The organism is Bacteroides clarus (assembly GCF_015555825.1).
In the GTDB taxonomy this organism is placed as follows: Bacteria; Bacteroidota; Bacteroidia; order Bacteroidales; family Bacteroidaceae; genus Bacteroides; species Bacteroides clarus.
The window spans coordinates 57,672-288,357 of the sequence record NZ_JADNLF010000002.1 but is presented as its reverse complement, the minus strand read 5'-3'; the positions used below and the strand labels follow the sequence as shown (position 1 = coordinate 288,357).

Sequence of the window (230,686 nt, the reverse complement as noted above, 5' to 3'; positions counted from 1 at the left end):
TCAAAACCACAATGAGCAGTTTCAAATTCTACAATAGTTTGGGCACAACGCGGGTCTCTGTTTTTAAAAGGATTACGAGGATCGAACAAAGGTGATTCATCAATGGGAAGCCCGTCAGTACAAAGAAAAGCCGCCAACAAATCCCATGACGGATTATCAGAACCATATCCGCCTGCGTTACGGGGTAACTCATTTTTTACAATCCACGGGGTCAATACTACTTCATTGGCAATAGAGCGAGGGATTACAAAAATCTTTTCCGGATTACTTTTAGTACTTTGCAGAAATAATTTACTAAAATCGGCTTCCAAGGAGTATATACCTAAATCCATACAGTCCTTAGCGGCTTTAGCTGCAATTTCCCAATCACTCATATACAGAGCAAAACGAGCTTTCATAGCATAAGCAGCTCCTTTAGTGAAATGTTCAGCCTCCGAACCATAAGAAACCGGAAGATACTCAATCGCTTTATCAAAATCCTCATATACTAATGGAATCAATTCTGCTTTTGGCTTACGCCCCATCCGCTCCGCTTCAGTAATAGTCATATACTTATCCAAATAAGGAACATCCCCCCAATAAAATATCAAATCGGCATATTTACAAGCTCTGGCAAAATAGGCCTCACCCTCGTACTGGTTGATAACCTCTTCAGACAAACCGGCATTTCTCGCTCGTTCAACGCCTTCAAGTAATGAATTGGCACGCGCTATCAGTTTATACGACTGTTGCCACAGGTGATAAACTTCATAAGTTTGCCCATTCAATGTACCGTCTAATAAAGTTTTACGGTTCGTATTACGATAAGTGAAGTTATCAGAATACTGCTCCATGCTCTCAGGAGAATCCATCTTCCAGTAACCAAGTATATAGAATTCATTAACAGCCATTTTTAACTCTGTTTCCGTGGTATACCATGATTCACTGTTTCCCTGTGACTTAGGCACCATATCCATGTCAACACAGGAGGTAAAGGCCAGGCTCAAGCCTGCCATAAATGTTATCAGTTGATTTTTCATAATATATTCATTTAAAAGTTTACTGAGAGTCCAAACAATAAAGAAGTCGTGATAGGATATGAGGATACTCCCATTTCAGGGTCCCAACCTTCCGGATAATTGCTTATGCAGAATAAATCGGAAGCGCTGACATACAGACGTACTTTCTTAATTCCCGCTTTTTGTGTCCAAACACTTGGCAAAGTATATCCTAAAGTAACATTCTTCAAACGGAAATAAGCGCCATTAAACAACCAAAAACTGGAAGTTGCGTAGTTGCTGTCCCTATTGACTTGGCTCAAACGAGGATATTTGGCTTTGGCATTTTCTTCGGCAGTATTAAACGGACTCCAATAATTACCATCAACAATAGAAGGAATATTGCCATAGTTATCACGCAATGGCTGCACCATTTCTTTCGTAAGATAAGCATTTTGCTTTCCAATACCCTGAAATGCAACAGACAAGTCAATTCCTTTATAACCTGCATGAATATTTCCACCATATTGGAAACGAGGTAAGGAGTTACCTAATGGTACACGATCATAGTCTGCAGAAATTTTTCCATCCGGAACTCCGTCAGGGCCGGATATATCTTTATATTTCAAATCACCTACTGTTATCTGGTTATTTAAGGTAGCAGAATTATCAACTTCTTCTTGTGTCTGATAAATACCCTCGCAAACATAACCATACCATTCATTAAACAGGACACCGGCACGTTTCACTTTACCATCACTGATAATATCGCTATTTCTAAGATAATCTATTTTCGACTTGAAATCTGACAGGTTTGCAGAAATACTATAACTAAAATCATTAATACGGTCATTCCAACTTATTTCAAGGTCAAAGCCTGTGGTGGACATCTTACCGGCATTATTCTTCGGATTAGCATATCCCATTGAATAAGGGATTTCAATAGACAAAAGCATATCTTTCGTCTTTTTCCAATAATAATCCGCAGTTACACGTAAGCGATTATTCAGAAACCCCAAATCAACACCTATATCTGTCGAAGTGGTAGTCTCCCATGTAATATCTTCTACTGCCAGATTACGCTGGGCAGCTGTTTTTTCAGAGACAACAGCCCCATCTTTATAAAACAAAGCATTATTAAATGTCATCAATGCCATATATGGAAAATAGTTATCCCCAATGCGCTCATTACCAAGCATACCCCACGAGGTCCTTAGTTTCAAAAATGACAACCAATCAATATTGGCATTCTTCATAAACTTCTCCTCACTAACTACCCAACCGGCAGAGAATGAAGGAAATGTCCCCCATCTATATTGACTTGCAAAACGGGAAGAACCATCATAACGTATATTTGCCTGAAAAAGATAACGGTCGGCATAGCTGTAAATAGCACGCCCAAAAACAGAATTGGAAGTATATTCACTGCCTGTTCCACTATTAGCCATATAATCCTCGGGACCGATATTCAAATAAGGATATTGTGTAAGTTCATACTGGTCACGACCAGCCGTCAATTCCTCTTTTTTCATCACATAATTTTCATATCCAGCCATTAATGTAATATCATGTTTACCGAAGGATTTCATATAATTGGCTATCACCTGAGTAGTAACATGCCAATTGTCTTTACGTTCTTCTGTCAATTCGTTCGTACTATACGTCACTCCACCACCTTCTAGATTACCACCGATTGCATCCGGATTATCCATCAAAGTATAAGAAACTTGGTTTCTAAATTTCTTATTCTTTTGATAATTGATAAATGGAGCAACAATTGCCTGCAAACTAAGTCCATCGAAAGGCTTGAAATTAAGAGCAGCCTTTCCACCTATTTGTGTACTATGTGCAACTGTACGGCCACCATATAATAACAGACCATAAGGATTTGCGCCAGACTTACCCGATGCAAGACGTCCGTCATCCCAAGTTGCCGGATATACGGCCGGCATCTTACGCATATCGCCAAAAGGATCATAAATTGAATTTCTATTTTTGGCATGCCGTATAGTAACATCCAACGTGGCACTTAATTTATCATTGATAGTAAAGTCATTGTTAACACGAAACATGTAACGTTGAAAACCTCGACCATCATATAATCCATCGACTTCATCATAAGAAAGAGAAGCTTGGGTTCTCACAGATTTATTACCCCCGGAAAGAGAAACTGTATGCGTTTGTCTTGGTGCCGAATTATTCAGCATCAAATCACGCCAGTTTACTATAGGATAATTATTGGGATCTGTTTTATTATACTTTACCCAGTTTTTTACTTGATCTGAAGTATAAAGTTGGAAAAGTCCGCCACCAGGATTATCATTATAAAGCAGTTCGTTATTCATCTCCAGATAACGAGTAACTCCCACCATACTTGGTTGTTTAGTCGGAATTTCCCAACCAAACTCCCCCGTATATGTCAAATTTAAATCCGATTGAGAGCCTCTTTTTGTAGTAATCAAAATAACACCAGCAGCAGCTTTGGCACCATAAATAGAAGCTGCCGCCGCATCTTTTAATACAGAGATATTCTCTACATCATTTGAATTTACGTAGTCAATATTATCACATTGAACTCCGTCAACAATAATCAACGGTTCGGAATTATCCATTGTCGTAATACCCCGTACATGAATACTACTAGCAGAAGCACCCGGAGCATTGTTATCACGACGGACCATCATACCAGAGACAGAGCCTTGTAATGCAGTAGAAAGAGTTGTCGTTTTTTTAGCAACCAAATCATCACCTTTCACTGCAGCAACAGCTCCTGTCAAATCTTTCTTCTTTACTGTTCCATAACCAATAACTACCACCTCTTCCAGTGTTTTAGAATCTTCTTTCAATACAATCTTAAAAAAAGTCCGATTATCTATAGACGTCTCCTGTGATGTATAGCCAATATAAGAAATAAGTAATGTCGCTCCTTTAAATGCATCTAGCGAAAAATTACCATCTATATCGGTTATAGTGCCCATAGTGCTACCTTTAACCATGACTGAAGCACCAATTAAAGCTTCTCCATTTTCATCGGCTACATTACCCGTAACCTTTACATTCTTCTTATTAATTTCCTGCTGAGTTTTATCAACCTGCGGCATGGAAATTATTACTTGACGTCCGGAGATTTTATATTCTAATTTTGTTTGTGTTGAAAGTTCTTTCAGAATCGTATCTATTTTCCTATTGACAACTGATATTGAAACTTTATTATTAAGTACCTTTTGTACATTTTCCGAATAGACAAAAACATAGTCACTATGTGTTTCTATATAATTCAAGATGTCCTTCACCGTTGAATTGGTAGCTTGTACTGTAAACAAATTTTCTTCTGCATTCCATTTTACTACAGTTTCGCCAAAAACCGAGCAAGGAATCATCAAGAAGATGCTCATTACACCAAGAAAGTTTATTCTCTTCTTTAAGTGTAAAAAAGTAGTTTTCTTAAACATATACTATTTATTTGGTTAACAATTTTGGATTTTATTAATTTGAGGTATATCAGATGAGTATACTTATAGTCATCTGGAATTTATTATAGTCGTTGTTAGTTCTTCATAGGCAATATATTTTACTTAAATTATTATTTATGATTGATACATTTTCAACGGATAGTTACCGGCAATAATTTTACCCAACCAGACTCCAACAAACCTTCACTAACAGCCATCTGTAAACCAATATTATTCTTTTTAGTTACATCTACAAGCCCAACAGCCCATGAATAATTCCCTGTCGGTGCACCTTCCAACTTTAAATTGAACTTATAAGACGTCGGAGTACCTTTCAGCCATCTAGATAAATCAGTTTGTTTATCAACGTATATTCGCATTACACTATTTTTACTATCTAATAAAGCAAATGCAACTTTATATTTCTGATTCCACTGCGGAATATTCGTTGGACAATACCCCCAACCTAAATTATTCCAGCGATGTTCTATCACGATTTCCTGTCCAGTATTAACTTTTACCGGTAAAGAAATCCTATCAGGATATAAACGATATCCACCTTCAGCAATAAAGCGCTTTACTAAAGAGAAACTTTTAGTAAACCAAGAGTTCGTTTCATCACCTATACGGAAATCCATCATGTTAACATGTGCCTCAGCAGATGCGTTAAACTCTCCTTGACGTACATCCTCTGGATGACCTTGTCTATATTCACCACTCGGATCTATCCAATAACGGTGTGTACCACCAGTTATCCAACCGCCCTCCATAATAATAGGACGTTTATAATTCCAACGTGCCGCATATTCTTTTTCCCAATCTTGGTAATAGCCATTCATACCAAATGCATCATGACGTAAACTATATCCTTTGTCAATAGCACTTTGCAACAAATAATCTGTATCAGGAGCAACTTCTCCCCAACCAGTAACATTGTTGGCAGCCACCAAACGATGATAGTTAATCAGCAAAGGTATCCGGTCAAAACAACGAGCATACAAACTCGTCACCCAATCAAAGACTTTTGCCTTATTACTATAATTTTCATAAACCATAGAGTGTGCCTCACCCCATTTACCTAATCCGTATCCATCAATAAAATCCACAATATCAGGATTATTAAACTGTTTAGCGAAGGCTTCTATAAAAGTTGTATATTTTTCCTGGAAAACAGGATCATCTGGATAAGGTGATTTCCGAACCGTCTCTTTACCGCTATTAGGGTCCGAATACCATTTTGCTCCGGCCTCAAATACATAAAGAGGAGTATTCTGTCCTTGATCACGTCCATCCACTACAATACGGAAAGCTAAACGCATATTTCTATTTAGTACACTTTGTATCAGTTTGGTTAATCGGGCGTTCGGATCATCCCAAATATAAACTCCTTCCGAAGGATTTAAAGAACTCCAACTGGTACGTATATAACAAGTATTCGCGTAATCAGATACCTTTACAGGTTTAGACATCCCGGGAACAACCATATGGTCATATCCTTCTTTCGTCCAAAAATTCTCATCCCAATTACGTCCTAAATAAAGAGTCCAACCAGTCAAAGGATTACGAATAACATTCTCTTTATCTGGATTTATTGTGACAACAATATTTCCTTGAAGTGTATTTTCCTCATTTCTTATATTATTATTTACAGAATTAGCTGCAATAATCGGACTGGACAATGAAAACATTGAAACTGCCCAAATCAAAGGAGAAGAAAAAAAAGTATAAAAAACAATATTTATTTTGCAAAAGGAATCAAGTTTCTTTCTTAATTTAAGAAAAATAGCTTTCTTTACCATAAAAATTTCTTTTTAGGTTAACAATTTTGGATCTAATTAATTTATTAAGGAATTATCATCGGATAAATACGCCAATATTTATCCGATTTTTTATCATAGTATTAGTCATTTATCATAGGCAATTTGTTTTAATTATTTATCTAAATATATTATAGCATCTTTATTTTCTATTGTAACAGGAAGAAGTTGTTGAATACATTCTAACACATCAGCCAGATTTTCTTTTAGCTCCAATTTTCCATATATTTTTTTATCTGCAACTACAGAAGAACAACAAATGGAAACACCATAATAAATACTCAACTTTTGAGTAATACTTTCCAAGTCCTTACCATTTAAAAAAAGTATTCCATTCATCCAACTAATATATTCATTTACATCTACTTTCTTCTGTCCGTTAACAGCGCCATTAGTTATATTCAATAAATCATTAGGTGAAAGTTTCGCTTTGTTTTCATTAGTATCAGTCACCTCTACCGAGCCTTCTACTAAAACAATAGTAGTTTCACCCATTTCTTTATAATTAGAAATATTAAATTTGGTTCCTAATACACGCAAGGAAAAATCATTGGATTCAACTATGAACGGATGTTTTTTATCATGAGCAACATCTAAAAACACTTCTCCTTGAGCATATATTTTACGAACGTTACCTGTAAAAGAGGCAGGATAAATCACTTTCGACAGAGAATTTACAGTAAGAATTGTTCCATCAGAAAGTTTTACTTTTGCTCGTTTACCTGCCGGAACCAATAACTGATTATAATTTATCTCATCTTTATTTTCTTCGACTGAGATCTCTTGAGAGTCAATAGCAACATTACCATCTTTTGAATATAGTACATAAGCATTATTATTTAGCTTTACTTGCTCGTTAGAAGTAATAAGAGTAACGTCTTCCAATCTTTTATTATCCAACTGCTCTGCAATCGTATTAAATTCAATTCTAATTCCTTTTTCACTTTTTTGATTTAAGAAATAAATTGTTGATATACATACTAAAACAGATGCAGCAATAGAAGCTGAAACAACCAAGAAATGACTTCTCTTACGCTTTATTGTATTGTATCTAATCTTTTGCCTTGTTTTCTCTATTATGGAAGCAGAATCCACCTCATCCTGTTTACATTCCTTCCAAAAGAAAAGAAGCTTTTCTCCTTTCGGTATTGAAACAAATTCTTCCTCAATATCTTGATGAGAATTCAGTTTATCAAATAGTTCTGGCAAATTATTATCGCGCGTTCCTATGTTCATATTTCTTTTCGAAAATTGTTCTATTAATATAGACGCAATTTTCAAAAAGATATCTAGGTCAGAAATGAACTTTTTTCAAATTATTTCTTGCGAAAGTCTTTTTTTAGCTTTTTGGCAATACTATCTATAGCATAAGCTACATGATAGTTAATTGTTTTTACGGAAATATGAAGCATATCAGCAATTTCCAAATAAGGTAATCCTTCTATTTTAGCCAAAAAGAAAACATGTTTACATTTAGCCGGTAACTGTTCTATGGCATTATTAATCTCTTGAATTTCTTCCTTACTTATAATTTCCTCATCTGGTGATTGTACCGGCTCAAAAGTAAAATCCTCAATTTCATCGAAAGATAAATCATGCCTACCGTTTTCTTTTCTCAAAAAAGAGATTGCCTTTCGATAAGTTATTGTTTGCAACCAGGCACTCATACTATTAATCTCTGCTAATTGCCGTCTATTCTTCCACACCTCGAAAAAGACATCACTAACAATTTCTTCTGCTGCTTCCTTATTTCCCAATAACCCTAAAGAATAATGATATAAACGTGAAGAATAGTATTGCATAAAACGTTCAAATGCAAATTCATCTCCATTTATAATTCGGTATATATCGTCATTCTCCAATCTCATGTAAGTATCATATAGATTGCCCAATCAACAAGGCAGATGCAAATTTAATTGTATATAATTAAATGAAAAAATAAAAAGAAGTTAATTGTACGCAAAAAAAGTCCTCCATACTTAAAAGCATGGAGGACTTCTCACATTATTGTAAGTCAAACTTTACTCTTTGGCGACCTTCGCGGTGCTCTTCTTTGATGCGGCTTTTTTTGCAGTAGATTTGGCAACAGGTTTCGCAGCAGTCTTAGGAGCAGCTTTCGCTTCTTTCTTCTTCTCAGCTGCCTTTTCCTTCTCCAGCTTATTCTGCGCTTTTTCCAACTCTTTATGGAGTTCCTCTATTTCATCCCCCTGATTTTTGATTGTAGTCAGCAAGGCATTCAATTCCTCATTATCAATATCTACCGGGTATAAGGAATCGACACGCTTGATGAAATCTCCTAAAATATTCATGTAATTGGTGAAAGCATCATAAGGTGATTCGTAAATACCACGATTCAGACCCACTCCGCTATTCTTAGTCGTCATAAAGCGGAAGTTATTACTTGCCTGCAAATAATCCCAGTCTTGCTTGATGCGGCGGTCGTCACAGATGTGTACGCGTTCGGCCACACTATACAGTTTATTGAAAGCTTCGCGCTGCATTACATTACCCAGCCAACAACTTGTGTCTCTTTCTTCATCAACCCATGACATAGGATATGGAACATCCAGTTGCGATACGGATTTCAGTTTGGTAACAATCTCCGTAGGAGTTGAGAAAGTAATGCCTTTTTCTTTAGCACATGCAGGCAACGCCTTCAGGAATTCCAGAATATTGGAAGACAGAGGTTGTGACATTCCCAACGAGCAAAGCTCCATAAATATATTGATAACTTGTTCTTCTTGCGGGAACGCGTCAATCCAATTGATATACTTATCCGCAAACAAAGGATATTCACTCCATTCCGAATTAGAGAAGCGCAGGCTGATATCATCAGATAATTTAAAATCGCGTAGCAACAATTTTAAATTCGGATTCATATTGCAATGATATACATAGTGCGGGCTCTTCCAACCAAGTACATGCTTAGCACCCTCAGTCAGCATACCTTTAAAGCCCATGCTGGCCACCACAGCGCCAATCTCGTCATTATAAATCAGGCTGGAATTACGGAACACTTTCGGAGCTTTGCCAAACATCTGTTTCATCTTAGCGCTCTGACGCATAACCTCTTCCTTGAAGCAATCCTCATTGGCCAAAGAAGAAAGTCCGTGAGAATACGGTTCGGCTAAAAACTCACAGCATCCTGTATCATTGAGCTGATGCAGCAAATCGATTACAGCAGGCGCATGGATTTCCAGTTGCTCCAATGCCACGCCGGAGATAGATAAAGCCACTTTAAACGCGCCGCCCGAATTCTTCGCCATTTCGATAAGCGTATTCAGTGCAGGAATATACGAGCGTTCGGCAACTTCATTTATACTTGTTTCATTAGCATAATCATCATAGTAATAATGATTTGTACCGATATCAAAGAAACGATAACGTTTCAGATGTATAATTTGATGTATCTCAAAATAAAGACAGATAGTTCTCATTAGTATTTATTGTTTTATTATTTACCATAGTTTCTTAACACATCCTCATAAAGAGCGCGAATTCGCAAGCCCACCTTTTCCCAAGTAATTCCGTCCACTTCTTTCTTTCCTTCTTCCTGAAGATAATGGAATAGAGACGGATTGATACAGATGGAATAGATAGCATCGGCCATAGCGTGAATATCCCAATAATCGGTTTTAATCACCTTATCAAGGATTTCACCGCATCCGGACTGCTTGGAGATAATAGATGGAGTTCCACACTGCATGGCTTCCAGCGGAGCGATACCGAAAGGCTCGGAAACAGAAGGCATAACGAACACATCACTGTTTTTATAAACCTCGTATACCTGTTTGCCTTTCATAAAACCGGGGAAATGGAAACGGTCGGCAATACCGCGTTCGGCAGCCAGGTTAATCATGGCATTCAACATATCACCCGAACCGGCCATTACAAAACGGATATTACGGGTACGTTGCAATACCAGCGCAGCAGCTTCCACAAAGTATTCCGGTCCTTTCTGCATGGTGATACGTCCGAGGAAAGTCACCACCTTCTCTTTAGAATGATCCGGACGCGGAATATCCTGAAGCTCCTGCGACAGCGGATACACAGCATTGTGCATGGCAAATACCTTTCTTGGATCTTGATGATACTCATTGATAACTGTGCGACGGGTAAGCTCCGATACGCACATAATGCAATCGGCGTAATCCATTCCGTTCTTTTCCATAGAATAGACAGTAGGATTAACCTTTCCTCGCGAACGGTCAAAATCAGTGGCATGAACATGAATGCAGAGCGGCTTGCCGCTTACCATTTTCGCATGTACACCGGCCGGATAGGTCAACCAGTCGTGTGCATGGATAATGTCAAACTCCTGTTGACGCGCCACCACTCCGGCTATAATCGAAAAGTTATTGATTTCTTCATGCAAATTTCCCGGATAACCGCCGGCAAAGTCCATACAGCCAAGGTCGTTGACGTGCATATAAGAGAAATCCGAATAGATATGGTCGCGCAGAGCGTAGTATTGTTCCGGACTCATTGTCGACAAACGCGACTTCAGATAATCATAATCGACGTCACGCCATACGATAGGCACTTGGTTCATGCCGATTATATTCAAGAATTGCTCTTCTTCACCTGTGGGCTTGGGCATACAGAAAGTCGTTTCCACATCCCCCTGCAAGCTCAATCCTTTAGTTATTCCGTATGATGCAACTGCAAGACCGCCATATATTTTGGGAGGAAATTCCCAACCAAACATTAAAACTTTCATCTTCGTTCCTCCTCTTATAAATTATACTTAGACAATAATTTCAAGATGCGCAGAATTTCCGCTACATTCATGGCAAACGATATTGCGCCTCTTCCCTTAAACGGTGGGTTTCCATCGAACAATTCAGGCAGAGAACCTATGCAATGGCTCGTCATCTCATCTTCAAAACCAATCAGATAACGTTCTACGAACGAAATGCCACTCATCTTATAGATACGTAAATACGCTTCCATGTAAAAGCCCATAAGCCACGGCCAGGCTGTACCCTGATGATAAGCGTAATCTCTCTGGGTCTGAGGACCGACATAATTCGGATTATACCCTCCGCTCTTAGGACTCAACGTACGCAGACCTTTCGGAGTCAGCAATTCTTTTGTCACAATATCAAGAACTTGCTTCTTCTGCGCGCGGTCTAACGGTGAGTAATCAAAAGCTACGGCAAATATCATGTTGGGACGAACACTCCAATCCATCATATAGCCGTCTACATAATCGAACAGATAACCGTACTCATTGCGGAAAACCTCCACAAAAGATTTACCCGTTATCTCCGCCTGAGTATCCAACTCATCCGCAAGAATGTCATTTCCTCCCTCACGTACAATATCCGAAACAAAACGCAGAGCATTGTACCACAACGCGTTCACCTCAACGATATATCCGGTACGAGGAATTACGGGATGTCCGTTAGCCGTAGAGTTCATCCATGTAACGGCCTTTTCCTTGCCATTTGCATAAAGCAAGCCGTTTTCATGCAAAAAAAGATTGTCATGCTTACGGTCACGGATATATCTCATGATGTCTTCCAACAGCTTACCGTACTTCAAGCGGCATTGTTCGCGCGATGTATCCTTAGCATATTGCTGCAAAGTCCACACTGTCCATAAAAGCACGTCGGGATGTTCCATTTCATAGATTTTATAACCTACCGGTTTATCCTCTATGAAATTGCGGATAGCTTTTTCCGCCGTATTCATAACATCTTCGAATTCATCTTGTTCGTCCACTGCCAAAGTCAGTCCCGGTAAGGAAATAAACAAGTCGCGTGCACGACATTTGAACCAGGGATAACCTGCAAGTACATAATGTTCTTCTCCTTGCTTATTGTGGAATTGGTGAGCGGAATTCTTTAAACAGTGATAGAAACTGTCGCGCGGAGTGCGGTCTGCGGCTTCGGCCTCAAAGGCCTGTTTCAGTTTACGCGGTGAAATCTCTGAAATACCGGCAGAGAAAACAATGCTTTCACCTTTCTTTATATCTACTTCAAAATAACCGGGTACATACAAGTCTTCATTAAAATCATATCCGCGTTCCTGTTCTTTCGGATATTCAATGCCGCGATACCAATCCGGTTGATAATGAAATTCATTCTTTTTGTTCAGCTGCATATAAAGTTCCGGATAACCGGGATACATACAGGTTTTAATGCCATTTTCCACCAACTGGTAGTCACGGCTTGCCTGCGCATTCTCGTGCGTGTATTCGCGTACGCTGCGGAATGCCAGGAAAGGACGGAACCGGAGCGTTGTTGCCGAATGGGCATCGACCAAGGTGTAACGAATCAGAATCCGGTTCTCGTGATGTACAAAAACATTCTCTTTACGGAGGATAACACCTCCCACACGGTAGGTAGTCGCCGGGATATGCTCGCAATCAAATTCACGGATATACTTATGTCCATTCGGACTAAAGTTATTTCCCTGATACTTATGCAACCCCAGGTTAAACTCCGCACCGTGCTGAATTACCGTTTCATCCAAAGAAGACAGCAGCACATGGTTTTCATCATCCAGGTTGGGGACAGGAATCACCAACAAGCCGTGATATTTGCGTGTGTTACAATCTACAATCGTTGTACAATGATAGGCCCCCGATTTGTTAGTCCGAAGTATCTCCCTTGGCAAAGATTCTTGCAGATTAACCATCAAGGTCTTGTCAAATCGTAAATAACTCATAGTTGTGCATTATTTAAAGGTTAATTATTCAGGTATATGCGCTACAAAGCTTGTAGCGATGCCCAAAAATACGAATTAAAGCCTATACGCAAAATAAAAAGTCAGTTTTTTTTCGTTTTTCAAGTAAATAATTCGTAGCATTGTACGAAAATAACAAATCCCTGTACAATATATGAAGCGTGACGTGCAACGAATAGTTCTGGCTGCGATTATACCGCTATTTCTACTATTCATCCTGTATATACTGAAATTCTTGGAAACAGGCATGGATTGGGACTTTACAAAGCTGGGAGTTTATCCAATGGAAAAGCGAGGAGTATTCGGTATATTTGCACATCCGTTAGTACACAGTAGTTTTAAACATCTTTTTGCCAATACGATTCCTTTTTTCTTCTTGTCCTGGTGTTTGTTTTATTTCTATCGGGATATTGCGCCCTATATCTTTTTTACAATCTGGATAGGTTGCGGAGTATTCACCTTTCTTATAGGCAAACCGGGATGGCACATCGGCGCGAGCGGTATTATTTACGGCTTGGCATTCTTCCTGTTTTTTAGCGGATTATTACGAAAACACGTACCACTCATAGCAATTTCTCTATTAATAACTTTTCTGTATGGCGGATTGGTATGGAACATGTTTCCACAGTTCGCCAAAGAAACGACCTCTTGGGAAGGACATCTCAGCGGTGCCATAACAGGAACGCTCTGTTCCATCGCTTTTATGAAATACGGTCCTCAACGCCCGGAACCTTTCGCAGACGAGGAAGACATTGATGAGGAAGAGGAAGAAGCCTCCTCTGAAGAAGAAACAAAACAATCTTATTGATGGAAGCTCTCCAAAAGTAACGAGATGTTTGCCATGAACAGACGTACCGATATAGCTAACAGAATGATACCAAAGAATTTACGGATAATATAAATACCGCCTTTACCTAAGAATCGCTCAACCCGTCCTGTCATACTGACAACAAAATATACCCATATCATATTCAGCACTAACGCTATAATGATATTGACGCTGGCATATTCGGCACGCAAAGAAAGTAAAGTAGTAAAAGCCCCTGCTCCGGCCAATAGCGGAAAAACCAACGGAACCAGCGTTGCTTCTTTAATCGGCCCTTGGTTTTTAAAGATTTCAATATCGAGAATCATTTCCAATGACATCAGAAATATGACGAATGCACCGGCAACGGCAAATGATTCAATATCCACATGGAACAATTTCAGCATCATATCACCCGCATAGAAGAAGCCAATCAACAAGCCAAACGATATTAATGTGGCTTTCAATGCGTTTACATCTTTCCCTTTCTCCTTCAAGTTAATGATAATAGGAATAGAACCAATGATATCTATCACGGCAAACAGCACGATAAAAGCGCTGGTCATCTGTTGCCAATTAAATGCTGAAAACATACGTCCCTCCTTTTTTCTGCAAAGATAATCTATTTTTATGCATTTCGCAAAATTTCTTAAAAGCGAATGAATAGCACGTTTAAGAAATAATAAAAAAAACAAAAAGAGAGGGCAAGTGTTTACGGCAGACTTCGATTATATCTACTTTTGCTCGTAAACCAGAAGATGAGAATGATATGGAAACAATGTTTGATACGCTATTACAATTACCCCTCTTTCAAGGACTTGCCCAGGAAGACTTTACCCGTATTTTGGAAAAAGTCAAATTGCACTTCACAAAACATAAGCCGGGCGAACTTCTTTTAAAAGAAGGGACTTCCTGTCATGAACTGGTCTTCGTCCTAAAAGGAGAAGTCGCATCTTCCACCTCATCCGTCGATTCTTCTTACAGCTTTACAGAATACTTTCCGGCTCCCTACCTGATTGAGGCTTACTCGATGTTCGGTATGAAAACGCATTATGCTTCTACATATCGGGCAAAAACGGAAGCGCACACCGTCAGCATCAGCAAGGCGTTCGTCATGAAAGAACTCTTTAATTATGAGATATTCCGTTTGAACTATATGAATATAGTCAGTAACCGTACTCAAATGCTGCATAACCGTTTATGGGCTGTGTCCGGTGATAACCTCGAAGCCCGCATCGCCCACTTCATCCTCAGCCATGTAGAACGTTTATCGGGCGAGAAAGCACTGAAAATAAAAATGGAAAACTTGGCGCAAATCGTCAACGATACCCGGACAGGAGTATCAAAAGCTCTCAATAGTATGCAAGCCAAGGGATTGGCGGAATTACATCGCGGAGAAATCGTAATACCCGATGCGGAGAAGCTGTCTGAAAACTTATATCTGCTATCTCTTTAACGCAGATGACGCGAATGACGCAGCCTAAGAAGAAAAGTCTGTGTCATCCGCGTCATCGCGCGTCTGAAAATAATCAGTCTATAATTTTATTCCCATTCAATGGTAGAATTGGGCTTCGGAGACATATCATAACAAACACGGTTGACATTCTTCACCTCCTTGAGAATACGGTCGGTAATCTTCATCAGGACAGACCAATCCACCGGTTCGATAGTGGCAGTCATGGCATCCACCGTATTGACGGCACGGATAATGACAGGCCAGTCAAAAGAACGGGCATTATCACGTACACCTACTGACTTGAAATCGGGTACAACAGTGAAATATTGCCATACCTTCTTATCCAGACCTGCCAACCGGAATTCTTCCTGCAAGATAGCGTCCGACTCACGGACTGCCTCCAAACGGTCACGTGTGATAGCTCCCAGGCAGCGTACACCCAAACCCGGTCCGGGGAAAGGCTGGCGATACACCATTTCATACGGTAAACCGAGTTCAAGACCGCAAGCGCGTACTTCGTCCTTGAACAACTGACGCAGCGGCTCTACCAATTCAAACTGCAAATCTTCAGGCAAACCGCCTACATTATGATGAGACTTCACCATCTTGGCAGTCTTGGTACCGCTCTCTACAATATCAGGATAAATAGTGCCTTGTCCCAAGAAGTCGATGCCGTCCAACTTACGGGCCTCTTCCTCAAAGACACGGATAAACTCGCCACCGATAATCTTACGCTTCTGCTCGGGGTCGGCTACGCCTGCCAGCTTATCCAAGAAACGATCTGTAGCATCCACATAAACAAGGTTAGCGTTCAGCTTATTCTTGAAAATTTCGATAACGGCTTCCGACTCACCCTTACGCATCAGTCCATGATTCACATGTACGCACACCAGATTGTCACCGATAGCTTTTAGCAACAGCGCAGCCACCACAGAACTATCCACACCGCCGGACAGCGCCAACAGTACCTTACGGTCACCTACCTGGCGACGTATCAGTTCTATCTGGTCATTGACGAAATTTGTCATATTCCAGTTGGCTTCAGCCTTACAAGTATCGAATACAAAAGACTTGACCGCGTTTTTAATGGCTTCCACATCATCTGTAAACCGGGGAAGTTTCACTTCGCACAAAGCCTTATCATGACCGGCAGCCATTACAGGGAATCCCGCTTCATAAATCTCGGGCAGTACGTCGATGGATACCCCGTCAATCACATTATTGGGACCACCGTTGATGATAACGCCTTTTACATTCGGCAAGGCCTTCAGTTCGGCGGCGGTAATGTCGTGCGGGTAGATTTCGCTATATACTCCCAACGCACGAATCGCTCTGGCAAGCACCGTGTTTTCGTGACTTCCCAAATCCAGAATCACAATCATATCCTGCTTCATTCTTCTATATTATTTTTTAAGTTAATAATTTCAGTCGGTCTTATTCCCACTCTATTGTGCTGGGTGGTTTTGAAGATATATCATAGGTTACGCGGTTCACGCCTTTCACCTTATTTATAATATCATTGGATACCTTGCCCAGGAATTCGTAGGGCAGATGCGCCCAGTCCGCCGTCATGGCATCGGTGGAAGTAACGGCACGCAAAGCCACCGCACGTTCATAGGTACGCTCGTCGCCCATCACACCCACACTCTGCACCGGCAGAAGAATGACGCCCGCCTGCCAAACCTGATTGTAGAGTGATGTCTCGTTTCCTGCGGTATCCTGAACCTTCCAGTCACGCAGGCCCTGAATGAAAATATCGTCGGCTTCCTGCAGGGTACGTACCTTCTCCGGCGTTATATCTCCCAGAATACGGACTGCCAATCCCGGGCCGGGGAAAGGATGACGGGTAATCAAATGTTCGGGCATTCCCAATTCACGTCCCACGCGGCGAACCTCATCTTTGAACAGCCATTGTAACGGCTCGCACAGGCGGAGATTCATCTCCTCGGGCAGACCGCCCACATTGTGATGGCTTTTGATAGTCTTACCCGTAATGTTCAAGCTCTCGATGCGGTCGGGATAAATGGTACCTTGCGCCAACCAGCGGGCATCGGTTATCTTGTGCGCTTCGGCATCAAATACTTCGATAAAATCACGACCGATGATTTTACGCTTCTGTTCGGGCTCGGTCACTCCCTCCAAATCCTTGAAAAACTTCGCGCTAGCATCTACACCAATTACGTTCAGTCCCAGACACTCGTAGTCGCGCATCACATTCCTGAATTCGTTCTTGCGGAGCAGACCATGATCTACAAAAATACAGGTCAGATTCTTGCCGATGGCACGATGCAACAATACGGCGGCCACCGAAGAATCTACACCGCCACTCAGTCCCAGGATAACGCGGTCATTGCCAAGCTGCTCCTTCAGTTCGGCGACAGTGGTATCTACAAACGATGCGGCACTCCAACTCTGGCTGCAACCGCAAACGTCCACCACAAAGTTGCGCAACATCTGCGTACCATCCTCACTATGATACACTTCCGGATGGAACTGTACTCCCCAGATTTTCTCGCCGGTCACTTGATAGGCGGCAATCGCCACCTTATCCGTAGAAGCTATAACCTTGAAGTTATCGGGAATGGCAGTAATCGTATCTCCATGACTCATCCATACCTGGGTATTTTTCCTTATCCCTTTGAAAAGGATGTTCTCCGAATCAAAGAAGCCAAGATGAGCACGTCCATACTCGCGGGTTCCTGCCGGCTCCACCCGTCCGCCGTTACTATAAGAGATAAACTGCGCACCGTAGCAGATACCCAAAATGGGGTATTTCCCGCGAATATCGCTCAAATCCACCTTGAATGCGCTCTTGTCATAAACAGAAAAGGGGCTACCCGAAAGGATAACTCCTTTTACACTCGCATCTCCCTGAGGAAATTTGTTGTAAGGCACAATCTCGCAATAGACATTTAGTTCGCGTAACCGGCGGCCGATGAGCTGCGTAGTTTGCGAACCGAAATCAAGAATGATAATCTTTTCTTGCATAGAAACAGAGGTGTTAATAATTTGGAGCACAAAGATACGATTATTTCTAAAACTGAAAGAAATATTGCGGGAGAATTCTTCGTATCGCCTTTCCCGCCTTCCCGGAAAGTATATCCACACTTCAGTATGGAAAGAATACACTTTACCTGCGAATGGAGTCTGTATTTACCTAAAATATAAAGAATTTATTGGATTTATAAAGTAAAGAATTTATATTTGCCCTCGAAATAACTAACCAAAGTAAATCTACTATCATGAAGAAAAGCATCCTATCTCTAACCTTTGCTGTTTGCTGTCTATTACCGGTAACAGCCCAAACGCTCTCCAAGGCAGATTCATTACAGAACGAAATCGCTTTATTGGAAAATGCATTGACAAATATACAAGCCGACTTACAAGAGAAAACTTTACAGTACAATTGGGAACTGACGGAAAAGTATATAGAGTATTGCAAGAAGCTCTCCAGAATCACAAACTTCAATCAGGAACCCCGGTTAGTACAACTTGCCACCACCATCAAACCGCAAGAACTGGAACCGTTGAGATTGGCTTACGAAGAAGCAAAAAAAGAATTTGACGCATTACTGGAATCCTATCCCGAATACATAACCCTTGATTCCTTATATAAAAGAGCTATCACCACAGAGCAGAAGAAAGACCGTAAAGTTGCTTTGGATGGTTTCTACCAGCGTATATACAAGGAGGATAAAGCTTACCGCCCCTTACTTGAAAAAAGACGCAAAGCCATCAAGGAACATTACATTGCCTGCGCTTACTATTTATTGAATGAATGTAAAAAGAATCGGGAAATCGTTCCGGAAATCTACAATTATAAGACAGAACGCATTCTTAAAGAAACCAATCCCGACCTTCAACAACTATCCATTGAAATCAGTACGCTTAGCGGCCTTCAACGGGAAACCACCCGCAAATATCAAAGACTGAAATACAACTTGAAGGAAGACTAAATAACAATCTTTTTATCCAATGAAGAAGATGTGTCAAAATGACGATTAATCATCATTTTGGCACATCCCATGAACTGTCCTTACAAATAAAGGACCAATGATTATTTTTCTTTCAAGATATCGCGGATTTCAGTCAGCAACACTTCTTCCTTGCTCGGTGCGGGCGGTGCAGGAGGAGCGGCAGGCGCTTCCGCTTTCTTCTTTTCCGTCAACTTGGTTATCAGCTTAATAAACATAAAGATGGAGAAAGCGATAATGAGGAAGTCGAAAGTAGCCTGCAGAAAGTTACCGTAATTCAGCGTTACGGCTGCAATCTCCTTACCGTCTACCACTTCGGCAGGCTTCATCACCCACTTTAAGTCGGTAAAATTTACGCCACCGATCAGCAAACCCAAAGGCGGCATAATCACATCGGCCACGACAGAAGACACGATTTTGCCAAACGCACCGCCGATGATGACACCGACAGCCATATCCACCACATTACCTTTCATGGCAAAAGCCTTAAATTCCTGTAAAAATGAACTTTTTCCCATCTTTTCAATTATTTAATTATGATTTTAAGTACGAATATAAAAACATTTTCTTACTTTTGCACCGCAATTCCAAAAGAATTGTAGGAAAAGTTTGAAAGTTTATTTTTTAAACATTATAAAACCCTTAAAAGTTTAAACAAAATGATTAAAGTAGGTATTAATGGATTCGGACGTATCGGACGTTTCGTATTCCGCGCTGCAATGAAAAGAAACGATATCCAAATCGTTGGTATTAACGACCTTTGCCCGGTAGATTACTTGGCTTACATGTTGAAGTACGATACAATGCACGGTCAATTCGACGGTACTATCGAAGCTGATGTTGAAAACAGCAAGCTGATCGTTAACGGTCAGGCTATCCGCATCACTGCTGAAAGAAACCCGGCTGACTTGAAATGGAACGAAGTAGGCGCTGAATACGTAGTTGAATCTACAGGTTTGTTCTTGAGCAAAGACAAAGCTCAGGCTCACATCGAAGCAGGTGCAAAATACGTTGTAATGTCTGCTCCTTCTAAGGATGACACTCCGATGTTCGTTTGCGGTGTTAACGAGAAGACTTACGTTAAGGGTACTCAATTCGTATCTAACGCTTCTTGTACTACTAACTGCTTGGCTCCTATCGCTAAAGTATTGAACGACAAATGGGGTATCACTGACGGTTTGATGACTACCGTTCACTCTACAACTGCTACTCAGAAAACAGTTGACGGTCCTTCTATGAAAGACTGGAGAGGTGGTCGTGCCGCTGCAGGTAACATCATCCCTTCTTCTACAGGTGCTGCTAAGGCTGTAGGTAAAGTTATCCCGGCTTTGAACGGTAAACTGACCGGTATGTCTATGCGTGTTCCGACTTTGGACGTTTCTGTAGTTGACTTGACAGTTAACTTGGCTAAACCGGCTACTTACGCTGAAATCTGCGCTGCCATGAAGGAAGCTGCTGAAGGCGAATTGAAGGGTGTTCTGGGTTACACTGAAGATGCAGTGGTTTCTTCTGACTTCTTGGGTGACACTCGTACTTCTATCTTCGACGCTAAGGCTGGTATCGCTTTGACTGACACTTTCGTTAAAGTTGTATCTTGGTACGACAACGAAATCGGTTATTCTAACAAGGTTCTTGACCTGATCGCTCACATGGCATCTGTTAACTGCTAATATACAGTTAGAAAATAATAAAAAATAGGCGGCTTCTTTTATGAAGTCGCCTATTTTTTTTGCACATTTGCAGTTAGAATATTCTTTACCTGATAAATTGGATAAATTACAGGTAAGTATAGTCGAACTAACATTTAATTTGCATTATTAATCATGAACAAGATACAAGCCTCAAACCCTTTCTTTGAAATTTATTCTACTCCGCACGGGACTGTTCCTTTCAACCTGATAAAGACCGAACATTATGCGCCTGCCATCCATGAAGGCATCCGCCGGCAAAATGGAGAGATAGACGCCATCATCAATAATCCCGACGCACCGACTTTTGAGAATACAATAGTACCCTATGAAAAGTCCGGTGAATTACTGCATCGTGTCAATACCGTATTCGGCAATCTGCTCAGTGCTGAAACCGACGACGCATTACAGGAGCTCGCACGGGAAATCATGCCGCTGATGAGCGAGCATGAGAACAACATCAGCCTCAACGAAAAGCTGTTTGCCCGCATCAAAACCGTATATGAGCTGGCTGACAAGGCAAAACTTACCCCGGAACAATCCAAATTATTGGAAGATATTTATACCGGCTTCGTACGTAACGGGGCAAACTTGCAAGGAGACGCCAAAGAACAGTACCGCAACTTATGCAAGGAACTGAGCCTGCTGACACTTCAATTCAGTGAAAACACCCTGAAAGAAACGAACGATTACCGATTGGTGCTCATCGAGAAGTCCCAACTCTCCGGCTTACCTGAAAGCGCCATTGACGCCGCCGCAGAAACCGCACAGGAAAAAGGTGTAGAGGGTTGGGTATTTACCTTGCACGCCCCAAGCTACAGCCCCTTTATGACGTATGCCGACAATCGCGACCTACGCCGTGAGCTATACATGGCATATAATACGAAGTGTACGCACGACAATGCCTGCAACAATCTGGAAATCGTAAAGAAGATTGCCAACATCCACATGGAGATAGCCCGGTTGCTGGGTTATGATAACTTTGCCGAATACAACCTGAAAGAGCGAATGGCTCAAAACAGCGATACCGTATACAAACTGTTAAATCAATTGTTGGAAGCCTATACGCCCACCGCACAAAAAGAATATGACGAAGTACAGGCATTGGCACGCAGTGAAGAAGAAGCCGACTTTATCCTGATGCCATGGGACTGGAGTTATTACTCTCAAAAACTGAAAGACCGGAAGTTCAGCATCAACGACGAAATGCTCCGCCCCTACTTTGAGCTGAGCAAAGTAAAAGAAGGTGTATTCGGACTGGCAAGCAAGCTATACGGCATCACCTTCAAGAAAAACGCAGATATTCCCGTCTATCACAAAGATGTGGAAGCCTACGAAGTATTCGACAAGGACGGCACATATCTTGCCGTGCTCTATACCGACTTCCATCCCAGAACCGGAAAACGTTCGGGGGCGTGGATGACGAGCTACAAAGGGCAGTGGATAGACGAAGCAAGCGGCGAGAACAGCCGCCCGCACGTATCTATCGTAATGAACTTCACCAAGCCCACGCAGAACACTCCCGCCCTGCTGACTTTCAATGAAGTGGAAACTTTCCTGCACGAGTTCGGGCACAGCCTGCACGAAATATTCGCCGACTCCACTTACGAAAGCCTGAGCGGCACAAACGTCTATTGGGATTTTGTGGAACTGCCTTCTCAGTTCATGGAGAACTTCGCCACCCAAAAAGAGTTCCTGCACACCTTTGCCCGCCACTACCAAACCGGAGAACTCATATCCGACGAATTGGTACAGCGCATCGTAGACTCATCGAATTTCAACGTAGCCTATGCCTGCCTGCGCCAAGTAAGTTTCGGATTGCTGGATATGGCATGGTACACGCGTAACACGCCATTCGAAGGAGACGTCAAAGCCTATGAGAAACAGGCTTGGAAAAAAGCTCAAATCCTTCCCGTTGTAGAGGAAACCTGTATGAGCACCCAGTTCTCACATATCTTTGCCGGCGGATATTCTGCCGGATATTACAGCTATAAATGGGCGGAAGTATTGGATGCAGACGCGTTCTCACTCTTTAAACAGCGTGGTATCTTCAATCCGGATGTAGCCGGCTCTTTCCGCAAAAACATCCTATCGAAGGGCGGAACGGAACATCCGATGACACTCTATAAACGTTTTCGCGGACAAGAGCCGACCATAGACGCACTATTAATCAGAAACGGAATAAAGAAATGAAAGAGAAAATAAATATAAAGACGATAGGCTGCAGCCTGATGCTGCTGGCTATACTTCTCGGTTTCAGCGCCTGCAACAATGAGGACGACGTAATGGAAATCTTCAACAACAAAACCTGGAAGCTGAGCCGCATAGCCACCGAAAAAGGGAAAGAACAATTCTATCAAGGTTTGTGGAATAACGAAGCCGAAGAGAAAGCCAGTCGTGAACTGCTCAAAACAGATGGAAACTTCACTTTGAACTTCAACTGCGCCGAAGTAAACGGAGAAGTAACCGGTACCGTCAGCGCCCATGCCGTCAAATCAAGCATCGATGACGCTACCCTGAAAATAGACGGCAAGGAACATACCATAAACATCGGCGGAAAAGTTATCGGTACGGAAAGCGATAAACTGGCAAAGGTATTCATCAACGGCGTGCTGAACGTATTCAAGTACGAGGGGGATATACACAATCTGACCCTCTACTTTAAAGACGGAAATACAACGAAAGTCATGGGATTCACAGCCCGCTAAATACAACTGAAGATATGGACGAGACTACGAGAAGCAAACAAGAAGCGTTGGACAAGCGTTATATACGCATGGCAAGCATCTGGGCGGAAAACTCTTACTGCCAACGCCGCCAGGTAGGCGCACTCATCGTAAAAGATAAAATGATTATCTCGGACGGATACAACGGCACGCCATCCGGTTTTGAGAATGTATGCGAAGACGAAAACAATGTCACCAAACCGTATGTACTCCACGCCGAAGCCAATGCCATTACCAAGATAGCGCGCTCCAACAACAGCAGTAACGGAGCCACCATGTACGTCACGGCTTCCCCTTGCATAGAATGTGCCAAGCTCATCATCCAGGCAGGTATCAAGCGTGTCGTATACTCCGAAAAATATCGGCTGGAAGACGGTATCGAACTGCTGAAACGAGCAGGCATCGAGGTAATATTTGTTTCAGCGGAGCATTGAAAGCTGAAAGTCGACAGCCTACAACCTCATGCGCAGCCAAAACAGTAAATAGTAAATTGTAAAATAGTACATATCATTATGGGTACAAAGAACTCTTCCCGTTTCACACCGCTTATTATTGCAATCAGTGTAGTAGCGGGTATCCTTATCGGAACGTTTTATGCCAAACACTTCGCAGGAAACCGTTTGGGTATTATCAACGGCTCGTCCAACAAGCTGAACGCCTTGCTGCGAGTGGTGGACGACCAGTATGTAGACAGTGTCGACATGACCGACTTGGTAGAAAAAGCCATGCCGCAGATATTGGCGGAGCTTGACCCCCACTCCACTTATATTCCCGCACAGAAGCTGGAAGAAGTCAACTCCGAGTTGGAAGGCAGTTTCAGCGGTATCGGTATCCAGTTTACGATACAGGAAGATACCATACACGTGAACAGCGTTATTCAGGGCGGCCCATCCGAAAAGGTAGGACTAATGGCAGGCGACCGCATCGTCATGGTCAACGACAGCTTGTTCGTCGGCAAAGGGCTGACTAATGAAAAAGCCATGCGCAACCTGAAAGGCCCTAAAGGCACACAAGTGAAATTAGGAGTAAAGCGTGCCACCGAAAAAGAGTTGCTGGACTTTACCATTACGCGCGGAGACATTCCTCAAAACACGATTGACGCCGCCTATATGCTCAACGATGATTTCGGCTACATACAAGTCAGCAAGTTCGGACGTACCTCACACGTGGAGTTGCTGAATGCCATAGCCCAACTGAGTCACCAGAAGTGCAAGGGTTTCATCATCGACCTGCGCGGCAATACCGGCGGTTACATGGAAGCCGCCACACGTATGGTAAACGAATTCCTTCCGGAAGGAAAGCTCATCGTATATACACAGGGACGTAAATATCCCCGTATGGAAGAGTATGCCAACGGTACGGGCAGTTGCCAAAAGACACCGCTCGTAGTATTGGTGGACGAAGGCTCGGCCTCTGCCAGCGAAATCTTTGCAGGCGCCATTCAGGATAACGACCGGGGAACCATCGTAGGCCGTCGCTCGTTCGGTAAGGGTTTGGTGCAACAACCTATCGACTTCAGTGACGGTTCGGCCATCCGCCTGACTATCGCCCGCTACTACACCCCGTCCGGACGTTGCATCCAACGCCCCTACGAAAGCGGAAAAGACTCCAAATACGAAATGGACTGGCTGACCCGCTACGAACATGGAGAGTTCTTCTCTAAAGACAGTATCAAGCTCGACGAAAACCTGCGCTACTCCACCGGGCTGGGACGCCCCGTTTATGGCGGCGGCGGCATCATGCCCGACGTATTCGTACCGCAAGACACGACCGGAGTATCCTCCTATCTGATAGAGGTCGGCAACAAAGGGCTGATTATACAGTTCAGCTTCCAATATACCGACCGCAACCGTGCCAAGTTGAGTACGTTCGAGAATGAACAGGATTTACTGAAATACCTACGTCACCAAGGTATCGTAGAGCAATTCATACGTTTTGCCGATTCCAAAGGAGTAAAAAGGCGCAATCTGCTGATACACCGTTCCTATAAACTGCTGGAACGAAACCTCTACGGCAATATCATCTACAATACATTGGGTAAAGAGGCCTATATCCGGTATGTCAACGAGAGTGACGCTACCGTAAAGAAAGCGTTGGAAATTCTGGAACGTGACGAGGCTTTCCCGAAAGCTCCGCTACAAGCCGGCCAAGAAGAGGAGAATGCTGATGGAAAAGAAAAAAGAACTGCGCAAGCGTATGGCTTTGTTGAAGACCCTTCACAAATCTACCATTACGCATCAGTCGCAGTCTGCTGAGATACTTGCCGCCCTCGAAACGCACCCGGCTTTCAGGGCGGCAAACATAATATTGCTGTACCACTCCTTACCGGATGAAGTAGATACGCACAACTTCATCCGAAAATGGAGTACAAAGAAACAGATACTTCTGCCCGTCGTCGTAGGTGACGATTTGGAACTTCGCGTCTATACAGGCCCCGCAGACCTTACCCCGGGAGCATACGGCATTGAGGAGCCTACCGGAGCATTGTTCACCGACTACGCCGCAATAGACTTTATCGCTGTTCCGGGCGTAGCGTTCGACCGCAACGGAAATCGTTTGGGACGCGGGAAGGGATATTACGACCGACTGCTTCCCCGCATACCCTCTGCATACAAAGCCGGCATCTGTTTCCCGTTTCAACTCGTAGAAGAAGTTCCTGCGGAGCCTTTCGACATCCGTATGGATGAAGTCATAACACAACAATGAAAACTAACTATCACACTCATACCACACGCTGCATGCATGCCGTCGGAAGCGATGAAGAGTACGTTCTCAGCGCTATCAAAGGCGGTTTTCAAATACTCGGTTTCTCAGACCACACTCCCTGGAAATACCGTACCGACTACGTAGCCGATATGCGTATGCTTCCCGAAGAACTGCCGGGCTATATCGAAAGCCTGCAACATCTGCGAGAGAAGTATCAAGAGCAAATCCGGATAAAGATAGGGTTGGAATGCGAATACTTCCCCGACTATATTCCCTGGCTGAAAGAACAGATTAAACAATATCGGCTGGATTATATCATTTTCGGCAACCACCATTTCCATACGGACGAGAAGTTCCCTTACTTCGGACACCACACAGACAGCCGGGATATGCTCGACCTGTACGAGGAGAGCGCCGTCGAAGGCATGGAAAGCGGCCTGTACAGTTGCCTTGCCCACCCCGACCTGTTCATGCGCTCTTATCCCCGGTTCGACCACCACTGCACCGCAATCAGCCGCCATATCTGCCGGGCTGCGGCGCGTCTCAATATTCCGCTGGAATATAATATAGGCTATGTGGCCTACAACGAAGCGCATGGATTGACCACTTATCCCTGTCCGGATTTCTGGCGCATTGCCGCCAACGAGGGATGTACAGCCATTATCGGAATGGATGCGCACAATAATAAAGATTTTGAAACTCCCGTTTATTACGGACGTGCCGTACAGGAACTGAAAGATTTGAAGATTAAAACAACAGACACGCTAAGAATGATACGCTAAAAGAAAGCTGCGTAAAGCGTACACATATCACCGGAATATGATATTGGTAATCACCTGCGCTCCTACGTGCCGGTTCAGATTCCTTACCAATAAGTCCCGTCCCATCATCAGTTCCTGACGGAGAGCGGCGGAAGTAAGATGCACGTACAACACCTGGTTCTTAATATAAAGTTCGCGCGTGTAAGATGCGATGGTCGGTCCCAGCACCTCGGCCCATGAACTGATAAGCCGCCGCTCATTCAGCGGCGATTCCAAGCTTTCCTGCCGCAGGAAGCTCCGTATCAGTTTACCTATCTGTTCGGCATCATTCCGTTTCATGCTTCACTCTCCTCATCGGTCAATGTTTGGTTTCCAGCCATTTCGGAAACGGCTCCTTTCTCTACGCGAAACATCTTATAATCGCTGCCTACCTTATGCAAAATGCGGTCTAAGTGTTCGCGGTTGGTATCCGTAATGAAAATCTGCCCGAAATTATCGCCTGCCACCAGTTTGATGATCTGCTCCACGCGCGAAGCATCCAGTTTATCAAAAATATCATCGAGCAACAACAACGGAACCGTAGTACCCGTCCGTTTCAAAAAGTCGAACTGCGCCAGCTTCAAAGCCACCAGATACGTTTTGTTCTGCCCTTGCGAGCCTTCCCGCTTGATAGGGAAATCACCCAGCAACATATTCAATTCGTCTTTATGTACGCCACGCAGGGAAAATCCCATAATCTGATCGCGCATACGGCTCTCTTTCAGCACTTCCAGCAGGGAAGCGTCACGGGCATGCGAATCATAAGTCAACCCGACTTTCTCCTTGTCCTGCGAAATGAACGAATAAAAAGACTGGAAAATCGGAATGAATTCCCTGATAAACTCTTCCCGCTTACGGAACACCACTTCACCGGCTTGCGCCATCATCTCTTCCCACACCAGAAAAAGTTCTTCTTCTACCGGCGTTTCGCTTTTAAGCAATGTATTTCGCTGCGCCAATGCCTTGTTGTAACGAATCAGCGCATCCAGATATTCTTTGTCGTACTGTGAAATCACGACATCCATAAAGCGGCGACGCTCATCACTGCCTCCGTTTATCAATGCCGAATCGGCGGGAGACACCATTACCAGCGGCAAGAAACCGATATGGTCGGACAAACGCGTGTACTCCTTCTTGTTCCGCTTGAACTGCTTTTTCTGCCGTCGTTTCATGCCGCAGTAAATTTCTTCCGGCGTACCGTCGGCAGCCTCATAAAATCCCTGAATCACAAAGAAGTCCGCATCATGCCTTATATTCTGCGAGTCAATGGGGTTGCCCGCGCTCTTGCAGAAAGAAAGGAAATAAACGGCATCCAGCAAGTTAGTCTTTCCCATTCCGTTCTGTCCGAAAAAGGTATTCAGCTTCGGAGAGAACGCGAGTTCCACTTGCTCCAGATTCTTATAATTGAGTATGGATATACGCTTCAGTATCATATGACGGCTTATCTTTGCTTTTCCACGCAAAGATAATGCAAAATTCCGATTAAGTAAGTCAAGAGGATACTTGTTTCCTCTTACAAGCGTGAAGAATTCATTTAAACCGAGAGCAGAATAAAACGAAGTCATTCATCTTATTCTGCCGAAGTGCGGCTTCTCTTCATTTTTAAATAAAGAGAATACAAAGCAAAATAATTCCGCGGTTTTGAGATGTAAAATAAAAAAAGATGCCGCTAAATTTCGTTGATAGCTATAAAAAACTTACTTTTGCGGGTCGAATCAGCTATTAATGAATAATAACAAAAAGAATATATAAAAAATGGCAGAACAAAAGAAGACGAACGAAGCCTTAAACGTGGAAGACGCACTTACACAATCAGAGGCATTTCTCATCAAGAACAAAAAGGCAATCATCGGTGCTATTTTGGCTATAATCATCATTATAGCAGGTATAGTAATGTACAAGAACCTCTATGCGGAACCTCGTGAGGAAAAAGCGCAGGCAGCTCTTTTCAAAGGACAGGAATACTTTGAAGCCGACGCTTTCGCAGAAGCCTTGAACGGTGACAGCATCGGTTACGTAGGTTTCATCAAGATAGCCGACCAATACAGCGGTACAGACGCAGCCAACCTTGCAAAAGCCTACGCAGGTCTTTGCTATGCACATCTCGGCAAATTCGACGAAGCCGTAAAAGCATTGGACAGCTTTGACGGAGACGACCAGATGGTAGCTCCCGCCATGAAAGGCGCCATGGGTAACTGCTACGCTCAGCTCGGTCAACTCGACAAGGCATCTTCCATGTTGCTGAAAGCCGCCGACGAAGCCGATAACAATACGCTCAGCCCCATCTACTTGAAGCAAGCCGGAGAAATCCTGGTTAAGCAGGGTAAGTACGACGATGCTATCAAGGCATATACTTCCATTAAGGATAAATACTTCCGTTCATATCAGGCTATGGACATTGATAAATACATCGAACAAGCCAAGCTCTTGAAGAAGTAATTTATACCTTATTATATATAAGATATTTCGAGCACGGATTACACGGATATACACGGAAGTCAAAACCGTGAGCGCCGTGTAATCCGTGCTCCTCTTTTATACTTTCCTATTATTTAATTCTTAATCTTTAATTCATCATGGCTACAGCTTATCACAACCTTTCGGATTATGATTTCAATTCAGTACCCAGTGCAGAGAATATGAAATTCGGCATCGTAGTATCCGAATGGAACTACAATATCACCGGCGCTCTTTTAAAAGGAGCGGTCGATACCTTAAAAAAACACGGAGCGAAAGACGAAAATATCATGATAAAAACCGTACCCGGTAGTTTCGAGTTGACTTTCGGCGCCAATCAAATTATAGAATACAGCGAAGTCGATGCTGTAATTGCAATTGGTTGCGTAGTTCGTGGAGATACACCGCATTTTGATTACGTTTGCATGGGCGCAACGCAAGGAATCACCCAATTAAACGCAAGTGGCGATGTTCCAGTAATTTACGGATTAATTACCACCAATACAATGGAGCAAGCAGAGGACCGTGCAGGCGGCAAGCTGGGTAACAAAGGCGATGAATGTGCAATTACTGCAATAAAAATGATAGATTTTGCTTGGAGTTTACAAAAATAGTCGTATCTTTGCACCGCAATTGAGAAACAAAGCTGCTTAAAGAGAGATTTAAGGAGTTCTCGGTAGCAAAAGGGCAAATACCAGAGTGGCCAAATGGGGCAGACTGTAAATCTGCTGGCTTACGCCTTCGGTGGTTCGAATCCATCTTTGCCCACTAAAATTGCGGAAGTAGCTCAGTTGATAGAGCATTAGCCTTCCAAGCTGAGGGTCGCGGGTTTGAGCCCCGTCTTCCGCTCTTCTGAAAATCAGATAGTTATCGCAAGATTTCTATCTGATTTTTGTTTTGTAGCAATAGCGGTTGAACCCACAGTTGACCCTACGAGTTCAACCAAGAGTTCAACCAAAATCTAATGAACGCAACGATTAATGTAGTATGCTACAAGTGGAAAATTTTAGCCAATGGTGAATATCCATTAATGCTCCGTATTTGTAAAGACGGAAAGAAGAAATACCAAAGTTTAGGCATATCTGTCCTACCCCGTTATTGGGACTTCACACGAAATAAGCCGAAACCGAACTGTCCCAATAAAGAGTATATTCAGAAAATCATTCTTGATAAACAAACAGAGTTACAGCAACGAATGTTAGAGTTCAACTCTGAACAAAAAGAATATACTACCACTACTTTACTCAATGACGAAAACAAAAAGTTTGAACTGAAAACAGTCAGCCAATTCTACCAAGAATTGATTGAACAATGCAAGAGCAATGATAAATGTGGCAACAGGCTTATCTATAAAAGTTCTTACAACTCTTTGAAAGTATTCACAAAAAATCAATTAGATATACCGTTCAGCGCAATAGATGTATCGTGGCTTAACAAATATGAGAAATGGTTGCGTTCCAAAGGCAATAAAGAAACAACCATGAGCCTAATGTTCCGTACTCTCCGTAGTGCATACAATAAAGCCATAAAAGCTAAATGCGCCCGCAAATCTGATTATCCCTTTGACGAATATAAAATCAACAAGTTCGATACAAAAACACAGAAACGGGCAATAGCCAAAACAGAAGTATTGAAATTCACTAAAGAAGTGGATAACATTGGCAAACGGCAATACGTCCAGCTCAGTAAAGACATATTTATTTTCAGTTATCTATGTGGCGGTATTAATTTTACAGACATCGCAAATCTGACAAAAGCTAATATTACAAACGGCAGACTGCACTATATACGTCAGAAAACGGGTAAACTGATAAAATTAGGCATATCAGAGGAAGCCATGCAGATTATAAAAAAATATGAAAGCGAAAGCAAAGGCTATCTATTCCCCATTTTAAATACCAATATCCACAAAACACCACTTCAAAAGCAAAACAGAATACATAAAATGTTAGGCAAAATCAACAAGAACCTAAAACTAATTGCAACACAATTAAACGTTGATGCCAACATGACGACCTATGTTGCACGCCATTCATTTGCAAGTGTCCTAAAGAAATCGGGTGTAAGTATTGCATTAATAAGCGAAGCATTGGGACATTCAGACTTATCTACAACACAGGTCTATCTTGACAGCTTCGATAATGAACAGATAGATACTGCCATGCAAAACCTTCTCTAAAAGTAAAATGCCGCTTTGTCTCTTTATGATAAGGTGGCATTTTCCTATCTTTACAGGCAAAATCAATGACATGGAATATCAGACAATACCTATTGAAAGTATAAAGCGCATTGAAGCATGGCTAAAGGATGAAACAGGTTTTGACCGTTCAATGCTCCATAACGAACTGGACTACATTTCAGATGTGTATCTCCTGCCAAAGAAATTAGCAGAAGTGCAGGATTTGTACCTGTCAATAAGAAAAGAAGAACAGAATATACCATATCCAAACAAGGGAACAGACGAAGAAAGGTACGAGTTCAGCATGACCGTTGGAAAGAACCTTATACTTGAAAGCGGCAACTATCAGACTGAATACATTGAGAAGTTGTGGAATACCTATAATACAAATGAAGATGAGACCTACATACAGCAAGACCGAGACATATTCTACGGCATTCTTCTTATTGTCTGCATTTACCATAAATACAAACAGACATACGGCTATTTCGATTTTGAAGATTACATAGCAGACCCTGTGCAGGTGCAATATACCTATTCCGTCCGTCCCGATATGCTGCGCCTTTACAAGATGTTCCATGAAAAGAAAAAGACAAAGCACAATACCGTTACTATCGAATACAACAAACAGAAGATAGAACTCACCAATGATGACAACTGGTTTCTTCAGATGATAACTCCTTATCTTGACAAGTATTTGGGAGTTTCCTCTTTGGAAGAAGCGGATACAGAACTTGACAAGGACTATCCCAGCATTGGCAAAAGAGGCAGGAAACGGGAGAATGCGATACTTGACACAGTAACTCTAAGCGTTTATAACCTGTTACGCCATTCCTCTTTTGCCATTAAAGGCAAGGGACTGACAGACAATGAGGGCAACTTCATACTCGAATTGCTGAAATATCTCGGACTACTTGATGAAGACAGTCCCAAGAATGACATACTGAACCTGCGAGCCACTATCAGAAACCTGCAAAAATACGAAGTCCGTCCCAACTGGTGGAATATACCGATATGCAAGAGCTCTCCCAACAATCCCGTTGAACATCTGAAATCCTATTGGTAAAACACATAAAATAAAAAAAGAAATAGCTGTGTATTTAGTTACATGGCTATTTCTTTATATGCCTATCTTACTAAAGATAAGAGAGTTATAAACACAGTTTCCACATAAAAAATAAAACATAAAAAAAGGGATTTCTTTATGTTTTTTTCTTCATTTCATACGCCAGTCCTACCATATACCTTTGCACTGTAATCAAAAACAAATAAGGCGCCAAGTTGATGATTACATAAACGATTTGTAAAACTTAAAAATTTAGAATTATGAACTCTATCAACAATGCAACAATGACAGTAAACAATCAAGAAACAGTATTCAACAACTCAATCGTAACAAATATGGAAGAACTGACTAAAAAACTCAAAAAGGAAGAAAAGGTATTGCAGCATCTTGCTAAGCGCAAGGCTGACGCATCGGTTATCACTGTACAAGAGCAAATTGTCAGCCGATTAAAAACGCAGCACGAAGAAGCCGTTGCAAAAGAAGTACAGGCTAAAGAGCATATCGGTGACAGCCTTATGACATTTTCCGTCGTGGATGATGAAACGGGAGCACGTAGCGAGATACAGAAAAAGATTGCTTTCGTAAAGCATAACCGTTCTGTCGATAACAAGAAAGTGGACGGCTTCATATCAATTATTGCCAATGGTAAATATGAGAAAGCCTATCCCATTATCGTTATCGAAGCTGAAAAGGCTTTTGCAAAAGGCTATGAGATGAAAAATCTGAAAGGCGAGGAACTGACACAGGAAGAAACAAAAGAGTATTTCTGTATTTTGGACGGACAACACAGAAGCAAGGCTTTCGCCACACTCAATATTACAAGCGGAAGCACTTATACAATACCTAATGTACACGTAAAAGAAGTGGAGAATATCGGTGCATATTTGGTGGATATAAACGGTATCGGTACAAGCTGGAACCAAAAGGACAGGGTTACGGTAGCCGCACTGACAACCAATGATGAACTGTTCACTAACGTGGCAGAGCTGTTGGACGAGGGTTTCAACCAGTCAACCGCAATGCTGATATTTACAGGCAAGAAATTATCAAACGGTCAGATAAACCGTGCCTTGAAAGGTGAAGAAGTCACGCTCCCCAAAGATGCCCAAATAAATATCGAAAGAGGGCACAGGTTTGTCACTCTCTGTAAAGCCGCCAGTATCGAAGTACAGTTTATCACCAAAAGATATTTCATAGACGGTTTCAACTCCTATGCGACCGCAACAAACGAAGAGACCGCATTTGAAGCGTTGGCTAAATTGAAAGACTTGAAACTGACGGAAGCAAGGCTGAAAGAGATTAAAGGCAATGACGATTTTATCTGTCTGTTGAAAAAAGCATTGCAAGCGGCATAATACTAACAGAGCCTGTGTGACAGACAGGCTCTACCAATTTACTTTATCCAATAATCTATAATAATTAAAACAATTGTTTTTATGAAGATAGTGCTACCGATAAAATGCCAGCAAGCGGCAACCGTTAATTACTCCATACTTACGCAATTCAAGCCAGCCAACATTTACAGGTTTTTCTGTCTGTCGCTTTGCAGGGATGAAAAGTATCATGTAAGAATTACTTTGGATGATTTAAAGGCAATGACAGGAGAAAAAAGCCTTAGTAAATTCAACAGTGATTTCAGAGAATATTTGGAGATAAAGATGTACAGCCTTGATAAAGGCTATGCCTATAAAACCAAAAGGAACATCTATCATGTTCCCGCAATGGAAAAGGAGTGCATCACAATATCCAAAGACTTTCTCATATATGAACTGGATACGGCAGTCAAAGGCTTTTTCATTCAGTTAATGCTATTATCTCAATTCAGTGGAATAGCTTTAAACAGGCAGAATATCGTTCCAGCTCTGAATATGAATAGAAAGACTTATGACAAATACCTGAATGACTTGCAGATTGCAGAATTGGTTACTAATGGCAGAGTATTGACATTACATACTGACGGTATCCTGTTGGAGAATGATTTCAGTATGCAGAAAAAGCAGTCGCCATACAGGTTGCTAAAGTATGAACTACTGAAAATAGATATGAAGTCCATAAAACCATAGTAACGGGGAAAACATTCTCTTTATCATATATATAATAAAGCACGCATTTTACCCTTTACCAGCCTGTTACTTACTAAAGAGTGAAATATCTTCCGATTTTCCCTGTAAGGCATGGGACATATCCTGTTTTTTAAACGGAATATGTATCTTAACTTTATAAAGATAAGGAAGCGGGTAAAATGTGCAGGTTATTATCATATATAATATGATGCACTTTTTACCCTCTGCCTGCCTGTTCTTTTATAAAGGTGGCAACCTACCTTGATTTTCCCATGTACGGTACAGAAAAGATGCCGTTTTGATACGGAATAAGCATCTTAACTTTATAAAGACAGGAGAATGGGAAAAGATGCTGTTTATTATTATATATAATATTATACTCTTTTTCCCCTGTCACCATTGATTTATCAATAAAGATGCACCATAAAGCTGTTTTTTACTTGTAAAAGTACAAGAAACAGCCTTTTAAAACAAAGAACTGCTATTTATATATTACAGGCTATATTCCGTATTGCAATTCAATTTTAATGATTACTTTTGTATAAAGTAAAAATAGAAATGGAAAAGGTCAGTAAAGAACAATACGAATTTGCATTGATACGAATTGAAGAACTTCTTCCATTGGTCAATGACAATACACCTGCGAACGACAAGAATGCAGTAGAACTCTCTGTAATATCCAATATAGTGATTGCATACGAAAAGGAACATTATCCCATAGAACAGCATCTATGATAATTATTATCTGCTGCTTCGTTTCGGCTTTAACTTAGGATATTTACAGTAATATGGCAACTGCAATTGCGCTATTTTCTCGTACAATTCCAAAAGTTTGTTTCTGTCTATCTTTATAGTGCGGGTATTGTAGATGATATGCTCCACCGTATTGTCCGTAATGGTTATATTGGCATCGGGTGCGGAAATATTTGTTTCTTTCATTGTTGATTATGATTTAGTGATTAAAAAATAAGATTATCTGATTTTTATTTGGATACAGGTTTTAGGCAAATGATAAAAAGCCGCATGAGAGTACACGTCTAATCATACTCAAATGCGGCTTTTTTCGTGTAAAGTCCATGATGCCCATTAGTACGTTGTATATAGCACCATTGATTTTTACACTGTTGACTGATTTTTTATCAACGGTGAAACGGACAGGTCAAACTACAAATAAAACTATCAATAATAAATAGGAAGATTATACCATGAATAGAAATATATCGTCCGTTTCATGGGGATATACAAAGATAGGCATCTTTAATAAGGTAAAAAAACGAATGGCGGTTATCCTTTAAAATCCGCATATACATAGAAACGGGATTTGCACAATATATCCGTTTCTTCCACAGTCTTGGAAATACAGGGAAACACGCACACTAAAGTACAGGTACTTATATAAATCACCCCCTACCCTCTTTTCTTGAAGCTGGAATATATATCAACTTGATTATCCACAGGTTTACCGATTGAAAGGTACGCATACGCATGAATAGTACCCTCTTAACACCCCCTTAGAGTACTTGAAGATAAACGAAATGTTTATCGCTTCATTCCATCAATTTATAAACCATTTAAAATTAATTCATTATGAACGATTTAGTAATTGGCGGTATGCCACAGGAAAGAAGAACGTTAAACTTGGGTGAGTATGCGGAAGAAGCCGTTTTAATAACGGAAGAACAGCCAGCAAAACAGAAAAGACCGTTATTCATTGAAGCCAATACGGTTGACGCTACTATGGAACATTTAAAGAACGATTGCATCATCCCCGTATTTGCAAAGGACAATGAAGCCACCTTGTCACACCCTGCATTTATAGAGACTGTACAGGATGCCGCAAGCACATTCTTTCAAGGTGAAAAGATTGGACTACCCGATATTAGGGTGTCCCATGTTATCAAGGGAAGAATACCCGAAGCCATACACAAGCCAGCCAACCAGTTGTTGGAAAGTGACAAGACCATTTATTACGAAAGATGCGCCTTTGCGATAGAAATACCAACCGTTTATGAGACGGTAAACGGTAACAAACTTACTTTGACCGTTGGCGGTGTTCGTGCCTATAATCATACCAACCTGTACAGCAAAAAAGGTATGGAACGCTTTAAGGTGTTTGTAGGCTTTACCTGCATGGTATGCACCAACCTGTGTGTTTCCACTGACGGCTATTTAAGCAATTTGGAAGTAACCAATACTAAAGACCTGTATAGGGGTGTATTGGAAATGCTTCATGGCTACAATCCCGCAAAGCACATACATCTGATGCGGAGTTTAGGCGATACCTGCATGAATGAACACCAGTTTGCCACATTATTGGGTAAGATGCGTTTGTATCAATGTTTGCCACAAGGCTATCAAAAGCGGTTGCCACGTATGCTACTTACCGATACACAGGTCAATGCGGTTGCCAAAGCATATATCAGTGATGCGAACTTTGGCGGCTTGGGTGGTGAACTATCCATGTGGAAATTCTATAATCTGTTGACAGGAAGCAACAAGAGCAGTTATATAGACAGCTTTTTAGACAGGGCTTATAACGCTACGGAACTTGCAACGGGGATAAATGCCGCCTTGCATGGTGACGAACGTTACAGGTGGTTTATTGATTGAGTGAACGGGAGAATATTCTTTTAAAGGGGTATTCTCCTTTTGTCTGACTGTTTAAAAATTGAAAATCATGTTTTATAAAAGATTGTTTGTTTGGCTGTTTGGGCTGATTGTCTCACTTTTTACAGGCTGTTTACCGCTTATCCTCTTAATTCTCTTTCTTCCGAAAATAATGCGGACGGAGAAACCTGCAAGAAGAAAAAGGGAAGATTACAGCAGACCTCAAAAAGCAAGGCATCCCGATGCCTTTGAAAAGAGCCACCGCAGGGAATGGATAGATAGCGATTTCTCTAAAATGTAATCAAAAGGGAGTTGTGTTCAAATAAATCTGAAAAGGTGGTTTGAACACGACCCTTTCCGTTATCAATTAATTCAAAGAATAATATGGAAACAAAAAAGAAAAAGGCGGTAATATACGCACGTGTTTCGTCTGTGAGTGATAGACAGGACACAACAAGGCAGATAGAAGATTTAAAGAGATATGCCGTATTGCAGGATATAGAAATAGTACGGATATTCCAAGAACATATCAGCGGAGCAAAGAAGATTGAGGAAAGGCAGGTACTTGCGGAATGTTTGGAATATTGCACGAAAGAGAGTGTTAACTACCTGTTGTTATCCGAACTTTCAAGGCTGGGGAGAAGTACGCTACAAGTGCTCCGCTCTTTGGAGATACTGCATGAAGCAAAGGTATCCGTTTACATACAAAATTTGGGGTTATACACATTGCAACCGAATGGAGAGGTAAATCCGATTGCTTCGATTATGGTTACTGTACTTGCTGAAATGGCTAACATAGAACGGACAAATATACAATACCGTTTGAACAGCGGCAGGGCAAACTACATTGCCAAAGGCGGCAGGTTGGGAAGAAAGCGGGGGAGCGTCAAGACAGAGGAGAAGAAAAGGGAAGAATACAGAGAAACGATAGCTTTACTAAAGAAAGGCTATTCGGTGAGGAACATTGCCAAATTGCAGGGTATCGGTGTTTCGACTGTTCAAAGGGTGAGAAACCAATTTGTAAAATAAACGATTGCCAATACAAACGCTTTTCGTATATTTGTGCCGTTCCAGCAATGGAATGACATATTTATTAACGAAAGGCGTTTTGCATTATCCTTGTTCCCTAAATTTCGCCAAAATTTGAACACTACGAGGATATGCACAACGCCCGCATCAATGTTATATACCTATCTTACTGATAGTCTGTATATTGTTTGGTGTGGGCAACTGTTGTGTATTTGTAGTGTGAGTGTTTGGCGACACTTGGGAACAGATATGCGAATAGTTCTCACACCTTTTTTTATTGTATAACGGTCAGTAGGGAACACTGACTACAATACATATCTACAAGAAACAGACAGTACTATCCTTTAATGTAGCCAATTATTAAAACGGTGTGCAGCTATCGCTGTGTTCCCCGCACTGTACATAACTATTTATTAACCGCTTTCTATGGGAGCGTGAAAGAAAAATTACCAAATACCAAAAGGCATAACATTATGACCTTGAATGAATTTAAACTAACCATTACAGAACTGAAGCATGAGTGGAATAATGAAGCACACTCATATATAGATGAAAACTACTTCATTTATATCAAAGAGAATTTGAGGAGTTCCTATGTAGAGAGAACTTTAGGCACAAAGCCATTGATAGGCATACGATACATTATTCCCGTAGGAGCATATCGTTATATGTTCAAGGCAAGTGAAAACACTTCTCTTAATACTATTGGCTTCTTCAACAATGAGTATGAACCTTGTGAAATCATATTAGGCAACTGGGAATTTTACAAACTAACGTTCTCGCATCGCTACTATGACGGAACAAACCACTACTTTCCTGAACTGCATATCAGGAAGACTGGGAAACCTACAAATAAGCAAGTATTTAGTACAGGGCACTCGATTGAAGAGTTTGACGAAATACTTGCCGAAGTTTGGGATTTTATAGAAGAAAATATGAAATAACTACCTAAAAACAAAACAATGAAAACTTTAAGATTAATTGGAATAGCAGTAATTGCCATAATTATGAATATGAGTTTTATCTCTTGTAGTGATGATGAAGAAATTCAATTCTCAATACCAATTGTTGCCAATACCAACATTCCTCAAGAAGTTTTGAATATGCCTGACGAAAACGGTAATATTATAACTGTACCGTATGCGAAAGTCACATTTTCTGCCATTACTATTAAGCTATATATTGAGGATGGTAAGACTTCGGATTATCCTATAAACTTTGAGGTTAATAGTTCGGTGGAGTGGAATGTAACGGAAGCAAATTCAGGTGGTATAAATCCAGTATATTTAATAATAAAACAGACAGTTGGGCAAATAGGTTATACGAATAATACCTTTTACTTATCACTTGAGAGCCTAAAAGAACTGGCAAAAAAATATAGTTCAGTAACAAACTGGATAGATTTTAAAGATAATAATGGGAGAATATTAGGGAGACTTAAATTTGAAATATTTGATTTAAAATATTTGAATTGATTTATTTGCGGTGAACTAACTTAAAAAATATTATTCATTAAAATAATTTCGTAAAATGAGAACTTTAAGATTAATCGGAATGGCAGTAATTGCCGTAATTATGAGTGTTAACTTTACAGCTTGTAGTGATGATGAGGAAGAAGACAACAGACCTCTTTCTGAAAAGATTATAGGACACTGGGTACTGACTTATGAGGAGGGATATATCAAAGACCCCGACTATCCCGAAGATGATGAAGCATGGAGCCATGCTCCTAAAGATGAATATGAGTATTTCGGTAATTTCACATTCAGAGAGGATGGGACATATAGTGAATATGAATTAGACGGAACAAGTAATCCGCAAAGTATTGAAAAGTGGACTATCAAGGATAATATCATAACTCTTATTGAAGATGAACACGAACAATATGAATTAAAAGTGCTTGAAATTACTTCTGACAAATTAGTTCTTGAATTTTATTACAAGCATGAGAATGACGGTGAAACGTATGCTAAAATGACATACAAGAGGGGATAACTCTTTCAGCACAATAAAGGACAGCATTTGAAGCAATTCATTTGCTGTCTTTTTTATAATGATTATACTGTAAGAAGATTGACAGAAAAAGATTAATTCATTATCTTTGTGGTGCAGTATTGTACTGTAAAAGAGATTATTAATATATTATTAACATTTTTGGTATCGAGGTCGAAGTTCAACTGATAGTTCAACCGTAAAAGAACTAAAGCAAATCAGCAAGAAAGATAACTATCGTAAAAGGAAGTAGTTCAGTTGGTTGCTGACGAAAGCGCAGCTTTTGGCAGCCGCAGAAGAGCATTAGCCTTCCAAGCTGAGGGTCGCGGGTTTGAGCCCCGTCTTCCGCTCTTAATGAAAACCTCGATAGCTAAGAAATTAGCAATCGGGGTTTTCTGTTTTCAGCAGCTTATGAGAAGCTTTATATAAAGATTCCGTTTACACCTTCCCCCTTCACCGTTTCGCATCGCTTTATTCATCGGCTTTACCGGGTGAAGGGACACCATGCGCTCCGGCCTCCCGGATACCACACCTCAGTACCCGGAAGCGCAGGCCTCAGCTCTGTCAAGCCCGGGCGTTTGAGAGCCAAAGACGCCTCATCAGAGGAGCCAAGATGCGGGCTTGCAGACGTCAAAGCACGGTATATGGAAATTACAACTCGCCCTGCGGGATGAATAAATCCTTCCCGCAAGACGGATTATTTCGTCTCATAAGATGAATGAATTCGTCCCGTGAGATAAATAAAAACATTCCGCGAGACAAATCGCTCCACTACTCATTTCCATACAGTGTCCAAGGAGCTCCCCTTCACCCGCTAAAGCCGATGAATAAAACGATGTGAAAGAGTGAAGGAAATACATGACAGAACTCTCTGTAAGAGATATTACAACATTCGCCCGTACATAAGCCACATTCTATTTCGATGTACATCAAAACAAGACGGGATATACATCAAACGGAATTATCACCATAGGCAAAATTTATTTCGTCCGAGCGGATATAAATACCCGCCGGCTTGCATTTTGAGATTGATAAAATATCTATCTTTGCCGCAAATTTAACTGCAAACTACAAATGAACGTGAACATTCCTTCCCGGCAGAACATATTTCGTGAAATGCGGGATTATTTAATGATTGCCTTAGGCATGATTATGTATGGTATCGGGTGGACGGTATTCCTGCTCCCCAACGACATAACCACAGGCGGAGTACCGGGTATCGCATCACTGGTATATTTCGCAACGGGACTACCGGTACAGTATGTTTATTTCGGCATCAACTTTCTGCTATTACTGCTTGCCATCCGCATTTTAGGCTGGAAATTCAGCATCAAGACAATCTTTGCCGTCTTTACCCTGACATTCTTTCTTCCCGTCATCCAGCAACTGACGGACGGCGTTCGGTTATTGCACGACCAGCCTTTCATGGCCTGCGTCATCGGCGCATCCTTCTGCGGAGGCGGTATCGGCATTGCTTTCTCCTCAAACGGAAGCACGGGCGGAACGGATATTATCGCCGCTATCATCAATAAATACAGGGATATCACACTGGGACGGGTAATGCTGATTTGCGACCTTATCATCATCTCTTCCAGCTACTTTGTACTGAAAGACTGGGAGAAAGTGGTATACGGTTATGTCACCCTGTACATCTGCAGTTTCGTACTGGACCAAGTGGTGAACAGTGCGCGCCAGTCCGTACAATTCTTTATCATCAGCGAAAAGTACGAAGAAATAGCCAAGCATATCAACGTGTATCCGCACAGAGGGGCGACAGTAATCAATGCGTCCGGATTCTACACCGGCAAAGAGATAAAGATGCTGTTTGTCCTTGCCAAGAAGCGGGAGTCGACCATTATCTTCCGGTTGATAAAAGATATAGATCCGAACGCCTTTGTATCGCAAAGCCAGGTAATCGGAGTATACGGAGAGGGATTCGACAAGATTAAGGTAAAGTAGCTTTCACGGGGATTATCGAATGAATTTTCCTTCTTTCCACGTATAACTTACAGGGCGGCGGAGAAACGGTTTCAGTTTTTCCGCCGCTTCTCTTTCCATGTAGTCGGGAGTAGTGAAAGTAAAGGTCAGTGTAGCGTCCTTACCCGAAAGGTCGGCTTTCATCAAGAGCATATCGGCTTGGAGACGCGCATCCTGATACCGATACACATCTATCGTATCGGAAGCGGGCATGATGAAATCGTCCATACCCGGTAGTGAAGCCAGATAAGGTGCGGACGGCAACTCTTTCCAATCGGTAGTGTAGAATTTGATATGACTGTCGCAAGCCGGAGCGCATACGGTGGAAACGGTACAGATAAGACGGATACTGTCGTTCACGGACAGGAGCTTCATCTGCCAGGTGCTTTGGGGCGTTACCTGCACACGGATATAATCGGGAGTAAGCTCCGTCATTTCCGACTTGCCGCCAAAACGGTTGGTTACCTCGGCTTTCATCTTGCTCTCCAGGAAGTCGATAAAGTCGGCACGGTTCACAGCCGTAAGTAACGGGCTCAAAGAATCGGGCATATTGGTGAAACAAGTCTTTGCCAGTTGCGCCGACAAAGAGCCAATCCCCATACATACTGCAAATAAAAAGACTACCAACTTCTTCACCATATCATTGTATTATTTATCGATACTAAAATTCCTGTTTTAAATAAATCCCATTACAGATAAGAGCACAGTTCCCGCAGAAAACGCGCATCCGTCTCATCAAAGCCATTCAGGCTTTCGCTATCCACATCCAGCACGCCCCACACTTCTCCCTCCGCACGCAGCAGCGGAACCACGATTTCCGAACGTGACAAGGAGCTGCATGCGATATGTCCCGGAAAAGCGTCCACATCCGGTACGACCAGCGTTTCAGCTTTCTCCCATGCTTTCCCGCAAACACCACGGCCTTTCTTTATCCGCGTACAAGCCACCGGGCCTTGGAAAGGGGCAAGCACCAACTCGTCGCCTTTCACCAGATAAAATCCCACCCAGAAGAAACGGAAAGTCTCTTTCAGTGCGGCCGCAACGTTAGCCAGATTGGCGACAAGGTCATCCTCTCCCTCAATCAGGCACTTGATTTGCGGAAGCAACATACGATATTTATCTTCCTTACTGCCGTTACTGACACATAAATCTTCCGCCATAAATTACTTAACGTTCTATTTACTCCCCAAATATAGGAAGAACATTCCAATCAACACCAAAATGAGGTCTGCCGCCTTGCTTTTTAAATTCTTTTCACGGAAGAAAAGAGCTCCGAACAGGAAGGAGACGACCACACTGCCGCGCCGCACCATAGATACGATAGAAATCATGGAATCTTCATAGCTCAAGGCGTAGAAGTACACGAAGTCCGCCGCGCAGAGAAAGACGGATATACCGATGATAGTCCAATCCCAGCGGAACGGCGTACTCTCCTTTCTCTTGGGATACCACAGTAACAGAATGATGGGGCACATGATAAATACCTGATAGATATTGTACCATGACTGTACCACCATAGGCGGCAGCTGTTTCATCAGATACTTATCGTACAGTCCGCTGACAGCGCCCGTCACGGCTGCCAGCACAATAAAGAGAATCCATTTGTTGTGCTTGAAGTCGATGCCTTCTTTCTTACCGGAACGGCTCAGCATAAAGAACGACAGCACCGCCAGCATCACACCTATCCATTGATAAAGATTGAGCCGCTCGCCGAATACAAGCATGGCTCCCACAAGCACCATCACCGGACGCGTAGCATTAATCGGCCCCACAATGGTAAGTGGCAGGTGTTTCATTCCGAAATATCCGAATATCCACGAGGAGAGGACGATGAACGACTTGATGATGATAAATTTATGTACATCCCATCCCACCACAGGAACATCGAACATCGTACCGCCCGATACCGCCGGAGCGAAAACCGAGATCAGGATAAACGGAAGGAATATCAGACTGGAAAATACCGTATTCAGAAACAAGACCGGAAGTACGGCATTGTCTTTGAGCGCCTGTTTCTTGAAGGCATCATAAAATCCCAGCAAGGCTGCCGAGAGGAAGGCTAATAATAACCACATTGGTTTGAGTTATGAGTTATAAGTTATAAGTTATGAGTTGGCTGCGCTATAAGAAGGGGGAGAGTAAAAAGTAATCACTTATCACTAACCACTTATCACTAATCACTAACCGCTAACGAACGTGTCTTCGGGATAGGCAACATCTACCAGGAACAGGGCGTTGCCGGGTACGGAAGTTCCTGCACGGCAACGGTCTTTCTGTTCGATAACACGACGGAAACCCTCGATAGTGAGTTTGCCTCTACCGACTTCGAGTAAGGTACCGACTACGGCACGCACCATATTCCGCAGAAAACGGTCGGCCTGAATAGTGAATACCCAGGTCACTTCATCTACTTGCGTCCAGGCGGCATGCATTATCTTGCAATTATTGGTTTTGACATCGGTATGTAATTTGCTGAAACTGGTGAAGTCCGTATACTCAAACAAGGTCTGTGCGGCTTCGTTCATTCGTTCAAAATCCGGAGTTTGGAACAGACGGCAGCGATACCGGCGGTCGAAAGGCATTTTGGCGATAGTGACATAGTACTTATATGTACGCGCCGTAGCATCAAAACGCGCATGGGCATCGGGGCGCACGGCACGCAGACGGTAGACGGAAATATCCGGGGGGAGCAGACGGTTCAGTTTGTCCGCTATAAACGTTACATCCAACGGAACTTCACTGTCAAAATGCGCCACCATTAAGGAAGCATGCACACCGGCATCGGTACGCCCTGCGCCCACCACTTCCACTTCACGCCGCAACAAGGTGGAGAGCGCTTTCATTAAACACTCCTGCACGCTTGCGCCGTTGGGCTGAATCTGCCAGCCGTGATAGGCTGTGCCGTCGTAAGCTAAATAGATAAAATATCGTTGCACGTTTCTTTTTACTTCCTGAATTTGGCTGCAAAGGTACAAAAAGACAGGAAAAAAGCAGCAAACTCTTCCGATTGTTCTGACAGATTACATTATCTTTGCAGAAGTTTCGCCACAAATTACACAGATTTACACAGATTCAGAATTAATTATGTATAGCAAAAGCCGTTTTATCTCTCTGTTTTTATTGGTAAGCATAGCGATGACCTGCTGTCTGGCAGGATGCAAGAAAAAAGATATGTCCCTCAAACTGAACGAGCCGCGCAACATACGGGGTGTTATCAGTTACAAACGTTCTTTCGGTGATTTGAATGAAAGACATCTGAAAGTAGCTCAGGCTATCGGTATTCGTCCGTTGGCATCGCGCGAGGAAGCGGAAAGGATGAAAGAAAAGCTGCAACATATCACGACGAATGATTTGTACGCAGTCGATTCATTGACGCATTCCATTCCGTACCTTATTCCGGGAGCGGCTGCCCTACTCGATACAATCGGTTATAACTTTCTTGACTCTCTGACTGCCAAAGGGCTGAACCCGAACAAGATTACGGTTACTTCCGTGCTGCGTACGAAAGACGATGTGAAACGTTTGCGCCGCCGCAATGTCAATGCATCCGAAAATTCCGCTCATTTCTACGGTACTACGTTTGACGTCAGTTGGAAACGCTTTCAAAAGGTAGAGGATGAGGACGGACGCCCGTTACAGGATGTCAGCTCGGATACGCTGAAACTGGTGCTGTCCGAAGTATTACGCGACTTGAAGAAAGCAGAGAAATGTTACATTAAATATGAACTGAAGCAAGGCTGTTTCCATATTACTACAAGAATGTAAAAATGCAAATCTGTTAGTATTTAGTATATTAAGACTTTGATATAAACTAATTCGCAACATTTACTTATACTTACTTTAGAATATCGGGGCATTAAAATATCAACATTAACAGGCAGTTTACAAAAAGAAAAAACAACATACAAACAAAAGCCTGACTTCCTCCCCCTAAGGCTGAAAGCCTTTTATCTTATAGCCCGGGGTAACACCCCGGGTACAGATGGTCTATTATATTTGCGCCCTGTAAGGGCAAAAGATTCGTATGTGTATCTTTTGCCCTTACAGGGCGCGATATCAATTACTCGGACATTCCCGGGGTGTTACCCCGGGCTAATAAGATAAAAGCCTTTCAGGCTTAGAAAAATCATCATAGATCGGCACTATCCACTATTGTGTGCGAATAGGAAACTCCGGAATTCAAACTTTATAGGGACTGTCTATAAATGAAACCATTATTTCTCCTCCAGCATCCGCCATGCCGGCGGCAAGCAAGTAACAATATCCCCTGCCGTCATCCCCATTACCCCGTGCTTCTTGCAAGCAATATCTCCAGCCAGACCATGAACATAAGCAGCCATACGTGCCGCAGTTTCCGCATCGTATCCCTGTGCCAACAAGGCCAGTACAACACCCGTAAGCACATCACCGCTACCGCCTGTTGCCATACCGGGATTTCCGGTAGGATTAAACCAGCACTTTCCCGACGGTGCGATAACAACGGAATAAGCTCCTTTTAATAGAATGTGTACTCCGGCACTCCTTGCCAGTTCGCGGGCTTTCGTCAGGCGTTCGTACGAGTTCTGGCATTTCCCGACCAATCGTTCCAGTTCTTTGGGGTGCGGAGTAAGAATACTGCCTTTGGGCAAACGGCCGATGTAACTGCGATGTTCTCCCAACAAGTTCAACGCATCGGCATCCACCACCATGGGCGTCTGACAAGATTCTATCTGTTCCAGCAAGGCGGCTTCGGTATCTCCCGCCTTTCCCAATCCGGGACCGATGCCCACCGCCTGATAATCGTCCGTATCGGTGGCGCATGAGAAGCGCACATCATTTATGTCTATTTCCGTCATGGCTTCCGGAACGGAAGTCTGCACGATAAAGTTATTACAGAAAGGAATATGAACCGTCAGCAACCCCACCCCGGAGCGCAGACAAGCACGTGCCGCAAGTACCGACGCTCCTGCCATTCCTTGTGAACCGGCTATCAACAAGGCACGTCCGAAATTCCCTTTATGAGCGAACTTACCACGCGGTTTCAGCATTGACGCCACATCCTCATGTTCCGTCAATGCAAAATCCGTTTCCTTTTCCTCTATGGCTTCCTCGCTCAAACCGATATCCAACAACTGCCATTCACCCACAAACGGCGCGTTCTCGGCAAAGAGAAATGCCAGTTTCGGCAGTTGCAGGCTTAACGTCAGGTCTGCACGGATGATATTGGCCTGGATATTATAGGTATTATCCTCTCCCATCAAGCCGGAAGGTACATCAATGGCAACTACCGTAGCCGGAGACGTATTGATGTACTTCACTACCGCAGCGAAGCCCCCGCTCAAAGGCTTGTTCAGTCCGCTGCCGAACAATCCGTCTACCACCACGTGCTCTGCCGTCAGTACCGGCGGCACGAATTGCGTGGTTATCTCATGGAAATCTATTCCGGCAACTCCCGCCAGGCGTTCTTTATTCGTTTCGCAATCGGGCGACAACGTGCCTTTGGTATTGAAAAGATACACCTCTACCCGGCAGCCCCGTTCCGCCAGCAGACGTGAAACAGCCAGCGCGTCTCCGCCATTGTTGCCGGGTCCGGCAAATACCGTAAAAGGAGTTTCCGCACTCCAGCGTTCGGACATCGCCCGCGCCAATGCCCGCGAAGCGCGCTCCATAAGGTCTATGGACGAAACGGGCTCATTCTCTATTGTATAGGCGTCCAACTCTTTTAATTGGATGGTAGGAAATATTTTTATCATCGCAGCTTATTCATTTAAGTTACGAGCAAAGGTACAAAAAATAATAACTACTTTTGCAGCCTGAAACATACAAAGAAACAAAGACAATAAACACATAACCAATGAGTACATCCAAACACCCTAAAGGACTTTATCTTATCTTCGCCACCAGCACCGCAGAACGTTTCAGCTACTATGGCATGCGGGCCATCTTCATTCTGTTCTTAACGCAAGCGCTGCTGTTCGACAAGGAGCACGCCGCTTCCATTTACGGCAGCTACACCGGGCTGGTTTACCTCACCCCGCTCATCGGCGGGTACATTGCCGACAAATACTGGGGTATCCGTCGTTCTGTTTTCTGGGGAGCCATGATGATGGCCGTAGGACAGTTCCTGATGTTCTTCAGCGCTTCCATGCTGGATACCGGTCAACTGTCGCACTGGTTGATGTATGGCGGCCTTACTTTCCTTATACTGGGCAACGGATGCTTCAAGCCGACAGTATCTTCCCTCGTGGGACAACTGTACGAACCGGGAGACAGACGGTTGGACTCCGCTTACACCATATTCTATATGGGCGTTAACGTCGGCTCCTTCCTTGCGCCGCTGGTTTGCGGCTATTTCGGCGAAACCGGTAATCCGCACGACTTCAGATGGGGCTTCCTGATTGCCGCGATTGTCACCGTGTTTACAGTCATACTTTTCGAGACACAAAAGAACAAATACCTTATCGGGCCCGACGGCAAACAGCTCGGCATCATTCCCGACGCTAAAAAGGAACAGCCGCAAGTGACGAAAACAGCCGCTCAATCCGCCATAGACAGCCACAAGAAGAAACGTAATTATCTCCTTCTGGGAGTATTGGCGATAGCGCTTGCCGCCTTCTTCTACCGGTGTTTCGGCAACGATTGGATCAGCATCGGTATTTTCACCGCTTGCATCGTCTTTCCCGTCAGCATCCTGCTGGAAGGCTCGCTTACGAAGATTGAACGCGACCGTATTTTCGTAATCTATATCATCGCTTTCTTCGTCATCTTCTTCTGGGCGGCCTACGAACAGGCAGGCGCCTCACTGACGCTCTTCGCTTCCGAGCAGACCGACCGCGTTATCCTCGGCTGGGAAATGCCGGCTTCCTGGATACAATCATTCAATCCTTTCTTTGTCGTGATACTGGCAGCCCTCATGCCGGGAGTATGGGGATTCCTCAACAAACGGGGAATGGAACCCGCCTCTCCTACCAAGCAGGCTATCGGCTTATTACTCCTGTCTTTGGGCTATCTCGTCATCTGTTTCGCCGTAAAGGACGTGCGGCCCGGGGTCAAGGTAAGCCTCATCTGGCTGACGGGACTTTACTTTATCCATACAATGGGTGAAATTGCGCTTTCCCCCATCGGCCTGTCCATGGTGAACAAACTCACTCCTATCCGCTTTGCCTCGCTGATGATGGGCATATGGTATCTCTCTACCGCCACGGCCAACAAGTTTGCGGGTACGCTGAGCGGCCTTTATCCCGAAGCCGGAAAAGTGAAAACATTGCTGGGCTACCGCATCGAAACGATGTATGACTTCTTCATGGTATTCGTTGTGATGTCCGCCACCGCATCGCTTATCCTCTTCCTGCTTTCAAAGAAATTACAGAAGATGATGCACGGAGTGGAATAAAATCACTATTTTTGCGCCAACTTTCTAAAAACTCCTATTTATGGATACCATACAAATAAAAGACAAGATGTTCACCGTTTCCATCAAGGAACAGGACATATTGAAAGAAGTAACCCGTGTAGCGAACGAAATCAACCGCGACCTGGCCGGTAAGAATCCGCTTTTTCTGAGTGTGCTGAACGGCTCGTTCATGTTTACCTCCGACCTGATGAAGCGCATCACCATCCCTTGCGAAATTTCTTTCGTGAAACTCGCCTCTTACCAAGGGGTATCTTCTACGGGAGTTATCAAAGAAGTTATCGGCATTAACGAGGATATTTCCGGCCGTACAATCGTTATCGTCGAAGACATCGTAGACACAGGCCTCACCATGCAACGCTTGCTGGACACCCTCGGCACACGCGGTCCTAAGGACATCCATATCGCCTCGCTGCTGGTGAAACCCGATAAGTTGAAAGTAGACCTGAACATCGAATACGTAGCCATGAACATCCCCAACGACTTTATCGTGGGCTATGGTCTGGACTATGACGGATTCGGACGCAACTATCCCGACATTTATACGGTAGTGGACTGAACCGGAGAAAAGGTATTGGAAGAAGGTATTAAATTGTAAATCATAAAATAATAGCTAAACAAATGTTGAACATTGTAATTTTCGGTGCTCCCGGTTCAGGAAAGGGAACACAAAGCGAGAGAATTGTAGAGAAGTACGGCATCAACCACATTTCTACGGGAGACGTGCTCCGTGCAGAAATCAAAAACGGTACCGAACTGGGCAAAACAGCTAAAGGCTACATCGACCAGGGACAACTGTTGCCGGACGAACTGATTATCGACATCCTGGCAAGCACGCTGGACAGCTTCAAAGAGAGCAAGGGTGTTATCTTCGACGGTTTTCCCCGTACCATCGCACAGGCGGAAGCATTGAAGAAAATGCTGGCCGAACGCGGACAGAGCGTAAACATCATGCTGGACCTCGACGTGCCCGAAGATGAACTGATGAAGCGCCTCATCAAACGCGGACAGGAATCAGGCCGTGCCGATGACAACGAAGAGACCATCAAGAAACGTCTTACCGTATATCATTCGCAAACAGCTCCGCTGATTGACTGGTACAAGAACGAAAAGCTGTATGCGCACATCAAAGGTATCGGCGAACTGGAAACTATTACGGCAGATGTTTGCAAAGCGATTGACGCTGCGAAATAATATTTGATATCAAAAGCAGATACATTCAACGCAAATTACGCGAACCGCTACGGATGATTATTTAGATGATTATTTATCCGTGCGGTTCGCGTAATTTATATTGTTTCCTGCATCAGCGGTCAGCCGTTCCACCATTTTACATAGATTCGCTTCGTTCTGTTCGTCCGAGACAGTGGGGTCTTTCACAAAATACCTGCAAGGCAAGTCCGGACAATCACCGCAATTCTTTTTCCTCCTGGTACGGCAGCAGTCATAAATGCGGCAGACATCATCACCCGTATACCGTAACCAGAATACTTTTCCTTTTATTTTCCTGCATCCTCCGCACTCCAACGGGAAAGAAGCACACTCCACACAAACTGCACCGCAGGGAGAAGGCTCGACAAAGTCATCTTTCCAGAACCACCATTTACACTTCATCGGGTCGGGATGCTCGGTATTTACAAAGTATTCCACTGCACGATAAAGGTACAACTGGCAGCGGTCAAGAGTGCAACCGCGCAACCGGCACTCCCCGGCATAAAGTTCTTCGGCGCTCTTGCCACGCAACGAGGCGATAGTGGGATACCCCATCAGTATCAAGTCCTGTTCGGTGCAGGCGCCTACATTGGGAATCGTTCTCAGTTCACTCATTAAGATTATTATATCAGGATGTAAATCAATCGATGAACAAAAATAACGTTATCAGTCCATCCAACCAAACAAATCACAACCCAAATTTGAGCATATCGCCTGAAATCACTAATTTTGCGCCTGTTATCCCGATGGTAACAATAAAGAAACCTAAAAAGAAAACAAGAATATGGCTGAATCGAATTTTGTTGACTACGTAAAAATCTATTGCCGTTCCGGTAAAGGCGGCCGAGGCTCCACGCACATGCGGCGTGAAAAATACATTCCTAATGGAGGCCCCGACGGTGGTGACGGAGGACGAGGCGGCCACGTAATTCTTCGCGGCAACCGCAACTACTGGACATTGCTGCATCTGCGCTACGACCGCCACATCATGGCCGGGCACGGAGAATCGGGTTCCAAGAACCGCAGTTTCGGCAAGGACGGAGAGGACAAGGTAATCGAAGTGCCCTGTGGAACGGTAGTGTACAATGCCGAAACCGGTGAATACATTTGCGATGTAACCGAGCATGGCCAGGAAGTCGTTCTGCTGAAAGGCGGACGCGGCGGATTGGGCAACTGGCACTTCAAGACCGCTACCCGTCAGGCTCCCCGTTTCGCACAGCCGGGCGAACCGATGCAGGAAATGACGGTTATCATGGAGTTGAAGCTGCTGGCGGATGTAGGTTTGGTAGGTTTTCCCAATGCAGGAAAGTCGACACTGCTCTCGGCCGTATCTTCGGCAAAGCCGAAAATCGCCAATTATCCCTTTACCACACTGGAACCCAACTTGGGGATTGTGTCTTATCGCGACGGCAAGTCATTCGTGATGGCGGATATCCCCGGCATTATCGAAGGCGCAAGTGCAGGCAAAGGTTTGGGACTTCGCTTCCTGCGCCACATCGAACGCAACTCGCTGCTGCTGTTCATGATTCCGGCCGACAGTGACGACATCCGTAAGGAATATGAAATCCTGTTGAACGAATTGCGTACCTTCAACCCCGAAATGCTGGACAAGCAACGTGTGCTTGCCATTACAAAATGTGATATGCTGGATCAGGAACTGATGGATGAAATAGAGCCTACGCTGCCCGAAAGCATCCCGCACGTATTCATTTCAGCCATATCCGGCCTGGGTATCTCAGTCCTGAAAGATATTCTGTGGGAAGAGCTGAATAAGGAAAGCAACAAGATAGAAGGTAAGATTGAAAGCATAGCCCATCGTGCCAAAGACATGAGCCATCTGAAAGAAGAACTGAAAGATGAAGGTGAGGACGAAGACCTCGGCTACGAATATATCGACGACGAGGATATTGAAGACCTCGAAGATTTTGAATACGAAGAAGAGGACTGGGAGGATGACAAAAAATGATTTCTCTTACAGAAGATAAAAGAATGTTGGGATATGAGGCGCTTGCCCCGTATCCCGACATTTCTTGTTTTGTAACCACCCGGCATGGCGGATGCAGCGTCGGCAACTATGCTTCTTTCAACTGCACCCCTTACACCGGAGACGATACGGAGTGCGTACGCAAAAATCAGGAAGCGTTGCGTGCCGCATTGCCTGCATACCCGCAAGAACTCATTATTCCTTTTCAAACTCATAGTACCGACTCACTCGTCATCGACGAAACCTATCAGCATGCGACATGCAGTGAACGGCACTCCATGCTGCAAGGTATCGATGCGCTTATTACCGACATGCCCGGTTACTGTATCTGTATCTCTACCGCCGATTGCATTCCCATATTATTATATGATAAGCAGCATCGCGTTGTCGCCGCAGTTCATGCCGGCTGGCGGGGTACGGTAAATCGCATTCTTGCGAAAACGCTCCACCGGATGCAGTCTGCTTACGGCACGGAAGGAAAAGACATCATAGCCTGTATAGGTCCGGGCATCTCCCTCGCATCTTTCGAGGTGGGCGATGAAGTATACGAGGCTTTCCGTACTGAGAGTTTTCCAATGGAATACATATCCGTATGGAAGCCCGAAACGCACAAACACCATATTGATTTATGGGCAGCCAACCGTCTTCAACTCTCCGATTTCGGAGTACCGCCCCGGCAGATAGAGAACGCGGGTATCTGTACTTACGAACAGCATGAGGATTTCTTCTCGGCACGACGGCTGGGCATCAAGTCGGGACGCATACTGTCGGGAATAATGATAAATCAATGATTAATGATTAATGATTAGCCATGTATAACATTACCGTATCAGAAGAAATTAAGAAAGCCTGCCCTGTCTTTAAAGGCGCAGCCGTATACGCAGAGGTTACCAATAGCGCTTTCAGCCAAGGGCTTTGGGACGAGATAAACGCCTTTACAAAAGAGCTGACTACTACCACACAGCCCGACGACATTAAACAGCAACCCGCCATTGCCGCCACCCGTGAAGTCTACAAACGTTGCGGAAAAGACCCGAGCCGCTACCGCCCCTCGGCCGAAGCATTACGCCGCCGTCTTATGCGGGGATTGGAGTTGTATCGGATTGACACGCTGGTAGACCTCATCAACCTTGTCTCCCTTCGTACCGGATACTCCATAGGCGGTTTTGACGCAGACAAGATACAAGGAAATAACCTTGAACTCGGCGTCGGGCGTGCGGAAGAACCTTTCGAGGGCATCGGACGCGGAACGCTGAATATCGAAGGACTTCCCGTATACCGTGACCTGACAGGCGGCATAGGCACTCCCACCAGCGACAACGAACGTACCAAAATGGGACTGGAAACCCGTCATATACTCGCCATTGTAAACGGTTACAGCGGATGCGACGGACTGGCGGAAGCTGCCGGAATGATACAGGAGCTCCTGCGGAAATATGCCGCTTCCGACGGTGGAACGGTGCACTACTTTGACTAAGTGGCAACTTCGGAAACGATGTCACTATCAAGCCCGGTACAAAAAAATAACATACAGAACTCTCCAAGTATTCAAACGTTTCACTACATTTGCAAAACGTTTCACTTGAAAAAAAGAATTGAACTTTAAAACATATCAATGATAGAAAAACTGATTGTTCTTGAGGATATCGATCCGGTAATCTTTTACGGCGTAAACAACGCCAATATGCAATTGATAAAAGCTTTGTATCCCAAACTCCGTATCGTTGCCCGCGGCAATGTCATCAAAGTCTTGGGAGACGAAGAGGAGATGTGCGCGTTTGAAGAAAACATCACCAAGCTTGAAAAGTATTGCGCCGAATATAATTCTCTGAAAGAGGAAGTTATCATTGATATTATCAAAGGAAACGCCCCGCAAGCGGAAAAGTCCGGCAACGTCATCGTGTTCAGCGTAACGGGAAAGCCCATCATACCGCGCAGCGAAAACCAGTTGAAGCTGGTCGAGGCTTTCGCCAAGAACGACATGGTGTTTGCCATCGGCCCGGCCGGTTCGGGCAAAACCTATACGGCTATCGCCCTTGCCGTACGTGCGCTGAAAAACAAGGAAATCAAGAAAATAATCCTCAGCCGCCCCGCCGTAGAGGCCGGCGAGAAGCTCGGATTCCTGCCCGGCGACATGAAGGATAAGATAGACCCCTACCTGCAACCGCTTTACGACGCATTGCAGGATATGATACCTGCCGCCAAACTGAAAGAATACATGGAGCTGAACATCATCCAGATCGCTCCCCTCGCTTTCATGCGCGGACGTACGCTGAACGACGCCGTAGTGATTCTGGACGAAGCGCAGAACACTACCACCCAACAGATAAAGATGTTCCTTACCCGCATGGGCATGAATACCAAAATGATTGTCACGGGAGACATGACGCAGATAGACCTTCCCCAATCGCAAACTTCCGGATTGGTGCAAGCGCTCCGCATCCTGAAAGGCGTGAAAGGTATCAGTTTCATCGAACTGAACAAGAAAGATATTGTACGCCACAAACTGGTTACTCAGATTGTGGAAGCCTACGAGAAGTTTGACAAAGAAGCGAAAGCGGAACGGGAGAAACGGAAAGCAGAAAAAGCAGAACAATAGCTCCCTGCATAAACAGAAAATATTCAACTTATAAATATCACAAAAATGAAAGCATTAACAGCAACAGATTTCAACTTTCCCGGACAGAAGAGCGTCTATCACGGAAAAGTGCGTGATGTGTACAACATCAACGGTGAAAAGTTAGTTATGGTCGCCACCGACCGTATTTCAGCCTTCGACGTAGTATTGCCGAAAGGTATTCCTTTCAAGGGACAAATGCTGAACCAGATTGCAGCCAAGTTCCTCGATGCCACTACCGACATCTGTCCCAACTGGAAGATGGCTACTCCCGACCCTATGGTGACAGTGGGTGTAATGTGCGAAGGTTTCCCGGTTGAAATGATTGTACGCGGCTATCTCTGCGGCAGCGCATGGCGTGCCTACAAGAGCGGTGTCCGCGAAATCTGCGGTGTGAAGCTGCCCGAAGGCATGAAAGAGAACCAGAAGTTCCCCGAACCTATCATCACCCCGACTACAAAAGCTGAAATAGGCGAGCATGACGCCGACATCTCCAAAGAAGAAATTCTTGCCAAAGGTCTTGCCACTCCCGAAGAATACGCGGTGTTGGAGAAGTACACAATGGCACTCTTCAAACGCGGAACGGAAATCGCCGCAGAGCGCGGTTTGATTCTTGTCGATACCAAATACGAATTCGGTAAGCACAACGGCACCATCTATCTGATGGACGAAATCCATACTCCTGACTCCAGCCGCTATTTCTACTCCGAAGGTTACGAAGAACGCTTTGCCAAAGGCGAGCCGCAAAAGCAGCTTTCAAAGGAATTCGTACGCGAATGGTTGATGGATAACGGCTTCCAGGGCAAAGAAGGACAACAGGTTCCGGAGATGACAGACGAAATCGTAACTTCCATCAGCGAACGCTACATCGAGTTGTACGAACACATCACCGGTGAAAAGTTCGTCAAAGAAGATACAAGCAATATCGCCGAACGTATCGAAAAGAATGTAACGGAATACTTAAAGAAATGAAGAATGAGGAGTGAAGAATGAAGAATTGCTATGCAGCATTATAGTACTATAATGCGCAGCCATGTTCTTCATTCTTCATCCTTACTTATTCATCCATAAATTCTTAATTCTTCATTAAAAACATGGCTTACCCGCAAGAACACATCAAGCCTTACGGTAATGATGGCAAGAAGAGCGAACAGGTCGAGGAAATGTTCGACAACATCGCGCCCGCTTACGACAAGCTGAATCATACCCTGTCGATGGGCATAGACCGCAGTTGGCGTAAGAAAGCGATTAATGCGCTCCGCCCTTTCAACCCCCGGCGTATCATGGATGTAGCGACCGGAACCGGTGATTTCGCCATACTTGCCTGCCGCGAACTGCAGCCCGATACGCTGATAGGAACCGACATATCCGAAGGCATGATGAATGTGGGACGCGAAAAAGTAAAACAGGCGCAACTCTCGGACAAGATTTCCTTCGCCCGGGAGGATTGCACCTCTCTCTCATTTGCCGATGAAAGTTTTGATGCCGTGACCGTAGCGTTCGGTATCCGCAACTTCGACGGACTGGATAAAGGACTGTCCGAAATGTGCCGTGTACTCGTGCCCGGCGGACATCTCGTGATACTGGAACTTTCCACTCCGGACCGCTTCCCGATGAAGCAACTCTTTACCGTCTACTCCAAAGTCGTCATACCTCTACTCGGCAAATGCATCTCGAAAGACAACAGCGCTTATACCTATCTGCCCCAAAGCATCCGTGCCTTTCCGCAAGGTGAAATTATGCAAGGGGTAATCCGTAAGGCAGGATTCAGCGAGGTACGCTTCAAACGATTGACTTTCGGAATATGTACCTTATACATTGCTAAGAAATAGTCACTTAATTCCCCCTTTAACACACTTGGATATGCAGAAATACGGTCTAATCGGCTACCCGCTGAAACATTCGTTCTCCATCGGCTACTTCAATGAGAAATTCAAAGCCGAGAACATTGACGCAGAGTATGTAAACTTTGAGATTCCCCGCATCGAGGACTTCATGGAAGTGATTGAGGAAAATCCCAATCTCTGCGGACTGAATGTAACCATCCCTTACAAAGAACAAGTTATCCCCTACCTCGACGAGCTGGATAAGGATACTGCTAAAATAGGTGCGGTCAACGTTATCAAGATTGTCCGTCTCCCCAAAGGCAAAGTCAAACTGATAGGCTGTAACTCGGACATTATCGGATTTACGCAATCCATCGAGCCATTGTTGCAACCCTATCACAAGAAAGCGTTGATTCTGGGTACAGGCGGTGCATCCAAAGCAGTATATCGCGGTCTGGAAAGCTTAGGGATAGAAAGTACTTTCGTATCACGTACCAAAAAGGACGACAAATTCCTTACCTATGAGGAACTGACTCCGGAAATAATGGCTGAATATACGGTCATCGTCAACTGTACCCCCGTCGGCATGTTCCCCAAAGTGGATTTTTGCCCGAACATACCGTACGAACAACTTACACCCAACCATTTGCTCTACGATTTGTTATATAATCCAAATGAAACACTCTTCATGAAGAAAGGCAAAGCCCAAGGGGCCGTCACCAAAAACGGACTCGAGATGTTGCTGCTGCAAGCCTTTGCCGCATGGGAGATTTGGAATAGGTAACATGAAAAAAAAGATTAAATACAGTCTGATAGGATTATTGGCGGTAATAGTCGCCGCCATCGCCGGTGGAAGTTATTATATGCTCGGTTACTCGCTGACGCCCAAAGAGAACAAAGGTAAGGATATACCCGGCTCGTACGAATATATGCGTCGTACATATCCCTTCATCACGCCATGGCTGGATAGTCTGCAAACCGCAGGTGCCCTGCGTGACACCTTTATCATCAATCCGGAAGGACGGCAACTGCACGCTATTTTTGCCGCGGCCGCCCAACCTACCGATAAAACGGCAGTCATTGTGCACGGTTATACCGACAACGCCATCCGCATGCTGATGATAGGGTACCTTTATAATAAAGATTTGAACTACAACATATTCCTTCCTGACTTACAGGACAACGGCCTGAGTGAAGGCCCCGCCATACAAATGGGGTGGAAAGACAGGCTGGATGTACTGAATTGGATGAATATAGCCGACAGTATCTTCGGAAACAATACTCAAATGGTAGTGCACGGCATCTCTATGGGAGCTGCCACTACCATGATGGTATCCGGAGAACCGCAACGGCCTTTTGTAAGATGCTTTGTGGAAGATTGCGGCTACACCAGTGTATGGGACGAATTCTCCTTCCAATTGAAGGACATGTTCGGGTTGCCCGAATTTCCGCTGATGTACACTACCGGATGGCTGTGCAACGCCAAATACGGCTGGAACTTCCGGGAAGCCTCTTCACTGGAGCAAGTCAGGAAATGCAGCCTTCCCATGTTATTCATACATGGAGATGCGGATACATACGTGCCCACTTGGATGGTCTATCCCTTGTACGAGGCCAAGAGCGAACCGAAAGAGTTGTGGATTGTACCTGGGGCGACACACGCCATGTCTTACAGGGATTATCCGCAGGAATATACGGAGCGCGTAAAGAAATTTGTAGGGAAATACATCCATTGATGTGATTTTTCCTATCTTCGCCCCTACAAATACAATAGTATGAAACGATTTATCTCCATAGCACTTTTCTTGTGCGTGCTCGTTTCCTTGCAGGCACAAGAAATTTACACTACCCAAAACATTCCTAAAGTACATCTTCAGGACAAGACACGTTACGTTTGCAACCCTGCCGGCATACTCTCCGCTTCGGCATGCGATGAAATAGACCGTATGCTTTATGCATTGGAGCAGCAAACCGGTATTGAAACCGTGGTAGCCGTCGTACCTTCCATCGGCAACGAGGACTGTTTTGACTTCTCGCACCGATTGCTCAACGAATGGGGTGTGGGCAAGCAAGGCAAAAATAACGGACTGGTTATCCTGTTGGTAACCGACCAACGCTGCATCCAGTTTTATACCGGATACGGTTTGGAAGGAGACCTGCCCGATGCCATCTGCAAACGTATTCAAACACGAGACATGATTCCTTACCTGAAAGACGGCAACTGGGATGCGGGTATGGTGGCAGGCGTACGTGCCGTATGCACCCGCCTTGACGGCAGTATGGTAAACGATTCGGATGAGGATGGAGGTGACTCCCCGATAGGATTGATTCTGGCTGTTGTCGGTTTCTTTGCCATCGCCATCGCGGCGGGAATATTGAAGACACGTGCCGCAAGCAAATGCCCGCAATGCGGTCAGCATAAGCTGCAACGGAGTAATAGCGTACTCGTTTCACGCCATAACGGAGTACGGACGGAAGATGTCACTTATACATGCCGTAACTGCGGACATAAGGTAGTACGCCGTCAGCAATCCTACGATGAGAATTACCGGGGCGGCGGTGGCGGTGGTCCTGTCATTTTCGGCGGTGGCTTCGGAAGAGGCAGTTTCGGGGGTGGCGGCGGTTTTAGCGGCGGCAGTTTCGGCGGAGGTATGGGCGGTGGCGGCGGAGCCGGTTCACGGTTCTGACCGGTACGGCTGAATGTCCTTTTGTAATAAAAGAATTGAGATTATATCATTAATAATAAAAAAAGAAGTATGAAGAAATCAACCATTATCATCATTGTTGTTATAGCCCTTCTCGCCATTTGGGGTGTTACCGGTTATAACGGACTTGTCACTATGGACGAAAATGTCAGCGGACAATGGTCGAACGTCGAAACACAATATCAACGTCGTGCCGACCTGATTCCGAATCTTGTAAATACAGTCAAAGGATATGCCTCTCACGAGAAAGAAACACTGGAAAGTGTAGTAGAGGCCCGCAGCAAAGCTACCCAAATGACCGTAGACGCCAATGACCTGACACCGGAAAAGCTGGCTGAATATCAAAAAGCTCAGGGTGCGGTCACTTCCGCTCTCGGCAAGCTGCTTGCCATTACCGAAAATTATCCCGACCTGAAAGCCAACCAAAACTTTCTGGAACTGCAAGCCCAGCTGGAAGGCACGGAAAACCGCATCAACGTAGCACGTACCAACTTCAACAATGCGGCGAAAAACTTTAATACAGCCATTCGCCGTTTCCCGAAAAACATCCTTGCCGGTCTTTTCGGCTTTGAGAAACGCGCTTATTTTGAAGCGGCCGAAGGTAGTGACCAAGCTCCTATAGTAGAGTTTTAACACTTTATATTTTTTATACAAAGCTAAGGCTATAAGCGAAATAATCACTACTTTTGCGCTCAATTGAACAAACTTATTATCTCATGAGTAATCAACGATATATGATGAGAGGCGTCAGCGCGTCTAAAGAAGATGTGCACAACGCCATCAAAAACATCGACAAAGGTATCTTCCCGCAGGCTTTCTGCAAAATCATCCCTGATATTCTGGGCGGTGATCCCGAGTACTGTAATATCATGCACGCCGACGGCGCAGGAACCAAATCCAGTCTGGCATACATGTACTGGAAAGAAACAGGCGATCTCTCCGTTTGGAAAGGCATCGCGCAGGATGCGCTGATAATGAATATCGACGACCTGCTTTGCGTAGGTGCAGTAGACAATATCCTGGTATCAAGTACTATCGGACGCAATAAGCTGCTTATCCCGGGGGAAGTGATTTCCGCCATCATCAACGGAACGGACGAACTGCTTGCCGAACTCCGCGAAATGGGTGTGGGCGTATATGCTACCGGCGGTGAGACTGCCGACGTCGGCGATCTGGTACGCACCATTATCGTAGACTCTACGGTAACTTGCCGCATGAAACGTTCGGATGTCATCGACAATGCCAATATCCGTCCGGGAGATGTGATTGTAGGTCTGTCCTCTTGCGGACAAGCCACTTATGAGAAAGAGTATAACGGCGGTATGGGCAGCAACGGGCTCACTAGTGCCCGCCACGATGTATTCTCCAAATACCTGGCAGAGAAATATCCGGAAAGCTACGACAAAGCCGTACCCGATGAACTGGTTTACAGCGGAAAGCTGAAGCTGACAGACAACGTGGAAGGCAGTCCGTTGGATGCCGGCAAACTGGTACTCTCTCCCACCCGTACGTACGCACCGGTAGTTAAGAAATTACTCGACGCGCTCCGTCCCGAAATTCACGGTATGGTACACTGCTCCGGCGGCGCTCAAACCAAAGTTCTGCACTTTGTAGGCGACAATTGCCGCGTTATCAAAGACAACCTTTTCCCTGTTCCGCCGCTGTTCAGGACTATCAAGGAACAAAGCGATACGGACTGGAGCGAAATGTACAAGGTATTCAATATGGGACACCGTCTTGAGGTATATCTTTCTCCCGAATATGCGGAAGAAGTGATCGCCATCAGCAAAAGCTTCAATATTGATGCACAGATTGTAGGACGTATCGAAGAGAGCGATAAGAAAGAGTTGATTATCAAGAGTGAATTCGGAGAGTTCAAATACTAATCCCGGCTTATCATCTCATCACAACATTACCACTTGAATTAAATGGCAGATAACAATACCATACTTGAGAAACTGGAAGGCCTCGTTGCCCGCTTCGAAGAAGTATCCACACTGATAACCGACCCGGCAGTGATTGCCGACCAGAAGCGCTATGTCAAGCTTACCAAAGAATACAAAGAACTGGGTGACTTGATGAATGCCCGCAAGGAATACATGCAGGTGCTGAGCGGCATTGAGGAAGCGAAAGAAATCATCGCCAACGAAACCGATGCCGAGATGCGTGAAATGGCCCGTGAAGAACTTGATACCTGCCAAGCACGCCAACCGGAGTTGGAAGAAGAGATAAAACTGCTGCTTGTGCCTGCCGACCCGCAGGATAGCCGTAACGCAATACTTGAAATCCGTGGCGGCGCAGGTGGAGACGAAGCCGCCATCTTTGCCGGCGACCTCTTCCGTATGTACACCAAGTATTGCGAAACAAAAGGCTGGAAACTGGATATATCCAGCGCCAACGAAGGCGCAGCCGGCGGTTTCAAGGAAATCATCTGCTCCGTAACGGGTGATAATGTATATGGCACGCTGAAATATGAATCGGGCGTACATCGCGTACAGCGTGTGCCTGCCACCGAGACGCAAGGACGTGTGCACACATCCGCCGCATCCGTGGCCGTACTGCCCGAAGCCGAAGAATTCGATGTAGTCATCAACGAGGGAGAAATCAAATGGGATACCTTCCGAAGCGGTGGTGCGGGCGGTCAGAACGTGAATAAGGTGGAATCCGGCGTACGCTTACGCTACAACTGGAAAAATCCGAATACCGGCGTCGTAGAGGAAATCCTCATCGAATGTACCGAAACGCGTGACCAACCGAAGAACAAAGAACGAGCCCTATCCCGCCTGCGTACCTTTATATACGACAAGGAACACCAGAAATACATCGACGATATCGCATCCAAACGCAAAACCATGGTTTCCACCGGTGACCGTTCGGCAAAGATACGTACTTACAACTATCCGCAAGGACGTATTACCGACCACCGTATCAACTATACCATCTATAACCTCGCCGCTTTTATGGACGGTGATATTCAGGACTGCATCGATCATCTGATTGTTGCCGAAAATGCGGAGAGACTGAAAGAAAGCGAATTGTAGTTATGAAAGGGCTATCAGTAGAGAAAGCGTTTCACACGGCTACCGAGGCGTTTCAGAATTGTTTGAAACGCTTTCCGGTTACGGTAACCTTTATCTTTGTATTCACGGCCTACCTCATCTATCTGACGTACACAGACTGGAAAGGCGAAGACCGGTTACAGTTCATCATCGGCTACTATCTGTCGGTAGGTATCCTGCTTTCGCTCACGCTCCATCTGTGGAGCGAGGAAGTAAAAAGCCGCCTGTTGAAAACAGGCATAAACCTCGCCGCACACGCTTTACTTATAGCCGATGCTTTCCTGCTCTATCATTATCTCACCACAGAAAGCTCCTGGATTGAAATCGGCATCGCCCATGCGGCGGCCATTCTTGCCGTAGGACTCTCCACTTTCTTCCTTTCGTTCCTGCGTGAGAAGAATGACATCGCCAGCTGGAACTTTGCGCTGAACACTGTTTCGGCATATATCGTTACACAGGTGATAGGTCTTATCTTGTGTGCAGGCATCAGCTTGCTGCTGTTCTCTTTGCACCAGCTGTTCGATATTCATATCAGCGGAAAGTGCTACGCTTATATCTACTACCTGTGTAATGTATCGCTCGGTTTAATGCTATTCCTCGGATTGTTGCCGCAGGGAAACGACAAGCATAACCGGGAGCCGCATTCATCGGAATTCCTGAACGGTATTCTGCACTATCTGTTCCTTCCTCTTACGGCCGGTTATCTGATAGTGCTATATATCTATGCCACCCGTATCCTTATCAGTTGGGAGCTGCCCATAGGTTGGGTGTCATGGCTTATCGTAGCACTGATGACGGTATGTATCGCCGTCCAATTCGGGCTATACCCCACACGTTTTAAAGAAGGCAAGCGATTTGACAACTGGATTGCACGCTGGATGCCTGTACTGATACTGCCATTGTTGCTGTTGATGACAATAGGTATTATACGCCGGTTCAACGATTACGGCATCACCATCAACCGGCTCTATCTCGCTACGCTTAACGGCTGGTTCTATATTGTCTGCATCGGATTGTTCGTCATAAAAGCGCGGCGTATCAACTGGATACCCATTTCGTTTGCCGGTATCTTTTTGCTGACATCGGCATTGCCCGTCAATTATGCCGGCATTACAAAGAATACGATTCTTAAAGAGATAAAGGCCGAGATGCAACGCAGTTGCCGGGCGGATACTCCCCTCTCATTAGAGCAATATAAGGAGTGGATTTACTCGTTACCGGAAAAGCAGGCGATACAGATAAACGGTAAATTCAGATATCTGAGCAACTGGTTCGGTACGGAGAGCGTTACCCACCTGATAGACAAGGATGTGACATATAACCTCTATTCTGTGACAGCGGATATTGATACAGATACGATAGCCACTGACACAGATAGCGACAGAGTTACTTATAGCGGCGAAATCGACAGCCAAACAATCATCAATATTCCCGCAGGCTATACCCGATTTATCGCCATTCCCGACGCCGATCTGTCCGGCCACCGTTTCACCATTCCCCGCCAATACCTCGGGAACGGGACATTACCCATTTCACTCGATACCCGGACGGGCAATCTGAACGATAGCGTATACATCGAACTCAGTACATTAGAAATGCTGGAAAAAAGCAGCAAGCACGGACATATACCGCCTACCTCTTTCCGGTGTAACTCTCCCAAAAACCTGTTCATGCTGACTGCATTCGATATTCATTATGAAAAAAGCAGTGACGAAGATGTAAGAATGAGCATCAAGGGATATTTATTTAAAAAGTAAAACCATTAAACCAACAATTTGCGATATGAACAAACAACAACTCTTTGAGAATATAAAACGCAAGAAATCATTTCTCTGCGTAGGTTTGGACACGGATGTTAAGAAAATCCCGGAACACCTGTTGAAAGAGGAAGACCCTATCTTCGCCTTCAACAAAGCAATTATCGATGCAACAGCCGACCTGTGTATTGCCTACAAACCGAATCTCGCCTTCTATGAGAGCATGGGAGTAAAAGGCTGGATTGCCTTTGAAAAGACCGTAAACTACATCAAGCAGAACTACCCGGACCAGTTCATCATAGCCGATGCCAAGCGCGGCGACATCGGCAATACCTCTGCCATGTACGCACGTACATTCTTTGAAGAACTGGACATAGACTCGGTAACCGTAGCTCCCTACATGGGTGAAGACAGTGTTACCCCGTTCCTCACCTACGAGAATAAATGGGTTATCCTGCTTGCATTGACCAGTAACAAAGGTTCACACGACTTCCAGATGACGGAAGACAAGAACGGAGAACGCCTCTTCGAGAAAGTTTTGCGCAAGTCACAGGAATGGGCAAGCGATGAGCAAATGATGTATGTAGTGGGCGCCACCCAAGGACGCGCTTTTGAGGATATTCGCAAGATTGTTCCCAATCACTTCCTCTTAGTGCCCGGCGTAGGCGCACAAGGCGGTTCATTGGAAGAGGTCTGCAAATACGGTATGAACAACACTTGCGGATTGATTGTAAATTCCAGCCGCGGTATCATCTACGTAGATAAGACTGAGAATTTTGCAGCTGCTTCACGCAAAGCCGCACAGGAAGTACAGGCACAAATGGCAGAGCAGTTGAAAGCGATACTCTGATAGAAGAACAATCTGCATTATAGCAACATCAGACAGAGCCGGACAGACAATTTTCATGCTGCCGGCTCTGCCTGTTTTATATATCCTCAGAAACAACACTTGCATAACCATTACCGACACTAAAATAATTTAATAACTTAGATACATCTTTTTCTCCAAAAAGCAAACCATTTGTCACCACAATATAATATTTTAATATAAATATTGCAATAATAAATATTTTTTCATAGCTTTGTGAAATAATAATATATTATAAATCCATTTATGAAAAGAAGAGTAAAAATAGGTGTAAAGGATATTATGACCTACATGCTTGTGCTTTTTTGCTTAGGAAATGCTCTTCCAGCCAAATCACAAAGCAATTACAGAGTAAAACTTACAGGTACCGTTTATGAGTACGATCACAACAACAAGCGTTTGCCCTTAGGATTTGCCACTGTGTCCATTCCTGAAATTGCATTAGGAACAACCTCTAATGAGAATGGCAGGTACATACTGGAAAACGTTCCTATTGGTAAGCTACGTATGCAAATTCAATATTTAGGCAAAGTATCTATCGACACTTTAATCAACCTAAATAAGGACTTGGTTCTTAATTTTACAATGAAGAATGAAGATTTTAAGCTAAAAGAAGTAACAGTAACTGCCACCAACAGTCGTTCGGGCAAATCCACATCCTCCCACATTTCCCGCTCTGCGATGGATCATATGCAAGCTACCAGCTTATATGATGTAATGTCATTGATGCCTGGTGGAGTTTCACAGAATCAGGATATGAGTTCAGCACAACAAATTAATATTCGCCAAGTTTCCAGTTCCAGTGGTCCGGAGTCTCCCATGAATGCTATGGGTACCGCAATTATCCGTGATGGAGCCCCTATCTCCAATAATGCCAATTTATCAGCAATGAATCCCACCGTATTAAGTGGAACAGAGACTCCTGCATCATTGGCCGGTGGTGCTTCACCCGCCGGTGGAACCGACGTTCGCAGCATTTCTACAGAAAACATTGAATCTATACAAATTGTCCGCGGTATTCCTTCTGTTGAATATGGTGATCTAACTTCAGGAGCAGTAATTATAAATACAAAGGCTGGTCGTGAGCCATTACGTATCAAAGCAAAGGCAAATCCTAACATCTATCAGGTATCTATGGGAACCGGTTTTGAATTAGGGAAAAAGAAAGGCGCTTTAAACGTAAGTGCAGATTATGCTTATAACACAAATAACCCAATATCCAGTTACCAGCACTATCAACGCGCTACTACAAAGTTGCTTTATTCAAATATATTATTTAACAATAAGTTACGTACCAATTCCAGTTTTGATTTTATTTATGGCAAAGACCAACGTAAACGCAATCCCGATGATGAACAAACTAAAACCGCTTCAGAAGGTCGTGATGTAGGCTTTACATTGAATACCAATGGTACATGGAATATAAATAAAGGTTGGTTAAAAACACTGCGTTATGTGTTGTCAGGTACGTATATGGATAAAGACAGTTATTATGAAACCGTATACAGTTCCGCCACATCCCCTTATTCCATGACCACTACAAACGGTACAATACTTAGCAATCTTGCAGGCCAGCACATCTATGATGCGAATGGTAATCAAATTACTAATTTTGGACCGGAAGATGTAAATCATTATGCAGTTTATTTACCAAGTAGCTATTTTGGACACTATGAAATCGATAGTCGTGAGGTTAATTTATTTGCCAAAGTAACAAGTTCTCTATTCAAAGCAAGCGGTCATATAAACAACCGCATCTTAATCGGTGCGGACTTTCGGAGTGACGGCAACGTCGGTAAAGGAAAAACTTATGATCCAAGCACTCCTCCTTATCGTAGTCTATATGGTCATAATTCTTCTTTCCGCCCACGTAACTATAAGGATATTCCTTTCATCAACCAATTCGGTGCATATATAGAAGATAATTTTAAATGGTCCATAAGTGGTACACATGATTTAAACATCCAAGCAGGTGTACGTTACGATCATACATCAGTTGTAGGCGGTATCTTCTCGCCACGCGTCAATGCATCCATCGATTTAATTCCGAATATATTAAGCCTCCAAGGAGGTTATGGTATTGCAGCTAAGATGCCTTCTCTTCTTTACCTACATCCAGAAAATGCATATTTTGAGTATATCAACATAAATGAACTTGCCAATGCAAATATTCCGGAAGACCAGCGTTTGTTTATGACTACTACGGAGGTACGGCAGGTGGACAACTCTGATTTAAAGATTGCCAAAAATCACAAGGCAGAAATTGGACTTAATTTACGAATGGGTAAAACAAACCTGAATGTAATAGCCTATAAAGAACGCCTGAAGGATGGTTATGTAATGAGCCAAACATTCAATACATTTAATACATTTACCTATAATGAATACCAACGTACAGCAAATGGAATAGAACTAAGTAGTAGTTTGCCCGTATTGTCTACTTATACAAAACCTACCAATAATTTAAATATAGAAACAAAAGGCTTAGAATTTGATTTGAATATCGGACGTATTGACGCTATTCGTACAGCCTTCCAAATAAATGGTTCATGGATGCGTACTAAGAGTTGGCGTCAAGGCTATAGTTTCTATGATAATAGTGAAGATGCTGCTTCAGCTCGTAAACCGGTAGCCATCTATTCTCAAGAGGGTAATATAAACTATCAACAACAATTTGTGACGACCTTACGCGCTACTCACAATATTCCACGTATCGGTTTTGTTGTTACAATGACAGCACAGGCCATTTGGCTACAATCCAATTGGAATACATTTGGTAACGATTCAATACCTATAGGCTACTTAGCGCTGGAAGATGCATCTGTAAACATGTTCCCCCAAGGACAATATACCACTACCCAGCAAGTAAAAGATGCAGGATATGAATATATGTTGAAAAATGTAAGTCATAACAATGCCATTAAAGAATCATATAGCCCCTATTTCTGCTTCAACTTAAATGTAACTAAAGAAATCAGTGACATGTTACGTGTTTCTTTCTTCGCTAACAATATGTTCAGAAGTTATCCGCGCAGAGATTCCAAACGTAATCCAGGTTCATATACTCTATTGAATAACCGATTTTTCTTTGGACTGGAATTATCACTTACTCTATAATATTTAGGAAGTTATGAAAAAGCATTTAATATATTTATTCACATTGGCTAGTATCCTTTTGACAGGATGCGATTCGTTCAAGGATATATCCGGTGTAACAGAAGTAGGTCCCATCACGGTCAATGTAGACTTGGATATTACCATTGAAAATATAGTTACGTTAAAAGATTTAACTATAAAGTTCGATAACTACGATGAAGATTTACATTACGTTAAAGAAGTAACTGATAACAGTGTAAAAGTTGACGGGATAATTCCTGGGATTTATTCCATCACAGTATCCGGTACAGCTATTGATACCGAAAACAGTGAATACTATATCAACGGCAACTCTGTAAATGAGGCATTATTTAAAAATGGCAGTGAATTGAATATTAAAGTACAAGGTCTCAAAGTGAGTCCATTAATATTCAAGGAAATTTATTATTGCGGTAGCCGTCCGGCAGCAGGTGGAGTCTACTTTCGTGACCAGTTCTATGAAATATACAACAACTCGGCTGAAGTCTTATATTTGGATGGCATTTATTTCGCCAATCTAACTCCGGGTACAGCCACTACAAAATTGCCGGTTTGGCCAGAAACAGATGGCAATAATTATGCGTATGGAGAGCGTGTATGGAAATTCCCGGGAAATGGAACTGAATATCCGTTAGAACCAGGTGAATCTTGCATTATTTCTCAATTTGCCGCTAATCATCAGTTGGACATCTACAATCCTCAAAGTCCTATAGACGGTAGCAGTTCCGAGTTTGAATTTAACATGAACAATCCAAACTTTCCAGATCAAGCGGCTTATGATATGCAACATGTTTTCTACCAAGGAAAAGCAGAAATGGGAAGTATACCACAGTACTTAACATCTGTATTTGGAGGCGCTTATGTGATTTTCCGTGTTCCTGAAGAGGAAACTTGGGACCCTGTCAATGATGAGAATATGAAAACAACAGATCTAAGTATACCGAACAGTAAAACTTACTATGCTAAAATACCTATTAAATATATATTGGATGCTGTTGAAGCAGCAAATAATGAATCGATGATGAATGCAAAACGCGTTCCCGGTGTACTTGATGCTGGAATTACTTGGGTAGGAGCCACTTATTGCGGTTTAGGTATTGCCCGAAAGTTATCCATAGACGAAGAAGGTAATCCTGTTATTCGTGAAGAAACAGGCACATACATATATCAGGATACAAACAACAGCACAGATGATTTTGAGCGCGGTGTTGTTCCTGTAATGCGTCGTAATGAAGCAAAAATGCCTTCATGGAATCACACATTACATAATTAACCAAAAAGACAGAGCGATGAAAAGACAATATATGAACTATATGAAAAGCAATTTACTCGCAGTAATAGCTTGCTTTATAAGTATAGCAGGAGCAGCGCAAGGCTTCTCACCTGCCGCTATGGAACAATTGAAAGTACAACGACTATGGGCTCATTCACAGAACGCTGCCGGTATGGTATTTGATGATGTACAAAATTATTCGAATGTCATATTGGGATATGATTTACAGGACGGAAACTATTGTCGCCCACAGGAAGGACAAAAGGAGACTGTCGTAGGTGTATCTAGTGAGGGTTTTATCAATCTGAAAAATGCATATGTATGGGGAGTATTCAATTTTGCACAAAAAAATCTGACAGATGCCGGGTATAACGCTTCCATTGCCGATCCATTCAGAGGGATGCCTTACTATATAGCAGACCAACACCTAAGTAAATGGAGAAATCAATATTACGACCTGAAATTCCGTGCAGCTACTCCTTTACTTGGTAATCACTGGACATTGGGTATCGAAGGAAATTATGTAGCCATATTAGCCGCCAAGCAGCGTGACCCACGTGTGGATACCCGTTTCTATACACTGGAACTAACACCAGGCATTACTTACAGATTAAATGATTCACAGAAGTTTGGTGCAAGCTTCAAATACAGTTCTATTAAGGAAGACTCAAGGATGAGCAACGTCAACGTCTATGTAGATCAGGATTACTACATATTATATGGTCTGGGAACAGCCATAAAAGGAATTGGTAGCGGTGTAACCAGTAATTATATTGGAGACCGTTTCGGTGGAGCTATCCAGTATAACTTCAGTACGCCATCTTTCAATTTACTGTTTGAAGGTAGTTACGATATAAAAGCTGAAACCGTTCAGCAAAGCTATACGACTCCTAAAAAAACAGCCAGCGTAAAAGATAAAACTGCTCGTATTTCCTTGACAATGGTTCAAGAGGGAAAGGATTATACCAATTATGTGAAAACCACATATACAAACCGCAATATAGACGGTATTCAGTATATCTCTCAACGTGATAATTCTGAATCACAAAGCGGTTGGCTAGATTTATATAACAACATCCGTGCTACATACAAAACACAAACTTCTTCCCTTAATTACGCATTAAGCAGAAACCGAGGGAATGAATATAGTTGGAAAGTAGAATTAGATGTGAATTACATTAAGCAAGATGATGAATATTTAATGCCCAATTCTGTACAAAACGCAGAAAACTTATCTCTGGGATTAGGCGGCAAAAAGAATCTTGTATTAGGCAACAGCATGAATCGTAGACTTTTAATAGATATTCATGCTGCTTATAACCACAATTTAGGAGGCAGATATGTCTATGGCGGTAGCCATGCAGACTATCTGACCGTAACAGAATTACAGCAAGGGTTAACTAATTATTACACTTGTGATTTCTACCGTATTGGCGGGTCGGTCACGTATTCGCAACAAGTCAAGGACAGCAAACGTATGAACTTATTTGCAAAAGTAGCATTCGACCGTGTAAATACCTCTGACTATGATTATGATGGACGTACTTATTTGTCAGTAAGCTTAGGATGCAATTTCTAATAATACATAACCAAATCTATATCAATAAATATGCGCAAATTAATAACTGGAAGTTTGATGTTCTGCAGTATTCTATCTCTGCAGGCACAGACCTTTGTCAAACCGACTGTGAAAGTAAAAGATACTTCTTTTGCCGTAATTACAGATAAAGGTACGTATCAGGCTTGTGAGGCTGAACTTAAAGCCTATCAAGAAATTTTAGGAAAGGAAGGACTACCCACGTTCATTATATACAACGAATGGAAGAAACCGGAAGATGTAAAGAAAGTTATTACCAAACTTTACAAAAGAGACAAACTGGAAGGGGTCATATTTGTTGGTAATATTCCTATTCCTATGCTCCGCAAAGCTCAGCATATGACTTCCGCTTTCAAAATGGATGAAAAAAACAATGATTGGAGAGATTCCTCAGTACCCAGTGACCGTTTTTACGATGACTTCGATCTACAATTCGATTTTTTGAAACAGGATAGTGTAGAAAATAATTTCTTCTATTACAATTTGGCAATAAAATCTCCACAGCAAATCCAATGTGACATATATTCTGCACGTGTCAAAGCCGTTGACAGCGATGAGAACCCGTATACACAAATTAGTCGTTATTTTAAAAAAGTTGTAGCAGAACACCAAACAAACAATAAATTGGACCAATTCTTCTCATATACAGGTGATGGGTCCTACTCTAATTCATTGACGGCATGGACACCGGAGGCCTTTACTATCCGCGAACAGATGCCGGGTATATTCGATAAAAATGGACGTGCTCGTTTCATCCGTTACAATTTCAGCGATTATCCCAAAGACGATGTCATTAATATGCTGAAGCGTACAGATCTAGACTTGTCTATTTTTCATGAACATGGCATGCCCGAACGCCAATATCTTTCTGGTAGCCCCGCTACTAATAGATGGAATACTCATGTAGATGCAATGAAATACTATTATCGTAGCTTGGCACGCAGAAAGCAAGACAACAAAAAGTCTTTCAATGAGATGCTGGATATGATGAAAAACACATATGGTCTGGACAGTATCTGGATTTCTGGTTATGATGACCCCAAAGTCACAACTGAGGATTCCTTACTTGACCTACGTACAGGTATTATCCTATCAGAAATTACAGAGTTTAAACCTAATAGTCGCATAGTTATTTTTGATGCATGCTATAATGGTGATTTCCGGGAAAAAGATTACGTTGCCGGACGTTATATTATGTCGGAAGGAAAATGCGTAACCACTTTTGCCAACTCAGTCAATGTACTGCAAGATAAAATGGCAAACGAGATGCTTGGTTTGTTAGCTATGGGAGCACGAGTCGGTCAATGGGCCAAATTGACGAATATTCTCGAATCACACATTACCGGTGATCCTACCCTATGTTTCCAATCCATCAATGAAGTAGATGCTAATGCTTTGTTCAAAGAGCCATATAACGAGCAGCGCATGCTGAAATTACTACAATCTCCCTATGCTGATATACAGAATTTTGCCTTACACAACCTTTATCGTAATGATTATCCGGGGATTTCTGATTTATTAAGAAAGACTTTTGACACTTCCCCATTCATGATGGTACGTTTCACCAGTTTGGCATTACTTGAGAAAATTGGGGACAAAAACTTCCGAGAAGTCTTGTACTCAGCCATCACAGACTCTTATGAATTTATCCGCCGTACTTCTATCCGTATGATGCAACATGTTGGATTAAACGAATATGTTTACCCACAAATCAAAGCTTATGTAGAAGATAACTTATCCGAACGTGTAGCATTTAATGTGAGTTTGGGACTTCAGGTCTTTGATCAAGCAACCGTACAGGCTGCAATTGATAAAATAATGTCTGAAACCTACCTGTTACAAGACAAAGAGGAAATGCGTAAGATTTTAGAGAATACTAATAACAGCCGCAGCATGCAAAAAGAGTTATTAAATAAAGATACCTCCGAACGTTGGCGTATCCTTTATTGTAATTCTCTAAAAAATTATATGGCACATACTTGTGTAGACGGTCTTTTAGCCTTACTTACTGATTCTGATGAAAGTGAAAAGCTAAAAATCAGTCTATTGGAAGCTCTCGCTTGGTTTACTCATTCTTACCGTAAACATGATATCCTGCAGGTATGTAATCAACTAAGAAAAGATAAAAACTTATCTGACAACCTCCGTGAAGAAGCTAACCGTACATATTACAGACTTAAAAATTAATTGACCATGATTAAAAGATTTATATATCTGGCATTTCTATTGCCATTAGTAGGGAATGCACAAACTACAGTCATAAAGCCATTGGTCAAACAACCTACCGCCTTTGCCATTATAACAGACAACCAAACTTATGCAAATACCAAAGAAGCCATGCATCAGTACAAAACTGCGGTTGAAGGTGATGGCCTGGCAACCTATCTGATTAGCGGAGACTGGCAAAATCCTGATCAAGTCAAACAGATGATTATAAAAACATATCAAGAATGTCCTTCATTGGAAGGCTTGGTTTTAGTTGGAGATATACCTGTCGCATTGGTACGCAATGCGCAGCATATGACCACTGCATTCAAAATGAATGAGAAAGCCTTTCCGTGGGATCAGTCCTCTGTACCTACCGACCGCTTTTATGATGACCTGAACTTAAAATTTGAATTCATCAAACAAGATTCAGTAAATCCGCAGCATTTCTATTATAAATTAACAGAAGATAGTCCCCAAAAGCTAAATCCTACTTTTTATTCAGCTCGTATTAAGTATCCGGAGAAAAAGGGTGGAGACAAATATGCAGCTATTGCTTCCTATTTGAAGAAAGCTGCTACTGCCAAAGCAGATAAGCATAATCAATTAGATCAAGTATTCTCATTCAATGGCGGTTCTTACAATTCCGATTGTCTGATTGTATGGATGGATGACGAAAAAGCATATATGGAGAATTTTCCATTAGCTTTTGGCCGGCAAATGGGATTTAAACATTGGAATTTCCGCATGAAACATCCTATGAAATATAAGTTATTCAGTGAATTGCAACGAAAGAATCTTGACTTGTTTATGTTTCATGAACACGGAATGCCAACAGGACAGTTGATTAATGATGAATTAGCTTGCACTGATTTCAACGACCGTTATAAAATGTTGAAGAGTACACTTTACAATGCAGTCATAGGTCATGCTGGAAAACATAACAAAGACACCCTACGTATTCAAATGCAAAAAAAACGACAAGTAAATGAAGTGTTCTTCAAAGATTTGGATAATCCTAAGTTCTGGGAAGCAGACTCTCTTCACTACGCTGATGAACGTATCGTAACAGAAGACTTAATGAAAAACAATCTCTCCACTAATCCGAGATTGATAATGTTCGATGCATGTTACAACGGTTCTTTTCACGAAAACGACTATATAGCAGGACAATACATTTTTAATAATGGTCAAACGTTAGTAGCGCAAGGAAATACCCGTAATGTATTACAAGACCGCTGGACTATTGAAATGATTGGTTTATTGTCGCATGGCGTACGAGCTGGGCAATACAACAAGTTGATCGCATCGCTTGAAGGTCATTTGTTCGGTGATCCTACTTTCCGCTTCGCTCCTATCGAAGCCAATACTTTAAGTATTGATATAACAATACGTCAAAACGACGTAACCTATTGGAAAAACTTGTTAAACAGTCCATACGCTGATGTACAGAGCTTGGCCATGCGCATGCTGGCTGATGCCGATACCCAAAAGAAATTGTCTCCGTTGTTCCTGGAAAAATATCAAGAAAGTGGTTTTAATACAGTGCGTATGGAAGCGATCAAGTTGTTGAGCCGATATCAAGATGCCAACTTCATTGAAGTACTACGCGAGGGGTTAAACGATGCTTATGAAATGGTAGCTCGCCAAAGTGCTATTTATGCTGGATTTGTAGGTGATGATTCTTTATTACCCGCTATTGTAGAAGCATTGGTTGAACATAATGAACGTTTACGCGTACAAATGAGCGCCAACAAAGCTTTAAGTCTCTATCCAAAAGAGAAAGTAGAAAAAGCTATCGAAGACTTTTACACAAAAGCAGACCGTTTGAATAAAAATGAGGAGAAAAAACGACTACTAAGAAGCTTGGAAAGAGTTTTTGTACAAGAAGCAAAAGCTCATCAGACATTGATGGACGCAACCGCACCAGAAGCAAAACGTATCAGTGCAATCCGTAATGTACGTAACTATACGTTCCATTTCCACGTAGATGATTATTTGGATGTTATTCGTGATACCGGCAATCCACTGGAAGTACGTGTAGTAATGACTGAAGCATTGGGGTGGTTCACCAATTCCATACAACGCCCACACATTCTCGGAGAAATTAAGAAGATACAAGAAACAGCTAATCTTCCAGAAGACTTAAAAGTAGAAATCGAACAGACTATCAAAAGATTAAGTTTATAAATATGAAGAAATACATCCTTTTGGCAATTGCCACTTTGTGCTTGCATATTCTGCAAGCACAAACAGTTATACTCCCCAGTATAAAAACAAAGACTACGTTCGCAATTGTGGTCGATCAGAAAAGTTATGATGAAGTGAAAAGTGAAATCGACGCCTATCGTTCCAGTATAGAAAACGAAGGCTTAGGTACTTACTTGCTAATTGATAATTGGAAAAGACCTGAATCTATCCGTGAACAGCTCATCAAATTACATAAAAATGAAAAAGCACCTCTGGAAGGTTGTGTATTTATAGGCGATATTCCTATTCCAATGATTCGTGATGCACATCATCTATCTTCAGCTTTTAAAATGTCTCCAAAAGCCAATTGGCAAAAATCAAGTATCCCTTCCGACCGTTATTATGATGATTTCGGATTAACGTTTGATTATATTAAACAAGACAGTTTGAAACCTGACTATCATTATATGACATTACGGGCCGATTCTAAACAATATATCTCACCGGATATCTACTCAGCCCGTATCCGCCCACTACACTTAAAGGATCAAAATCCTTATCAGATGCTACGCGACTATTTGAAAAAAACAGTGGCCGAGAAAGAAAAACAAAATACACTTGACCAACTAACCATGGCTCGTGGTCATGGTTATAATTCCGAGGATCCGTTGGCATGGAGTGGTGAGCAAATGGCTTTACGTGAGCAATTACCGCAAATATTCAAGCCTGGCAATACGGTTAAATTCTATGATTTTGACATGCGATATCCGATGAAACCATTATACTTGAACGAAATTCAGCGTGAAGGATTAGACATCATGTTATTCCACCACCACGGTGGACCTACCATGCAATACATCAATGGATATGAAAATGGTTCCAGCATCAATTTGAGTATTGAGAATGCCAAAATCTTTTTGCGAAGTAAAGTGCCTTCATACGCTAAAAAGCATGGACGCGAAGCTGCAATCAAAGAATATGCTAAACAATATGGTGTACCAGAAAGTTGGTGTGCAGAAGCTTTCGATGAGGAAAAAATAAAATCGGATTCTATTGTAAACCGTAATATGGATATCTATACTGAAGACATCCGTCTTATGGCTCCTAATGCACGTTTTGTATTATTCGACGCATGCTTTAACGGCTCTTTCCATCTAGATGATAATATTGTAGGCTCTTACATATTTAATAGAGGTAAAACCATTGTTACTATGGGATGTACGGTTAATACCATTCAAGATAAATGGCCGGATGAATTTCTTGGTTTATTAGCTACCGGCATGCGCATCGGACAATTCACCCGTTTTACCTGCTTCTTGGAAAATCACTTAATCGGTGACCCAACTTTCCACTTTATCAATAACTCCGAATTGGATATAGATATTAACCAAGCTTTAGTCTTGCAAGAAGGTAATGTGGCATTTTGGAAAAAGCAGTTAAATTCCCCGATGGCTGATATGCAGGCAATGGCACTCCGCCAATTGTCAATGGCAAATTATAGTGGTCTCGTTGACCTACTAAAGAAAAGTTACTATGAATCGAACTATTTTGTAGTACGCTTGGAAGCTTTACGCTTATTAACTTTAAACTATCCCACAGAGGTTGCCGATGTATTGCAAACAGCCATGAATGACAGTTATGAACTGATTCGTCGTTATGCGGTAGAATATGTTGAAAAGAATAGTAATCCGAAATTGTTGCCAGCATGGATAGAAAGTTATCTGTTACGCGGACACGAAAACCGCCATCGTTTCAGAATTTTTAGTGGTATTGACACATTCGACCATGATACAGCTTTGAATGAACTGCAAAAACAAGCTGCTAAGTGGTCTTTCTATGATTCTTCATATATGAACGAATTATCGGAATATCTTCCTCGCCAGAAGAAAGGACTTGAAAGGGATTTCGCCCTTATTGGCAATCCCGAAAGTACTACGAAACAGATACAAAGTGAAATAAGCAGATTCCGAAATAAACCTATCACTAAAGCTATCGAGCCATTACTAAATATTGTCAAGAATGAAAATTTGGAAGAAGAACTTCGTGTATCAGCTGCCGAAACATTAGGTTGGTATAATTTACACTATGATAAAGCAACTATAATCAAAAAGCTCAATGCATTTCAAACTTCCAATCCAAAGCTTATGAATGAAGTGACTAAGACAATTCACCGTTTGGAAGGTAAAAACAGATAATTTATCGAAACTTACTATATCTGTGTATACATATTCCCACAGATTATACTCATACATTTTAAATTCCCCCTATTCATAAAATAGGGGGAATTATTTGTAAAAAGGCATACACGACCTTTTGGACTTTCATTCCTCATCTGACTTTTTTTACGACGATTATGTACAAGTAAAACAAGTGATAAACTTCCTGATATAACATCACATTTTGTCATCTCCCAAAAACAAACTACCTTTGTTGCCAAATACTTAGCCATGTCCTACGAACGTAAAATCATCAACGACCCGGTGTTCGGGTTCATCAATATACCAAAGGGGCTGCTGTACGACATTGTACGGCATCCCCTTTTACAACGTCTTACCCGTATCAAGCAACTGGGATTATCCTCTGTCGTATATCCCGGCGCGCAACACACCCGGTTCCAGCATTCACTCGGAGCCTTCTACCTGATGAGCGAGGCCATTCAGCAACTCACAGCCAAAGGCAATTTCATCTTCGACAGTGAAGCTGAAGCCGTACAAGCAGCCATCCTGATGCACGACATCGGGCATGGTCCGTTCTCGCACGTATTGGAGAATACCATTGTTCAAGGCGTATCGCACGAAGACATTTCCCTGATGCTCATGGAACGTATCAACAAAGAGATGAACGGGCAGCTCACACTCGCCATCCAGATATTCAAGGACGAATATCCCAAACGTTTCCTTCATCAGCTGGTCAGCGGGCAACTGGATATGGATCGCCTCGACTACCTTCGTCGCGACAGTTTCTATACAGGGGTCACGGAGGGAAATATAGGCTCGGCACGTATCATCAAGATGCTCGATGTAAAGGACGACCACCTGGTGGTAGAATCCAAAGGCATCTATTCCATTGAGAACTTTCTCACCGCGCGCCGTCTGATGTACTGGCAGGTATATCTGCATAAAACGTCGGTTGCTTACGAGAAGATGCTCATCAGTACCCTGTTACGCGCCAAGGAGCTAGCCGGCAAGGGTGTGGATTTGTTTGCCCCGCCCGCGCTGAAGTTCTTCCTGTATAATGACATCAGCCGGGAAACATTCTATAACAACCCGGACTGTCTGGAAAACTATATCCAACTGGACGACAACGACCTTTGGACTGCCTTGAAGGTATGGAGCGCCCATTCGGACAAAGTGCTTTCCACACTAAGCCTGGGCATGATTAACCGCAACATATTCAAAGTGGAAATCTCCACCGAACCGTTCAGCGAAGAGCGTAAAAAAGAAATCACCCGGCAAATCAGCAAGCAACTGGACATCCCCCTTTCCGAAGCCGGTTATTTCATCTCCACCCCCGGCATCGAGAAAAATATGTACGACCCGGCCGACGACAGCATTGACATCCTGTATAACGACGGCTCTACTAAAAACATAGCCGAAGCATCGGATATGCTCAATATATCCTTGCTATCCAAGAAAGTAAAAAAATACTACTTATGCTACCAACGTTTGCATAGATAAGTATAAAATATTCATCACAGGACAAGGATATATAAAAAAAAAGTCCGTTATTTGTGTTTTGAAACCATCTAACAACAATAAGACATGGAGTTCTCTGCTAAACAAATTGCAACATTTATCCAAGGAGAAATCGTTGGAGACGAGAATGTAACCGTACACACCTTCGCCAAAATCGAAGAAGGAATACCCGGAGCAATCTCTTTCTTATCCAACCCTAAATACATACCTTATCTGTACGAAACCCAATCGAGTATTGTCTTGGTAAACAAGGATTTCGTTCCCGAACAGGAAGTAAAAGCTACAATGATTAAGGTAGACAATGCTTACGAAAGTCTCGCTAAATTATTAAACCTTTACGAACAAAGCAAACCAAAGCGTACCGGTATCGATTCGCGGGCATACGTTGCCGAAACCGCAAAAATAGGCAAAGATGTTTACATCGCACCTTTTGCCTGTATCGGAGAGTACGCAGAAGTGGGAGACAATACGGTGATTCATCCGCACGCCACCATCGGAAGCGGCGCCAAGGTAGGCAGTGACTGTATCATTTACGCAAATGTAACCATCTACCACGATTGCCGCGTAGGCAACCACTGTATATTGCACGCCGGTTGCGTAATCGGTGCGGACGGATTCGGTTTCGCCCCTACTCCCGAGGGTTATGAGAAGATTCCTCAAATCGGTATCACCATATTGGAAGACAACGTGGAAATCGGCGCCAATACTTGCGTAGACCGCGCAACAATGGGAGCCACCATCGTGCACAGCGGTGTAAAGCTGGATAACCTGATACAGGTGGCCCATAACGACGAAATCGGTTCGCATACGGTGATGGCAGCCCAAGTGGGTATCGCCGGTTCCACCAAGATAGGCGAATGGTGTATGTTCGGCGGCCAGGTCGGTATAGCCGGACATATTCATATCGGCAACAAAGTGAACCTTGGCGCGCAATCGGGTGTTCCCGGCAATATAAAGGAAGGCAGCCAATTGATAGGCACTCCGCCTATGGAGGTGAAACCTTACTTCAAGGCGCAGACCGTATTCCGCAAGTTGCCGGATATGTACTTTGAAGTGAACGCGCTTCGCAAAGAACTCAATGAATTAAAAAAACAATTAAATAAGTAACCAATGTTGAAACAAAAGACTCTGAAAGACAGCTTTTCGCTCAGTGGAAAAGGTCTTCACACAGGACTTGATCTGACCGTTACTTTCAACCCTGCTCCCGACAATCACGGATATAAGATTCAGCGTACTGACCTGGAAGGTCAGCCCATCATTGACGCTGTCGCCGATAATGTGACCGAAACGACACGCGGTACCGTACTCTCCAAAAACGGAGCGAAAGTAAGTACCGTAGAGCATGGTATGGCTGCGCTTTATGCATTGGGCATAGACAACTGCCTTATTCAGGTGAACGGTCCGGAATTTCCCATTCTGGATGGAAGCGCCCAATATTATGTCAACGAAATAGAACGCGTAGGCACGGTAGAACAGAGTGCCGTAAAGGATTTCTATATCATCAAGTCCAAGATTGAATTCCGCGATGAGGCGACCGGCTCATCCATCATCGTATTACCCGATGAGAACTTCAGCCTGAACGTGCTGGTATCCTACGACTCTACTATCATCCCCAACCAATTTGCCACATTGGAAGACATGACAAAGTTCAAGGATGAAGTAGCCGCCAGCCGTACTTTCGTATTCGTACGCGAGATAGAACCGTTGTTGCAGGCCGGACTTATCAAAGGCGGCGACTTGGACAACGCCATCGTTATCTACGAGCGCGAAATGCCGCAGGATGCTTACGACAAGCTCGCCGACGTAATGGGCGTGCCGCACATGGATGCCAAACAGTTGGGTTACATCAACCACAAACCTCTGGTATGGCCCAACGAATGCGCCCGCCACAAACTGTTGGACGTAATCGGCGACCTGGCCCTGATCGGCAAGCCCATCAAGGGGCGTATCATCGCCACGCGTCCGGGACATACCATCAACAATAAGTTTGCCCGCCAGATGCGTAAGGAAATCCGCCTGCACGAGATACAGGCTCCTACATACGACTGCAACCGCGAACCGATTATGGATGTAAACCGCATCCGTGAACTGTTGCCGCACCGCTATCCGTTCCAACTGGTGGACAAAGTAATCGAGATAGGCGCCAACTACATCGTAGGCGTCAAGAACGTAACGGCCAACGAACCTTTCTTCCAGGGACACTTCCCGCAAGAGCCCGTAATGCCCGGCGTATTGCAAGTGGAAGCAATGGCGCAGACAGGCGGTTTACTTGTTCTGAACTCCGTAGACGAACCGGAACGCTATTCCACCTACTTCATGAAGATAGACGGCGTTAAGTTCCGCCAGAAAGTAGTGCCGGGAGACACCTTGATTTTCCGCGTTGAACTGCTGGCCCCCATCCGTCGGGGTATCTCTACTATGAAAGGCTATGTATTCGTAGGCGAAAAGGTAGTGTGCGAGGCTGAATTTATGGCTCAAATAGTAAAAAACAAGTAAATTAATTATGATAAGTCCCTTAGCGTATATTCATCCCGAGGCGAAAATCGGGGAAAACGTAGAGATTGCTCCTTTTGTTTTCATTGACAAGAATGTGGTAATCGGCGATAATAACAAGATTATGGCGAATGCCAACATTCTGTACGGGTCGCGTATCGGCAATGGGAATACCATTTTTCCCGGAGCTGTCATCGGTGCCATTCCTCAAGACCTGAAGTTCAGAGGAGAAGAGACTACCGCCGAGATAGGCGATAACAATACCATCCGCGAGAATGTAACAATCAACCGGGGTACAGCCGCCAAAGGAAAGACAATCGTAGGCAGCAACAACCTGCTGATGGAGAGCGTACATGTGGCGCACGATGCCATCATAGGCAACGGCTGCATCATCGGCAACTCCACCAAAATGGCCGGTGAGATTGTAATAGACGACAACTCCATTATCAGCGCCAATGTACTGATGCACCAGTTCTGCCGCGTAGGCGGATTCGGGATGATACAGGGCGGATGCCGTTTCAGCAAAGACATACCGCCTTACATCATAGCCGGCCGCGAGCCTATCTGCTATGCAGGGCTCAATATCGTGGGGCTGCGCCGCCGCGGTTTCTCCAACGAAACTATCGAAGCCATTCATGACGCCTACCGCATCATCTATCAAAGCGGGCTGAACAATACGGAAGCTTTGAAGAAGATTGAGAATGAAATGGAAATGACACCCGACATCAGCTATATTGTAAACTTTATACGTGAATCGACTCGCGGCATTATCCCTGCAAGTAAATAAAAAGTTAGCACTATGATATATAGATTTACTCTCATCTCCGATGAAGTAGATGACTTCATCAGAGAAATACAAATCGACCCGGAAGCTACGTTCTATGACTTCCACGAAGCTATCCTGAAATCAGCGGGTTATACCAACGACCAGATGACCTCTTTCTTCATCTGCGACGACGATTGGGAAAAGGAAAAGGAAGTAACCCTCGAAGAGATGGATGACAATCCGGAAATAGACAGTTGGGTGATGAAAGAAACCCAAGTCAGCGAGTTGGTAGAAGACGAAAAGCAGAAACTTCTGTATGTATTCGACTACATGACGGAACGTTGTTTCTTCATCGAGCTCTCCGAAATCATCACCGGCAAGAATATGACCGGAGCGAAATGCACCAAGAAAGCCGGGGAAGCTCCCAAACAAACCATTGACTTTGAAGAAATGGCGGCTGCCGGCGGTTCGCTCGACCTGGACGAAAGCTTCTACGGCGACCAGGACTTCGACATGGAAGACTTCGACAAAGAAGGCTTCGGCGGCCTGGACGAAGGTTCCGCCGATATTCCTTACGAAGAAGACAAATTCTGATAAACCGGTTCGGGCGAATAACAATTTGCTCCAATGATACTGAAATATCCTACGAGGATACATTCGTATCAAAGGATACAATTGTTCTTCGCCCGAATTATTTTATTGCGACCTCATGAAAACATTGATAGTACTTATAGGCCCTACGGGAGTAGGCAAGACAGAACTCAGCCTCCGACTGGCGGAGCATTTCCGGACATGCATCGTTTCCGCCGATTCACGGCAACTTTACGCCGACCTGAAAATCGGTACGGCCGCCCCTACCCCGGAACAATTGCAACGGGTACGGCATTACTTCGTCGGCACCCTGCAACTGACCGACTATTACAGCGCCGCCCAATATGAAGCCGAAGTACTGCAACTTCTTGAGCAACTCTATACCCGGCACGAAGTCGTACTCCTGACCGGCGGTTCCATGATGTACGTGGATGCCGTATGCAAAGGCATTGACGACATCCCTACCGTAGATGCCGAAACCCGGCAATTGATGTTACACAAATACGAAACAGAAGGCTTGGAAAACCTTTGCGCCGAACTGAAACTGCTGGATCCGGAGTATTACAAAATAGTGGATTTAAAGAACCATAAACGAGTAATCCACGCCCTGGAAATCTGTTATATGACAGGAAAGACCTATACCTCTTTCCGTACGCGGCAAAAAAAGGAACGCCCCTTCCGTATCATTAAAATAGGGCTCACCCGTGACCGTGAAGAATTGTACAACCGTATCAACCGGCGCGTAGAGCAGATGATAACGGACGGACTTGTAGAGGAAGCCCGCAGCGTCTACCCTCACCGCGCGCTCAACTCACTGAACACCGTAGGCTATAAGGAAATCTTCAACTACCTCGACGGAGAATGGACACTGCCTTTCGCCATTGAGAAAATTCAGCAGAATTCACGCATCTACTCCCGTAAGCAGATGACATGGTTCAAGCGGGACGAAGAAATACGCTGGTTTCATCCGGAACAAGAAACGGAGATACTTGCATATCTCCGTTCCCAACTGTCATAAGTCCGCCCGCCAATCGGCGCAGACCGTAAAATCTTTCCCGCACCTTTACCATCCGGCTATCGTCAAGGCAAAGCCGTGATTGTCTTTTTCAGCCTTATATCCTGGCTGGATGCGCCTATCATAACCTCAAACTCGCCCGGCTCCACCGTCCAGTTCATATTGCGGTCCAGTATCTGCAAGTCTTCCGGTTTCAAAGAGAAAGTTACCTGCCTGGTTTCACCCGGTTTCAAGGATATCCTCTCAAAGCCGCGCAGTTGCGAATCGTAAGTAATGACGCTGCTCACCTTATCGCGCACATACAACTGCACCACCTCGTCGCCCGTACGCTTTCCCATATTCGTAACGTTGACTTTAACCGTATATTCCCCTTGCGTACGCTGCCGCAACGGAGATACTTCCAAATCGGAATAGGCAAACGTCGTATAGCTCAGGCCGAAGCCGAACGGGTACAGCTCGCCGATGACGCGTGTCGCGCCCGAACCGTTGGGACCGGATTTCGGCTGGCTGCCATGCGAACCGGGTTTGAAAGGGAAGTTCAGCTCTATCTGTCCCACACTCTTCGGGAAAGTCACCGTCAGCTTGCCGCCCGGATTATGCTCGCCAAACAAAGTCTCCGCAATCACCGTTCCTCCCTGACAACCGGGGAACCACGACTCCAAGATGGCGGGAATATAAGCATTCGCCCAATTGACGGTGAGCGGCTGGCCGTTTATCAACACCAGTATCACCGGCTTTCCCGTCGCATGCAATGCCTCAAGCAATTGCTGCTGGCGTCCCGGCAAGTCGAGCGAAGTACGCGAACGGCTTTCCCCCGTACGATACTCGTCCTCACCCAACACGGCAATGACTACGTCGCTTTCACCGGCTTTCGCCACCGCCTCGGCAATACCTCGCTTTTCCCGCTCATTCATGGGTACGGGCAATATCTCCGTGGCCGGCCAGCCAGCGTCCACAATATCACAACCTTTGGCATAATCCACTTCGGCAACGTCTTTCAGATAAGCGCGCAGACCGGCCAGCACGGTAACCGTTTCCAGTCCGTTAGGGCCGTAACGGCTGGTCATGAAATTATCCTCATCAGCCAACGGACCTGTCACCAGCACTTTCTTTATCCGCTGTTTATCCAGCGGAAGAATATTATTCTCATTTTTCAGAAGCACGAGAGCCTGTTGCTGCATCTCCTTCACAAAATCCATATTCCGGTCTGCCCCGCCTACGTTATCGGCGGCTTTCGTATCGGTCACATAAGGCCGGTCGAACAGTCCCAAACGGAATTTCACCCGCAGCACTTCCGACACACGCTTGTCTATCGTAGCCATTGAAATCTTCTTTTCTTCCAGCAACCGGCGGATGGGCAGAATAAAATCGGAAGGCGGAGTAAAGTGGGTGCGCACATTCAAACCAGCTTCCAGCACCTGACGCACCGCCTCATCATAAGTATCCGCCACATGATGCTTGGACTCTACAAACTCCACGGCCTGGCTGTCACTCACCACATATCCGTCGAAACCGTATTCCTCGCGCAGCAACTCCGTCAGAAAATAATAGCTGGCGGACACGGGCACACCGTCCCAATCGTTATAGCTGCTCATCACTCCCATAGGATGCGAGTTCTGAATAACTTTCTTAAAAGGATACAGGAAAAGTTCGTGCAACTCACGCGGAGCAACGTGCGGGTCGGTACGGCAATGCCCGTCACGACCGCCTTTGGGGACGCTGTAAACCGCATAATGCTTCAAGGTGGCGGCTACCCCCTGCGACTGAATACCGTTCACCATTTCCGTTCCCAGAGCCGCTATCAGAAAAGGTTCTTCTCCATAACACTCCAATGTACGTCCCCAACGCGGATCGCGTACTACATCCAGTATGGGAGCGTACACATTGGTGTATCCCAACGCTTTCGCCTCCTGCCCGGCGATGACGCCGGCACGACGTACAAGCTCTTTGTTCCAGGTACTTCCGATTGCGATAGGGGCCGGCAACGGAGTGGCTTTGGTGTGGTTCAGTCCGTGAATACCCTCATTCGTGAAGTCAACGGGAATCCCCAAACGGGTTTCCTCCACAAACCAGCGTTGCACGGTATTGACAGCCTCGGCATGGTTGCTGAAAGGATACAATAAATCGGGAACCAGCGCGGACTTCTTTCCCACGCCATTCAGCATCTCATCGATATTCGCGATGCCGTCTTTCCATATTTCATTTTTCCAGCCGGCAACGGGCAGGGAGTCCTTTAGTACGCGCCCGTAGCCGTAAAGGGTTGCCAGCTGGCAGGTTTTCTCCTCCACAGACATTTGGGAGAGCAGGTCGGCCACCCGCTTTTCAACAGGTTGGGAAGGGTCTTCGTAAATATCCTTCACCCCGTTCTTGTTGAAATCGATCCAACCTTTCCGATACATTTTCTTGTTTTGCGCCTGCACATTGCCGACGAGTCCCAGACACAGGACGGAAATACCGATAATCAGTTTGTGTTTCATGTATAAAATCAATATAAATAATTAAAGTTCGAATAATTCCGCATACCGGGTTTCAACAAAGGCATCCAGCTCATTGTAGAGCGACCGCATCGCTTTCATATCCGCCCTGCCTCTCTTGCGCCATTCTTTCAACACCGTCCCGGCACGCCGGAACACCTCATCCTCCACCGGAGCCAGCAACTGCATATATCCGTTCTTATCGGCATTGTAAAGCCTTTCCCAATTCATATAGCGGTCGCTTCCCATACCTTGCCCGTAAGAGAAAACATCTCCCGCCAGTATCACCGACCAATTGCCCAAAGGAGATACTTTCTCCGCTTCGTCGCGGAGCAGAAGCCTCGGCAAAGCCTTATCCGCCCCTTTCACCCAGACGGGCATTGCCACTCCGGTGGGCGGATACCCCAGGACAGTCCACATCGTAGTGAGCTCGGGACGTTCACCCTTTTTCACTCCCTGCACCACAACCGAGCTGGCCGTACTGCCGCGCGCAATGAAATCCTGGTCTACAAACCACCCCGTTGTCTTAGGACGGTTGAAATCCCCGCTTTTCAGGTCGATTCCCAAAAGCGGATTGGCGAAAGAGCGGGAAAGTTCCCTGAATATCCATTGCGGCGTAATCTGTCCCGTAGCCGAAGCCGGCATCAGCAGCTTATCCTCCTGCATGAAGCGGACATAGCCCGCCCCCTCGTTCACCTTGCCTGAGAAAGAGAAGTTGGTACGTGCAATATACCCGCAAGGCGCATCCTTAGGGTCGTTGGCATCGTACATCACATACTTATGATAATCCACCTCGAACATGGCGGCACCCCCTTCGGCATCAATTACACCGAAGTTAGCTTCTATCAGGCTGGGCTTGGACAGCGTATCGAGAAATTGACGGAAATCCTTCACCGTAGCGCACACTTCCAACGCACGCCGCATTACCCGTCCGTTGGCCTCTCCACGCTCCTCGCCGGGTTTCACCTCGACCAAGTTATAAGACTGCGTATTCATAACGGAGAACCCCGCGGCGTTCGTACCTATCCACACATCCGTCGGATTATCTTCCACACTGTTGACAACGGCTACAAACGGATAGCGCCCGCCGGAGAAATATCTCACGCTGTTTTGCGGAAAGTCCGTATCGCGGTTCTTCCACAGCAAGGGGCGTCCGTCGGGAGTAACCTTGCCGGAGATTACGGCAGATGTACAGGCGGAAAGCGGTCCGGCGCTTCCCAAAGATATAACGACAGCAATCAGAGCGAATAAAGTCCGTTTCATAGCAAAGAAGTTTTACCGTTAGTTTCGACAAAGATAAAAAATCAATCCGGATTAGTACGCCATACCGTTCAAAATACCTACAAATAGCGATTGCAGTTCTCGAAGAAAAGCCGTTACTTTGCGCCCGAAACATAGAGTAGAAAGGAATAACTTACAATGAATGAACAACATAAATACCGGGCAACGGACAAGATGAGCGACCTCATCTGCGATAACTACTCCTTATTAATGGTGATGAGCCGCTTCGGTTTGTCGCTTGGATTCGGAGACAAGAGCGTAAAGGACGTCTGTGAAGCCCAGAATGTAGACTACCGCACTTTTCTCGCCGTAGCCAATTTCATCAGCGAGGAGCAATACTCTTACAGCGCGGATGATGATTCATTCTCTATTCCGGCGCTTATGGATTATCTGAAACGCGCGCACGCCTATTTTCTCGACTTCAACCTGCCTGCCATGCGCCGCAAACTGATAGAGGCCATAGACTGCTCCAGAGATAATGACGTGGCCTACCTCATCCTCAAATTCTTTGACGAATACGCCAAAGAAGTGCGCCGCCACATGGAATACGAAAACGAGGCCGTCTTTACGTACGTAGAGCAATTGCTGCAAGGCAGGCTGTCCGACGAATACAACATCGCCACTTTTGCCAGCAAGCACAACCAGATAGACACCAAACTGAAAGAACTGAAAAATATCATCATCAAGTACTATCCGGAAAAAGAAAACAATAATCTTCTGAACGCCGTCCTGTTCGATATCTTCAACTGTGAACAAGACCTCGCGTCGCATTGCCAGGTAGAAGACTATATGTTTGTTCCCGCCGTAGCACAAATAGAAAAAAGACTGAAAGATGAACAATAATATTTCTTTGAAAATAGTTGTTGCGGAAACTTCGGTCATTGTACGAAGTGGTCTTGCGGCAGTACTCAAACGCATTCCCAACCTGAACGCGCACCCCATCGAGGTGTCGTCACCGGAGGCATTGCAGAACTATATCCATCTGCACACTCCCGACATTGTAATCGTAAATCCGACTTTCGGCGGCTGGTTCGACCTGCCTTCCTTCAAGACAGACCATACCAGAAACAGCATCAAATACATCGCATTGGTATGTTCCGTCATCGACAACAACGCTCTGAAAGAGTATGACGAAAGCATCGCCATCTGTGACGATATCGAAGTAATCACCGCAAAAATCAACCGCCTTCTCCATACCGAAGAGGAAGATGAAAAAGACAGCGAACAGGAAACGCTCAGCCAACGCGAAAAGGAAATCATCACTTGCGTCGTAAAAGGAATGACCAACAAGGCGATTGCCGACAAACTGTATCTGTCCATCCATACCGTCATTACCCACCGCCGCAACATTGCGCGCAAACTGCAAATACACTCTCCCGCAGGCCTCACCATCTACGCCATTGTGAACAAGCTGGTGGAACTGAGCGATATTAAAGACACCTTATAAATTCCCTGTCAACCTTTCTTCCGTAAAACCTGCCGCGAGAGAAGAGTCCCGAGTCCCTTTCCAATCCCGTCTTCCCCCAGGAGAAAAGCATGCCGGCCTGCCGCTCGAGCTTCATCTCCAGCCTAAAGATACATATCTTCAGCGTAGAGATACGCATCTTTACCCTGAAGATGTACATCTTTAAGCTGAAGATAAAGCTTACTCCGTACCTTAGCACCCTTTCCCGGGCAACTCCGGCCGTTTTGGCAAGCACCCCTGACGGCCTTCTCCCTACCTTCACTCCGGCAGGTATCTCCGCTTCGTCCGCCATAAAGCAAATCCCCGCTTCACGATATCACATCGGAAAGCGGGGATCCTTTTATCTTCATAAAAGTGGTTACGTAATTATGACTAACTAATTCATTCTTTAAATCTGATGTTGCAAAGATACGGCATCGCGCCCAATGCCGCAATCACCCGATATAGGTATAATAAAGAACGCCAGTCATTATAAATAGGTAACACCATCGTTTCAATCACGCGTTTGCATAGCTGTGCATGCCGCCCAGGATGTAATTCACTCCGAAATAGGTCATCAACACCGTAAGAAAGGCCGCAATCATATAGATGTGGAAGAACAACGGCCTGCGGAAAGCGGGCAGGCTCTTCGCATGAAACGCCATTCCGTACACAAGGAACGTAATCAGCGCCCAAACCTCTTTGGGGTCCCATGCCCAATACCGCCCCCACGACACGTTGGCCCAGACAGCCCCCATAAAGATACCCGCGCCCAGGAAGAAATTCGCCGGATAAAGCAGGAGACGGCTAAGGAGCATCAGCATCTTCCCGTGCCTGCGAATACACAAAGCAAGTATTCCGTTCAGCATCATAAAGGCGAACAGCGCATAGGACATCATTATCAGTGAAACGTGCATGCTGAGCCAGGGAGACACAAGTACAGGCATCAAAGGGGTAATCTGCGGATTCATCTGCCCTAAATGGGCGACAAGCAACGCAAATCCCGAAAGCAGAAAGCCGAAAGGAACCGTAAACGGAAACCTGCGGCGAAACAAGCACGCCAGCAGCAGCGTGCACAAGGCCATAAACTGCATCGTCTCATATCCGTTGCTCAACGGAATACGCCCGCCCACATACCAGCGCAGACCATATCCGAAGAGCTGGAAAAGGAATGCCGCATAAAGTGCCGCCACAAACAAACGGTTTATCCGGCGTGACAAAGCGCTCCGCTCCGAAGCATGGCGCAAGCCGCAATATACCAGATGGAAGAATGCCAGCAAACCAATCGTCAGATTGAACATGAACAGGCATTTGCTGAAAGGAATACGGTTGTAGATAAGCTCTGCGCGTACCTTCGGCGATGGCAGCGGCTTTACGCCGCCGTCTTTCGGCAGAGGGCGAATCAAGGTACCCTTTTGAAGCATCAGAATCAATCCCACCTTTTCGTCCGTTTCCACGATTGCCTTTTCCAGAGGAGACATTTTCCGGCCGGTTTCCCGCCCGCCCTGCCAGAAGTCCTGCAAGCGGTACCGCTGTCCGTCAAACAAGTCGGCCACAGAAGCGTAAGACGTTTCCAGGTTCAACAGGCGGCATAATTCCCGGTTCTTAATGTAAATCATCGGTTCGTACTGCCACACTTCCGGACGCAGCAACCAGCCGCCGATAACCTGTTCGGGAGTTAACCCCGCATAAGACGGCCGTCCCGTCAGTTTCATCACGAAATCACGGGCAAGCGTATTGAAGGGAACCACCCTGTCATGGTAAATAACCTGTTCGGAAGCCAGGCTGTCCGCCTGCCTGATGCTCAAGGCCGGAAGCATCCGTCCCTGCACCTGCATGCTTCCCGCCAACAGCAGAAGGCAGAACACGCCCCCCTTTTTAAGCAACGGATGGTTCATCAGCCTGCGGAATTCCCCCCTGCGACCGAAAAGCATCCCAATCATAGAGATGCCCAACAGGATGTATCCCGCATAGGTAATTCCTATGCCCCAAGGGTCATGGTTCACCGTCAGCCAACTGCCCTGCCTGTCTTCGTCGAAAGACGACTGATAGAAACGGAAACCCTGTTCGGACAAGATACGGTTCATGGAAACGGTGCGGCTGCAAGAGGAGCTGTCCGCCCCCTGCCCCGGCCATAATACGCGGATATGGCTGATATAGTCCGCGGGAGCTTCCGTACCGGGATAGTATTCCACCCGAAAGCTGTCCAAAAGCAATGTAAAGGGCAAATCTATCTCCCGCCCGCTCTCCTGCTCCACAAAGCTGCTTACCTTGTTCCCTGCAATAAGATGTACATATCCTTTCCGGCCGCCGGCAAACGTAATCATGGCTCCCGCCAAAATCACGAGGAAGGAGCCATGCAACAACAACGCAGGGAGAAATTTCCGCAACCGCTTTCCGGCTGATGCCATCATAACCGCAACGGCCAGAATCCCCCAGACACAACAAAACCAAAAAGAATGATATATATGCTTTTCTATAAAATCCGTCCCGTAAGCCTGCTCCAGAAATGTAGCTATGGCAAGCAAGCATACGAGACAGATATATACACTTACAAACAATCGTTTCAAATTACAAAACATCGGTCGCTCTTTTAGAAAGGGGCATACTCTGTATTCTCAAGCCTCTTCACGCCCATGCACTCCATTTCTATCAGCCAGCCCGGACGGCACACCGGCGCGTGGACAAACACTTTGGGGGTAGCGGGGAAACGCTTGTCGTACATCTCTTTCACTACGGCATAGTCCGCCATATCGCGCAGGTATACAATCATCTGCCCCAGGTCGGCGAATGTGCAGCCGGCTTCCTTCAGGAGAGCCTCCACATTTTCCCACATACGTTCGGTTTGCCTGCGGATGTTTCCCGGATGCACCACCTCGCCTTTGTTATTGATGCTTGCCGTACCGGAGATAAAGACCTGCCGGCGGTCGCCGTAATCCACATACGTGCCGCGCTCAAAACTGACGCCATACTCATAAGTGGGGTTCAGATGCGTAGGCGCATACAGGAAATGAACCTGTCCGGGCTTTATCCCGTCGACCGCATACGCGTCCATCTGCACCGACACTTTCGGATCGGCATGGCGGCCGCCGATACCGGTACTCGATATGTAATGCGTCTTCTCCGTCAGGTTTTGCGTAACAAACACTTCGTTGCGGGCCTTCACCACGCCGGCATAGTTCACGTCTACGTTCTGCACGAAGAACCAGGTACGGATACAGTTGTCCGCCAATTTGCATCCCTGTTCCATTAGCTGCATCACGTAGTCATTCAGCAACAGGCGGGTTTGATATTCGGAGTTGGCCGCACGATTGAAGGCATTGCCGCTCCAAAGATGGCGGTAAGCGCCATGCTTCACCTCAAACAGCCCGTTGTGAAGCACTCTTGTCTGTACTCCGGACTGCAGGTATGCCCACAAGGCTATTTTAGTACCGTTCAACGGCGGCTGCTCCACGATGGAAAGCGCGCAGTCCGAACTCTCGGTGGTAAGCGCCAGCAGCATATCCGACTGGTTGGCGGCATCGCTCAGGAAATAACGCTTGAAAACGGCAACGGCGCCATGAAGCTCCCCTTCGAGCAAGGTGAAGTAGGCATTCACGACCGCGTTCAGCTGCTGCTCGTATGTATCTTCCGGACAGCACGCATGAATCATCACATGATATTCCGAAACACCGTTTTCCACATTATATTTAAAGATTTCAGTTGAGGTCTTTTCTGTTTGCTTTTGTTGTTTATTGTTCATGACAATATCTTTTTTCGTTGTTGTTGATAGAAGTTATTCTTTGGCGCCGGAGTCTATCCAGTCTTTAAGCATATCCAGCGTTATAGACGATTCTATTTCCTGCGAATGATCGTGTCCCCACTCCTTGCTGACAGGGGAAGAAAGTATCTGATACAACATGCTTTCACCGGAATTGCCCGGATTGACACGCATCCATTCGGGCATTATGACGGACGGACGGTTCACCAGGTCGTTATAACTGACACCTTCTTTCAAATCCAAATCGGCGGCCGCGGTCGTACTGGTTCCATGACAACCCACACACGACTTACCAATAAAAATACCCTGCTGAATGGCATTGAACATGCCGGCATCGATTGTTCCGGCATCCACCCGGGTGGTATCGGCATCTACTGTCGAGAAGTCCTGTGTGTAAAAGGAATAGACACGTTCACGGATACGGTTCGTCACGCAAAGCTCGATGGAAGTGACGTCTTCGCCTATACCCGCCATTACCATGTCCACATCCCCGTTGTTCGGGATGGACTTTGCTATCAGCGAATACTCCTTGTCGTCATTGAAACCCGCAAGAACCACCGTATAGCCGTCCGGCCATGTATCCACTCCGCTCATATTCACGTGCAGCTTCACCACACGCCCTTCTTCCGGCACGATGAGCCTGTCCTGATAGAGCCTGCCATCGTCGCAAGAGGCGAAAACGAACATGAACAGCGATAAGAAAAGAATATAGTTCTTCATAGATAAATCCTTTCTTCAATCTGTTAGAATGTGTATTGCAGCAAAACGGTAGCGGAATGCGTAGCCAGACCCAGGTTATCATTATCGCGGTCGAGCTGCGTGTCATGTCCCCAACGGGCTATATACTGATACATAGCCTGTAGCTTCAGGTTGCAACCCTTGAAGAAGTAATTCATGCCCACGGCCGGCATATTCAGGAAGCCGTCGTCACCGGTACCGTTACGGTTGAAGAAGTCGTAGCGCGCGGCCACCTGAACACGGGGAGCCACAAAATAACCGCCCTGCACATAACCGCCCAAATAATGATACGTCTCGTCAATCTTCTGCCGCTTGGTGAATCCCACATTCATATAGTATGCCTCGGCAGCCAGATAGAGCTTGTTCTTCAACATGGCAAACTCCAAACCGACGCGCGTATCGTTCGTACTCTCATTCTCGCTCTCCACATTGATAGAACCGGACAGGCCGAAAAGCATCTTGTCTTCATTCAGGCGGTTCGGGTTGCCTTGCGTGGAAGGCATCACTCCCTTAGGCATATAAGTCAGACGGCCCGCATAAAGCAAAGAAGGTATGTGCCAGTCGTCACTGATAGTTTTTGAAGCCGTATTCACGGAGATTCCCGTACCGTTGAACAAGCCGACCTCATAGCCGAACTTCTCGCCTACCAATCCGTGCAGCTCCACGCCCAGGTCAAAGCCGGTAGCCATGTTCGGAGTAACGGCGTTCAGCGAATAAGGCATGATGACGGAAGAGGTCAGCGAGACAGGCAACTGCGGCAGCAATGTCTCGCCCAACGTAGTCAGGTAGGCATGCGAGAAAGGCGTCTTGAACTTACCTACACGCAATGCCAGCTGCTTCTTGAACTGCACGTCGAACCAAGCCTGCTGCAACAAAGCGCCGCCGCTGGCCGCCGCATTGATGGAAAGGTTGAAAGATACCTTCCCGAAAGCCTTACCCGTAAAACCCAACACCGCATAAGGCACTGAGAAACCGGAATTGGCGAAGTTATCCTGATTGTAGGCCTTGTCCAGGCCTTCATCATCATACCAGTTCAGATTGTCGCTCGTCTGTACCAGCAAATAGGGTTTGAAAACAAAGTCGCCTTTCTTGCTGGAAATAGTAAAGCCTTCCCTTCCGGCCAACGACACCACGCCATTCTCCGTATCTTCTTCGTGCTGTGCCATTGCCATCAACGGCATAGCGGCAAGCGAAGCCAATAATATTAATTTCTTCATACGATTATATCGTTTCTTATTTAAATACTGTGTAACTTGTTATTATAGTGAATTGATAAATGCAATCAGCGCGTCACGGTCTTCCTTATTCATATTCTTAAACAGATTCTTGGAAGCCTCCGCCTCGCCGCCGTGCCACATAATGGCCTCAACCAGATTGCGGGCGCGGCCGTCGTGCAGGAAATAGGTATGTCCGTTGACAATCTCCTGCAAGCCGATGCCCCACAACGGGGTGGTACGCCATTCGTTGCCGCGCGCCAGACCGCTGACATAGTTGTCGTTCAATCCCACACCCATAATTTCCGAACCCATATCGTGGAGCAGGAAATCCGAATACGGATGAATGGTCTGGCCGCCCAGCCACGGGAGCTGCGTCCCTATCAACAAAGAACTGCCGCGCGGCTTGGTATGCAAGGTGGTGACATGGCAAAGGTGGCATTTGGCTTCATAGAACTTCTGCTCTCCTTTGATAACCTGTTCGTCATCCACATTGCGGCGGGCCGGCACACCCAGACATTGCATATAGAGGTCTACGTCCTCCATATCCTCCGCCGATACATCCAATTGGTCGTAAGACAGCCCCATCATGCTGCCCTGCTCCATTTGTAATTGCCCTTCACAGATTTCCTCCGGATAACGGCTGTTGGTCACTCCCAAATCGCTGGAGAAGCCCAGTTCCACGGTCAGGTCTGCATGCTGGGCCTTGTTGCCCGACAGTCCCAAACTTTTCACGCCTTTCTCCATAATGTAATTACAGCGTCCGCTAATGCCGTATTCGGGGTAATTGCTTTTGGCGGCAAGCGCCTCAATCTCTTTCGGGTCGAGCGCCATCATCTGTCCCATTCCCACATGCCGCAGGGGGATACGAACCGTACAGAACAAATCTTCCGGTTTTATTTCTTCCGCATACCAGTCCGTTATCGTATAAGTGGGCTTGGCAAGCTGATAAGGAGTACCGTCGGGAAACTTAAAATCCTCATAAGTATATTCCACTTTCAGCTTTCCTTCCGCCTTTACGCCATAAATGGACTGGTCGTGAAGCACACGCCCGTAATTGGGAAAGAAAGCGCCGTTCTTGCGGGTGATGTATATCAGCATGGAAGAGAAACCGCTACTGCCCGATCCTCCCTCGCTCCACAACGTAGGACGTGTACGGCCTGCGTTATGATGGCAACTACCGCAGGAATATCCGGCATAGACAGGGCCCAAACCGCCGCCCGTTCCGTTAGTGCTGGTACGGACATCGTCGTAAAGTCCGTCTCCGTTATTGAAACGTGAGTTATAGGCTCCCGTCACCCAGTTGGCCGGAGTGTCATAAGCCTTGGAAGAACGCATAAATACAGTGGCGGTACCGGCGGACAATTCATAACCGCCCGGCACTTCTATATCCAATATATCATAAGTATCGCCCTCACAAGCACAGCACAGCAACGAACCAAGCAACAACGGAAACAAACGCTTTTCTAAATATCTCATAAGCAACAGAGTTTATTTTACACAAAATATCAGAACACAACAAATAAGTAAAGGAGACGGCAAGGCACTCCTTTACTTATTTGCCCACACGGTCATATCCGGGACTTATTCAGCCGGTGCCGTACGAGGATCGCCATCCTTGAAAAGAAGGAATTCCAATGTATGGAAGCCACGGACATTCTGAGCGGACGCAATGCTCTCTACCGGGTCACCGTTCTCATCGGTAATGAACTCGCCGTTCCATTGCAATTTGGTGAAGTCTCCCGAATTCAGGATGTTGACAATCGCATCCGCATCCAATGGCCAGCTATCCATATTGGGGTCCAAACCTTTATCGGCTACGGGGCCGAACAGGAACGCCTCGCTTGTTTCCCACGGCTTGCGGGCTACAATCCATTGGGCTGCGGCAGCCTTAAAGTTCGCATCGGTCGGGTTCTTCTGCAACGCGCTTACTTTCTCCAACAATACGGCCACTTCGTCTTTCAAATCCAGGTAAGTAGGAAGTACCACGTCATTTACATAAGTTTTTACGACTTCATTCAGAACGGCATCATTATATACGTCTTCCTTTTGCGCGATTTCAGGGTGTAACCTCTTATCCAAAAGGTCTGCCAAATCCGCGCAAGCCTGTTGGGCTGCCAATGCTTCCGCACTGTTGATATGGCTACGGAAAGGAGCGGGAATAGCCAGAATGGCATCATGGGCTTTCTTGATGGCCTCACGGGTATCGTTCGCCAGCTTTTCATCGTTGGCTTTAATTACATTATAAAGGGAATTCGCGGCAATTGCAGAGTTCGCCAAATCCATCACATCGTTATTCACCCTTACATCTCGCGTACCGCAAATCGCGCTGTAAATGGAAATGATATTGTTGGAATAGTCCTCACGGGAATGCCAGCTGAACCAAGATTCCACCGCATACAAAGCGTCTTGTGTCTTTCCGTCCACATACAAATCGTAAGGGTCGCCGATTTTCGCATCGCCTACCTCATTGGCAATATCCCAGCAACCTTCGATAATCTGCTGGACACAGTTATTGGCAGTACCAAAGTAAGCCGAATTATTATGATTGATAAAAATCGAAGCATAGGATTCTCCTCCGTTATAGCTGGTTTTCCAGTCATTGTAAAGCGTTGTGGCGTCTTCTTTCAACAGATTAGCCACGTTAATCATGTAGCTGTACCAGTTGGAAGCGTTATCTTTGGTAATGTCGATTTCTTCCACAGCGCCATTACCATTTCCATTAGAAGGATCATCGTCATCACTACATGCGGACATCATTCCGCCCAAAGACAGCATGCAAGCTGCAACATACAAAAAATACTTTTTCATTTTCATCGTTATTATTTGAGATTAATATATTATTTCTTTATAAACCAACCGACATAGGCGATACCGATGGAAAATTCGTTTTCGCTATTGTATTTGCCTTTGCCGAATACCTTGCCTGTACCTATCTGGCGGGTCATGTAATCGGCCTTTACCACCAGATTGGGCAATGCGTACCAGTTCAGGCCGGCAGTCCACATGCTCACCTGATTTCTCTTGTCCATGGGAAGCTGGCCTTTTTCTCCCGCTTCCTGAGGATTGTAGTATTCATAACGGGCAAACGGATAGATGACAGGTACTTTCTTATTGCCGTTGCAAATAGAACGGAGATTGACACCGACCTCACCGGCATAGCTCACGGCTTTCTTGGCCACTTGTACCACACGGGTATAAGGAGAGGAATTGGACAAACCTTTATTCTTATTGCTGATAGCGGTAGCTCCCGTCAGGTTGCCAAACACAAAGTTCGTACGGGCCGTCACATACTTGTTCTTATACTGACCGTCGACGGTATAAATGCGCAACGGCGCTTTTACTCCCGCATACGTGGCTACTTTATCGGAATTGGACGCCGTATTGACGCAGTAATAGAAAGAGCCGCCTATACGCAGACCCGGTACTCCCCTATAATCCAGACGGGCGACATAAGCGGGAGAGGTAAAGTTGTCGACCTCGAAGAAGCCCTGCTTTCCACCTGCAACCCAGTTATTACGGTCGAAACCGTTCGCATTCAGACCCGTTACAATCAACGCCTGATAATCGAATGTAGCATATCCCTTACCGAAAGTACCGAAAAACTCGATACCCGTTTCGTGCCAGGTGGAAGGAAGAATGGTGGTTTCGCCTTCCGGACGGTAGGTTCCGAAAAAGTTAATGGGCTCGTGATGCGCATTGGTAAGTCCGACGGGCACAATCATATGTCCGGCACGGACATTAAAAGCAGGATGTATCAGGCGTGTAATATGGAATTGCTCCAAAGCGACCTCACCGCCTTTCTCTATTTCCGTTTCGTACTCTCCATTCTCGGAGTTCTCCAGCTCTACGGCCGTACCTGTACCGCCGGATTCAAATTCTATTTCAGCCCCCAGTATCCACTTGGAATTGAACTTATAATCGAATGCCAATACGAAACGCGGGATGGCGATCGTATTACGGTGGTCGTCCGAATTTCCTCTATTGCCGCCAAAGAAACGGTTGATGCCGTAATCCTTAAAACTGGCTACCATTTCTCCATATCCGCCGAAACGGAATTTCTTGTAGCTGTCATCATCCGAAGTGCTTGTCTTTTCTTTCTTCAGCATACTCTCGGCAGTCTCGCTTTTCGCGCTCGCTTCATCGGGCTCCCCTGCCCATAAAGCATTGGCCGATACTAAAAAACACAATGCTAATAAGCTCGTTAATTTTCTCATCTTTTATCTTAATTTTTGTTGGGACAAAGGTAGGGGTAGTTAAAAATGGTAACAATACCTAAAACAGAGTATTACTAAAAGACGGGATAACAACAATTAGGTAGGTCTTATCCAAACAAAAAAAATCCCTATCGCATTCCGCAATAGGGATTAACTATCAAGATAACCGTTTAATCTTCACATTCTTGTGTTTCCAAATCGAGATGGGGAGCGGACTTACTCTTTTTGACCCGTCCGTTTTTACGAAGAGCCTCGGCTATAATCCACTGAAGCTGTCCATTGGTACTACGGAACTCATCGGCTGCCCATTTCTCGATAGCATCCATTGTCACAGCATCCACACGTAAGACAAAGCTTTTCGTTAAAGTCTCTTTTTTAGTCACTTATATACTTTATTAATGATTCATATCCTGCGTATGTTCACAGGATTTACAGCTTTATCGGTACAAAGTACTCCCGGTAGATTACCGAACGCCGTCTCTTCTCTTCCGTATAAATTAACAATATCTTCTTCGGAAAGTTTAGGGGACTGTCTTTTTTGCCGCGCTTCTTACTTCCTTAACCGCCACGGCCAACTGCTGCAAGGCTCTTTGCAAAACAGAACGGGGGCAACCGATATTCAATCGCATAAACCCTTCTCCCGGCTTACCGAACATTGTGCCGTCATTCAATGCCAAACGGGCTTTTTCCACAAAAAACTTTACCAGTTCCTCTTGCGGCAGGCCTAATGCGCGACAATCCAAGAAAATCAGGTAAGAGGCCTGGGGACGTATCATACCGATACCCGGGATATGCTCCTTCAGATAATTCTCCGTAAAGTCTATATTGCCTTGTACGTATCCGAGCATCTGCTCCAGCCATTCTTCTCCATGCGTATAGGCTGCCGCAGCTCCGATATAGGCCAGCAAATGTCCTTCGCAGAACTCGCCTGCCTCCATAAAGTCCCGGAAACGGCGGCGAATATCTTCGTTTACCGCTATGGCGTAGGAACTGCCCAAGCCCGGCATATTAAAAGCTTTGCTGGGAGCCATAAAGGTAAGGGAATTCTGTGCGGCCGCCTCGGATACAGTGGCAAAAGGATGATGCTTATGGGGAGGCAAAGTGAGGTCGGCATGTATCTCGTCGGAAATTACCATAGTCCCGTTCTCTTGACAGATATCCGCTATCCGGCGCAACTCCCCGGTTGTCCAGACACGCCCGCCGGGATTATGAGGATTACAAAGAATAAGCGCCCTGCACCCTTGAATGTCCTTAGCGAAACGCTCGAAATTAATGTGATAATGCCCGTTATGCAAATCAAGCGGAGAGTAAACGACTTCACGTCCCATACGTTCGGTCACCAAAAAGAAAGGATGGTATACCGGAGTCATTACCATCACCTTATCGCCCGGCTTGGTAAAGCATTGTAAGGCAAAGGCTTGTCCACGCACAATACCGGGCACAAACGTCAGCATATCACGCGTGATATCCCATTGGTGACGCCTGTGCAACCAATGGCAAATAGAGGTATACCACTCTTCACAGGCGAAAGTATATCCCAAAACCGCATGGTCGAGACGTCTGCGCAAAGCGTCCATTACAAAAGGCGGCGTACGGAAATCCATATCGGCCACCCACATGGGAAGCAAATCACTACGCCCCCATACATTCTCTACGCCGTCCCACTTTACGGAGTCCGTACCGCGGCGTTCGATCACTTCATCAAAATTATACTTCATAAGGTTCAAGTTGTTTTAAATAGGGAAAAAGATAAAAACAGCCACATCCCACAAAGAATGCGACAGGATAATGGCGGCAAACCGATTCGGGAAGAAACGGTAAAGCGCTCCCCAAACCACACCTGCCACCAATGCCGCCATGATAAGCATGAAATTGCAAGAGCCGGCATGTACCAGCGCGTACAAGGCCGTAGCCGCCGCAAACCCCGTATCGGGATTCTTCCAACGTTCGGAAAGCGTGCGTTGCACGTATCCCCGCCAGAAGATTTCTTCCGCAGGCCCTATCAAGACCAGCATCAAGGCAGCCAGCAACCAGGGAGACTCGCCTTCTTTCATACCGTAAATGGAATCTACCTGCGGACGGGCAAAGTCGAACATCCAAGTGGAAACCTTATCTCCCACCCAGAAAATCATCCATAAAGCAACGGCGATACCGACGCCCAGCAGGACATTGGAAATACTCCATTTCACCTCACGCCACCATCCGGGACTGAACAGGGTGGCAAATACGGATAAGGTCAGTGCGGAACCGGTCATCATCCACCAGAAATTAACGGCAGGAGCCGTCCACGGCGAAAACATGACGGTCCACAAAACAGCGGCCAATATAATAGTAAAAACTAATCTTTTCATACGAATAAACCGGCTATGACAAATGATAAAGCGAATACCAAACTAAACAATAACTGGAGCTTTGCCGTCATCTCATCCAGATTGGCGATGGCGGCAACACCCTTTCCCGAAAACCGGGACATGACCCGGACATTGCCGACGGCAGGAACCAGCACAAGCAAGACTAACAACGTCCATAAAGGAAAAGTTCCGGCTGCTACGCAACCGGCAATCCAACCGAAAGGAAACAGTATCTCCGCGCAATAGAGAATCACGGATGTCCTTCCACCCAATTCCATTGCCAAAGTCTTGATGCTCGCCCGGGCGTCGGTCTGCATATCGCGGGTATTGTTGGCGTGCAGGATGGCCACCGTAATCAACCCTACGGGAATCGCTATCCACAGAACGTCCCACAGAAATGCTCCGGTAGAGACATAGGCAGTCCCCAAAGTAGGCAAGAAAGCGTAAGCCATGAAGATAACGACGTCTCCCAACGCGTTGTACTTCAGCGGCGGATATAGAAGCGCGCACGCCGCACCGCCCAAACCGATATACAGCAGAGGGAAACCTGTACGCCACAATAATCCGAGACCTCCGGCAAGAGCCGCCAAAAGCAGGACTAACGACAGACGATATATTTCCTTAGGAGTAAACATCTTATCCGTCAACGTTTTCGCGCCGAACGTATCTTTCATATCAACCCCTTGCTTATAATCGAAATAATCGCTCCAAGTGTTTCCGGCCGCATGGAAAACGACGATGTTCAACAAAGCCCATATACCGTTCGCCCAATTTATATCTTCCTTCATCCAAAACAGATAGGCCAGCGTCACCACCACCGGCATGGCCGAAGCGGGGAACGACCACGGACGCACGGCTATCATCCAGTCTTTAAAAGAATGTTTCTTCATTATATATTCGAGTTTTTGATTTTAAATGCGCTGAACAAAATTGTGTGCAAAAGTACGAAATATCTTCGCTTTTGAGTAAATTTGCCAACCAATTTAAAAGAGACCCATATGATTAAAGCTCTGTTTTTTGACATTGACGGTACGCTGGTGAGCTTCAAGACTCACCAAATTCCCGTTTCCACCATTGAAGCGCTGGAAGCCGCTAAAGCCAAAGGCATACAGATATTCATTTCCACCGGACGTCCGCGTGTCATCATCAACAACCTCGCCGCCCTGCAGGAACGGAAACTGATAGACGGCTACATCACCATGAACGGCGCCTATTGTTTTGTGGACGATACCGTCATCTACAAAAGCCCCGTTCCGGCAGCCGAAGTGGATGCGCTGGCAAGTTTCTGCCACGAACGCAATATCCCCTGCATACTGGTAGGCGAACACGATATTTGCGTAAACCAGCCCGACGAGATCGTAACGGAGATATTCAACCATCAACTCAAAACGGACCCTATCGCGTCAAAGCCTTATACAAGCGATCATTCAGACAAGGAATATTACCAGCTGACACCCTTTATCACCATCGAAGAGGAACAAACCGTATTACCCTCCATTCCCAACTGCGAAATGGGACGCTGGCATCCGGCATTTGTAGACGTTACCGCCAAAGGAAATACCAAACAACACGGCATCGATGAGATAATCCGGCATTTCAACATTCGCCTGGAAGAAACAATGGCTTTCGGCGACGGTGGAAACGACATCAGCATGTTGCGCCATGCAGGTATCGGAGTGGCTATGGGCAATGCCAAAGACGACGTAAAAGCCGTGGCCGATTATGTCACCACGAGCGTTGATGACAATGGCATAGCCAATGCGCTAAAGCGGTACGGGATAATCGAGAGTTGAATCATGCCGTTCGTACCCGATACCCAAAACAAGGAGTTTCAAGATGCTTTGAATCTCATACAGTACACCCGCCAGTCCGTTTTTCTGACGGGAAAAGCGGGTACGGGCAAATCCACCTTTCTCCGGTATATCTGCGGGCATACCAAGAAAAAGCATGTAGTCTTGGCTCCTACGGGAATTGCCGCCATCAATGCGGGCGGGAGTACATTGCACAGTTTCTTCAAGCTGCCTTTTTATCCTCTGCTGCCCGATGATCCCAATTTCAGCCTGCAACGGGGACGCATCCACGAATTCTTTAAATATACCAAACCGCATCGCAAGCTGCTTGAGGAGCTGGAGCTGGTTATCATTGACGAGATTTCTATGGTGCGGGCGGACATCATCGATGCCGTCGACCGTATTTTACGTGTCTATTCACGTAATCTGCGGGAACCTTTCGGCGGGAAACAACTTCTATTGGTAGGTGACGTCTTTCAGCTGGAACCGGTAGTGAAGGGAGACGAACGGGAAATACTGAACCGTTTCTATCCCACCCCCTATTTTTTCTCCGCAAGGGTCTTCAACCAGATAGACCTCGTCTCCATTGAATTGCAGACCGTCTATCGCCAAACCGACAAAGTTTTTGTCAGCGTACTGGACCACATACGAAACAATACGGTGGGCGCTGCCGACCTGCAACTGCTCAACACCCGTTACGGCACACAGATAGAGCAGTCTGAAGCCGATATGTACATCACCCTCGCCACCCGCCGCGACAACGTGGACTATATCAACGATAAGAAACTCGCCGAACTGCCGGGAGACCCTGTAACATTTCATGGAGAAATCATGGGTGATTTCCCTGAAAGCAGTCTTCCCACTTCACAGGAACTGGTACTCAAACCGGGCGCGCAAATCATTTTCATCAAAAATGATTTCGACCGCCGGTGGGTAAACGGCACCATCGGGATTGTCAGCGGTTTTGACCCCATTGAAGAGACGCTCTACGTCATTACGGACGATGGCAAGGAATGTGACGTGAAACGGGAATCATGGCGAAATATCCGCTATAAATACAATGAAGAAAAGAAACAGATTGAGGAAGAGGAATTAGGAACTTTCACCCAGTATCCCGTACGATTGGCATGGGCCATCACTGTTCATAAAAGTCAGGGGCTGACGTTCAGCCGGGTAGTTATCGACTTCACCGGAGGAGTGTTTGCCGGAGGACAAGCGTACGTAGCACTCAGCCGATGTACGTCTCTGGAAGGGATACAACTGAGGAAGCCTATCAGTCGCGCCGACGTATTCGTACGCCCCGAAATTGCAGGATTTGCCGAACGTTTCAACAACCGCCAGGCCATCGACCGCGCCCTGAAACAAGCGCAGGCGGACGTGCAATATGCAGCTGCTGCCAAAGCGTTCGACAAAGGGGATTTTGAGACTTTCCTCAACGAGTTCTTTAAAGCCATCCATTCCCGCTACGACATTGAAAAGCCCGTTGTGCAGCGTCTTATCCGCAAGAAATTGAATATCATCAATCAATTGCGTGAAGAGAACCGCGCGCTGAAACAGGCTGCCGTAGAGAAAGAAAAGTCGCTGGTGAAGTATGCCCGTGAATACATCATCATGGGTGACGAATGCCTTAAACTGGATATGAAGGAAGCCGCCATGAAGAATTATGAAAAGGCCGTTGCTCTCTGCCCCAAGTTCAAAGAGGCATGGAAGAAGATTAAAAAATTAGAGAAAGAGATGCTAAAAAGATGATTCTCTTGCTTTTGAGAATATTAACGAGTACTTTTACATCCAACTTATAATCCCATAGCCCTATGCTTCTGAAACTTTATGAAAGAAACAACAATCCGGCGGATTTGCAACAGGTAATCGATATTCTGAACGACGGCGGAATCATTATCTATCCTACCGATACCATGTATGCCATCGGCTGCCACGGATTAAAAGAACGTGCAATAGAACGTATCTGCCAGCTCAAGAACATTGACCCGAAGAAGAACAATCTGTCCATTATCTGCTACGATTTGAGCAGTATCAGCGAATATGCCAAATTCGATAACAACACGTTCAAATTAATGAAACGCAACCTGCCGGGCGCTTTCACTTTTATCTTAAACGGCACCGTCCGCCTGCCGAAGATATTTCGTAACCGCAAGGAAGTAGGAATCCGCATGCCCGACAACCCGATTATCCAGGAACTGGCACGCCTGCTGGACGCTCCCATCATGACTACCACACTCCCTTACGATGAAAATGAAGACATTGAATATTGTACCGACCCCGAACTGATTGACGAGAAATTCGGTAATATCGTAGACTTGGTCATCGACGGCGGTATAGGTGGCATAGAGGGTTCTACAATAGTAAACTGCACTAATGGCGAGGCGGAAATCGTACGCCAGGGAAAAGGCCGGCTGGATGAAGGATAAAATACAGTCTCCCGTATACTTTGCAAAACTTTTCCGACTCTTATGATGTTTCTTTTCCAAAGAAACAATACACTTTATGAGTACAAAAGAGCAATACTGGAAATATTCGCTGATTACCATTATCATCGGACTGGGGATTATCCTCTTCAGACAAATCACGCCTTTCTTGGGAGGTTTATTAGGAGCGTTGACTATTTATATACTGGTCAGACGCCAGATGATTTATCTGTCCGAAAAACGAAAGATGAAACGCAGCATAGCCGCCACCATCATTACGGCAGAAGCTATTTTATGCTTCCTCGTTCCTTTGGCGTTGGTAGTATGGCTGGCTGTAATAAACCTGCAAAACATCAATCTCGATCCGCAAGCCATCATCGCCCCGTTTGAAGAAGCCGCCGCCGTTATCAAGGCCAAGACCGGATATAACGTATTAGGCGGAGACAGCCTTTCATTCATCATTTCATCCCTGCCACGCATCGGGCAAACGCTGATGGGCGGTATCAGCAGCTTTGCCGTCAATATGTTCGTATTGGTTTTTGTTCTCTACTTCATGTTGATGGGTGGAAAGAAAATGGAGCGATATGTCAACGAGCTTCTTCCCTTCAATGAGGCCAACACGCAGGATGTAGTGCATGAAATCAATATGATTGTCCGTTCCAATGCCATCGGTATACCTTTGCTCGCCATTATACAAGGTGGAGTGGCCATGATCGGTTATTGGATATTCGGCGCCCCCAATATTTTATTCTCGGGATTTCTGACTGGTTTTGCCAGCGTCGTTCCCATGGTAGGTACGGCACTGATATGGGTTCCCATAGCCATATACATGGCACTGATCGGTAATTGGTTCCAAGCGATCGGATTAGCAATCTTCGGCGCCCTCGTTATCTCCCAGCTCGATAACCTGATACGTTTTATCATTCAGAAGAAGATGGCGGATATCCATCCGCTTATCACCATTTTCGGAGTAGTCATCGGTCTCTCTCTTTTTGGATTTATGGGTGTCATTTTCGGTCCGTTACTACTTTCCTTATTCTTCCTCTTTGTCAATATGTTCAAAAAAGGATATCTGGACGGAGAAAGGTAAAGCGGTCATAATAAGATATACGCATCAAAAACTGTAAAACTCCAGAATCCGTTGAAGCAGCATATCCTGCTCAACTTTATCCCGGGTAAGTTCCATTTGCTTGAAGTCGTACAGCAATTTCAATAAAGCGGCCGCCTGCTTCTCACAAAGGCAGGAGCCATGAACCACCTCTACCCAATAAACAGTTTCCCCCCATACATCCGCCGAGAAATCAGGCAGAGTATTCATTAAGGCCGGCTTCTTCCTGACCTTACGGAAAGTCTCCGTCAGATACGATAATATATCGGACATCACCCGCTTACAACGCCCGCGAGAGTTTGAAGCCCCGTTCCTGAAACGCAATAAAAAATAATACCCCAACCACAAATAAACGGCGAACGTTTCCACACGGGACACTTCTATTCTCTTCCAGAAAGAAGCCAAGGCGGTATCTATCTCTTCCAAAACCCCATCCGTATCACCATTTATATAATACTTCTGGGCGAGACATTCGAAAGTACATCCCCATTTGGCCATATCAACACAGCTTTGGGTGTCCCGCATTACCAGCCGCGCTTGTTCCAGCAGCTGAAACGCCTCTGTTTCAGACTCACGGCACGTATCGTAAAACCGCGACTGATGAAAGAGCAAGATAGACTGACACAATAATCCATCCAAAGTGTATTCTGTACTTTCCATATATAATTATTCATTAAGGCGCACGAAAATACAAATAAAGAAAGACATATCAAATAAGATAATCAAAACAACCCCTGTTTCACTATCCATTTTATACCCTTGAGAACAAGTTTCGTTCGTCTCTTAAAAGCAATAAAGAAAGTGTGTCAAAATACACTTGATAATTTTTTAGGCACGGATTACACGTCAGCCTATGACAGGCTTCCCTTCCTGCAATCTCTTCAAACGTAACAATGCCTCTATATAATAGTAATCCGCATAAATGATGGAAGCATCTATTTCCGAATTGGCCGGCCGGTGTCCTGTGGAATGGAGCAAGAATGCCGGACTTGCTTCACCGCACTGATAGTTATCCGTACTCAGGCTCGTCAGCATTTTTATCGCCGCATCTCTATACCGTTCTCCCTTATCACCGGGCAAGTAGGTGGAAAGTTCCAGCAATGCGGAAGCCACTACACAGGCGGCAGAAGCGTCACGGGGAGCATCGGGTATGGCGGGGTCATTGAAATCCCAGTAGGGAACATAGTCTTCGGGCAGATTCTTCAAATACACATCGGTCACCTTCTGCACAAAATCCAGATAACGGCAGTCTTTGGTTTCACGATACACTACCGTATATCCATAGACAGCCCAAGCCTGGCCGCGCGCCCACATGCTGTTATCGGCATATCCCTGATGGGTAACTCCCTTGATGAAATCGCCGGTCAGCGTATCGTAAACGGCTACATGATAAGAAGTATAATCAGGCCGGAAATGATACTTCATCGTTTTATCGGCATGAGAAATGGCAATATCCGCCAGATAAGGATTTCCGCCATTCTTTGCCGCCCAAAACAGCATTTCCAGATTTATCATATTATCCATGATTGTGTTGTGTCCGCCAAACAGCTCTACATTGCGGGGCCATGACAGCATTGTGCCTACCTGCGGTTTGAACAGTGTGGCCAATGTATCCGCCGTATCCAAAATCACTTGCTTGTAAGCCGGATTTTGCGTCAGGCGATAACCGTTGCCGTAACTGCAAAAAATAAGGAAACCCAAGTCATGGTCGAATGCGGGGGTTCTGGAAAGGAACTCCAATGAAGAGGTAAATTTCTCCGCTTCCTCTTTTATCCGCTTGTCACCGCTATATTCGTAATCATACCACAGCACACCGGGCCAAAAACCGGCGCACCACTCTTCTTTCGTTGCCTTACGGCAGTTCCAATCGTTTTGACCGTTCAGTATATTGCGGGGCATCATAGTGTAATCCACCACACCATTCGTGTCATGCAACCGACTTAATGTACGCTCCACCTGACGATTGCAATAATCCAGTGCCTCGCCAACGTGAAACTTATTTTCCGTAGTAGTACAGGCAGATAACAGGCAGACGCCCAGAGCTGCCAACAGAGCTTTTGTCTTCATATCCGATTTTATTCTTTTATTTCTCAACATGGAACCAGTCGGCATCCACCCAACCGCGTTCTTTACCGTAAGGAGCCGTACTGAACAGTCCGACCTTAGCCCCTATCCATTTTCCCTGACGGGCAGTAAAAGGACTCCCGGCAACTGTATACTGCTTGCCGTCCAAACTATAAGAGAAGCGGCAAACACCGCCTTTCTCCACTTTTACCCTCAGGTAGATTTCCCTTTCATAATTGGGATACAGGCCGGCTTCATAAATTCGGCTTGCCGGAATTTCCGCCAGACGGACAATCGTTTCCGGCGTATTCTGCTCGGCATCTTTACAAACGGCTTGTTTCAATACAAACAGTTCATCTACCTTTTCCACACCGATATAGCTGTAATCCCAGCCCATTACGATAAGTCCCGATTGCTGTCCGTCCATTTTGGCGGATACTTTCAGTTTGGCGGTAGCCGTGAATCTTTCCGCCGGAAACTTCTGCAACAACAGATTAGGCACTTCCCAGAAATTCACGAAATTCTCCGAAAGCACATGCCCGTAGATACGGACAAAGCCTAAATCCGAGGTAAAGCCGAAAGTATCCTGATAATTAGCGTGCCATTCCCATTGCAATCCCAGTCGGCGGGTATTAAACTCGTCGCTTTCCGCAGGAGTTTCCACGGGATAAGTCCCGCCTACATCCGGTTTCCTGTAAACGGTGACCGGTTCACCGCAACCGTCACCGTCTTTATCCGCACCGATTACCGGCCAGTCATTCACCCAAGCCATCGGGTTCAGGTGAATCACACGTCCGTACATCGCTTTATCTTGAAAATGAACAAACCACGATTCCCCTTTACCGGTATCTACCCACGCTCCCTGGTGGGGGCCGTTAATATTCGTCTTGCCCTGTGCCATCACGATTTTCGACTCGTACGGCCCGTATATGTTACGCGAGCGCAACACCAACTGCCAACCCGTAGCCACACCGCCTGCAGGAGCGAAAATATAATAATAACCGTTGCGTTTATAGAGCTTCGGTCCTTCTACCGTATGGTTCACTCCGTCGTTCCCGTCATAAACGAGTACCGGATTACCGATAACTTGTGTACCTTCCGCATTCATCCCACATACCACCACAATACTGTTCATCTTCGAGCGACTGCCGGCCCAGGCATGTACCAGATAAACCTGTCCGTCCTCATCCCACAGCGGCGCAGGGTCTATCATTCCTTTACCGGCTTTCACAAGTACGGGTTTCTCCCATTCACCGGCAGGGTCTTTTGTCTTTACCATGAAGATGCCGAAATCCGGGTCGCCCCAATAGATGTAAAATTCCCCTTTATGGTAACGTATGGACGGAGCCCACACCCCCTTACCGTGGCGGGCGGAATTATAAAACTCTTTCGGCTCCAGCTCCTTCAAGGCATAATTGATAATACGCCAATTCACCAAATCCTTGGAATGGAGAATAGGCAGCCCCGGCGTACATCCGAAACTGGAAGCGGTCATATAAAAATCATCACCGGCCGCACAGACATCAGGGTCGGAGTAATCGGCATGCAATACCGGATTTCTATAAGTACCGTTACCCTGATCCGACACCCATACCTCGGATACGTATTGCGCTTCCGCCTGCAAACAGACGGTACATAACATGCCAATAATCAGCGTTAATCTTTTCATCTTACAATTAATAAACATCCCGGAAACAATACTTCAATCACCTTATCGTATTTATACCCTATTTTACTTAAAACATTCATTTACCAATACGAACAAACCATACCGATTACTCAACACAAAGTGAAGTTTTATAATACTTCCCCCTTATATTTCTTGTATTTCTTCGCTTCGTCCTTACTTACGGGCACAAAACGGACGGCAGCTCCGCCACTTGGTTTTAAATCGAACTTCATCACTTTAGAAGCATCCGTCAGCAGATACGAGCACTTCACCTGCGTACGGGTCTTGACTTCTTTCCCGCCATCCGTATAGATATACGCAAGGTAAGTCTTGCCCTTATCGAGGAAAGAGAGCGATACATTCTCTTTTGAACCGTCGTTATTCGTCATAGCCGCCAAAAACCATTCCTGCCCCTTTCGACGGGCCATTGTGATATTCTTACCCGGTGTTCCGTCCAATACTTTCGTATCATCAAAGACCGTTTGCAAGTTTTCAAACCACTCTACTTCCGGTTCGCCATGATAGAAAGAGGGTTTATCATACCAGAAGATTGTTTGCAACGGACTGTAAAACACCAATGATGCCGCCAACTGATGCGCGTGTGTTGTTTTCAAACGCTTGTCGAAATAACAGATTGTATAATCCGCCGCACCGTTTATCATACGGGTAAAAGGCAACGTTACATTGTGTGTAGCATCCGGAAACTCCTCATTTCCGCAAATACCTTCCTGAGTAAGAAGATTGGGATACGTGCGACTGAAGCCGGACGGGCGGTACTCATCGTGTATATTCATCATCAGATGATTTTCGGCAGCCAGACGAACCAGGTCGTGCAACCACGTAGCCCAGCGGTGGCTGGCATACTGTACAAAACCGGACTTCACGCCTACAATACCCCATTCCCGAAGTATCGGAAAGAGTTCACGCGCCTGCTTCATCAAGGCATGCTGGTTGACGTACACCCAAACACCAACCCCTTTTTCCTTTCCGTAAGCCACCACACGCGGCATATCCAATTTATCTACCACTTTGGTAGCGTCTCCGTCGTGCGAAGTACACGGCAAATACCACAGCCAGTCGAAAAGCATGTAAGGAATATTATGTTCGGCGCAGAAGTCAATCGTTGCGACAGCCCCTTCGGTGCTGATGGTTGTTTCGCGCATGATAGTACCCGGTCTCACCCACTCGGCGGCATCCGCTATTTCACAGGGCGGGTTCAGATTTTGGATAATATCGTTATGTTCCAACAAATCTCCCGGTTTCTCAGCGGTCATTATCACTTTCCACGGAGTAGCGTAGTAAGTCACTACATCTACCGGGCTATACATCACGGAAGTCAGCGTATTCTTTTTCACTGCCGAAGCCTGATATTTGGTAAGGCACCAATCGTCCGCATCGGCATCCAGCAATGCGGTCCACAGGCCGCCGGGCAATTCCAACGTCAAGGCACGTTCTACGGGACGCTTCAGCTCATTGATATCCAGATATTCAAAGAAAGCCTGCGCCCATTGTTCCGACCATGCTTTCGTACCGGCAGGCAAGGTATATTCCGTCAAGTCACCCACTACTTTGTGAAATGTAGCACGGGGATGTTCGGGAAAGAAATAACGGAAGGCAACCCCTTCGTCATAAGCGCGCACTTCTATATCAAGACGATACAAAGAACCGTCTTTCTTGGAGAGATGGAGTGTCGCCGCGTTATAATGGTCGCGCACTTCGCTGCGTTCACCGTAAAGAGGTTTCCAGATATTATCCGCTGTCGGTGTATAAGTTACAGAGTCTACTTCAAGGTTGTCCATCCAACAGGCGGGCTGTATAAGCTTGCGCTGTCCCAATGCCATTTCCCAGATGCGGTTATCCAATTCCAATCCGGCACGCGATTCTTCTATAACGGATTGTCCCTTGAAAGAAACCTGATAAAACAAACCGTTGACGGCGGGAGCAGTCTGCTTTTGATAGAAACTTATTTCCTGTATGCCGCCCGGAGAGGTCAGTCTCAATTCCCGGGCATTACCCGCAAACATAAAAGCGGCATATACGAATGTACCTAATAGAAATCCTATTCTTTTATTCATTACTGCAAGTGTATCTTTAAGTAAGTGTTGAACTTTATTTGTATCAAGAGTCTCTGAATGACAGATAGTATAAGCTACTTATACGTATTTACTTAATATTTCATATTATCGCTATATCATGAGCATCCGTTTACTTTCCTATTACAATACGAACAAGAAGCACACGACACTTAACGCACATTCAATAAAAGCTCATTTCTCAATAAAGAACGTACGTTCTACGGGCTCTGCCGTCTGTACGTTTCCAATAATACCGTATTGCCAAGCTACTACCGTCACCCTCAGCGGATACTTGCTGCGGGGCGGTATCTTAGTAAATATCAACTTATCTCCCTTGATTGTCGCAGGCCCTTCTTTTACGTAATAATATACAGGCAGCCCGCAATCGGATGTCGCATCGAGCGTAACGGATTCCGTTCCGGCTTTCACATCCTCGATGCCGGGAAAAAGAATACATTGTCTCCGTCCCTCGGTAAGAGGATAAGGAATATTAAAACTGAGCTCCTGTACGCATTCCTTATATTGCCGGTCTCCCCCGGCGCTTGCTACCAGCGTAATGCTCGAAGTTCGCTTTTTATTGGTTGTCCCCATACGGTAGAAGTCAAGGACGAAAGTCGTATCATTGACCCGCTTCACCGGACCGCAAATACGCTCAATCCGCGGCACGGCAATCGAATGTTTGTCTGCCAAAGAAGCGCGCAGACTATCGGTATATACCGCTTTCAGATGAAACGTTACGCCGTCAGCTTCGGGTAAAAAACGGGCGGAAAGCGTGACATGTGATTGCGGATTATATGGAACAAGCCGTCCTTCCTGCATAAAACTGACATATTGCGGAAGTAAGTCATGTTCCTGACGATAAAAATCTTCGGTCAGTTCCGCCATCTCACGGTCAAAGTACCAGAAAGCATCGTGGCGATCGCCTGTATATTGCCGGTAAGGAGCAGGCTTTGCGCGGCGGAGTTGCTTCGTGAGGCGTGCTGTACGCACTTCTCCCTGCGGTTCTTGTGTACCCGTACGCCAACGTTCGGCAAGCCAGCCTTCACGGGGATTCAATTTCTTCAAGACAGCCGGCTTATTCCCATCCACATCCGCGGGAATCCTATGTTCTACCGCTTTCTTCAAGAAAAGACCGATATAATCGGCTGTACGGTCGGCCACATCAAAATGTCCTCGTCCGGCATCACAAAGAAAAGATATACAACTTTCGGGATACATCATACGAAAAGCCAAAGCCGGATTAACGCGCGCTTCCCACCATTCATACTCTCCTTCAACCATCAAACCGGGAATACCGTCGATGTTGCGCGTACGTCCCCACTCCAGATTGGCACCGCCGTAGCCTGTCAGGTTAGTACGCGGAGCATCGCCGTGGTAAGAAATAATCGCTAACGTACGTTCCGGATTCCATGCCGCAAAGTTCCAGGGGAAGGTTGCCATTGCCGAATGTCCCAAAGGAACAATAGGCGCGGCTTTCAATTCATCGTAACCGCTCGTTTCCGCCAGATCGTCCAGCGCAGCCAGCAACGCGTCATTACATCCCGTACTCACATCCCAAGGAAAATCAAGTATAGGCGTAATCCACACCAAGGCGACGCCCGCTTCCTGCATCCGCTTGCGGAATAGCGGGTTTTCGAACAGGGTTTCTTCACACATATTATGCTGCCCTACCACCACGGCTTTCACTTGCCCGCAATCGTCGGGTATCCACAGAAAGGCCTGTGGATGCGCTTCGGTTTCCTGTGAAATCATCGAAGGAATCTGCACCGACCACTGCCATTCGGCAGCTACACCTGTCATTCTTCCCCCCAAAAGAATGGAAAGGAAAATCCAAAGAAAAAGATATTTCATACCATAACCTGTTACTTATCCTTTAAATCCCAATATACCACATATCTCTGATGATGCATATCGTACAGCGGTCGAAGTACATCACCTTGTTCCGTAGTGAATTTCAATTCCTTTCCAACCCGTTGCAACACACGTGCCGGATGCTTACGGTCTATCGCCATCGTTGTTTTCAAACCTGTCGGAATATGGTAATCATAAGTATAATAATCATTATAAAGCTCCGGATTGGAGAAAGGCGCCGGAGCCTGCATTCCTTCCGTACCGCGTTCTCCTGCCAATACCAGCGGCCCATAGAGCAACACGCCCTTTTGAGGATTGTCCGGAGTAGTCTCCAAATGCACCCGCATCGGATAAGCAGCCTCGATGCGATCACCGTTTTGCCACAGACGGTTCAAAGCAATATAAGAACCGGGCTTCTGCTTTACTTGTACCTTCTTCCCGTTAACACGCACCGTCACCTTTTCACTCCATGACGGATAACGTAAATAGACGGTGGTCCGCACCGGACGGTCAGCCTCAACTGTCAGTACGGTTGCTTCCCCTGCGGGGAAAGCCGTTTCCTGTTTCAAAGTTATCCCTTTTTCTTTCCACTGGACAACGGAAGGGATAAACAGATTTATATAAATGCCCGCTGCACTGCGGTAGTAAATGCCCTCCCCATACTTGGCATGGTTCTCGAACCCGCTTCCTACACAGCACCAAAAAGAGTTTTCCTTTGTGCTATATACTTTATGCGCCCCCGGCAGTAAAGGCAGAAAGTAGCAAACCATGCCGGTCTGCGGGTCTTGCTGTCCCAAAATATGGTTATACAAGGCTCTTTCGTAATAATCGGCAATGCGCGCATCCGGCTGCCAGCAGAACAAGTGTCGGCTCAGCTTCAACATATTATAGGTGCAACAAGTCTCACCCGTATAGCCATTCAGGAAGTGCGAGAAACGTTTTGTATCGAAATAATGCTCTTTCTGACTGCTGCATCCGGGAGCAAACGTGTGATGGTCTATCATGGTGTGCCAGAAGAAGTCACTCAATGCTTTACTGTCTTTATCTCCTGTCAGTTCATAATTACGGGCTTCTGCCAGTACCTTCGGTATAAACGTGTTCGTATGTTTCGTGCCCAAATCATCATTTTGCTCTTTCAAAGGGTCTATCACATCATTATGATAGAAAAAATGCGCCAACCAACGGTAACGTTCGTCACCGGTAACGGCATACAAATTATAGAATGATTCATTGATACCGCCAAACTCGTTGCGTATCATCCTCCGACGCGTTTCTTCGCTCAACGGCTTTAGTTTATCGTATGCCCAATCGCCCATTTTCGTCACAACAGCCAATGCCTGTGCATTATCCGCATAGAGATATTGGTCTATCAGGCCGGAAAACAGTTTGTGCAATGTGTACCACGGCGCCCAGACAGACTGTCCCTTAATATTGCGGTTTATCAGCTCCTCGGGGAACGCGCTCAGATAACCATTGCCCAACGCATCCTGCACTTTACCCAGTTCCGTCACAATGCTATCGCCTTTTAGTTTAAAGATTTCGCTACCCGTAGCGGCATACATCAGTCCGTATGCCGAGAGCAAATGTCCTGTGGTATGTCCGCGTAATTCACAATCCAAAGACTCCCAACCACCATACTTTTTCACAGTCATATATCCGCCCTCACGGCCTGCCCATATACCGGCATTCGTTCGGAAGCTATGTATCAAACGATTCACATCTATCGAAGTCATCCACACCGAATCACGCAACATATTATCACGAAAACGACTTGGCAGCAAACGAACATCCTGCAAATCAAAACTCTCTGCCTTGACCGGAGCCACCGTATTCAAATTCATCTTACCCGCAAATTGTCCAGGATAAACGGATTGCGCAGACAGTGTACCCGCCATCCACAAACATAAAGCGAAAATAATGGTCTTATACTTCATATATATCCTTGGTATTTTTAATAAAGATACGAATGAAAGCGTGAAAGTACCTAATGCAACATATGAAACTCTGCAAAAAAACGACTGCCAATTATATGACAGCCGCTTTAGGTTCAATGAGTGTGAGTATGTCAAAAATTGATAAACGTTACATTCTGCCATGCAGAACGTAGTGAAGCATCTCTTCCCTTATTGCAAAGGGAGTAAATTCTTCGGGCTAAAGTCCTCTGAATGATAGAATGGTACGTTTATCATCATTTTGATGCTTCTCCTTTAGAAAAGAATACTTTTCTGAATACCTATTGAAAACTGAGAATTTATGATTTAACAGTAAATAAAGAATGTCAGAAAGCTAAGATAGGACGTATTGATGCATTAGCACCAATCTTATCTCTGCCCAAAACCTTTACTTGTCCATTTGTTTTCAATTCTATTACCCATGTCTGTTTGTTTGAATTCTCAGTATCACCAACTTCTGTTGTAGACCACCAACGGTCTGTCTTATTTTCAGCCGTAAACTCTTCCAACAATTCACCACCAGCTGCAACTAATTTATCCTGCATGTTTTTCAAAGTAGCCGCCTTACTTGACTGATTTACCGATTCAGTTAAAAAATCAGTTGCACTTAAAGAATATTTACCCCCCTCATTGCTGACTGCAAAAGCATTGAATACCTCAATCAATTCACCTATACTCGGCATATACCATCCCGTAGAGCCGATAGGAGCTGCATACTCCGTATTGCTTTCCTTACCAAATTTCAGTACATTCTTAACTGCATCTACTGAAGAAGCAAAATCCATAGTTTTTGCATAACCATCAAGTTTTCCCGAAAAAGCATTATAGTCGGTGGAATTTTTATCTATTGCATTACCTTCTTCCACCTCATGAGCACCCCAATTTACGTAATAACTGCTTGTACTGGTATTACTTGTTGGTATCATTTCATCTGTATGATAATTTTCCAAAGCCAATACCTTTCCATTAGTATATTTCTTTGAACCGTCCATTCCATTACTTACAGATACATTGTCAGTTGCAAAAATAATTCCTATACAATTTTCTTTAATAATATTATCACCATCATTAGTTCCCGGACAGATACTTCCGTCTGCATAATAATAATCACCTACCGCAATGGCACGTTCAGTATAAGAACTTTCAGCACCCTCTGCATTGATTGTATACTTCATATATTTACCGGTTTCCAAATTCACAGTCTTTTCTTCCAACTGAATCGGTGCGCCATACTTTAATTCCCCTCCCAAAGTATACGCCATTTCCGGCTTTACAAGGAAACGAAACAGGCTGTAAGCTTTAGCATCCTCACCGGCAACTCCTTCTGTCTTAATAGAAAGAGGATACATTGTAAGCGAATTACTATTCAAAGTAAAATCCTTCGTAAAAGGTTCCGCATAAATAAAATTCTTATCTGTATCCAAATACGCCTTTACGGGCACTTCAATTTCCATTAATGCCAACTGATGCTTAAAGTCGAAAGAAAGAGATTTTGTATTTGCATTTCCTATATCAGTCGGTTCAGCAGATGCCAACATCAAGTCAAGAGAGGGATAAGCTATACTTTGATCATTTCCAGCTGCTTTCAGCTTTTGGGTAAAATGTTCTTTAATCTGTTCTTGCAGGCTCGCCTGATTGTCTGCGCTCGCTATGCTCAAGTTTTCATCGTAAGGAGAATAAGCCACATAAGACGTATTCTTATAATAATATACTTTATTATCATTACCCGTCCAGTCAGCTCCGGCATATTCCAAAGGCATATTCTGCACCAACAATTTATTATCTGTAGAACGGATGGCGAAAATACCAATCTTATCTCCGGCCTCAAATTGAGTGTCTGCACCTTCATTGATTATACGGGTATCCGCATCGGATGATACAAAATCCGAAGCTGTTGCGTGGATAGTAAGTTGTCCTTCATTTTCTACCGGTGTCACATCCAATTCATCGTTCTGGCTGCAACCTGCTACAAAAGCTGCCGCCAATATCATTGCTGATAATTTGAAAATGTTTTTCATATTCATATTCTTTAATTGTTATTATTATTCCATTTAAATTTCATTTGATTGCGCTTTAGCAGCACCTCCCCATGATTCCTCGCCGGAATTCCACGAGCCGCCATCATTAGGAGTACTCGGTTGATTTTCAATTGTGCTGCCGCCTATCGTGCCATTTCCTGCATTATCCCATGAATTATCGTTATCCGTATCCGGCTTATTCTCTATGGTATTACCTTCCAAACTGTCCTCACTCATATCCCAAGAAGATAAATCTTTGAAGGTCACATTGATTCCATCTTCCGACACCTCAAGTTCCATACCTTTTGCGATACCTTGTCCCAGAGTCAAATCTTCTTCAAGTATATACGTATAGGTACGTTCATCCGGTAAGGTTACTTCCATAAATTCCGTTCCCGCAGTAATAGTCTGTGGAACAATCAAAGCCTTACCTTTGGCTGTAGCGCGTACTACAGTACCTTTTTCTACATTTTGCAGGTTTAGATACTTGATTATAATATTGTTGTAACTTACACCGGGTAAGGTGGAATTCAAATCACATACTATTTGGGTGTTACGATGACGGAAAGAAATATCAGAAGCAGAAAAAGGAACATCCTGTGTCACCACTTCCAAGTGATCGCTTTCCCAATATCCACTACCGCTTTGGTCTGCTTTTACTACAGGAATTTCCAGCTTGACACCTTCATTATAAGGATACCAAGCATTTACGGTCAGCTCTGTTTTATCACCCCAGTAGAACGGATCTGAAGAGGTCAGGTTGCCCATTTCATCCACAGTATAAGGCTTCACTATACCGTCTATCTCTATCGCTACGGTACGATCGGCAAGACCTGCCCAATTGTCATTGGTTGTCAAGCGAGTATCAGCTCCGGCAGTCTGCATCGGTACAAATCCGGCAGTAAACTTTACTTCCGCCCCATCAGCTCCCTGCGGTGCTTCATCATCTCCGCAAGAAGCCAGGAAAAGAGCTAAAACAGCTGTCAGTAAAAATTTTCCTTTTATCATACTATTCGATTTAAATAATCTCGTTAACATCAGAGTTTCATTGTTTTGAAGTAAGATACGGATGAGCGGAACATACCGCTCAAAGCCGTATTTACTTTTTGCTATATTAATACCTCTTAGGTTCTTCTCTATTCGTAATAAAACATAAGCGTACTATAACCAAGTTGGTCGAGCGCACCGCCACTGCCGCCGTATTGTTCCGGTCCGGCATCGGGGCGAAGACGAGAAGCGAATTCACCGCAATATTTGGCAGACATCCCCACTTTCTTACAATGTCCGTACCACAAATCCCATATAGGGCGTTTACCGCCACGACCTGTTTCCGCACCGTTACTGCGCAATTCTACTGCCGAAGGTTCGTCCATTTGTTCGTCACAATAAAAATAAGCCGTATACGGGAATCCTACGCGTGTATAGCTAAACCATTCGTTATTGCCACCCGGTACCTGATCTGCAAACTCCGGTTTGAAGACATTGTATTTGGCTACATATTCAGCCATCGCCACTACACGGCCGTTATCATAAGCAAATAAGTCTTCACCGATATTATACGCCATCTTACAGAAATACCCCATCAATGCACAGCATAACATGGCGTGTCCCTGGTCGCGACCGGACTCCTGACATTGCCCCAACTTCTCGCCCGAACCGTCCGGATCATCATACAAATGCAGTACGGCGGTATTCACATTGCCCGGACCTATACCATTCTTGAAATATTGGATTACCTTATTTATCATTTCCTGATTATCGCTCAAAATACCGATAGAAAGGATGGCGGTCATTTGCGCCAGATCCCAGTTGAGCCAATAATGGTCGGCTGTATTATTGTGACGGACAAGAAAATCGTCTGCCATAGCATAGAATGTGCTTTCTATCCATTGAACGAAAGCCTTAAACTCTTCCGTCTCACCCCACTTATCATATCCTCTCAGGATTTCGGCGGCATTGGCGAGCTGATAAGCCTGAATAGCTATCAACAGTTCGTTCGGGTCTATCAAACTACCGTTCTCACGATAAATGCCCTTACAATTCTTTGCCCAAGCATTCAAAATGGATTTGGCGGCGTCACCATATTCTTTCTTATCGGAAAGTTTCCAGCGTAATGCCAATTGATAAGCCGCGGCGGCATCATTTGCCAGATTGGTATAATTTACGTAATCAGGATGTTTATTTTCCCAATTGGTCTTATCCAAACGTTTCAACCATTCCACAGGATCGGCCTGATAAGCAGGATTTGCAAATTTACTGCTTTCCAATGACGCGTAAGCGTCCGCCCAAGGTTGCGCAGAAGCGGCAAGTTTTTCTTTTACATACGTAAAATCGGCTTCCGAGTGCAACATACACGGATGATTCAGTGTAAATTCTATCTTTTCCGGTGCCTCCCATTCATCAAAGTTAATGGGAGCGCCGTCCTCTATCTCTGTGCATGAGCAGAAACTCAATGCAGCGGTAACCGCCAATGTATAAATAAAGTCCATCTTCATATCTTCTGTTATTTTATTCTATATGATTATAACTTATCATTCTTATTTATTTGCCGCAATTTGATCTTCGGCAAACTGAACAGCTTCTTCCTCTGATGCAAACGTACGTATCCAATACATTTCGTACCGTCCGGTAGGAAGCTCAGCCGGCATCATATCAGCAATCTTTATTTGAAAAGTGGTAAAAGTCACTTCTTCTTCCGTAAATTTATTAAGCGATTTCACATCATAAACCAATAGTTTGGTTCCGTCCGAAAGCGCTTTGCCTTTACTCAGTTTACTTTCTCCTTTCGTACCATTACTTGCCACTAAGTCCAGCGTATACCCTTGTTTACTTATATCGGGAAGATTGGTGTGAAGAGCGATGACCGGATAATTGACAAGATCCATGATAACTTTCATGTTTTTAGTATCCAAAGTCAAGTCAGCACGTAACGCACCGGATGATTGTGTTGCAGTAGTCACTACCATACGGTCTTCGGTCACCTCAAAGCTCGCTCCTTTGGTACCCATGCCCCAGCCGTCGAAACCGCAAGCGGCATCCCATACCCACCAACCGGTAGTAACTTTCACCGTTGTAGCAGCCTTATTGCCCGTAGCACGGCAAGTACCCGTAACCGTAGCCTCACCAAAACCTACGGCTGTAACCTTACCATTCTTCACCGTAACCACGTTTTCATCACTCGATTCCCAGTCCACCGAATTGGCAACGGCTATCTCCGGCACGAATGTGCAACTCAGTTTAGCCGTCTGATACATATGTAAAGCAGGCAAATCTTCGATGGATATATCTTCGGCGTTTACTATCTCATTAATCACAAGCGGGAACTCACCCCGGTAGCCACTGCCATCATGAGTATAAGCGTAAATAACCACATTTCCCGGTGTAACGGCAGTTACCGTCCCGTCTTCCGCGACAGTAGCAATCGTTTCATCGCTACTGCCCCATGTAAGATAAGAATAGGTATGATTTTCAGGCAACAGCGTATAAGTCAGTTTCTGTTCATCACCCGGATAAAGAGAGGTAAGCGGATTGCCCTCATCATCTTTATTCGTCAACCGAATATCGGTAACTTCTATAATTTCGGGAATGACACTCACCGTAATCGTCTTCTCTGTGACATCGGTAACTCCAAAGCCTATAACAGGTTTTACCGTAATAACAGCTTCACCCTCGGTAAGCGCCGTGATTGTACCGTTTTGAGAGACAGCGGCCACTTTCTCATTAGAGGAAGTCCACATCACTTCTTTATCGGCGGCATCTTCCGGTGCAACCTTATATACAATAGTACTATCCATGCCTACGGCCAAAGGCAATTTAGAAGTCACTTCCAACTCAATGGAATTGATAAGCTGTTGTTCAGGCATACCCGTTGTAAACTCCTGCTCTTTATCGCAGGAAGCCAAAAAGAGACATCCCGTCAATGTACCGGCAAGCAGGAACTGATTCATATATATCTTTTTCATAACGCTTTTCTATTTTTATAAGTTTACCGCTTATTTATCCCAACCCGGATTTTGTTTCAAATTCGGATTCAATTGCAACTGGTCTTTCGGCAAAGGGAATAAATAATGTTTGTCCTGCCACTGACGGCCTGTTTCCATTACAATTACCCCTTCGCTGTTACGAGGATAAGGACATGCAGACCATTTGGCTTCAAATTCTGTTCCCGCCCACTTTACACCGAGTATATCTTGCGGCATTTCCGTTTCCGCAGTCTTCCAACGCTTCAAATCATCCAAGCGGAAACCCTCATGGAACAACTCGACAGTGCGTTCGCGACGGATTTCTTCACGCATGCTCAATCCGTTGTCATTCACAAGCTTGTTGGTCAGCCCCGGCATATTGGGATTTACACGGGTACGGACAAGATTCAGGGAAAGATTCAAATCCGTATCCTCTATTTTCCCGTCACGTTCATAAACAGCCTCAGCATAGTTCAGCAAAACCTCGGCGTAACGGATAACCGGATAATCAAAGCCCTCGAAATTATCTTTCACCAAGCGTTCGGAAGCCCACTTCTGATTATGATAACCGGTTCCGCTGCTGGGAGTAAAGTTTTTGATAGCCGCATTGCTTTGGTCGGAGGCATCATTCCATGTCAGGCGGCATCCCGGATTACTGTTGTTCCAGAAATAATCTCCCGGTTTGGCAAGCGTATAGCGCATACGGTTGTCACGGTTCTCCCATTCGGAAGTCAGCGTCGCATATTCCTGGAATTGTGCATTCTTCACACCATTCATGTAAATAGGAAGTCCGTTTTGGCAAAGGTACATATTGGCGAACTTACGGCTCACCCATACCATATTAATCAGATTAGTCTTCGTGATGTTCTTACCGATAGGAGCCAAAGACTCATCGTAGCGACGCGCAAAGATATATTCTTTGTTAGCGCTTTTTTGTATACCGGCCGGATTGGATTTGGCATCCTCAAGAATAAACATATACTTCTGCGCCTTTTCTTTCAGGGCATCCGGCTTAAACAGACTGAACGTCTTACTGTCAATAACCTGCTTAGCCGCTTTTGCCGCAATATCCAGCAACTCACGTCCCCGTTCTTCATTTCCACGGAACTTTTGCCAAGTACCTTCATAAAGAGCCACACGCGAGAGAAACGCCCAACACCCCTCACGACTGATACGTCCCGCATCATCCGTAGTCAGCTCAGCAAAACGGGGTAACATAGGAGCGGCAGTTTCAAGGTCTTCTATGATAAAATCAGCCACTTCGCTACGGTCGTTCTGAGCTACTCTCAATTCCGGTGAAGTCACATCCAAAGGTTGGGTAATGATGATGGCGTCACCATAGAACTGCAACAAATCAAAATAGGAATAGGCACGAAAGAAATAAGCCTCGCCTACATACTGCGCAATATCCGCGGGAGTGGAATATTTCTCCGCATTCTGTAACAATAAGTTAGTACGCCGGATATGCGCATAACAGGAGCCGTAATTGCCATCGGACTCTTGCACCGAGTTAGAACCGTTGCTGAAACGATTACGGTCGTCGCGACTTGTGAAAAGGTCGGAATTATAATCCGAGTGTAACGGCTTGGTCGAGTTATTGTCCAACGAGCCGAAATCACGTGTCCAACCGTAGAACTGATTGGCAAACAACTGGAACTCGGAAGGAGAACTCCATAAATTGGATTCGGCCAACTGGTCTTTCGGTTCTAAGTCGAGGCAGGATTGGGACAGGATTCCCATTGCCGCCACTGCCAAAATAGCTTTAATCTTATGTAGTTTCATAATAATCTGTTTTTAGAAAGTTAAGTTTAAACCGAACGTAACATTGCGCGTAAACGGGTAGCGACCGTAAGCTGTTACCTCACGCGAGGCTTCCGGGTCCCAACCGTCACGTATCTTACTGGTTTCCCATAAATCCGACCCCGTTACATAAACACGCGCATAAGTCAGGAACTTAGTTTTCTCCAGCCATTTAGCCGGGAAAGTATACCCTAAAGAAATATTCTTCAGACGCAGATAGTTACCATTCTCCACCGACCAGGACGAACAACGGTAGTTATAAGTATTAATCTGATCGACATTCGTATAAGTCGGATAGTAAGCGCCCGGATTTTCCGGCGACCATACATCTCCCACCGAGAAATTCGGAGAGTTCAGATGCGGCTTCATTACAGGAATACGCCATGCGTCATTGCTTTTATTGGAACTACCGGTACGCCATATAGTACGCTCTCCCACACCCTGGAATACGACAGAGAAATCAAAGCCGTTCCAGTTCAGTCCGCCATTGAAAGAGAAAGAGATTTTCGGGTCATCTGTTCCCAAATAAACGTAGTCCTCCTCGGTCAACTTACCGTCACCGTTCACATCTTCATACATATTATCACCCAAACGCAGGTTGGTAGGCATATCGATGGTATTATTGCCGGTATAACGGTAAAGGTATTTCTCCAATTGCTCTTCATTCCGGATTTTGCCTGCATACTTCAAGCCGAATACGGAATTCAACGGATAACCCTCACGGTCGGAACGTACACCGTCCGTAATCGTTGCGCTTCCGCCATTGTCGGTCAGTTTATTGGTTGTATAGGTAAATGTTCCACCGATACTGTAACCCACTTTACCGATTTTATCCGACCAATTGAGGTTTCCTTCAAAACCGTTGGCTTTAAAACTACCCACATTGGCGGTAGGAGCCTTATCGCCCAACGTTGCGGGGTAAGACACATCAATCAGCATGTTTTCGCAGACTTTCCAGAAAAGCTCCGCCGTTCCTTTCAACCGGTTACCGAACAAGCCGAAGTCAAGACCGACATTGTAATTCTGAATGGTTTCCCACTCACGGTCCATACTGAGCAACTTACCGTTTGTATCGATATAGGAAATCTTTTCACCTCCTATCAAAGCGCCTTTATTCTGATTGAAGTTATAAAGCTGAATACCATCGTAACGGTCGATGCCGCCTTGATTACCAACCGTACCATAAGATACGCGCAGTTTCAAATCATCAAAGATATTAAGATTCTTAATGAGAGCCTCCTCGCTTAAACGCCAGCCGGCCGATACGCCCCAGAAGAATGCCCAGCGGTTTTCGGGTTGGAACTTGGAAGAACCGTCATAACGGAAGTTACCTTCCAGCAAGTACTTGGAAAGATAATCGTAGTTGACGCGGGCAAAATAAGAAAGTAACGCTTCCTGCCATTTCTCCGGTCCTTTATTGTTATCATTAACCAAAGTCACTTCTCCGATACCATTGATTATATCCAATGACGGCAGAATATTCTTAGCTTTGGTTGTGGTATAGTCATACTCCTTAAAACTATATTGCGTACCCAACATCACCGCAATATCGTGCTTGTCCGCGAAAGTCCGACTCCAGTTAGCATAAGCATTAAGGGTGTAAAGGTCTGTCTGACTGTTGCTCTTGATATAGTTGCTTTCTTCCTGCTGAGGATTAGTCATTACTTTTTTAGTGCCGGCATAGTTATACCAATCAATAGATGTCCGTTGTATATCCCGTGTAGCATTGTTCGTGTTATAACCCAAAGTAGCTACCGCATTAAAATGTTCATTGAAAGTATACTTAAACATCTCGCTGATATTAATACCCGTAACTTTCAGTTTATTGTCGCCTCCCAGTTCGCAATACCAGTTGGGCGCTCCCCATGTACCCCAGGCATAAGGCTTTCCATCTGTTGTAGACGAAGGGAAACCCGGCTGCTGTGTAGAAGCCGTCAGCGCGGAACCGACTTGTGTAGGCGCTACCTGATCCTGACGGAAGAATGAAAGCACGGACTCTATATCAAACTTATCCGTCACATGGAAAGTATTATTCAAGCGGAGATTATAACGCTGGTTATTATTGTTACCCCATTTCAAATTACTATCATCGTACATATAGCGGCCGGACAAACGATAAGTCGTCTTTTCACCGCCACCGGATACGCTCAGCTCGTGAGAGGTAGACATTGCCGTACCCCACAGGATATTCTGCCAATCGGTATCAAAGAATACAAAGTCCGCAACATCGGTAAAAGCATTATTAAAGGGATTCACCGTATTATCCAAATCAATATAATGCCCCTTGTTTGCCTGAGCTAAAGCGGTATATTGCAGCCAAGTATCGTCTTCCGGTTTATAACCGTCGTTCAGTCGGGCTTGCGTAACGGCATTACACCATTGGTCCAAGGTCATCAGTTCCGGCTGAAGTCCGACAAACTTTGCAGTTACCGAACCGCCATATTCCACTTTCGCCTTACCGGCCTTTGCCTTTTTGGTCTGAATCAGAATTACACCACCGGCAGCCTTACTACCGTAAATAGCGGCGGAAGCATCTTTCAAGAAGTTGATAGACTCGATATCCGCCGGATTCAACTGGCTGAATGATTCCGATTCCACCCCGTCGATAATCACCAGCGGATCGGAATTGTTCTTGGAGAATGAACCGCGCAACTTCATATTCCAGCTTTCATCACCCGGCGCTGCCGAGTTACGGGTAATCACCACACCGGGTACCTGCCCCTGCAAAGCCTGTGCGGGACTGGAAAGGGCACCTTTGTCTTTCAACATCTTATCATCCACCACTGTAACGGCTCCTGTCAGTGTTTCTTTTTTCTGAGAGCCATACCCTACGACTACCACTTCCGCCAACACTTCCGAATCTTCACGCATTACAATCTTCTGAAAAGCTTTTGTGTCTGAAGCCGGAATTTCCACTGTTTTGTAACCGATATAAGAGATGACTACAACAGCATTCGGAGAAGAAACATTTAAAGTGAAATTACCGTCGATATCCGTTATCACTCCATTGGTTGTACCCTTTTCAAGTACACTGGCGCCAATTACGGACTCGCCTGTCGCATCAACGACCAGTCCTTTCACCGTGCCCGCCTGCATAACGGATTGCACACCTGCAGTCCCGGCAAAGGCAGGCAATGAAGCTCCTGCCGACAATGCGGTAACCAGCATGGCTGAAAAGAAAAGTTTTCTCGATGAGAACTTCAAGAAATCATTTTTCATACGTTTATAATTTAAAATTAACATTCTCGTTAGTACGCTATATTTATTATATACATTGTCTGATATATTCACGGACCTCATGCCGTCCGATACGCAGGTGGTTTTCCACCGTACGGTGTGAAAGGTTCAATTCCGAAGATATGTCCGCTATCGACTTATCCTCAAAACGGCTCATCGTATAAATTTTCCTGCGTTGAGTGGGAAGGACACTGAGTTTACGTTGTTCCAAAGCGACTAAATCATCAGATATTATACGGCTCTCGGTATCGTTGGTACAAGTTTCGGCATGATCGTACATATAAGAGGAAATTTCCTGCTTCTTATAAAAACGACGCAAATAATCATTCACCAGATTGCGGGAAATGGTATAAATAAAAAATTTCACTGTATCGGGACGGAGCATCTGCTTGTATTCCATTAACCGCAGGAATACATCCTGTGATAAATCTTCGGCCTCTTCCCGGCAGTTTACCTTATGTAATATATACAGGTAAACCTGGTTATGATAGCTTACATAAGAATCGGCTATTAATTGAGAAGTTGTCATCGTACTGTTTTCCATATCTCAGATTTTTGGGTTTACGTTTGTTTTACGAAAGCAAAGATATAGATACATACACAGATAACATCATTCTACCATGCCTAATAAATCTCGCTTAATCCTATTAGACTAAAACAAGCGTAAACCACAATAAAACAAAGATTTAAGAATTTGAGACTCCCAGTATCAACTAATAATTTGAGACTCCGGCAGTCATTTCAAGAATAAATTCCACGGTTATTCATTCGTTTTTCCGATACTGCGAATGTATTCATTGGGAGTAATGCCCGTGGCCTTTTTAAAGTAACGGAAGAAAGAGGCGCGAGAACTGAAACCGCAAAGTTCGGCAAGCGCGCCAAGAGTATATTTGGAGTATTCATCTTTAGCAATCAAATGTTTGAATTCAGCGATACGGTAATCGTTGATATAGTCATAGTAATTACGGTTCAGATGCTGATTAAAAAGATAGGACAGAGTATGGGCGGACGTCCCTATCATAGCCGCCAAATCCGCCACTTTCAAATCCGGATTTGTATAAGCCTTCTCACGATGCATGATATTCTCCAATTTCCCGGTGAGACGCTCGCATTCTTCAAGACTGATTTTACTGGTCTTGTACTTTTCTTCCGTGACAGCAGTCTTGGGCTCTACTTCGGCAACAGGCAAAGGCTCAACCGTTTTCTTTGACTTCCCTCTCCGCCTGTAAAAATAAAAAACGCACAAAAGCGACAAGACAATCAGAATAACCGCCCCCACAATCCAGGCCATAACCGGATAAGCAATATGTACCGCCATACTGATTTCCGAATCGGCCACACCGACACGCCGCACCTTAAAGCAATAATTGCCTGACGACAAATCATAGTAAGTGATATCCGACCGTCCCATCAGCATCTGCCATCCCTCTTCCTTACCTTCCAGCTTGCACTCATAAGACATATAACTGGGATCGGTAAAATTCAAAGCGGAAAAGCGAACCGTCAGATTATTTTGCGAATTTTCCAAATCCACCCGCATCTTATCCTTATTCCATGCGGGCGCTACCGGATGTTTGCCGTTTACAAAGACATCTGTAATCCTCAAAGGGCGATTATGTTGCAGAAACTCTCCTTCGGCGTGAGTATTCATATAAATCAACCCTTTCGAGTTTCCCATCCAGATACGGCCCTGCCCGTCTTTTACAGGCAGGCAGAATATAAAGATAGGACTGGGAATCCCGTCTATGAAATGATACAGGATAAACGTGTCCTTCTTGTCATACCGGTACAAGCCGTTGCTGGTACCGATCCATAGCCAGCCCTCATCATCTTCTATCATAGACATGCAATCCTTACCCTCGAGCAAGGTATTAGGCTGCAAATGGCGGAAATGATTCATCGACAAATCGGATATATACATAGGGCCTTTGTCCGGCAGGAAATAAAGCTGATGCGCGGAATCTTCAAATACGGTACGGATTTTCTCCTTATGAATAAATCCCTCCGGAAAGATATCCACTTTTAAACTTTCGGAAGAAGGGTCCCAGATGCACATGCCATTCTCCGTACAAACCCACCCCTTACGTGTAGAATCAAAGTAAATCTCATATACATTCCCCTCAGGCAGCTTAGAGTTGGCACTCGTATAATGGTTCAGCATCCTGCCGTCCTTATAGCGGAATAAGCCGACAGAAGTCCCTATCCATAAGCATCCTTCCGCATCAGACTTAATACAGAATATCTGCCCCTTGACAAAAGGTTGCGCCACGCGAGGCTCAAAATCGCTAATGGTCAATGTTACAGGATCCAGCACATACATCCCGCCGCCATAAGTTCCGACATAATACTTCCCCTGAAAGGCATAACTACAAATAATCATACTGGAACGCAACTGCGGAGCGCTGAAACCGGCATACCTTCCCCGCTGCTCGTCAATAAAATATAAACCGTCACGAGAACCTATCAGTTTTTCACTTCCCCGGAAAGTTATGGTCCTTACAGGCATATCCTTTGTATCAAAATAAGGCGGATAACTGTACGTACGGAACAATTCGCTCTGATAAAGCGTATAATCCAATCCCAATTGATAGAAACCCACCCAAATCAACCCGTCCCTATCCACCAGCAGGGAGTACACCGAATTGGAACGCAAACTACCGCCTTTTCCGACTTCATGCTGGAAAGAACGGACTATCCTGCCCTGTTTCGTAGAAATAAAGTGCACCCCGTTGCCGTCCGTACCTACATACAACAAATCCTTCCCGTCACAAGACAAGGAAGATATTACATTGCAACCTACATCCAGATAAGAGTCGAACTTATGCGTACGGGTATCAAAACAAGCGATTCCCTGCCCCATCGTACCCAAATAGATAACCGGACCGATACGGACGATATTGGTGTACGAGCAAATATGCTTGTCTTCCACAATGAAATAATAAGGAACTATTTTCCGGTTTTCCAATTCCAGCGAGTAAAGTCCGCTCGATGTAGCCATCCATAAGATTCCGTTTTCTCCGAAACTCAGCCCGTTGATGATATTGGCAGCGGATAATACGTTGGGGTCTATCAGAATATGTTCCAACCGTCCTTGCCGGTAAATAAACAGCCCCGCCTCACTGCCGATGTAAAGTCCCCCCTTGCCGTCGGCCAACAAAGAACGGACACCGCATTTGATTGTTTCCGCAGCGATGGCATCCAGCTCGCGCTTCTCATGATTCACGCGCCACAATCCCATGCCATTTCCCATCCATATCTGGTTACCTTCCGTTTCGGCAATGGCATTGACACGCTTCAACTTTTCATTATTGCCTGAGACAGGATAACGTTTCAGGTGGACGCCGTCAAAACGCTCTAATGAAGTTCCCGTACCAATCCATACATATCCTATCGAATCTTTGTATAAAGCATTGACTACCAAATCGGAAAGTCCCTCGGTGACGGACAGGCCACGGAATATAGATGTCTGCGCGTAAGGAGCATAAGAAACCAACAGAACAAAAAGTGCTACTATATATCTGAGTGTTATGCTTTTCATACAATGTAAATTGGATTCCGTTGCCGTGACAACGCTACAAATATAAGGAAAAAACACAGTCCTTCCGCATTTCAATATCCATTTTAGTATTAAATACAGGCAAAGATTAAGAATCACTCAATTCAAAGCAGAAAAAAATTGTATATTTGCGCCCCAACCAACTTACAGGCACATGGCAGGTATCTACATCCATATTCCCTTTTGCAAGACACGTTGCATTTATTGCGATTTCTACTCCACCACCCGTAGCGAACTGAAAGGCCGCTACATCCATGCGTTGTGTAAAGAGTTGCAAATACGGAAAGAATATCTGAGAGAAGAGCCCGTCGAAACGATTTACTTTGGTGGCGGCACCCCTTCACAACTTGCGGAAGAAGATTTCCGGGAAATATTTGAAACCATCCGGAAATACTATGGAATGGAGCAGTGCCGGGAAATTACTCTTGAAGCCAATCCCGACGACCTGACCGAAGAATACGCCGTCATGCTGCAACGATTGCCTTTCAACCGTATCAGCATGGGAATACAAACTTTTGACGACGCTACCCTGAAACTGCTGAACCGCCGCCATAACGCGACGCAAGCCGTCAATGCCGTACATCATTGCCGCCGTGCGGGTTTCAACAATATAAGCATCGACCTTATCTACGGCCTTCCCGGCGAAACGGACGAACGCTGGAAACGTGATTTGCAACAAGCCGTCAGCCTTGACGTAGAGCATATCTCCGCTTACCACCTGACATACGAAGAAGGCACCCGCATCTACGAACTTCTGCAAACGCACCGTATCCGCGAAGTAGACGAAGAAAGCAGCCTTCGCTTCTTCTCCACCCTTATGGACACGCTTGGCAATGCCGGCTACGAGCACTACGAAATATCCAATTTCTGCCGTCCGGGCATGTATTCCCGCCACAATACATCTTACTGGAAGGGAATTCCCTACTTGGGTTGCGGTCCTTCGGCACATTCATTCAACACAGATACCCGTGAGTGGAACATATCCTCGTTGGAAGACTACATACATTCCATCGAAAACAATCACCGCCGGTTCGAAAATGAATATTTAGACCGTACCACCCGCTATAACGAATGTATCATGACCTCCATTCGCACCAAGCGGGGACTGTCCCTGAATGATTTGGAACGGGAATTCGGCAAGGAACTATGGCAATACTGTATGAATATGGCGTGTCCGCACCTCGATAGCGGAAAATTAGAAATACGCGACAGCCACCTCTGTCTTACCCGTAAGGGAATCTTTGTATCAGACAGCATTATGAGTGATTTAATGTTCATAGAAGATTGAAAGCCGTCCCCGGAGCAGACAAGCATATCTTTTTGTACACCAATATCTCTATTTTACTATCATATTAACACAGTTTTGTCTTTCATATTACATCCGCATTACAAAATAAAGCCGATTTTGTTCATTTTCATAGTCATTAATTGATGTAAATCAAGAAATGAAGGTGCAACCCGCACTTTTCCTTCTATTCATTTTTGTGTTATAAAACATATTCCTATATTTGCATAGGTAAAAAGAAAAAGCTAAGCGCTTACAATTGTTTTCAGTAGGTATTAGATTTATTATTAGATTAGTTTTTAGGTATAACAATTAAAAAGTAGGTATTATGAAACGTTTAGGATTAACATTAGTGGCAGCAGTATGTCTGGCTGCCAGCACATTTGCAGCAGGGAATCAACCGACAACTGCAAGATGGGAAGGTAACATCAACGTAAACAAATTGAGTAAGTATTTGAATTTGTCCGCCAATCAGCAGGAAGAAGTCACAAATATCTGTGAATACTTCGACGAGCAGATGTCGCGTGCTACAAGCTCAAAGAAGAATCAGGAAAAGTTGCTGCGTAACGCGGTTTACGGTAACTTGAAATTAATGAAAAGAACTTTGAACGAAAAGCAATATTCCGACTATGCCAAAGTTTTGAATGTTACGTTGCAAAACAAAGGTATCGAAGTGAAGTAACATTCACTTCCGATAAATACGGAAAATGTATTTTAAAATAGATAAAAAGGGTACTGATTAGTTCAGTACCCTTTTTTTGCTTGTCAATATCGTTAGAGTAATGACGACATCAACTTCCTAAACCAGTTATTGGCCTACTTTCACAAGCAGAAACGATCTTGTAATTCTTTCTTATATTTTTTTGAAACAAGCAATTCGGTAACTTTGTCAAAAGGCGGATATAAAACGCACTTATTATCCCGTATAAGCATCAGATAATCTATATTGATGATATACGATTGATGTATTTGTACGAAACACGGAGAATACAAAGTAATTTGTTCGGCAGTCATTCCCCGGCGTAAAGTCAGAGGCGGCTGGTTATTCAATATTACCTCCCACTGCTTGCGTTCGGAGCAGTAACGGAAAAAGCCGATCTCCGCCGGACGCAGGGCACGCATATCATTAGTCGGAGTAAAAACGATGAAAGTCTGCCCGGTGTGCACAGGACTCCCTACCGGTAGCGACACCCGCTGGCCGGCTTCAACCTGTTTGACGAAACGCGTCAGAATATCTTTCAGATCCTGTTCTTCAAAAGGCTTTAACAGATAATCGAACGCAGCTTCCCGAATAGCCTGTATCATATACTTGTCATACGCCGTATAAAACACGACTCTCATATTCCACGCCACGTTATCGCGCATCTCCTGCAACAAATCCAGCCCCGTCATATCCGGCATCTCCACATCCAAAAACAGCAAATCGGGTTGTACTTTCGTAATCAGCTTTTTCCCTTTCCTGCCGTTTCGTGCAGTGCCTTCCAAAGAAAAGCGAGCATCTTTCCGTAATTCAAAGCTCAGATTTTCAAGAGATACTTCATCATCATCTACTATAACGACTTTGTACTTGTCCATATTCCATGTTTTGTTTTGGCGAATATAAAAATTTTCTTGTTTCCATACAAAACCAGAAACGGACATTTACAGACTATTCATCCATAACCCGTTCTATCACCCCTAAAAACATAACTAAGCGGCTATTCTTAGATTTTATAATCGTACTTATCCGGTAACAGAAAAGTTACTTCACATCCTACCTCGCCACCCGGCAAAGTCACGTTATGCACGGCGACGTCAATCGCTTCCTTATTTTTCATATTCAGAATCTGAATCGTTTGCATGATGACTTTCATGCCTGTACCTGTGCCTCTATGCCGGCTGTCCGGACGATAACCGCCACCGTTATCCGTTATCTTAATGCGAATGCCTCTCTCCTGCCGGTCTACGGTAATCCATAAATTCCGTTCTCCCTCCTTGCCTCTCAACGCATGTTTTACGGAATTTTCCACCGGAATCTGTATCATCATAGAGGGCAGCCATACCTGTTCAGGATGCACATCTTCCGCTATTTTAATATCCGGACGGAAAGTCGCTCCGAGCGAACGGCGTTCCAAGTCGATATAAGTTCCGACAAAATCCAGCTCCTCGGACAAAGTGACACATAACTGTTCCGCCAGTTCCAGATTTCGCCGCATCAGTTTCACTAATGACGCCAACTCCTGCTTCTCCTCTTCCCTACGGTTCACAACCTCCTGATTGAGGACATTGAATATAAAATGAGGAGACAAGCGGTTACGGATATTCTCAAGACGGAGCGTAGAGACTGTCCTGCGATTTTGAGCGAGCAGTAAATCATGCTTCTTCCTATTATAAAGATAAAGAAAAACGGCAATCAAGAACGCTATAACGGCAATCGCCAATGTCACGAGACGAGTTTGCCTCAATGCCAGCACCTCGTTTTCCTGTTTCTGAAACAAGACCTTATGCGCCATCAAGGTAGAGTCCTGCTGATAACGCAAAGTCAAATCCGCCGTACGCATCCTTATACGCTCATTGCGAATAGAGTCGTCCAAGCGGTCATTTTTCTTCAGATAATCGTATGCCCGCTGATAATTACCGGTTTCTTCGTGAAATTGCTGCAAATATTTATTACGGATATGTATCATGTCCGCGTCTATCTCCGGCGAAGCTTTACTCACCGTCAGCAACCGCCGTGCCTCCGCAAAGTCTTTACGCTGCAAAGCCAGCTCTATTTTCTGCGTATCGATATAATAAAGCGCGGTAGTGGAACCTATCTCTTTAAAGAAAGGCTCGCACAAATCCAGATATTTGGCAGCCGAATCCGCTTCGTTCCGTTGAAGAAAACAGTCGCTCAGGTTCAAGTAACTCAAATTAAGCCCCCAGCGCATATCAGGATAATCTTTCACAAGCTCCACCACCTTCCTGAAGTAACCGATTGCCGTAGCGTAATCCCCCCGGTAGTAATACGAGTTTCCGCGATTATTCAGATAAAAATGCTTTTCATCCGGAAGCATCTCATCATAGTTCTTAGCCGCAAGTTCCGAATAGTAGTCACATTGCTCATAGTCGCGCAGTGTCATATATCCCTGCGCCAATCCATAGTAGATGGGAAACTTTCTATCCGAAGGCATATTCAGCGAATCACAAATCAACAGTGCCTTCCTGTACCAGAAAACACCCATATCCAGCCTTCCCAAATGATTGTTGGCATCGGCAAGGTTTATCAGAATGTCCGGAACGGTCTCCGGTTTCGTTCCCTGCAATCTCCATTCATAAGCTTTCTTGAAGCAAATTTCCGCGGAATCTATATACCCTTTTCTCGAATAGATATTACCCTTCATATTGAGACATTCGGACTGCAAATCGGCCAACCGGTGCGAGAAAGGCTGTCTGCCGGTAAAATCCTCAATCTCCCGAATCAAAAGTTGCGCAGAATCGATATCGGAAGTGGCCAGGCAGGTTTTCAAAGCGACGGAAAGATAGTTGTACCGTACCAGACTGTCTTTCGCAGCCTTCATTCTTTGCAAGACCTGTGTCCTCATCCTGCGCGGAGCCGTTGCCACAGAATCGACATGAGTACTGAAAAAAGAATCGAATTCCCGCATTTCAGATATCATGCCACCGCCGCCTTTACAAGTACAGGCGCCCGGCAATACAATCCCCGTCCATAGAAGAAAAAAGAAACCGATGCAGCTTTTCAGACCACTCCGCATACTCCGTGTTTTATTTTATTGTAACCATCGTAGCTCCGAACCCATATTCCTGGAAAGAAGCGTCTTGTGTCTTACAAGCCGTATATTTCCGTTTCATCTCATCCAATAAGGCTTTGCGAAGCACACCGTCTCCCTTGCCATGAATGAAGACGATACGCTGCTCACGCTTATTCTTGTATTGCTCCATTACCTCGCGAAACTTATCCAACTGGTAGTTCAATATCTCGCTGTTACTCATGCCACGCGTATCATCCAGCAATTCGCCGATATGTAAATCCACTTCGATGATTTCATTTTTGCCGCCCCGCTTGACGATAGTCTGAGGCTTGGACGGGACATCCGCCGTTTTCTTTTGCATCAGGGCATCCTGCAAATCCTCGGCCGACACGTAAACCTGTTTGGCAGGAGCGTCATTCTTCACCACATCGTACATAAGCGCGGGAGTGTCAAAAAAGTCGGTCTGCCGGAATGTATGCAGTTTATAGAACTTCACCGTATCGATACGAATTTCCACATTGACAGCAGGCTTCATGGCAAAAGAACGATTGTCCTTGAAAGCGACCAACTGAACGGCTGCACGCTCCCTGTCATTCAGCTCCGATTTTTCAAATTCCTCTAACAAAAGCTTTGTATTCGGTTCTATCAGACCATGCGAACGGACAGTCCACGACTTGCCTTCCGCGCTTAAATATGTATAATACATACAGTAATTGCTATCGTTCACCAAATAGGCCTCAAACGGAGTGGTGCTTACCGCCTTGATATCCTCCGGAACAAAGGCAAGGTATACATTCAGTACATCACCGCCCTTCATTTCCGGCTGACGATAAACGGATACCCGGGGTTCGACCGGACGCTCCACCCGCTGTCCGGAGCCCGAAGCGGAAGATGCCGGCTTTGAGGTTGCAACAACCGTACGAGCCGCCGATTGCTCCTCCGCCCTCTTCTTGGCTGCTTTAGAAGCCGAAGTGGGAATATTATAATCATCCGTTTCAATCACCACACATTCGCGCACCGGCATCGGAATGTCAAAACCGTCGGCATCTTCTACCAATACTATGTCTTTTCCACGGAATCCCGTCACGACACCACCGCCTACTTCACTGAGGAAGCGTACTTTATCTCCTATTTTCATACTTTCCATTCTGTTTTTTATCATTACCCGGAAGATGCGTCAAAACCATGGCAGACATGCGATTCCGGCATCCTCTTTTATCTCTCGCAAAGTTAGGAATTATTTGATGATTATATACAAACATACTTTGTTTGTATCGCAAAGTTTTTATTCATGCGATGCAATCTTAAAACAGAAGTTTCATTTCTAAGAATAAAGCTTTAGTTTATAAGAATCAAACTTTGATTTCTATAAACATAACTTCCGTTCCAAGATTGCGCGGTAAGTAAAGTAACTCTCCGGGCGCTTCGGCAAGACAATCATTAATTGCCTGCATATAATTCAAATCTTCCCAAATATCCGTACCTTTGCAGTCCCTAATAAAACAAAGATATGAAAGAAGATCCCAGACATATTAGAATCAGCGAATTCAATTACCCCTTGCCTGATGAGCGCATCGCCAAGTTTCCATTGCCTGTACGCGACCAATCCAAGTTATTGCTGTATCGCCACGGTGAGGTTTCCGAAGACGTATTCACCTCCCTGCCCGACTACCTTCCGGCCAACAGCCTGATGATTTTTAATAACACCAAGGTTATCCAGGCGCGTCTGCACTTCCATAAAGAGACGGGAGCGCTTATCGAAGTGTTCTGCCTCGAACCTATCCGACCCAACGACTACGCTCTTAATTTTCAGCAGACGGAACACGCCGCATGGCTCTGCATGATAGGAAATCTGAAAAAGTGGAAAGAAGGTACGTTAAAACGGGAAATGGTTGTGAAAGGAAAACCGCTTACCTTGACTGCCGAACGGGGAGCGTGCCATGGTACCAGTCATTGGGTGGATTTCCGTTGGAACAATCCGGAAGTAACATTCGCCGATATTCTCGAGGTGTTCGGAGAGTTACCTATCCCGCCTTATCTGAACAGGGAGACACAGGAAAGTGATAAGGAAACCTACCAGACCGTTTATTCCAAAATAAAAGGCTCGGTAGCCGCTCCAACCGCCGGACTGCACTTTACTCCACGGGTTTTGGACGCTTTGCGCGGGAAAGGAGTGGAACCGGAAGAACTGACGCTGCACGTAGGAGCCGGGACTTTCAAGCCCGTCAAAAGCGAAGAGATAGAAGGGCACGAAATGCACACGGAATACATATCCGTCAATCGCAGTACGCTGGAGAAGCTCGTAGCGCACGAAGGAAAAGCCATTGCGGTAGGAACAACTTCCGTACGTACGCTGGAAAGTCTCTATCACATAGGTGTTACTCTTCTGAACAATCCCGACGCCACAGAAGAGGATTTGCATGTAAAGCAATGGCAACCCTATGAGATGACTCCCGAAACGGCTGCCACCCCTGCCGTAGACGCCTTGCGAGCAATCATAGCCTATCTTGACCGGCATCACATGGAAACGTTGCATACCAGCACGCAAATCATCATTGCTCCGGGATACGAGTACAGAATCGTAAAGGCCATGGTGACCAACTTCCACCAACCGCAAAGCACACTATTACTGCTTGTCTCGGCATTTCTACATGGAGATTGGCGGAAGATTTACGACTATGCCCTTGCCCATGATTTCCGGTTCTTGAGTTACGGCGATTCGTCGCTGCTGATACCTTGATATTCTTTAAAGGATATCCGGCACGACATTTTTATTGATAACACCCATAAAAAGCTCTGAATAAAATGAACAGCGACAACAATCAGGAAATGTTTCCCCTTGTCGATGAACAAGGGAACATTATAGGTGCAGCCACCCGCGGCGAATGCCACAACGGAAGCAAGCTTCTGCACCCCGTAATTCATCTGCATGTATTCAACTCCAAAGGAGAATTATATCTGCAGAAACGTCCCGAATGGAAAGATATACAACCCGGTAAGTGGGATACGTCGGTAGGCGGACACGTTGATTTGGGCGAAAGTGTGGAAATGGCCTTGAAACGGGAAGTACGCGAGGAGTTAGGGATAACCGACTTCACACCGGAAGCCATCACCAATTATGTTTTTGAATCCGCACACGAGAAAGAGCTCGTGTTTGTACACAAAACCGTATACGACGGCGAGATACATCCTAGCGACGAGTTGGATGGCGGACGTTTCTGGAGTATAGAGGAAATCAAAGAGAATATAGGAAAAGGGATATTCACGCCCAATTTCGAGCAGGAGATAGAACGAGTAAAGCTGATATAATAAGTAAGTGTTGAAATTTAATTTATAGCAAAAATAATCTAAGCCTGAAAGGATTTTAGTTTTAAGCCTAAAGGATTTTAGCTTTAAACTTGAAGGATTTTTAGCTTTCAGCCTGAAAGGCTCTTATCTATAAGCCCGGGGTAACACCCCGGGAATAAATGTTCCCGGTATTCTGCGCCCTGTAAGGGCAAAAGACGAATATGTAAATCTTTTGCCCTTACAGGGCGCAATGTCATTCATATCCGTACTCCCGGGGTGTTACCCCGGGCTATAAGATAAAAAGGCTTTCAGCCTTAGGTTACGCTATATCATCGTTACTGATATAAATTAAATTTCAACACTTATTTAAAAGGGTGTGTCAAAACTCCCCTCATAAATAGAAAATCACCCTCGCCACAGATAGTCGTAGCGAGGGTGATTTTCTATTTATGAGAGTTTCGACACACCCTCTTTCTTATTAGCTTCCTTATCTTATTTCGCCAAGTCCTCGATTACTTTCATAATCTGCCGACCGATTTCTTCGGCTGCTTCCGGCGTAGCCGCTTCGCTATAAACACGAATAATCGGTTCTGTGTTACTCTTGCGTAAATGTACCCATTTGTCGGGGAAGTCAATCTTTACACCGTCGATATCATTGATTTCTTCGTTTTTATAGATTTCCTTTACTTTGGCAAGGATGGCATCGACATCCGTATCCGGAGTTAAGTCTACACGGTTCTTAGCCATGAAATAAGCCGGATAAGTGGCACGCAGTTCGCTTACTTTCTTACCCTCGTGTGCCAGATGGCTAAGGAACAGGGCAATACCCACCAAGGCATCGCGTCCGTAGTGGCTGGCGGGATAAATGACTCCACCATTGCCTTCGCCACCGATAACAGCGCCTACCTCTTTCATCTTGGTAGTTACGTTCACTTCACCTACGGCGGAAGCGTAATATTGTTGGTCGTATTTACGGGTTACATCACGCAATGCACGGGTAGAACTCAAGTTAGAAACCGTATTGCCCGGAGTATGCTTCAATACATAATCGGCTACGGTAACCAGCGTGTATTCTTCACCATACATTTTGCCGTCTTCACAAATCATAGCCAAACGGTCTACATCCGGGTCCACCACAAAAGCGACATCGGCCTTACCGCCTTTCATCAGGTTCATGATGTCACCCAGATTCTTTTCCAGAGGTTCAGGGTTATGCTGGAAGTTACCGGTAGGTTCGCAATAGAGTTTTTCCACATGCTGTACTCCAAGTTGCTCCAACAGTTGCGGAAGGATGATACCGCCCACAGAGTTTACACAATCAATGGCTACACGGAAACCGGCTTTCTTAATGGCTTCCACATCCACTAAATCAAGCGCAAGTACGCTATCAATATGTTTTTGATTATAAGTCAGGTCTTTACGGTAAGAGCCGAGTTTATCCACTTCCGCAAAATCGAAAGCTTCGGCCTCAGCGATACGAAGTACCTCGTTTCCTTCTTCTTTATTCAGGAATTCTCCTTTTTCATTCAGAAGCTTCAAAGCATTCCACTGTTTGGGATTGTGAGAGGCGGTCAGGATAATACCGCCGCTGGCGCCTTCCATGGTTACAGCCAACTCAGTGGTCGGGGTAGAAGCCAAATCAATGTCCACTACGTCCCAGCCCATACCCATAAGGGTACCTACTACCACATTCTTTACCATTTCGCCCGAGATGCGCGCATCACGGCCTACTACAATCTTGTTACTTTTTACAGTACACGTTTTGCGGATAAGGGTAGCGTATGCCGAAGTAAACTTCACGATGTCGAGCGGATTCAACCCCTCGCCTACACCACCGCCGATCGTTCCGCGGATTCCAGAGATAGATTTGATTAGAGTCATAGGTTAATAATTTAAATATTGGTTAGTTATTTCCAGATTTGATATTTCCGGATATCGTAATAATAAGGATATACGTATTGCATAGCCGTCTGATGTCCCATCTTGGAAGGAATAATCAGTCTTACGTGAGCCATATCACGCACATAAGTCAACGGGACAAGCCATCCTGCCGGAACAGCCGGCGAAGAATAGTAGGTCATCATGTATCCCTGCAAGAAAGTTCCCGCTATGGAAGACGAGGTCACCGTATAACGGAATGCGTCCACAGTTTCCACAGCGCTCAAATTAGATAACGCGGTATCTTTATCAAGGATACTGTACTCCATAAAACGTACCAGTATCTCATCATTATTCTTCACCGTATCAGCCTCGTTCTCGGAGCCTTTATCTACAATCTGCATATATACTCCACTGGCAAGCTGCACAAACTCATCCACGCCGTCTCCTTTTTCCTTAGACTTTGTCGTAGAGTCCTGTGCATAAAACTCCGATTGTGAGATTATCTTAAAGTCATTCTTTTTGATAAAGTCATTTATACCGTCTTTTTCCTCTTCCAGCATCTCTGCATAGGTCTTGCTATCATCGCAGGCTTGAAAGCCCAAACTGAGTGCCAATAAAGACAAAAAGAATAAAGTAAGTTTCTTCATTTCTGTTATTTAGTAATTTCGTACAAAAATATCTGATTTCCTTGAAAGTTAAAAGCTGCAAGTGGAAAGTTCGTATCTTTTAACCTTTACAGCCAAACTTTTTTTATCCTTTGGCATTAAGCAGCGGCTTAAACTTTTCCAACGCCAGCTCCAGCACTTTTTCAGCTTCTTCCAACGTTCCGTAAAATTCTCCGCCGGAAGCATTTAAGTGTCCGCCGCCGTTAAAAAACTCAGCAGCGAGCCGGTTGCAAGGAAAACTTCCTACCGAACGCAAGGAGACCTTTATCATCGGCTTTTCCGTATCCTCACGCAGGAAACAGGAGAACACTACATTTTTGATACTCAACGGTATGTTTACAAAACCCTCGCTATCGCCGCGGATATAGTTGAAATTGCTTTGTTCTTTCTTGGTCAGCGTAATCAAAGCGGCATGATGTTCCGGATAGACTCTCATCTGCGACAGCACATGCCCCATAAGGCGCAAACGGCTCTCGGAATAGGTGTTATACACTTTCCGGTAAATATCGTCCTTGTCAATGCCTTTTGAGAGCAACTCGCTGATGATAAAGTATATTTCACGATTATTGGAATTATACGTAAAGCCACCTGTATCGGTCATCATACCTGTATAGATACATTCCGCTCCTTCCTTTGTGATGTCACTGAAATATCCCATGCGGCAGATCAGACGAAAAACAAGCTCCGAAGTAGAAGATATCTCGGGGTGGGAAATTATGATTCTGCAAAAATCTTCCGGGTTCAGATGATGGTCTACCAGTATTTTCCGTGCAGGAGAAGCAGATACGGCATCCGCCATTGCATCGATACGGCTGATGGCGTTGAAATCAAGGCAACATATCACATCTGCCTCCGCTATCAGTTTATCGGCGAACTCTTTATAGCGGTCATACAAAAGTATGTCCTTACTGCCGGGCATCCACCGCAAAAAATCCGGAAAAGCATTCGGAACGATAACAGTCGCGTCCTTGTCTTGCGTATTGAGAAAATGCCATAATCCTAAGGAAGAACCTATTGCATCCCCATCGGGAGCCACATGAGCAACAATAACAATTTTATCCGCACGTTCCATCCACTTGGCAAAGTGGTCTATCTTAGATTGCTCTATTACTTTAGTCAACATATAGTTTTTACGATTTACGTTCTGAATAAACAGGGAATTCCGTTTATCCCCAACAAATGAAAGGGCAAAAGTACGAAAAAGTTTATGATTTATAATGATATGCGCACAGAACCTTTTTCAGAAAGGGAAAGATAAGAAATTCCCAGTCGAATACAATCATTGATAATCCTCTCCTGATAATAATCGGAAACGGATGAGTCTATCACTACCGTACCCACTTCAAATAAAGAAACCAGCTCTTTTATACCGCCTTTATATCCCTGAGAAACATATAAATAGTCAATAGAGATGGGAATATCGGCAACTCTATTCCGCCAACGGTTATCGCACAGCAGGCAAATACGTTTTCCTGCATAAAACACGATTTGATTCCGGACAGAAATATCCGGCGCAGAATAATCTCCCGTTATTACGGCAGGAGATTTCAGACGCAAACGGTTCCAATGGGGAGTAAGCGCACGTTCCAAACGGGTAATATCGGACAGGCTGTCGGTACAAACCAGCCATGAATAAGAGTTATCGGTCAAACAATGTACCGCAGGACACCCCCGGACATTATAGAAGACAAGACTGCGACGGGAAGCATCCGCCATAAACGAATACGAATGATAGGAAACGCAAAGCAGCAGAGCGGACAAAGCGATATAAACATTCGTTGCCGTACGCCTTGTTACGGCACGGCACAATAACAACAAAGAGAAATAGAACAGAAAGACCTCCCGGATATCCATCCGGATATGGTCGATAGAGGCCAAAGGAAGTTGCTCAATCCAACGGAGCACCGTATTTTGCAGTCGAATCAACATCTCTGTCATCTCTGCAAAGAAATGTTGCAAGCCGGGAAAAGGAGTTAAGGCAAGCAATACAACAGCCGCATACACAATCAACGATACCAGCGGAATCACCCATAAGTTTGTCAAGAGAAAATGCGTGGAAAAACGTGAGAAATAAAGCATGACCAGAGGCGCCGTCCCTATTTGCGCGGCTATGGAAACGGTTATTAAGGCCCAAACTTTTCGCAGCGCCGTATTTTTAACCGGCAACAAGCCGTATAGCCCGGGTTGCAGGAGCAAAATCGCCGTAACAGCCGCAAAAGACAGTTGAAAACCAATATCAAACAACCATACGGGATTGAACAATAACATCAAGAAAGCCGTAGCTCCCAACGTATTCAGCGTCAGCCTTTGGCAAGCGGGGAATAGAGCGGAAAGCAGCCAAAACGAGCACATGATAACAGCGCGTACCACAGAAGAGGACAATCCGGTAAGAAAAGCAAATCCCCATAAAGACAAGATTACCGACAGCAGCAGAAAAGGTTTCAAAAACCGCCACCTGTTCCACAAAGGCGATAAAACAAACAATAATAAAGCCGAAATGAAACCGATATGCAATCCGGAAAGCGCCAGTACATGGCTGGCTCCGGCCACCGAATATGTCTCGATTACATGCTCGCTCAGCTCTTCCTTGCAGCCTACCGTAAGCGCAGAAAGTATCGCCAGCTCATCCCCTTGGAAACCCATATTCCGATACCCGGCAACCATCTTATCACGGCAGTCCGAAGCCTGCTGACGAAAAGTAGAGGAACCGTCACAACCAATCCTGCGCCAATGTCCGGCATGTACATAAGCGGTTCCGCAGATTCCCTTTCTGAGAAGATAACGGGCATAATCGAATTCATCCGGATTTCCATTATTCACCGGTGGAGACAAACGGGCATAAACCAACAGCCTGTCCCCTCTTTTCAAAGAATATGCCGCAGAATCTTTAGGGAAATAAAATAGGAAAGTCTTTTCTGAAAAGTCATATAAGAGCTTGTCCTTCAACACTTCTCCTCTCAAAACGGCATGAAACAGAATACTGTTTTTCTTGATTTCCGGCTTTGCCGTAAGAACAACCTGATAAGCGGAAGATTTTTCCGTATTCGGAAATGCATGGTCAGCCTGCTTTAACTGTAAACTTACCAAAGCCCCGCCCAATACGAAACAAGCCCAAAATACGACAACTCCATATAGCTTGCAAAGGGCATAATACTTACGGCTGAGAATATATGCGCCTATCAACAGCAGGATTACAGCTATCCATAGACTGGCAGGCAGTATATAAGGATATTTATCCCCATATACTATTCCACCGACCAACGGCATCAACAGTCGCAGGAAAGGATGCCGTTGTAAGTTGTCTGTTATCAATAAATATTACAGATTCTTCAAAGCGCGGATGGCTTCCGCCGGATCAGGAGCCGAAAAGACGGCGTTACCGGCTACCAAAGCATTAGCGCCTGCCTCCACCAAACGGGCGCCTGTCTCTAAATTCACACCACCGTCAACCTCTATCAGAGCCTCCGAACCGGTCACCGTTATCAATTCACGCAACTCGCGCACCTTATCAACGGTATGCTCAATAAATTTCTGACCGCCGAATCCCGGATTTACCCCCATTATCAATACCATATAAACATCATCTATGATGTCCCTCAACATAGCCACAGGAGTAGCCGGGTTGATAGTAACCGCAGGCAACATTCCCGCTTCACGGATTTGCTGCACTACCCGATGCAGATGCGGACACTCCTCATAGTGCACGTTCATTATACGCGCCCCCAAAGCCTTTACTTCAGGAATAAACTTTTCCGGTTGCACTATCATCAAATGCACGTCCAAAGGCTTTTCCGTAAGCTTCGCCACATATTTCAGCACAGGAAAGCCGAAAGAGATGTTGGGAACAAACACGCCGTCCATTATATCGATGTGCACCCAGTCGGCTTCACTGCCGTTAATCATTTCAATATCATTTGCCAAATACGCAAAATCGGCAGACAGTATGGAAGGGGATATTATAGGTTTCATATCAGTTACATTCTATTAGGTTACATGAATTACAACAAACAAATATACAGAAAAGATTTCAGATTAACAGTCAGCGCACCTTGTATTCTTCTGTCAATTTAAATCCCCGTAACAGTTCATCCGTTTTCAGCCGTTTCTTACCCGGAAGCTGCAATGCGTTCACACCAATCCACCCGTCTGCGGCCGCTATACGAATATACGTCTTACCGTCGGTCTGCAAAGTTCCGGGGGCGAATGAGTGCGGGCGTTCCACTTTCTCCGTTTCAAATATTTTCAGAACCACTACCGTTCCGTCCGGCTGTACCAGTTCCGTCCATGCGGCGGGATAGGGAGACAGACCGCGGATAAAATCATAAATGCGCTTTACCGGCTGGCTCCAATCGATACGGCAAGTATCTTTGAATATCTTGGGAGCCGGACGCAGTTCGCCCGCTACAACCATTTCTTCCTGTGGAACGGGTCTTACCGCATCGGCAAGAATAGCGTCCACCGTTTCCGTTACCAAACGGCCGCCAAGCATCATCAGCTTGTCATGAACAATACCGACATTATCCGTGTCTGCAATCGGGACACGGACTTGTTGGATAACCTCTCCCGTATCTATTTCATGTTTCAAGAAGAAAGTAGTAATACCCGTTTCCGTGTCACCGTTGATAACCGCCCAGTTGATAGGAGCGGCGCCACGGTATTGCGGCAGCAACGAAGCATGCAGATTGAAAGTTCCCAAACGCGGCATATTCCACACCACTTCCGGCAACATCCTGAAAGCGACTACAATCTGTAAATCGGCGTTCCAAGCGCGCAAAGCCCCGACAAACGTTTCGTCTTTCAACTTTTCAGGCTGGAGAAGCGGTAAGCCATGCTCCAGCGCATATTGTTTCACCGGAGAGAATTGCACCTTATGCCCTCGCCCTGCCGGCTTATCGGGCATAGTAATCACTCCTACTACATTATATCCGCCTTCCACGAGGCAACGTAAGGGTTCCACCGCAAATTCGGGAGTACCCATATATACAATCCGTAAATCTTCTTTCTTCATAATCATCTCTTTTAATCTTCCGAGAAATGTACCAATACCTGACGGTACGAGTTGAATATCTTCGATTTGGAAACGAAACCGAGGTACTTGCCCTCTTCATCCACTACCGGCAGATTCCATGCTTTCGTATCGTCGAAAGTACGCATCACCTGCTCCATGCTGTCCGTATTATAAAGACGCGCCGGAGCGGAAGTCATCAATTTACCCACCGTAAAACGATGATACAGTTCCTGGCGGAACATGATATTGCGTATATCGTCCAGCAAGACAATACCGATTAGTTTACCCTCATTATCCGTTACCGGAAATATATTGCGGTGAGAAGCGGAGATAGCCTTCACCAATTCGGCAAGTTCCATCTCCGGATGCACTGCGATAAAATCTTTCTCTACCACATTTTCCACTTTCATCAACGTCAGCACCGCCTTATCCTTATGATGCGTCAGCAGTTCTCCCTTCTTTGCCAAACGCATGGAGTAAATGCTATGCGGCTCAAAAACGATAATCGTCAAATAAGAGCTGACCGAAACTATCATCAGCGGCAGGAACAAGTCGTACCCTCCCGTCAACTCGGCAATCAGGAATACGCCCGTCAGCGGCGCGTGCATGACACCGCTCATCACTCCCGCCATCCCCATCAGGGCAAAATTCTTTTCGGGCAGAAAAGCGGTGGTCTCAAACTCATTGCTGAAGTGGGAGAATACGAATCCGGCAATACATCCCAAATAAAGAGAAGGCGCAAAAATACCGCCGCACCCGCCACCGCCATTCGTTGCGCTCGAAGCGAAAACCTTAAACAGGATTATCAGCATCAGGTACAACAGCAGCAACTGGCTATGACCGTAGAAGAAAGAGTTATTCATTACCGTATCCCACTCTATTTTGCTTGTACCGTTAAGCAGCAATTCTATCGTATCATAACCCTCACCGTAAAGCGGCGGGAAAAGGAATATCAGAATACTCAACATGGAACCGCCCACCAGCAGTTTCTTATAAGGAACTTTCAGTTTACCGAACATACCCTCCACCGAATTCATGGCACGGGTAAAATAAAGAGAAACCAGTCCGCAGAAAATACCCAGCATAATCACATAGGGAATACGCTCCAGTTCAAAGGCTTGGTCAAGATGAAACTTAAACATGGCTTCCGTACCCGTCACGATATAAGAAACGGTCGCCGCCGTCACTGCCGAAATCAGCAATGGAAGCAGCGAGGACATGGTCAAGTCTATCATCAGCACCTCCAACGTAAACACAAGCCCCGCAATCGGAGCTTTGAAAATACCCGCCACAGCACCGGCGGCGCCACATCCCACCAGTAACATAAGCGTGCGGTGCTCCATCTTGAACAGACTTCCCAGATTAGAGCCGATGGCCGAGCCTGTAAGCACAATCGGCGCCTCTGCTCCGACCGAACCACCGAACCCGATTGTTATGGAACTGGCGATAATGGACGACCACGTATTATGCCGTTTGATACGTCCCTGCCTGCGGGATATGGCATATAGAATTTTCGTAACCCCATGACTGATATCATCCTTTACGACATAGCGTACAAACAGCCCTGCCAAAAAGATTCCCACCACCGGATATATCAAATACTGGTAATTAGCCTCTGTCGTATCGAAGTTCTCCGTAAGAAAGTTCTGTATCCAGTGTATCAGCATTTTCAATATCAATGCGGCAAATGCCGTAAAGATACCGACCAGAAAGCTAAGAACCAGAATAAACCGTTTCTCCTTAACATTCTTCTCACGCCAAATGATAAAGCGTTGTAACCAACCTCTTTCTTCTCCAGCCATCTTCCTTATTCACGGATTATTTTAATCACCCCGCCTTTACCCAGTTTAATAATGCTGGACGGCTTCGGATTACTCATCTCTTCTTGCCGATAACCTACAATATAATCTACGGCCGACTTAACCTCTTCACTTATTTCACTGAAATTCTTCGGTGAGGGTTGCCCGCTGATATTGGCGGAGGTAGAAACAATCGCCTTGCGGAACTGCTGGCAAAGACGTTTGGAGAACTCTTCATTCGTCACCCTGATACCTACGCTGCCGTCCTCCGCCAGCAAATTTGCCGCCAGATTACGTGCGCCCGAATAAATAATAGTCAACGGTTTGTCTGCCAAATCTATCAAGTCCCATGCCACTTCCGGGACATCCCGAACATAGAAATCCACCTTTACGGAAGAATCTACCAACACCAGCATCGCCTTGCTGTCCTGACGCTGCTTTATTTCATATACACGGCGCACCGCATCTTCGTTGGTAGCGTCACAACCAATACCCCAAACGGTATCGGTGGGATACAGAATTACCCCGCCTTCCCGCATTACCTGGCAGGCTTTTTTAATGTCTTCTATCATTTCTTGATATATAAATACTGTGATTAACACGCAAAAGTAGTAAATTCGCCCCGATTACAAACAAAGTTTAAGAGAAAACAATGGAAGAGATTAAATTTAACCACACCCTACCTATACAACTGCGCTTCAACGACGTCGACAAATTCGGTCACGTCAACAACACCGTCTACTTCTCTTTTTATGATTTGGGTAAGACAGAATATTTTGCTTCCGTATGTCCGCATGTCGACTGGCAAAAAGACGGCATCGTCGTCGTCCATATAGAAGCCGATTTTCTTGCGCAGATTTATGGTTCCGACCACATTGCCGTACAAACCGCCGTAACAAAAATCGGAACAAAAAGTTTTCATCTCGCCCAACGCGTCATAGATACTGAAACGCAGGAAGTGAAATGCATCTGTACCTCTGTCATGGTAACGTACGACCTCAGCAAACACGAGTCCAAACCGCTGACAGAAGAATGGATTGAAGCAATCTGTAAATACGAAGGACGGGATTTACGTAAAAAATAAAGAGCCTGTCCCGGTATACGGCTTAGAGTATCTCTGCATACAGTCAGGGATAGCTAAGCCGTATACCGATATACTCTCATTTTTTACTGTATAACGGCAAAACCCACCTACTTCATCGCATCTGTTTATAGTATCGGTAATTGTCCGGGCTTATCCCAACGTAAACAGCAAGTGACTATCCGTACTGCGTTTCTCATCGAAGGCGAAGCCTTCCCACGAAAAGCCTCTCAAATCTTCAGGACGTTCAATACGGTTCTTAATGATGTAACGCACCATCTCGCCCCGGCACATCTTCGCATAAATAACAACCGTTTTCAGCTGCCCGCCCTTCCAAACCTGAAAATCAGGGGTAACAACCCGTACTTCTTCTTCCACCCGCTTCCAATCGAACAAATCTTTCATCTCACCGCTTGCCAGATTAATCAGTACACCACCCCGGCTTTTGATTTCTTCCATAAAATAATCTGTCAGCAGCGGTTTCCAATAATTGAACATGGAAAGCCCGCCTTTTTCGGGCAGTCGTACATCACCCTCCAGACGATAAGGCTTGATTCCATCCAGCGGGCGGAGCAACCCATAGAGAAAAGAAGTGATACGGAGATGATTTTGCGCATAACGGAAATCATCAGCCGTAAATTCCTTTGGCAGAATACGTTTAAAAACAGCCCCTGTATATGCGCCGATTGCCGGCATAGGGTGATTGTCTTCCGAGCAGAAATCGTGAAAACGAACCCTGTTTTCCGCAGCGATCCTGGCATTCACCCTCAAGAGTTTTTCCAACTCTGCGGCAGGTATCTGCGACATTTCCAACGCATTCGCAACAGCTTCCGTTTCAAAATGCGGAACGGTTACTTCGGGTACCTTTAAAGAGCAACGCGACGCCATAGTCTTAGCGCAAGAAATGAAAGTAAGCATAATTTCAGCCTGTTTTTAATGAATAAAAGTCTTCTACTTATTTAGACCTTACAAAAATAAGAGGATTTTAGGAGAGAATACGCATCGTTAAGAATATTTTCTATAGAATTCACATCGGTTTCAAGAGTTTTTCATACCTTTACAGCTTGTTGGAGAAATAGCATATATCAAGCGGACGGTGAAAAATCCTTTTTGTTCTCCGGCACTTTGCGATAGAAAAAGAAAAAATAATATATAAAATGACTCACAAATGGAATTATTTACCCATTACATCCGATCAGGCAGAAGCAAGCCAACGACTGGCCCAAGAATTAGGGATTAGCCCTGTACTTGGGGAATTGCTGGTGGAGCGGGGAATAACAACGGCAGCTGCCGCCAAAAAGTTTTTCCGCCCGCAACTACCGGATTTGTACGACCCGTTCCTCATGAAAGATATGGACGTGGCCGTAGAGCGCCTGAACAAGGCAATGGGAAAGAAAGAGCGCATTCTGATTTATGGAGATTATGATGTGGACGGAACCACCGCCGTGGCTTTGGTCTACAAGTTTATTCAACAGTTCTACTCGAACATAGACTATTACATACCCGACCGCTACAACGAAGGGTATGGAGTTTCAACCAAAGGTGTGGACTACGCCGCCGAAACCGGTGTGGGACTGATTATCGTATTGGATTGCGGCATCAAGGCCGTAGACGAAATCGCATACGCCAAAGAGAAAGGTATCGACTTCATCATCTGCGACCACCACGTGCCCGATGAGGTATTGCCCCCTGCCGTAGCCATATTGAACGCCAAGCGCGAAGACAATACTTATCCCTACGAACACCTTTCGGGTTGCGGGGTAGGTTTTAAATTCATGCAGGCGTTTGCCATCAGTAACGGTATCGAGTTTCATCACTTGATTCCCCTGTTGGACTTGGTTGCGGTCAGCATCGCTTCGGACATCGTACCGATTATGGGAGAGAACCGCATACTTGCCTATCACGGTCTGAAACAGCTCAACAGCAATCCGAGCGTAGGACTGAAAGCCATCATCGACGTGTGCGGACTGTCGGAAAAAGAAATTACCGTCAGCGATATAGTATTCAAGATAGGCCCGCGCATCAACGCATCGGGACGTATTCAGAACGGTAAGGAAGCGGTAGACCTGCTGACGGAAAAGGATTTCTCGCTCGCTTTGGAAAAGGCCGGGCAAATCAACCAATATAACGAAACCCGTAAGGACCTCGACAAGACAATGACCGAAGAGGCCAATCAAATCGTTGCCGAACTGGAAGGACTGGCCGACCGCCGTTCTATCGTGTTGTACAACGAAGACTGGCACAAAGGGGTAATCGGCATTGTGGCTTCCCGCCTGACGGAAGTATATTATCGTCCGGCCGTAGTACTGACACGTACGGACGATATGGCAACCGGTTCGGCACGCTCCGTTTCCGGTTTTGATGTATACAAAGCCATCGAATATTGCAGGGATTTGCTGGAGAATTTCGGCGGTCATACCTATGCCGCCGGACTGTCCATGAAGGTGGAAAACGTTCCCGCCTTCACCAAACGTTTTGAAGAATTCGTTTCACAGCATATCCTGCCGGAACAAACCAGCGCCGTAATCGACATCAATGCAGAAATCGACTTCCGGGATATTACGCCCAAATTCTGCAACGATTTAAAAAAGTTCAACCCGTTTGGTCCCGACAACACCAAACCTGTCTTCTGTACCCATAACGTGTACGACTACGGAACCAGTAAAGTCGTAGGACGCGACCAGGAACATATCAAACTGGAATTAGTGGATAACAAATCGAACAATGTAATGAACGGCATCGCTTTCGGACAAAGTTCCCACGTTCGCTACATCAAGACCAAACGTTCGTTTGACATTTGCTACACCATTGAAGAAAACACCCACAAACGGGGAGAAGTGCAATTGCAAATCGAAGACATAAAACCGAATTAGTTTAGTTGAAAGTCAAGAGTTGAGAGTTGAAAGTTGGGCTGTGCAGTTTGGTTTTCAACTCCTGACTCTCAACTTTCAACTTTTCACTTTCAACTCCCAACGCCATGTCCGCCCAGCCCGATAACCCTCAATTTTCAACTCTCAACTCCCGACTTTTAAAACAGTATTGGGGATACGACCGCTTCCGGGGAATCCAGGAAGATATTATCAACAGTATCAGTGAGAACAAAGACACATTGGGACTGATGCCTACGGGTGGCGGCAAGTCCATCACTTTCCAAGTTCCGGCACTTGCCAAAGACGGATTATGTCTGGTTATTACCCCCCTGATAGCCCTGATGAAAGACCAAGTGCAGAATTTAAGGAAGCGGGGCATCAAAGCGCTTGCCATCTACTCCGGCATGAACCGGCAGGACATTATCACAACCCTCGAGAACTGCATCTTCGGCAACTATAAGTTCCTCTACATCTCCCCTGAACGGCTGGATACGGAAATCTTCCGTATCAAACTGCGGAAAATGAAGGTCAGCATGATTACGGTGGACGAAAGCCATTGCATTTCGCAATGGGGGTACGACTTCCGTCCCGCCTACCTGAAAATTGCGGAAATACGTGAGCTGCTGCCGGACGCTCCGGTTCTGGCCTTGACAGCTACCGCAACTCCGGAAGTCGTGAAGGACATCCAAACCCGCTTGCATTTCCGCCGGGAAAATGTATTCCGCATGAGTTTCGAGCGGAACAACCTTGCCTATATCGTCCGTAAAACGGAGAACAAAACGGCAGAACTGCTGCATATATTGCGCAGTATGCCCGGCAGCGCCATTGTGTATGTACGCAACCGCCGCCGTACCAAAGAAATCACCGAACTGCTGAATAATGAAGACATCACAGCCGATTTCTACCATGCCGGACTGGACGATGCTTCCAAAGACATCCGACAGCACCGCTGGCAATCCGGTGAAAGTCGCGTCATGGTAGCCACCAACGCCTTTGGAATGGGCATAGACAAGCCGGATGTGCGCATCGTTATCCACATGGATTTGCCCGACTCCATAGAGGCCTATTTTCAGGAAGCCGGGAGAGCCGGTCGCGACGGGCAAAAAGCCTATGCCGTCATCCTGTACGCCAAATCGGACAAAACCACGCTGCACAAGCGCATACCCGACACTTTTCCGGAGAAAGACTATATCAAAGATGTGTACGAGCATCTTCAATACTACTACCAGATGGCAATGGGAGACGGACTGGAATGCGTACGGGAATTCAACATCGAGGATTTCTGCCGTAAGTTCAAGCACTTCCCCGTCCCGGTGGACAGCGCACTGAAAATCCTGACCCAGGCAGGCTATCTGGAATATACCGGAGAACAGGATAACACCTCACGCATCCTCTTTACCATACGCAGGGACGAACTTTACAGGCTGCGCGAAATGGGTGAAGACATGGACAAACTCATTCAAGCCGTACTCCGTTCCTATACAGGGGTATTTACAGACTACACCTATATCAACGAAGATTCGCTCGCCGTGCGCACGGGACTTACCCGCCGGCAAATCTACGAGTTGCTGGTTCACCTTGCCAAACTGCATATCGTAAATTACATCCCACACAAAAAGACACCTTATATAATATACACGCGCGAGCGTGTGGAAGCGCAACGCATCCACCTTTCTCCGGAAATCTATGAAGAACGGAAAGCCCGTTATGAAGCACGCATCAATTCCATACTGGACTACGTAACCAACGACACCGTATGCCGCAGCCGTATGCTGCTGGATTACTTCGGAGAGCAAAACGAACATAATTGCGGGCAGTGCGACACTTGCATCAGTCTGCGCAACAAACCTGCAACCGACAGGCCGACCTCCAAAGAGCTTGCCGGAAAAATACAAGAGATACTCTCTTCCGCCCCGCAAACTCCCGCCGGTCTGCTCGAACAACTTCCGACGGACAAAGAGCTTTTGACCGAGGCATTACACCGATTATTGGACGAAGGAAAAATTATTGCCGTCAACGGAATACTGCAAATCAAAAAATAAATCATTACTTTTGCACGGTGCATACACGCACTGCTCCTATCAACCTATTAAAACATAACTAAAACAATATCATAACCATGGGATTCTTTAAATCTTTTTTCTCCGGCAAAGCGAGCAATCCGGAAGAGGAAAAACAAAAAAATAAGCAGAAGAACTTCGAGATATTCAAGTACGACGGTATGCGTGCCCAACGCATGGGACGCGCCGACTATGCCATTAAATGCTTTACCGAAGCCCTTGCGCTGCAAGAGGATTTCGAAACAATGGGCTATTTGGCGCAAGTATATATCCAGTCCAACGAACCGGACGAAGCCCGCAAACTTTTGGAGAAGATGACCCAAATAGAACCGGAGCATACCTCCACCTTCCTCACCCTTGCCAACGTCTGCTACATGCAAGAGGACTACGCCGCCATGGCGGAAGCCGCCCAAAAAGCCATCGCCATTGAAGAAGGCAGTGCCATGGCGCATTATCTGTTGGGCAAAGCCGACAACGGACAGAACGACGGCATTATGTGCATCGCCCATCTCACAAAAGCCATCGTGTTGAAAGACGACTTCACCGAAGCCCGCCTGCTGCGCGCCGAAGCTCTGACGAAGATGCGGCAATACAAAGAAGCCATGGAAGACATCGATGCCGTACTCGCCCAAGACCCGGACGACGAAAGCGCCATATTGCTTCGCGGAAAGATAAAAGAAGCAACCGGCGCCGAGGCCGAAGCGGAAGCCGACTATCTTCATATAACCGAGTTGAATCCGTTCAACGAGCAGGCGTTCCTCTACTTGGGACAACTGTACATCGTCCAGAAGAAGCTGACCGAAGCTATCGCCCTGTTTGATGAAGCCATTGAGCTGAACCCTAACTTCGCCCAGGCCTACCACGAACGCGGGCGTGCCAAGCTGCTGAACGGTGACAAGGAAGGCTCTGTGGAAGACATGAAGCGCGGACTGGAACTGAACCCGAAAGACATACAAGGATTCACCGGACAATATGGCAATCAGCCGGGCAACAATACGACAAATGTATTGGGATTGTAAAAGATTATCTATAAATTGATACAAATATCAAAAAAAACATTGTTTTTTATTTGCGTATAAAAGAAAAGTATTACTTTTGTCGCGTAATTCAAAACAAGAGAACAGCAATGATGAAATCATTTACTTATGCATATTACTTCTTTTTTTACTTTTACTTTAGCCGGAAAGTAGAGCGGGAGTTTGTATGTATCAAGTGACAGTGATGCTTAAGAACTGAATAGAGAACTAAGTAATATATAGAATCCCGCTCCATTGTATGGAAGCGGGATTTTTTGTAGCATAAACTAAGAAAAAACAGTCAGGAATGAAAAAAATAGCCATTCAAGGAACATTAGGTTCGTATCATGACATTGCCGCACACAAGTACTTCGAAGGAGAAGAAATACAGCTTATCTGCTGCGCTACCTTCGAGGATGTATTTGCAGCTGTCAAGAAAGACAGTCAGACCATAGGTATGCTGGCAATAGAAAATACGATTGCAGGCAGCTTGCTGCACAACAATGAGCTGCTCCGCCAAAGCGGCGCACAGATTGTGGGCGAATATAAGCTACGCATCTCGCACAGCTTCGTTTGCCTGCCCGAAGAGGATTGGGATGACATCACGGAAGTAAACTCCCACCCCATCGCTCTGATGCAGTGCCGCGAGTTCCTCGGACAGCACCCCGGCATTAAAGTCGTGGAAGGCGAAGATACCGCCCTCAGTGCGGAGATTATCAAGAGAGAGAACCTGAAAGGACACGCCGCCATCTGTTCCAAAGCCGCCGCCGAACGTTACGGCATGAAAGTGTTGCAGGAAGGCATCGAGACAAACAAGCACAACTTCACCCGTTTTCTGGTTGTGGCAGACCCGTGGCAGGTGGATGAACTGAGCCGTCACCGCAACAAGGAGGTCAACAAGGCAAGCATGGTATTCACGTTGCCGCATACCGAGGGAAGCCTCTCACAGGTATTGTCCATCCTGTCTTTCTACCGCATCAACCTGACAAAAATACAATCACTGCCCATCATCGGGCGCGAATGGGAATATCAATTCTACGTAGACGTGGTTTTCGACAATGTACTGAAGTATAAACAATCTATCGTGGCTATCACCCCGCTGACCAAAGAACTTAAAATATTAGGAGAATACGAAGATGGAAAATCAAATATCTAAAATAAAGCCCGCCGACCGACTGGCAAGCGTAAGCGAATACTACTTCTCTAAAAAACTGAAAGAGGTGGCGCAAATGAATGCCGAAGGCAAGGATGTAATCAGCCTGGGTATCGGCAGTCCCGATATGCCCCCCTCGGAAGACACCATACAAACGCTTTGCGATGCGGCGCGCAATCCTGACGGACATGGCTATCAACCCTACGTAGGTATTCCCGAATTGCGCCGCGGTTTTGCCGGATGGTATAAGAAATGGTACGGCGTGGAGCTGAACCCGAACACGGAAATACAGCCGCTCATCGGTTCCAAAGAAGGTATTCTGCACGTCACGCTGGCTTTCGTCAATCCCGGTGAGCAGGTATTGGTTCCCAACCCCGGCTATCCCACCTATACTTCATTGAGCAAGATATTGGGCGCCGAGGTCGTGAACTACAACCTGAAAGAAGAAAACGACTGGATGCCCGACTTCGATGAGCTGGAGAAAATGGATATGAGTCGTGTCAAACTGATGTGGACCAACTATCCCAATATGCCGACAGGAGCGAACGCCACGCCGGAGCTTTACCAAAAGCTGGTGGACTTCGCACGCCGTAAGGACATCGTCATCGTCAACGACAACCCGTACAGCTTTATCCTGAACGAACGTCCTATCAGCATTCTCGGCATTCCGGGAGCGAAGGAATGCTGCATCGAGTTCAACTCCATGAGCAAGAGCCACAATATGCCGGGCTGGCGCATCGGTATGCTCGCCTCCAATGCCGACTTCGTACAATGGATACTGAAAGTGAAGAGCAACATAGACAGCGGTATGTTCCGCGCCATGCAGCTGGCAGCCGCCACTGCCCTGGAAGCCGGTGAAGAATGGTACGAGGGCAACAATAAGAACTATCGCGGACGCCGCCGGCTGGCAGGGGAAATAATGCGTGAACTGGGATGTACTTACGATGAAAGTCAGGTAGGCATGTTCCTTTGGGGAAAGATACCCGACAGTTGCGCCGATGTAGAGGAACTGACCGAGCGGGTATTGCATGAAGCGCGCGTATTCATCACTCCGGGATTTATCTTCGGCAGCAATGGAAAAAGATACATCCGTATCTCGCTTTGCTGCAAGGACGACAAACTGGCGGAAGCGTTGAAACGTATCAAAGCAATGAGATAATTTGATACGGAAGCGGGATAACGGCTTGGAAATATTTATACAACTGAATATAATTAAACAAATAAAGAATATGGAACTTGAATTAGAATCAATCTTGTTGCCGGGTATCGAGGAAAAACGTCCTCTGGTTATCGCCGGTCCATGCAGCGCAGAGACAGAAGAACAAGTTATGGATACCGCCAGGCAATTGTCTGCGAAAGGAATGAAGATATTCCGCGCGGGCATCTGGAAACCCCGTACCAAACCGGGCGGTTTCGAGGGTGTCGGCGTAGAAGGTTTGTCCTGGCTTAAAGAGGTAAAAAAGGAAACGGGCATGTATGTTTCCACCGAAGTAGCCACAGCCAAACATGTATATGAGTGCCTGAAAGCCGGAATAGACATACTTTGGGTAGGCGCCCGCACTACCGCCAATCCTTTTGCCGTACAAGAAATAGCAGATGCCCTGAAAGGCGTGGATATTCCGGTATTGGTAAAGAACCCCGTTAATCCGGACTTGGAATTATGGATTGGCGCCTTGGAGCGTATCAACAATGCCGGTCTGAAACGTCTTGGAGCCATCCACCGCGGTTTCAGCAGCTACGACAAAAAGCTCTACCGCAACCTGCCGCAATGGCATATCCCTATCGAACTGCGCCGCCGCATTCCAAACCTGCCTATCATTTGCGACCCGAGCCATATCGGCGGAAAGCGCGAACTGGTTGCTCCGCTTTGCCAGCAGGCAATGGACTTAGGCTTCAACGGTTTGATTATCGAAAGCCACTGCAACCCGGATTGCGCGTGGAGCGACGCCGCCCAGCAGGTTACGCCGGATGTATTGGATTATATCCTTAACCTGCTTGTTATCCGCAAGGACACGCAAAGCACCGAAAACCTCAGCGAATTGCGCAAGCAGATTGACGAGTGCGACAACAACCTCATTCAGGAATTAGCCAAAAGGATGCGCGTAGCCCGTGAAATCGGCACATACAAGAAAGAACATGATATGACCATCCTGCAAACGGGACGTTATAACGAGATTCTTGAAAAACGCGGCTCGCAAGGCGCACTGTGCGGCATGGATTCGGAATTTATCAAGAAAGTGTTTGAGGCGATACACGAGGAAAGCGTGCGCCAGCAAATGGAAATTATTAATAAGTGACAAGATAACTATATAACATTGTCACTATAACATCAAGTATATGCGAATATTAATACTCGGAGCCGGGAAAATGGGCTCTTTCTTTACGGATATTTTAAGTTTTCAACACGAGACGGCCGTGTTTGACGTCAACCCGCATCAATTGCGCTTTGTCTATAACACCTACCGTTTCACTACGCTGGAAGAAATCAAGGAGTTTGAACCGGAGCTGGTAATCAACGCCGCCACGGTAAAATATACTCTGGAGGCTTTCCGCCAGGTGTTGCCTGTACTGCCCAAAGACTGTATCATCAGCGATATCGCTTCGGTAAAGACGGGACTGAAAAAATTCTATGAAGAAAGCGGTTTCCGTTACGTGTCGACGCATCCCATGTTCGGACCGACCTTTGCCAGCCTGAGTAACCTGAATACGGAAAATGCCATCATCATCAGCGAAGGCGACCACTTGGGAAAAATCTTCTTCAAAGACCTGTACCAGACCATGAAGCTCAATATCTTTGAGTACACTTTCGACGAGCATGATGAAACGGTAGCCTATTCCTTGTCCATTCCTTTCGTTTCAACTTTTGTGTTTGCAGCGGTCATGAAGCATCAGGAAGCCCCGGGTACTACGTTCAAAAAGCATATGGCCATTGCCAAAGGCCTGTTGAGCGAGGACGATTATCTACTCCAGGAAATTCTGTTTAATCCCCGTACGCCCGGACAAGTAGAGAATATACGCCTGGAACTGAAGCAGCTGTTGGAAATCATCAACAATAAGGATGCGGAAGGGATGAAGAAATACCTGACTAAAATCAGAGAGAAGATTAAATGATGATTTAATTCCCCTTTTCCCGCCCCTGCAAAACTTTTTTTTGCAGGGGCTGATTTTATATGTAACTTTGTACTCGAATTATGATAGACCAACCCACCATAGACAGAATTCTGGACGCGGCACAAATATACGATGTCGTATCGGACTTCGTCACGCTGCGGAAACGCGGAGTGAACTATGTGGGACTATGCCCGTTTCACGATGATAAGACGCCGTCATTCTACGTGTCTCCCGCCAAAGGACTGTGCAAATGTTTCGCCTGCGGCAAAGGGGGCAATGCCGTACATTTCATCATGGAACATGAACAGATGTCTTATCCCGAAGCGCTGAAATACCTCGCCAAGAAATACGGCATCGAAATCAAGGAGCGGGAACTGTCCAACGAAGAAAAGCTCGCTCAGAGCGAACGCGAAAGCCTTTTCATCGTCAACCAGTTTGCCCGCGACTATTTCCAGAATATTCTGCGCAACCATGTGGACGGACGCAGCATCGGTATGGCTTATTTTCGCAACCGCGGATTCCGTGATGACATTATCGAGAAATTCCAGTTGGGCTATTGTACCGAGAGCCACGATGCCATGGCACAGGAGGCTATAAAGAAAGGATATAAGAAAGACTTCCTCATCAAGACCGGACTTTGTTATGAAACGGACGACCACAGACTGCGCGACCGTTTTTGGGGACGTGTCATCTTCCCCGTGCATACGCTGTCGGGTAAGGTGGTGGCATTTGGTGGCCGTGTGCTTGCCAGCGCCACTAAAGGGGTGAAAGTAAAGTACGTCAACTCACCCGAATCGGAAATTTACCATAAGAGTAATGAGTTGTATGGCATCTACTTTGCCAAACAGGCGATTGTAAAGCAAGACCGGTGTTTTTTGGTGGAAGGCTATACCGATGTTATCTCCATGCACCAATCCGGCATAGAGAACGTAGTGGCTTCTTCGGGCACCGCCCTGACACCGGGGCAAATCCGCCTGATTCACCGCTTCACCAATAACATGACGGTGCTTTACGACGGTGATGCAGCCGGCATCAAGGCTTCTATACGAGGTATCGACATGCTGCTGGAAGAAGGCATGAATATTAAGGTGTGCCTCCTGCCCGACGGAGACGACCCGGACTCTTTTGCCCGCAAACATAATTCGACCGAGTTCCGGCAATTCATACAAGAGCACGAAACGGACTTTATCCGGTTCAAAACCAATTTGTTGCTGGAGGACGCGGGTAAAGACCCTATCAAACGTGCCGAATTAATAGGTAATCTTGTACAAAGCATCTCGGTCATTCCCGAAGCGATTGTGCGCGATGTCTATATCAAAGAGTGCGCCCAACTGCTGCGCGTAGAGGACAAGCTACTGGTTTCGGAAGTTGCCAAACGACGTGAAATGCAGGCCGAGAAGCGTGCCGAACAAACGGAACGCGAGCGCAGAGCCGCGGCAAGGAACAATACGGAAGCAACAGCCGCACAAGTTCCCTACACCGAAGGAGATGCCCCCCTTACAACCGCCGACGGAACATCATTGCCGCCTGATATGGCTGCTGAATATGCCGGTTCCCCTATCCCGCCGGAAGATAATTATGTCTCTTTCATTCCCCAGGAGGGAAAAGAAGGACAGGAGTTCTATAAATACGAACGGTTGATTCTTCAGATGATTGTGCGCTACGGCGAAAAGATAATGTGCAACGCAACCAATGAAGAAGGGCAGGAAGTGCCTGTAAGTGTGATTGAATACGTTATTAACGATTTGAAGCAAGACGAGCTGTCATTTCATAACCCGCTGCACCGTCAAATCTTGACCGAAGCCGCCACACATATACATGATGCCGGATTCACAGCCGAGCGTTATTTTCTGGCACATCCGGAAACAACCATCAGCAAACTGAGCGCAGAACTTATCAGCAACCGCTATCAGTTAAGCAAGTACCACTCAAAAAGCCAAAAGATAGTAACCGATGAAGAACGTCTTTATGAACTGGTTCCGGCACTGATGATTAACTTTAAATATGCCATCGTCAGCGAAGAGTTAAAGCACATGATGTCTGCCCTGCAAGACCCTGCCGTAGCCAATGACGAGGAGAAATGCAACGCTATCATGAAGCGCTACTGCGAAATGCGCGAAGTGCAAAGTATCATGGCAAAACGTTTGGGAGACCGGGTGGTGCTCCCCTGACATTAAGAATTGTGACGGATAAGATTCATAAATTCCTCACGCGTCTTAGCCTGATTGAAAGCTCCCGTAAAGTCGGAAGTAGTGGTTATTGAATTCTGTTTTTCCACACCGCGCATCTGCATACACATGTGCTTAGCCTCTACCACAACCATTACGCCCAAAGGATTCAGCGTTTCCTGAATACACTCCTTTATTTGCAGCGTCATACGTTCCTGCACTTGCAGGCGGTGAGAGAAAATATCTACCACACGGGCAATCTTGCTCAGGCCTGTGATGTAGCCGTTGGGAATATAAGCCACGTGAGCTTTACCGTAGAAAGGCAACATATGGTGCTCACAGAGAGAAAAGAAATCAATGTCTTTCACAATCACCATTTGGTTATAATCTTCCTTGAACTTGGCGGAGCGGAGTACTTCGTGCGGGTCCATAGAGTAGCCCTTAGTCAGTGTCAGCATAGCTTTCGCCACCCGTTCCGGCGTCTTCAGCAGCCCTTCACGTTCAGGGTCTTCACCCAACAAAGTCAATATACGATGATAATGTTCTTTCAGTTCGTCCAATGAAGGAGATACGATTTCTTCTTTTCCTAACATGAGAAGATGGAATAAATGATGAATGATGAGTTATAAATTACAGAGGAATGTTTATCTGATCTTTCACAATAGACACTTCCTTAAAAACACCCGTCGCACGCAATTGGCGCATCATGGCGTCCGCTTCCTCAATACTGCGGAAATCGCCTGCACGGCACAACCAGCGGGGCGGATTGAAAGATGTATAAACGGGAAGGTCGGGAAAACGCTCTTTTATGTTGGAAGCTACCGAATAGGCTTCATTCTTGGCCTGACGGGTGTTATTACCGGCGTATACCTGTACGCGATAGCCCGAACTCTTAATCACTTTTTGATCGTCCGAACCGGTAGGAATGTATTCAGAGCCTATCAAAGCCCCGATACGGGCATCCTGATGAATGGACACCTTACCCTGCCCCGGCACATTACGTTCCAGGCTTTTTACGATGTTATTCTGCGCCACAGATACAGCGGCAAAAGCAAAACATACAATTAAGAGCAAACCAAGTTTCTTCATAAAAGGGTGTTTTTATATAGTTGAAAAGCCAAGCTTTAAACATAAAGAGTCGGAAGTTGGCCATTCCCTATCAGGACGGCAACTTCCAACTCTCCGTTATTAATTAAAAGCGTCGATGATACCCTTGAAGTCGGCAACTTTCAAAGCGGCGCCACCAATCAAACCACCGTCTACATCAGGATTTGCAAACAGTTCCTTTGCATTGGAGGGCTTGCAGCTACCACCGTAAAGGATAGAGCAGTTTTCAGCGATTTCCTTACCATACTTTCCTTCAACCGCCGAACGGATGAAAGCGTGGATTTCCTGCGCCTGCGCCGGTGTAGCGGTCTTGCCTGTACCAATAGCCCAAACCGGTTCGTAAGCCAAGATAATCTTAGAGAAATCTTCTGCAGACAGAGAGAATACAGATGCCAGCTGAGCGGCAACCACTTCATTCTGTTTGTTAGCTTCACGTTCTTCCAGAACTTCACCGATACAGAAAATCGGAGTCAGTCCGTTAGCCAAAGCCAACTTTACTTTTTCTTCCAGGATTTCCACTGTTTCACCGTAATAAGCACGACGTTCCGAGTGACCGAGGATTACATACTTAGCGCCGGTAGAAGCAACCATAGCGGCTGACACTTCGCCGGTATATGCACCGGATTCCTTGTCCGCGCAGTTTTCTGCACCTACACCGATCTTAGCGGCATCCACCAGCGGAGTAACAGAGGCGAGGTGAATAAACGGAGTACAGATGATTACATCACAGTTAGGCTTTTCGTTGGCCAACGCTTCATTCAGTTCTTTTGCAAGAGCAATACCCTCTTGAAGGGTTTTGTTCATTTTCCAGTTTCCTGCAACAATGTTTTTTCTCATTTTGTTTTAATTATTAAAGGGTTAATATATTTACTGTTTATTGCCGCTCCTTACTTTTCCTTTCTCTCCGCTTGATTACCAGAATATCAATGCCGATAACCAGCGTCAAAGGTACGATAAACCATAACAATACGTAGCCTATGGTATGCAAATTATTTTCCTGTTTCTGTTGCCCCAACTCCAATTTGTCCAAACTGTCGTTCAGCACATACTCATCCGGAAGCTGATTATCGCTCCATTTATTCAGGATTGTCCCGTCTTTTATCAATAATAAGCCGGGATTGGAACGGATAATCGTCTTTAGGGTAATATCATCCATTTGACAGAACGGATATTCCGCGCCGGTTCTTTCACGCCACATCCCGATTTCTTCATCCGGTGAAGAAGTCAGCGCATAGAAACCATAGCCATGCTCCGCACTGTAATCGTAAATCTCGTTGATAAGGTCGATATTGCTATCGTCCGCTTCTTCTATCCGGTGGGCTACCAGTAAAAAAGCATATCCTTTATCTGACAGCACACTGTCCGTTATATCCTCACCCGTACCCAAGCTTATCATAGAGAAGTCGTGAATGGGCGGTTCATAACCTTTTTCCTTCAATACGGTACGTGTTTCAACAAAGGTCCATGTACTGTCCGGATAATTATCCAATGTAAACTCCTGCCGCCTGCCGTCTTTTTCCAACACGAAACGGCTCTCGAATACACTCGGTTTCGCGCCTTCGGGAATCTCCATGCCCGCCTTTATGTTCGTTCCGATCTTATAAGGGCGGAAGTCCAATACCGGCAAATATTCCAGACAATAAAAAGAGAGCGCAAAGACGAATAAAAGCGTATATAAAGATACCATCCACTCTATCTTCAGCGTAACAAAGCGGAACATGAGTTTCCGATCCCTGAACACCGCTATCGCCGCAACCAGCAATACTATGTTCTTTCCGAATGTCTGCCAGTTCGTCAACACCCAGGCATCCCCAAAGCATCCGCAGTCGGATACGGGATTTGCCAAAGCAAGATACAACGTCAGCGGGGTCATTACACTCATTAGAAGGAGCGCCAATGTCGACGCGATTTTCCGACGAACCCCGAAAAAAAGGAAAACTCCCACACAAAACTCCGCGGACGACAGAACTATGGCAAAGAGTAACGGAAGATATGCGGGAAACCATGAAATGATACCGAATGCCGTCAAATAATCCTGAATCTTATAAAAAGAGCCGAGCGGGTCGACAGCTTTCACAAATCCGGAGAAGATAAACAGTGCCGCCAGCAAGAAGCGGCAGGTATTTACCCAGACGAGTTTTATGATATGTTTTCTCTCAGTCTCCAAACTCTATCTTAATCAAACCAAATACGGAATAATTAATCATGTCCATATAATTGGCGTCGACACCTTCCGAAACCAGTGTTTGACCGGACAAACTTTCAATTTGCTTTGTACGATATATCTTCATCAATATCAAGTCCGTATACGAACTGATACGCATACTGCGCCAAGCCTCATCGTAATCATGGTTCTTGGCAAGCATCAGTTCCAATGATTCTTTCGCATATTTATCATATAAGACCATTGCTTCTTCGTTCGTTATGTCCGCAGATTCGGCATAGCCCGACTCCAACTGTATCAAACCGATGATACCGTAATTGACAATAGCTATGAACTCCGAACGAATGCCTTCGTCCACCAAAGTCACACCTTTAGTTTCAATGCTTCGAATACGATTGGCTTTAATGAATATTTGATCGGTTACGGAAGCCGGACGAAGAATACGCCATGCAGGACCGTAATCATGAAGTTTCTTAGAGAACAAATCACGACAAATAGCAATGACATGCTCAAATTGTTGCTTGGTATCTTTCATATCCTTACAAATAGGCTGCAAAGTTAGGAATAATTAAAGAAAAAAGAAAAGAGGGCACTCTAAATTATATTAAAGCGCCCTCTCCTATAGAGATTGTTTACGTTTAGAGAGTATTTTCGTTTTATGAGCAACGCAACACCTGTCCCGGACGGAGAATTGTTCTCCGGGTAATACGGTTCAGTTTGCAAAGTTTGTCGATGCTTGTACCCTGACGGGATGCGATCTTGGATAAGGTATCGCCTTTCTTCACTTTATAGAAGAGGCCTTCACCCGACGCCATACTGCGGGCCGTACCGGAAGTGCCTTTGGTCTTACGGAACGTATAAGAATCGGCAACAACGTCTTGCTTTTCAAAATCGAACATCAATGCGGGATTGATAGGAATTCCCAGAAAACGGGTTTCAAAATGCAGGTGAGAACCGGTAGAACGTCCGGTATTACCACCCAATGCAATAGGCTCTCCGGCCTTTACCAACTGGTTTATATCAACCAATTGCTTGGATAAATGCCCATAAACCGTTTCCAAGCCGTTATCATGGCGGATAACGACATATTTACCGTATCCGCGACGGCCTTGATTCTTAACGATACGTACCTTACCGTCAAACGCGGCACGGATCGTATCACCTACATATACTTTAATATCCAAACCGTAATGCGCTCTTCTTCTGCGAGGGCGATAGCCGAATACGTCAGTAATACGGGTATGTTCGGTAGGCATACAGAAGCCTTTCAAGTCAAAGGTATAACTTTCCGGCACGATAGCATTGCCATAAGCCTGCACAAATTCATTATTCCAGCTCGGATACAAATCCAGTCCCGGATACAAAGACTGTTCCGCACGGATTTGTTTCTGCAAAGCCAATGAATCTACGCTTTTAAGTTTTCTGTCAATGGGGGCTTGGCGGGCAATCAAATCCTGCGAGAAAGAGTTCAGGCTGACCATTGCCGTTGCTGCTAATAAAGCCGTTCTAATCCAATTAAAATTCATTCCGTTTCGTCATTCATTTCGATATCCGTAGAGCATATCTGGTGAATCAACCACACCTATTCTTACGCGAATATCCAGATTATTTTCAAAAATTCTCCCAAAGGTAACATTTCTCTCCGAAAAGGCGCTTGTATCATTAACTATTTTTTTGAAGCAGTAAGAATAAAAGCAGAGAATAACAGCAGATAAATTACTAATAACAAATAACTTACACCACAAACATGTTTAACAACATAAGCTTGCAAATAAAGCGTATGTTTAACCGTTTTTCAGCTTATAGCCGCCCAATTAACGTTTGTCTTTCGCAAGGCTTTCAACTGTCGCCACAGTATCTCATTTTCAGGAAGAGAAGCATTCGGGTCCTTATCTACAATGGCTTGGGCAACCTCACGAACATATTGCAAAAGTTGCCCGTCACGGGCTATATCCGCTATTTTTAAATCAAAAGCAATACCGCTCTGCTGAGTTCCTTCCAAATCACCGGGGCCACGCAGCTTTAAATCGGCTTCGGCTATCTCAAAACCGTCATTCGTGCGCACCATGATTTCCAGACGTTTCCGGGTATCTTCCGCTAATTTATAACCGGTGACCAATATACAATAAGACTGGTCGGCTCCACGCCCTACACGACCGCGAAGCTGATGAAGCTGAGAAAGTCCGAAACGTTCGGCATTCTCTATTATCATCACAGAAGCATTAGGCACATTCACACCTACCTCAATAACTGTGGTGGCAACCATTATCTGCGCCTCACCGGAAACGAACAACTGCATTTGCGCATCTTTTTCGGCAGGTTTCATTTTTCCATGTACTTTGCAAACCTTGCAATCGGGAAACTCTTCACAGATGTGCAGATAACCTTCTTCCAGATTCTTGAGGTCAATCTTTTCACTCTCCTTGATTAAAGGATAAACGATATAGACCTGGCGTCCTTCATCAATCTGTTTACGCACAGAACGATACAGGCTTACACGATGGCTATCGAACTGGTGGATAGTAGCAATCGGCTTTCTTCCCGGAGGAAGCTCGTCAATAACCGATACATCCAGATCGCCATAAAGCGTCATTGCCAACGTTCGCGGTATGGGGGTTGCGGTCATTACCAGTATGTGAGGCGGCTGTACGCTTTTTGTCCACAAGCGGGCACGCTGAGCTACGCCAAAACGATGCTGTTCGTCAATGACAACCAAACCCAATGATGCAAAGTTCACGGTATCTTCAATGACGGCGTGCGTACCGATAAGTATCTGTACATCTCCTGTCAGCAGGCCGGAAAGAATGACTTCCCTGCGTTTGCCTTTGATTGAACCGGTCAACAGTTCAACCCGTACATCCATTCCATACAACAGTTCACGAATCGTTTCGTAATGCTGATTCGCCAATATTTCGGTAGGCGCCATCATACATGCCTGATAACCGTTATCAAGTGCAATCAGCATGCTCATCAACGCAACCAATGTTTTTCCGCTGCCCACATCTCCTTGCAGGAGACGGTTCATCTGCTTGCCCGAGCCTAAGTCCCGCCGTATTTCCTTCAACACGCGTTTCTGAGCGTTGGTCAACTCAATAGGAAGATTACGGGAATAAAAACCGTTGAACGTCTCGCCTATTTTCTCAAAGACATACCCCCGGTATTTACGTTGCCTGTCTTTGGCATAACGCAGTATGTTCAGTTGGACATAAAACAATTCCTCGAATTTCAGACGATATTCCGCTTTTCTCAGCGCATCCGGACTAACCGGGAAATGAATATTCAGCAAAGCATCCGTCAACGGCATCAGATGGTGTTCCGCCAACAAGGCAGGAGAAAGCGTTTCCGGCAAAGGCTCATTCAACTGCCGGACAATGTTTTTCATCATCTTCTCCATGGCGTGCGAATTGAGAGAGCTCCGCTTCATCTTCTCCGTCGTATTATAATAGGGTTGCAAACCCATAGCAGACAGTTTCAGTTCAGAAGCCGGGTCTATATCCGGATGGGCAATGTTTATCCTGCCATTAAAGACGGAAGGTTTACCGAATACGATATATTCCTGATGAACTTTATACTTCCCTATCAGATATTTGATGCCTTGAAACCAAATCAGGTCGACTACCCCCGTACCGTCTGAAAAGTGCGCTATCAATCTTCGCTGCCGTCCTTCACCGGCAGTTTCAAAACCTAAAATTTCTCCTTTTAGCTGGATATAAGGCATCGTACCGTCTATTTCCTGAATGTAATAGATACGGCTACGGTCTACATATTTATAAGGGAAGTAGTATAATAAATCATGGAAGGAAAAGATGCCCAATTCCTTATTAAGCACCGAAGCACGTTGCGGCCCGACGCCCGACAAATATTTTATGTCACGCGTAGTTAAATCGAACATGAATCCAAAAGGGCGGTAGCTATTTTCAAATCAAAGGGAGTGGTTATTTTAATGTTTTCCCGATTACCTTCCGTCAGATAAACAGGCTTGCCTAACGCCTCAACAACCGAGGCATCGTCCGTGAAATGCGGAGTATAAGGCTGTTCATAGGCCTGTTTCAGCAAATCCGCATCAAACACTTGCGGAGTTTGCACCAGTTTGTATTCGTCACGGCTGACTGTTTCACTTCCTTCGCCGACCAAATGACGTACTGTCTCCACCACGTCTATCACAGGAATCACCGCCTGCTTTCCGGCTGCCAAGGAATAACAACGTTCTATAACTTCCCGGGCTACAAAAGGGCGGACACCATCATGCACCCCGACCAAGCCCGGTGTTGTAACAAATTCCAAACCGTTCTTCACCGAATGAAAACGTGTTTCTCCACCGTCTGCGATATGATGAGGGATTGAAAAGTCATGTTTCCGGCACAATTCATTCCAGTAAGACTGCTGGTTGCGCGGAAGCACCAATATTATCCGTATCTCCGGATTGTAAGCGTAAAAGGCTTCTATGGTACGCATCAATACAGGTTTTCCTCCTATCGGAAGAAATTGTTTGGGAAGTTCGCATCCCATACGCAAACCTTTACCACCGGCTACAATCAGAACATACTTCATTGGAATTACGGATTTTGAGTATTAAAGAAACCGTGTAAAAAGCTCTTAATGTTTTTTAGGCACGGATTACACGGATTCCATCATCTTAGTTTATTTAATCCGTGTGTTCCGTATAATCCGTACCTAAAATCCTATCATTATGTAAATACCTATGCGCTTTTCACACAGTTTTTTCATAATTTATAATCAGACAATCATCGCTTCCTTCAACTCCGCGACTTTATCCTTGCCTTGCAGCAATTCCACGACAGCCAAAGCAAACTCCATTGCGGCACCGGGACCTTTTCCCGTGATAATATTACCGTCTCTTTCCACCATCGCCCCGGTGCAGTCAGCGCCTTCCAGATATTGCTCGAAGCCCGGATAACAAGTAGCCTTCTTACCTTTCAACAGTCCCAACTTACCAAGCACCATAGGAGCGGCGCAAATGGCGGCAATCGGTTTCTGTTCTTCGGCAAAACGTAAAATCAATCTGCGCAAATCATCACATTTTTCCAAGGTGGCCGCACCCGGCATACCGCCCGGAAGCAATATTAAATCAGCATCGAAGAAGTCACAGTTCACTATATTCTTATCACAAAGCACCGGTACACTATGAGCGCCTGTTACAATTTCGTCAGGAGTCACTGTAATCATTTCCACATTCAAACCTGCACGTCTCATTACATCGACAGAAGTGAAAGCCTCTATTTCTTCAAAACCGTCTGCAAAAAACACATAAACTGTACCCATAATAGTTTCTCCTCTTATTTTAAATTAAAATAATACGTTATCGTTCCTGTCTGGTTATTCAACCCGCTTACAGTATTGAACCTCGCTTTCTTCGCCGCATCTTCGGCCGCTTTCCGCAAAGCGGGGTTTACAGTATTCGTCTGGCGGTTGATACTGGTTCCAATGACCTGTCCGGCAGGGTTTACAGTAATGGTAACCACTACTTTTCCTTCATCCTGTACATTATATACAGGACGCGGCAATCCGCCTTCGCCTATAGAACGTCCGCCAAGATTAAAAGTTCCATATCCGCCGGCTCCGGCTGTCGCTCCCGTCGAAGAATTCCCCGTAGGGCTTCCCTGCACGCCGGTTCCTTCCGTAGAACCTTTACTACCCATTTGCGCACCTTTACCGAAAGCTCCCGCTACACGTTTGCGGGCAGCTTCTTCGGCTGCTTTCCGTTCGCGTTCCGCTTTTTCAGCAGCAAGTTTACGAGCCTCTTCGGCTTTTTCAGCCTCGGTCTTTTCGGGTTTCTTTATTTCTTTCTTCTTTTCTTCCGTTTTAGGCTTTATGGCGACGGTTTCTTCATCTTCCTGCGTCAACATCTCTTGCTCTGCCTCTTCCGGCACTTCCGGAGCCGCTTCTTCCGGCATAGTCTCCACTTCTACTAAAGAAGGGTCGGCAACGCCCCAGGCATCGGACGTTTCTCCCATCATCACAGGCACACCGCCTTCCTCCGACTGTTCAGGCAACGTAAATCCTACCAGTATCAAAAGGGCAATGACAACAACGTGTACCAACAGCGCCCCTGCCAATCCTATATATTTTCCTTTCTTCTTCTGATTCACCGTTTCGATTTACGATTTAACTATTTACGATTGAAACCGTTTACTTATTCTCAGGCGGGCGTGTAGCCAACACCATTTTGAAGTGGTTCTCATTAGCGATATTCAGCACTTTCACAATCTCCCGATAAGGAACGGATTCATCGGCATATAACGCCACATACATTTCGGGCTCTTTCGCTGCGCACGATTGCAGGAAAGGAGTCAAACCATCCAAAGTCAACGCCTGTTCCTTGTCGTTACCGAAAGCCGCGTAATAATTCAAATCCTTATCGATGATAACCCTTGTCAGCGGCTTGGCGGATGTCTGCTGTTTTCCCTGCGGAAGCAATACCTTGATTGCATTCGGCGATACTACCGTAGAAGTAATCATAAAGAAAATCAACAGCAGGAATATAACATCCGTCATGGACGCCATACTGAAATTGGGCGATATTTTTGCTCTACGTTGTAACACGCTCTCCTATTTATGATTTATAACTTATGATTTTATTTGGCAGGCTCGTTCAGCAAGTCCATGAAAGCCATTGTCTTGGCTTCCATCTTGTTTACGACACCATCCACCAGCGTCACCAGATAATTATAGGCAAACATAGCGATGATACCCACAATCAGACCGCCTACGGTGGTAATCATAGCCTCGTATATACCGCCCGAGAGCAGAGTTATATCAATATTATTACCGGCATTCGCCATTTCAAAGAAAGCGCGTACCATACCGGTCACCGTACCCAAGAAACCGATCATCGGAGCACCGCCGGAAATGGTAGCCATGATAGTCAGTCCTTTTTCCAACTTTGCCACTTCGATATTACCTACATTTTCTATGGCAGCCTGCACATCGTTAACCGGACGCCCCAAACGGCTGATACCTTTCTCTATCATACGGGCGGAAGGCGTATTGACGCTGCGGCAATAAGCGATGGCAGCCTTAATCTCACCACCCAGAATATAATCCTTGATTTTATCCATAAACATAGGGTCTTCCTTACCCGCCTTACGGATAACGTAATTCCGTTCAAACAAGATATAGAAGCAGATAACGGAGAGAACTCCGAGAACTATCATAATCCAACCGCCCTTGACAGCCATGCTCCATAAATTCATTTCATCGGGAGCGGCAACAGGAGTAAGTACCGGATTGGCGCCGGCGATAGAATCGGCCAACGCCGGAGCCGCCTGGGCTAATAACAACATAAGATTCATCAGCGGAGACAGTTTTTATATTCCTGAATGGTGCGTTCCAATCCCAGATACAAAGCATCGCTAATCAGCGCATGACCGATGGAAACTTCATCCAGCCAGGGTATGTTTTTATAGAAATAATTCAGATTCTCCAAGCTCAGGTCGTGACCGGCATTCAGCCCCAGTCCCAGGCTGCGCGCTATTTTGGCCGCTTCCACAAAAGGAGCTACCGCAGCTTCCTTTCCTTTCGGGAATGCCGTAGCATAGGGTTCGGTATAAAGCTCCACACGGTCTGCGCCGGCTTTGGCGGCATACTCTATCATCTCCGCATCGGTAGACACGAATACAGACGTACGGATACCGGCGGTATTGAACGCTTCCAGTACTTCCGTCAAAAATTCAAGGTTGGTTTTCGTATCCCAACCGGAGTTGGATGTCAACTGAGTGGGACTGTCCGGAACCAACGTCACCTGATGCGGCTTTACCTTCAACACCAAATCTATAAATTCGGGGGCGGGATAACCCTCTATATTAAACTCCGTACGCAACAACGGACGCAAATCGAAAACATCCCTCTTACGGATATGCCTTTCGTCGGGGCGCGGGTGTACCGTTATACCGTCGGCGCCAAAGTTTTCACAATCCAACGCTACTTTTACAACATTAGGCACATCGCCTCCACGCGCGTTACGTAATGTTGCCACTTTATTGATATTTACACTTAATCTAGTCATAATTCGGCTTATAGTTTGGGGCAAAAGTACAAATAATAGCAATATGTTGGCAGCATTCTGAGAAAAAAACTATTTTTGCATCCTACAAAAACAGAAAACAATTATGAAATTTGCCATATTCGGAAATACTTACCAGGCGAAGAAGTCATCGCATGCCGAAAACCTTTTCCGCCTGCTGGCTCAGCGCAAAGCACAGCTCTGTGTCTGCCGCGAGTTCTATAATTTCCTGACTTCCGACCTACACCTCAACATCCCCTCCGCCGAATTGTTCGACGGTGACGATTTCTGCGCCGATATGGTTATCAGCATCGGCGGTGACGGCACGTTCTTGAAAGCCGCCAGCCGCGTCGGCAAAAAGAATATTCCCATTTTGGGTATCAATACAGGACGTCTCGGCTTCCTGGCCGACATATCGCCCGAAGAAATGGAAGAAACGATTGATGAAATTTACAACAACCACTATAAAGTAGAGGAACGCAGCGTATTGCAGTTGAAGTGCGATGACGAAAAACTAATGGAATATCCTTATGCCCTGAATGAAATAGCCGTCCTGAAACGCGACAGTTCATCCATGATCAGTATTCATACGGCAATCAACGGAGCGCATCTTACCACTTATCAGGCTGACGGTTTGGTTGTAGCCACCCCTACGGGCTCTACGGCTTATTCATTGAGTGTCGGCGGTCCGGTCATCGTTCCTCATAGCAAGACGATTGCAATTACTCCCGTTGCCCCTCATAGCCTGAACGTACGTCCCATCGTCATCTGTGATGACTGGGAAATCACGCTTGAAGTAGAGAGCCGCAGCCACAACTTCCTCGTAGCCATCGACGGACGGAGCGAATCATGCAAAGAAACCACACGGCTCACCATTTCACGTGCGGACTATTCCATAAAAGTAGTGAAGCGCTTCAATCATATCTTTTTCGATACGTTGCGGAATAAAATGATGTGGGGGGCGGATGTAAGATAAAAAAAGGAAGTTAACTTCGCGCCAACAACGAAGTTAACTTCCTTATATCAAGATGTTAACTAATTATCTACCTTTCAGTTAACTTCATTCAGGCTTCGATGTTAACTGCTTCAGCAGATGTTCCACCGCAGCTTTCAATTGCACATCATCCCCGTTTATCGCCTCTTCCGGAGTATTGTATATCAAAATATCTGGTTGTAAAGTATGATTTTCCAGATAATTGCCCTGCATATCCATACAACCCACCTGTGGAATGCCGAACACGATACTCGGATCGATCTGGCGTTCCCACCATACGGCTGTCATCGTCCCGGCAACGGGAGTGCCCACCAATTTACCGATACCCAAAGTCTTGTAAACAAAAGGAGTACCATGGGCATTGCTGTAATTGTCCTCGCAAACCAACATACAGGACGGTTTCAACCATTTATTAAACGGATCGCTGCCGATATACTGCCCGCGCGGCACAAAGCGTTCATATTCTTTTCCGCCAAGTAATGTCACCACATCATCGTGCAGCCACCCGCCACCATTATGACGGACATCCACCACTACCGCCTCTTTGTTACGGTTACGTCCCAGCAATTCGGAATACATCTTACGGAAACTCGGACTATCCATTCCCTTGATATGAACATAACCGATACGTCCGCCGGACAGTTCCTCTACTTTCTTACGGCAATTCTCCACCCACCTCTTATAAAGGAGTTCGCTTTGCGCCGCATAAGTAATCGGTTTGACCGTCTCTTCAAAGCGTTTCTTCGTACCCGGGTCATAAACCGAAAGAATCGTTTTACGATTAGCCTTACCCTCAAGCAACGGGAAATAATCCATACCCGCCTTGACAGCCACACCGTCTATCTTCTCGATTATACAACCGGGCTTGACATCGGTTTTCTTTTTGGTCAGAGGACTTTGAGCGATGATTTCCTTGATTTTCAGCCCATCACCGGTATACGATTCATCATAGAATACGCCCAATGCAGCCGTAGGCAGCGTTGCGCCGGAAGCATAATAACGCGCTCCCGTATGCGAAGCGTTCAGCTCACCCAGCATTTCACTCAGCATTTCCGTAAAGTCGTAGTTATTATTGATATATGGCAAGAAGCGTTTATAGCTCGCCTTATAGCCCGTCCAGTCCGTTCCCTGCAAATCTTCCACATAGAACTTATCATCCACCTGTTGCCAAACATGGTCGAAAATATACTCACGTTCTCCATAAGGACGATAATCGAAGAAGGCCTCAAACTCAATCGGAGTAACTTTACCGCCCTCTGTCTCTATTTTCTTCATACCTTCGCTGCTGCAAAGGAAAATATTCTTTCCATCCTTATCAGGCAACAAAGCACCCGCGCCTACATCTTTCAAAAGAACCTTGGTTGAATTTTCTTTCAAATCATGCTTCCAAAGGTCGTAACCGTCTTCAAAAGTAGACAGGTAATAAAGCGCATCCCCTTTCGGAGTAAGTACGGCATCCGCCATGTGCGAAGAGTTAACTGTCAGACGTACAATGCGGTCGAAGCGATTTTCCAAATCAAATTTCAAAGGTTCCGCCTTCTTTTCTTTCGCTGCATCCCCGTCCTTTTCTGTCTTATCACCTTTCTTTTTGGAATCTTTCTTCTTATCCGCTTTTTCCTTTGCTTCCTTTTCCGCTTTTTCGGCCTCTTCCATCAAAGCGGTTTCTTCTTTACTCATAAGGAAGCGGTCATAAGCCTCGGCATCGAAGAACATGATATAGGTATCATCTTCGGCTCCCCAACTGCCATGGCTGCGATATCCGGCACGGTCGCTCGTCCAAATCATCGCTTTTCCGCCTAATACCCATTTGGCGTTACCGTCTGTATAGCCACTTTCGGTCAGGTTTATCATTTCTCCTTTTCCGTCGGCATTCAGCAACACGACATCCTTATTGTTCCAACCGCCGATGCCTATAAAATCAGAAAGAATCCACTTGCTGTCAGGACTCCACCGGAACCACTGGTCGCCGTCGGAATAAGAGTACTGATACTTGGCATCCATTACGGTACGTACATCTTTCGTTTTCAAGTTGATGACACGGATAGCCGCACGGTTCTCCAGAAATGCCACTTCTTTCCCGTCGGGACTGTACTGCGGTTGGAAAGAGGTCACATCCGAATCGGTCAACCGTTCCTCTTTCAACTCCGTAGCGTATGTAAACTGTTTTTCATCCTTACGGACAATAGCGGAAGTATAAAGCTGCCAGAGCCCGTTACGCTCGGAAGCATATACCAACGAACGACCATCGGGAGCAAAATCAACATCACGTTCCTGACAAGGCGTATTTGTAATCTGTTTGGTGGTTTTATAGTCAACCGAAGTTACATACACATCTCCACGAAGCACAAAAGCCACTTCCTTGCCATTAGGCGATAAAGCCATTTCCGTTGCCCCACTACTCTTAATCTGGCGAATCAAATCCTTGTCGCTTCTGTCGGAAACAATGCTGATATTCACTTTCCGAGGTTCTCCTCCCGGAGTTAAGGTATAAATTTCCCCGTCATAACCGTAACAAAGCCTGCCGTCGGCAGCAATGCTGAGAAAACGCACCGGTTGCTTGGTATGACGGGTGACCTGCGTGGCGGAAGTTGCGCCGGGAGTACGCTGATATACGTTGAAAGTTCCGTTTTCTTCACTCAGATAATAAAAAGACTTTCCATCGGGCGCCCAAACCGGTTCGCGGTCTTCACCGCCAAATGCAGTCAGTTGCCGGTAAGCGGGTTTTTCATCCGGTGTATACATCCATATGTCACGTGCGATGGGCGATACCTGATGCTTACGCCAATAATCTTCATAGCCTTTCTTATCCTGATAAAGTATCGTCCCTTCCTTATTAATAGAAATACGCTCCATCGGCATCGGCGAATAAAGGACAGGACGGCCGCCCTCTACCGACACTTTATATACTTGCCGGAATTGTCCGTTGGAAGGGAAAAGAACCGTTTCGGCAGACGGCATAATATCCGCGGAAAACAGAATATGTCCGGCATCGCTAAATGCCACAGGGGTTTCGCTCCCCGAATGGGTAGTCAGCCTGCGAGGCTCGCCGCCCTCTTTGGAAACGATATAGACATCCATGCTTCCCATACGGTCGGAAGCGAAAGCGATACGTTTGCTGTCAGGACTCCATACCGGCTCCGTATCATGGGCAGGATTGGTAGTAAGCTGCATAGCACGTCCACCGCCGACCGGCACTGTGTAAATATCGCCTTTATAAGTGAAAGCAATCGTAGTCCCATCGGGAGAAATGGCGCAATGACGCATCCAAAGCGGAGCATCCTGCGCAAAAGTAAAGCTTACCATACAGGCAGCGGCAAGGGTTAATAATAGTTTTTTCATATAATAAGTGTTGTTTTCCGCCGTTTGTCATTCAGAGCATAACGAACGGCATTAGGATAATGGAAAAGATGCAAAAGCCCCACGACTTTTCCTTTCCGGTAAAAGTTCGTGAGGCTTTACTTATACTTTAAGTTACCCCCTCAATCAGAGAGCGCCTACTTCTTTCAGAGCAGCGTTTGTTTTGTGAACGGCAGCAGCGCTGGCAGCAAATTTAGCTTTTTCATCAGCGTTCAGTTCCAGTTCAACAATCTTTTCGATACCGTTCTTGCCGAGGATAACGGGAACGCCGATACAGATATCGGACTCACCGTATTCACCTTCCAGATATACAGAACAGGGAACCATCTTCTTTTGGTTGTGGATGATAGACTCAACTACATAAGCACCTGCCGCACCCGGAGCGTACCATGCAGAAGTACCCAGCAACTTAGTCAGCGTAGCACCGCCCACCATAGTAGAAGCAACTACTTCGTCCAGTTTTTCCGCGCTCAACAGCGTGCTTACCGGCTGGCCTTTGTAAGTAGCCAGACGAGCCAAAGGAATCATAGTAGTATCACCGTGACCGCCGATAACCATACCTTCCACTTCGTTGGCATTGCAACCCAGAGCCTGAGACAAGAAGTATTTGAAACGAGAGCTATCCAAAGCACCGCCCATACCGATGATGCGGTTCTTAGGAATACCCAAAGATTTCAAAGACAAATAAGTCATAGTATCCATCGGGTTAGAGATAACTACGAGGATAGCATTAGGAGAATATTTCAGAATGTTCTGCGCAACCGACTTAACGATGCCTGCATTCACGCCAATCAACTCTTCACGAGTCATACCCGGCTTACGGGGAATACCTGAAGTGATTACGACAACGTCGGAATTGGCAGTCTTCTCATAATCGTTGGTACAACCTACAATAGTGGTGTCGAAGCCCAACAGCTGAGCAGTCTGCATCATATCCATTGCTTTACCCTCTGAAACGCCTTCTTTAACATCCAGCATTACCACTTCGTCAGCCACTTCATTAAAGGCTAACACATTAGCGCATGTAGCACCTACGTTACCTGCACCTACTACGGTTACTTTTGACATAATTTCTAAAGTTTTTGTTTATTAGTGTTCTATAAAGTTGCCACAAAAGTACAACGACATTCCTGATTAAAGAAATATTTCCGTAATAATTTTAGTTAAATGAAGAATTTGATAGTAGTTAGTGGTTAGTGATTGGTGATTAATGATTATTTTTGCGGTGATTTACGATTATAGGGGGAAGCAACCCATCTGTTAATCGCCAATCGCTAACCACTAAACACCATCAAAATGGCCAATAAAAAAAATACGCTTCAGATTATCATCGGAAGTCTTTTGATACTATTATTAATAGGCGTCACCGTGTTATTGATTTCGGAGAAACGAACCAACAACGAATTGGTACAGGAGTTCAACCTGGAAAAGGAAGACCTGGAAAACCAATATACCGACTTCGCCAAACAATATGACGAACTGAAACTTACCGTTTCCAACGACTCCCTTTCCGTACTTCTGGAGCAGGAGCAGCTGAAGACACAACGTCTGTTGGAAGAGCTCCGTACCGTAAAAAGTACCAATGCCACCGAAATTCGCCGCTTGAAAAAAGAACTGGCGACCCTTCGTAAAGTAATGATCGGCTATATCAACCAGATAGACTCCCTGAGCCGTCTCACTACCCACCAAAAGGAAGTGATAGCCGATGTCACCCGTAAGTATAACGTCGCCTCACAGCAAATCAGCAACCTTTCCGAAGAAAAGAAAAACCTGAATAAAAAGGTTACGCTCGCAGCTCAGCTGGATGCTACGAACATCAACATCCAGGCTACCAACAAACGAGGTAAAACAGCCAAAAAGGTGAAAGACGTCGTTAAACTGAAAATCAACTTCACAATCGTCAAGAATATAACCGCCGAAACCGGAGAACGCACGCTCTACGTCCGTATCACCAAACCGGATAATGACGTACTGAGCAAAAGCGCTTCCAACACATTCCCGTATGAAAATCGCGAACTGGTATACTCCATCAAGAAATATATAGAGTATAACGGCGAAGAACAGCATGTTACGGTTTATTGGGATGTCGAAGAGTTTCTGTATGCGGGAAGCTATCGCATAGATATATTCTCGGACGGAACGCTCATCGGCTCTCAATCGTTCAACTTGGATTAAGTTCTAAAAAAGCCCTAATTTATTTTGCAATATCATTGAAACCCTATACATTTGCATCGTTGTTTATGCAATTATTGTTGCTTTATTAAACAACGGATTCACTACTATTCTAATGTATAGATACAATGAAAAAGTTCTTCTGTTTCATCTGTTTGACCTGCCTGACGCTTCCAGCGGTTGCACAGGACGTTTTAAGCTTGGATAGTTGCCGTGCATTGGCAATTGCCAATAACAAGGAACTGCTGATCGGTCAGGAAAAAATCAAAGCGGCGCACTACCGGAAAAAAGCGGCGTTCACGAGCTATCTGCCCCAAATATCCGCTACCGGCGGATATATGCGCAATCAAAAAGAGTTTTCTCTGCTGAATGATGCGCAGAAAGGCGCGCTCGGCTCCGTAGGAACACAAGTAAGCGGCGCGTTACAGAACGGTATTCAAGGTATGATAACCCAATACCCGCAACTGACACAAAACCCGCAATTCATGGCGCTCGTCCGGTCATTGGGCAACATAGACATTGCCACTCCGCTGAATGGATTAGGACAGTCGCTTGTCGATGCCTTCCGTACCGACACACGTAACATGTACGCCGGGGCATTGACACTGACCCAGCCATTGTATATGGGAGGTAAAATACGCGCTTATAACAAGATTACCAGATATGCCGAAGAACTGGCGCGCCAACAGCACAACAGCGGGATGCAGGAAGTCATTCTAAGTACCGACCAGGCATATTGGCAAGTCGTATCTCTCGCCAATAAAAAGAAATTGGCGGAAGGCTATCTTGAACTTTTGCAAAAGCTGGAAAGTGATGTAGACAAGATGATTGCCGAAGGAGTAGCTACCAAAGCGGACGGATTGTCTGTCAAAGTAAAAGTAAACGAAGCCGAAATGACACTGACAAAAGTGGATGACGGTTTAAGCCTTTCCAGAATGTTGCTATGCCAGCTATGCGGATTAGACCTCAGTACCCCCATTGCTTTAGCGGATGAAAAGGAGAACGACTTAACCCTTACTCCGGCAGACAACAGCAGTATCGATATAAATAATGTATATGCCACACGCCCGGAAGTACGCAGCCTGGAACTCGCCACTCAAATCTACAAGCAGAAAGCGAACGTCACCCGTTCGGAGTTCCTGCCGTCCGTAGCCCTCATCGGAAACTATATGGCAACGAATCCTTCCGTATTCAACAGCTTTGAGAACAAATTCAAAGGTATGTGGAATGTAGGCGTCATGGTCAGTGTACCTATCTGGCATTGGGGAGAAGGTATTTATAAAGTAAAAGCCGCCAAGTCCGAAGCCCGTATCACCCAATATCAACTGGACGACGCCAAAGAAAAGATAGAACTGCAAGTCAGCCAATCGGTTTTCAAAGTAAACGAAGCAGCCAAGAAACTTATCATGGCCGAAAAGAACCTGGAAAAGGCAGATGAGAACTTACGCTACGCCACCCTCGGATTCGAGGAAGGAGTAATCCCGGCAAGCAACGTATTGGAAGCGCATACCGCCTGGCTGTCCGCCCAGTCGGAGAAGATAGACGCCCAAATAGACGTGAAACTGACGGACATCTATTTAAAGAAGGCAACGGGAAGTTTAAGGGTTGAAAATTATAAATCTGAAATCATAAAATGAATACAAAATCACAAAACAGTAACATGTTGCTGGCATTCCTCACTTTAACGGGAGTGATTGCCATCGTTGCTCTGGTGGGTTTCTTCATGCTGCGCAAGGGACCGGAAATCATACAAGGCCAGGCGGAAGTAACAGAATACCGCGTATCTAGCAAAGTGCCGGGACGTATCCTGGAGTTCCGGGTGAAAGAGGGACAAAGCGTACAGGCCGGAGATACGCTTGCCATTCTTGAAGCTCCGGACGTACAGGCGAAACTGGAGCAGGCACGTGCCGCCGAAGCCGCCGCGCAAGCCCAAAACGAAAAGGCGCTGAAAGGCGCCCGCCAAGAACAAATACAGGCAGCCTACGAAATGTGGCAGAAAGCCCAAGCAGGACTTGCCATAGCAGAGAAATCGTACAAGCGTGTAAAGAACCTGCACGACCAGGGAGTAATGTCCGCCCAAAAGCTGGATGAAGTTACCGCCCAGCGCGATGCCGCGCAAGCCACCGAGAAAGCCGCCAAAGCCCAATACACCATGGCAAAGAACGGGGCGGAACGTGAGGACAAGGCCGCCGCGGCAGCTTTGGTGGAACGGGCAAAAGGGGCCGTCGCCGAGGTAGAGTCATACATTAAGGAGACTTACCTGATAGCCCAAACCGCCGGTGAAGTCTCCGAGATATTCCCCAAAACAGGCGAGTTGGTGGGTACAGGTGCCCCCATCATGAATATCGCCATTATGGACGACATGTGGGTCACTTTCAATGTGCGCGAGGATTTATTGCAAGGATTAGGTATGGGAACCGAATTTGAAGCCTTCATCCCCGCTCTTGACAGGAACATCCGGCTGAAAGTATACTACATGAAAGACCTCGGCACATACGCCGCCTGGAAAGCCACCAAGACTACCGGACAATTCGACTTAAAAACATTCGAAGTAAAGGCGTCTCCGCAGGAGAAAGTAGAAGGGCTGCGTCCGGGAATGAGCGTGATATTGAAAAAGTGATGAGGTAGTACAAAGATGATAAGGTGGTAAAGTGATAAGGTGAGAGAACGACAATGGAGAAGAACAATAAATACATGGCCTTGTGGAATGTGATGAAACGTGAGTTTCGCCGTCTCGTTTCACGCCCGCTCTACCTGTTCTGCATGGTAGTAGCGCCCCTATTCTGCTATATATTCTTCACGACATTGATGGATTCCGGTTTGCCCACCGATATGCCGGTCGGCGTGGTAGACCAGGATATGACTACCACCTCACGCCAACTGGTACGTAATCTGGACGCTTTCGAGCAAACGGCAGTCGTAGCTCACTACCCCACTATCGCCGATGCGCGTATCGCCATGCAGAAAGGAGAGATTTACGGCTTCTATTACATCCCCGAAGGGACAACCGCCAAAGCACAAGCCCAGCGGCAGCCCAAAGTATCTTTCTATACCAACAACACGTTGCTCATAGCCGGTTCATTACTCTTTAAAGACATGAAGATGATGAGCGAACTGGCATCCGGAGCCGCCGCACGCACAGCACTATATGCCAAAGGCGCTACCGAAGACCAGGCGATGGCATTCCTGCAACCGATTGTCATCGATACTCACCCGCTGAACAATCCGTGGCTGAACTATTCCGTATACCTGTGCAATACCTTTGCTCCGGGCGTACTGATGCTGCTCATCTTTATGATAACCGTCTACTCCATCGGCGTAGAAATCAAAGACCGTACCGCCCGCGAATGGTTGCGTACGGGTAACAACTCCATCTGGATTTCCCTTGCCGGAAAGCTGCTGCCCCACACGGCTGTATTCTTCCTTATGGGTATATTATATAATGTGTATCTGTACGGCTTCCTGCACTTCCCCTGCAACAGCGGAATATTGCCGATGCTGTTCGCCACCCTCTGCCTGGTATTGGCTTCGCAAGGCATGGGCATACTGATGATAGGCACCCTCCCCACACTGCGTTTGGGACTGAGCTTCGCTTCCTTATGGGGCGTGCTGTCGTTCTCCATGTGCGGACTGTCGTTCCCGGCTATGGCGATGCACCCCGTACTGCAAGGTTTGGCCAACTTATTCCCCCTGCGCCACTACTTCCTTATCTATGTAGACCAGGCTCTAAACGGCTATCCCATGATTTACTCATGGATGAATTATGTGGCATTGCTTATTTTCATGATGCTTCCCTTCCTCGTTGCCCACAGGCTGAAAGAAGCATTGATATACTATAAATACGTACCCTGATGAAACAGCTGACGTTCAAACAGAAAGTCGTACAAGGCATACACGACCTGTTCTATATATGGAAGCAGGAATTCCGCACCACCTTTCGCGATCAAGGCGTGCTGATTTTCTTTGTGCTTGTCCCGTTGGTGTATCCGTTGATATACTCTTTCATCTATACCAACGAAACAATTCGTGAAGTGCCTACCGTAGTCGTGGACAACTCACGCAGTTCACTGAGCCGGGAGTATCTCCGGAAAGTAGACGCCAGTCCGGAAACAAGCATTGTGGCTCATTGCGCCGATATGGAAGAAGCCAAACTCATGCTGAAAGACCGCAAAGCTTACGGTATTATTTACATACCCGCCCATTTCAGCGATGACATAGCCCGGGGCAAACAGACACAAGTCAGTATTTTCTGCGATATGAGCGGACTGCTTTACTACAAGGCATTACTGACAGCCAACACCAACGTGTCGCTCGCCATGAATGCAGACATTAAAATGAAACGCGCCGGCAACACCACCGCCCGTCAGGATGAAATAACAGCCTACCCCATCGAATACGAAGACGTAGCCATCTTCAACCCGACCAATGGATTTGCCGCTTTTCTGATACCTGCCGTACTCATATTGATTATACAGCAAACGCTCCTGCTGGGCATCGGCTTATCCGCCGGAACCGCCCGCGAGCAAAACCGGTTCAAAGATTTGGTCCCTATTAACCGTCATTATAACGGTACGCTCCGTATCGTAATGGGAAAAGGATTGAGTTATTTTATGGTATATTCGCTAGTGGCTGTGTATATATTATGCGTGGTTCCCCGCCTTTTCAGCCTCAACCAGATAGCGATTCCCGGTGTGCTGACTCTCTTCGCCCTGCCCTATCTGGCGGCTTGCATCTTCTTTGCGATGACGGCATCCATTGCCATACGCAACCGGGAAACCTGTATGTTATTGTTTGTATTTACCTCCGTACCGCTATTGTTCCTCTCCGGCATTTCATGGCCGGGCGCTGCAATGCCCGAATTCTGGAGATATTTTTCCTATATCTTCCCTTCTACTTTCGGAATCAACGGCTATGTACGCATCAACAGTATGGGAGCCACTCTCAACGAAGTATCGTTCGAATATCAGGCTTTATGGATACAAACAGGCATTTACTTCCTCACCACTTGCCTGGTCTATCGTTGGCAAATCATACAAAGCAGAAAGAAAGGAGTGATAAGTTATAAGTTATGAGTTATAAGTGATTAAGGATTGGTTGTAAGCAAGGGAATTGTGAATCGGGGGTATCACTAATCACTAATCGCTAATCACTTATAACTCATAACTTATAACTCATCACTCTTCCTTATATCCGGCCAAGTTATAGCATACCGGTACTGTACTGTTACCTACACGATAGATGCCGAATTTAAAATAGTAACCGTCATCGTCATTACGGCCTATCTGAATTTCTTCATTATTCACGATATGCTCTTTAACGGTTTTCTTCTTGTCGGTATACTCCATTTGTACGTCCAGTTTGCCCGGTTTCACAATGGTTTCGGCTTCCTTGCCATAAGTAGTCCAGTCGATATGAATGCGGAAAGTAACCCAGCAGTCTTTGGGGAAATCGGCAAAAGGCATCTTATAAGCTATTGTAGACGACTTGTATTCAGAAGTCACAGGCTTCATTATCGGAGTTTTTTCCGGATTGGCGTTACAGCGGTCAGTCTTGTCGGTCAGCCAACGGCGGTCTGAATTGGCCTTGATATAAAACCAGCCGCCGGAAAATCCGAAAGCTAACGGCGGATAACCGCCTTGCTCTACCAACCAACCGTTCTTCTTTCCGGCCTTATAGATAGGATTTCCCTTTTTATCTTTCATCGGATTTCCTTGCTTATCCAGTCTCGCCACTTTTTCATGTCCGGTGTTCTTTTTGAAAATAGTGGTCTTATCCAGCTCTATAAACTCGTCAACCGTCAACTTTTTCACTTCACCTTCAGGAGTCTGCACAAGCGTACGGTCGGGCATACCGTGCCATTGGGCAAAAATGGTAGACACATTGCTATCCAGCGCAGACGGAATATATACGGAGAACTCATAGTCGCGTGACGCTCCTTGCGGACAAATACCTTTTCCGTGATGATATACGGTCTTGGTGATTTGCGCTTTCCGGTAAGCATCCGCCGGCAATCCGTTAAAATCGGCCGAGGTGGCATAACAATAAGAGAACTCGGCACGGCCTTTGGTCTCTCCCTTTCCGTACCCTTCCAAAGTATTATCCTCTTCACGCAGCTCAAAACGATAAGACGGTTTGCCGTTGAACAAACATGTAAAATCCCGTTGAATGGCATGCTCCTTTTTCGCGCCGACAGCTACCCAGCATCCGTCTATAACCTGATCGATACGCGCTGAATCAGCTTGAACGTTTACCCGTTTGGTCAAGGGAACCAATGTTTCAGAGCCTTTGGTTTGCGCAGTCAGCGTTGCCGTGCAACCTGCTGCCATCACCATGCAGATAACAAAAATGTTTTTCTTCATCCTATTTGATATTAAACTTAAATTACGCTGCAAAAGTACGAAAGCTATCCCTCATACCCACCCCCTATTTGTTTCAGAAAACCCTATATTTGTGTAAATCCACCATAAGATATAGAAATTTTGAAAGATATTACTATCTTTGAAGCATCATAAATTTTACGGTTTAATAATGAGTAACCTTAAAAAGATAGTAACCATCCTGTTTCTTCTATGTACGGCAGGAGTCTCTTACGCTTATTCGGAAGCCTGGGGGCAAATAAATTTTTCTTATATATCCATTAAGGACGGCTTATCGCAAAGCACAGTATTCTCCATAGCGCAAGATAAGCTCGGGAATATGTGGTTCGCCACTTACGACGGCGTCAATAAATACGACGGATACGCATTCACCGTTTATCAGCACGACGAGAACGACCCGAACAGCATCGCCAACGACATAGCCCGTATCGTGATGACCGACAGTAAAGGGCGCGTGTGGATCGGTACCCGCGACGGCCTTTCGTACTACGACGAGGAGAAAGACAAATTCCAAAACTTTTTCTATGAAAAGAACGGCAAGCATCTGCAAGTCAACGGTATTGTGGAACTGTCACCGGACTGTTTGCTCATCAGCACCCTGGAGGGATTGACGATGTTCGACGTTTCTACATCCCGTTTTGTCAACGACATATTCAGTACGGCAATGCACAAAACGATTGCATCCGCCCTGTACAGGCATGGCGACCAAATCTATATCGGTACGCCGTCGGACGGTATGTACTGCTACTCCGTTCCGCAGAAAAAACTTGAGAAGCTTACTTACATACCGAGCAGCAAGCAGATTCAGGGAATACTCCAGCAATCCCCCACCCGTATATGGGTGGCAACGGAAGGCTCCGGGCTGCTTCTCATCAATCCTAAAACCCGGGAAGTCAAGATATACAGACATTCCCCTTCCAATCCACAGTCCATCAGCTCCAATTACATCCGTTCATTGGCGCTGGATTCGCAAAACCGCTTATGGATAGGTACTTTCAACGACCTCAATATCTACCATGAAGGAAACGACTCTTTCATGTCTTACAGCAGCAATCCCGTAGAAAGCGGCAGCCTGTCGCAACGCTCGGTGCGCAGCATTTTCATGGACTCGCAAGGCGGTATGTGGCTGGGCACTTATTTCGGCGGACTGAACTATTACCACCCCATCCGCAACCGCTTCAAGAACATCGAGCGTATTCCTTTCAGAAACTCGCTGAGTGATAATGTCGTAAGCTGTATCGTTGAAGACAGGCAGAAAAACCTGTGGATAGGAACCAATGACGGCGGACTGAACCTATACACCCCCGATACCCAGCAATTCGTCCATTACGCATTGCAGGAAAACCAGCGTGAAGATGGTTTCGGTTCCAACAACATCAAGTCCGTATATGTGGATGAGCCGAGAGGATTGGTCTACATCGGCGCACACGCCGGCGGTCTAAGCATCTTGCATCGCAACAGCGGACGCATAGAGAACTTCAACCAACGCAACAGCCGTTTAATCAACGAAAACGTATACGCCATTCTGCCCGACGGAGAGAATAACTTCCTCTTAGGTACATTAAGCGCTTTGGTACACTTCAATCCGGAGAAGCGGAGCTTTACCACCGTCACGCAAGAAAGCGACGGGACACCAATGAATCTTCAAAAGATTACAACCCTGTTCCGGGACTCTCAAAAGCGCCTTTGGATAGGCGGGGAAGAGGGTATATCCGTATTCAAACAGCATGGAACGTCTATACAGAAAGCGGCGATTCTGCCCGAATCCACTGTTACAAAAGCATTCACCAATTATATCTATGAAGCGGCCAACGGTTTAATCTGGGTGGGTACGCGCGAAGGGTTCTACTGTTTCAACGAGAAGGAGAAGCGGATTAAGCGGTACACCACAGCCAACGGCCTGCCCAACAACGTGGTCTACGGCATACTCGAAGACTCTTACGGCCGCCTGTGGATGAGCACCAACCGGGGTATCTCATGTTTCAACCCTGAAACGGAGAAGTTCCGCAACTTTACCGAAGCGGACGGATTGCAAAGCAACCAGTTCAATACATCTTCCTGTTACCGTACTTCCAACGGCGAAATGTACTTCGGAGGCATAAACGGCCTTACCACATTCCGCCCGGAGCTGTTGCTGGACAACCCCTATACTCCGCCGGTAGTAATCACCAAGTTACAACTGTTCAACAAAACCGTCCGTCCCGACGACGAAACCGGTATTTTGAGCAAGAACATCAGCGACACGCAAAGCATCACGCTGAAATCCTGGCAGACAGCGTTTTCTCTGGAGTTTGTCGTTTCAAACTACATTTCCGGACAGCATAATACTTTCGCCTATAAATTAGACGGTTACGACAAAGAATGGTATTACCTCACGGACAGGCGCTCGGTATCCTACTCCAACCTGCCGCACGGCACTTATCACTTCATGGTGAAAGCCGCCAACAACGACGGCAAATGGAATACCACGCCTACCATACTGGAAATCGTCATACTGCCCGTATGGTACAAGACCTGGTGGGCTATCCTGCTGTTCCTCTCCACTTCCATCGGGTTCATTACGTTTGTATTCCGGTTCTTCTGGCTGCGTAAGAATATGGAAGCGGAGCTTGAAATAGAACGCCGAGACAAGGAACACCGTGAAGAAATCAACCAGATGAAGATGCGTTTCTTCATTAATATTTCACATGAGCTCCGCACGCCGCTTACCCTGATTCTGGCACCGCTGCAAGAGGTTATCAGCAAAATCAACGACCGTTGGACCCGCAACCAGCTGGAATACATCCAGCGGAACGCCAATCGCCTGCTGCATCTTGTCAATCAGCTTATGGACTACCGCCGGGCGGAACTCGGTGTTTTCGAATTGAAGATAAAGAAAGGCAACGCATATCGCCTAATACGCGAAAACTTCCTGTATTATGACAAGCTGGCACGCCACAAAGAGATACACTATGCTTTCCACTCCGAGCTGGAAGATAAAGAGGAGTATTTCGACCCGAACTATCTGGAACTGATTGTCAACAATCTGTTATCCAATGCCTTTAAATATACGGATAACGGAAAGAGCATCACCGTTACCCTGAAAGAGGAGAACAACTGCCTGATACTGCAAGTGAGCGACACCGGTATCGGTATCCCCATCAACAAGCAGGGTAAGGTGTTCGAACGTTTCTATCAGATAGAAAGCCAGCATATAGGAAGCGGAATCGGCCTTTCATTGGTGCAACGCCTGGTAGATTTACATCACGGGCACATCGAATTAGAGAGCGAAGAGGGTAAGGGAAGCACGTTCTCCGTCTATCTGCCGCAAGACTTGTCCGTCTATAAAGTTTCGGAACGGGCGGACTCCAATGCTTCCAAGGAAGAAGAGCAGGTGTACTCCACCAACTCCAAAGACATGTACTTCATCGATACGGAGAAAATGGAAAGTGAGGCCATAGAGACGGGTGACAAAAAACGCGGCACTATCCTTATTGTGGAAGACAATCAGGAAATACGCCATTATCTCAGCAGCGGCTTGGCCGGGTTGTTCAATACTCTGGAAGCCGGAAACGGTGAAGAAGCGCTGGAGAAGCTGAAAGATAATGAGGTAGATATCATCATCACCGACGTTATGATGCCTGTAATGGACGGAATCAAACTGTGTAAGAATATCAAGCAGAACATCCGTACTTGCCACATTCCGGTCATTATTCTGTCTGCCAAAACCGATATAAAAGACCAGTTGGAAGGCTTGCAAGTGGGTGCGGATGATTATATTTCCAAGCCGTTCGCCATTACCGTCCTCACTTCAAAGATACAGAACATGATGCGTACCCGCCGGCACATGCTCGAGAAGTATGCCAAGTCACTGGAAGTGGAACCGGAGAAAATTACTTTCAACGCCATGGACGAAGAGTTGCTGAAACGTGCCGTGAGCATTGTAGAGGAGAACATAGACAACATCGAATTCTCCACCGATGAATTTGCGCAGAAAATGAATATGAGCCGTTCCAACCTGCATTTGAAGCTAAAAGCGATTACCGGAGAATCCGCTATTGACTTTATCCGCAAAATCCGGTTCAAGAAAGCGACGGAACTGCTGAAAAGCGGACGTTATACAGTGGCCGAAGTCAGCAGTATGGTAGGATTTAATTCGTCGTCTTATTTTGCAACATGTTTCAAGAAGTATGTGGGTTGCCTGCCGACGGAGTATATAAAGAAAGCTAAAGGATAAAAGTTTAATGTATAAGCTCTCTGATGAAGTTTATACATTCCCGCCTTTCACCCTTCCACTTCTTCCTATTCATGCGGGATAGCGGGTGAAACCATGGAATAAATATATTCATCCCATGGGACGAAAAGGTTTAGCTAGTAAGATGAATTTATTCGTCTTGCAGGATGAATAAGTTCATCCTGCAAGACGATTTTACGTGTAATAACCCCACACGTCAGCACCCGAAACACCACGTCTTTACGAGTAAAATGCCACACCTCAACGTTCATAATGCCTGCGGTTTGCCAAGCAAATGCCCGGACTTTGGGGAGATAAGGTGTGGCGTTTCAAGTACTGCTATACGCCGACACTAATGGCACTTATATAATCAGGTTTCACCCGTTATCCCCTATGAATAGGAGGAAGTAAAAGGGTGAAGGAAGTATGAGCAAACATTATTTTCCTATGATAATATCCTGTTTTCCTACGATGATAATCTGATAAAACAAGTATAATCCGACACTGTCCTATTCACCCAAATCACCCTCTCAGAGCATCTTACGCCACTCTTTTAGACAAATCTAATATTTCATTCAACAACTTTGATAATAAAATTCTGATTTCAAAAAAAAGATAAACAAGATATACTATTATTTAAAATTCAATGTAATATATTTGCGGCAAGAAAAATTAAACTTTTACTAATAAAAATCAACTTAAGTATGAAGAACACTCTTTTTATTTGTTTGTTCGCATTATGTGCATTCTCCGGATGCGTTGACGATGAAGAAGATTTCTTAGCAGGTGGCAACACCAATCCGGAATTGACCCCTGAGAACAAAGAGGACGCAGTATTGAATGCTGCCGTATTTGACCAACTCAACCTCGACTATCCCGGTCTGGAGAGAGTAAAAAAACACCATGAGGCAGGAGAGGATTATCTGGCGGCAAGTGCATTGCTGGAATACTATCGCATGAGAAAAAATGCAGAAAACCCGTTATTATCATTAGTAAACATTGAACTCAAAAAAGACACTAAAGACAAAGACGGTAACAGCTATAATGACGGCGACCAGAAAACCGCCGACTTCGCGTTAGAGTATCGTTTCTATGTTAAAGGTTACTACGATGGTAAAGTCGAAGACAGAAAACCTTATTCTGTAGGTAAAGCCGGCGCAATCAACTGGGCGAATAATCCTAAAAATGATACAGAATACCCGAAGCAACTTCACCGCCATCAATGGTTTCTTCCCCAAGCTAAAGTTTATCGTGTAAGTGGTGATGAAAAATACATCAATTCATGGATAGAAGTGTACGGCGACTGGATTGCACAAAACCCGCAACCCGCTACTGAAGCAGAAATAGGAGAAGGCCCGTGGTGGCAACTCCAAGTAGCAACTCGCCTTATCGACCAGGTGCAGTTGCTGGAATACTTCAAACACTCCGACAACTTTACCCCTGAATGGCTCACCACATTCCTTGCATCATTTGCTGAACAAGCGGATTTCCTTGTAAAATACCCCTATAAATCAAGTGGTAATATTTTAGTAACACAAGGACAGGCGTTGATTACTGCCGGTATACTGATACCTGAATTTAAAAATTCTCAAACATGGATGGACAAGGGGTACAGCATTGCAAATGCAGAAGTAAAAAATCAATTTATGTCCGACGGTTGGCATAAAGAAATGTCACTCCACTATCATATTTCTGCCGTAGCCGATTTTTATGAAACAATAAGACTGACCAAAGCCAACAATCTTACAAATAAGTTAGACCCTGATTTCAATGAACACCTCCGTAAGGCAGCAGAAGTTTTAACACACTTTACCTACCCTAACTACTTTAAATCAGGTCCTGACAATGATTACATTGTACCTGGCTTTAACGATTCTTGGAAAAGCAACTGGAAACGTTCTACTATTTCTAAAAACTTCGATAGATATGTTGAGCTCTTCCCAGACAGCGAAGAATTCAAATATATGGCAACAGCCGTCAATGGCAACACTCCTCAAGGAAGCCACCCCGACACTGAAATAAAAGTATTTGAAGACGCAGGTTATTATGTAATGCGCAACGGTTGGGAAACGTCATCAACAGTGATGATTTTCAGCAATAACAAGAGTAATGACATATCTACCAACTTAGACCGTTGGAGCCATAACCAACCCGACAACGGAACATTTGAACTCTACATCAATGGACGTAATTTCTTCCCAGATTCTGGAGTTTATAGTTACAACTACAACCTTGATTCAAATGATGGGCAAGATCGTTTATGGTTCCGTAATAGTGAAAATCATAACACACTGACTTTAGGAAAAGTAGAGATAATAGATAAAAAGAACAATCAAGCATCAGACTTTAAATATGCTGCCGGCAAACTTTTAAAAGCAGACAATGATGTACTAGTATTCGAAAATAAAGGTTACGACAACTTAACACATCGCCGCTCTGTATTTTATGTAGATAAATCATACTTTGTATTAGTGGATGAAGGTATCGGTAACGCAGCAGGAGAGTTGTACCTGAACTTTCATTTATGTGACAAAAAAGAGGATGTAGTTGTAGATGAACAAGCGAAAGGTGCACATACAGTATTTTCAAACAATAATATCATTGTACGTACCATTACTGATGACAACTTCATAAAGGGTGCAACAAGAAATGGACGTGTTTCATTCTCAAGTTCAGCAGGAGATGGCTACAACGAACGCACTGCCTATTATATAAATTCCAATAAAAAAGCCAATGAAACAACCCGTTTCATCACTGTTATTCTTCCGGTAGATAAATATACAGGGAATGAAGAGATTAAAGCTACATTCGGTGAATGTACCGACAACAGTGTTTCTGTAAATGTTACAGTTGAAGGAAAAACTAAGACTTTATCTTATACTTTATAATAAACCAATAACTTTCAAAATATGAAATCTAAATTGTTAAGCACATTCAGCATGCTACGAGTTCTGATGGTAGCTGCATTAACTGTGTTCTGTGTCTCTTGTGACAAGACGGAGACTACGGATTCAACGGGCTTTATTCTCTATTACATGGGAGTGACGGATATAGGTCCGGGTATGTCGACATACACATTACAATCACCTGCCTATAAAGGTAGTGCACCTTATGATTTTACAATCACAAAAATTACACTTGACGATGAATCTTTCAGTAATAACGACAACTTTGTGATCAATCCCGAGACTGGTGAAATCACCATACAAAACACCAAAGAGATGTCTTCAGGTTTATACAGTATCAGCGTAGGCTGCTATTCTAACGGTAAATTCTTTGATTTCAAAGATGCTATACAGGTAAATATGTTACTTGCTGTACCTGAGGGGGTAACTGTAGAGCCTGCCGAAGTTTTGGTGAACCAAGACGAAGACAATTGGGCGGAATCCAGTGCGCAAGTAACAACCGAAGCAGATAAACACGTAAGTATCACGGGGTATGCTATTGCACAAAATGAAGCAAAACCTTATTTGGCTTACTTCACTTTCGACCCCAACACTAAAGGGAAGATCATCATCCGCGAAAGCGAAAAAGACAAACTGATTGCAGGAGAAAGCTATACATTAGATTTAAAGCTTACTACTAAGGCAGGTGAACATATGTATGACAATGCTGTAACTTTTAAAGTTGTTTCCAAACCACGAGATTTATTCTATATGGAAAAAGAAGCATTGCCTGACCTATTTGAAGCAGGTTCTGAAAATAAGTCTGTCGTACCTACCATTGCAGGTTCGAAAGAAGATCTGAAGTTTGCCATTAAATCTGTAACTCCTGAAACAACTGCATTCACTATTGATGAAGCAACTGGGCAAATTAGCATCCCTGAAGGTAACAATTTGGAAATCAGCGAAACTCCTTATATATTTACTATTACAGCAAGCAATACATACGGTAGTAAGGACTTTGAGAGTGTATACTCTGTAAAAATTGTAGCATTCATTGATCCAATTCAGCCCGAAACTTTCAAATATACTCCAATAAACAAACTTTATCAATTAGGTGGTAAAGCCGAAAATAATAAAGTCGATCAAAATTTTGTTGGTGGTGCTCCTACATTTGTATTTGATGCAAGTAATACTGAGGAAATTAAAGCACAGATAGCGCAAGAATTTATCACACTGAATTCAGCTACCGGAGAGATTGCAATTATGGACAAACAGACTTTAAGCGCAGGAAAACATGAAATTAAAGTCAGAGTTAGCAATAAAAAGAATGAAGAAGGTGTAGTAGCAGCACTTGAAGTAAATGTGGTTCCAAATCCGAATGATTTTGAATATGTAAGTTGGGGAACTAATGTAGAGAATAACATTCCAGCTAATACAGATGGTAATAAAACGAATCCTATCGATACGGATACCTACGAAGAGAAAAATCCTGAAAACAGAAATCAATTCCGGTTTATTCAGGGTAGAGATGTTATAGATATTCCTCGCCGAAAAATAAAAATGGTAGAAGATAATACTAATACAACATTTACATATAAAATTTTACGTGACAATTTTATTGGACATGAAAACATCATTAAAGGAGCTGAGGTAAAAGAGGATGGTACCATATATTTCACAAATTTAAAATCGAACAAGAACTTTGCAGATGGAAGTAACAATGCAAAAGGGTGCATTTTCCAAATAGCTGTCACAGCCAAAGGAAATGGAGCCCCTGCTGTAACTAAAAATATACCTATTTTTATCAGCACCCCTAAACCAACTACAATAAGATATACCCATATTATAGACAAAGATAAGATTAATTATGCATTGCTCTGTACACCATTTGTGATAAAAGTCAATCCCAAAACTGGTAGATATACCCCTTTTAAAACAGAAATGCATGTTATTGGAGCAGATACCAGAGAAGGAGTTCAGACTAATTTCAGCTTATATACTGAGCAGTTAACTAACTACCAATCAAATTTCATTTGGGATTACAGAGACAATTTTTCTTATTGTAACTTCGATGACAATGCCGGACATGGAACAGGGGATAATACATCTGCAACCAATCTACTGAATCAAATATGGTCTAATGTTGGTGTAGCACTAACTACCAACACACCATTCCGCTACTATGACCATAAAGCTGAAGAAGTAGATGCACAAAGTACCAAAGCAGCATACATAAAACCAACCAGTGATGGATATCAAGTAATTATTAACCCAGCTGTATGGCAAGCAGCCGATGGCAAATATCCATATGGAGCTATGTTAGGAAATATGAGATTCACTTTAAATAATAGCCTAGAAGGTTTTGACAAAGGAACTTTATGTGCATCACAATATTCGCTCATCTTATGGTTTGATGAAAATTTTGAATAACTTAAAACAACAATACAATTATGTATAAACCAACATATCACACACTGAGCAAAAGAGGGTACATCACCCTCTTGGCTCTCCTCGTCTCCATTATCACCTTTGCGCAAGGTGTGACAGTAAAAGGAACTGTGCTTGACGAGAATCAAGAACCCTTGATTGGTGCCACCGTGCAAGTGAAAGGCGAAACCACCGGTGCTGCTGCCGACCTTGACGGTAACTTTACCCTGAAAGCCAAAAAGAACGCTACACTGGTAGTAAGCTATATCGGTTATTTGACGCAAGAAGTACGCCTGCAAGGTAAAACACAGGTAACTATTCAGCTGACCCCCGACAGCAAAACACTGGACGAAGTAGTAGTTGTGGGTTACGGTACCATGAAGAAAAGCGACTTGACAGGTTCTGTTGCTTCCGTAGCTTCCAAAGACATTGAAGGCTTTCAGACAAGCTCCGTAGCCGGAGCTTTGGGAGGTCAAATTGCCGGTGTACAAATCACCTCTACCGACGGTACCCCGGGCGCAGGCTTCAACATCAGCATCCGCGGTGTAGGAACATTGACGGGAGACGCTTCTCCACTTTATATTGTAGATGGTTTTGAAGTATCGGACATCGATTACCTCTCCAACTCGGACATCGAATCTATCGAAGTATTGAAAGACGCTTCATCTTCCGCCATCTATGGTGCGCGTGCCGCCAACGGTGTAGTTTTGATTACCACCAAATCTGCCAAAGTAGGCAAAACAACCGTTACCTACAACGGCTCGGCTACATACCGTAAGATTTCAAAGACATTAGACGTGCTTTCTCCGTACGAATTTGCAAGATTGCAAGGCGATGTTGACGCAAAATTCACAGATACCTACTACAAAACAGGTGATGAAACAGAAGGAGTTCCTTACAAATATCAATCACTCGATGACTACATCGGCGTAACCGGAGTAGATTGGCAAGGCGAAACATTCAACCCCACTTGGTCTCAAGACCATAACGTAACTATCATGGGCGGTACCGACAATACCAAATATAACGGTTCACTCTCACGCTACGTAGAAAACGGTATCTTTAAGAACAGCGGTTTCGACAGAACTACCGCCAAATTCCGTTTAGACCAGAAAATCAACAAGAAACTGTCTTTCAACCTCACGGTAAACTATGCAATGACCAACCGTAAGGGTGTGGGTACATCAGGTGATTCTGGACGTTTCAATATGCTGGCACAAATCTTGAGTGCACGTCCCACAGGCGGCTTGAAGATGACAAATGAAGAACTGCTGGCGTCTGCCATCGACCCCGAAATGTTGGCATCCGGCGAGAGCCTCGCACAGGTAAACCCCGTAAAACAAGCCGAATCAGTAACCAACGAGAAGCGTGCAGAGATGTGGTCAGCAAATGCATCCATAAACTGGCAAATCATCAAAGGCCTGACATTCAAGACCAGTGGTTCTTACAATACTACCAATAACCGTACGGACATATTCTACCGCGATGGTTCGAAAGAAGCATACCGTAACGGACAGAAACCTTACGGTCGTACACAAATGGGACGCGATGTACGCTGGACCAATACCAATACACTGACATGGAAAGATAAAGTAAAGAAGCACAACTATGATGTAATGTTGGCGCATGAAGTTTCTTTCAGAAGTTCCGAATATCTGTTGGGCGAAGCGATGGACTTCCCGTTCGATAATCTGGGTAACGATAACTTAGGTCTGGGAGCTACTCCGAGTAAAGTAAACACTGATTATTACGACAAGACATTACTCTCTTTCTTTGCTCGTGCCAACTACAACTATGACAACCGCTACTTGCTGACGGCTACGGTACGTACCGATGGTTCTACCGTATTCTCCAACAAGAATAAATGGGGTTTCTTCCCCTCATTCTCCGCTGCATGGCGTGTATCCGAAGAGGCTTTCATGAAAGACCTCAAATGGCTGTCGAACTTCAAAGTGCGTTTCGGTTGGGGTATCGTGGGTAACGACCGTATCAGCAACTACCTTTCTTTGGATATGTACTCAAACGTTAAGTATGGCCTTGGCAACAATACTGTAACCGTACTTACTCCTAAGCAGCTCAAGAATTCCAATTTGAAATGGGAAGGTTCTAGTTCTGTCAATTTAGGTCTTGACTTAGGTTTCTTAGATAATCGCTTGAATGTTACCGCAGATTTCTTTATCAAAAATACTAAAGACTTGCTGTTGGCACAGTCGTTGGCACAAGCCACTGGCTTTACTTCGCAATGGCAGAACATCGGTAAAATTCAGAATAGAGGTATTGAGTTAAGCATATCTTCTACGAATATACAGACTAAAGACTTTACATGGAGTACCAATTTCAACATCTCGTTCATCCGTAACGAACTGAAGGCATTGGCAGACGGCGCAAGCCACATGTATGCACGTTCCGGCTTTGATAGCAATTTTACAGGCTATGACTATATTGCTAAAGTGGGCGAATCATTAGGTCTGATTTACGGATATGAATTTGATGGTATTTATCAATACGATGATTTCTATACCGATACGGACGGTAAGTTGACATTGAAACCGGGCATTACACAAAACTCACGTTACAACACCGGCATCAAAGGCGACGCCAACGGTGCACGCCCCGGTGCAGTGAAGTACAAAGACCAGGACGGTGACGGTGACATCACGACCAATGACCGTACAGTGATTGGTAACGCTATGCCGAAATGGTTCGGTGGTATCACCAATACTTTTGAATACAAAGGTTTCGACTTGAGTTTCATGTTCCAGTTCAACTATGGCAACGACATCTACAACGCTACCCGTTTGTATGCCACACAATCCAGAAGCGGACGCCGTAACATGCTTGCCGAAGTGGCAGACCGTTGGAGCGAAACGAATGCTTCCAATCTGGTTCCTTCCACAAGAGGTTACATCACTAACGACGTATACTCACGCTTTGTTGAGGACGGTTCTTTCTTGCGTTTGAAAAACTTGACGTTGGGGTATACCTTGCCGAAGAAGTGGACAAATAAATTCCATGCTTCACGTCTCCGCGTATATGTCACCGGTCAGAACCTATTCTGCCTGAACAACTACAGCGGCTACGACCCCGAAGTAAACAGCCTGAACAATCCGATGATGCCGGGTCTGGACTGGGGTGCTTATCCTAAGAGCCGGGTATTTACAGTGGGACTTGACCTTCAATTCTAATCCGTAAAATAAAGATAATATGAAAAAGTTTATATACTATATAGGATTTTTAGCTTTGTGCCTTCTTCCCGCCGCCTGCTCGCTGGAAGAAGAAAGCAGTACCGAAGTAGAAAAAAACAAATATATGAATGACGCCAAAGAGGCTCAGGACGTATTGCTTGGTGTATACCGCACTACCGTAGAAGACGGTATGTATGGCTATCATCTCTCTATCTACTTCTCCATGGGAACCGATATTTCACAAGTAGAAGGAAGTACCACCGAGAACTTCCGTATCTTGCCTACCAACGCTTACTACGCTTCGCAAGCTGAGGTGCAGACTACATGGGCATCACTCTACTCCGGAATATATAATGCCAACGACTTCTTGGAACGAGTTTCCGTGAAAATGGAGTCATACAATGAAACAGACAAGAATTTGGCCACCATTTACATCGCCGAAGCCAGAGCTTTGAGAGCCTTATACTACTTTGAGTTGGTTCGCCGCTGGGGCCATATTCCTTTGATGACAAACACCGCCATGTCTCACCAGCATCCGTCGACACTGATACAAGCCGACCCGGTAGACGTCTATAAGTTCATCGAAGAAGACCTGCTGTATGCTTGCGACATACTGCCGTATGCAACAGACGACCATTACCGCAGCAGTAATGACTATCGTTTCTCCAAAGGAGCAGCGCTCGGCTTGCTTGCTAAAGTGTACGCTACTTGGGCAGGATACCCTTTGAGAGACGAGAGCAAGTGGGAAGCCGCTGCAAAGACGGCACGTATCTTGGTTGAATCAGGTAAACACGATTTACTGAACGACTACGAACAATTGTGGAAAAACACTTGTAATGGCATTTGGGACCCAACGGAAAGTTTGATTGAAATATCTTTCTACTCTCCTACATATTCGGGGGGTAGCGATCCTGTAGGCCGTATCGGCAAATGGAATGGGGTGAAAACTACAACTCAAGCCGGCAAAAGCGGAAGTACTGCTGCCAACGTACAAGTAGTACACTCGTTCGTCCTTGACTGGAGAAGAGCCGTTGGAGTTGATGTAGATAACCGCATAAGCCCCGACAGGCGATTAGACTTATCTATCGCCAACTATAAGCACGGTCATAATGATGACAAAGCAGGCATACAGTATCTCGGCGATGTTTATTTGGCAGGCAAATATACAGATTCCAAAGATGTAGCTTTAGAAAAGGATTTAAATGAAAAAAAATCTGCAAAAGAAAAGCAGAATTATACACCAGCCAAGTGGGACATTGACAAGTATATGGAAAGCGTACCGTTCGTCAACAATGATAAATCCACTGTAAACTGGTACGTATTGCGATATGCCGACGTACTGTTGCTATATGCGGAAGCTTTGAACGAATGGAAAGGTGGTCCGACAACAGACGCGTATGCCGCTATCGAAAAAGTACGTAAACGCGGTTATAATAGTGCCAACGGTTACAAGTTGACCCAAGGTATGGACCAAGCGCAATTCCGCGAAGCCATTCAAAAAGAACGTGCTTACGAACTGGCGTTCGAAGGACATCGCCGTCTTGATCTCGTACGTTGGGGCATTTACTTCGAAACAATTGAAAAGACCCATACAGCCTTAAACGAATGGTGGGACAACAGCGATATAGACAAAGCGAAAAACCCCATTCCCAACTACGTAGTATACGACTATACCAAAGAAGGCAAACATGAGCTCATGCCCATCCCGCAACGCGAAATGGACTTGTGTACCCAGTTTGAACAGAACCCGGGTTGGTAACAATCACCCTAAATATATCTCCAATATGCCCCTACCCGAGGCATATTGGAGATTATCTAAACTCTTTTCAACAAAAGTGACATTCGAAGAACGCGGATTAATTGCCTTTTCAACATTCTTACTACAAAAACTATAAAAAATCCGTTAGCTTTGCTTTCGTTACAAAACCTACTAAAATCAATTACATTAAAAACGAATAACATGAAAAAAAAACTTGTTCTCTTAGCTTTGGGTGCGCTGACTTTTGCATCATGCCAGACACAGCCTAAGGAAGACTACAGTTGGATTAAAAAAGGCCTGGACGTAGCTTCTGCACAATTAACATTAACCGCAGAAGAAATCTCATCCACTAATATGTTGCCGCGTTCTATTCGCACAGGCTATGACATGGACTTCCTGTGCCGCCAATTAGAAAGAGGTGAAGAAACCTTCAAAGATTCTTTACGCGCGCACCCCGCAGCCGACCAACTGGGAAAACGCCGCCTATGCAGCGTTTATGACTGGACCAGCGGTTTCTACCCGGGCTCTTTATGGTATGCTTACGAATTGACGGGCAACGATACACTGAAAACATGGGCTATTCAATATACTAACCTGCTGAACCCCGTTCGTTACTACACCGGTACGCACGACTTGGGCTTCATGGTAAATTGCAGCTATGGTAATGCAGAGCGTCTGGCTCCTAACGATACCATTGCAGCCGTAATGAAAGAAACCGCCGACAACTTGTGCGGACGTTTCAATGACTCCATTTCAGCTATCCGTTCATGGGACTTCGGAACCTGGAACTTCCCCGTTATCATCGACAATATGATGAACCTGGATCTCCTGTTCAATGTAGCCAAAGCAACCGGTAACAACTCTTATAAGGATATTGCCGTCAGACACGCAATGACTACCATGAACAACCACTTCCGCCCCGACTATACTTGCTGGCACGTAGTCAGCTACAACAACGATGGTACGGTAGAAAAGAAACAAACATTCCAAGGCAAGAACGACGACTCTTCATGGGCACGCGGACAAGCATGGGCTGTATACGGCTATACTGCTTGCTATCGCGAAACACAAGACACTACTTTCCTGAACTTCGCCGTAAAAGTGGCTGACATGATTATGGATCGCGTTAAGACTGACGACGCTATTCCTTACTGGGACTATGACGCTCCCGTAACCGAGGAAACTCCGCGTGACGCATCTGCCGCTTCAGTAACCGCTTCCGCCCTGATAGAGCTGAGCACGATGGTACCCGACGGAAAGAAATATCTGGACTACGCAGAGAAAATATTGAAGAGCCTGTCAAGCGACGCTTATCTGGCAAAGGTTGGCGACAACCAGGGATTCATCCTTATGCACTCTACCGGTTCATTGCCTAACGGTTCGGAAATCGATACTCCGCTGAACTATGCGGACTACTACTATATGGAAGCTTTGAAGCGTTTCATGGATTTGAAAGGCATCAGCTATAAAAATCTCTAATACCTGAACTATAAATCGACAAACATTATGAATAAGACTTTCAAATATATTGTCCTGCTGGCCCTTGCTTGCTTCGTTGGAAAAGCAAATGCCCAGGAACTGAAGACTGAGGTATTCTCGCTCCTTAATCTGGACTATCCCGGATTGGAGAAAGTAAAGACTTTGCATCAGGAAGGCAAAGACGCCGATGCGGCCAAAGCATTACTCGACTACTACCGCGCACGTACCAACGTGAAAACTCCGGACATCAACCTTAAGAAAGTGACTATCAGCAAAGATGACCAGAAAATGGCGGATGATGCTCTACAGCATACATTCTTTGCTCACAAAGGTTATCAACCGTCATTCAATTACGGTGAAGACATCGACTGGAGATACTGGCCGGTGAAAGATAACGAATTGCGCTGGCAGTTGCACCGCCACAAATGGTTTACTCCCATGGGTAAGGCTTATCGTGTAAGCGGTGACGAAAAATATGCCGCCGAATGGACGAAGCAATACATTGACTGGATTAAGAAAAACCCGTTGGTGAAGATAAACAAGAACGAATATGAACTGACAGGCAATACCCAACTGAAAGATGACGCAGAGAATGTACGCTTCGCATGGCGTCCGCTGGAAGTGAGCAACCGTCTGCAAGACCAGACCTCACAGTTCCAGTTGTTCCTCCCGTCTCCCTCTTTCACACCGGAGTTCCTGACTGAGTTCCTGGTAAACTATCACAAACATGCCATACATATATTGGGTAATTATTCCAAGCAAGGTAATCACCTGCTGTTCGAAGCACAGCGTATGATTTATGCCGGAGCTTTCTTCCCCGAATTCAAAGAAGCAGCTGCCTGGAGAAAGAGCGGTATCGACATCATGAACCGTGAAATCAATGTACAGGTATACAATGACGGCGGACAGTTCGAGCTTGACCCGCATTATCACCTCGCTGCCATCAATATCTTCTGTAAAGCATTGAACATTGCCGACTTGAACGGTTTCCGCAACGAGTTCCCGCAAGAATACCTGAATACAATTGAAAACATGATTGTATTCTATGCCAACATTTCTTTCCCTGACTATACCAACCCGTGCTTCAGCGATGCTAAGCTGACCAATAAGAAAGAAATGCTGAAGAACTACCGTAGCTGGAGCAAGATGTTCCCGAAGAACCAGTTCATCAAGTATCTGGCAACCGATGGTAAAGAAGGTACATTGCCCGAATATCTCTCTAAAGGTTTCTTGAAATCCGGTTTCTTCGTATTCCGTAACTCTTGGGGAACGGATGCCACACAAATGGTTGTAAAGGCCGGCCCGAAAGCTTTCTGGCACTGCCAACCGGATAACGGTACTTTCGAACTCTGGTTCAACGGTAAGAACCTGTTCCCCGATTCCGGTTCTTATGTATACGCCGGTGAAGGAGAAGTAATGGAACAACGTAACTGGCACCGTCAGACTTGCGTACACAACACCGTAACCTTGAACAACAAGAATCTGGATCAGACTGAATCTGTAACCAAACTGTGGCAGCCGGAAGGTAATGTACAGATATTGGTTACCGAAAACCCGAGCTACAAAAACTTGAAACACCGTCGTTCCGTATTCTTCGTAGACAACAGCTACTTCGTAATTGTAGACGAAATGGTAGGAAGCCAGAAGGGTTCTATCAACCTACACTATCAGATGCCGAAAGGCAAAATCGCCAACAGCCGCGAAGACATGACTTTCGTTACTCAGTTTGAAGAAGGAAGCAACATGAAACTGCAGTGCTTCGGTCCCGAAGGTATGACTATGAAGAAAGAGCCGGGCTGGTGTTCAACCGCTTACCGCAAACGCTACAACCGTATGAATGTATCGTTCAACGCAAAGAAAGACAGCGAAGATGCCGTACGTTACATTACCGTTATCTGTCCGATTAAGAACAGTGCAGATGCCCCCAAATTATCTGCCAAGTTCAAAAACAAAGCATTCAATGAAAACGGACTGGAAGTAGAGGTGAAAGTAAACGGTAAGAAACAGTCTCTAAATTACAAATTATAATAATACTGAAAATTAGTTTATACTATCTGGTATAAACTAATTTTCAACACTTACTTATTTACCAAAGGATTATAACAAATCAATCCAATTATGAAAAACAATCTCCCCAACCTGCTTCTTCCGTTAGCGACATTAAGTCTTGCTTCTTGCGCCAGCCAGAAAAAAGAAGAGCCCAAGCGTCCGAACATTATCTTCATGATGACGGATGACCATACCACACAAGCCATGTCTTGTTACGGTGGTAACCTCCTGCAAACTCCCAATATGGACCGTATAGCCAATGAGGGCATCCGCATGGATAACTGTTACGCTGTCAATGCTCTTTCAGGCCCGTCACGCGCATGTGTCCTTACCGGTAAGTTCAGCCACGAAAACGGTTTTACGGATAATGCGAGTACCTTCAACGGCGACCAGCAAACATTCCCGAAACTGCTTCAGCAAGCCGGGTATCAAACGGCCATGATTGGTAAATGGCACCTTATCAGCGAACCGCAAGGTTTTGACCATTGGAGTATTCTCAGTGGCCAGCACGAACAGGGAGATTATTACGATCCCGATTTCTGGGAAGATGGCAAACATATCGTAGAGAAAGGTTATGCCACGGACATCATTACAGATAAGGCTATCAAATTCCTCGAAGGCAGGGACAAGAACAAACCGTTCTGCATGATGTATCATCAGAAAGCTCCGCACCGCAACTGGATGCCTGCCCCACGCCATCTGGGTATATTCAACAATACTACATTCCCGGAACCCGCCAATCTGTTTGACGATTATGAAGGACGCGGCAGAGCCGCCCGCGAACAGGATATGTCCATCGAACATACCCTGACCAACGACTGGGATTTGAAGTTGCTGACTCGTGAAGAAATGCTGAAAGATACCACCAACAGGCTTTACAGTGTGTACAAGCGTATGCCTGCCGATGTACAGGACAAATGGGATTCAGTGTATGCGCAACGCATTGCCGAATATCGCAAGGGCAACTTGAAAGGTAAAGCGTTAGTCAGCTGGAAGTATCAGCAATATATGCGCGACTATCTGGCTACCGTACTGTCAGTAGACGAAAATATCGGCCGCCTTTTGAACTATCTTGAAAAGATTGGCGAGCTGGATAATACAATCATTGTCTACACTTCCGACCAGGGATTCTTCCTCGGCGAGCACGGTTGGTTCGACAAACGCTTCATGTATGAGGAATGCCAGCGTATGCCGCTCATCATCCGTTACCCCAAAGCCATTAAAGCCGGCAGCACAAGTAACGCAATCTGTATGAATGTGGACTTCGCTCCTACTTTCCTCGACTTTGCCGGAGTGGAAATTCCATCGGATATTCAGGGAACTTCCATGAAACCCGTATTGGAGAATGAAGGCAAGACTCCCGCCGACTGGCGTAAAGCTGCCTACTATCATTATTACGAGTATCCCGCAGAGCACTCGGTGAAACGTCATTACGGTATTCGCACACAGGACTTCAAACTGATTCATTTCTATAACGACATCGACGAATGGGAAATGTATGATATGAAAGCCGATCCGCGCGAAATGAACAATGTGTTCGGTAAACCGGAATACGCTGAAAAACAGAAAGAGCTGATGCAACTGCTGCAAGACACTCAAAAGCAATACAATGACAATGACCCCGACGAAAAAGTAAACGAGCTTTTCAAGGGTGACAGAAGATTGATGAAAAACAGATAAAACCATTAAATTTATTATCATGGATAGAAGAAGTTTTCTAAAAAACACAGGCTGGTCTTTTCTCGGACTGGCAGCTTCAGGAAGCCTGCTCGGCTCTTGCGTAGCAGGAAGCAAAGAAGCAAAGAAAATTATGCCGACGGCAAGTAACCTTAAAGTATTCTGGGGTGACTTACATAACCACTGTAACATTACTTACGGACACGGCGATATGCGCGATGCTTTTGAAGCGGCCAAAGGCCAGTTGGACTTTGTCAGCGTAACTCCCCACGCTATGTGGCCGGATATTCCGGGTGCAAACGATCCCCGTCTGAAATGGGTAATCGACTATCATACCGGAGCTTTCAAGCGTTTGCGCGAAGGCGGTTATGAGAAATATGTAAAGATGACCAACGAATACAATAAGGAAGGCGAATTCCTTACTTTCGTAGGATACGAGGCACACAGTATGGAACATGGCGACCACGTAGCGCTGAACTATGATTTGGACGCACCGCTTGTGGAATGTACTTCCATCGAAGACTGGAAAGAGAAAGCCAAAGGACATAAAGTATTCGTCACTCCGCACCACATGGGTTATCAGGGCGGTTATCGCGGCTACAACTGGAAATGCTTCACCGAAGGAGATATTACTCCGTTCGTCGAAATGTATTCCCGCCACGGTTTGGCAGAAAGCGACCAGGGCGATTATCCGTATCTGCACGATATGGGTCCCCGCCAATGGGAAGGCACTATCCAATACGGTCTGGATCAAGGCCACAAATTCGGTATCATGGCTTCTACCGACCAGCACTCCGGTTATCCGGGCAGCTACGGTGACGGACGTATCGGTGTTCTGGCTCCGTCATTGACTCGTGACGCTATCTGGGAAGCTCTTCGTACCCGCCACGTATGCGCCGCCACCGGTGATAAAATAATAATCGATTTCCGTCTTAATGACGCTTTCATGGGTGATGTTGTCCGTGGCAACAGCCGTCGTATCTACTTGAATGTAACCGGCGAAAGCTGCATCGATTATGTAGACATTGTTAAAAACGGTCAGATATTGGCCCGCATGAACGGCCCGTTAACTCCGGTTGCACCGGAAAGCGATACCGTCCGTTGCAAAGTAAAAGTTGATTTCGGTTGGAACCGCGAAGAAAAGTACGTACACTGGCAAGGTAAGCTGTCGGTAAACAAGGGCCGTATCGTAAGCGTTACTCCTTGCTTCCGTGGCGCAGCCTTCACTTCTCCTCAAGAGGGCGAACACGAGTTCAAGACACATGTAAATCGTATTCTCTCCGTGGGCGAGAAAGAAACGGAACTGGATTTGTACAGCAGCAAGAACCCGAATACGACCACCGCAGCCATGCAGGCGGTAATCCTCGACCTGGAAATGCCGAAAGACGGAATACTTACCGCAGACTTCAACGGCAAGAAGTTCGAACACACATTGGGCGAACTGCTTGAAGGTTCCCGCTCTCACTTCATGATCGGCTGGTTGAGCGAAGCTATTCTCTTTAACCGCGCCATGCCTGAAAGCTGCTTCACCGTAGAACACTACATGGAAGACAAAGAACCTCAGCGTGACACCGATTATTACTACGTACGTGTACGTCAGCGCGACGGACAATGGGCTTGGAGTTCTCCTATCTGGGCTGAAAGAGTTTGATAATTATGAAAAAATACGCTATAGGAATTGACCTTGGCGGTACTTCTGTGAAATACGCCCTTATTGATAATGAAGGCGTATTTCACTTTCAAGGGAAGTTACCGTCAAAAGCCGACGTATCCGCGGAAGCGGTAATCGGTCAATTGGTAACCGCCTGCAAAGAGGTGATGGCTTCGGCCCTGCAACTCGGAGTAGCGGTAGAAGGTATAGGTATAGGTACTCCCGGTATTGTGGACGAAACGAACCGCATAGTATTGGGTGGAGCCGAGAACATCAAGGGTTGGGAGAATCTGAATCTTGCCGACCGCATTGAAGCGGAAACCGGCCTGCCTGTACAGATGGGCAATGACGCCAACCTGATGGGGTTGGGAGAAACGATGTACGGTGCCGGACAAGGTGCAAAGAATGTCGTGTTCCTGACCGTAGGAACCGGTATCGGCGGCGCAGTGGTTATCGACGGTAAACTGTTCAACGGTTTTGCCAACCGCGGTACCGAACTGGGACATGTGCCACTTATCGCTAATGGTGAACCTTGCGCATGCGGTTCCGTGGGATGCCTGGAGCATTATGCATCCACTTCGGCACTGGTACGCCGTTTCAGCAAACGTGCCGCTGAAGCCGGTGTCTCATTCCCGGGTGAAGACATCAACGGAGAGCTTATCGTACGCCTTTATAAAGAAGGAAACGAACTGGCGACAGAGTGTTTGGACGAGCATTGTGATTTTCTGGGACATGGTATCGCCGGGTTCATCAACATCTTCAGCCCGCAACGCATCGTAATAGGTGGCGGACTGTCCGAAGCCGGTGACTTCTATATCCGGAAAGTCAGCGAAAAAGCACATCGTTATGCCATAGCCGACTGTGCCGTGAATACTCAAATCATGGCTGCATCTTTAGGTAATAAAGCTGGAAGTATCGGCGCCGCGTCACTGGTCTTCTCATTAAACACAAAATAGTATGAAAAAGAATTTAGGAATGCTGGCGCTAATCATGGCGTTCTGGTTTACCATATCGTTTATTACTAATATCCTGGGACCGCTCATTCCGGACATTATTCATAACTTCAATTTGAGTGACCTGGCAATGGCGGGATTCATCCCGACTTCTTTCTTCATTGCCTATGCTATCATGTCTATTCCTGCCGGGCTGATGATTGACCGCTTCGGCGAGAAACCGGTATTGTTTTTGGGCTTCCTGATGCCGTTTATCGGAACAACGTTGTTTGCTTGCATGCACACATACCCTGTGCTGCTGGCTTCTTCTTTCATCATAGGCTTGGGTATGGCCATGTTGCAAACAGTTATTAATCCGTTACAGCGTGTCGTAGGCGGAGAAGAGAACTACGCGTTCGTGGCAGAGGTAGCCCAATTCGTATTCGGTATCGCTTCTTTCCTCAGCCCTTTGGTATACACATACCTGATTCACGAACTTAATCCGGATATATACACGGAAGGCCGGAATTTCTTCATCGACCTCTTGGCAGGTATCACCCCGCCCGACTTGCCGTGGGTATCGCTTTACTGGGTATTTACGTTACTATTGCTGGTAATGCTGATTGCCGTAAGCGTTTCCCGCTTCCCGAAAATCGAGTTGAAAGAAGATGAAAAGAGCGGTTCAAAAGATTCCTATCTGGCACTGTTCAAGCAGAAATACGTATGGTTGTTCTTCCTCGGTATTTTCTGTTACGTCAGCACGGAACAGGGAACTTCCATCTTTATGAGTACATTCCTCGAACAATATCACGGAGTGAACCCGCAGGTAGAAGGTGCGCAAGCTGTAAGTTATTTCTGGGGATTAATGACCGCCGGATGCCTGGTAGGCATGGTACTGTTGAAATTGATTGACAGTAAACGGCTGCTCCAAATATCAGGCGGATTAACTATCGTCTTATTGCTGACTGCGCTCTTTGGAAACAAGGAAGCATCTATCATTGCTTTCCCGGCTATCGGTTTCAGCATTTCCATGATGTACTCCATCGTATTCTCACTGGCACTGAACTCGGCATCGCAACATCATGGCTCGTTTGCGGGTATCCTGTGTTCGGCGATTGTAGGCGGAGCCGGCGGTCCGATGATTATCAGTATGCTGGCAGATGCAACTTCATTACGTACCGGTATGTTGATTATCCTCGTATTCGTAGGTTATATCACATTCATCGGGTTCTGGGCTCATCCGCTGATTAATAATAAGACAATTTGCCTGAAAGAACTTTTCAAGAAGAAAGCTTAAGGCTGAGAAACTTGATATACGAATGTCAGGGAAATACTAAGCTTTGATAAACATCTCTCCCTGCGTTTTAAATGACAGGGAGAAGTTACTTTTACAATTTACTTCCCTTTACTCTGTTTTTATATGTTTCTTCAACACCGGATACAACATCTCCGCATAGCGCATAAAACCTAAATCCGTAAAATGAACACCGTCTACGGTAGCTTCTCCATCATGCCCTATCATATCTTTGGAAGAAAGCAGATAGATATTCTTCTCTCCCCGCTTTTTGAGAGATTGAAAAACAGTATGCAAAGTTTCGTTCTTATCTTTCACTTCCTTGGCAGCGGTTCCATTAAAACGGGAATGAGTAAATACAGGATTCTCCACAAAGAGTATGGGCGTATCAGGATGTTTGCTACGGATAATAGAATAGAACTTATCAGCACGTTCCTTTATCTGCTCCACACTGGCATTCGGAACAAAATCCAATACAAATACCGAAGCATCCACACCCGCTATCACATGCGCTATCTCTAAATCCAATAAAGCATTACCGCTAAATCCCAAATTAATACACTCCCGATTGAGCCAGCGCTCCAAAATATTGGTATGCGCCATACCCGGACGGGAAGCGCAACCTCCCTGCAGAATACTTGTCCCGTAAAATACGACAGGCTTCTTACGCACCGGTAACTCTACTGCCGGCCCGCTAATTTGAGATAACGAATCGACACCGATAGAAAGAGAAGTCACTCCATCATATAAAGAAAGGTACAAAAGATATTCACGTTCTTCCGGCAGCATATCTTTCACCATCGTCGCCTCATTCACCTTTCCTTGCGGACGTCCGCTCCCGGCAAACATCCACTTCCCGTCTTGCAGACAATATAAATCAAGTCCTTTAATACCCGTAGGGGTCATGTGATTCATATTCCTGTCGAGCAATACATCCCATTTGGCAGCAATCCGGGTAGAATTAGAACGAAAGCGTACAGCAAGTCCGGCACTGTTGCGCCCTAACTCCCATAAAGGCTTACGGGAGATATTCTGTAAAGAATCCGGCAAACGTTCGTAACGTGTAAGGGTTGTCTCGGTAGCTTTTCCCAACAGAGGAAAAGCGGAAGCGTCGTGATAGACGACTTGTGCATTGGCGGATACAGCCAGAACAAGGCACAAAAGAAAAGATTTTGTTTTCATGTTATAGATGATGTTAAGTATTTCCCAAAGATACAAAGTTTCTTGCAAAAATACGATTTTCTTTCGTTTTGCATCAATTAACTCGCATATACTTGCACTTCTGCGAAACATGCGTATTTTTGATAAAAAACCAACATATTATGAGACAAACACTATTACTTATCGTCGGCTTGATAATAGGTTGTACCGTCCAAGCCAAAAACCGGGTTATCGAAGAACCGCCATTCTGCGTACGTAACACGACCTCCATCGAAGTAAGTAAAATAATACTTAGCGACACAGCCACCGTATTGCATATCTACGCCAAATACCGTCCCAAAAACTGGATACGGATTGCCTCGGAAAGTTATCTGCAAGACAATAACGGAGAAACTTACTTACTACGCTCCGGCATAGGCATCACTCCCGGAAAGCAATTTTGGATGCCGGAATCCGGTGAAGCAGAGTTTCAACTGGTATTTCCGCCATTGCCAGCCAAAGTTACATCCATCGACTTTACAGAAGGGGAAGGTGTGGAAGGAGCTTTCAGTATTTGGGGAATACAACTGAAAAGCAAAGAACTGCCGAAGTTAATATTACCACAAGAAGCCGTAGCTCATCCGATAGATAAAAATGCCGCACTCCCCGCTCCCCTTGTGCAATATGGTAACACTACTGTAAAAGGGAAGCTGTTGGACTATCGTCCCTGCATGATGAAAGAGCTCTCCTTATATCTGTCGGAACCCTCAAAAGGTTATGCCGACCCCATCAAAGCGGAAATCAAACGAGACGGAAGCTTTAATATCACTTTCCCCGTAATGGGAACCACAGCGGCCACTATCAATCTTCTTGGTACAGATATAAACTTTTTTGTGGAGCCGGAACAAACCAGCGAACTGTACATCAATTTGCGGGAAATATCCAGAAAAAAATCCACTTTCCACAAAAGCAAAAAGCCTTATGGTGAAATCGTCTACATCAATGGGCCGCTGGCAGGTTTATCCGAGGAGTTGAATAGAAACCGCATCAACACCGATATGATAACTAATTACCAGACCCTAATAAAAGAGATTGGGGACATGGATATAGCAGCCTACAAAACCTATATGCTTGAAAAAGCAAAAGATATCCAACAGAAAATAGACAATGCCAGTCTCAGCCAAAGTGCCAAACAACTACTCTCTCTTGAAAAGGAATTGAATATAATCCAAACATTGACACAAGCCCCTTGGCTGTTGACGCAGGCCGCTCTGCAACAAAAAAAACTGCAAAGAAATGAATCCGAGGCCTATTTCAAAAAACTAGACGAAAGTTTACCGGCAGATTATATTCCCACCGAAACCTTGAAACATCTGAATATCCCACAAGCTATTCTTGTACAACCTTACCTGTACGCAATCAACGTATCGGCACGCCGCCAAAATGATTACGCCCGGAGATTGGGGACCGATAAAGGCGTATTTTTCGATATCGCCCGCACGACATTGCTCTATCAGAGTATAAAAGACTTTACTCCGCTGACCGATACCCAAAAAGTTGAAATCACCACTCTGCCCGATGCTTATCAACGCACATTGCAACAAGCCAACGAACAGTTATTGCAGCTACTCGAGAACAATAAGAAAAAATCAGGTTTTACCATCAACGAGGCAGGCGAAGTAAGTAATGAGGATTTATTTCCCTCCATTATCGGCAAATTCAAAGGTAAGGTACTTTTAGTAGACTTCTGGGCAACCTGGTGCGGTCCTTGCCGCATGGCGAACAAAGTAATGGCTCCCATGAAAGAAGAATTGAAAGATAAGGATATTGTCTATCTGTATATCACAGGCGAAATTTCTCCACAGAAGACATGGGAAAACATGATTCCCGACATTCATGGAGAGCACTACCGTCTGACAAACGCGCAATGGGAATATCTAAGTAAAAGCTTCGGAATCAGAGGCGTCCCTACCTATTTGATTATCGACCGTAAGGGAGATATCAAATTCAAGCAAACCGGTTTTCCCGGTGTTGAAAAGATGAAAGAGGAACTGTTAAAAGTGACCGATTAAAACAAGGACATATATAAAGAGGTGTATTACAAAACAAAACAACCTTAATCGGAACGTTCGTTTTTTAATACACCTCTTTATCATCTGACAGGTCGGGTTCCAAAGACCACCTGTTACCAGCGAAAAGTATTATTTCTTCTCAGCTTGCGCCCATTCTTTAGCCCCCTGCTCTTTCAGTTTGGCAGTAAACGCTTTTGCCTTTTCCATAGCGGCAGCTTCATCTTCGGGACTTGCATAAGCGTGCTTATACCCTTTCACAACATTCCACTCGCCACGGGTAAAGTCGGGGAACGCTACCGGAGCACAATTATTATCCATAGAAAGCTCACCTAATTCCGCCAGACAGCACCACTCCGCCAAATCGTATACATCCATATCCAAAGGCAGACCGTTTTGCAGGCAATAAACCAGACGGCTGTCCATGATAAAATCCATGCCACCATGACCGCCAACTTCTTTTGCCATGTCACCGTATTTCTTCAAAATAGGATGTTGGTATTTAGCGACAAGCGCTTCCATCTCCGCCTCCGGTAAGAAACCATGCGAATTCAGGTCGTCTACTTTAGGCTCTACCCCCGAAGCGGTCAGTTGGTCGGCATCAAGCGCATATCCTTCTACGGGATATTTATTGGCAAATCCCTTTGAACCGGTCAGCTGATACAGACGGTTGTATGGCTGGGGAGTCATTACATTATGCTGTATTTCAATCACTTTACCGTTAGCGGTACGAATCAGTGTCGTGGTATGATCGCCGTTACGGAAATTATTGCAAGCGGAGTCGGTTCTTGCCTCAACCAAAGACTTTCCCACTACCGATTTAGTATCCATGGCGACTAACGTTTGCATACGATCACCGCGGTGGATATCAAGAGCCTGCGCAACAGGGCCAAGACCATGAGTGGCATACACGTCACCGCGATGCCTCATGTTATAATCCAGACGCCAGCCCAACTTATCACCCTCGCCATTTTTCCAATAATGGTTCCAGAACGGACTCAGGTTGTGGATATAAGCGCCTTGCGCACGAATCACTTCACCGAACACCCCGTGCTGCGCCATGTTCAGCGTATTCATTTCAAACCAGTCGTAACAGCAGTTCTCCAAAATCATACAGTGCTTGCGAGTCTTTTCGCTCATGTCAATCAAGTCCCAGCACTCTTTCAGATTCATTGCGGAAGGAACTTCGATAGCCACATTCTTCCCGTTCTCCATAGCACACATGGCTACGGGAAAATGATGCAACCAGTCGGTAGCGATATAAACCAAATCGATATCATCGCGCTTGCAAAGTTCCTCGTATCCCTTTTCGCCGGAATATACGGCAGCTTTCGGCATAGAAGCCTGCTCTAAATATTTCTGGCACTTCTCCGCACGCTCCTGTTCGTAATCGCAAAGCGCCACTACTTGCGTTCCGGGAATATGGGTAAAACGCTCTACCGCTCCGGGACCACGCATTCCCAGACCTACAAATCCCACACGCACCACTTCCATTTTAGGAAGCGCCAATCCTATCACGCTTTTCTGGTCTGCCGGACGTTGGGGAGTTTCAACAACAATCGTTCCGTTTTCCCATTGCCATTGAGTTCCCTTGTCGTTTGTCTGCACAGTGGATGTCTGCGATGAACATGCGCACAATGCGACGCACATGCCCAACAATAATACCTTTAAACTTTTCATGCTTCTCAAATTTAAAGTAAATAATACGGGTATCTTTCTATTTATGTGTCTCTACAATCTTGGTGGGCGCCATTTCCATATTCCGGTGGTCTACCTGACGTACCACAGCGGCAGCCAGTTGCAAGAAAGCGCGTCCTGTCACCGTATTTTCATCCAAAGCGACGGGAGTTCCCTTGTCACCACTCTCACAGATGCTTTGCACGATAGGAATCTGCCCCAATAAAGGAACATTCATTTCCTCTGCGAGACTCTTGGCTCCCTCTTTACCGAAAATGTAATACTTATTCTCCGGAAGTTCGGCAGGAGTAAACCAAGCCATATTTTCTACCAGACCGAGAATAGGCACGTTCACCTTATCATTCGTAAACATATTGATACCCTTACGGGCGTCTGCCAAAGCCACGGCTTGCGGCGTGCTGACAACAACAGCCCCGGTCATGGCAAGCGTCTGCACTACGGTAAGGTGAATATCACTGGTTCCGGGCGGAAGGTCTATCAGGAAATAGTCCAATTCGCCCCAGTCGGCATCGGCAATCAACTGTTTCAAAGCATTGCTTGCCATACCGCCACGCCACAGAGTAGCCTGGTCGGGATCTACAAAGAAACCGATGGACAGCAGTTTGATACCGTATTTTTCAATAGGCACAATCAAGTCACGTCCGCCGATATTCTCCGCATACGGACGGGCATCTTCCACCTGGAACATCTTGGGCATGGACGGTCCGAAGATATCGGCATCCAACAAACCTACTTTATAGCCCAGCTTAGCCAAAGAAACCGCCAGGTTGGCCGATACGGTCGACTTGCCTACACCGCCCTTACCGGAAGACACACCGATTATATTTTTTACCTGCGGCAGCAATTTACCAACTTCCGGCCGTGCAGCCTGACGGCTTTCCGTGGTAATCGTCACTTCCACTTCCGGTGAGACATAGGTATGTATTGCTGTTTCGGCAGCCTTTACCATTGACTTCATAAAAGGATCGGTCGGTTTCTCAAAAATCAGTGAGAAACTAATTTTCATCCCGTCAATACGCAAATTGTCGGCAACCATTTCGGCCTCAACAAGATTCTTCTTGTTGCCGGGATAACGCACCGTTGCCAGTGCATCCAAAATCAATTTAGGATAAAGAGTCATGTTATTTACTATTTTACTATTTACTGTTTACTATTTGATAGCCACTGTTTATTTACCGGTTTGGAGACCGCTGCGTTTGCTGCGATTGTAGCTGCGGTACTCGTCCAACTCTATTTCGATATCGGGTTCTTGCAGTCCGCCACATCGGGGAAGCCTGAACTTGACGTATTTTATGGTTAAACCGCGGTCGAGCCACTGTTGTTCATAATAGGTGCGAATGCCGAGAATATCATCCACCAAACCGGAATGATAGAGGTCGTCGGTGACAAACTCAACAGGAAATCCGTTCTTCTCTATCATATATTTGGTATAGGTGAACATGAAGTTGCTGTCGGTCTTGACATGGATAGTGCCGCCGTCTTTCAGAAACTTACGGTAGCGTTCCATAAAATAAGTGGATGTAAGGCGCTTGGTCGCTTTTTTCATCTGCGGGTCTGAGAATGTAAGCCATATCTCGCTCACTTCACCCGGTGCGAAGAAGCGGTCTATGATTTCAATGTTGGTACGCAGGAAGGCGACGTTCTTCATACCCGATTCCAAAGATTCGGTAGCTCCCGTCCACATACGCGCCCCTTTTATATCCACGCCGATGAAATTTTTGTCGGGGAACATACGTCCCAGTCCTACTGTGTATTCTCCACGACCGCAACCCAGTTCCAGTACAATCGGATTGTCGTTTTTGAAAAACTGTCGGTGCCAGTTTCCTTTCATGTCAAACGGAACGTTGTCCACTGCCGAGTACGGATATTCAAAAACATGCGGATAACTCGCCATATCGGCAAACTTCTCTAACTTATTCTTTCCCATTCGTATGTATTAAAGTATTTCTACCCGACCGGTATAGTTATAAAAAGCCCGGTCGCCAAAGCATTGATGAAACAATGCGTATTTATCAATGCCCGTACAATGACAAACTCCCAGCCTTTGAGGCAAATGGTTTTCAAAGAAACGGGCTATCACATCAAATTTCTCTTTTGCAGTATTGCGGATATGAAAACCACCCAATACCAGTTTCAACGAGGTCTGCGGAAAATGTTCCTGCACTACGCGGATGATATTCGTAATTCCCCGATGCGAGCAGGCACTCAAAACAGACACTTCATCACCTTGTTTCAGTACCAATGCCAATTCATCCGTAAAAGTATCAGCCTGTTTGTTCCCTCCCGCCAAAGTGAAGAAGTGTTCAAAATGCGTATCTTCTTCATCCGCAATAGCCAACCGGGGAAAAACGAATACGCCGGGACACAATTCGGTGACTTCATCCACAAAACGGAAACGGGTGCTATCCAAAGCGTCAGGATGCATCACGCCGTTTTCACGCTCTTCCTTGAACTTCGGAATAAAAAGCTCTTTCTTGCAGACTACTTCAGCCTTTTGATTCACCTGAAGAAAGTGATGCAGACCGCCTGTATGGTCACGATGTCCATGCGACAGTACCAAGAAATCCACATCCTTCAAATCAATCCCGAGCATCCGGGCATTACGTATAAAAAGGTCGGATGCCCCGGTATCAAACAACAGACGATGCCCACCCGTATCAACAAGCAGGGAAAGCCCATGCTCTCCCTGTAATCCTTTGCCGTAAACCGAATTCTCGACAAGGGTTGTAATCTTTATACTCATGCGTTATTCTACGATAGTTACCCAACCATGCGTATCGGGCTCGTCACCGTATTGAATAGCACGCAACTTATTGTACAACTTCGTACAAACAGGTCCCGGTTTTCCATCTTTGGCAATCACGTACGACTTACCGTTTTCTACATCGTCAATGCGTTCAATCGGACTGATAACCGCAGCCGTACCGCAAGCGCCCGCTTCCTCGAAAGTCAGCAGTTCTTCTTCCGGAACCGGACGACGTTCTACTTTCATACCCATATCCTCAGCCAACTGCATCAAGCTCTTGTTGGTGATGGACGGAAGGATAGAAGTGGACTTCGGAGTGATATATGTATTGTCTTTGATACCAAAGAAATTGGCCGCACCGCATTCGTCGATGTATTTCTTTTCTTTGGCGTCCAGATAGAACTCGCAAGCATAGCCTAAATCGTGCGCTTTCTTATTGGCACGCAAGCTGGCCGCGTAATTACCGCCTACCTTATAGATACCTGTGCCCAGAGGCGCAGCACGGTCGAACTCACGGATAATAACGTACGGATTGGTTGAGAACCCGCCCTTGAAGTAAGGCCCTACCGGCGTTACGAATACAACAAACAGATATTCATTTGCCGGATGCACGCCAACCTGCGCTCCCGTACCAATCAGTAACGGACGGATATACAGGGAAGCTCCCGATTCGTAAGGCGGAATAAAGCGTTCATTCAGCTTCACGACTTTAAGAATAGCTTCTTTAAAACGTTCTGTCGGCAACTCAGGCATCAAGATACCACGACAGGTAGACTGCAAACGCGCCGCATTTTCTTCCAAACGGAAAATACGCACCTTACCGTCTTTGCCACGGAATGCTTTCAAGCCTTCAAATGCTTCCTGACCATAGTGCAGACAAGTAGCAGCCATGTGCATAGGAATAGTTTCCTCGCTACATACTTCCAATGCGCCCCACTGTTCGTTACGATAGTAAATTCTCACATTGTAATCTGTCTTCATATAGCCGAACGGCAGATTAGCCCAATCCAGTTCTTTCATATCTCGCTCGTATTAATTATTCGCTCTTATTAATTATTCAAGACTAACTATTTGCAACAAAAGTAATGGTTATTCTTCATATTTCCTAAAGAAGTGTTATTTTTTCCGATACAAGCGTGCTGATACGGGCTTTTCTGTACATACTTGCTAAGATAAAGGAATAAACGATAAGGTTATTCACAGGTTGAAACTAAAAGTTTTTTCAGGTGGAACAGAAAGTTTCACACTGGAAAACTTTGTGGAGAACATTGACGTGAATTAAAACAGTATGTGAAATGGCACAAAAAAGACCGCTACTAAAAGATTATGTAGTAACGGTCTTGTACTTGTTAGAGAGAATTAAAATATCAAATACTCGTTTTCACAAATTTATAATTGACTTTTACTTTAATTGAGAATTATATTATTTATTCAATTTCACAACTCGTAATTTACCGGGTATCACTTTCGAAAGTTTTATTGATGAAATATTTACTGTAACAGAAGGCGTTGTTACAGGATCTGAGACAGAAACCTCAGTTGTACGTACTCCATCCTTATCAATACCAAAAGCAAGTACCACATACTCAGTATCAGGAACAACATCCGCAAACATATCTACATAAGTATTCAATATAGCTGTTCCGACATGTAAACCCTTACCTAGTACCGTCCAATCAATGTCATCATATTCACTTTCCATCTCAATGAAAGCATCTGCCCATTCTTCTTTGGTACCTACAGACAAATAAGCTGTTGGTAAGATATTTGCATACCAACGAGTTGTTCGACTAGAGGGGGTAATCTTGGTATCAAAATTGATTCCATAAGCAGAAACTTTCATATTAGAAATCTCAAATGTGAAAGTGCAATCATCAACAACCCGGAAAGTATCTGTCTTAAATTCAGTTGTCATTAAAGGAGTAGTAACAATTCCATCCTCGGTCATTCCAAAAATAAATATTACATAATCCGTATCTTCCTCCAAAGTAATATATTCAGCTATCTTATTACCTGTTTGTAACAGTTCTTTCAATGCGACACCTGTTAATTCAGCCTGCTCTTTCAATAAACGAGTATAATCTTGCAAAAAAGCTACTTTTCCCGCTTCATCTACCAAGCTTGACTCAATAATTGATTTCTTTAAATAAGAAACAAAATAAGGACTCTCTGCATCAGATGTAACAATTTCACAGTGGGCAGATGTACGTGTAATAGCAGAAACATTCACTGTAAAAGAGACCATCTCTCGTTGTACGACCTTTACATTTAAAGGTTCCGCATCTGCATATTTTATAGTTATAGTACCCTCGCGCGACTGCATTGTCTGATTTAAATCTACAGAAAATTGTACCTTACCATCAGCTGCAGAACCAATATGAAGCCAACTATCTTCACTGGAAGTAACAACTACATCTTGCCCTTCTATAGCATTCTCCACATAATAATAAAGTTCAAAGTTCCCGCCAATATATCCATAACTTTCCGGCAGAGCTAATGCTTGTTTCAGTATGGTACCACTTGTCGTAGCACCTATACCGTCATCATCAGAGCAACCTACCAATAAAGTTAGTGCCAATAGTAGAACTAATAAACTATGTATTTTCTTTATCATATATATTATTTTACAGAAAACATGTCTCTTTTGTTACAATATTATTGTTCACGAATACAACGAACAGCTGATCCTTGGGCACGAGCACCATAATTGTTAAGCATAACAGCAGTACTTTCAAGTTTCAGTATTACAACATTATTATCAGCTGGCGTTGATGTCCAATAACTGCTCGTTAATCCCTGCCATGTACCTTGAGAATAAATTCCTGTAGAAAAGATTAAGTAACTTGTAGCGGGGAAAAAAGATTTTTTATCACCTAATGGGAAAGACCAACCATCAGCATAAGTCACATCTACCGGTTTTTTAAAATCTATATATGCAGCTTTAGGTGGCACCCTGTATCCTACAGGACATGGGTCATAAATAGATTTTGTACCTAAGGCACCTTCTACATTACCCCATAAAGCATCATTAGTAGCATTATTTCCATACCAATCTTGAGTTGAACCGTATCCCGCAGCACCTTTAAAGAAAATAGTAGGATAATTGATTGTAGCAATAACAGACTCATTGTTATCCACTTCTGGAGTAAAAGCATCCGCTCCCCAGCATTGATCATACCAATAATTAGTAACATTTCCTATTACTACACCTGACGAAGGAATTCCATCATTATAAAATGGGTCCTTACGTCCCCATTGATATTTTAATCCATTACCATTGACATCGGGCTCTACTTTCAACGCACCTAAATTAATATCCATAAAATAGAATTCATTATTTTCGGTAGTCGTTATCTTTTTATCATTGGATAATACATAGTCCGTTCCCCAAATATGCCAACTCCATAATATTTTCCCATACGTTAATTCTTCAGTTGGTACTCCGTCTGTTACAGCTATCAAAGCATTACCACCAATCTGATCAGAAGTGCTAAACGTAACAAAGCCATCTGTAGATAATTGCACATCCTTAATTACACCTCCCTTGGCTGTTGTTGATTCCCAAACCACAAAGACAGACTTAGGTTCAATCGCTTGTGGAGTAATACCAGCAGTAGCTTTCCCGTTTCCCTGTACTTTGGCATCAAATTTATAAAGAGTATTTGGTTGATTAACCATATAACAATTTGCATATTCCATACCCCTTTCCGTACGATTCAGGTTTACAGCTGGAGCATTTATGGATAGAGTAATAGGATATACTTTATTAGCCAAAAAATTACGTCCGGCTTCCGTAAACGACCAAGAATCTTCACCCATCTTGACTACAATACTCAAATCTTTTCCTTCTAATTGGTCCGGATTAATAACAATTCTTGCTTTCACCGGAGCATCAGCCTTCAATATGGCTGCGTCACCTGACATTTTTAATGTAGCAGCATTGCCATATATATAAGCTTCATTTACCTTAGCGACAACATTACTTACCGTCAAATCCACATCAAAATCACCGGTCAATTTTGCATCAGTTGCTGAAACCGTAATTTCCGAGAGAGCATTTCCTACGCCATAACTATTCGTAGAAATACTTAATTCCAACACTGCAAAAGTACTTTTCAAATCAAAATGTGCCGGGGTCGCTTCTACAATGGTCTGACTTCCATAAAAGAATGAATATTCCGTACCTTGATTTTGGACAGCTGGTACATTAATTTTCAACTTACTGGCATCCTTACCTACAGTCTCAACATATGGATAACAAAGATATACGTTACCTATCATAGGCTTTGTCGTTTTAAATAATGCCTTTCCATCATTCGCCACAGAAGAATATGTAAGTGATTCAACCACATCACCTGAAAAAGCGCCCAACTTCACATCCTTATTCCATGCAACTCCCATATCAGCAGACAACATAGCTGTAAAAGACGTTCCATCTTTTTTATCATCATCTTTGTCATCATCCTTATCATCGTCTTTGTCATCCGGTTTAACCTCAGTAGGTTCATTTTTGTCGTCACTGCAACTTGCCATGCCGATTCCCACAAACAGCACAGCCATACATCCTAATAAAAATAATAATTTTTTCATGTTCGCTTCTTTTTATGTTAAACACTATTTATACAATACACAATCCAAAATCGCTTTATAACTATAAGCCTCATCCATATACTCATCCATATATGCCATCAAGCCAAAACCAATAGGGTCCGTTTCCTTAATTCCGATAAATCCAATAGCTACACTACCATTCTTTAACATAACAGGCCCCAACGAAATCGTACCGGATGAATCTTCAATAAACCTACTATCTGCACTTATCACACTAAACCCATAATAATTAGTTCCATCTGTACCCAAATATTGTCCTGCTTCAAAAACTATTTCATTACCTACAGCATATCCTTTTATCGTGAAATTAAAGCCTAAACTGGAGAATAGATTGGATACCACATAATTGCCATCAGTATCTTTAGTTATAGTCACTCCAGACGGAGTATAAACACGGGTACCATCATTAAATTGCCCATTCCACGTTCCTAAATAATTATCAATATCACTCTGTAAGACCTGATAAGCCATCTGTCGCTCACCTGAAACAACACGTACTATTGCTCCGCGTATCTCACCTGTGGTATTCTCTGCTACAATAAATTTACCACCTTTGCCATCAGTATCCCTCTCGAATGAAAGCCAGCTTTTAGCTTGTTCAGGAATATTTACCATACAATCAAACGAGCCATATAATTTTATAGGTAATTCAGTCGTCGCATCAGTAGCCCTTAAAATCCAATCATCTTCTTCATAAATCAAAACAGCACCTTCTTGATTGATCGTAAAATTTTTACTTTCAGTTCCATCTGAAACCTTTAATTGGGCCGTTCGGCTTGAATACCCATAATTAGGCAACACACGAAGCAATATCTTATTTTTATTCACTTCTTTCAAAAGGCACCAATCTGATTCTAACTCAGCCGTAACAACCTTGTCTGTAAGAAAATCCACAGATGCATCTCCACCTGTAGCTTGGATATTCAAACTGGCTTCTACAACTTGTAATGTAGATACCGGCGCCGTATAATCTTTATCATCACACCCTATAATCATAATCAGACATAGGAAGCCACATAATATTTTTTCAACAGTTTTCATATGCATATTAATTTGTAGAATCTTCTTTAGTTAAAGCAAGTAAATCATACCACTCCCAATATCCACCTATTGATGCCTCACTATAATTATCCGAACTATAGGCCCAAACTAAAAGAGAAGTAACTTCCTCAGTCTGTTTATCAGCAAAATGAAAGACAAGAGGATTTGTAGAGGAAATAATACTTACTAATCCGCTACGCAGACTAGGCACAACTCCTAACTCTGAATGAGCATACCCCACAATACCAGCCGCGCATGCTAAATAATACCCGTACGAATTCCGACCAAGAGCTTGTGAATTCAAAAGCAACTTACCAGTTGCCTTATCATATTGAAGAACAAAAGGCATTTCATTACCATAATAATCCAAAAATCCTTCCATATCATAAGTTTCACCCTGAACTTTTGGGGTAATGGTTATAGCCAATAGATTTTGCTGCCCCTCATAGTCAACGGTTGCCATTATATATTCTCCTGCATAATCATTATATTGTAAATAACCCTCCGGGTAAAACTCTTGCATATATATATCTGTAGCTCCCTCATCTGTACAAACAAATTTGCGGGAATTTGATTCCCATTTAAAATGTTGTACTTCTACACCAGCTATTTCATAAGGGGCTTGCAATTTTAAACCATTATCAGTGTAAAGAAAAGGTAATGTTTCTCCTTCACCTGCGACAATTTCACTAGTAGTCATTCCTTCACGTATTAAAAAAGTATTCAGTGTACCAATCTCCTTATTCAATGTTTTAAGTACGCTTCCATTCTTTTCCAGTCGATAAGTATTTAAAAATGCATCCTTTTGAATTTTCTTCATATTATTAAAATAAACTTTCCATGGTTCATCTTCCGCCATTGAAGTCATTTCCATAATATTCTTATATTTCTTTCCTTGAAGTATTATCTTCTCCGGAGTTGCACTCATTATTACAAATTCATAATCTCCCTCTAAATTACCATTATATCCTAAAGGGCTGGCAAAGGCGTGTAACAAGGAGTTGTAAGAATCAAAAACAAGCATTGTACTTTGTTCTGATTCCACTCTATAAAGAGATGAAATACTTTCGCCAGGTACATAATTATCATCCGCCGCTATTTCGCAAGCTATATCCACCTCATTCTCACCAAACTTCATAAAGAAAACAATGCCCCCATATGAATAATTGGTCCCAGCATAATACTCAAATTTCCAACCGTTAGGAGAGCCTTTCAAGATTTCCTGACACTCTAATACGCTATTTGTTGCACGATTAGCCGAGGATTCACCAAAAAAATCATCCTCTTGAAAAAGACATGACTGAAGTCCTACAGCAACAAACAACAGTATACAATATGCTACATATTTTTTCATATTTTCCTTTTTATTCCATGACACTCAAATCAATAACCCCTCGTGATATTTCTTTTTGACGTCGCAATACAATATCTCTCAGATTATCCAAATTAATACCCCAAGTACTTTCCATATATTCATATACGATATCGAACTTCCGTTGAATCAAGATACGTCCTGTTTCACCAGCTTCGGTAAGCATATTATCCCAATATTCCTTTGTATTAGTAACATACATCGCTATATTTTCAACAAAATCTTCACGAGACTCACTCATTGCATAAGCTGTAACAAAGCCTTCTTTCCATGCATCTTTATTGGAACGAGAACTCGTCTGTCCGGTAGTCGGGTCAGTCTTTATATACCAATCCGAGCCTACATAACTACTTTCAGTAATTCGTTCATAAGCAGGATCGAAGTTTTTAGTTTGATGCAAAATATGAGCAAACTCGTGATGCATAGTTTGGAAGTAATATTCATTCAGCATATCAACACTTATATTATCCGGATCTATATCATTTACATTATAAAGTGTTATTTTCATACCACCTTCCGCTGTACCTACCACCATTGTACCATTATCCTCATAAGCCGGCGAACCGACAAAATGCAATATTTTGGGAACATAATGGCGCAAAAAGTTAGGATTCCCAGTAGCTTCATCATAAGCTTCCAACCATACATGCTTAACTATCTTAGCTAATACTACTGATTTTTCATAAGACGCAGGAACCAGCACATGAGTCATATCGCTTTCTTTATCTTCCATGCGATACTTCAGCAAAATATTATACGGGTTAGTATAATTACTTAATACCCATTTGTCAAAAGCACTTTTTTCCGCTTCTGTTTCTTCTGTAAAAATGCTATTTCCGTAATCAATATCCGTATCTTGATTACAAGCAGAGAACAACAGAAAGAAAGACAGTGCCAATACATTATATACAATATATCTTTTCATATTCTCTATTTGTTTTAATCATTTCTTGGATTAGGGTCCATACCCGCTGTTATAACATTAGAAGGCAACTGAATAGCTCTACGCGGATCATCCACAGGTAATGTATCAGTAATACGCACTAGTCTACTTCCTTCGAAATAACGACGATAAATTACAATCCCGTAACGTTTTATATCCTGCCAACGCAATCCTTCTTCCAATGTCAGGATACGACGTGCATGCAAAATACAGTGAATCAGATTCTCCTGCATTCCTTGTTCCAACGTAAAAGCCGGATGAAGCTCTTTCTTGACAGAAGGATTAGCCGTATTCTCCGGGGTATAATAATTTAATGCTGCATAGAAGCTATTAATCGATTCTTTTGTAAGAGTGGTCGTGTTTTTTGTAAAAACTTTTTGCCATGCATCAATATCTTCAGCCGCCTTGTCATACTGTTTCAGCAAAGTATATGCTTCTGCCCGGCAAAGTAAAGTTTCGTCAGTTGTAAATGCCGGCAACACCATATGCCCCGTATAACTATCACCCGACGTTGAATATTCCTGATACAAAGCCAATCGGCGAAAGCCATTTTTAATAGAACTTCCTGGGGCAAAAGGTTCTTGCCAATAATTGGTTTGTGCCCCCCATGGACCCGTTGATTTGCAGGTTTCAGCGGCAGTTATATTATTACTACAATATTTTTCACAAGCTCCATATCCCGGGTCTGCAACTAAAGGCCAATATGAATCTGCTGAAATCAACAATAAATTAGCCTGATTATCAGCATTTACATACTCATTAGGCTGTACTGAACGATTGGAAGAAAGCATTCCAAGCGCTTTCCAATCACGCAAGCTTTCAGCCGCATTACTACCTAATACACGGTCGGCATATTCTATCACTTTCCGGCAATTAGAAAAGTCCGATTGCATATAATAAAGATAAAAACGAGCTGCAAAAGCGTACGCCGCCTTCTTGTTGAAATGGTATTTCGCCTTGCTGTAAATATTATCGTCTATCAGTGGCAATCCTTCTTCAATATCTGCGGCAATCCGTTGATAGGTTGTGGCAAGTGTACCTCTATCGTAACTCGGATTTACCGTAGTTTCTAACTCATCCATATACGGAATACCTAAATCCTGTTCTGCATGAGTAGAGGTATATGCCTTACAGAAAATCGTCGCGAGCAGAAAATGATTGTATGCACGGCAAAGCAACGCTTCCCCTTTTTGCGGTTGCAGACTTTCCGGATTATCCATACGCTCAATAGCCTTTAACGCCTGGTTCGCCGATGCTATAGAATTATAGCAGTCAATCCACAAAGCATGCGGTGAATCCTGATCCTCTTCAGTGGTTTGCCGCCAATGATACATGTGTTCGTTCAAGCGGAAAAGGTAGGTGTATAAATTACTGTTTTCATCGATATTATCACTATGCAACTCACCAATTTCGCAACTTGTAGTTGTAGGATAGGCAGAAACCAGTATTCGGGTTACGCTTTCCTCGGTAGTCAGTTCTGTCCGATTATCCGGCAATTCATCCAGATAATCGGAGCAGGAAGCAAATAGAGCTGTTGCAAAGAATGCTGTTATATATAAATGTTTATGTTTCATCTTTTCTGTTTTTATTATGAATTAAAAACCTACTCTAAGCGTCAATGTAAATTGGCGAGGTACCGGAGCGGCAACACCACCGGTATTAAAGAATTCCGGGTCCTGTCCGTTCAACTTCTTATCCGCATAAATGAGGAAGAGGTTGGTAGCCTGCAACTTCAGTGACAGGTTGGATATCTTGGCCGGTTCTATCCAGGCTTTTGGAAATTCATAGGCAAGAGAAATCTCCTTCATACGAATGAAATCACCTTTGGCGATACGCTCTGTTGAATAATTGTAAGCATTGTAAGCATACACCAAATTCTGGTTTTCATAATACTGCCGTTTGGAGATGATAGCCGGAATATTTGTACGAGCCTCATCACCCGGTACTGTCCAGCGGTTCTTAAACTCACGAGGCATAGAAGACAAATCCGAATACTGGTAGCTGAAACAAGGATTCATGCGGACTACATTACCGAATGAATATGTCATAAAGACATTCAGCTTAAACCCTTTATAGGTAAAGATATTACCTAAACTACCCGTTATAGTCGGATCGGTAGGACCTTCGTACTTCAAATAATCCAAATTTTCGCGTGTCTGGAAGTCAATATTCGTACTGGTAACTTCTCCATTAATCAAATATTGAGGAATACCGTTCTTATCCAATCCTGCAAATGGAATGGAGAATAAGCCGCGTACAGGATATCCTTGCATGGCAAAACCGTTTCCTGATACAAGTTCCATCATGCTGGCACGTGACTTCAAATCGGTTACTTCATTTTTCGCGTAAGAGAAGATGAAGTCCGTATTCCATGAGAACGACTGCGACTTTACATTTTTGGTAGAAAGCGTGAACTCAACACCATGCGACTTCATGGAAGCGATATTGGCATATTTATAGATAGTACCGCCTACGCCTTGCGTAGCGATGATACCTATCAAATCGTAGTTATTACGCTTGTACCAGTCCACTGCAAAATTGATGCGGTTGTTTAAGAAACCCATATCCGCGCCGATGTTCAACTCGTGCTTTTTCTCATAAGTCAGTTCACTGTTCTCCGGGTCAGAAACATAAAGTCCGGTTTCCTGTCCGTCCGTAAAAGGACGATAAGGAGAATAACTCATGATAATTGCCTGTGAATTGGTTACATACTCCGGACCACGGTCGGCTGTCAATGAATAAGACGCTTTCAACGTCAAGTGTGACAAGGCAGGCGCAAAAGCTTTATCAAAGAAATCCTCTTCATGCACATTCCACGCACCTGAAATATTCCAAGTAGGCAACCAACGGGCAGAACGACTCCGTCCCATACGGTTTGTTCCTTCATAACGGAAAGTTCCGTTTAATGTATAACGACCGTCATAAGAATAAGCCAAATTAGTAAATCCGGCCACGCTACGGGTAGTTGAATGGCTTAACCCATAGTAAGGTTCTCCTGCTTCAATACCTTTCTTGAAGTACTCATATACGTAATAAGGTATCTCCCCCATAGTATATTGCATACCCCAACCCTGAAAATAATTCTGCGAACGCTCCAGATTATTCACTTCAAGACCGGCAAACAAGTTAGTCATGTGCTTTTCTTTAAACATGTGGTTCCATGACAAAGTACCACGAAAGTCAATTCCAAGCATACGATAATCCTTCCGTTGATAGATACCGCCTTCCGGCAAAACAGTGATAGGCAATGCATACGGATTATCCGGATTGGTATAAAGCAGATTATTCGCATCACGTATCGTCGCATCATCCATACCGGTACGATAGGCCGTTGCCTGATTGGAATCATCCTTGATATTATGCTCCTGCGAGGAAGCCTGATATTTTACCGAACCCAAAGCGCTGATTTCCAATCCCGGAATTACTTTCCAACGCATTTCACCCTGGAACTTTACATCAACGACGTTTAAATCAATGTAGTTATTATCCAATTCATGCAAAATATTGAATGGAGCATAGTTTGTTGTATAGTCAACCGAAGGGTCTAACGCACGCGAGGTATTCAACGCGTAAGAATATGGATTGATATCAAACTGACGACTGACCTCACCGCTCGCCGCGTTAATCTCCGAACTCAATGTGCCCGGTGCTTTCTGTTTACGATAAGAAGCATTGGCAATCATGTTCACAGACAGATTCTTATACATATTGTAGGTAGTATTCAGATTAGCGGTGTAGCGTCTGACTTCACTCTGCTTGTACCAACCCGGATCGGACATAGCACTCAATGAAGCATAATAAGATGCTTTTTCCGAACCGGAAGTAATACTGACCGAATGGTTCTGAATAATGTTATTAGAGAATAAAGCGTCAAACCAATCCGTATTTCTCATCTCCGCCTGACGCAAATAAGAGTTGCGCGCTGCTGTCGTGTTCGCAAGACCGAATTGTCCGGTAGTCTCATTATACTGATTTATCAGCTGGTACATTTTACCATATACACCGCTGTTCTTGGCACGGTAAGTATCGCTATTATTCAACCAGCCTTTCTGCTCCAGTTCCTTATAAATACCCATTTGTTCCTGAGAATTCATAATATTGAACTCTTTATAACTGGGAATCATACGGGTAGTAAACTCGCCTGTATAACTGATTTTATGTACTCCGGCCGAACCTTTTTTAGTAGTCACGACAATTACACCCGCCATAGCACGTGCACCATAAATAGACGTCGCCGAACCGTCTTTCAGAATTTGAAAACTTTCGATATCATCCGGATTTAAACCTGCGATAGCGGAACTGATCAATGTTTCGGCATCACCGGAAGAAAGATCGTCTGCTCCCACCTCGATAGCATCTTCCATGATAACTCCATCAAC

The 230,686-nt window shown here is 44.9% G+C and carries 180 protein-coding genes, 3 tRNA genes and 1 pseudogene (2 of these 184 only partly in view); 94 read left to right on the top strand and 90 right to left on the bottom strand.

What is annotated here, in order from left to right; translation table 11 throughout:
• The 8 genes from I2F54_RS03800 to I2F54_RS03765 form a co-directional block, all read right to left on the bottom strand.
• Nucleotides 1–1,019, bottom strand: partial view of a RagB/SusD family nutrient uptake outer membrane protein gene (locus tag I2F54_RS03800; RefSeq protein WP_195500551.1) — the 5' portion only. Its footprint begins 694 nt before the window's first position; the window shows 1,019 of its 1,713 coding nt (coding positions 1–1,019); the start codon lies at nt 1,017–1,019; the stop codon falls past the left edge of the window.
• 11 nt (nt 1,020–1,030) lie between these two features.
• On the bottom strand, nt 1,031–4,372 hold the full coding sequence (locus I2F54_RS03795) for a SusC/RagA family TonB-linked outer membrane protein (RefSeq protein WP_195500577.1): 3,342 nt from the start codon (nt 4,370–4,372) through the stop codon (nt 1,031–1,033).
• Nucleotides 4,373–4,581: 209 nt separating this feature from the next.
• On the bottom strand, nt 4,582–6,228 hold the full coding sequence (locus I2F54_RS03790; RefSeq protein ID WP_229097124.1) for a DUF4832 domain-containing protein: 1,647 nt from the start codon (nt 6,226–6,228) through the stop codon (nt 4,582–4,584).
• Nucleotides 6,229–6,360: 132 nt separating this feature from the next.
• Nucleotides 6,361–7,482 carry a FecR family protein gene (locus I2F54_RS03785; protein ID WP_195500550.1) on the bottom strand — a complete coding sequence of 374 codons (1,122 nt, stop codon included), beginning with the start codon at nt 7,480–7,482 and terminating at the stop codon, nt 6,361–6,363.
• Nucleotides 7,483–7,562: 80 nt separating this feature from the next.
• Nucleotides 7,563–8,114 carry an RNA polymerase sigma factor gene (locus tag I2F54_RS03780; RefSeq protein ID WP_087412841.1) on the bottom strand — a complete coding sequence of 184 codons (552 nt, stop codon included), beginning with the start codon at nt 8,112–8,114 and terminating at the stop codon, nt 7,563–7,565.
• A gap of 153 nt (nt 8,115–8,267) precedes the next feature.
• Nucleotides 8,268–9,683: a glycoside hydrolase family 57 protein gene (locus I2F54_RS03775; RefSeq protein WP_087412842.1), complete on the bottom strand. Its 1,416-nt coding sequence runs from the start codon at nt 9,681–9,683 to the stop codon at nt 8,268–8,270.
• A gap of 17 nt (nt 9,684–9,700) precedes the next feature.
• Nucleotides 9,701–10,966, bottom strand: coding sequence for a glycosyltransferase family 4 protein (locus I2F54_RS03770; protein WP_009122546.1), 1,266 nt, complete (start codon nt 10,964–10,966; stop codon nt 9,701–9,703).
• Nucleotides 10,967–10,980: 14 nt separating this feature from the next.
• Nucleotides 10,981–12,921, bottom strand: coding sequence for a glycogen debranching enzyme N-terminal domain-containing protein (locus tag I2F54_RS03765; protein ID WP_195500549.1), 1,941 nt, complete (start codon nt 12,919–12,921; stop codon nt 10,981–10,983).
• 172 nt (nt 12,922–13,093) lie between these two features.
• Here I2F54_RS03765 and I2F54_RS03760 point away from each other — a divergent pair, with 172 nt between their 5' ends.
• Nucleotides 13,094–13,747, top strand: coding sequence for a rhomboid family intramembrane serine protease (locus I2F54_RS03760; RefSeq protein ID WP_195500548.1), 654 nt, complete (start codon nt 13,094–13,096; stop codon nt 13,745–13,747).
• Here I2F54_RS03760 and I2F54_RS03755 read toward each other — a convergent pair.
• Complete coding sequence (locus tag I2F54_RS03755) at nt 13,741–14,337, bottom strand: MarC family protein (protein WP_087412845.1); 597 nt, start codon at nt 14,335–14,337, stop codon at nt 13,741–13,743. The genes I2F54_RS03760 and I2F54_RS03755 overlap by 7 nt on opposite strands.
• Before the next feature lie 176 nt (nt 14,338–14,513).
• Here I2F54_RS03755 and I2F54_RS03750 point away from each other — a divergent pair, with 176 nt between their 5' ends.
• Nucleotides 14,514–15,200, top strand: a complete 687-nt coding sequence (locus I2F54_RS03750) for a Crp/Fnr family transcriptional regulator (RefSeq protein WP_195500547.1) — start codon at nt 14,514–14,516, stop codon at nt 15,198–15,200.
• A gap of 86 nt (nt 15,201–15,286) precedes the next feature.
• Here the strand turns inward: I2F54_RS03750 and guaA (I2F54_RS03745) are convergent, their stop codons facing one another.
• Together guaA (I2F54_RS03745) and guaA (I2F54_RS03740) are read right to left on the bottom strand one after the other, a co-directional pair.
• On the bottom strand, nt 15,287–16,594 hold the full coding sequence (gene guaA, locus I2F54_RS03745; protein ID WP_009122551.1) for a glutamine-hydrolyzing GMP synthase: 1,308 nt from the start codon (nt 16,592–16,594) through the stop codon (nt 15,287–15,289).
• Nucleotides 16,595–16,634: 40 nt separating this feature from the next.
• Nucleotides 16,635–18,188 (bottom strand): glutamine-hydrolyzing GMP synthase, encoded by a 1,554-nt coding sequence (gene guaA / locus I2F54_RS03740; RefSeq protein ID WP_087425122.1) that lies wholly within the window; start codon nt 18,186–18,188, stop codon nt 16,635–16,637.
• Nucleotides 18,189–18,442: 254 nt separating this feature from the next.
• Between guaA (I2F54_RS03740) and I2F54_RS03735 the strand changes: the two genes are divergently transcribed.
• Nucleotides 18,443–19,156, top strand: coding sequence for a DUF5039 family protein (locus I2F54_RS03735; RefSeq protein ID WP_087412962.1), 714 nt, complete (start codon nt 18,443–18,445; stop codon nt 19,154–19,156).
• Nucleotides 19,157–19,257: 101 nt separating this feature from the next.
• On the opposite strand, the gene mscL is transcribed toward I2F54_RS03735, so the two are convergent.
• Nucleotides 19,258–19,692: a large-conductance mechanosensitive channel protein MscL gene (mscL, locus tag I2F54_RS03730; protein ID WP_009122555.1), complete on the bottom strand. Its 435-nt coding sequence runs from the start codon at nt 19,690–19,692 to the stop codon at nt 19,258–19,260.
• Nucleotides 19,693–19,833: 141 nt separating this feature from the next.
• Here mscL and gap point away from each other — a divergent pair, with 141 nt between their 5' ends.
• The 7 genes from gap to I2F54_RS03695 all read left to right on the top strand — a co-directional run bounded on the left by gap (nt 19,834) and on the right by I2F54_RS03695 (nt 27,076).
• Nucleotides 19,834–20,844 carry a type I glyceraldehyde-3-phosphate dehydrogenase gene (gene gap, locus I2F54_RS03725; RefSeq protein ID WP_009122556.1) on the top strand — a complete coding sequence of 337 codons (1,011 nt, stop codon included), beginning with the start codon at nt 19,834–19,836 and terminating at the stop codon, nt 20,842–20,844.
• Between the two features lie 153 nt (nt 20,845–20,997).
• Nucleotides 20,998–23,055 (top strand): M3 family metallopeptidase, encoded by a 2,058-nt coding sequence (locus I2F54_RS03720; protein ID WP_195500546.1) that lies wholly within the window; start codon nt 20,998–21,000, stop codon nt 23,053–23,055.
• Nucleotides 23,052–23,570 carry a DUF4847 family protein gene (locus I2F54_RS03715; protein WP_022217566.1) on the top strand — a complete coding sequence of 173 codons (519 nt, stop codon included), beginning with the start codon at nt 23,052–23,054 and terminating at the stop codon, nt 23,568–23,570. Before I2F54_RS03720 ends, I2F54_RS03715 begins: the two co-directional genes overlap by 4 nt.
• A gap of 14 nt (nt 23,571–23,584) precedes the next feature.
• The gene (locus I2F54_RS03710) at nt 23,585–24,022 is read left to right on the top strand and encodes a dCMP deaminase family protein (protein ID WP_009122559.1); all 438 of its coding nucleotides are present in this window, start codon (nt 23,585–23,587) and stop codon (nt 24,020–24,022) included.
• A gap of 78 nt (nt 24,023–24,100) precedes the next feature.
• Complete coding sequence (locus I2F54_RS03705) at nt 24,101–25,843, top strand: S41 family peptidase (RefSeq protein WP_087412959.1); 1,743 nt, start codon at nt 24,101–24,103, stop codon at nt 25,841–25,843.
• Complete coding sequence (locus I2F54_RS03700; protein WP_229097130.1) at nt 25,785–26,294, top strand: 5-formyltetrahydrofolate cyclo-ligase; 510 nt, start codon at nt 25,785–25,787, stop codon at nt 26,292–26,294. Before I2F54_RS03705 ends, I2F54_RS03700 begins: the two co-directional genes overlap by 59 nt.
• Complete coding sequence (locus tag I2F54_RS03695) at nt 26,291–27,076, top strand: histidinol-phosphatase (RefSeq protein WP_087412957.1); 786 nt, start codon at nt 26,291–26,293, stop codon at nt 27,074–27,076. The genes I2F54_RS03700 and I2F54_RS03695 overlap by 4 nt, the downstream gene beginning before the upstream one ends.
• Nucleotides 27,077–27,103: 27 nt before the next feature.
• Here the strand turns inward: I2F54_RS03695 and I2F54_RS03690 are convergent, their stop codons facing one another.
• Both I2F54_RS03690 and recF read right to left on the bottom strand, forming a co-directional pair.
• A complete protein-coding gene (locus I2F54_RS03690; RefSeq protein ID WP_009122563.1) occupies nt 27,104–27,394 on the bottom strand; it encodes a DciA family protein in 291 nt (96 codons plus the stop codon).
• Complete coding sequence (gene recF / locus I2F54_RS03685) at nt 27,391–28,527, bottom strand: DNA replication/repair protein RecF (protein ID WP_195500544.1); 1,137 nt, start codon at nt 28,525–28,527, stop codon at nt 27,391–27,393. Before recF ends, I2F54_RS03690 begins: the two co-directional genes overlap by 4 nt.
• Nucleotides 28,528–28,849: 322 nt before the next feature.
• Between recF and I2F54_RS03680 the strand changes: the two genes are divergently transcribed.
• The 9 genes and pseudogenes from I2F54_RS03680 to I2F54_RS03640 all read left to right on the top strand — a co-directional run.
• Nucleotides 28,850–29,533 carry a tetratricopeptide repeat protein gene (locus I2F54_RS03680; protein WP_009122565.1) on the top strand — a complete coding sequence of 228 codons (684 nt, stop codon included), beginning with the start codon at nt 28,850–28,852 and terminating at the stop codon, nt 29,531–29,533.
• 137 nt (nt 29,534–29,670) lie between these two features.
• Nucleotides 29,671–30,165, top strand: coding sequence for a 6,7-dimethyl-8-ribityllumazine synthase (ribH, locus tag I2F54_RS03675; protein ID WP_009122566.1), 495 nt, complete (start codon nt 29,671–29,673; stop codon nt 30,163–30,165).
• Nucleotides 30,166–30,236: 71 nt separating this feature from the next.
• Nucleotides 30,237–30,319, top strand: a tRNA-Tyr gene (locus I2F54_RS03670).
• An 8-nt stretch (nt 30,320–30,327) separates the two neighbouring features.
• Nucleotides 30,328–30,400, top strand: a tRNA-Gly gene (locus I2F54_RS03665).
• A gap of 115 nt (nt 30,401–30,515) precedes the next feature.
• Complete coding sequence (locus I2F54_RS03660) at nt 30,516–31,730, top strand: site-specific integrase (protein WP_195500543.1); 1,215 nt, start codon at nt 30,516–30,518, stop codon at nt 31,728–31,730.
• Nucleotides 31,731–31,800: 70 nt separating this feature from the next.
• A complete protein-coding gene (locus tag I2F54_RS03655; protein WP_229097123.1) occupies nt 31,801–32,796 on the top strand; it encodes a hypothetical protein in 996 nt (331 codons plus the stop codon).
• Nucleotides 32,797–33,056: 260 nt separating this feature from the next.
• Nucleotides 33,057–34,151, top strand: coding sequence for a hypothetical protein (locus tag I2F54_RS03650; protein WP_195500541.1), 1,095 nt, complete (start codon nt 33,057–33,059; stop codon nt 34,149–34,151).
• An 81-nt stretch (nt 34,152–34,232) separates the two neighbouring features.
• The gene (locus I2F54_RS03645) at nt 34,233–34,859 is read left to right on the top strand and encodes a hypothetical protein (RefSeq protein WP_118466676.1); all 627 of its coding nucleotides are present in this window, start codon (nt 34,233–34,235) and stop codon (nt 34,857–34,859) included.
• A gap of 558 nt (nt 34,860–35,417) precedes the next feature.
• Nucleotides 35,418–35,585, top strand: a pseudogene (locus I2F54_RS03640) (helix-turn-helix domain-containing protein); the annotation flags it as partial.
• A 15-nt stretch (nt 35,586–35,600) separates the two neighbouring features.
• Here the strand turns inward: I2F54_RS03640 and I2F54_RS03635 are convergent.
• Nucleotides 35,601–35,798: a hypothetical protein gene (locus tag I2F54_RS03635; RefSeq protein ID WP_118466674.1), complete on the bottom strand. Its 198-nt coding sequence runs from the start codon at nt 35,796–35,798 to the stop codon at nt 35,601–35,603.
• Between the two features lie 648 nt (nt 35,799–36,446).
• Here I2F54_RS03635 and I2F54_RS03630 point away from each other — a divergent pair.
• From I2F54_RS03630 to I2F54_RS03600, 8 genes are all read left to right on the top strand, one after another.
• Nucleotides 36,447–37,469, top strand: a complete 1,023-nt coding sequence (locus I2F54_RS03630; RefSeq protein ID WP_195500540.1) for a DUF3871 family protein — start codon at nt 36,447–36,449, stop codon at nt 37,467–37,469.
• Nucleotides 37,470–37,536: 67 nt separating this feature from the next.
• On the top strand, nt 37,537–37,767 hold the full coding sequence (locus I2F54_RS16160) for a hypothetical protein (protein ID WP_117899924.1): 231 nt from the start codon (nt 37,537–37,539) through the stop codon (nt 37,765–37,767).
• An 83-nt stretch (nt 37,768–37,850) separates the two neighbouring features.
• A complete protein-coding gene (locus tag I2F54_RS03625) occupies nt 37,851–38,495 on the top strand; it encodes a recombinase family protein (RefSeq protein ID WP_195500539.1) in 645 nt (214 codons plus the stop codon).
• A gap of 473 nt (nt 38,496–38,968) precedes the next feature.
• Nucleotides 38,969–39,439, top strand: coding sequence for a hypothetical protein (locus I2F54_RS03620; RefSeq protein ID WP_195500538.1), 471 nt, complete (start codon nt 38,969–38,971; stop codon nt 39,437–39,439).
• 18 nt (nt 39,440–39,457) lie between these two features.
• Nucleotides 39,458–39,970 (top strand): hypothetical protein, encoded by a 513-nt coding sequence (locus tag I2F54_RS03615; protein ID WP_195500537.1) that lies wholly within the window; start codon nt 39,458–39,460, stop codon nt 39,968–39,970.
• Nucleotides 39,971–40,025: 55 nt separating this feature from the next.
• A complete protein-coding gene (locus I2F54_RS03610) occupies nt 40,026–40,490 on the top strand; it encodes a lipocalin-like domain-containing protein (protein WP_087425420.1) in 465 nt (154 codons plus the stop codon).
• Nucleotides 40,491–40,730: 240 nt separating this feature from the next.
• Nucleotides 40,731–40,834: transfer RNA gene (locus I2F54_RS03605), tRNA-Gly, on the top strand.
• Between the two features lie 727 nt (nt 40,835–41,561).
• Nucleotides 41,562–42,446, top strand: coding sequence for a YitT family protein (locus I2F54_RS03600; protein ID WP_009122631.1), 885 nt, complete (start codon nt 41,562–41,564; stop codon nt 42,444–42,446).
• 12 nt (nt 42,447–42,458) lie between these two features.
• On the opposite strand, the gene I2F54_RS03595 is transcribed toward I2F54_RS03600, so the two are convergent.
• The 4 genes from I2F54_RS03595 to truA all read right to left on the bottom strand — a co-directional run bounded on the left by I2F54_RS03595 (nt 42,459) and on the right by truA (nt 45,400).
• Complete coding sequence (locus tag I2F54_RS03595; RefSeq protein WP_195500536.1) at nt 42,459–43,103, bottom strand: DUF3256 family protein; 645 nt, start codon at nt 43,101–43,103, stop codon at nt 42,459–42,461.
• A gap of 50 nt (nt 43,104–43,153) precedes the next feature.
• Nucleotides 43,154–43,624 carry a GAF domain-containing protein gene (locus I2F54_RS03590; protein WP_022217572.1) on the bottom strand — a complete coding sequence of 157 codons (471 nt, stop codon included), beginning with the start codon at nt 43,622–43,624 and terminating at the stop codon, nt 43,154–43,156.
• A gap of 15 nt (nt 43,625–43,639) precedes the next feature.
• Nucleotides 43,640–44,539: a DMT family transporter gene (locus I2F54_RS03585; protein ID WP_022217573.1), complete on the bottom strand. Its 900-nt coding sequence runs from the start codon at nt 44,537–44,539 to the stop codon at nt 43,640–43,642.
• A 105-nt stretch (nt 44,540–44,644) separates the two neighbouring features.
• Nucleotides 44,645–45,400 (bottom strand): tRNA pseudouridine(38-40) synthase TruA, encoded by a 756-nt coding sequence (truA, locus tag I2F54_RS03580; RefSeq protein WP_195500535.1) that lies wholly within the window; start codon nt 45,398–45,400, stop codon nt 44,645–44,647.
• Nucleotides 45,401–45,548: 148 nt separating this feature from the next.
• Here truA and I2F54_RS03575 point away from each other — a divergent pair, with 148 nt between their 5' ends.
• Complete coding sequence (locus tag I2F54_RS03575) at nt 45,549–46,229, top strand: DUF5715 family protein (RefSeq protein WP_009122636.1); 681 nt, start codon at nt 45,549–45,551, stop codon at nt 46,227–46,229.
• Between the two features lie 449 nt (nt 46,230–46,678).
• Here the strand turns inward: I2F54_RS03575 and I2F54_RS03570 are convergent, their stop codons facing one another.
• Nucleotides 46,679–48,193, bottom strand: coding sequence for an NAD(P)H-hydrate dehydratase (locus I2F54_RS03570; protein ID WP_181993178.1), 1,515 nt, complete (start codon nt 48,191–48,193; stop codon nt 46,679–46,681).
• A 104-nt stretch (nt 48,194–48,297) separates the two neighbouring features.
• Here I2F54_RS03570 and I2F54_RS03565 point away from each other — a divergent pair, with 104 nt between their 5' ends.
• From I2F54_RS03565 to I2F54_RS03555, 3 genes are all read left to right on the top strand, one after another.
• Complete coding sequence (locus I2F54_RS03565) at nt 48,298–49,836, top strand: peptide MFS transporter (RefSeq protein WP_087412952.1); 1,539 nt, start codon at nt 48,298–48,300, stop codon at nt 49,834–49,836.
• A 40-nt stretch (nt 49,837–49,876) separates the two neighbouring features.
• Nucleotides 49,877–50,413, top strand: coding sequence for a hypoxanthine phosphoribosyltransferase (gene hpt / locus I2F54_RS03560; RefSeq protein ID WP_009122639.1), 537 nt, complete (start codon nt 49,877–49,879; stop codon nt 50,411–50,413).
• Between the two features lie 62 nt (nt 50,414–50,475).
• Complete coding sequence (locus tag I2F54_RS03555) at nt 50,476–51,048, top strand: adenylate kinase (protein WP_009122640.1); 573 nt, start codon at nt 50,476–50,478, stop codon at nt 51,046–51,048.
• Between the two features lie 69 nt (nt 51,049–51,117).
• Here the strand turns inward: I2F54_RS03555 and I2F54_RS03550 are convergent, their stop codons facing one another.
• Nucleotides 51,118–51,681 (bottom strand): helix-hairpin-helix domain-containing protein, encoded by a 564-nt coding sequence (locus tag I2F54_RS03550; RefSeq protein WP_022219859.1) that lies wholly within the window; start codon nt 51,679–51,681, stop codon nt 51,118–51,120.
• 169 nt (nt 51,682–51,850) lie between these two features.
• Between I2F54_RS03550 and obgE the strand changes: the two genes are divergently transcribed.
• From obgE to miaA, 26 genes are all read left to right on the top strand, one after another.
• Nucleotides 51,851–53,032, top strand: a complete 1,182-nt coding sequence (gene obgE / locus I2F54_RS03545) for a GTPase ObgE (RefSeq protein ID WP_118046330.1) — start codon at nt 51,851–51,853, stop codon at nt 53,030–53,032.
• The gene (pgeF, locus tag I2F54_RS03540) at nt 53,029–53,841 is read left to right on the top strand and encodes a peptidoglycan editing factor PgeF (protein WP_118046331.1); all 813 of its coding nucleotides are present in this window, start codon (nt 53,029–53,031) and stop codon (nt 53,839–53,841) included. The genes obgE and pgeF overlap by 4 nt, the downstream gene beginning before the upstream one ends.
• Before the next feature lie 20 nt (nt 53,842–53,861).
• Entirely contained in the window at nt 53,862–54,527 is a 666-nt protein-coding gene (locus I2F54_RS03535; RefSeq protein ID WP_022219856.1) for a B3/B4 domain-containing protein, read from the top strand.
• Between the two features lie 138 nt (nt 54,528–54,665).
• Nucleotides 54,666–55,649: a PhoH family protein gene (locus tag I2F54_RS03530; RefSeq protein ID WP_022219855.1), complete on the top strand. Its 984-nt coding sequence runs from the start codon at nt 54,666–54,668 to the stop codon at nt 55,647–55,649.
• Nucleotides 55,650–55,694: 45 nt separating this feature from the next.
• Complete coding sequence (locus I2F54_RS03525) at nt 55,695–56,639, top strand: phosphoribosylaminoimidazolesuccinocarboxamide synthase (RefSeq protein ID WP_009122647.1); 945 nt, start codon at nt 55,695–55,697, stop codon at nt 56,637–56,639.
• Between the two features lie 122 nt (nt 56,640–56,761).
• Nucleotides 56,762–57,499: a bifunctional demethylmenaquinone methyltransferase/2-methoxy-6-polyprenyl-1,4-benzoquinol methylase UbiE gene (ubiE, locus tag I2F54_RS03520; protein WP_009122648.1), complete on the top strand. Its 738-nt coding sequence runs from the start codon at nt 56,762–56,764 to the stop codon at nt 57,497–57,499.
• 31 nt (nt 57,500–57,530) lie between these two features.
• Nucleotides 57,531–58,277 carry a shikimate dehydrogenase family protein gene (locus I2F54_RS03515; RefSeq protein WP_195500534.1) on the top strand — a complete coding sequence of 249 codons (747 nt, stop codon included), beginning with the start codon at nt 57,531–57,533 and terminating at the stop codon, nt 58,275–58,277.
• A 1-nt stretch (nt 58,278) separates the two neighbouring features.
• Entirely contained in the window at nt 58,279–59,229 is a 951-nt protein-coding gene (locus tag I2F54_RS03510; protein ID WP_009122650.1) for an alpha/beta hydrolase, read from the top strand.
• 39 nt (nt 59,230–59,268) lie between these two features.
• Nucleotides 59,269–60,180, top strand: a complete 912-nt coding sequence (locus I2F54_RS03505; protein ID WP_087412948.1) for a TPM domain-containing protein — start codon at nt 59,269–59,271, stop codon at nt 60,178–60,180.
• A 69-nt stretch (nt 60,181–60,249) separates the two neighbouring features.
• The gene (locus tag I2F54_RS03500) at nt 60,250–60,831 is read left to right on the top strand and encodes a LemA family protein (RefSeq protein WP_195500533.1); all 582 of its coding nucleotides are present in this window, start codon (nt 60,250–60,252) and stop codon (nt 60,829–60,831) included.
• An 83-nt stretch (nt 60,832–60,914) separates the two neighbouring features.
• The gene (locus I2F54_RS03495) at nt 60,915–62,084 is read left to right on the top strand and encodes an AIR synthase-related protein (protein ID WP_118466645.1); all 1,170 of its coding nucleotides are present in this window, start codon (nt 60,915–60,917) and stop codon (nt 62,082–62,084) included.
• Nucleotides 62,085–62,126: 42 nt separating this feature from the next.
• A complete protein-coding gene (gene prfA / locus I2F54_RS03490; RefSeq protein WP_195500532.1) occupies nt 62,127–63,239 on the top strand; it encodes a peptide chain release factor 1 in 1,113 nt (370 codons plus the stop codon).
• 2 nt (nt 63,240–63,241) lie between these two features.
• Complete coding sequence (locus I2F54_RS03485; RefSeq protein ID WP_195500531.1) at nt 63,242–65,014, top strand: DUF4153 domain-containing protein; 1,773 nt, start codon at nt 63,242–63,244, stop codon at nt 65,012–65,014.
• A 25-nt stretch (nt 65,015–65,039) separates the two neighbouring features.
• On the top strand, nt 65,040–65,864 hold the full coding sequence (gene pyrF / locus I2F54_RS03480) for an orotidine-5'-phosphate decarboxylase (RefSeq protein ID WP_195500530.1): 825 nt from the start codon (nt 65,040–65,042) through the stop codon (nt 65,862–65,864).
• A 264-nt stretch (nt 65,865–66,128) separates the two neighbouring features.
• Nucleotides 66,129–68,999, top strand: a complete 2,871-nt coding sequence (locus I2F54_RS03475) for a TonB-dependent receptor (protein WP_195500529.1) — start codon at nt 66,129–66,131, stop codon at nt 68,997–68,999.
• A 13-nt stretch (nt 69,000–69,012) separates the two neighbouring features.
• Entirely contained in the window at nt 69,013–70,290 is a 1,278-nt protein-coding gene (locus I2F54_RS03470; RefSeq protein WP_181993155.1) for a DUF4876 domain-containing protein, read from the top strand.
• Between the two features lie 16 nt (nt 70,291–70,306).
• Entirely contained in the window at nt 70,307–71,869 is a 1,563-nt protein-coding gene (locus I2F54_RS03465; protein WP_195500528.1) for a DUF6850 family outer membrane beta-barrel protein, read from the top strand.
• A 30-nt stretch (nt 71,870–71,899) separates the two neighbouring features.
• On the top strand, nt 71,900–74,074 hold the full coding sequence (locus tag I2F54_RS03460) for a HEAT repeat domain-containing protein (RefSeq protein WP_195500527.1): 2,175 nt from the start codon (nt 71,900–71,902) through the stop codon (nt 74,072–74,074).
• Nucleotides 74,075–74,080: 6 nt separating this feature from the next.
• Nucleotides 74,081–76,282, top strand: coding sequence for a HEAT repeat domain-containing protein (locus tag I2F54_RS03455; protein WP_195500526.1), 2,202 nt, complete (start codon nt 74,081–74,083; stop codon nt 76,280–76,282).
• A gap of 2 nt (nt 76,283–76,284) precedes the next feature.
• The gene (locus tag I2F54_RS03450; RefSeq protein ID WP_195500525.1) at nt 76,285–78,477 is read left to right on the top strand and encodes a HEAT repeat domain-containing protein; all 2,193 of its coding nucleotides are present in this window, start codon (nt 76,285–76,287) and stop codon (nt 78,475–78,477) included.
• Between the two features lie 252 nt (nt 78,478–78,729).
• Nucleotides 78,730–79,959: an HD domain-containing protein gene (locus I2F54_RS03445; RefSeq protein ID WP_039950957.1), complete on the top strand. Its 1,230-nt coding sequence runs from the start codon at nt 78,730–78,732 to the stop codon at nt 79,957–79,959.
• Nucleotides 79,960–80,043: 84 nt separating this feature from the next.
• The gene (gene lpxD / locus I2F54_RS03440) at nt 80,044–81,084 is read left to right on the top strand and encodes a UDP-3-O-(3-hydroxymyristoyl)glucosamine N-acyltransferase (RefSeq protein WP_087412941.1); all 1,041 of its coding nucleotides are present in this window, start codon (nt 80,044–80,046) and stop codon (nt 81,082–81,084) included.
• Nucleotides 81,085–81,087: 3 nt separating this feature from the next.
• Nucleotides 81,088–82,473 (top strand): bifunctional UDP-3-O-[3-hydroxymyristoyl] N-acetylglucosamine deacetylase/3-hydroxyacyl-ACP dehydratase, encoded by a 1,386-nt coding sequence (locus I2F54_RS03435; RefSeq protein ID WP_022219846.1) that lies wholly within the window; start codon nt 81,088–81,090, stop codon nt 82,471–82,473.
• 7 nt (nt 82,474–82,480) lie between these two features.
• Entirely contained in the window at nt 82,481–83,257 is a 777-nt protein-coding gene (gene lpxA, locus I2F54_RS03430) for an acyl-ACP--UDP-N-acetylglucosamine O-acyltransferase (protein WP_195500524.1), read from the top strand.
• Between the two features lie 12 nt (nt 83,258–83,269).
• On the top strand, nt 83,270–83,830 hold the full coding sequence (locus tag I2F54_RS03425) for an IS1096 element passenger TnpR family protein (RefSeq protein WP_022219844.1): 561 nt from the start codon (nt 83,270–83,272) through the stop codon (nt 83,828–83,830).
• Nucleotides 83,831–83,945: 115 nt separating this feature from the next.
• Complete coding sequence (gene miaA, locus I2F54_RS03420) at nt 83,946–84,845, top strand: tRNA (adenosine(37)-N6)-dimethylallyltransferase MiaA (protein WP_195500523.1); 900 nt, start codon at nt 83,946–83,948, stop codon at nt 84,843–84,845.
• A 62-nt stretch (nt 84,846–84,907) separates the two neighbouring features.
• On the opposite strand, the gene I2F54_RS03415 is transcribed toward miaA, so the two are convergent.
• Nucleotides 84,908–87,319, bottom strand: coding sequence for a glycoside hydrolase family 3 N-terminal domain-containing protein (locus I2F54_RS03415; RefSeq protein ID WP_195500522.1), 2,412 nt, complete (start codon nt 87,317–87,319; stop codon nt 84,908–84,910).
• 21 nt (nt 87,320–87,340) lie between these two features.
• A complete protein-coding gene (locus tag I2F54_RS03410) occupies nt 87,341–88,579 on the bottom strand; it encodes a carcinine hydrolase/isopenicillin-N N-acyltransferase family protein (protein WP_009122667.1) in 1,239 nt (412 codons plus the stop codon).
• Between the two features lie 156 nt (nt 88,580–88,735).
• On the opposite strand from I2F54_RS03410, the gene I2F54_RS03405 reads away from it, so the two are divergent.
• Together I2F54_RS03405 and I2F54_RS03400 are read left to right on the top strand one after the other, a co-directional pair.
• The gene (locus I2F54_RS03405) at nt 88,736–89,440 is read left to right on the top strand and encodes a hemerythrin domain-containing protein (RefSeq protein WP_009122669.1); all 705 of its coding nucleotides are present in this window, start codon (nt 88,736–88,738) and stop codon (nt 89,438–89,440) included.
• Nucleotides 89,430–90,044: a response regulator transcription factor gene (locus I2F54_RS03400; protein ID WP_009122670.1), complete on the top strand. Its 615-nt coding sequence runs from the start codon at nt 89,430–89,432 to the stop codon at nt 90,042–90,044. The genes I2F54_RS03405 and I2F54_RS03400 overlap by 11 nt, the downstream gene beginning before the upstream one ends.
• On the opposite strand, the gene I2F54_RS03395 is transcribed toward I2F54_RS03400, so the two are convergent.
• From I2F54_RS03395 to I2F54_RS03340, 12 genes are all read right to left on the bottom strand, one after another.
• Nucleotides 90,028–90,354 (bottom strand): hypothetical protein, encoded by a 327-nt coding sequence (locus I2F54_RS03395; RefSeq protein WP_195500521.1) that lies wholly within the window; start codon nt 90,352–90,354, stop codon nt 90,028–90,030. The two genes, I2F54_RS03400 and I2F54_RS03395, sit on opposite strands and share 17 nt — an antisense overlap.
• Before the next feature lie 205 nt (nt 90,355–90,559).
• Nucleotides 90,560–92,623 carry a cytochrome c biogenesis protein CcsA gene (locus tag I2F54_RS03390; RefSeq protein ID WP_195500520.1) on the bottom strand — a complete coding sequence of 688 codons (2,064 nt, stop codon included), beginning with the start codon at nt 92,621–92,623 and terminating at the stop codon, nt 90,560–90,562.
• An 11-nt stretch (nt 92,624–92,634) separates the two neighbouring features.
• Nucleotides 92,635–93,783, bottom strand: a complete 1,149-nt coding sequence (locus I2F54_RS03385) for a Rid family hydrolase (protein WP_129618642.1) — start codon at nt 93,781–93,783, stop codon at nt 92,635–92,637.
• A 33-nt stretch (nt 93,784–93,816) separates the two neighbouring features.
• Nucleotides 93,817–94,521 (bottom strand): hypothetical protein, encoded by a 705-nt coding sequence (locus I2F54_RS03380; protein WP_022219838.1) that lies wholly within the window; start codon nt 94,519–94,521, stop codon nt 93,817–93,819.
• Nucleotides 94,522–94,544: 23 nt separating this feature from the next.
• The gene (locus I2F54_RS03375; RefSeq protein ID WP_195500519.1) at nt 94,545–95,756 is read right to left on the bottom strand and encodes a porin; all 1,212 of its coding nucleotides are present in this window, start codon (nt 95,754–95,756) and stop codon (nt 94,545–94,547) included.
• Nucleotides 95,757–95,798: 42 nt separating this feature from the next.
• Entirely contained in the window at nt 95,799–97,232 is a 1,434-nt protein-coding gene (locus tag I2F54_RS03370) for a di-heme oxidoredictase family protein (protein ID WP_009122677.1), read from the bottom strand.
• Between the two features lie 105 nt (nt 97,233–97,337).
• On the bottom strand, nt 97,338–98,570 hold the full coding sequence (locus tag I2F54_RS03365) for an imelysin family protein (RefSeq protein WP_118045948.1): 1,233 nt from the start codon (nt 98,568–98,570) through the stop codon (nt 97,338–97,340).
• Nucleotides 98,571–98,593: 23 nt separating this feature from the next.
• Nucleotides 98,594–99,970, bottom strand: a complete 1,377-nt coding sequence (locus I2F54_RS03360; RefSeq protein WP_009122679.1) for a porin — start codon at nt 99,968–99,970, stop codon at nt 98,594–98,596.
• A 170-nt stretch (nt 99,971–100,140) separates the two neighbouring features.
• Nucleotides 100,141–100,353: a type II toxin-antitoxin system antitoxin gene (locus tag I2F54_RS03355; protein ID WP_087425096.1), complete on the bottom strand. Its 213-nt coding sequence runs from the start codon at nt 100,351–100,353 to the stop codon at nt 100,141–100,143.
• 138 nt (nt 100,354–100,491) lie between these two features.
• The gene (locus I2F54_RS03350; RefSeq protein WP_195500518.1) at nt 100,492–101,688 is read right to left on the bottom strand and encodes a MalY/PatB family protein; all 1,197 of its coding nucleotides are present in this window, start codon (nt 101,686–101,688) and stop codon (nt 100,492–100,494) included.
• A 15-nt stretch (nt 101,689–101,703) separates the two neighbouring features.
• Nucleotides 101,704–102,321, bottom strand: coding sequence for a CPBP family intramembrane glutamic endopeptidase (locus I2F54_RS03345; RefSeq protein WP_022219833.1), 618 nt, complete (start codon nt 102,319–102,321; stop codon nt 101,704–101,706).
• Nucleotides 102,318–103,211: a prenyltransferase gene (locus tag I2F54_RS03340; protein WP_118045940.1), complete on the bottom strand. Its 894-nt coding sequence runs from the start codon at nt 103,209–103,211 to the stop codon at nt 102,318–102,320. The genes I2F54_RS03345 and I2F54_RS03340 overlap by 4 nt, the downstream gene beginning before the upstream one ends.
• Nucleotides 103,212–103,319: 108 nt before the next feature.
• Here I2F54_RS03340 and I2F54_RS03335 point away from each other — a divergent pair, with 108 nt between their 5' ends.
• The 4 genes from I2F54_RS03335 to I2F54_RS03320 all read left to right on the top strand — a co-directional run bounded on the left by I2F54_RS03335 (nt 103,320) and on the right by I2F54_RS03320 (nt 107,624).
• The gene (locus tag I2F54_RS03335; RefSeq protein WP_009122684.1) at nt 103,320–104,114 is read left to right on the top strand and encodes a Cof-type HAD-IIB family hydrolase; all 795 of its coding nucleotides are present in this window, start codon (nt 103,320–103,322) and stop codon (nt 104,112–104,114) included.
• Nucleotides 104,115–104,117: 3 nt separating this feature from the next.
• Entirely contained in the window at nt 104,118–105,860 is a 1,743-nt protein-coding gene (locus tag I2F54_RS03330; RefSeq protein ID WP_087412931.1) for an ATP-dependent DNA helicase, read from the top strand.
• Nucleotides 105,861–105,922: 62 nt separating this feature from the next.
• Entirely contained in the window at nt 105,923–106,537 is a 615-nt protein-coding gene (locus I2F54_RS03325; RefSeq protein ID WP_022219829.1) for an L-threonylcarbamoyladenylate synthase, read from the top strand.
• Nucleotides 106,538–106,613: 76 nt separating this feature from the next.
• Nucleotides 106,614–107,624 (top strand): AI-2E family transporter, encoded by a 1,011-nt coding sequence (locus tag I2F54_RS03320; protein WP_009122687.1) that lies wholly within the window; start codon nt 106,614–106,616, stop codon nt 107,622–107,624.
• A gap of 24 nt (nt 107,625–107,648) precedes the next feature.
• On the opposite strand, the gene I2F54_RS03315 is transcribed toward I2F54_RS03320, so the two are convergent.
• The 14 genes from I2F54_RS03315 to I2F54_RS03250 form a co-directional block, all read right to left on the bottom strand.
• On the bottom strand, nt 107,649–108,302 hold the full coding sequence (locus I2F54_RS03315; protein ID WP_195500517.1) for a hypothetical protein: 654 nt from the start codon (nt 108,300–108,302) through the stop codon (nt 107,649–107,651).
• A gap of 186 nt (nt 108,303–108,488) precedes the next feature.
• On the bottom strand, nt 108,489–109,709 hold the full coding sequence (locus I2F54_RS03310) for a glycoside hydrolase family 88 protein (protein WP_195500516.1): 1,221 nt from the start codon (nt 109,707–109,709) through the stop codon (nt 108,489–108,491).
• 16 nt (nt 109,710–109,725) lie between these two features.
• Nucleotides 109,726–111,375 (bottom strand): glycoside hydrolase family 43 protein, encoded by a 1,650-nt coding sequence (locus I2F54_RS03305; RefSeq protein WP_195500515.1) that lies wholly within the window; start codon nt 111,373–111,375, stop codon nt 109,726–109,728.
• 128 nt (nt 111,376–111,503) lie between these two features.
• Nucleotides 111,504–113,450 carry a glycoside hydrolase family 97 protein gene (locus I2F54_RS03300; protein ID WP_022219826.1) on the bottom strand — a complete coding sequence of 649 codons (1,947 nt, stop codon included), beginning with the start codon at nt 113,448–113,450 and terminating at the stop codon, nt 111,504–111,506.
• A gap of 192 nt (nt 113,451–113,642) precedes the next feature.
• Complete coding sequence (locus I2F54_RS03295; protein WP_195500514.1) at nt 113,643–115,301, bottom strand: hypothetical protein; 1,659 nt, start codon at nt 115,299–115,301, stop codon at nt 113,643–113,645.
• 11 nt (nt 115,302–115,312) lie between these two features.
• Complete coding sequence (locus I2F54_RS03290) at nt 115,313–117,235, bottom strand: glycoside hydrolase family 127 protein (protein ID WP_195500513.1); 1,923 nt, start codon at nt 117,233–117,235, stop codon at nt 115,313–115,315.
• A 344-nt stretch (nt 117,236–117,579) separates the two neighbouring features.
• Complete coding sequence (locus I2F54_RS03285; RefSeq protein WP_195500512.1) at nt 117,580–119,271, bottom strand: fimbrillin family protein; 1,692 nt, start codon at nt 119,269–119,271, stop codon at nt 117,580–117,582.
• A gap of 33 nt (nt 119,272–119,304) precedes the next feature.
• Complete coding sequence (locus tag I2F54_RS03280; protein ID WP_195500511.1) at nt 119,305–120,279, bottom strand: fimbrillin family protein; 975 nt, start codon at nt 120,277–120,279, stop codon at nt 119,305–119,307.
• A gap of 128 nt (nt 120,280–120,407) precedes the next feature.
• Complete coding sequence (locus tag I2F54_RS03275) at nt 120,408–121,766, bottom strand: alginate lyase family protein (protein WP_162614274.1); 1,359 nt, start codon at nt 121,764–121,766, stop codon at nt 120,408–120,410.
• A 42-nt stretch (nt 121,767–121,808) separates the two neighbouring features.
• Entirely contained in the window at nt 121,809–123,233 is a 1,425-nt protein-coding gene (locus I2F54_RS03270; protein ID WP_195500510.1) for an Ig-like domain-containing protein, read from the bottom strand.
• Nucleotides 123,234–123,263: 30 nt separating this feature from the next.
• Nucleotides 123,264–125,015: a RagB/SusD family nutrient uptake outer membrane protein gene (locus tag I2F54_RS03265; RefSeq protein ID WP_009122700.1), complete on the bottom strand. Its 1,752-nt coding sequence runs from the start codon at nt 125,013–125,015 to the stop codon at nt 123,264–123,266.
• A gap of 12 nt (nt 125,016–125,027) precedes the next feature.
• The gene (locus tag I2F54_RS03260; protein ID WP_165357019.1) at nt 125,028–128,252 is read right to left on the bottom strand and encodes a SusC/RagA family TonB-linked outer membrane protein; all 3,225 of its coding nucleotides are present in this window, start codon (nt 128,250–128,252) and stop codon (nt 125,028–125,030) included.
• Between the two features lie 46 nt (nt 128,253–128,298).
• Nucleotides 128,299–128,814 (bottom strand): sigma-70 family RNA polymerase sigma factor, encoded by a 516-nt coding sequence (locus I2F54_RS03255; RefSeq protein WP_195500509.1) that lies wholly within the window; start codon nt 128,812–128,814, stop codon nt 128,299–128,301.
• A gap of 216 nt (nt 128,815–129,030) precedes the next feature.
• A complete protein-coding gene (locus tag I2F54_RS03250) occupies nt 129,031–131,808 on the bottom strand; it encodes a two-component regulator propeller domain-containing protein (RefSeq protein WP_087412923.1) in 2,778 nt (925 codons plus the stop codon).
• Nucleotides 131,809–131,980: 172 nt separating this feature from the next.
• Between I2F54_RS03250 and hemW the strand changes: the two genes are divergently transcribed.
• Together hemW and I2F54_RS03240 are read left to right on the top strand one after the other, a co-directional pair.
• Nucleotides 131,981–133,114 (top strand): radical SAM family heme chaperone HemW, encoded by a 1,134-nt coding sequence (gene hemW / locus I2F54_RS03245; protein WP_195500508.1) that lies wholly within the window; start codon nt 131,981–131,983, stop codon nt 133,112–133,114.
• A 325-nt stretch (nt 133,115–133,439) separates the two neighbouring features.
• The gene (locus I2F54_RS03240; protein WP_009122706.1) at nt 133,440–133,793 is read left to right on the top strand and encodes a hypothetical protein; all 354 of its coding nucleotides are present in this window, start codon (nt 133,440–133,442) and stop codon (nt 133,791–133,793) included.
• A gap of 140 nt (nt 133,794–133,933) precedes the next feature.
• On the opposite strand, the gene I2F54_RS03235 is transcribed toward I2F54_RS03240, so the two are convergent.
• The 3 genes from I2F54_RS03235 to I2F54_RS03225 form a co-directional block, all read right to left on the bottom strand.
• On the bottom strand, nt 133,934–134,686 hold the full coding sequence (locus tag I2F54_RS03235; protein ID WP_022219813.1) for a LytR/AlgR family response regulator transcription factor: 753 nt from the start codon (nt 134,684–134,686) through the stop codon (nt 133,934–133,936).
• 128 nt (nt 134,687–134,814) lie between these two features.
• A complete protein-coding gene (locus tag I2F54_RS03230) occupies nt 134,815–136,845 on the bottom strand; it encodes a tetratricopeptide repeat-containing sensor histidine kinase (protein WP_195500507.1) in 2,031 nt (676 codons plus the stop codon).
• A 10-nt stretch (nt 136,846–136,855) separates the two neighbouring features.
• Nucleotides 136,856–137,980 carry a DUF2027 domain-containing protein gene (locus I2F54_RS03225; RefSeq protein WP_195500506.1) on the bottom strand — a complete coding sequence of 375 codons (1,125 nt, stop codon included), beginning with the start codon at nt 137,978–137,980 and terminating at the stop codon, nt 136,856–136,858.
• Nucleotides 137,981–138,352: 372 nt separating this feature from the next.
• On the opposite strand from I2F54_RS03225, the gene I2F54_RS03220 reads away from it, so the two are divergent.
• Both I2F54_RS03220 and I2F54_RS03215 read left to right on the top strand, forming a co-directional pair.
• Nucleotides 138,353–139,582, top strand: a complete 1,230-nt coding sequence (locus I2F54_RS03220) for an S-adenosylmethionine:tRNA ribosyltransferase-isomerase (protein WP_195500505.1) — start codon at nt 138,353–138,355, stop codon at nt 139,580–139,582.
• Nucleotides 139,583–139,647: 65 nt separating this feature from the next.
• Nucleotides 139,648–140,151 (top strand): NUDIX hydrolase, encoded by a 504-nt coding sequence (locus tag I2F54_RS03215; protein ID WP_195500504.1) that lies wholly within the window; start codon nt 139,648–139,650, stop codon nt 140,149–140,151.
• A 471-nt stretch (nt 140,152–140,622) separates the two neighbouring features.
• Here the strand turns inward: I2F54_RS03215 and glmM are convergent, their stop codons facing one another.
• From glmM to I2F54_RS03175, 8 genes are all read right to left on the bottom strand, one after another.
• Complete coding sequence (gene glmM / locus I2F54_RS03210) at nt 140,623–142,011, bottom strand: phosphoglucosamine mutase (RefSeq protein ID WP_009122713.1); 1,389 nt, start codon at nt 142,009–142,011, stop codon at nt 140,623–140,625.
• A gap of 26 nt (nt 142,012–142,037) precedes the next feature.
• Nucleotides 142,038–142,658: a DUF4827 domain-containing protein gene (locus I2F54_RS03205; protein WP_009122714.1), complete on the bottom strand. Its 621-nt coding sequence runs from the start codon at nt 142,656–142,658 to the stop codon at nt 142,038–142,040.
• 103 nt (nt 142,659–142,761) lie between these two features.
• On the bottom strand, nt 142,762–143,799 hold the full coding sequence (locus I2F54_RS03200) for a DHH family phosphoesterase (RefSeq protein ID WP_118466588.1): 1,038 nt from the start codon (nt 143,797–143,799) through the stop codon (nt 142,762–142,764).
• Between the two features lie 89 nt (nt 143,800–143,888).
• Nucleotides 143,889–145,943 (bottom strand): ComEC/Rec2 family competence protein, encoded by a 2,055-nt coding sequence (locus I2F54_RS03195; protein WP_195500575.1) that lies wholly within the window; start codon nt 145,941–145,943, stop codon nt 143,889–143,891.
• 51 nt (nt 145,944–145,994) lie between these two features.
• Nucleotides 145,995–146,645 (bottom strand): ribulose-phosphate 3-epimerase, encoded by a 651-nt coding sequence (gene rpe / locus I2F54_RS03190; protein ID WP_195500503.1) that lies wholly within the window; start codon nt 146,643–146,645, stop codon nt 145,995–145,997.
• 70 nt (nt 146,646–146,715) lie between these two features.
• Nucleotides 146,716–147,690, bottom strand: coding sequence for a methionyl-tRNA formyltransferase (fmt, locus tag I2F54_RS03185; protein ID WP_195500502.1), 975 nt, complete (start codon nt 147,688–147,690; stop codon nt 146,716–146,718).
• 5 nt (nt 147,691–147,695) lie between these two features.
• Complete coding sequence (locus I2F54_RS03180; protein ID WP_009122719.1) at nt 147,696–149,486, bottom strand: chloride channel protein; 1,791 nt, start codon at nt 149,484–149,486, stop codon at nt 147,696–147,698.
• A 5-nt stretch (nt 149,487–149,491) separates the two neighbouring features.
• On the bottom strand, nt 149,492–150,055 hold the full coding sequence (locus I2F54_RS03175; RefSeq protein ID WP_087412917.1) for an L-threonylcarbamoyladenylate synthase: 564 nt from the start codon (nt 150,053–150,055) through the stop codon (nt 149,492–149,494).
• An 80-nt stretch (nt 150,056–150,135) separates the two neighbouring features.
• On the opposite strand from I2F54_RS03175, the gene I2F54_RS03170 reads away from it, so the two are divergent.
• Nucleotides 150,136–150,567 (top strand): acyl-CoA thioesterase, encoded by a 432-nt coding sequence (locus I2F54_RS03170; RefSeq protein WP_009122721.1) that lies wholly within the window; start codon nt 150,136–150,138, stop codon nt 150,565–150,567.
• A 150-nt stretch (nt 150,568–150,717) separates the two neighbouring features.
• Here the strand turns inward: I2F54_RS03170 and yaaA are convergent, their stop codons facing one another.
• Nucleotides 150,718–151,482, bottom strand: coding sequence for a peroxide stress protein YaaA (gene yaaA, locus I2F54_RS03165; RefSeq protein ID WP_009122722.1), 765 nt, complete (start codon nt 151,480–151,482; stop codon nt 150,718–150,720).
• A 239-nt stretch (nt 151,483–151,721) separates the two neighbouring features.
• Between yaaA and recJ the strand changes: the two genes are divergently transcribed.
• From recJ to dnaG, 8 genes are all read left to right on the top strand, one after another.
• The gene (recJ, locus tag I2F54_RS03160) at nt 151,722–153,437 is read left to right on the top strand and encodes a single-stranded-DNA-specific exonuclease RecJ (protein ID WP_195500501.1); all 1,716 of its coding nucleotides are present in this window, start codon (nt 151,722–151,724) and stop codon (nt 153,435–153,437) included.
• A gap of 104 nt (nt 153,438–153,541) precedes the next feature.
• Complete coding sequence (locus I2F54_RS03155; protein ID WP_118045896.1) at nt 153,542–155,476, top strand: RecQ family ATP-dependent DNA helicase; 1,935 nt, start codon at nt 153,542–153,544, stop codon at nt 155,474–155,476.
• 77 nt (nt 155,477–155,553) lie between these two features.
• Nucleotides 155,554–156,513, top strand: a complete 960-nt coding sequence (locus I2F54_RS03150; protein WP_009122725.1) for a tetratricopeptide repeat protein — start codon at nt 155,554–155,556, stop codon at nt 156,511–156,513.
• 304 nt (nt 156,514–156,817) lie between these two features.
• On the top strand, nt 156,818–157,666 hold the full coding sequence (locus tag I2F54_RS03145; protein ID WP_009122726.1) for a prephenate dehydratase: 849 nt from the start codon (nt 156,818–156,820) through the stop codon (nt 157,664–157,666).
• Nucleotides 157,647–158,822 (top strand): pyridoxal phosphate-dependent aminotransferase, encoded by a 1,176-nt coding sequence (locus I2F54_RS03140; protein ID WP_195500500.1) that lies wholly within the window; start codon nt 157,647–157,649, stop codon nt 158,820–158,822. Before I2F54_RS03145 ends, I2F54_RS03140 begins: the two co-directional genes overlap by 20 nt.
• Nucleotides 158,823–158,892: 70 nt before the next feature.
• The gene (locus I2F54_RS03135; protein ID WP_039951025.1) at nt 158,893–159,960 is read left to right on the top strand and encodes a bifunctional 3-deoxy-7-phosphoheptulonate synthase/chorismate mutase type II; all 1,068 of its coding nucleotides are present in this window, start codon (nt 158,893–158,895) and stop codon (nt 159,958–159,960) included.
• A 40-nt stretch (nt 159,961–160,000) separates the two neighbouring features.
• Nucleotides 160,001–160,774, top strand: coding sequence for a prephenate dehydrogenase (locus I2F54_RS03130; protein WP_009122729.1), 774 nt, complete (start codon nt 160,001–160,003; stop codon nt 160,772–160,774).
• Between the two features lie 80 nt (nt 160,775–160,854).
• The gene (gene dnaG / locus I2F54_RS03125; RefSeq protein ID WP_195500499.1) at nt 160,855–162,945 is read left to right on the top strand and encodes a DNA primase; all 2,091 of its coding nucleotides are present in this window, start codon (nt 160,855–160,857) and stop codon (nt 162,943–162,945) included.
• Between the two features lie 2 nt (nt 162,946–162,947).
• Here dnaG and folE read toward each other — a convergent pair whose 3' ends face one another.
• The 13 genes from folE to I2F54_RS03060 form a co-directional block, all read right to left on the bottom strand.
• On the bottom strand, nt 162,948–163,535 hold the full coding sequence (folE, locus tag I2F54_RS03120) for a GTP cyclohydrolase I FolE (RefSeq protein WP_004288383.1): 588 nt from the start codon (nt 163,533–163,535) through the stop codon (nt 162,948–162,950).
• Nucleotides 163,536–163,572: 37 nt separating this feature from the next.
• Nucleotides 163,573–164,031 (bottom strand): SPOR domain-containing protein, encoded by a 459-nt coding sequence (locus tag I2F54_RS03115; protein WP_022219796.1) that lies wholly within the window; start codon nt 164,029–164,031, stop codon nt 163,573–163,575.
• Nucleotides 164,032–164,130: 99 nt separating this feature from the next.
• Nucleotides 164,131–164,886 carry a triose-phosphate isomerase gene (gene tpiA / locus I2F54_RS03110; protein WP_009122732.1) on the bottom strand — a complete coding sequence of 252 codons (756 nt, stop codon included), beginning with the start codon at nt 164,884–164,886 and terminating at the stop codon, nt 164,131–164,133.
• 37 nt (nt 164,887–164,923) lie between these two features.
• The gene (locus tag I2F54_RS03105; protein ID WP_118045887.1) at nt 164,924–166,216 is read right to left on the bottom strand and encodes a BT_3928 family protein; all 1,293 of its coding nucleotides are present in this window, start codon (nt 166,214–166,216) and stop codon (nt 164,924–164,926) included.
• The gene (locus I2F54_RS03100) at nt 166,206–166,748 is read right to left on the bottom strand and encodes a DUF1599 domain-containing protein (RefSeq protein WP_009122734.1); all 543 of its coding nucleotides are present in this window, start codon (nt 166,746–166,748) and stop codon (nt 166,206–166,208) included. The genes I2F54_RS03105 and I2F54_RS03100 overlap by 11 nt, the downstream gene beginning before the upstream one ends.
• 121 nt (nt 166,749–166,869) lie before the next feature.
• Nucleotides 166,870–167,739: a M23 family metallopeptidase gene (locus I2F54_RS03095; RefSeq protein WP_009122735.1), complete on the bottom strand. Its 870-nt coding sequence runs from the start codon at nt 167,737–167,739 to the stop codon at nt 166,870–166,872.
• 269 nt (nt 167,740–168,008) lie between these two features.
• Nucleotides 168,009–170,105, bottom strand: coding sequence for an ATP-dependent DNA helicase RecG (recG, locus tag I2F54_RS03090; RefSeq protein ID WP_195500498.1), 2,097 nt, complete (start codon nt 170,103–170,105; stop codon nt 168,009–168,011).
• Nucleotides 170,093–170,764 (bottom strand): 2-C-methyl-D-erythritol 4-phosphate cytidylyltransferase, encoded by a 672-nt coding sequence (locus tag I2F54_RS03085; RefSeq protein WP_009122737.1) that lies wholly within the window; start codon nt 170,762–170,764, stop codon nt 170,093–170,095. Before I2F54_RS03085 ends, recG begins: the two co-directional genes overlap by 13 nt.
• 186 nt (nt 170,765–170,950) lie before the next feature.
• Nucleotides 170,951–171,496 carry a DJ-1 family glyoxalase III gene (locus I2F54_RS03080; protein ID WP_009122738.1) on the bottom strand — a complete coding sequence of 182 codons (546 nt, stop codon included), beginning with the start codon at nt 171,494–171,496 and terminating at the stop codon, nt 170,951–170,953.
• A gap of 14 nt (nt 171,497–171,510) precedes the next feature.
• Complete coding sequence (locus tag I2F54_RS03075; protein ID WP_195500497.1) at nt 171,511–172,323, bottom strand: TonB family protein; 813 nt, start codon at nt 172,321–172,323, stop codon at nt 171,511–171,513.
• A gap of 40 nt (nt 172,324–172,363) precedes the next feature.
• The gene (locus I2F54_RS03070) at nt 172,364–172,738 is read right to left on the bottom strand and encodes an ExbD/TolR family protein (protein ID WP_009122740.1); all 375 of its coding nucleotides are present in this window, start codon (nt 172,736–172,738) and stop codon (nt 172,364–172,366) included.
• A 71-nt stretch (nt 172,739–172,809) separates the two neighbouring features.
• On the bottom strand, nt 172,810–173,526 hold the full coding sequence (locus I2F54_RS03065) for a MotA/TolQ/ExbB proton channel family protein (protein ID WP_087412906.1): 717 nt from the start codon (nt 173,524–173,526) through the stop codon (nt 172,810–172,812).
• On the bottom strand, nt 173,526–174,239 hold the full coding sequence (locus tag I2F54_RS03060; RefSeq protein WP_009122742.1) for a pyridoxine 5'-phosphate synthase: 714 nt from the start codon (nt 174,237–174,239) through the stop codon (nt 173,526–173,528). The genes I2F54_RS03065 and I2F54_RS03060 overlap by 1 nt, the downstream gene beginning before the upstream one ends.
• Nucleotides 174,240–174,342: 103 nt before the next feature.
• Here I2F54_RS03060 and I2F54_RS03055 point away from each other — a divergent pair, with 103 nt between their 5' ends.
• On the top strand, nt 174,343–175,212 hold the full coding sequence (locus I2F54_RS03055; RefSeq protein WP_009122743.1) for an NAD kinase: 870 nt from the start codon (nt 174,343–174,345) through the stop codon (nt 175,210–175,212).
• A gap of 84 nt (nt 175,213–175,296) precedes the next feature.
• Here I2F54_RS03055 and I2F54_RS03050 read toward each other — a convergent pair whose 3' ends face one another.
• Entirely contained in the window at nt 175,297–178,569 is a 3,273-nt protein-coding gene (locus I2F54_RS03050) for a S41 family peptidase (protein ID WP_195500496.1), read from the bottom strand.
• 144 nt (nt 178,570–178,713) lie between these two features.
• Nucleotides 178,714–179,655, bottom strand: a complete 942-nt coding sequence (gene mdh, locus I2F54_RS03045) for a malate dehydrogenase (protein ID WP_009122745.1) — start codon at nt 179,653–179,655, stop codon at nt 178,714–178,716.
• Nucleotides 179,656–179,883: 228 nt separating this feature from the next.
• On the opposite strand from mdh, the gene I2F54_RS03040 reads away from it, so the two are divergent.
• From I2F54_RS03040 to I2F54_RS03020, 5 genes are all read left to right on the top strand, one after another.
• The gene (locus tag I2F54_RS03040) at nt 179,884–180,762 is read left to right on the top strand and encodes a hypothetical protein (protein WP_009122746.1); all 879 of its coding nucleotides are present in this window, start codon (nt 179,884–179,886) and stop codon (nt 180,760–180,762) included.
• Nucleotides 180,763–180,887: 125 nt separating this feature from the next.
• On the top strand, nt 180,888–182,396 hold the full coding sequence (locus I2F54_RS03035; protein WP_195500495.1) for a TolC family protein: 1,509 nt from the start codon (nt 180,888–180,890) through the stop codon (nt 182,394–182,396).
• Complete coding sequence (locus I2F54_RS03030) at nt 182,393–183,379, top strand: HlyD family secretion protein (RefSeq protein ID WP_009122748.1); 987 nt, start codon at nt 182,393–182,395, stop codon at nt 183,377–183,379. Before I2F54_RS03035 ends, I2F54_RS03030 begins: the two co-directional genes overlap by 4 nt.
• Before the next feature lie 53 nt (nt 183,380–183,432).
• Nucleotides 183,433–184,611 (top strand): ABC transporter permease, encoded by a 1,179-nt coding sequence (locus I2F54_RS03025; protein ID WP_022219783.1) that lies wholly within the window; start codon nt 183,433–183,435, stop codon nt 184,609–184,611.
• A complete protein-coding gene (locus I2F54_RS03020) occupies nt 184,611–185,831 on the top strand; it encodes an ABC transporter permease (RefSeq protein ID WP_009122750.1) in 1,221 nt (406 codons plus the stop codon). Before I2F54_RS03025 ends, I2F54_RS03020 begins: the two co-directional genes overlap by 1 nt.
• A 102-nt stretch (nt 185,832–185,933) precedes the next feature.
• On the opposite strand, the gene I2F54_RS03015 is transcribed toward I2F54_RS03020, so the two are convergent.
• Nucleotides 185,934–187,118 carry a heparin lyase I family protein gene (locus I2F54_RS03015; protein ID WP_195500494.1) on the bottom strand — a complete coding sequence of 395 codons (1,185 nt, stop codon included), beginning with the start codon at nt 187,116–187,118 and terminating at the stop codon, nt 185,934–185,936.
• A gap of 169 nt (nt 187,119–187,287) precedes the next feature.
• Between I2F54_RS03015 and I2F54_RS03010 the strand changes: the two genes are divergently transcribed.
• The 11 genes from I2F54_RS03010 (at nt 187,288) to I2F54_RS02960 (ending at nt 210,690) form a co-directional block, all read left to right on the top strand.
• Entirely contained in the window at nt 187,288–191,352 is a 4,065-nt protein-coding gene (locus tag I2F54_RS03010; RefSeq protein WP_195500493.1) for a hybrid sensor histidine kinase/response regulator transcription factor, read from the top strand.
• 701 nt (nt 191,353–192,053) lie between these two features.
• Complete coding sequence (hepC, locus tag I2F54_RS03005) at nt 192,054–194,237, top strand: heparin-sulfate lyase HepC (protein WP_009122754.1); 2,184 nt, start codon at nt 192,054–192,056, stop codon at nt 194,235–194,237.
• Between the two features lie 21 nt (nt 194,238–194,258).
• Complete coding sequence (locus I2F54_RS03000) at nt 194,259–196,664, top strand: surface glycan-binding family protein (RefSeq protein ID WP_195500492.1); 2,406 nt, start codon at nt 194,259–194,261, stop codon at nt 196,662–196,664.
• A gap of 20 nt (nt 196,665–196,684) precedes the next feature.
• The gene (locus tag I2F54_RS02995; protein WP_009122756.1) at nt 196,685–199,846 is read left to right on the top strand and encodes a SusC/RagA family TonB-linked outer membrane protein; all 3,162 of its coding nucleotides are present in this window, start codon (nt 196,685–196,687) and stop codon (nt 199,844–199,846) included.
• A 19-nt stretch (nt 199,847–199,865) separates the two neighbouring features.
• On the top strand, nt 199,866–201,605 hold the full coding sequence (locus tag I2F54_RS02990; RefSeq protein WP_009122757.1) for a RagB/SusD family nutrient uptake outer membrane protein: 1,740 nt from the start codon (nt 199,866–199,868) through the stop codon (nt 201,603–201,605).
• 201 nt (nt 201,606–201,806) lie between these two features.
• Nucleotides 201,807–203,084 (top strand): DUF4995 domain-containing protein, encoded by a 1,278-nt coding sequence (locus I2F54_RS02985; RefSeq protein ID WP_195500491.1) that lies wholly within the window; start codon nt 201,807–201,809, stop codon nt 203,082–203,084.
• A gap of 27 nt (nt 203,085–203,111) precedes the next feature.
• Entirely contained in the window at nt 203,112–205,112 is a 2,001-nt protein-coding gene (hepC, locus tag I2F54_RS02980; RefSeq protein WP_195500490.1) for a heparin-sulfate lyase HepC, read from the top strand.
• A gap of 90 nt (nt 205,113–205,202) precedes the next feature.
• Nucleotides 205,203–206,813 carry a sulfatase family protein gene (locus I2F54_RS02975; protein WP_022219774.1) on the top strand — a complete coding sequence of 537 codons (1,611 nt, stop codon included), beginning with the start codon at nt 205,203–205,205 and terminating at the stop codon, nt 206,811–206,813.
• Between the two features lie 19 nt (nt 206,814–206,832).
• Nucleotides 206,833–208,461 carry a CehA/McbA family metallohydrolase domain-containing protein gene (locus I2F54_RS02970; protein ID WP_195500489.1) on the top strand — a complete coding sequence of 543 codons (1,629 nt, stop codon included), beginning with the start codon at nt 206,833–206,835 and terminating at the stop codon, nt 208,459–208,461.
• A 2-nt stretch (nt 208,462–208,463) separates the two neighbouring features.
• A complete protein-coding gene (locus tag I2F54_RS02965) occupies nt 208,464–209,417 on the top strand; it encodes an ROK family protein (protein ID WP_087412967.1) in 954 nt (317 codons plus the stop codon).
• 1 nt (nt 209,418) lies between these two features.
• Nucleotides 209,419–210,690, top strand: a complete 1,272-nt coding sequence (locus I2F54_RS02960) for a sugar MFS transporter (protein WP_009122763.1) — start codon at nt 209,419–209,421, stop codon at nt 210,688–210,690.
• Nucleotides 210,691–210,798: 108 nt separating this feature from the next.
• On the opposite strand, the gene I2F54_RS02955 is transcribed toward I2F54_RS02960, so the two are convergent.
• Nucleotides 210,799–211,869 carry an SGNH/GDSL hydrolase family protein gene (locus I2F54_RS02955; protein WP_195500488.1) on the bottom strand — a complete coding sequence of 357 codons (1,071 nt, stop codon included), beginning with the start codon at nt 211,867–211,869 and terminating at the stop codon, nt 210,799–210,801.
• Between the two features lie 140 nt (nt 211,870–212,009).
• On the opposite strand from I2F54_RS02955, the gene I2F54_RS02950 reads away from it, so the two are divergent.
• Entirely contained in the window at nt 212,010–213,899 is a 1,890-nt protein-coding gene (locus I2F54_RS02950) for a TlpA family protein disulfide reductase (RefSeq protein WP_195500487.1), read from the top strand.
• A gap of 129 nt (nt 213,900–214,028) precedes the next feature.
• Here I2F54_RS02950 and I2F54_RS02945 read toward each other — a convergent pair whose 3' ends face one another.
• The 12 genes from I2F54_RS02945 to I2F54_RS02890 form a co-directional block, all read right to left on the bottom strand.
• The gene (locus I2F54_RS02945) at nt 214,029–215,576 is read right to left on the bottom strand and encodes a Gfo/Idh/MocA family protein (protein ID WP_195500486.1); all 1,548 of its coding nucleotides are present in this window, start codon (nt 215,574–215,576) and stop codon (nt 214,029–214,031) included.
• A 37-nt stretch (nt 215,577–215,613) separates the two neighbouring features.
• On the bottom strand, nt 215,614–216,714 hold the full coding sequence (locus I2F54_RS02940) for an Mrp/NBP35 family ATP-binding protein (RefSeq protein ID WP_195500485.1): 1,101 nt from the start codon (nt 216,712–216,714) through the stop codon (nt 215,614–215,616).
• A 48-nt stretch (nt 216,715–216,762) separates the two neighbouring features.
• Nucleotides 216,763–217,521, bottom strand: coding sequence for a tRNA (guanosine(46)-N7)-methyltransferase TrmB (gene trmB, locus I2F54_RS02935; protein WP_195500484.1), 759 nt, complete (start codon nt 217,519–217,521; stop codon nt 216,763–216,765).
• Between the two features lie 9 nt (nt 217,522–217,530).
• Nucleotides 217,531–218,337, bottom strand: a complete 807-nt coding sequence (locus I2F54_RS02930) for an MBL fold metallo-hydrolase (RefSeq protein ID WP_022219764.1) — start codon at nt 218,335–218,337, stop codon at nt 217,531–217,533.
• Nucleotides 218,338–218,340: 3 nt separating this feature from the next.
• Nucleotides 218,341–219,360, bottom strand: coding sequence for a branched-chain amino acid aminotransferase (locus I2F54_RS02925; protein ID WP_009122770.1), 1,020 nt, complete (start codon nt 219,358–219,360; stop codon nt 218,341–218,343).
• Between the two features lie 403 nt (nt 219,361–219,763).
• The gene (locus I2F54_RS02920; protein ID WP_195500483.1) at nt 219,764–220,954 is read right to left on the bottom strand and encodes a BACON domain-containing protein; all 1,191 of its coding nucleotides are present in this window, start codon (nt 220,952–220,954) and stop codon (nt 219,764–219,766) included.
• Nucleotides 220,955–220,995: 41 nt separating this feature from the next.
• Nucleotides 220,996–222,930 carry a hypothetical protein gene (locus I2F54_RS02915; RefSeq protein ID WP_195500482.1) on the bottom strand — a complete coding sequence of 645 codons (1,935 nt, stop codon included), beginning with the start codon at nt 222,928–222,930 and terminating at the stop codon, nt 220,996–220,998.
• 24 nt (nt 222,931–222,954) lie between these two features.
• The gene (locus tag I2F54_RS02910; RefSeq protein ID WP_195500481.1) at nt 222,955–223,992 is read right to left on the bottom strand and encodes a BACON domain-containing protein; all 1,038 of its coding nucleotides are present in this window, start codon (nt 223,990–223,992) and stop codon (nt 222,955–222,957) included.
• Nucleotides 223,993–223,999: 7 nt separating this feature from the next.
• Nucleotides 224,000–225,346: a DUF4302 domain-containing protein gene (locus I2F54_RS02905; RefSeq protein ID WP_148360059.1), complete on the bottom strand. Its 1,347-nt coding sequence runs from the start codon at nt 225,344–225,346 to the stop codon at nt 224,000–224,002.
• Between the two features lie 10 nt (nt 225,347–225,356).
• Entirely contained in the window at nt 225,357–226,289 is a 933-nt protein-coding gene (locus I2F54_RS02900) for a zinc-binding metallopeptidase (protein WP_195500480.1), read from the bottom strand.
• Nucleotides 226,290–226,303: 14 nt separating this feature from the next.
• Complete coding sequence (locus I2F54_RS02895; protein WP_195500479.1) at nt 226,304–227,881, bottom strand: RagB/SusD family nutrient uptake outer membrane protein; 1,578 nt, start codon at nt 227,879–227,881, stop codon at nt 226,304–226,306.
• A 21-nt stretch (nt 227,882–227,902) separates the two neighbouring features.
• On the bottom strand, nt 227,903–230,686 hold the 3' portion of the coding sequence (locus I2F54_RS02890) for a SusC/RagA family TonB-linked outer membrane protein (RefSeq protein WP_162609573.1). The gene runs 804 nt beyond the window's last position; only the last 2,784 of its 3,588 coding nucleotides appear in the window; the start codon falls outside the window, past its right edge — the gene reads right to left on this strand; it ends in the stop codon at nt 227,903–227,905.

Bases quoted from the DNA above. Each gene is read 5' to 3' on its own strand.
- I2F54_RS03370 (WP_009122677.1), bottom strand. From the start codon at position 97,232: ATGAGATATTTAGAAAAGCGTTTGTTTCCGTTGTTGCTTGGTTCGTTG.
- rpe (WP_195500503.1), bottom strand. From the start codon at position 146,645: ATGAAACCTATAATATCCCCTTCCATACTGTCTGCCGATTTTGCGTAT.
- I2F54_RS03495 (WP_118466645.1), top strand. From the start codon at position 60,915: ATGAGTAATCAACGATATATGATGAGAGGCGTCAGCGCGTCTAAAGAA.
- I2F54_RS03765 (WP_195500549.1), bottom strand. From the start codon at position 12,921: ATGAGTTATTTACGATTTGACAAGACCTTGATGGTTAATCTGCAAGAA.
- I2F54_RS02930 (WP_022219764.1), bottom strand. From the start codon at position 218,337: ATGAGTATAAAGATTACAACCCTTGTCGAGAATTCGGTTTACGGCAAA.
- I2F54_RS03030 (WP_009122748.1), top strand. From the start codon at position 182,393: ATGAATACAAAATCACAAAACAGTAACATGTTGCTGGCATTCCTCACT.
- I2F54_RS03655 (WP_229097123.1), top strand. From the start codon at position 31,801: ATGGAATATCAGACAATACCTATTGAAAGTATAAAGCGCATTGAAGCA.
- pyrF (WP_195500530.1), top strand. From the start codon at position 65,040: ATGAACAAACAACAACTCTTTGAGAATATAAAACGCAAGAAATCATTT.
- I2F54_RS02950 (WP_195500487.1), top strand. From the start codon at position 212,010: ATGAGACAAACACTATTACTTATCGTCGGCTTGATAATAGGTTGTACC.
- guaA (WP_009122551.1), bottom strand. From the start codon at position 16,594: ATGAAGCAGGATATGATTGTGATTCTGGATTTGGGAAGTCACGAAAAC.
- I2F54_RS03135 (WP_039951025.1), top strand. From the start codon at position 158,893: ATGGAACTTGAATTAGAATCAATCTTGTTGCCGGGTATCGAGGAAAAA.
- I2F54_RS03035 (WP_195500495.1), top strand. From the start codon at position 180,888: ATGAAAAAGTTCTTCTGTTTCATCTGTTTGACCTGCCTGACGCTTCCA.
- I2F54_RS03795 (WP_195500577.1), bottom strand. From the start codon at position 4,372: ATGAGCATCTTCTTGATGATTCCTTGCTCGGTTTTTGGCGAAACTGTA.
- I2F54_RS03690 (WP_009122563.1), bottom strand. From the start codon at position 27,394: ATGAAACGGAATGATGCCGAACAGATAGGTAAACTGATACGGAGCTTC.
- I2F54_RS03600 (WP_009122631.1), top strand. From the start codon at position 41,562: ATGAACGTGAACATTCCTTCCCGGCAGAACATATTTCGTGAAATGCGG.
- I2F54_RS03155 (WP_118045896.1), top strand. From the start codon at position 153,542: ATGTCCGCCCAGCCCGATAACCCTCAATTTTCAACTCTCAACTCCCGA.
- I2F54_RS03415 (WP_195500522.1), bottom strand. From the start codon at position 87,319: ATGAAACACAAACTGATTATCGGTATTTCCGTCCTGTGTCTGGGACTC.
- I2F54_RS02990 (WP_009122757.1), top strand. From the start codon at position 199,866: ATGAAAAAGTTTATATACTATATAGGATTTTTAGCTTTGTGCCTTCTT.
- I2F54_RS03630 (WP_195500540.1), top strand. From the start codon at position 36,447: ATGAACGATTTAGTAATTGGCGGTATGCCACAGGAAAGAAGAACGTTA.
- I2F54_RS03230 (WP_195500507.1), bottom strand. From the start codon at position 136,845: ATGCGGAGTGGTCTGAAAAGCTGCATCGGTTTCTTTTTTCTTCTATGG.
- hpt (WP_009122639.1), top strand. From the start codon at position 49,877: ATGGATACCATACAAATAAAAGACAAGATGTTCACCGTTTCCATCAAG.
- I2F54_RS03070 (WP_009122740.1), bottom strand. From the start codon at position 172,738: ATGGCGTCCATGACGGATGTTATATTCCTGCTGTTGATTTTCTTTATG.
- I2F54_RS03095 (WP_009122735.1), bottom strand. From the start codon at position 167,739: ATGAATTTTAATTGGATTAGAACGGCTTTATTAGCAGCAACGGCAATG.
- I2F54_RS03235 (WP_022219813.1), bottom strand. From the start codon at position 134,686: ATGGACAAGTACAAAGTCGTTATAGTAGATGATGATGAAGTATCTCTT.
- I2F54_RS03750 (WP_195500547.1), top strand. From the start codon at position 14,514: ATGGAAACAATGTTTGATACGCTATTACAATTACCCCTCTTTCAAGGA.
- I2F54_RS03050 (WP_195500496.1), bottom strand. From the start codon at position 178,569: ATGAAAAAACTATTATTAACCCTTGCCGCTGCCTGTATGGTAAGCTTT.
- I2F54_RS16160 (WP_117899924.1), top strand. From the start codon at position 37,537: ATGTTTTATAAAAGATTGTTTGTTTGGCTGTTTGGGCTGATTGTCTCA.
- I2F54_RS03790 (WP_229097124.1), bottom strand. From the start codon at position 6,228: ATGGTAAAGAAAGCTATTTTTCTTAAATTAAGAAAGAAACTTGATTCC.
- I2F54_RS03180 (WP_009122719.1), bottom strand. From the start codon at position 149,486: ATGGCTGGAGAAGAAAGAGGTTGGTTACAACGCTTTATCATTTGGCGT.
- I2F54_RS02975 (WP_022219774.1), top strand. From the start codon at position 205,203: ATGAAAAACAATCTCCCCAACCTGCTTCTTCCGTTAGCGACATTAAGT.
- I2F54_RS03515 (WP_195500534.1), top strand. From the start codon at position 57,531: ATGCAGAAATACGGTCTAATCGGCTACCCGCTGAAACATTCGTTCTCC.
- I2F54_RS03340 (WP_118045940.1), bottom strand. From the start codon at position 103,211: ATGAAGAAACATTCTTTTAAAGACTGGATGATAGCCGTGCGTCCGTGG.
- I2F54_RS03735 (WP_087412962.1), top strand. From the start codon at position 18,443: ATGAAGAAAAGCATCCTATCTCTAACCTTTGCTGTTTGCTGTCTATTA.
- lpxD (WP_087412941.1), top strand. From the start codon at position 80,044: ATGGAGTTCTCTGCTAAACAAATTGCAACATTTATCCAAGGAGAAATC.
- I2F54_RS03330 (WP_087412931.1), top strand. From the start codon at position 104,118: ATGCCGTTCGTACCCGATACCCAAAACAAGGAGTTTCAAGATGCTTTG.
- I2F54_RS02900 (WP_195500480.1), bottom strand. From the start codon at position 226,289: ATGAAAAGATATATTGTATATAATGTATTGGCACTGTCTTTCTTTCTG.
- I2F54_RS03680 (WP_009122565.1), top strand. From the start codon at position 28,850: ATGGCAGAACAAAAGAAGACGAACGAAGCCTTAAACGTGGAAGACGCA.
- I2F54_RS03115 (WP_022219796.1), bottom strand. From the start codon at position 164,031: ATGAAGAAACTTGGTTTGCTCTTAATTGTATGTTTTGCTTTTGCCGCT.
- ubiE (WP_009122648.1), top strand. From the start codon at position 56,762: ATGGCTTACCCGCAAGAACACATCAAGCCTTACGGTAATGATGGCAAG.
- I2F54_RS03505 (WP_087412948.1), top strand. From the start codon at position 59,269: ATGAAACGATTTATCTCCATAGCACTTTTCTTGTGCGTGCTCGTTTCC.
- I2F54_RS03260 (WP_165357019.1), bottom strand. From the start codon at position 128,252: ATGAAAAATGATTTCTTGAAGTTCTCATCGAGAAAACTTTTCTTTTCA.
- I2F54_RS03335 (WP_009122684.1), top strand. From the start codon at position 103,320: ATGATTAAAGCTCTGTTTTTTGACATTGACGGTACGCTGGTGAGCTTC.
- I2F54_RS03465 (WP_195500528.1), top strand. From the start codon at position 70,307: ATGAAAAGACAATATATGAACTATATGAAAAGCAATTTACTCGCAGTA.
- I2F54_RS03460 (WP_195500527.1), top strand. From the start codon at position 71,900: ATGCGCAAATTAATAACTGGAAGTTTGATGTTCTGCAGTATTCTATCT.
- I2F54_RS03615 (WP_195500537.1), top strand. From the start codon at position 39,458: ATGAAAACTTTAAGATTAATTGGAATAGCAGTAATTGCCATAATTATG.
- I2F54_RS03695 (WP_087412957.1), top strand. From the start codon at position 26,291: ATGAAAACTAACTATCACACTCATACCACACGCTGCATGCATGCCGTC.
- I2F54_RS03195 (WP_195500575.1), bottom strand. From the start codon at position 145,943: ATGCCGTTGGTCGGTGGAATAGTATATGGGGATAAATATCCTTATATA.
- I2F54_RS03450 (WP_195500525.1), top strand. From the start codon at position 76,285: ATGAAGAAATACATCCTTTTGGCAATTGCCACTTTGTGCTTGCATATT.
- tpiA (WP_009122732.1), bottom strand. From the start codon at position 164,886: ATGAGAAAAAACATTGTTGCAGGAAACTGGAAAATGAACAAAACCCTT.
- I2F54_RS03610 (WP_087425420.1), top strand. From the start codon at position 40,026: ATGAGAACTTTAAGATTAATCGGAATGGCAGTAATTGCCGTAATTATG.
- mdh (WP_009122745.1), bottom strand. From the start codon at position 179,655: ATGTCAAAAGTAACCGTAGTAGGTGCAGGTAACGTAGGTGCTACATGC.
- I2F54_RS03080 (WP_009122738.1), bottom strand. From the start codon at position 171,496: ATGGGTACAGTTTATGTGTTTTTTGCAGACGGTTTTGAAGAAATAGAG.
- I2F54_RS03215 (WP_195500504.1), top strand. From the start codon at position 139,648: ATGAACAGCGACAACAATCAGGAAATGTTTCCCCTTGTCGATGAACAA.
- I2F54_RS03550 (WP_022219859.1), bottom strand. From the start codon at position 51,681: ATGAGTGAACTGAGAACGATTCCCAATGTAGGCGCCTGCACCGAACAG.
- hepC (WP_009122754.1), top strand. From the start codon at position 192,054: ATGAAGAACACTCTTTTTATTTGTTTGTTCGCATTATGTGCATTCTCC.
- I2F54_RS03200 (WP_118466588.1), bottom strand. From the start codon at position 143,799: ATGTTGACTAAAGTAATAGAGCAATCTAAGATAGACCACTTTGCCAAG.
- I2F54_RS03650 (WP_195500541.1), top strand. From the start codon at position 33,057: ATGAACTCTATCAACAATGCAACAATGACAGTAAACAATCAAGAAACA.
- I2F54_RS03645 (WP_118466676.1), top strand. From the start codon at position 34,233: ATGAAGATAGTGCTACCGATAAAATGCCAGCAAGCGGCAACCGTTAAT.
- I2F54_RS02985 (WP_195500491.1), top strand. From the start codon at position 201,807: ATGAAAAAAAAACTTGTTCTCTTAGCTTTGGGTGCGCTGACTTTTGCA.
- I2F54_RS03395 (WP_195500521.1), bottom strand. From the start codon at position 90,354: ATGGCGGACGAAGCGGAGATACCTGCCGGAGTGAAGGTAGGGAGAAGG.
- I2F54_RS03310 (WP_195500516.1), bottom strand. From the start codon at position 109,709: ATGAAGACAAAAGCTCTGTTGGCAGCTCTGGGCGTCTGCCTGTTATCT.
- I2F54_RS03085 (WP_009122737.1), bottom strand. From the start codon at position 170,764: ATGAAGTATGTTCTGATTGTAGCCGGTGGTAAAGGTTTGCGTATGGGA.
- I2F54_RS03780 (WP_087412841.1), bottom strand. From the start codon at position 8,114: ATGAGATTGGAGAATGACGATATATACCGAATTATAAATGGAGATGAA.
- I2F54_RS03435 (WP_022219846.1), top strand. From the start codon at position 81,088: ATGTTGAAACAAAAGACTCTGAAAGACAGCTTTTCGCTCAGTGGAAAA.
- I2F54_RS03360 (WP_009122679.1), bottom strand. From the start codon at position 99,970: ATGAGAAAATTAACGAGCTTATTAGCATTGTGTTTTTTAGTATCGGCC.
- I2F54_RS03565 (WP_087412952.1), top strand. From the start codon at position 48,298: ATGAGTACATCCAAACACCCTAAAGGACTTTATCTTATCTTCGCCACC.
- I2F54_RS03535 (WP_022219856.1), top strand. From the start codon at position 53,862: ATGTATAACATTACCGTATCAGAAGAAATTAAGAAAGCCTGCCCTGTC.
- I2F54_RS03220 (WP_195500505.1), top strand. From the start codon at position 138,353: ATGAAAGAAGATCCCAGACATATTAGAATCAGCGAATTCAATTACCCC.
- I2F54_RS03660 (WP_195500543.1), top strand. From the start codon at position 30,516: ATGAACGCAACGATTAATGTAGTATGCTACAAGTGGAAAATTTTAGCC.
- I2F54_RS03530 (WP_022219855.1), top strand. From the start codon at position 54,666: ATGATAGAAAAACTGATTGTTCTTGAGGATATCGATCCGGTAATCTTT.
- I2F54_RS03325 (WP_022219829.1), top strand. From the start codon at position 105,923: ATGCTTCTGAAACTTTATGAAAGAAACAACAATCCGGCGGATTTGCAA.
- I2F54_RS03315 (WP_195500517.1), bottom strand. From the start codon at position 108,302: ATGGAAAGTACAGAATACACTTTGGATGGATTATTGTGTCAGTCTATC.
- I2F54_RS03040 (WP_009122746.1), top strand. From the start codon at position 179,884: ATGGCCAATAAAAAAAATACGCTTCAGATTATCATCGGAAGTCTTTTG.
- I2F54_RS03770 (WP_009122546.1), bottom strand. From the start codon at position 10,966: ATGAAAGTTTTAATGTTTGGTTGGGAATTTCCTCCCAAAATATATGGC.
- I2F54_RS02910 (WP_195500481.1), bottom strand. From the start codon at position 223,992: ATGAAAACTGTTGAAAAAATATTATGTGGCTTCCTATGTCTGATTATG.
- I2F54_RS03275 (WP_162614274.1), bottom strand. From the start codon at position 121,766: ATGAAGATGGACTTTATTTATACATTGGCGGTTACCGCTGCATTGAGT.
- I2F54_RS03585 (WP_022217573.1), bottom strand. From the start codon at position 44,539: ATGTGGTTATTATTAGCCTTCCTCTCGGCAGCCTTGCTGGGATTTTAT.
- I2F54_RS02995 (WP_009122756.1), top strand. From the start codon at position 196,685: ATGTATAAACCAACATATCACACACTGAGCAAAAGAGGGTACATCACC.
- I2F54_RS03300 (WP_022219826.1), bottom strand. From the start codon at position 113,450: ATGAATAAAAGAATAGGATTTCTATTAGGTACATTCGTATATGCCGCT.
- I2F54_RS03575 (WP_009122636.1), top strand. From the start codon at position 45,549: ATGTATAGCAAAAGCCGTTTTATCTCTCTGTTTTTATTGGTAAGCATA.
- I2F54_RS03145 (WP_009122726.1), top strand. From the start codon at position 156,818: ATGAAAAAAATAGCCATTCAAGGAACATTAGGTTCGTATCATGACATT.
- I2F54_RS03015 (WP_195500494.1), bottom strand. From the start codon at position 187,118: ATGAAGAAAAACATTTTTGTTATCTGCATGGTGATGGCAGCAGGTTGC.
- I2F54_RS03405 (WP_009122669.1), top strand. From the start codon at position 88,736: ATGAATGAACAACATAAATACCGGGCAACGGACAAGATGAGCGACCTC.
- I2F54_RS03130 (WP_009122729.1), top strand. From the start codon at position 160,001: ATGCGAATATTAATACTCGGAGCCGGGAAAATGGGCTCTTTCTTTACG.
- I2F54_RS03470 (WP_181993155.1), top strand. From the start codon at position 69,013: ATGAAAAAGCATTTAATATATTTATTCACATTGGCTAGTATCCTTTTG.
- I2F54_RS03290 (WP_195500513.1), bottom strand. From the start codon at position 117,235: ATGAAGTATAAGACCATTATTTTCGCTTTATGTTTGTGGATGGCGGGT.
- hepC (WP_195500490.1), top strand. From the start codon at position 203,112: ATGAATAAGACTTTCAAATATATTGTCCTGCTGGCCCTTGCTTGCTTC.
- I2F54_RS03700 (WP_229097130.1), top strand. From the start codon at position 25,785: ATGGCTTTGTTGAAGACCCTTCACAAATCTACCATTACGCATCAGTCG.
- I2F54_RS03625 (WP_195500539.1), top strand. From the start codon at position 37,851: ATGGAAACAAAAAAGAAAAAGGCGGTAATATACGCACGTGTTTCGTCT.
- gap (WP_009122556.1), top strand. From the start codon at position 19,834: ATGATTAAAGTAGGTATTAATGGATTCGGACGTATCGGACGTTTCGTA.
- ribH (WP_009122566.1), top strand. From the start codon at position 29,671: ATGGCTACAGCTTATCACAACCTTTCGGATTATGATTTCAATTCAGTA.
- I2F54_RS03760 (WP_195500548.1), top strand. From the start codon at position 13,094: ATGAAGCGTGACGTGCAACGAATAGTTCTGGCTGCGATTATACCGCTA.
- I2F54_RS03425 (WP_022219844.1), top strand. From the start codon at position 83,270: ATGATATATAGATTTACTCTCATCTCCGATGAAGTAGATGACTTCATC.
- I2F54_RS02970 (WP_195500489.1), top strand. From the start codon at position 206,833: ATGGATAGAAGAAGTTTTCTAAAAAACACAGGCTGGTCTTTTCTCGGA.
- I2F54_RS03150 (WP_009122725.1), top strand. From the start codon at position 155,554: ATGGGATTCTTTAAATCTTTTTTCTCCGGCAAAGCGAGCAATCCGGAA.
- I2F54_RS03365 (WP_118045948.1), bottom strand. From the start codon at position 98,570: ATGAAAATGAAAAAGTATTTTTTGTATGTTGCAGCTTGCATGCTGTCT.
- folE (WP_004288383.1), bottom strand. From the start codon at position 163,535: ATGTTAGGAAAAGAAGAAATCGTATCTCCTTCATTGGACGAACTGAAA.
- I2F54_RS03240 (WP_009122706.1), top strand. From the start codon at position 133,440: ATGAAACGTTTAGGATTAACATTAGTGGCAGCAGTATGTCTGGCTGCC.
- I2F54_RS03785 (WP_195500550.1), bottom strand. From the start codon at position 7,482: ATGAACATAGGAACGCGCGATAATAATTTGCCAGAACTATTTGATAAA.
- I2F54_RS03525 (WP_009122647.1), top strand. From the start codon at position 55,695: ATGAAAGCATTAACAGCAACAGATTTCAACTTTCCCGGACAGAAGAGC.
- I2F54_RS03140 (WP_195500500.1), top strand. From the start codon at position 157,647: ATGGAAAATCAAATATCTAAAATAAAGCCCGCCGACCGACTGGCAAGC.
- I2F54_RS03280 (WP_195500511.1), bottom strand. From the start codon at position 120,279: ATGATAAAAGGAAAATTTTTACTGACAGCTGTTTTAGCTCTTTTCCTG.
- I2F54_RS02915 (WP_195500482.1), bottom strand. From the start codon at position 222,930: ATGAAAAAATTATTATTTTTATTAGGATGTATGGCTGTGCTGTTTGTG.
- I2F54_RS03720 (WP_195500546.1), top strand. From the start codon at position 20,998: ATGAACAAGATACAAGCCTCAAACCCTTTCTTTGAAATTTATTCTACT.
- I2F54_RS03635 (WP_118466674.1), bottom strand. From the start codon at position 35,798: ATGAAAGAAACAAATATTTCCGCACCCGATGCCAATATAACCATTACG.
- I2F54_RS03265 (WP_009122700.1), bottom strand. From the start codon at position 125,015: ATGAAACTACATAAGATTAAAGCTATTTTGGCAGTGGCGGCAATGGGA.
- recJ (WP_195500501.1), top strand. From the start codon at position 151,722: ATGACTCACAAATGGAATTATTTACCCATTACATCCGATCAGGCAGAA.
- I2F54_RS02920 (WP_195500483.1), bottom strand. From the start codon at position 220,954: ATGATAAAGAAAATACATAGTTTATTAGTTCTACTATTGGCACTAACT.
- fmt (WP_195500502.1), bottom strand. From the start codon at position 147,690: ATGATTATGAAGAAAGAAGATTTACGGATTGTATATATGGGTACTCCC.
- I2F54_RS03025 (WP_022219783.1), top strand. From the start codon at position 183,433: ATGGAGAAGAACAATAAATACATGGCCTTGTGGAATGTGATGAAACGT.
- I2F54_RS03385 (WP_129618642.1), bottom strand. From the start codon at position 93,783: ATGAACAATAAACAACAAAAGCAAACAGAAAAGACCTCAACTGAAATC.
- I2F54_RS02925 (WP_009122770.1), bottom strand. From the start codon at position 219,360: ATGAAAGAACTGGATTGGGCTAATCTGCCGTTCGGCTATATGAAGACA.
- I2F54_RS03010 (WP_195500493.1), top strand. From the start codon at position 187,288: ATGAGTAACCTTAAAAAGATAGTAACCATCCTGTTTCTTCTATGTACG.
- prfA (WP_195500532.1), top strand. From the start codon at position 62,127: ATGGCAGATAACAATACCATACTTGAGAAACTGGAAGGCCTCGTTGCC.
- I2F54_RS03590 (WP_022217572.1), bottom strand. From the start codon at position 43,624: ATGGCGGAAGATTTATGTGTCAGTAACGGCAGTAAGGAAGATAAATAT.
- I2F54_RS03250 (WP_087412923.1), bottom strand. From the start codon at position 131,808: ATGAAAAGCATAACACTCAGATATATAGTAGCACTTTTTGTTCTGTTG.
- I2F54_RS03205 (WP_009122714.1), bottom strand. From the start codon at position 142,658: ATGAAGAAACTTACTTTATTCTTTTTGTCTTTATTGGCACTCAGTTTG.
- I2F54_RS03065 (WP_087412906.1), bottom strand. From the start codon at position 173,526: ATGAATCTTATGTTGTTATTAGCCCAGGCGGCTCCGGCGTTGGCCGAT.
- I2F54_RS03485 (WP_195500531.1), top strand. From the start codon at position 63,242: ATGAAAGGGCTATCAGTAGAGAAAGCGTTTCACACGGCTACCGAGGCG.
- I2F54_RS03020 (WP_009122750.1), top strand. From the start codon at position 184,611: ATGAAACAGCTGACGTTCAAACAGAAAGTCGTACAAGGCATACACGAC.
- I2F54_RS03225 (WP_195500506.1), bottom strand. From the start codon at position 137,980: ATGAAAATAGGAGATAAAGTACGCTTCCTCAGTGAAGTAGGCGGTGGT.
- pgeF (WP_118046331.1), top strand. From the start codon at position 53,029: ATGATTTCTCTTACAGAAGATAAAAGAATGTTGGGATATGAGGCGCTT.
- I2F54_RS03710 (WP_009122559.1), top strand. From the start codon at position 23,585: ATGGACGAGACTACGAGAAGCAAACAAGAAGCGTTGGACAAGCGTTAT.
- I2F54_RS03170 (WP_009122721.1), top strand. From the start codon at position 150,136: ATGGAAGAGATTAAATTTAACCACACCCTACCTATACAACTGCGCTTC.
- I2F54_RS02905 (WP_148360059.1), bottom strand. From the start codon at position 225,346: ATGAAAAAATATGTAGCATATTGTATACTGTTGTTTGTTGCTGTAGGA.
- I2F54_RS03390 (WP_195500520.1), bottom strand. From the start codon at position 92,623: ATGTTTTGTAATTTGAAACGATTGTTTGTAAGTGTATATATCTGTCTC.
- I2F54_RS02960 (WP_009122763.1), top strand. From the start codon at position 209,419: ATGAAAAAGAATTTAGGAATGCTGGCGCTAATCATGGCGTTCTGGTTT.
- mscL (WP_009122555.1), bottom strand. From the start codon at position 19,692: ATGGGAAAAAGTTCATTTTTACAGGAATTTAAGGCTTTTGCCATGAAA.
- I2F54_RS02955 (WP_195500488.1), bottom strand. From the start codon at position 211,869: ATGAAAACAAAATCTTTTCTTTTGTGCCTTGTTCTGGCTGTATCCGCC.
- I2F54_RS03305 (WP_195500515.1), bottom strand. From the start codon at position 111,375: ATGAAAAGATTAACGCTGATTATTGGCATGTTATGTACCGTCTGTTTG.
- yaaA (WP_009122722.1), bottom strand. From the start codon at position 151,482: ATGCTTACTTTCATTTCTTGCGCTAAGACTATGGCGTCGCGTTGCTCT.
- I2F54_RS03705 (WP_087412959.1), top strand. From the start codon at position 24,101: ATGGGTACAAAGAACTCTTCCCGTTTCACACCGCTTATTATTGCAATC.
- I2F54_RS03255 (WP_195500509.1), bottom strand. From the start codon at position 128,814: ATGGAAAACAGTACGATGACAACTTCTCAATTAATAGCCGATTCTTAT.
- I2F54_RS03455 (WP_195500526.1), top strand. From the start codon at position 74,081: ATGATTAAAAGATTTATATATCTGGCATTTCTATTGCCATTAGTAGGG.
- I2F54_RS03445 (WP_039950957.1), top strand. From the start codon at position 78,730: ATGTCCTACGAACGTAAAATCATCAACGACCCGGTGTTCGGGTTCATC.
- I2F54_RS03060 (WP_009122742.1), bottom strand. From the start codon at position 174,239: ATGACTAGATTAAGTGTAAATATCAATAAAGTGGCAACATTACGTAAC.
- I2F54_RS02940 (WP_195500485.1), bottom strand. From the start codon at position 216,714: ATGACTCTTTATCCTAAATTGATTTTGGATGCACTGGCAACGGTGCGT.
- I2F54_RS03320 (WP_009122687.1), top strand. From the start codon at position 106,614: ATGAGTACAAAAGAGCAATACTGGAAATATTCGCTGATTACCATTATC.
- recF (WP_195500544.1), bottom strand. From the start codon at position 28,527: ATGATACTGAAGCGTATATCCATACTCAATTATAAGAATCTGGAGCAA.
- I2F54_RS03400 (WP_009122670.1), top strand. From the start codon at position 89,430: ATGAACAATAATATTTCTTTGAAAATAGTTGTTGCGGAAACTTCGGTC.
- I2F54_RS03285 (WP_195500512.1), bottom strand. From the start codon at position 119,271: ATGAAAAACATTTTCAAATTATCAGCAATGATATTGGCGGCAGCTTTT.
- I2F54_RS03345 (WP_022219833.1), bottom strand. From the start codon at position 102,321: ATGAAAAGATTAGTTTTTACTATTATATTGGCCGCTGTTTTGTGGACC.
- I2F54_RS03375 (WP_195500519.1), bottom strand. From the start codon at position 95,756: ATGAAGAAATTAATATTATTGGCTTCGCTTGCCGCTATGCCGTTGATG.
- I2F54_RS03775 (WP_087412842.1), bottom strand. From the start codon at position 9,683: ATGAGAACTATCTGTCTTTATTTTGAGATACATCAAATTATACATCTG.
- I2F54_RS03510 (WP_009122650.1), top strand. From the start codon at position 58,279: ATGAAAAAAAAGATTAAATACAGTCTGATAGGATTATTGGCGGTAATA.
- I2F54_RS03595 (WP_195500536.1), bottom strand. From the start codon at position 43,103: ATGGTGAAGAAGTTGGTAGTCTTTTTATTTGCAGTATGTATGGGGATT.
- glmM (WP_009122713.1), bottom strand. From the start codon at position 142,011: ATGACTCTAATCAAATCTATCTCTGGAATCCGCGGAACGATCGGCGGT.
- I2F54_RS03715 (WP_022217566.1), top strand. From the start codon at position 23,052: ATGAAAGAGAAAATAAATATAAAGACGATAGGCTGCAGCCTGATGCTG.
- I2F54_RS03100 (WP_009122734.1), bottom strand. From the start codon at position 166,748: ATGAAAGATACCAAGCAACAATTTGAGCATGTCATTGCTATTTGTCGT.
- I2F54_RS02945 (WP_195500486.1), bottom strand. From the start codon at position 215,576: ATGAAAAGTTTAAAGGTATTATTGTTGGGCATGTGCGTCGCATTGTGC.
- I2F54_RS03620 (WP_195500538.1), top strand. From the start codon at position 38,969: ATGACCTTGAATGAATTTAAACTAACCATTACAGAACTGAAGCATGAG.
- I2F54_RS03350 (WP_195500518.1), bottom strand. From the start codon at position 101,688: ATGAAGTATAATTTTGATGAAGTGATCGAACGCCGCGGTACGGACTCC.
- I2F54_RS03055 (WP_009122743.1), top strand. From the start codon at position 174,343: ATGAAATTTGCCATATTCGGAAATACTTACCAGGCGAAGAAGTCATCG.
- obgE (WP_118046330.1), top strand. From the start codon at position 51,851: ATGGCTGAATCGAATTTTGTTGACTACGTAAAAATCTATTGCCGTTCC.
- I2F54_RS03295 (WP_195500514.1), bottom strand. From the start codon at position 115,301: ATGAAATATCTTTTTCTTTGGATTTTCCTTTCCATTCTTTTGGGGGGA.
- lpxA (WP_195500524.1), top strand. From the start codon at position 82,481: ATGATAAGTCCCTTAGCGTATATTCATCCCGAGGCGAAAATCGGGGAA.
- I2F54_RS03000 (WP_195500492.1), top strand. From the start codon at position 194,259: ATGAAATCTAAATTGTTAAGCACATTCAGCATGCTACGAGTTCTGATG.
- I2F54_RS03555 (WP_009122640.1), top strand. From the start codon at position 50,476: ATGTTGAACATTGTAATTTTCGGTGCTCCCGGTTCAGGAAAGGGAACA.
- I2F54_RS03410 (WP_009122667.1), bottom strand. From the start codon at position 88,579: ATGAAACGGACTTTATTCGCTCTGATTGCTGTCGTTATATCTTTGGGA.
- guaA (WP_087425122.1), bottom strand. From the start codon at position 18,188: ATGCAAGAAAAGATTATCATTCTTGATTTCGGTTCGCAAACTACGCAG.
- I2F54_RS02895 (WP_195500479.1), bottom strand. From the start codon at position 227,881: ATGAAACATAAACATTTATATATAACAGCATTCTTTGCAACAGCTCTA.
- trmB (WP_195500484.1), bottom strand. From the start codon at position 217,521: ATGGGAAAGAATAAGTTAGAGAAGTTTGCCGATATGGCGAGTTATCCG.
- I2F54_RS03755 (WP_087412845.1), bottom strand. From the start codon at position 14,337: ATGTTTTCAGCATTTAATTGGCAACAGATGACCAGCGCTTTTATCGTG.
- hemW (WP_195500508.1), top strand. From the start codon at position 131,981: ATGGCAGGTATCTACATCCATATTCCCTTTTGCAAGACACGTTGCATT.
- dnaG (WP_195500499.1), top strand. From the start codon at position 160,855: ATGATAGACCAACCCACCATAGACAGAATTCTGGACGCGGCACAAATA.
- I2F54_RS03175 (WP_087412917.1), bottom strand. From the start codon at position 150,055: ATGATAGAAGACATTAAAAAAGCCTGCCAGGTAATGCGGGAAGGCGGG.
- I2F54_RS03475 (WP_195500529.1), top strand. From the start codon at position 66,129: ATGAAAAGAAGAGTAAAAATAGGTGTAAAGGATATTATGACCTACATG.
- I2F54_RS03270 (WP_195500510.1), bottom strand. From the start codon at position 123,233: ATGAAAAAGATATATATGAATCAGTTCCTGCTTGCCGGTACATTGACG.
- recG (WP_195500498.1), bottom strand. From the start codon at position 170,105: ATGTTCGATTTAACTACGCGTGACATAAAATATTTGTCGGGCGTCGGG.
- I2F54_RS03500 (WP_195500533.1), top strand. From the start codon at position 60,250: ATGAAGAAATCAACCATTATCATCATTGTTGTTATAGCCCTTCTCGCC.
- miaA (WP_195500523.1), top strand. From the start codon at position 83,946: ATGAAAACATTGATAGTACTTATAGGCCCTACGGGAGTAGGCAAGACA.
- I2F54_RS03380 (WP_022219838.1), bottom strand. From the start codon at position 94,521: ATGAAGAACTATATTCTTTTCTTATCGCTGTTCATGTTCGTTTTCGCC.